The sequence below is a fragment of the Hymenobacter sp. B1770 genome, from assembly GCF_049896385.1.
GTDB lineage: Bacteria > Bacteroidota > Bacteroidia > Cytophagales > Hymenobacteraceae > Hymenobacter.
On the sequence record NZ_JAFCUF010000003.1, the window covers coordinates 287,953 to 518,638 of the forward strand.

The window sequence follows — 230,686 nt, forward strand, 5'->3', positions numbered from 1 at the left end:
GGCCAGCATCAGCACCGGCTACGCCTTCAACCCCACTACCGGCAAGAAGAAGAGCGTGGTGCCGCGGGCCGTGGCCCCCAGCAACGACCCCACCCTCGGCACCGTGGGCCCGCCCAACCTCTACGCCGATTACGTGGACTTTGAAATTCCCTGGGAGCTGTCGCTGACGTACGCAGCGGGCTATTCCACCATCCAGGTGCCGCGCCGGCCCGGCGACCCGCGCCCGCCCTTGCTCGCGCTGCACACCGTGGGCGGCACGGGCTCTGTCAAGCTCACTCCCAACCTGCGCCTGAGCGGCAACTTTAGCTACGACCTCGCGAGCCAGACCTTCGTTTATCCCAACGTCACTTTCCTGCGCGACCTGCACTGCTGGCAAATCACCGGTACCTGGATTCCTTTCGGCCAGCTCCGAGGCTATGGCTTCACCATTGCCGCCAAAAGCAGCCTGTTGCAGGATTTGAAGCTTAATCGCAACCGCTACGCGCAGTTCCAATAAGCATCCTTGCCGTATATCCTCCCGGACCGTACAACATCCGGGGTGACAAAAACGGGCGCCGCTCCTGAGTCACCCTCTTGACCCTCTCCCGCAACTACTTCTTTTGTGGCTTAGAACAAGATTTCCCAGCCCAGCCAGCCTTCCCTCACCGGGAAGCTGGCTGGGCTGCCTTGTTTAGGTCTACTTCGGGTAAGCTGGCTTGCAATTCTTTAGCCCTGCAACATCTATTCTGGACCAGAACGTCAGATAGGCAAATACGCTCAAAGAAGAAGGGTTGCACGAACTACCATATCAACATTTATTAACAAAATAGCATTATTATTAAATTGAATTTTATCAAGTACTATCTAAACCACACTGACAAACAACTAATAAAATGCTCAATACTTTAGGAGCAATTGGCTTCTGATTCAACTGTATTTCATATATCAAGGAAAAACCCAATGATTTTATACAGGCAACTTTATTGCAATAAAAAAAGATAGTACATTTGTTACCCTCCAATTATGTCCTGTTTAATTTAGCAGGTTTGGGCTCGGCTTATCATTCCTTTTACCTGTTAATATGACCAAACGCTTACCCCAGTTTTTTTCTGCTTTTGTTGGCTTGTGCTTGGCGCTGACAACCCCAGCGCAAGCACAGCAGCGCCCTTCCGAACGGGGCTGCGGCACCACCGAAAACAACGAAGCAATGCAGCAGCAGCTGGAACGCCTCGTGCCCGGCTATAACCGCAACACCCAGCCGTCTGCTCCGACGACCGTTCGCAAGACCACAGCCCAGAATTACACCATTCCCATTGTGTTTCACGTGGTGCACAATGGCGAAGCCGTGGGCACGGGCAGCAACATCTCCGATGCCCGCATTTTGGAGCAGATGTCCCGCCTCAACGAGGACTTTGCCAAGCTCAACGCCGACCGCAGCAAAATCCCCGGTGTATTTCAGGGTGCCCACGCCGACGTGCAGGTTCAGTTTGCCCTGGCGCAGAAAGACTTGGCCGGCAATTGCTTCAACGGCATCAACCGCGTTAACCGCACTGCCAAAGGCTGGACCGCTCCCCCCTACTCGCAGAGCTACTGCAACAGCACCATTAAGCCCGGCTCTAGTTGGGACCCCAGCCGCTACCTGAATTTCTGGGTGGTGGAGCTGGGCGACGGCCTGCTCGGTTTTGCCCAGTTTCCGGACAACACCGCCGGCCTGGGCGGGCTAAACGCCTCGGGCGGCACCGCCAACACCGACGGCGTAGTGTGCCTGTATTCCTCGGTGGGCAACGGCGGCCTAGCCGCTGCTCCTTACAACCTTGGCCGCACCGCCACCCATGAGGTAGGCCACTGGCTGGGCCTGCGTCACATCTGGGGCGATGGCTCCTGCGCCACCGACTACGTAGCCGATACGCCCACCCAAAGCACGTCGAACTACGGCTGCCCCGCTTTTCCGAAAGTGACCTGCTCAAACGGTCCCAACGGCGACATGTTCATGAACTACATGGACTACACCGACGACGCCTGCATGTTCATGTTCTCGGCCGGCCAAAAAGACCGGATGCAGGCCGTAATGGCTGCCAACACCCCCCGCCGCACGTCGCTGGCTACGTCGAGCGCCCTGCCCCCCGACGTGACCTATGCAGCCACTACCAGCACGCCCTTGGTGTGCGCGGGCAGTACCATTTCGCTCGCCGGCACGGCTCCCGCTGGCTATACTTATAGCTGGACCGGCCCAAACGGCTTCACTTCCACGCAGCAAAATCCGTCGCTGAGCAACGTGACTACGGAGGCCTCGGGCACCTACACCATGATAACCGCGCCGGCTGGGGGCTGCCCTATTTCGGCAAACGTCGACGTGACGGTACGGCCCATTTCAACCTCACCCGCACTCACGGCCAGCAACGGCGGGGTACGCTGCGGCTCCGACGCGGTGCTGCTCACGGCCACTCCCTTCGGCAACCAGACGGCCACCATAATCAACCAGAACTGGAACGTGGGTACCACCGAAGGCGGCTGGACCCGCGACAACACCGGCTCAGCCAACGGCCGCAATACGGCTCCAGTGTGGGCCACCAGCACTACTACACCGGGGGTCAACGGCACCCGCTTCATCATGGTCGACGCCAGCTCCGGCAAGAACAACGACCTCACACGTTCTTCGCTTTACAGCCCTGTATTCAGCGCGGCTAACCTGTCTTCACTATCGCTGTCGTTCCAGCATATTTTCAAGGTTAAGAACGGCGCCAATGACTTGGGAAAAGTGGAAATCAGCTCCAACGGCGGCTCTACCTGGACCACCCTGCAAACCTATATCACCAACCAGGGCAGTTCCAACACGTCGGCTGCCTCTCCGGCGGCAGTTACCATCTACTTGGATGCCTATGCGGGCATGGCCAATCTGCAGCTGCGCTGGAACTACAGCTCCGACAACGGGCAAAACTGGTCGGTAGACGACATCAGCGTGAGCGGCCGCATCAACAACACTTATACCTGGAGCCTGGTGAGTGGCGACGGCCTGCCCGCCAATCCGGGCACGGCCAGCACCTTGTCGGTATCGCCTACCACCAACTCGGTGTACCAAGTTACTGTTACCACGCCGGGCAGCTGCGCCAGCGTTGCCACTACCGTAAGCGTAACCTTGCCCACCAGCACGACCTGGACCGGCGCCGCTAATAACGGCGACTGGACCAATGCCGGCAACTGGAGCAGCTGCGTTCCTACACGCATCACCACCGCCACCATTCCCAGCGGCCTGAGCACGGCTTATCCAGACTTGGATTTCGGTATCACAGGCGAGGTCGGCAACCTGATTCAGAACGGTCCGCTGACCCTGAGCGGTGGTTCCCTGGTACTTTTCGGCGACCACACGGGCACGGGCACCTACACCCAGAACGGTGGGGCCTTCTTCGTGTCAGGCTCCAGCGCTCAGAATCTGCGCGGCCTCACCTACGGCGCCCTTACCCTCAACGGCACAGGCATCAAAACCTTGCAAAACAACGCCACCGCCACCGGCAGCGTGCGCCTGAACGGCAGCATGCTGAACACGGGAAACTACACCCTCACCCTGGCGCCGACGGCCAATCTCATTGAGTCAGGCAGCAGCTACATCGTGGGCAGCGTGCAGGCATCGGCAACGGTAGCAGCGGGCAGCAGCAGCAGCTTCAACGGTCTCGGAGCCACCATTGGCGCTCCCGCGGGCAGTGTAGCGCCGGGCTTTATTCAGGCCCTGCGGGTAACCGGCACTCCCATTACGCACAATTCCCTGCCCGGCGGCGAAAGCATCAGCCGGTACTTCGACCTCACGCCGGCCGTAAATTCCGGCCTGAACCTGGACCTGACGCTGACCTACAACCTCGCCGACCTGGGAAGCAAGCCCGAGAACCTCCTCAGCCTCTACCGGGCGGTGAGCCTGGGTTCCAATTTCGAGCGCATCAGCAGCTCGCTGGACCAAACCACGCGCCGGGTTTCCGCCACGGGAGTTAATCACTTGTCGGTTTGGACCCTGGCCGCCTCGAGCGCGCCCCTGCCAGTAGAGCTTACCGCCTTCAGCGCTACCGCAGTCGGCGCCGATGCCCGCCTGAGCTGGACCACGGCCACTGAGAAAAACAACGACTACTTCGAAGTGCAGGTGAGCACCAACGGCAGCCAGTTCACGTCCCTCGGCCGGGTGAATGGCCACGGCAACAGCACCCGCCCCCAGAACTACACCCTGACCGACGGCCAGGTGGCTCGCTACAACACGCCCGTGTTGTACTACCGACTGCGTCAGGTCGACCTGGATGGCACCGCTACGTTGTCGCCGGTTCGTTCGCTGGTTGTAGGCAAGGGCTCAGAAGCCGGGTTCAGTGCCCAGCTGTTCCCTAATCCTTCGGCCCTCACTACGGCCGCGCCGCGGCTGCTGGTTGCCGGCCCCACTACCGGCCCGCTCATCCTCACCTTGCGCGATGCGCTGGGCCGCGTGCTCAGCCGCCGCGAGGTTGCCGCCGCTGGCAGTGCTCCCCTGAACCTGCCCGAAGCAGAGAAGCTGGCCGCTGGCCTCTACATCCTGGAAGTTCAGCAAGCAACGCATCACCTCAGCGTGAAACTGATGCGTGAGTAACCCCCGGGAGCGGCAAAACTATTTAAGTATGCCGGCTCACTGACACTCCATAAAAGGCCTCTGCAACATTCGCAGAGGCCTTTTATCTTTTAAAAGTGGCTTAGCTCCAGCACTCACCGAATAGCCAACGGCTTGTTTGGCAGAAAAAGCATCGACAAGCCCGCGGCTACCTGGACAGTACTTTTTTCACGGGCAGCATTTTCGAATGCCTTCATTCGGCAGTAAATAAATTATTTGTTCTCAGCTTTGCCCTGCCACACGGCTTTTAGTCTAGTAATTCGTCCTCCCTCAACCACCATGTCGCAGCACAAGGAAGTCAAGCTCGTTACCACCCATCAAATGCTGGCCATGAAGCAGCGCGGGGAAAAAATCTCCATGCTCACGGCCTACGACTTCTCAATGGCCCAAATTCTCGACGGCGCCGGCATCGACGTGCTGCTCGTCGGCGACTCGGCTTCCAACGTCATGGCCGGACACGAAACTACCCTGCCCATCACCCTCGACCAGATTATCTACCACGCCCAGGGCGTGGTACGGGCGGTGAAGCGGGCTTTTGTGGTGGTCGACATGCCCTTTGGCTCGTACCAGGGCAATTCGTCGGTGGCGCTGCAGTCGGCCATCCGCATCATGAAAGAAAGCGGCGGCCACGGCGTCAAGCTCGAAGGCGGCGCCGAGGTGAAGGATTCCATCATCCGCATTCTCACCGCCGGCATTCCCGTGATGGGGCATCTGGGCCTCACCCCCCAGAGCATCTATAAATTCGGCACCTACTCGGTGCGGGCCAAAGAAGATGCCGAAGCCCAAAAGCTACTCGAAGATGCCCGCCTGCTCCAGGAAATTGGCTGCTTCGGCTTGGTACTCGAGAAAATTCCAGCGGCCCTCGCCAAGCAGGTCGCCGATGAGCTGAGCATTCCCGTTATTGGCATTGGCGCGGGCCCCGACGTGGACGGCCAGGTGCTGGTCGTGCACGACTTGCTGGGCATCACCAAAGAATTCAAGCCGCGTTTCCTGCGCCGCTACGCCGAGCTGCACGACATCATGACCGAGGCCGTACAGCATTACGTGGCCGACGTGAAGAGCCGTGAGTTTCCCAGCAAGGAGGAAGGGTACTAAAAGCCTAGTCCAAATTAGGTAATAAAAGAAACGGTCATGCTTCGGCAAGCTCAGCATGACCGTTTCTCTCAAAGTATTGAGCTAAGCTCTAAGTAGGCTCTGCCCAACAAGAAGGCACCCAACCAGTGAAGCTCCCTCAATTCAACAGCCTCTCTTTGCTTCGGTTTTAGTCCGGTTCAGCTTCGTATCTTCGCCGTCATAAGAGCAAGAGTGGAGCGCCCGGTGTGTGGTCCGATGTCGTACGAAAGCCCCTCGCGGGCCCTGGGCCCCTTTTGCTAAACTTCCTATCCCGCCCGCACCCGCCGCGTGAATCGTCCCAACATCTGGTCCGAAGGCAGAGAAATTCTGTTTGAAGACAACCACCTCCTCGTCATCAACAAGCCCGCCGGCCTACTCGTGCAGGGCGACGCCACCGGCGATGAGCCCCTCTCCAAGAAAGCCGCCGAGTACCTGCGCTTCAAGTACAAGAAGCCCGGCGAGGCGTTTGTAGGCGTGTGCCACCGCATTGATAGACCGGTGAGCGGCATCGTGGTGCTGGCCAAAACCAGCAAGGCTTTGAGCCGCCTAAACGAAATGTTCCGCGACTCGCAGATGACCAAAACCTACTGGGCCCTCACCGGCAAGCCACCCATTCCTGAAAACGGCACCCTGGTGCACTGGCTGGTGAAGGACACCGTGCGTAACGTCACCAAAGCGTATTCGGAAAAACACTCGCAGGGCCTGCGCTCCGAACTGCATTACGAGCTGCTGGGCCAGGCCGGCAACCGCTACCTGCTGCAGATAAACCCCGTCACTGGCCGACCGCACCAGATACGGACCCAGCTGGCCACGGGCCTGAGCACGCCCATAGTGGGCGATGTGAAGTACGGCTTTATCGCGCCCTTGCCCGATGTGAGCATTGCCCTGCACGCCCGCCAGCTGCAGCTGCAGCACCCCGTCTCGAAAGAGGCGATGACCTTTGTGGCTCCCCTACCCGATGCCCCGCACTGGGACGCGGCCCGGGAGTTTTATAAATAGCGCGAACCCTGCAGTTCGCGTTTCCATGCCGCTGGTGCTGTTCCAGGACACTAACTACAAGGTTCGCGCAACGTGCAACATTTTGGCCTTATAGCTCGCGAATATTCGTCTGGGCACACCCGGCCGTAATTTTGCATTACCACTTCTGAACCTTACCCTTGGGTTATTGCTTATCCGGGCAGTTCAGCTTGCTATCCACTCCTATGGCTATTCTCATTTTCTTCGTCGCCCACTACTACTTATCGCTGTTCACGCAGACGTTTTACCTGCACCGCTATGCGGCGCACAAAATGTTTACGATGAACAAGTTTTGGGAGAAGTTCTTCTTTGCCTTCACTTACATCTGCCAGGGTAGCAGCTTCCTGTCGCCGCGCGCATATGCGTTGCTGCACCGCATGCACCACGCCTATTCCGACACCGCGCTGGACCCTCACTCGCCTCATTTTTCGAACAACGCGTTCGACATGATGTGGAAGACCAAAGTAATTTACAACGACGTGGTAAAGGACGTGCACGAAGGCGCCAAGCGCTTCGACGGCGACATTCCGGAGTGGAAGTGGCTCGATAAGTTTGGCGGCACCGTGTATTCCCGTCTGGGTTGGGGCACGGCGTACGTGCTGTTCTACATCAACTTCGCTACGGCTTGGTGGCAGTACCTGTTGCTCCCTATCCACTTCTTGATGGGGCCCATCCACGGTGCCATCGTGAACTGGGGCGGCCACAAATACGGCTACCAGAACTTTGACAACCGCGACAAGTCGAAAAACACATTGGCGCTGGACTTCCTGGCCTTTGGCGAGCTGTTCCAGAACAACCACCACAAGCTGCCCATGCGCGTCAACTTTGGCGTGAAGTGGTGGGAGTTCGACCCCACGTATGTCGCCATCTGGAGCCTCGACAAAATCGGCATCATCAAGGTGAAGCGCAAGAATATGAACCTGAATACCATTTCCAAGCTGGCCAAGCCCAAGCGCGAAGCCATGGCAGCATAGTTGGTAAATAGAAAAGCAAAAGCCCTGGCTTCATCGCCAGGGCTTTTTTTGTGCAGTTGCTAGCTAATGCTCTGAACAAACGCTACCTTTGCACTCCAAATTTTTGGATATCTCACCAGACGCACGAGCTGCGTCGCACAAAACCCCACCGGTTTATGGCAGTTAAAATCCGCCTCGCCCGCCGTGGCCGCAAAAAGGCCGCGACTTACGACATCGTAGTAGCTGACGCCCGCGCTCCCCGCGACGGCCGTTTCATCGAGAAGCTCGGCACCTACAACCCCAACACCAACCCCGCCACCATCAACTACAACGCCGACCGCGCGTTCTACTGGATGATGACCGGTGCTCAGCCCACCGACACCGTTCGGGCCATGCTCAGCTACCGTGGCGTACTCTACCGTCGTCACCTGCAGCTGGGTGTTGACAAGGGCGCTATCACGCAAGACGTAGCCGACGAGCGTTTCAATGCTTGGAAAGAAGAGAAAGACGCTAAAATCGAAGGAAAGCGCACTGGCTTGGTTGACGCCAAAGCAACGGCCAAGCAGGCTGCTTTCGACGCCGAAACCAAGGTTAAGGAAGCTCGTTCGGAAGCTCAGCGTCAGAAAGCTGCTGCTTTGCTGGCTGCCAACGCACCCGCTCCCGCTGCTGAAGAAGCTACCGACGCTCCGGCCGAAGAAGCTGCTACCGAAGCTGCTGAGTAGTTTTTAGGTTTCTAAACCGAAAGAGTTTGGGGGTTGTGAGCCGGTCCGGCTGGCAACCCCCAAACTCTTTTTCGTTAAGCCCCTCCCCTGCCCATGACCCTCGACGAAACCTATCAGCTCGGCTACATCATCAAAACCCATGGCCTGCGCGGCCACGTGGTGGCGCACTTCGATGTAGACGATGTCAAGGCTTACCAAAAGCTCAAAACCGTGTACCTGACGCTAGCCGGCGCCCCCACCAAGCTGGTGGAGCACCAGGTAGAAAAGGTGCAGCCCCAGCCCGGCTCCCGTGTGCTGCTCAAGCTGCGCGGCATCGAACGCATTGAGGAAGCTGAGCCCCTGCGCGGCTCCCAGCTGCACCTGCCCCTGGCGCAGCTCCCCGAGTTAGAGGAAGACCAGTTCTACTTCCATGACGTCATCGGCTTCACTGTGGTTGACTCGACTTTGGGCGAGCTGGGCACCGTGGAGAATTTCTACGAGCTGCCCCAGCAAGACATGCTGGCCATGCGCTACCAGGGCCAGGAAGTCCTGATTCCGGTAGTGGATGAGTTGGTGAGCCACGCCAATCAGGAGAAGAAGCAGATTTACGTGAACCTGCCCGATGGCCTGTTGGACGTGTACCTCAAGCCTTCCTCCCGCGAAAAGGACGAACCCGACGAATTCGAAGAAGCGTAGTAGCGCGGACTTGTAGTCTGCGCCTCAACGATAATCGACCTAAACGCGGACTACAAGTCCGTGCTACAATCCATGCGCATCGACATCCTCACCTGCCTGCCGGAGCTTTTGGTTAGCCCCTTCGCCCATTCTATTGTGAAGCGGGCGCAGGACAAGGGCTTGGCCGAAATCCACGTGCACGACCTGCGCCAGCACGCCATTAACAAGCACGGTCAAATAGACGACTACGTGTTTGGGGGCGGGGCCGGCATGGTGCTGCGCGTAGAGCCCATTGCGGCTTGGATAGATGAGCTGCAGGCCCAACGGCCCTACGACGCCATCATCTACCTCACACCCGATGGCGAAACCTTGCGCCAGCCACTGGCCAACCGATTGTCTTTGTACCAGAACATCATGATGCTCTGCGGCCATTACAAAGGCATCGACGAGCGAATTCGCAGCACTTACATCACCCACGAAATCAGTGTGGGTGACTACGTGCTGAGCGGTGGCGAGCTAGGCGCTGCCATACTGGTAGATGCTGTGGTGCGGCTGCTGCCAGGCGTTCTGGGCAACGAAGAGTCGGCCCTATCCGACTCTTTTCAGGACGACTTGCTGGCGCCACCCGTGTACACCCGCCCGGCAGAATGGCGCGGCCAAACCGTGCCGGAAATCTTATTATCGGGCAATACGCCCAAAATCGAGGAGTGGCGGCACGAGCAGGCATTGGCCCGCACGCAAGCCCGACGCCCCGATTTATTGTCATAAACACGCGTTAGCGAGTGAACTGAATGCTGAATCGACAGCAAATCAGTAAACAAGCTAACGTATGTTGTACAAACCGCTTGCTATCCTCAACCGAAAGCGTTATCTTTGCGGTCCGTTTCCTAAAATACTAAATCCCGACGGCGGCGCCGTCTTTCGCAATTTCTCAGCCATGAGCGTACTACTTGACTTTATCCAGGCCGAATCGCAGGAGCGCCGCGCCAGCTTCCCCCAATTCGCCGCTGGTGACACCGTGAACGTGCACGTGAAAATCCGCGAGGGCAACAAGGAGCGTATCCAGCAGTTCCAGGGCGTGGTACTGCAGCGTCGCAACCCCAGCTCTAACGGCGAAACGTTCACCGTTCGCAAGATTTCCAACCAAATCGGCACCGAGCGTATCTTCCCCCTGCTGTCGCCTAACATCGATAAAATCGAGGTTATCCGTCGCGGCAAAGTACGTCGTGCCCGTCTGTTCTACCTGCGTGGCCTGTCCGGCAAAGCTTCCCGTATCAAGGAGCGTCGCCTCAACCAGGTTGCCAAGGCTACCGCCTAAGCACTGCCGCAACCAGTGGGTTGCCATTGATAATAAAAAATGCCAGTCCCATTCGTGGGGCCGGCATTTTTTAGGTTATAGCCAGTGCTCTTTGTAGCACCGGCTAATCGGAACCTTGCTTAGCTGTGCGAGGAGAAGTCCTGGGGCAGGCTGCCGTCAACTTCTACCGAGCTGCCCTGCAGCTGCTGCGACACCGCGGTGAGCACTTCGCCCAGCTTGGTGATGCGCGTGGCGGTGTTCACGTTCTCGGCAAAATGAGCCGACTGAGCCGTGTGCGTGCCCAAGCGGGCCAGTAGCGGAGCAATGACGTTCACGTCGAGCGTGCCGCTGCCGAAATGGGCTTTCAGGGCCTGCATGTCGACGATGAGTTGGTGAAACGCGGGGTTGTTGGCGTCCTTCAGGTCCTCAATCCAGCGCTGAAAATGATTGTCTAGGCCTGCGCGTGAGGCTTCTTCGTTGAGGTCGCTGGTGAGCAGGCCGATGGCACCTTCAAGGTGAGCTTGGTGCTGAACATCTTTCTTTTCCATGGTATCGTGTTGTGTGGGGAAATGGGCCGCAATGATTATGGCCATGTTCTTGCCAACGTAGTTCCGGCCTTCGGGGTTGGCACGACACCCAAACAAAAAGCCCCACCGTAACCGGCGGGGCTTTGATACAACGTAATAATATAGCTAAGCGACTACTCGATTTTGGTCATGCGGTCTTTCACGGCCTCCAGGGCTACGCGCATGTTCACAATGTCGCCACGGGCAGCTTCCTGCTCTTTCAGGTTGGCGTCGATGAGGTTATTGAACTGCTGGAGTTCGGCAGCGTTGGTGGCCAGCATCTGCTGGATTTCAAGCTTGCGGGCTTTGTTCTTGTCGATGTCCTTCTTGATGGTGTTCGACTTTTCGATAACGGCCATGTGGTTATTCTGCGAGGCCACCAAAGCACGCTCGGCTTCGGCAATCTGCGACACCAAGTCTTCGCGGTACATCATGCGAGCGAAGTCCTTCAGGTATTTCTCGGCCGACTTCCACTGCACGGGTGTCTTCTCTTTGGCGAGGTAGGCATTGCCCAAGTCTATGCTCCACCACACGGTGGTACCGGTGGGCGTAGCGTCGACTTTGCTGATGACACGAATAGGGGTAGGTGCAATTTCTTCGACGATAACACCGTCCATCGTAAGCACCCCTTTGGTGTTCTTCACCTTGTTACCAAACTTCTCGCTTAGCTGCTTGAGCCAAGCGGCTTCAACGCGCTTATTATCGAGCTGAACACTCACCCGCTGACCGGTGCGGGGCACGTTGTTAATTGACATATCGTACTCGTCCACAACGGATTTCTGGGCATAACTGCTCAGCGTGGCCAAGCATAGTACGAACAAGATGAGTAGTTTTTTTTTCATGGAGATAATAACTAATGAGAACGTTAAAGATGGTCGGTGGAAAAGACTTTTTACTATGGTACCGTTATCTGGCATTTCAAATTTAGGGTCTTTCTTCGATGCAACTTCTAACTATCGTTACTTTTTTGACAATTAAGGTGTTTTTGTTTCTTTAATCATAGTATTGCTTTTTTAAATTACACTATTATTTCAAAGCCTGCAGAATTGTTATGCCTCTTGGTAGGGCCAGTGTAACAAAGCGTGACCAGAACGGGTTGTAGGCCCCTATGCAAGTCACTATTTGCCGCGCCGAGCACTTCAACGCCGCCCACCGCCTGCACAATCCCGCCTGGGATGCCGAACACAATGAGCGCGTGTTCGGCAAATGCAACAACCCCAATTACCACGGGCATAACTACAACCTGATTGTGCGCCTCACCGGCCAAGTCGACCCCGAAACTGGCTACGTATACGATACGAAGCGCCTGAGCAACCTTATAAAGCGCGAGGTGCTGGACCGCTACGACCACCAAAACCTAAACCTGGATACGGAAGAGTTCCGTACCTTAAATCCCACAGCCGAAAATATTGCGGTGGTAATTTGGCAGCGCCTGCGCCCGCACCTGGCTGCTGACCTCGCCCTCTCGGTCACGCTTTATGAGACGGACCGCAACTTTGTAGAATACCATGGATAACCCTTCCGGACTCGTCCCGGCCACTGACGCGCACTTGCCCAAGGGCCTGCGCACTCCCCTGCGCGATGACGCGTTTGACCAAGCCGATGAGGCGAAGATTGCGGCCATTAGTGGCCATTTTGAAGCCATCATGCGCGAACTCGGCCTCGACTTGACCGACGACAGCCTGGCGGGCACGCCGCGCCGCGTGGCCAAGATGTATGTGCAGGAATGGTTTAAAGGCCTCGACCCCAGAAACCGGCCCGAGGTTCGCATGTTTGGCAACCGCTACAACTACCACCAGCTGCTAGTGGAGCGCGACATCACGCTTTTTTCTTGCTGCGAGCATCATTTTGTGCCCATTATTGGCAAAGCCCACGTGGCCTATTTGCCCGGCGCCAACGTAGTGGGTTTGAGCAAGCTCAACCGAGTGGTGCAGTATTACGCCCGCCGCCCGCAGGTGCAGGAGCGCCTCACCCGCCAGATTGCCGAAGAGCTCAAGCAAAGCCTGGGCACCGACGACGTGGCCGTACTCATCGAGGCCGACCACCTCTGCGTGATGAGCCGCGGCGTGAACGATACCAGCAGCTCAACACTCACCAGCGAATACGGCGGCCGCTTCGCCACCGACGAGGCCCTGCGGGGGGAATTTTTGCGTCAGATTGGCAAGTAATCCGCGTTGATTGCTAGGTTCATGTTCGGGAACGGGCCAGTTGCGTAAAGGCTCTTTGGCGCCTTTGCCGCCCGCCGCCGTTTTACCTTTGTGCCCTTACTTGGCAATAGCACCCATGACCGAGAATTCCCCCCGCAAAGTCCTCATCACCGGCGGTACTGGCCTTATTGGCAGTCGCCTAGCTGAATTGCTGATTGATAGCGGCTACGAAGTGGCGCTGCTTAGCCGGGAACCGGCTAAAAGCAGCCATTACCGCAGCTTTCGCTGGGACCCCCGGGCTGGTACAATCGACGATGCCGCCGTGCCCTACGCCGACTACATCGTGAATCTGGCTGGCGCCAGCGTTTCGGACGGCAAGTGGACGGACGAGCGCAAGCGCGACATCATGACGAGCCGGCTGGGTGGCCTGGCCCTGCTGAACCGCGAGCTAGCCAAACCCAGGCACCACGTGCAGGCCTTTATCTCGGCCTCGGCCATTGGCGTGTATGGCGACACGGCCGATACTGTGCTCACCGAGGAAGCGCCACCTGGCCTGCCTACCCACGATTTCCTGGCCGACGTAGCGCATCAGTGGGAGCTGGCGGCCGAGCCCATTGCCGCGCTGGGCATCCGCACGGTGGTACCGCGCATTGGCATTGTGCTGAGCAAGGAAGGCGGGGCCTTGCCCCAGATGGCGCGCCCCATGAAGCTGGGGGCCGGTGCGGCGCTGGGGAGTGGCAAGCAGTACATGTCCTGGATTCACCTCGACGATTTGTGCCGCATCTTCATGGCCATGATAGACAACGACAGCTGGGTCGGCACCTACAATGCCGTGGCCCCTACGCCGGTCACGAACCTGCAGTTTACCGAAACGCTGGCCCAGGTGCTACACCGCCGCCTAGTGCTGCCAAAGGTGCCTGCCTTCGGCCTGAAGCTGGCCTTGGGTGAAATGAGTGACATTGTGCTGGCTTCGCAACGGGTGAGCGCCCAGAAAGTGCTTGCAAAGGGCTTCACGTTTGACTATCCGGAGCTGCGCGGGGCCCTGGAGGCGCTGTATGGGGAGGAGTAAAGACGAGCCCTTTCGATGAACAAGCTCCGCATACTTTTAGCTGCTGTATCAATTGTCTTAATTGGCCTGATTTCGTGTAGTACCGATGGTACCGAAAATAAGGAAGAGCAATTTTGGGAATGGTTCAAATCAAATGAGTCCCAATATTTCTCAGACTCCGATAACTCTGAAAAACTATTTGATGAGCTCAGCAGTGAGCTTCACAAAGTAGATGAAAATCTGACGTTTGAGTTTTCACCAATTAATAAGAGCAGTGTAAAGGAATTCACTATATCCGCAGATGGGATAGTTGATGCTTTCCCGGCGGTTATGGTGCTCGTAAAAAAAGCTCCAAAGCTTCCAAACTGGAAAATTAATGCCTTTAGGCAAAGAGTACCGGGAGACTCCATAGAGATTAAATACGACAGCTTTAAAATCGCCTATGAGGACGTTTACTTCCGTTACTCTCCCGATGCAGACAAATTAGAAATTCAACTAAATATTCGCGGTTTTAAGGATACGCCAGACTTTAAAAACGCCACTTATGTGCTTCTGGACGGGTTGATTGGGGAGTATGATATGGAAACTAAAATCAGCGCCATCGATTTTAAGGCACTTGAAGAAACAGAGAAGGCTAAACTATTTAAAATAATCTACCTACGCCAAGTTGTAGATGAGTTAAAAAAGGACAATAACACAGATGCCTTCCGGTAGATAGAGACACGGCATTAGTAAAGCTGTCTGCTCTCCGCAATATTTCAGCGTGTATCTGCTGCATTCATTCGCGGCTTGTCCACGCAGTTGCTGTACCTTACTAATAAATCCAGCCCTCTTATGTCTAGCTACAACTTCTCCCGTCGCGATTGGCTCAAGACGACAGCCTTGGCTTCTACGCCTTTTCTGCTAGGACCCATCAGCGCATTGGGCAGTCCGGCCGCGCCAGGCAAAACGCCACCTTTGAGCGCAGCCGACATTGCGGCCATTGAAACCGCTATGGGCAAAAAAGGCACCTATGTGGAAGCGCAGGCTACCCATAGCACTCCCTTGCCCCGAAACGATTTAAAAATAACCATCAAAGGCGAGCCGGTGCCCATTGCTTTCGGGTTTGGCGGCTGGGTGGCCATCAAGCACACGCAGGATGGCAAATCGGCTATGCTGATGAGCGACACGGTGCTGCTGCAGGAGGAAGTTAACCCACTCATGTCGGCGGCATTGGCCAACGGGCTGGAAATCGGGGCCGTGCACAACCACTTTTTTTACGAGGAGCCGCGCATCTTTTACATGCATATCCACAGCATGGGCAGTCCGGCCGAACTAGCCCGTAAGTTTGCGGCTGCCCTCAAAGACTCCAAGTTATTACCCGCCAACCAGCCCAAAGCCCCCGCCGCTGCGGGTGCGCAGCCCGGCAACAATGCAACTCCCGCCACTCCCAGCGTGCAGACGGGCAAAGAACTGTTTGACTTGGCAGCGCTCGACCAGATTGTAAAGCACCAAGGCGTAGTTAACGGCCCTACCTACAAATACACCGTGGGCCGGGCCGACCTGCAGTCGGTGATGATGGGCACGGAAATGACTGCTGCCATTGGCCTGAATTCCTGGGCGGCTTTTGCGGGCAAGCACAGCGACGCCCACATTGCCGGCGACATCGCCATGCTGGAACAGGAGGTGAACCCCGTTATCAAGGCCCTACGGGCCAACAACCTCGAAGTGGTGGCCGTGCACAACCACATGCTTTTCGACCAGCCCCGCATGATGTTCCTGCACTATTACGGACGCGGGCCAGCCACTCAGCTAGCCGGTGGCTTCCGGGCAGCACTGAATGAGTTGGGTAAAAAAGCCAGCGGCATGCACAGGCGGCACTAACTAACGGCGTGCCTGACAAAGACCCTGACGCCTGCGAACCTACCGGCGCCGGGGCAAACTGTCTGGCACCCCGCCCCCACCGCCGCTGTTACTATTATTCATTCGCTCCAGTAGGTTATCAACCACAATGGTATCCATGGCTTCGGCGCGGCGGCGCGGCTCGCTGGGTGAAATGCAGTTGTATTTCTTATTTATTTTGGTAGGCGGCTTTGGGAACTCACCCTGGGTGTAGCCAAGTTCTTTGTCCTTGTAAACCTTCTCCATGAACTTGCCGAAGATGGGCAGAGCCGTGCGCCCGCCCTCGCCCTGCTGCGAGCCGGTGAAGTGAATGCTGCGGTCTTCGCCGCCTACCCACACGCCGGTCATCAGGTCCTTGGTCATGCCCATGTACCAGCCGTCGGAATAGTTGGAGGTGGTGCCGGTTTTGCCGCCAATCTGGTTATTGTTGCGCCACAGTTCGTAGTCCCACAGCCCTTGGGAGGTGCCGCCGGGCTCTTCCATGCCGCCGCGCAGCATATAGGTCATCAGCCACGCAGTTTCGGCCGAGATGGCGCGTTTCTGCACCGGGTCGAACTGTTTGATGACGTTGCCGTTGCGGTCCTCGATGCGGGTAACCAGACGCGGCTCGCTGCGGAAGCCGCTGTTCATGAATGTGCTGTAGGCATTCACCATTTCGTACACGCTCACATCGCCGCCCGAACCCAGGCCGATGCTGGGCACCGGCAGCAGCGGGCTCGTGATGCCCACCTTGTGGGCGTATTTGGCCACATTGTCCCAGCCCACTTTCTCGGTCAGCTGGGCCGTGATGGAATTTACGGAGCGCGCCATGGCGTGGCGCAGCGTCATGTTGATGCCGGTATATTCGCGGGTTACGTTGTCGGGCTTCCACTCCATGGGCTTGCCGTCTTCCACGTAATTGATGGTCACGCGCTGGTCGCGGATACGGTCGCAGGGCGAGTACCCGTTGTCGATGGCCGTGAGGTAAACAAAGGGCTTAAACGTGGAGCCGGCCTGGCGGCGGCCCTGCTTCACGTGGTCGTACTGGAAGAAGCGGTAGTCGAGCCCGCCCACCCAGGCCTTGATGTGCCCGGTGAAAGGGTCCATGCTCATCATGCCGGCCCGCAGAAAGCGCTTGTAATAAGCCAGCGAATCGAGCGGCGACATCACCAGCGTGGTGTCGCCATCGGTTTTTTTCCAGGTAAACACCTTCATGGGCCGCTTGGCATTCAAGGCCGAATCAAGGCGGAAGGGCTGGCCTTTGTAGTGGTTGGCCAAAGTCTTGTAGCTCTCGGTGCGCTTCATCTGGGTTTGGATGAAGTCGGGAATCTCGTTGCCTTTGTCGTCGACCCAGGGGTTCTTGCGCCGGTTGCGCCAGAAGTTATCGAAGCTGCTTTGCAAGGCCTTCATGCGCTCGTGCAGGGCGTTTTCGGCGTGGGCTTGCATCCGCGAATCGATGGTGGTGTAGATGCGCAGGCCGTCGCGGTACATGTCGTAGCCGGTGCTGTCGCACCACGCGTCCACAAACTGGCTGATGGCGCTGCGGAAGTACGTATCGGGCCCGTCGATGTGCCGCTCCACGTGGTAATCGAGCACAATGGGGGTGGCTTTGAGGGCGGCAATCTCGGCGGCGGGCAGCACGCCGGACTGGCCCATGCGGTCGAGTACCACGTTGCGGCGGCGCAGGGCCGCGGCGGGATGAAAGCGTGGGTTGTAGGCGGTGGGGTTGTTGAGCACACCCACCAGCATGGCCGCCTGCTCGGGCCGAAGGCTATCGGGCGAGGTGTTGAAGAAGGTTTTGGCTGCCACTTTAATGCCGAAGGCGCTGGAGCCGTACTCCACGGTATTGAGGTACATCCGCAGAATTTCTTCCTTGGTGTAGCGCTGCTCCAGGTCCACGGCCGTGAGCCATTCTTTGGTTTTGGCCACAATGGTGCTCACTACTGGAATGTAGCCCAAGGCGCCGCGGCTCTGCTGGCGACGGATTTTGTAGAGGTTTTTGGCGAGCTGCTGGGTGATGGTGGAGCCGCCGCGCTTTTCGCCGCGCAGTGAGGAGTAGAAGCCCCCAATCACAGCGGTCAGGTCGATGCCGGAATGCTCGTAGTAGCGCACGTCTTCGGTGGCAATTAGCGCCTTAATCAATACGGGCGACATCTTGCTCAGCGGCACCGGCGAGCGGTTTTCGCGGAAATATTTGCCAATCAGCACCCCATCGGAAGTGTAGAGCTCCGAGGCCTGTTCGACTTTGGGGTTCTCCAATTCGGCCAGGCTGGGCGACTTGCCAAACAGAAACATGAAATTGGTGCTCACCAGGAACGGATACACCAAAAACAGAATCACTACCACCCCGAACATTATCCACGCCAGGCTAGTGACCCGCAGGGGCCAGCGCTGGGGGCGCGCTTTCGGTTTAGAGCCAGTGGAAGGAGAAGAAAGTGGCGGTTTTAGGTCAGCCATGCGAGGCAACAAGAGGAAAACGGGGGCCAAATCCCCCCGCGAAGAAGGACAAATATACCAGCCCTATGCCCCAAAAGCCGAGCGTTGCGGACACAACTGCAAAATGAGGAAAGAGGTAACTCACTGGCTACCGACGCTGCCGACCGGCCAGTATGGCTTGGTGGTGCACATTGCGCCGGGCCCGCACCCGGCGGAGCTGCCACCGCCACCCCAACTCCCCCAGGGCAAGCACAATGAAGGCGAGCCCCAGGAAATAGCTCCAGTGCAGCATGCGGATTTGGGCCCGGGTAGGCGAATCCAATTCCTGAAACAACAGAAGGCCCCAGAGCTCGTCGAGCAGGGTGAAACCCCACACCACGGCCGCAAACACACGCCCGGCCCGGCCTAGGGCCAGGTGCCAGTGCAGTAGGTAGAGCACCACACCGGGCAGGGCTGAGAGCAGCACCAATGGCGCCGCTTTCACCAGGGGCAACCCCAGAAAAATCATGCTCAGCGTTTCCTTCAGTACTTGCGCACCGGCCAAAAACCGGCCCAGGCGCGAGAGGGTGGGAACAGCAGGCTGCGGATGAAGGTGCGGGTGAGAAGTGGGCATAGCGCGGGCAGACGGTTAGACCATTATGCCACCAAGATACTGATTAACCGTTAGTAACGGCGCGTCGTCATGCGCGTGGCCTGACAGCGCCAGGTGAGTACCACAATTAGGAGTCCTTTTACCGAATCAAGCAGCAGATTATCGGGCTTTCCGAAGGTGTAGTAAATCCCGATGCCAATACCTATCCACCACAACCCCAGCACGTAGCACCACGTGGCGTAGCTGGGCCGCCGCTGCCACATCTGCCCCAGGGCCACAAAAGCCGCAAGGGAAACAAACAGCAGCAGCCACCCCACTATGTAAGCCAGGAACGAGGTTTCCGGCCCGTATTTCACCCCAAAGTGCGTGAGGGTGAATACCGGAGCAAAAAACACGCCTCCCGACATCGCTAGTTCCGCCACCAAGGAGACAAGTAACACAACCAATAGCAGCTTCCGGGGCATAGGGCGAAGGCAAAGTGAAGGTGAAACCGTCACGAGCTTTTCGCTATCAGGTAAGCCTAACGGGCCGACAAGCTAAACAATAAACCTGGATACGTTATGATTCCAAAAGACAATTGGACTGTATAGCTCCTTAATTATACCTTGTAACAAAGGCTGTTAACACTTCCAAAGGCACCACTTACCTAATTTGTGATTCTTGACCAGACCCTATAATATTATAAGTATTTACTTGTTTATATGTTTAACATATAATGTCCCCTTGCCTATTCCACCCTTGTCAATCCGATAATCCATATAGAGAACAGGACAGTAGCTACTACTACCAGCCCGGCAATGCCGGCGCAAGTGGCCAGCACGATGCCACGAAACACCAGCCGGAATAAGGCGGGTCCAGAATATTCAGTAGGCCAGTGCCACAACACTTTGATGGCCTGCAGCCCTGCTGCTACCATTAGTAAAACCAGCACCACGCTGTGCCAGCGCACTGCCTGCGGATGATGTGGCCATATTTCCTGTCTGAGCCCCAAGCTCAGCGCCACCAAGCTGATTGCTGCACCGGTAAGCCACAACTGCCTGGGCACCCGCGGCCAGCCGGGCAGCAAGGCCATACACCAACGGCTAATCATGGTTAAGGCGCGCATGTCGACCCATGCCCAAAAAAGCAGTTATCACTGGCTGCGGGAAACAGAGTATTTGCCGCGGACACCGGGCGGCATAGAGTCCGATTTTATTGCGGAGGTCTTCCAGGTCCTCGGTGGCGTAATCAGCTAGGTTCCACCGGAACATCGGGCTCACCTGCCTCCCCTGCCGATAATGAGCCCGGAAGTCTGCCCATAACTCCGGCATCAGCACCCCGAAGAGCAGGGCGCCGAAACAGGTTGGGCTGCGATTGCCATTGCCGAGCATGAAGGCCTGCATTTTCAACTCTTCTTCAGCCGTCATACCGTAGCCGAGCAGCGCGTGTTTGAGGTCGTGGTTTTCGTAATTGGGAATGAGCTGAAAGCCGTGGCGGTGCAGGCCCTCGGCCACGGCCCGGCCCAGGGTACCCACCGGCAAGCTGCTTAAGTAAGCCAGGGGCGTAGCCGAAGGCCGGGCGCCGTAGAGCCGCCAGAAAAGTGGAATCAGCAACGAGGTTTCGGCGTGCTCCACAATCTTTCTGACCAGGCGCTGATAGGCATTTAAGGCAACGGGAGAGTCCTTCTGCATGGAAAATTGAGTTAAAATCAAGAACAGAGAGCAAGAAATGAGTGGCTACTGACCCGACCACAGCAGCAGCATTTGCACGAAGGCTAGCAGCAGCAAGGCCACTAGCAGCACCGATGCCGGCAGCACCCCGCGCAACAAGCGCCGGCGCCGGGCGGCCGGCGTGGCCGCCCGCTCTTGCCAGGTGAGCAGCACGCCCAAAACAGCCACGTCGCCGGCACAGAAAAGCAGGCCCAGAAAAGTGAGCAGGAGTTGAGGAAGACTCGTCATGACTTTAGGAAAGTGGAGGAGCAAAGACTATTTGTTAGTAGATAATTGCTGGTATGCCTGCCAGTTGGCGTAAGTGCGGCCCTGCCAGTTCGGGCGGGCTTCGTAGCGCGCCTTCCAATTGGTCACGGCGGCATCGAGGCGGCGCTGGGCTTCGACGGCAGTCACCACGGTGTATTGCCCGTACGGCCCTTCGGCGGTGAGTTGGGCCGTGGTATTTAGCAGTTCGCGGCGGGCTACCAGCGTGGGCAGAACCCGGCCGGGCATGTCGAGCATAAAGCCTACGTCGATGGTGCGGAAGCGAGCCTGCAGGTTGTAGCGGGTCATCCAGACCTCCCAATTGCCGGCGGCCAGCAGGAGCAGCACGGCGTACACCGCCAGCGAGTTGAGCCGCACCAGGCTGTAGGCTGAGCGCCGCTGCCAGATTTTGAGCAGCACCGTGCCCAGCCCGAAAAACACCAGCAGCAGGAAAAAGCACACCCCAATGCGCTTGTAAGCCAAGCCGCAGTGCAGGATGTAGTAGTAGTTGCGCAGCCCCACCGACACGGCTAGCACCGCGTTTTGCAGCACCCATACAGTGGCGCCCCAACGCAGCCACGGCAGGCCGGGCGCATAGAAATTGAGGTTGCGGCGGAAAAACCACAGCACAATGCCCATAGCTAGCAAGATGCTGAAGATGAGCACATACGTTCCCTCGTGCACAAACTGCGTGAGGTCGAACCCCGGCTTGGGCACGAAGCCAAACCATAACCAGTTGACGTCGATGACATTGACCACCAGCAGCAGCGCATTCACCAGCCCAAACACTGCGGCCGCGGCCAAAAACTCCTTGCGCAAATCGAGCACGCCGGCCTTGTTATAGCGAAAGCTAGGCTGCCGCACCGCAAACGACGCCACCCGGTCGCGTTGCCGCTGAATAAACTCCCCGAAGCGCGACTCCTGGTCGGTGTACAGGTGCACCGGCACCATCACCACCACCCCGGCCGTCACCAAAAAGCCCAGCAGGAAGAACAGCAGGTGCGCCAGCGAAACTTCGGGCAGCAACCACACCAGGAAGTCACCGAGCACCTCAAGCGCCCGGCTGCTCAGGGCCGCATAGCGCGGATTGGCCAGCGCAAACAGCAGGTGGAACGCCCCCAACACCCCCAGCGGCACCAGCAGCAGGCGGCCATAGTACCAGCCCCGGCGCACGCCCGCCCCCGTGGCGCGGGGCGCCCGCAATCCCATTAGTACCCGCGGCCCCGCCTGTGCCACGCTGCCCAGGGCCGTGAGTAAGGCGTAAAGCACCAGCTTCAGATACGGCTGATTGACGTATCCCAGCAGCATGAGCAGGGAAGCAATGCAGGCCAGCGCCGCCGCTCCCGACCCGTACACGGCCATCATGGCACCACTAAACAAGCTGCCACCCACCATGAGCCAGAAGTAGCCCGAGCGGCGCACCAGGGCCACTCGCGGCACCAACAGCAACTGCGCCATCACCACAAAAGCTGCAAACACAAGCACATTGGGCCCGCCCGCCTCCAGCCAAAACAGCCAGTTGAACAGTAACACTCCGGCCGGTAGAAGCAATTTCTGAGTGGTGCTGAGAGGCGGCGCAACGGGTGCGGAAGTTGAGAAAATAGCTGTTGAAGCCGGCCGGGCTGGTTGGCCGTCCGGCCAGGATGTGGCGCGAGGTGCAAAGTCTGTCATGATAAGTTTTTAAAGTTCTTTGTATTTCAAAGTGTAAAGTCAAAAAAAAAGCCTGTAAACTGACCAAACTTTTTTTTAAGGCCGCAACAGCTTCTCCAGGGTTGCCAAATGTTGCTGGAAAGCTACTTTACCCGCTGGGGTAGCGGCGTAGGTCGTGTTAGGTTTTTTGCCGATAAACTGCTTGCTCACAAGAATATATTCGGCCTTTTCGAGGGCGGCTACGTGGCTGGCGAGGTTACCATCGGTGAGTTCAAGCACTTCTTTCAGGTCGTTAAAACTCACCGATTCGTTGGCCATCAGCACGGCCATCACCCCCAGCCGCACGCGGTGGTCGAAAGCCTTGTTTAGGGTATGGATAAGGTGCTTCACCGAGCCACTACAGATTTAGACGCTGCGGCAGCCGCGCCCGGCCGCTCGTAGCGGTTATACATCACCAGGCCATAGCCAATGTGGCCCAGCCCAAACCCCAGCCCGAAAAAAATCAGGCCCCAGCCCGGCAGCAGCATGCACAGCAGGCCTAGGCCAATTTGAGTGAGGCCCAACCACCGGATTTCATCCAGGGTGTACTTGCTGGCATTGAGCAGCGCCAACCCGTAGAATACCAGCAGGCCGGGCACCACCATGGCGGCATCGCTCCCGAGAAATAGCCGCAGGCAGAACAGCCCGCCCGTGACCAGCGGCACCGCCAACGCCAAGGCCAGCCGCTTGGCGGGGGCGCTCCAAAGCACTTGGCCGTCGTGTTTGGTGCGGCGCTGAGTAAAGAAAAAAGCCACCAGCAACGCCAAGCCTATCATCACACCCGACAACAGCAACAGAAACGGCAGAGCCGCGCTCCGCTCTGCTGCCGAGCCCCGCATCAGTTGCAGGTAACCGTCGGAGTAATGGCTCTGCAAATAGAAGTGCCCGGCCAGGGCCCCACCTAGCGCCACCACGCCGGCCCCTACCCCGCTCAAGCCGGACAGGGACAAGAAGCGCGAACTACGCTCCATGATGGCGCGAATCTCGGTAAGCTGGGCGAGCGGGTCTTGAGTGGCGGGCTTCATATCAGTCGAAGTGCTTTGTGATGCAAAGTTGAGCAAAACTTTTGATACATTCAACGAATCCCTAATTTATATCTCACGCAAGCTTTACCAACAAAAAGCTTCAGAAGTAGCAACCGGCTGGTAGCTACTACCACCATACCAGTAGGAACGGAAGTTTTCACTATTGCATAGGTGAGCAGCAAATATTATTCGATATAAAGCACTGGCGGATAAACTCTTTATTTTGTGGGCTCGCTGCTTACACCACTGCTGGGGAATTCAAACATAAGGCTCATCATTCCAGACGCGCCGAAGCGCTTTACCGCAGTGTAAGCAGTTCACTAGCTGGAAGCCGTAAAAGATGGCATTCAGCAAGCGAACAGAGTTTGAGAACAAATAAATAAAGACCATACATGGTTGAAATCCTTGGTCTTGAAGGGCAACAATGGTGGAGATTAAAGAACCAAAAGCTTATTAGGGATAACTATATTTGTTATTTTTTGTAGAATGGATTGTAAGTTGTGAACTCGCAGCCATTGTCATAACCATAATCGCAGCCAAAACCATATGCGCCTATCAATATCTGAAATCCAGAAGTTATTCTTTTCAAAAAGTCTACTATTCGCCACAACGCTTGGCATCGCTTTGTCGGCCCCGGGCATGGGCAAAACTGCTGCTATTGGCAAAGGGAGTACCCGCGCCAGTTTGAGCAAGCCTGATATGCCAAGCTCGGTCATGGCCGAGGGCACCAAGGCGCGCATCACGGTCACATTTGCCAGTGTGCCCACTAGCGCCACGTCCCGCATTGCCCCCACGCTTTACAACAAAGCCCGGGTGCTGCAATTTGAAGAAGACGATTCGCCCATTTCAGCCTATACTGACTTGTTGCCGCTGCTGAAAGGGGGCGTGCGAAACGGCGTCACCTACCCGGGCCTGCGCTACACGGATGGGTGCGGCCGTCAGCGCCCGTACACTGCCGCGGTAGCCATCAATGGCCGCAATACTTACAACAACTCGGTGTGGCTGGACCCTGGCCCTCAGCACGACGCGGGCCGGCTGGTATGGGCCCAGGCCCAGGAAATGCTCGACAACGGCTGGGACATCGAAAACCACTCCGACCTGCATACGGCCACCGACCCCGTGAAACAGGTAAACGACCTAGATGCCCTGATTGCCGACCGGCTGCAAGGCTACAAGCCCACGGTGCACATTGTACCCACCAACTTCGCGGGCTACCCAACCGCTGCCTTTAACGCCGGTTACATAGCTGTGTCAAGCGCCAGCCAGGGCGACAACTTCCCCATGCTCAACACCTGGGATGAAAAGCGCGTGGCCCTAAGTGCGCTGCCCTCGCCCACTACGTCCTTCGTGTATCGGCGCTACCAAGCTGACCAAGCCTCCAGTAGCGGCGAAACAGCAGATGCTTTTTTGAACCGCCTCAAGGCCGTGAGCGACAACCTGATGGCACCAGGCACCAACGCGACCGAAGTGTATTTGCAGCGGGTTTTCTCCCACGGCATGACTTTCAACGTGCTTTCCGGCTGGTTGAACTACACCCAGTCCATTGCCCAAGACCGGCTGTGGGTGACTACCCTGCGCGAGTTTTCGGAGTACCGCCGCGTTATTGCTCAGGTGGTTAAGACCGAAGCGCTGAGCAATAACGTCCTGACCATCGACCTCGACTACGCGGCCCTAAGCCCCAACACCCGCTTCCAGAACCTGACCTTGCTGGTCAATTCGGCAGCCACCATCACCAATATCAGCGTGACTGGTGCCGACAGTGCCTCGTTTAACATGACCACCAAAATGGTCAATGTTTTCCGCCGCCAAGTAGCCGGAACCACCACTCCCACGCCCACGGAACCTACGCCAACCCCTACTCCCACCCCTACCGAGCCGACGCCAACGCCTACCCCGACACCCACCCCCACCGGCTGCACTGGCACTGGAAGCCTGCTCCGTGAGCAGTGGAGCAACGTGAATGGGAAAACAATTAGTACGATACCCACCACTACCACCCCAACCAGTAGCGCCGCTATCACCAAGTTTGAATCGCCTGCTCAGTCCGGCAACAACTACGGTGCCCGGGTCCGCGGCTACATTTGTCCGCCCACCAGTGGGGCCTATACCTTCTGGATAACGGCCGACGACGACGGAGCACTTTATTTGAGTCCTGATACTGACCCCAACCGCAAGGTGCGCATTGCCACCTGCTCTGGCAAAACATCTTCGGCCTACGACTTTTACCGCTACCCCAGCCAGCAGTCGGCCCCAGTGCAGCTCCAGGCCGGGCAACGCTACTACGTGGAGGCCCTCCACAAACAGGATAAAGGCAATGGCTACCTGGCCGTGGCCTGGCAGCTGCCCGACGGCACGCGCCAGCAACCCGTGCCCGGCTCCTCGCTCGTGCCGTGGGGCACCACCACTGCCGCCCGCACGTCGTCCTCGTTGGCGAGCACCCTCGACGCGGCCACCCTCACCCAGCCCATTGCCCGGCGCAGCGAGGTGCAGGTGTTTCCCAACCCCGTAGTGGGGCGAAACCAGCGCGCCACGGTGCAGTTCAATCCATCCGAGAAGGGGATGGCGGTGCTCACGCTGCTCAACCTGAAGGGCGAACTCGTCCGTCAGCTATTTGCCGAGGCAATGGAGGCCGGCGCGCAGCGCTCCGTGGAGCTAGACGCGACCAACCTGAGCGAGGGCATCTACATTGTGCGCTTGGTGACGCCCACGGAGGTGGTTAACTACAAAGTGGCATTCAGCCATTAATAACCCGCAGGAAGGGCTGTTAAGAAACTCTGCTGTGAAGCACAGCGGCCATGTTTATTTCTTGAATCACCCGCTTTGTGGTCCGATGACTTAAAAAGTCGTCGGACCATTTCGTTTCTGCGTATCCCTGAACCATGCGTGTGCGCCTTCGCCTGTTCGAATTTGAGGATTTGCCGTGGTTCCCAACCGTCATTCGGGCGGGACTGATGGACTACTTGCGGTTCATGATTTCGGCCCTGGGCATTTACCGGCCCATTGCGCCGCTGCTGGCCGAGGGCCTGCGCTGCACTGGCCAAACCCACCTGCTGGAACTGGGCGCGGGTGCGGGCGGCGGCACCGAAACCGTGTGGCGTGCCCTGCAAGCCGAAGGCCTGCGCGATACCACCATCACCCTCACCGACCTTTACCCCCAGCCCGACGCCTGGGCCGACATCGCCCAGCGGACCGCGGGGGCCATCGGCTACGAGCCTGCGTCCGTGAATGCGCTTTCTGTACCGGCCCAGTTGCGGGGCTTCCGCACCATCTTCTCGGCCTTCCACCATTTTCCGCCGGCTGCGGCCCAAGCCATGCTGCATGATGCCGTGCGGGCAGGCACCGGCATTGGGGTATTTGAGGGCGCGGGCAAGCATTGGCGCGAGCTGCTGTTGGCTTGGACGGTACTGCCCGTGGCCCAGCTGCTGCTCACCCCTTTTTTCCGGCCGTTTCGGCTCAGCCGGCTGTTTTTCACTTACCTCGTTCCCGTTATTCCCCTTTGCACCATCTGGGACGGTTCGGTGTCGCTGCTGCGCATGTACTCACCTGATGAGTTGCTAGCCCTGGCTCATGCGGCCGACCCAGCCGGGCTGTTCGTCTGGCAAGCAGGCAAAAAACGACACTCCTGGGGACCGGAGGTTACCTACCTAATCGGCTGGCCCAAGTAGCAAGAAGCGGTGCTTCGTTCTACTTTCGTGCATGTCCCTTGCTGCTTACCAACGCGCACTGCTGCTGCTGCGCATTCCGTTTTCCATTTACCTCATGCCCGTGTTCTGGTTTGGGCTGAGCGCCCTACGCGGGCCCTGGAGCGGGTGGAAAGCGGCGGGCGTGTTTGTGGTATTGCACCTGCTGGCCTACCCGGCTTCCAACGGCTACAATTCCTACTACGACAAGGACGAAGGCAGCATCGGGGGCCTCAAAGCACCTCCCAAAGTAACCCCGGAGCTGCTGCACCTCGTGTGGCTGTTCGATGCGCTGGCCGTGGTAGGCGCGGCCCTGATTTCGCTGCCGTTTGCGGCGCTGGTGGTGGCCTATCTGTTGGTTTCCAAGGCGTACAGCTACGACGGCATTCGCCTGAAAAAATACCCACTGCTGAGCACAGTGGTGGTGGTCGTGTTTCAGGGCGCCTTCACTTTTCTAATGACGCAAGTAGGCGCAGGTGCAACTGCAACGCAGCTTTTGGAGAAAACAAATTTGCTGCTGGCCCTGGTTAGCACCTTGTTTTTGTGCGGCTCTTATCCGCTTACTCAGGTATACCAGCACGCAGAAGATGCTCGGCGCGGCGACCGCACCCTGAGCTTGCGCCTGGGCATTCGGGGCACGTTTGTGTTTGCGGCGGCGGGGCTGCTGGCGGGGGCCGCCACCTTGGGTTTAGCCTACTGGCTGCGCCAAGAAATGCGCCCGCTGTTAATATTTCTGGTAGCCACCGGGCCGGTAGTGGTGCTTTTCAGCCGCTGGGCCTGGCGGGTGTGGCAGGATGAAGCCGCGGCCGATTTCGAGCACACCATGCGCATGAACCAGGTTTCGTCGCTGTGCATGAGTGCTGCTTTCATCGCCATGCTTTTGTGGCGGTAAGCTGCACTGCACCCTACGAAACCTTATTTCGTATTACCAGGGAGCTTGTTTCTGCTTTTACGCTCTAAAACGTATGCGCATATTCTGGTTTGCCCTATTTGGATTGCTTGCAGCCTGCAATTCTACCCCTTCGGCGGTCCACGAAGGCACGGTGGCCCGCATCACAGACAAGGCCGCGCCCGATACCGCGAAATTCCCGACTCCGGACACCACGCGCACCGCAGCGGCTAATGCGCAGTCCGACACATTGGTTTTGGTGCAGCAAACATACGCCTTCAGCCAGCCCGACTACAAGCCCGATGTGTTCCGCCTCGTACTCCGGGGCCCCTCGGTGCTGAAAGGGGCGGCTACCTTCACCATTACCAACGCTGCCGACGAAGTGATTTTCCGGGAAACGCTCAGTGCGGCCGAGCTCGAAGTCCCTATGGCCAACGAAATGAAAGCCACTACTGCCACCCCCGCAGAGCGGGAAGCGTATATACGGCGGCGCATGAACGATTTCTTTCGACCGTCAAATTTCTCCAGCCCGGCCATCGCTACGTCCACCCCCTACCCCACCGGGCCCAATAGCCCCGACCGAGCTACTTGGGATGACCTTCGCAAACGCTTCCAAAGTGTCCGCTTCACCTACTTGGTGGGGAAAGAAAACCGCAGCATTGCCTGGTCGCCACTCAAGAAGCAAGTAATACACTTATAACCAATGCAGCCGTCTACTGGGCCTCCACCAGCAACTGCTCCAAGCCCTGCCGAACCTGTTCGTAGGGCTGGTAGCCCCGAGCCAGTACGTAGCCCTGCTCGCCAATGCGCACCACACTAGTTGGAAAACCCTGCACTCCAATGCGCGCTACCGCCGCAAACTCCTGCTGCGTGGCGCGGGCCGTTTCGGGCGCTGCAAAACGGCGTTGAAATTCAACAACATCCACGCCAAAAGGCACTAGCAAGTTGTTGTAAGTACTGGGCTCGTTAAGGTCCTGCCCATGCTGAAACAGCGCGGCCTGCACGGCATGAGCGAAGCCTACCGCTTTGGCTAGGTCCTGGGTAATTTGGCGAAAAGCCACGATGGCGCGGCAGGGCCGCTCCGAATCGTAGAAGTAAGCCCCCGCTTCGGCCAAGGCCTTGAAGGCAGACCCAAACGCCACGCCAGTTGCCTTTTCCACATCAGCAAGCTCATCCTTGATGTAGCCCCAGGTTTCGGCAATGGGCGTGGCGCGCTCGCCCGTGGCCATGCCGCCGCACAGCACCGACACATCCAGCCTACCGGCGAACTCTTGCTGCACCCGGTTAATGACCGGGCTCATGCCGTAGCACCAGCCGCACAGCGGGTCGTGGATGTAGAGCAATTCGGGCAGGGAGGCGGGGGTAGATTCCATTGGCATGAAACAAAGTAAACGCCGGATTGTGGCTTGCTTCCTTCAAAGACCGCGGCCTGGTGTTTCCGAGCTTTGACGTTATCGTCCGGTTAATGGCAGCATTGTTCCGTAAATCCATACTGATTAACAACTTCATTCGGCGGTATTGCTCAGCATAAAAAAATTAATTACTCAATAGTTGAATTTATTATCAAGCATGGGCGTTTTCCTGATGCTATGATACCCCATTGCTAGATGCTACACCTATTTATTAGGCATTAATTATTAGACACAAAAAGCCCGCTACAGCAATGTAGCGGGCTTTTTGTATGCAATGGGGCTGTTTAGCCGTTCATGGAAATGAGAAATTCCTCGTTGTCCTTGGTGCCTTTGATGCGGTCTTTCAGGAATTCCATGGCCTCCGTGGCGGTCATGTCCGACATGAACTTGCGGAGTACCCACACGCGGCTCAACTCGTCCTTGCTCATGAGCAGGTCTTCGCGACGGGTGCCGGAAGCCGGGATGTCGATGGCCGGGAACACGCGCTTGTTGGCCAGCTTGCGGTCCAGTTGCAGCTCCATGTTGCCAGTGCCTTTGAATTCCTCGAAGATAACCTCATCCATCTTGGAGCCGGTTTCGATGAGGGCCGTGGCGATGATGGTGAGCGAACCGCCGCCTTCCACGTTGCGGGCCGCACCGAAGAAGCGCTTGGGCTTTTGCAGCGCACCCGCATCAATACCACCCGAGAGGATGCGCGACGAGCTGGGCTGCACCGTGTTGTAGGCCCGCGCCAAGCGGGTGATGGAGTCGAGCAGAATTACCACGTCGTGGCCGCACTCCACGAGGCGACGTGCCTTGTCGAGCGCCATTTCGGCGATTTTCACGTGGCGGTCGGCCGTTTCGTCGAAGGTCGAGCTGAGCACTTCGGCTTTCACGGTGCGGGCCATGTCGGTTACTTCCTCGGGGCGTTCGTCGATGAGCAGAATCATCAGGTACACCTCGGGGTGGTTTTCCGAAATGGCGTTGGCCACTTCCTGCAGCAGCACAGTTTTACCGGTTTTGGGCTGGGCCACAATCAGGCCGCGCTGGCCCTTGCCGATGGGCGCAAACAAGTCAAGCACACGGGTGCTGATTTGGCTGGACTTCGTGCTCAGCTTCATGCGCTGGTCGGCAAACAGCGGGGTAAGGTGGCTAAACGGCACCCGGTCGCGGACTTCCTCCACGGTGCGGCCGTTCATGCTGTCCACGCCCACAAGGGCAAAGTACTTCTCGCCTTCGCGCGGCGGACGAATGGTGCATATCACCGTGTCGCCGGGCTTCATGGCAAACTGCTTGACCTGTTGCGGCGACACAAAAATATCGTCGGGCGAGGACAGGTAGTTGTAGTAGGGCGAGCGCAGGAAACCGTAGCCACCATCGGGCATCAGTTCGAACGTGCCACCACCGGGCACCACCAGGTCAAGTTCCTGGCGGGCGGGGCGTTGGGGCTCCCGTTGCTGCTGGGGCTCGCGCTGGGGTTGGTCGGTGCGGGGCGTACCGTCGGGGTTGAGGGCGCGCTGCTGGCGCTGCAAGTCGCGCTGGGCGTAGCGCTCTTCACGGGTCAGGTTGCGGTTGTCGCGGCCATCGCGCTCGGGGCGCGGCTGGTCGTTGCGCGGCTCGCGGGGTTGGCCGTCCCGGTTTTCGCGGGGCTGGTCGTTGCGGGGCTCACGCTGTTCCCGTGGTTCGCGCTGCTCGCGGGGCTGGTCATTCCGGGGTTCGCGGTTTTCCCGCGGCTGGTCGTTGCGGTTGGGCCGCTGCTCGCGGCCGTCGCGCACCTCTCGGTTATCGCGCTCAAACCGGTCGGCGCGGTTTTCGCGGCGGTCGGCGAAGCCGTTGCCACCCAACTCGCGACGGCGGTCGTCGGGGTTGCCGGTGCGGGTATCGGTGCCGTTTTCTGTGGCTCCGGCAGCAGCTTCAGCGGCAGCGGCAGCCTCGGCGGCTTTCTCGGCGGCCATTTCGGCAGCGCGCTGCTCCGTAATGGGGCGGCCGGCACGGTCTACCCGCTGGCGCTCCCGGCGCTCGGGGCGGGCGGTAGTGGCATCCTGTTCGGCGCTATTCGCTTGGTCGGTATTATTGGCTAATTCGCCGCCGTTGATTTGCTCGTCGGCGCTGGGAGCCGCGTCTTGGGCGGGCTCTGGAGCAGCCACTGGTACCGGCTCATTTGCCAAAGAGGCTCCCGTGGCATCGCTGCCGGGCACTAGGGCCAGACCTTCGATGGGGTCCAGGATTTCAACGGTAGTCGCCGCCGGCGCGGCGGGCGCTTCGCGGCGCAGCTCGCGCGGGGCGCGGCCGTTAGCAGCTTTGGGAGCAGGCGGGGCTACGTCCGAAAATGGCTGCTCGGCAGTGCTGGGAGCTGGCCGACGGCCTTTGGCCCGGCTGGGGGCTGGCGCTGCCGGAGCTTCGGCAGCGGCGGCCGGGGCCGGGGTAGCGGTTTGCTCGGCCAAGCTCGGAACCAAGGCTTGCTGGTCGAGGATTTTGTAAATCAAATCCTGTTTGCTGAGCCGCTTGAAGTTGCCGACGTTCATTTTTTCAGCAATCTCTTTCAGGTCGGACAGCAGCCGGTCCTTCAACTCGTTAATGGTGTGCATAAAGGGAATAGGGGGAGAAACATCGGCTTAAGGCGAGGGGCTGGTGACCCAGAAAGCCCGCTTGGGGGCTAAAAAAGCCAGCTGCAGCACGAAAGCGGGCTGGCCGCGGATATAACATTGGCAAGAAACGCGGGCTATACAGCATAGCAGCGCGCGGAGCGCAATGGATAAGCAAGAAATCAGGTGCAGAAAGGGGCCGCGGGGATTCAGCAAAAGACGGGCCGGAGGCGGGCGCTGGGGCCCGTTGCTCCTGCCACGGCGGCCGGTTGCTAACGCAATGTTAGCGCATTACGGGCAAACTGCCAAATCGGATGCCTGCCTCGCAAACTTTAACACAACGTATCGCAGAATAAGTTGCGTGCCCAACGCAGGCCCCCGCAGCAGCCTGTGGTTCCGGCCGGTTTTACTTCCGACATTTGCCCCCATTCCACTTCGTACCCCATGCTGCAGATTTCCGTTCTCCGCGACCAGACCGAGTTGGTGCTGGCTGGCCTCGCCAAAAAACATTATGCCACCGCCGAAGCCGACGTGGCCGCCATTCTCGACCTGGACCAGCGCCGCCGCTCCCTCCAAACCACCCACGACGCCTCCCAGGGCGAAGCCAACGAATTGGCCCGCCAGATTGGGGGCCTCATGAAATCGGGCGACAAAGCTGGGGCCGAAACCCTAAAAGCACGCACTGCCGAGCTGAAGCAGCACACCCAGGCCGCCGCCACCGAGCTGGCGCAGGTAGAAAAAGAACAGCAGCAGCTTCTCTACAAATTGCCCAACCTGCCGCACGCCAGCGTGCCCGAAGGCCGCGCCGCCGCCGACAATGAGGTGGTGCGCGAGCACGGTACCAAGCCCACCCTGGGCCCCGATGCCCAGCCCCACTGGGATTTGATTAAAAAGTACGACATCATCGACTTCGAGCTCGGCAACAAAATCACCGGCGCCGGCTTCCCGGTCTATAAGAACCAGGGCGCCCGGCTCCAGCGCGCGCTCATCAACTTTTTTCTGGACCAGGCCCGCAACGCTGGCTACACCGAAATGCAGCCGCCGATTTTGGTGAACGAGGCCAGCGGCTACGGCACCGGTCAGCTCCCCGACAAGGACGGCCAGATGTACCACGACGCCAAGGACAACCTCTACCTCATTCCCACGGCTGAGGTGCCGCTGACCAATATCTACCGCGACGAAATTGTGCCCTTGGACAAGCTGCCCGTGCGCATGGCTGGCTACACGCCCTGCTTCCGCCGCGAGGCCGGCTCCTGGGGTGCCGATGTGCGCGGCCTCAATCGCCTGCACCAGTTCGACAAAATCGAAATCGTACAAATCACCGAGCCCGACCATAGCTACGACGCCCTGGAAGCCATGCTGGCCCACGTCGAAAGCCTGTTGCAGCAGTTGAACCTCCCCTACCGCGTGCTACGCCTCTGCGGCGGGGACATGAGCTTCACCGCCGCCCTCACCTATGACCTTGAGGTGTGGAGCGCCGCCCAGGGTCGCTGGCTCGAGGTAAGCTCGGTGTCGAACTTTGAGACCTACCAGGCTAACCGCCTCAAGTGCCGCTACCGCGCCGATGGCGGCAAAACCCAGCTGCTGCACACGCTCAATGGCTCGGCCCTGGCTTTGCCACGCATCGTGGCCGCGCTGCTCGAAAACAACCAGACCAGCACCGGCATCGACTTGCCGCAGGTGCTGCACAGCTATTGCGGCTTCGAGCAGATTGGGTAACGCCTTGCGAGGCAGATAGTCTTCTTGTACCTGTCATTACGAGCGCAGCGCGGCAACCCGTCGTTTCAATGCGCGAAGCCAAATAATGTAAAAATCCCTAATACCGCAAAGTGTTGGGGCTTTTTTACATGAATCAAGGAGCTTGAGCTTATCAGATTATAGGGCTGGCCGCTGAGACTAGGAAGGATTGCCGTGCTGCGCTCGCAATGACAGACGGGCCTCAATTTTATAGGAGTTTCCTTGGCAGACAGGCGTTTACTTCACTGCCGACTTAGCGACCGTCGCGCGAAGGTGGCAGTTCCAAGTCCAGCGCTTGGTCGCGCATGCACTTGAAGTGGCCTTGTGGGCATTGGGCAAAACCTATCTTGGAACACGGCCGGCATGGCAGGTCGGGCACCTCCAACACTTTGAATTCGGTGCGGTAAGGATACATGCCGAAGGCCGGCACGGTGTTGCCCCAGACGCTGAAGATTTCTTTTCCGAAGGCTGCGGCAATGTGCATCAGGCCGGTGTCGTGGCTAACCACGAATTGCGCCTGTCGCAGCAGCGAGGCCGATTGGTGCAGCGAATAGCGCCCGCAGCCGTTGTGAATGACTAAGGTATTGGGCGGGTTGATTGGAAAATAATAAGGATTGCTGGGGACGACATTGGCCGGTGCTTGAACCGCCGCCTGAGTCTCAAACGCCTGTTCTATGACGTGGCCGATGCTTTCGTCTTCCGGGCCGCCCAGCAGCACGATGGGGCGGGACAGCTTGCCACACAGCTCGATGAGCTTTTCGACGGGCAAGCGCTTGGTGGCATGTTGGGCGCCGATGGCCACGGCCACGTAGCCGCGCTGGAACGCGGTCGGCAAGGTGGTCAGGTCTACTTCCTGGTTTTCCGGGATGAAGTAATCGAGGCCCCGCTTATCGTCTTTGACCCCCAGCGGGGCAGCCGCTTCCAGGTAGCGCTGCACAATGTGCACGCGGGGCAGCTTGTCGACTTTGAAATTTACCAGCAGCCATTTCTGCCAGTTCAGCTTGTCGAAGCTGTTGGATTTTACGCCCAGCTGCAGCTTGATAAGGCGGGTGCGCAGGTTATTATGCAGGTCAACAATGTAGTCGAACCGTTCGGCCCTTAACTCTTTGACCAACTCTCCCAGGCTGCCGGTGAGGCTGTGGACTTTGGTGATGTAAGGGTTGGCCTCCAGCAAGCCGCGATAGCCGGGCTTGCTGGCGAAATGGACCTCCGCGCCCGGCACCTGCTGGGCCAGCGCCCGCACCACGGGCGTGGTGAGGACGATGTCGCCGATGGAGGAAAAACGGAGAACGAGGATTTTCATGGGCTATTAGAACGACCAACTCCCCTCCTTCGCGAAGGAGGGGAGTTGGTCGTTCTTTATTCAAACAACGACTTTTTGTATTCCAGTGGGGGCTTGATTCCAGCTTTGCGCTTCTCAAAATAGGCTGCCGCTTCATCAAGCGACTTCGTGTTGAACGTCATTTCCTTGGTCAAAAGTCCCTTGCGTCCCATAAGAACGCCGTAGCGCATGTCGGCGTAGCCGTCGGTGTGGTGGGCGTCGGGGTTGATGCTGAGCATCACGCCCTGGTCGAGGGCGTAGCGCACCCAGCGCCAGTCGAGGTCAAGGCGCCAGGGGTTGGCGTTTATCTCGATGATGACTTGGTTTTTGGCGCAGGCGTCGATGACGGCTTTGTAGTCGATGGGGTAGCCCTGGCGGCGCAGCAGCAGACGTCCGGTGGGGTGGCCCAGCATGGTGGTGTAGGGGTTCTCGATGGCGCGGAGCAGGCGTTCGGTGGCCTTGCGCTCGTCCATTTTCAGGTTGGAGTGAACGGAGGCCACGATGAAATCGAAGCTGGCCAGCACGTCGGACGGGTAGTCGAGGGAACCGTCGCTGAGGATGTCGCTTTCGATGCCCTTGAAGATGCGGAAGGGAGCCAGCTCGGCGTTCAGCTTGTCAATTTCCTGGTGCTGCTGGCGTACCCGCTCCGCGCCGAGGCCGTTGGCGTAGTGAGCAGCCTGGCTGTGGTCGCAGATGCCCAGGTACTCGTAATTGTGGTCGCGCAGCCAGGTGGCCATTTCGCGCAGACTGTGATTGCCGTCGGAGTAGGTGCTGTGATTGTGCACGGAGCCGCGCAGGTCGCCGTCCTCTAGCAAGCGGGGCAACTTTTTCTCGGCGGCTAGGGCTATTTCGCCCAGACCCTCGCGCAGCTCGGGCACGATGAATTGCAGGCCGGCTTTTTCATAAAGGGCTTCTTCCTGCTGGAATTTTTCTCGGCGGGCCCACTGGCGGAGTGTGGTGGAACCCGGCACTTCTTCCGACAAATGTTCTTCGGCAGCCGAGTTCAGGAACAGCTCAGTCACAAATTCCTCAGGCGTGGTCAGCAGCACTTCTACCCGCACGCCGGAGCTGGTGGCCGTGCCGCGCCAGGCAAACGGCCCCGAGCGGCACGGGTCAGCGGTGAGGCCGTCCATGGTATTGAGCAGCTCGTGAGCCTTAAGAGGCTTGGTGCCAGCTGCTACTACGCTAACCGTTTCCACGGTTTCGAGGCGGCGGCGAACTTCTCCGGCTACGGCTACTTTTTCGGTATTGAGGGCTTTACGCAAGAGCGCAGCAATTTCCTCGCCCAACACTTCGGCCTGCGGGTAAAGCAGCTTGCCTTTGCTTTGGCCGGCAAACTCCAGGGATTCGAGGATGGACTCCTGGGTTTTCTTGCCGAAGCCTTTCAGCTTGCTCACTTGGTCGCTTTCGGCGGCCTCGCGCAGCTGCTCGGTGCTTTCGATGCCAAGCTCGCGCCACAGGCTGCGGATTTTTTTGGGGCCGATGCCTTTAATGTCAAGCATTTCGACTACGCCGGGCGGCGTGACGTCGAGCAGGCGCTGCAGCTCGGAGAACGTGCCAGTATCGAGCAGCTCGGCTACTTTGGCGGCGGCAGTTTTGCTGAGACCCGTGCGGTCGGGCAGGCCGGAGCGCTCCACCTCCGATACGGGGAAGCTGAGGGCATCGAGGGCGTTAGCCGTGCCTTCGATGGCGCGGATTTTAAAGGGGTTTTCGTCGTGCAGCTCCATCAGCTGGGCAGCCAGCTTGAAGGCGCGAGTGAGGGCGCGATTATCCACAGGATAGGGGTTTTGTGGGAACGAATGTAGCGTACGCCGGTGCTTACGCGGTTCGGCTACCGATGGCCACTCACGCCAAAACCACGTACCTAGCTGATTGGCCTTACCTTTCAGCCCACTTCTTTTCGCAGAACACCATGCTTAAGTTGCCTTCTGTTGCCCGGCTGCTGCCCGTGTTGTTGTTGCTTTTCGGCGCCTGCAAGTCGCGCCGCTCCAGCGTTATACCCACTATGAAGCAGCTGGAAGGCACGTGGCTGCTCTCGCGGGAGGAGAACGAGGGTGACACGCTGGTATACCGGCCCAATACCTACGCTTTTCCGCCATCGCGGGGCCGCACGGGCTTTGCGATTAAGCCGTTCAGCCGCTTCGAGCAGTTCGACGTTGCCCCCACCGAAGGCTTGGCAGGGCGCGACGGCACCTGGGCCATGGACCGTGGCAACCGACTGCGCGTCAACCTTGCGGAAGGAAAGGACTCATCCTACACGCTGGAAATCCTTGACCTTGACTCTATCCGGCACGTGCTTAAGGTGCGGCGGCTACAGTAGCGCCTACTGGTAGGTAAACTTTGGAAATTCAGCAGTCAACTCCTTCTCATTTGCAAGGGCCGAAAGAACTGCCTTGCTCGCAAAGGCGTTTTGCGCCTGTTATCCTTCTGCTTTTGAACATGTCTTTTGCAAGCGCTCTTTGGCCGATATGGGCCGCCGTGCTGTTCCTTCCGTTGGTCAGCGCGTGCTCCACTCAGGCGCAGCAACCTGTTAAGGGAAAATCCGCTAGTTCCGCTACAGCTGAAACCACCGTGAAGCCTGCCCCAGCCAGTATGCCGCAGCCCACCTCGCCGCTCAGCTCGTCGCCGCAGGTCATATTAAACTATCCGGTGACGAGCGGTACCTCCGCGGCTTCTTCAACGGCTTGGTTTGCCGACCTGCGAGCCGCTCAGGCCCAAGCCAAGGCCACAAACCGACCACTGGTGGCCGTTTTTTCGGGCTCGGACTGGTGCCAGCCCTGCGTAGTGTTCGAGCAGGAAGTTTTCTCGCAGCCTGCCTTCACAGCCTACGCGCACAACCGGCTGGTGCTGGCTCACTTCGACTATCCCCGCCAGGCCCAGAACCAGCCCACGCCCGCTCAGGCCCAACTCAACCAAGCAGCCGCGGCCCAGCTCAACCGCGAAGGTGATTTTCCGCTGGCGGTGATAGTGTCGCCGGAAGGGAAAGTATTAGCCAAAACCGGCTACATAGCCGGCGGGCCAGCCGCCTTTCAGGCGTACCTGAATAAAGTATTGGGCAAGTAGGTGGTGAATTGAAGTCCTAGCGGCATCATACAACCAGTGCGAGGCTGGATAGCGGGGCAGTTAGCTTTGTCCCGTAATCATTCAAAACTCAACCATTTCGCTGCCTTACCCCCTCACCACATGAAGCATTGGCTTGTTAAATCTGAACCCGAAGCGTATTCCTGGGCCACATTTGTGCTGGAAGATGGCACTGCTTGGACTGGCGTACGCAACTACCAAGCCCGCAACAACCTGAACCTGATGCAACCCGGCGACCAAGTGCTGTTTTACCACAGCGTGAGCGAAAAAGCTGTGGTGGGCATTGCCGAAGTGGCCGAGCCCGCAGCACCCGACGCCACCGCCGATGCCGGCTCGCCGTGGGTGGCCGTGGCCCTGCGCCCCGTGCAGCCCCTACCCCAGCCCGTGAGCCTGGCCCAGCTCAAAGCCGATGCCCGCCTGAGCGAGCTGGCCCTGCTGCGCCAGTCGCGGCTCTCGGTGTTGCCCGTGCGGCCCGAAGAATTTGATGCTATTCTGGCGCTCGGCGCGAAATAAAGCTGCCTTTTTGCGGAACAGAAACGCGTGGTTCAGTTGTATCTTTAAAATAGTTACCCCTCGTTGGAGTAGGCTTTTACAATTGTTTTTTACGGCGCATGGGCATGAAACTTTACTACCCTTCCCTGCTGCTCTCGCTGTGGGTGCTGGCTGCCTCGCCGGCACTGCACGCTCAGAGGCGCGCCCTGCCTCCGCCCCCGCCTAACGCACCCCGGCAGTCGGCACGCACCGAGTTGCCGCTGGCCGTGTCGACCAGCGAAGTGCACGTGCAACCCTTGGCAGCCGATAGCACTGTGGTGCTGCTGGTAGGCCGCACGCAGACGCTTTCGCGGAAGTCTTCTTTCAGCTTTCAGCAGTACGACCGCAACCTGCAGCTCCGCCACGAGCTGGCATTGGAGGTGCCCGATGAGTTTGAGTTTAAGCGCATGTGCGCCGAGGGCAACACCGTATACGCCCTGTTTTCGTCGCAAAATGTGCCGGGCCGGCTGTGGGCCGCCGCCTACAACGGCCGTCTGGGCGAAGTGCGTACCCAACAGTACGAAACGAAGCTGAGCCGCGAAATTGTCGAGCTCAAGGCCCTTGACGGCCGCCTGTTTGCCACGGTGCTCCTCAACGACCAGCAACACGTAACGGCCCTGCTGCTGGATGTTGCCACTGGCCAGATGCAGTACCTCTCGTCCATCTACGAGACCATGCCCACGCAGCTCACCTTCGTGGCCGATGCCGCTACGCGGCGCGCCGAATACGTGGTGACCCAAACCAATGGCCGCAAGTCGCGTCTGCTGCTCAAGCAACTCACCGACCGTGGCCAGCTGGTAAGCTCCGAATTTGTGCAAACCGAAAGCGACCGCAGCCTCATCACGGCCCAGCTTACTCCGCCGCAGGACACCACAGCCCGCTTGCTGATGGGCACCTACTCCCTGCGCGACCCCAATTTCGCGCAAGGCTTGTTTGCTACCGACCTCCGCTCGGCGGCCAATCTGGGCACCAAACCACCGCTGCGGTTTTACGATTTTCTACGCCTCAAACATTTTTTCGATTACTTAAAGCCCTCGCGCCAAGCCCGCTTGCGTGAGCGCACCCAGCGCCGGATAGCCCGCTCGGTACCGCCGCTGCGCTGGCGCTACCGCCTGTTGCTGCACGAGCTGGTGCCCCAGCCCGATGGCGGCTACGTGCTGGTGGCGGAGGTTTACTACCCGCATTATCGCTACAACAGCTACGGCACCTACACGGGCCCCTTCAACAACATCGGCAACCAGTTCGGGCCAAGCTATGGCAATTCGCGCGTCTTCGACGGCTACCAAACCACCCACGCGCTGGTATGCGGCTTCGACCGGTCGGGCGCGTTGATTTGGGACAACACCTTCGTGGTTGAAAACCTGCGACGCTACAACCTGGAAGAAGCCGTGCGGCTGCAAACCTTGCCCGATGGCCGCTTGGTGCTGGCCTATCTCGACGAAGATAAACTGCGCTACAAGCTGATAAACCGCGCCGAGTCATCGCCTAACGACCATCAGGTACTCATCCAGACCGGCACTGGCCCCACCGACCAAGGCAAAGAGCGGGCAGCCGACACCTTTCAGGCCGATTTACTGCCCTGGTTCGGCAGTCGGTTTGTGGCCACGGGCTACCAGCGCGTGCGCTCCGAGCGCGGCCCCGACCGGGAGGTGTTTTTTCTAAATACAATAGATTTTGAAGCGCCTGCCGCTGATGGAGCGACCAAGGAAGAAAAGGTGCAGGAAGAAAGCCGGTAGCTACTTCACAGCGCATGAGGCAACCGCGGGAAGGGCTGCGTGCGTACAACGCACCTATCTCAATACCACTTTTGTCTCATGATTCAAAAACTCCGTTTTCCCGTCCTATTTCTGTTTTTGCTAATGGTGGGCTGCCGCACTGCCGGTCCCGGCACTCCCGCCACCACCGTAGCCTCATTTTTCTCGAAGTACCAAGGCCGCTCGGGTTTCAAAACCATGGACTGGTCGGCCGACCTGCTCGAACGCCTGGCCCTGGTGCGGGCAGCCAAGCTACTGGGCGGCTCCGAACTTACTAACGCCATCACCGGCATCCGGAAGGCACGGGTCATCAGCTTCGCGCCGGTAACCGGTTCAGCTGAGAACCTGGCCCAGCAAGGCCTTGTGCAAGAGGCAACCGGCATCTTACAAGGCAACCGGTACGAACCGATTTCCGCGGGCACGGCCCTAGGCAACGACTTCAAAGTATCGGTGCGGGCCAACGGCGACCGGGTTTCTGAATTCGCTGCCATCGGCCAGTTGCCCGACGTAACCGACTCGTTTGTGCTGGTCGATGTGGAAGGCAATTTCACCCGCGCGCAGGTGCATGCCTTAACCAAGTACCTGCCGCAGATTGTGCAGGCCACTGCTCAATAGTCCACCCCAGGAGCTAGGGCAAAAAAATGTCATGCTGAGCAGGCTCAGCATGACATTTTTTTATTCAACTGCTCTTACTTGCTGCCAGCACCCATCAGCTTCTCAATGTCATCGGCCTGCAGGGGGATGTTGGCCATCAGGTCTTCATTGCCCGTGGCGGTAAGCAGAATGTCATTCTCCAAACGAATACCCAGCCCTTCTTCCGGAATGTAGATGCCGGGCTCCACGGTGTACACCATGCCCGCCTCAAAGGTGCGGTACTTGTAGCCCACGTCGTGCACGTCGAGGCCGAGGTAGTGGCTGGTGCCGTGCATAAAGTACTTCTTGTAGAGCGGCGCGGCGGGGTCTTGGTTCTTCACATCGGAGGCATTCAGCAGGTCGAGCTTGATGAGTTCCTGCTCCATGCACTCGCCCACGGCCTGGTGGTAGGCTTCGATTTCACCGCCGGGCACGAGGCGCGTCTTTGCGAAATCCATCACGGCCAGCACCGAATCATAGACCTGACGCTGGCGCGCGGTGAACTTGCCGTTGACCGGGATACTGCGCGAGAGGTCGGCGGCGTAGTTGGCATACTCGGCGCCAAAGTCCAGCAGAATCACATCGCCGTCCTGGCACTGGTTGTCGTTGGTGGTGTAATGGAGCACACAGGCGTTTTTGCCGCTGGCCACAATGCTGCCATAGGCCGGCCCGCGGCTGCGGTTGCGCATGAACTCGTGCACGATTTCAGCTTCAAGCTCAAACTCCCACACGCCGGGCTTTACGAAGCCCAACAAGCGCCGAAACGCTTTTTCGGTGATGCTGCAGGCCTCGCGCATGGCCTTGATTTCCTCGCGGCTCTTGATGGCGCGCTGGCGGTGCAGCAGCGGCGCCGCGCGGCGGTAGGTGTGCAGGGGATACTGGCTCTGCAGGCGCTTAATGAAGCGGGCATCGCGGGTTTCTACCTCCACCACGGCCCGAATGTGCTCGTTGGAATTCAAATACACGTTTTCGGCCTCGTTCATGAGGGCGGGCAGCACCGTGTTGAAGCTGTCGAGCCACATGATGCTGCGGATGCCCGAGTTGGTGCGCGCCTCGTCTTTGGTCAGCTTGTAACCTTCCCAAATGAGGATGTGCTCGGAGGTTTCCTTCAGGAACAGGATTTCGCGGTGCTGCGGTAGGCGCGCATCCGGGAAAATCACGAGAATGCTCTCTTCCTGGTCGACCCCGCTGAGGTAAAACAGGTCGTTGTTTTGCCGGAAGGCCAACGTGCCATCGGCGTTGGTTGGCATGATATCGTTGGATTGAAAAATGGCCAGCGAGGCTGGCGGCAGTTGCTCGCGGAAGCGGCGGCGGTTCTCAACAAAAAGCTCGGGGGCCAGGGGGGTGTAGCGCATGCAGTGAATTGGTTGGAATGGGAACCGCAAGTTAGGCAGGCGGCTGTTGGGGCCGAAACAGCAATTTTGAGGCTTGTGAGGGGCGCCTGAATAGTACGGCCAACTCCTTCCGAGCCACGGCTATAAAAAAAAGCCCTTGCCGGTGCGGGCAAGGGCTTTAGTATCAACGGAGCGGCGGTTATTTTTTGGTTCTGGTCATCACCTTGCTCGATTTGTTGGCCTTGTAACGCATGTCGGTGGTTCCATCGGCCTTTCTGGGGCCCGTGACTACTTCGGTGCTGTTCTTGTTTTCCGAGTAGCGCATGTCTGGGGTACCATCGGCCTTCATTTTGGTGCTGCTGCTGGTCTTGGTGTTGCCTGATGGCGTGGCCATTGTGCTCGACTTGGTCATTGTGCCCTGGCCCTTGGTGCTGGTCGACGACCTGGTCATGCCCGCTGGGTTCCGCATGGTGGTCGACCGCGTGGTGGTCACCCGACCCGGATTTTGCGTGGTCTGGGTAGTTGTTTTGGTTGAGCTGGCGCTCTTGGTGGCTGTTGCCGGGGGTGTGGCCGGTACAGCAGGAGTAGCAGGAGTTTGGGCTAAGGCCGCTGAGCTGCCAATCAAACTCAACGACACGAGAAAACTGAGGAGGCGTTTCATGATTAGGATGAATAAGGGTGGGGGAAAGATGGACCTCCTACGCAGTTAGGGGCGTCACAGTTGGCTGTAACCGTGAGCCTTTCTATTCAAAAAGCATGGGCTTTAAGCTGTCTTTTACAAAGCAAATTCAGGCCGGCTACGGGACTTTCAAAACACCTAACCGCGCCGGCTGACAGACCTGCAGAAACATGTAAAATATAATATATAAATCCCGTCTAAAACACCCCAATATCTTAGAAAGATATTACATACCAATAACTTATTACAAGTTAGCTGCAGCGTTTTCAAAGTCGAATAATATAAATTATTAAATAATGCAGAACTATTTGTAATAAACCTATTGTAATAAAAATTTGAAATATAGTACTTTGTCAAATCGGCATATGCTCCTTTACTAGGAGGCCCGCTCACTGACACCAACACCTAAACACATTGCAGATGTACAAAAAACTTTACTTTATGTTCGCAATGGGCACCCTGTCGGCCCTGACAATTGGCCAAACGCAGGCCGCCACCCCGACTGAGGTTGTGATGGAGCACACCACGACTTCAATCTCCACCACCGCAGCACCCTCAGAAAGCAGTATTTTGGGCATAGGGTCGGGAAAGAAAACTTCTTCTCCTGAAAAGCTTGACCGGCAACTTCACCAACGCCAGAAGCAACTCAAGGCCAAAGCACGCCACATTTCCCGGGCCAACTGGCGCCGCTGCCAGCGCGGCTAATAGCGGCGCTCTCGCTGAAGGCCCTTTGGCTAAACATCACTAGCATACATAAGAAAAGCCCCCTGCCAGACTAGATTGGCAGGGGGCTTTTCCTTTATGAGCAATAACAGACTTAAGCCGTTACTTGAGCTTCTAGTTTTTGGGCCAGTACGTGCTTGGGAACAGCACCTACTTGCTTATCTACGATTTGACCGTTCTTGAACACCAGCAGCGTCGGGATGCTGCGGATGCCGAACTTCATGGAAGTCTGGGGGTTGGCATCAACGTCAACCTTGCCCACAATGACTTTGCCTTCGTATTCGCCGGCTAGTTCTTCAACTACGGGGCCTACCATGCGGCAGGGGCCACACCATTCGGCCCAGAAATCGACCAATACTGGCTTGTCGCCGCTGATGATTTCATCAAAGTTGGCGTCGGTTATTTCAATTGCTTTATGTCCCATTTTAGTTTGGGTTGGGTTTAAGATTGTTCTGGCGTATACGGCCAACGGGGTCGCAAGGTAGCAGATTGGATGGTTAAACAGAGTAAGTCGAGGAAAGTTCAGCTCCGGGCATGGGCTAATGGCTAGCAGCGGCTAATCGCCACTTTTGCTATCCGAAAGCTCAGAATAACCCGCCAAACGGCTGCGGCGCCATCCGGCGTTTGCGATAGACGGTTCCTTATATCAGTGTGCAGACTTCCATTTCCATCTCTTTCATCTTTTCAATAAAAGTTTTAGGCTCAATCTGGAAGCGGCGCGAGAACATGTCCACCGCCAGGTGTTCGTGGGGCTCGGCAAACTGAATTTCTAGGCGTTTGCTGCCTGGGGCGGCTTCGATGGCTTCTTCCAGACGGTCGAGCATGGGGCTGGTCACGGTGCGCAGGTCGAGGCGCACGCGCACGCCCTTGCTGCGCTTCTCGGCCACGTCGGCCAGGGGCTCCATGGTCAGGATGCGCAGGTCCCACTGGTCTTGGGTGTGGCGACGCAGTTCCTGCTTGAGGCGCACGTACATGGGCGGCACCTGCTCGTTGGGGTAGTTGCGCGGGTTGATGAGCGGGGCAAACTTGGTGTAGTCGTCGCGGAACAGCGCCGGGTTGATGCTGGTCTCGTAGTCCTCCAGGGTGAAGGTACAGAAGGGCTGCCCGGTCTTGGTGGTCTTGAACAGGACATTGTTGATGAGGCCGGCCACGGCCATTTCCTTGTTCTTAATCTCTTCCACCTTATCGAGGCCGCAGGTGCAATAGGCGTCCAGCTCCAGCTTGTAGCTGTCGAGCGGGTGGCCTGAGAGGTAGAAGCCCACCACTTCCTTCTCGCGGCGCAGCTGCTCGGTTTTGCTCCAGGGCTCCATCTCGTGCATTTTGGGCAGCGGCGCAGCCACCGCTCCGAAGGCCCCGGCCCCGAACAAACTGTGCTGCGCCGACTCTTTGGCGGCTTGGTGCTGCTGGCCCATTTTCATGGCCTTCTCAATCAGGTTCTGGTCGCCGGCGGGCGCGTCTAAGTACAGGCGGCGGTGCTTGCCGAAACCGTCGAAGGCGCCGGCCTGCGCTAGGCTTTCGAAGGTTTTCTTGTTCACGGTGCGCAAGCTCACGCGCTTGGCGAAGTCGAAGATGTCGGAATACTCGCCGTTTTTCTCGCGCTCCTCCACCATGCTTTCCACAGCGAGTTCGCCGGCGCCCTTCACGGCGCCCATGCCGAAGCGGATGGCGCCCTCCTGGTTCACGTTGAACTTGAGCAGGGATTCGTTCACGTCGGGTCCGAGCACGGGCACGCCTTGCTTACGGGCTTCCTCGATGAAGAAGGTCACCTTCTTAATGTCGCCCATGTTGTTGGTGAGCACGGCGGCCATGTACTCGGCCGGGTAGTTTGCCTTCAAGTAGCCTGTCTGGTAGGCCACTACGGAGTAGGCGGCGGAGTGCGAGCGGTTGAAGCCGTACTCGGCAAACTTCTCCATCACGTCGAACACCTCGTTAGCTTTTTTAGCCGGGATGTCGTGCAGCTTCTTAGCGCCTTCGATGAACTTCTCCCGCTCCAAGGCCATCTTTTTCATGTCCTTCTTGCCCATGGCACGGCGCAGCAAGTCGGCGCCACCGAGCGAGTAGCCGGCCAGAATCTGAGCCGTCTGCATGATTTGCTCCTGGTACACCATGATGCCCTGGCTGTACTCCAGGATGGGTTTCAGCAGCTCGTGCGGGTATTCCACTTCCTCGCGCCCGTGCTTGCGGTTGATGAAGTTCGGGATGAACTGCATCGGGCCCGGGCGGTAGAGGGCGTTCATGGCAATCAAATCTTCAATATTCGTCGGCTTGAGGTCTTTCAAATACTGGCGCATGCCTTCCGATTCAAACTGGAAGGTGCCAATGGTATCGCCGCGCTGGTACATGGCGTAGGTTTTCTCATCATCCAGCGGAATGTCGTCGATGTCGATTTTTACGCCGTGGTTGCGCTCAATCAGGCGCAGGGCATCCACGATGATGGTCAGGGTTTTCAGGCCCAGGAAGTCCATCTTCAGCATGCCGGCCGATTCAATCACCTTGCCGTCGAACTGCGTGATGAGCAAGTCCGAGTCTTTGGAGGTGGAAACCGGGATGTACTTCGTGATGTCGTCGGGCGCGATAATGACGCCGGCGGCGTGAATGCCAGTGTTGCGCACCGAGCCTTCGAGCTGCGTGGCCAGACGCAGAATCTGACCCTTGAGGTTCTCGGGCGATTCGTCGCGGCGAATCATGTCCAGCTCCTGATTCTCGGCGAAGGCGCCGGCCAGGGTGGTGCCTGGCTTGTCGGGCACCATCTTGGTGAGGTCGTTGGTTTGCGGCAGGGGCAGTTCCATGGCACGGGCCACGTCCTTAATGGAGCTTTTGGCGGCCATGGTACCGAAGGTGATAATCTGGGCCACCTGGGTCTTGCCATACTTATCAACTACATAGTCGATGACTTTCTGACGGTTCACGTCGTCAAAGTCAATGTCGATATCGGGCATGGACACACGCTCCGGGTTCAGGAAACGCTCGAACAGTAGCGAGTACTTAATGGGGTCGATGTTGGTGATGCCCACGCAGTAGGCCACCGCTGAACCGGCAGCCGAGCCCCGGCCCGGGCCCACGGCCACGCCAATGTTGCGGCCGTGGTTGATGAAGTCCTGGGTGATGAGGAAGTAGCCCGCAAAGCCCATGGTCTGAATGATGCGCAGCTCGTAATCTAGCCGCTCCTCAATCTCGGGCGTGCGCTCGGCGTAGCGCGGGGGCTTGCTCATCTTCACCGTGCCGCTGCCCGCGCCGGGCCCGAAGGCCCCCACGTAGGTCAGCTCGCGCAGGAATTCATCGGCGTTGGCAAAGGGCGCGGGAATGGGAAAGTTCGGTAGCAGAATATCGCGGGCCAGCTTGGGCGGCGTGATTTTGCCCACAATCTCATTGGTGTTATCCACGCTCTCGGGCACGTCGGCAAACAGTTCGTTCATCTGCGCCTGGCTCTTGAAGAAGAACTGGTCGTTGGCGAAGCCGAAGCGGGTGTGCGGCTTGGGTTTCTGCAGTTCCTCGTCGATGCGGCGCAACTGCTTCTGCGCGTTTTCGTCGCGGCTGTGGTCGCGGCGCAGGTTGTCGAGCAGGTCGTAGCGCACCTGGCCGTTGCTGGTGAGCAGGGTGTAGTAGTTGGTGCGAACGTCCCCGACCGGGATGCTGTGCTCCTCGCCGGTGTTCACGCACAGCAACAGGTCGTGGGCCGCGTAGTCGGTCTGGTCGACATAATGCGAGTCGTTGGTGCAGATGACCTTCACATTATATTTCTTGGCAAAGCCGAGCAGCACCTGGTTCACGTCTTCCTGGCTTTTGCCGGTGCCGTCGAAGTTCATCAGGCCGTGGCGCTGGATTTCGATGTAGTAGTCGTCGCCGAACACATCGAGCCACCACTTCAGCTTTTCCTCGGCTTTCGCCTCCGTCTCGAATAAAATGGACTGCGGAATCTCAGCGCCGATGCAGCAGCTGGTGGCAATCAGGCCCTCGTGGTACTGCAGCAGTAGTTCCTTGTCAATGCGCGGAAACTTGGAGTACAAGCCTTCGATGAAGCTCATCGAGCAGAGCTTGCTCAGGTTGTGGTAGCCGGCTTGGTCTTTGGCCAGCAGCAACTGGTGGTGGCGGGTGTCGCGCTCGCCTTTCTCGCGGCTGAAGGCTTTCTTGTGCCGGTCCTCTACCATGTAGAACTCGCAGCCCACAATGGGCTTCACGTTATACTTATTGGCCTCGGCCACGAAGTTGAACGCCCCGAACATGTTGCCGTGGTCGGTGAGAGCCACGGCGGGCATCTCGTCCTTCTGCGCCTTCTTCATCAGGGCCGAAATGCTGGCCTGGCCGTCGAGCAGCGAGTATTGGGTGTGCGAGTGAAGGTGCGAGAAAATGGGCATATTTTTCAGTTAACAGTTATCAATTAACAGTGAGCAATTGATAACGAGAGCGGCGGTTTTAGTAAAGATACCCCCGGCCGGTGGGCATTCCCAAACCCCATTCCCCTGCTGCCTGATTCCCTGAGAGGTGCATTTTTTAGGGCTTCGACCAAGCGGCTCGCTCTTATATAACCGTCGAGGTTGAACTTGTTAAGCGTTACCGCGTTTTACACCAAGCGGCAGTAAGCCTTGTTGGACCGCTACTGGTTTCGTGCTTCAGCACCAGTGGTTCCGAGCATTTCGCATCTGCTTTCTAGTTTAGGATAGCAAGAATTTCCCTATCCCGCTATGAAAAGCTTTGTTGCCACAACCGACCCGGTATACCTCGCGCCCACTCACCCGTCCCGCCTCGACCTTTTTTTTGGCCGCTACGTGCAGGATGTACGCGACCTACCTTTCATCTACCTCATCCTGAAGATTTCGGCTACGCTGCTGCCGCTGGCGGTGCTGCTATTTGTTCCCTCGCTCACGGGCTGGGCGTGGTGGGCGGTCCTGGCCGTTTACCTGTTTTTAGGCAACCTGCGCTTCAAAGGGCCATTTGGACTGATGCTGCACTGCACTAGCCACCGGGTGCTGTTCAAAAAGAAGTACGGCTTCCTCAATAATTACATTCCTTGGGTGATTGGGCCGCTGTTTGGGCAAACGCCGGAAACCTACTTCACGCACCACCTGGGCATGCACCACCCGGAGAACAACCTGCCCGACGACGACAGCTCCACCATGTTTTACCAGCGCGACTCGCTGCTGGGGTTTGCGCAGTACCTGGGCAGCTTTTTCTTACTCGGCATCCCGCAGTTGGTGCAGTATTTCACGCGGCGCAATAAGCCCAAGCTGCGTTACCGCCTGCTGCGTGGCGAGCTGGTGTACATCGCGGCCACTATTGGACTGGCGTTCGTGAACCTGCCGGCCACGTTGGCGGTGCTGGTGCTACCGGTCATTCTTTCGCGCGTGGTGATGATGCTGGGCAACTGGTCACAGCACGCCTTCATCGACGCTACGGCCCCCGACAACTGCTACCGCAACAGCATTACGTGCATCAACACGGCCTATAACCATAAGTGCTGGAACGACGGCTACCACATCAGCCACCACCTCAAGCCGGCCCTGCACTGGACCGAGCACCCGCATCACTTCCGCCAGAATCTGGCTGAATACACCCGGCAGGATGCCATTGTGTTCGACGGCATCCACTTCCTCCACGTGTTTCTTTACCTGATGACCAAGCGCTACGACCGGTTGGCCCAGCATTTCGTTAACCTCGGCGACCGGCATCGGAGTACCCAGGAAGTGGTGGCCCTGTTGCGCGCCCGCACCCAGCGGATTCCCCGCACGGCCTACACCGCTCAGGCAGCTTAGCAGCGGCGCTATTTCCCTTTCACGGTGAGCACCTCTCCTATCCGGACGTTGCCGTCGAGCTTGCTGTTCCAGGCCTGCAGGTCGGATATGGTCACTTGATACAGCCTGGAGATGCTGTACAAGGTTTCTCCTTTTGAAACGGTGTGCTGAATGGCAGCAGCAGCAGGTGCCGGCGTTGCTTGCGAAGCAGCAGGCTTGGGCACATAAATAGCTGGATTGGGACGCCCCGCTGCACCAGTGGCCCGGGCAGCAGGCGCGGTAACCGGAGCAGCAACTGGCGCAGCAGCCACGGGCTGCGAATATGGCGCGTTCAGTAGCAACACTTGGCCCACGGCCAAGGTAGCTGGCAGCGTAAGGTTATTAAGTGCCATGAGCGTAGCCGGAGGCATTTGGTAGCGGCGGCTGATAGAGTAAACTGTTTCGCCTGGCTCGACGCGGTGCGCGGCTTCGGCAGTAGCGGGTGTGGTTGGGGCAACGGGCCGGGGTGCTGCGGGCACCGGGCGTGGGGCCGCAGGCTTGGCGGGGGCCGGTACTGGCGCAGGTAGGGCTGCTACGGCCGGGACCTGCTTGGCTACCACCACGGCGTGGGCCGGGGCAGGTGCAACAGGCTCTATTCCTGATTCTGCTACCAGTTCGGGCTCACGGGGCTCATCGGCCAACGGTGCCGAGGCCGGCGCCGCTGCGGGGGGCGGCAGCTGAGCCACCGCTGGCACCGGAGCGGGCACATAAACCGGAGCAGATGCCGGGGCTGGAACGGGCGCAGATTCCGGCGTGGGAACAGAAACCGGAGCTGGCGCAGGCGCCGCAGGACGAGCCGGAGCAGGTGCTGCCGCTACTGGAGGGTTCCGGCTGGGCAACGCCTCGCCCCATCCCTCTTCGGAATCAAGGCGGCGCTTTTTGGAAGGCTTACTGGCTCTTGCCACCGGGGCGCTGGTGCGTTGCTCAGCCACCGGCTCACTGCGCACGGGCTGCGGGGCGACAATTGGCCGGCGTTCGATGCCGCGGCTCTCGGGCATCGTCCGGTACTCCACGGCTACCTCCCGGGGGCGCACGTGCTGCAACCACAGCAGGCGGCCGGGGCGCAGTTCCTCGTTGCGGGCCATACGGTTTTTATTCAGCACCGCTTTTCTGCGCATGCCGTACTTCTGCGCCACGTCGAATACGGTTTCTTTGGGCTGCACCACGTGGTATTCCACGGCGCCCACGTCGCGCTTGCTTTCCAGGTAATAAGGACGGCCAGTTATGGCCACGTCGAAAGCCCGCAGCTCGTTGTCGCGCAGGAACTCGCCCAGCCGCCTCCTGCCCCGGCGGGCCAGGTCGGCAGTGGTTTCGCCGGGCAGGGCAATCAGGGCGCGCAGGTTGTTGAGGCGTACTTCAGCCGTGGTGGAGGGGCTTACATCGGGCACGGTGAGCAGCTCCTTGCTGCTTTGCAGGCGCTGGTTGGCAATGATGCCCATGGCCTGCGACACGTCGCCGATGGGCACAATCAGGGTATAGGGGCGGTCGGTGGGCACGGCCGCGGCCAGCAGCCAGCGGTTGTGCACGGCCAGGTTTGCAGGCTCAGTGTGCAGAGTTAGGGCCTGGGCTTCGAGGGTTTGGCCACCGACGGCCGGGAACTCCTGCAGGCGCAAGGGTGGCTTGGGGTTCAAGCCACAAGCTGGCTCAAAAGCCACTTTATGAGCCAGGAACATGATGATGTAGGGCGAAGTAGCCTCGGTGATGGCCATTTCCGTGGCATTGGCATCGGTGGGCAGCACGTAGGGCTTCACCCCGGTTAGGCCCAGGTTGTAGCTCAATAAGGTGTTCAGCCAGTTGCGAAGTGAGGCATTGCTGCGCAAGAGGTAGCGAGCGGCGGCGCGGGTGCTGGCGGTAAGGTGCTTGCGCTCGTCCACGTTGTTGTTCATAACCAAGCCCAGCCCAGCAGCAGTTTCGCGCTTAAACTGCCAGTAGCCCACGGCCTCGTGCACGCTTTGCGCATCGCCGAGCAGAGCGCTTTCCTGCAGCACCAGGTAGCGAAAATCAAGCGGTACGCCTTCTTCTTTCAGCACGCGGTCGATGATGGGAAACGCGGCATCGGCCATGTCGACCCGGGCCTGAAACGAGGCCTGGTGGCGGCTCAGGCCATCGGCCTTCTGCTGCACCAGCCGTTGCGCTTCATCGTTCAGCACCAAGCGCAGGCCCAGCACGTCGAACGAGGCGGCCACCAGCGGCCGGGGAAAAGCGGCCGACGCGCGGGCCGACAACGGACCCGCCCACGCCAGGGCCCACAACAGAAACAACACTACAGGATTTCGCATAAACAAAGCGGACGGAGGGCGGCCACCGTGGCCACCTCCCGCCCGAAGTTGCAAAGAACCTGAATTTTGACCAAATAGCCCGCCGTACATAGTGCGGCGCGCGGCAATACCAGTTTTTAAAGCCTTAGTACCGACGGTCTATTCCTCTACTGCGAGCCACCGCCGCGGCGGCCGCCACCATCTGGCCGGCCAGAGCCGCGCTCGCCGCGTGCGCCATCAGTGGGTTCGGCAGGAGCCACCACATTGCCGCTCCGGATGTTGTAAGTAAACATCAACATGAGGTAGCGCTGCAGAATGGTGGTTTGCACGTCTTCGTAGTAGGCCTCCGTCACGTTGCGCTGGATGGCGCGGTTCTGGCCCAATAGGTCGAAGGCGTACACCCGAATTTCGCCGCGCTGGCCGGGGAATACTTTTTTGCCCAGGCTGGCATTCCACAACACGTACTGCTGGTTGAAGCCCGCCGAGAGGCCCGAGTAAGCCTGGTGCACGAGGTCGGTCTGGAGGTTGATGCCCGGCCCGAAAATCCAGCCCAACCGAAAGCGGGTGACCTGCGCAAAGTAGTTGGTGTTGAGGCGCGCCTGCAGGGTGTTGCGCACAAAGTTCTGGCTCGAGGTGGTGGAAGCAGTGAAATCCAGGTTCGGGCTGATGTTGGAGCTGAGCGTGAGGCCAGCCCCGAACGAGGGCGTGCGGGCATAGTTAAGCCCCCCGTTCACGATGCCCGGCCGTTGGGTGAAGTTGGCGTTGGCGCTCAAGTTCACGTTGGTTTTGATGGCCGTAATGGGCCGGCCGTAGCTTACCAGCGAGCGCAGCGTGTATTCCTGGCTCAGGTTGGTGGGCTGGGTGAGCTGGCCGCCAGCGGGCAGGCGCACGGCGGGGGCGCCCTCGGGCACTACGGTGGTATCGCGGGCCGCCACCAGGGTCCGGTTGGAAATGGGGTCCTGGGTGAACGAGCCCGACAGCAGGGCGAAGAAATTGCTGGCCACTTCCGGGCTGGAGGCCGAATAGCGCAGGTTGCCCGAGTGCTGAAACTCCTGGCGCAGCGTCGGGTTGCCAATGGTCAGCTGCAGGGGGTTGGAATTGTTCACCACCGCCTGCAGCTGGTTCACGTTGGGCGGGCTGGTGCTGGTGCGGTAGTTGAACCGCAGGTTTTTCTGCCGCGTGAAGCGGTAGTTGACGTTGGCGTTGGGCAAAACATTCACGAAGGTGTAGCGCCCGATGCTGGGACGGGGGTATTGCGCGTCGCTGAACAGCTCGGCATACTGCCCCGATACGCCCACGCTGGCCTGGTACTTGGGGCCGTTGTGCCGGTAAGTCAGCCCGCCCGACTGCGTGAGGTAGTAGTTGTCGAACACGTTGCTCAGGCCCTGGTTGAGTTGGCGGGTGTCGCCCGTGAGCAGGTCGTAGGTGTATTTCTCGGAGCTGTTGGGGGCGTAGTTGATGGTGTAGTTGCCCTGCAGGATGTCGCTGCGGGTGAGGGCCTCCGTCAGCGACAGATTGCCACTGATGTTGCCGCCGTTTTGGTTGAGAGTGCTGGACTGGTTGAGGCTGTTGAGGGCCGAACCGGTGTCAACGGTGCGCAGTGCGTTGTTGCCGTCGCGTTGGCTGTAGCTGCCCCCGATGTTGAGGCTGGCCGTGCGGCCGGGCTTGGCAAAGCGGTGGCGCAGCAATAGGTCGCCGCCGGTGTTCAGGCCCACATTGTTGGAACCGTAGTTGCTCGTGATGCGACTTTGTTCCTCGCCGCTACGCCGCGTGACGCCGCCAATGTTAGTGGCGGCCTCGTTCTGCTGGTAGCTGAAGCGCGGCCGAAACAGCACGGAGGTGGCCGAGTCAATTTTGTGTTCCAGCCGCATGTTGAAGCGCTGGTTGGTGTTGAGGCTATTCTGGTTGTTGTTCTGGGAGTAGGTGGTGTTGGCTTGCTGGGGCAGCACGTATTGGCGTTGCGTGTTGCTGAGCAACGTGTTAGTGGCACGGTTGAAGAAATAGCTGGCCGACATGTCGGTCTTCTTGTTCCAGGAATTTGAGTAGTTCAGGCCCACCGCATTGGTGCGGGTGATGCCGCCGCTCTGGTTCACGAGGAAGTCTCCGGCATTACCGCCGTTGCCCCCGCCTCGGCCGCCCCGGCCCCCGCCGCCCTGGTTGGAGTTGCCCACCACGCCCAGCAGGTCGTCGGTGCCGAAGTTCTGCTCGTTCACATTGTTTGACTGGGCCAGCACCGAAATGCGCTGATTGCCCTTGAAGGTGTTCACGTTGCCGCTGGCTTTGTAGCGCTCCGTTCCCGCGCCGGCCAGCACCCGCCCAAACGTACCGTTGCGGAATTCCACCTTGGTCACGATGTTAATGGTCTTGGTGGTATTGCCGTCGTCGAAGCCCGAAAACCGGCTCTGCTCGCTGCGCTGGTCAAACACTTCTACTTTGTCCACCATTTCGGCGGGCAGGTTTCGGAGCACGGCATCGGGGTCGTTGCCAAAGAACTCTTTGCCATCGACCAACACGCGCTGCACAGCTTCGCCCTGGGCCTGCACCTTGCCGTCGGTGCCCACAGTCACGCCGGGCATCTTGGTGATAAGGTCTTGGGCATTGGCGTCGGGGTTGGTTTTGAAGGCCCTGGCGTTGAATTGGGTGGTGTCTCCCTTCTGGATCGATTGAGCAGCCTGACCCGTCACCACCACGCCCTTGAGCTGCACACCGCCGGTTTGCAGCCCCAGCAAGCCCAATTGCACGGGAGTGCCGTTCACCGCTACGGCCTGGCTCAGCTTCTGGTAGCCCACAAAGGAAGCATCAAGCACGTAGCGGCCAGGAGCCACGTTATCGAATTGAAAACGGCCCTCGGCGTCGGCAGCGGTGCCGGTTCGGACCGAGTCTGGCAAGCGAATGAGGAGCACATTGGCCCCGATAAGCGGTGACTGGTCTTTGCCATCGGCCACACGCCCGCTTACTGTGGTGGGTGCTGGTGCCTGGGCACGGGCCGCAGTTGTTCCAATCAATAAGAGAAACAAGAGGAAAGTAGAAAGCCGCATAGAACAAGAACTGGTAACACAAACGCTTCTGACTGCCGGTTGCAAGTCCGGGTTTAACCGTTAGTCAAGCGGGGTGCCACCAATTACCGCTTGCGTAGCAGCAACAACCCATCGCGCAGGGGCAGAAAAACCGGCTCTACCCGCGCGTCCTGGGCTACTTTATCGTTGAAAGCCCGCACGAAAGGAGTATCCTTATCGCCGCTCTTTAGCTCGTGCGTGGGCAGCACCTTGCCGCTCCACAGCACATTATCGACAATAAGCAACCCGCCCGGACGCACCTGCCCGATGACTGCCTCAAAATAAGCGTCATTGCTGCGCTTGTCGGCGTCAATAAAGACCAAGTCCCATTCTTCATCGACCAAGTCCGGCAAAACGTCGAGTGCAGCGCCGATGTGCAGCTGCACTTGCGCCGTGATGCCCGCCGCCGCTACGTAGCGCCGAATGCGGGCCTCTTTCTCCGGGTCAATCTCAATTGTGTGCAACATCCCATCTGCCGCCAGGCCCTCGGCCAGACAGAGCGTAGCGTAGCCACAAAAAGTGCCTATTTCCAGAACGCGGCGCGGCCGCATGAGCTGGCTTAGTAGGCTCAAAAACCGGCCTTGTACATGCCCGCTGCTCATTCGCGCCGTCATGGTTTGCAAGTGTGTTTCGCGGGTTAGCTGGGCCAGTAGCGGCGGCTCGGGGGCAGTGTGTAGCTCGGCGTAGGCTTGGATGGAGTCGGTTTCAGTCATTATAAATACAGTTAGCTAATCACAATGGTCTGTCATACTGAGCTGGCGAAGCATCTTACCCCTGCAGAACGAATCGTTCTAAACTGATAAGTTGCTTCGCCAGCTCAGTATGACAAACGGATGAGGCTAGCTTCAGATTATTGGCCGAAGTCGAAACACAAATACATTAAATCCCGACTTGCCGGGCCCGTAGCTGGAATCCACAATCTGATACAGGCCTTCGTATCGGTACACATCGGCGCCGCCATCCTCGGCCGGCACCTTGCGCAGTACGCGCACGGGCTGGCCGGTTTCCTGGCTTTTCAAAAGGGCCAGATTAGTGCCAACAGCGACTTGGTCAGTCAGCTGATGGCCGGATTTGGCGTCCCGCCCGCCGTTGCCGGCGTAACGAATTTCATCTTCGTCAAACACATCGTCTTCGTACTGCCCGGCCAGCACGATGCTCTCGGCCCCGAGCTGCTGGGTGCCGCAAACGCCGGCGCGCCGCGGCCGGTGTAGGCCGCTAAAGGCCAGCTCTATCCGATTACGAAACGTGTCGCCGGGCCGGTAGCTGCCCACGTGCCCGAACACCGGCTGGTTCATTCGCTTCTCTTGCCCTGCGGCACGTACTGCAGCACGCTCAGGTGCTCCTCAGTTAGCACTTCGTTGGCCATCTGGCGCAGCTCGGCAGCCGAAATACGCTCGATTTTCTCAAAAATCTCGCTTAACGGCTCCACGCGGCCCAAATCCAGGGTGCTTTTGCCCAGGAGCTGCATCAGGCCGCTGTTGCTTTCCTCGCTCATGGCGAGCTGCCCCATGAGCTGGTGCTTGGCCACGTGCAGCTGGTTGGTGGTCAGCAACTTTTCGCGCAGCAGCTTCAGCTCCTTTTGCACTAAGCCGAGCGTGCGCTTTACCTGTTTGCCTTCGGTGCCAAAGTAGATGCCGAATAGGCCGGTGTCGGTGTAGGGCGAGTAGGTGCTGTCGATGGTATACACAAGGCCGTATTTCTCGCGCACGGCCAGGTTCAGGCGCGAGTTCATGCCGGGGCCGCCCAGAATGTTGTTCAGCATGAAAAACGGGATGCGGCGCTCGTCCCCAATTGAGTAGGCCGGGCCGCCCACCAGGCAATGCGCCTGGGTGATTGGCCGGGTTTCGACCTGTAGCTTGCGTTGGTAGCTGCCCACCGGCTGGCGCACCCGCGGGCCAAGCCGGGCCGGAAGCGGCGCCAGAAACTTATCGGCCAGTCGCTTCACTTCCTTGAATGGCAGGTTGCTTACCGAGCTGAAGACCAGCCGGTCGGTGCGCATCTGCTCCTGCAAAAAAGCGTGAAAGTCGGCGCTCTGGAAGCGGCTCACGCTCTCACGAGTGCCCAGAATGTTAACCCCCAACGGATGGTCGCCAAACACCACCGTATCGAAGTCATCGATGATGGCGTCCTCTGGGGCATCCTGGTACATGCTCATTTCTTCCAGAATCACACCCCGCTCCTTCTCCACCTCGCGGCCGGGAAAGATGGAGTGGAAGGTGAGGTCCGTCAGCAGCTCAAACGCGCGCTCGAAGTGCGTGCTGAGCAAGGCCGCGTAAAAGCAGATTTTTTCCTTGGTGGTATAGGCGTTCAGCTCGCCGCCCACGGTTTCGAGGCGGTTGAGAATATGAAACGACTTGCGCTTTTCAGTGCCTTTGAAGGCCATGTGCTCCCAGAAGTGGGCCAAGCCCTGCTGGTGAGGAGCTTCATCGCGCGAACCGATGTCGAGCAGGAAGCCGCAATGCGCAATCTTGGTATGCAGTACCTGCTTGTGCAGCAAGCGGATACCGTTTGGATATTCGTAAATTTCGTAGTCAGGCATAAGAAGTACAAAGGTACTTGGGCCAGTGAACAATTATCACTGAACAGTTAACGGTAAACAATTAGTCGTTAACAATCCAAAGCCGGACTTGACTGTTCACTGAAAATTGTTAGCTGTTAACTGACTCAAGCAGCTGTCCTACCTCAATGGTATGCGCGCACTGAAAGTGCCCGAGCGGGCAGGCTCCGTGCCCGTGCAGGCCGCAGGGCTTGCAGGGCAGCGGCACTTTCGTTTGAACCACGTACGAAACCGGCGAGAGCGGCCCAAATCCAAATTCGGGCACCGTGCTGCAAAACACCGCCGTCACGGGAGCGCCCACGGCCGAGCACAGGTGCATGGGAGCCGAGTCGTTCACGTAGTTCATCACCGCCCCGCGCATGAGCGCCGCCGAGGCCAGCAAACTCAAATGACCGGCCAGGCTCTGCACATTTTCCCGGCCACTGGCGCTGGCCAAGCGCTCGCAGGACGCCACATCGGGCGGACCGCCCACCAGATACACCCGCAGGTTAGCGGGCAACGCGGCAAGCAGTTCCAGCCATTTTTCTTCCGGATACTGCTTCGTGAACCACACCGAGGTGGGCGCCACGCACACAAAGGGCCCGGCCGCCACCAAAGGCGCTGCCGTAGCCTCATCGGCTGTCGAGGGATAGAGCCGGGGCACCGCCGCATGTGGCGTGGCCCCCAGCAGGTGCAGGTTGCGGGTCACTTCGTGAGTACCATCGCCGATGCGGTGCGGCACACGCTGCGTAAAAAATCGGCTCAGCGGGTTCTTGGCGAAGCCGACCCGCTCGGGAGCCCGCGAGAAAGCCGTCAGAAAACCTGTACTGGCAAACCGCTGCAAGGTCACGACCCGGCCGTAGCCCGTGGCTCGAATTTGCCGCAGTAGCTGCCACAGCGCGGCGTATTTGCGGTGCTTCTTGTCCCAAATCAGCACCTGACGTACGTGGGGATGGCCGGCCAGCAGCCCTTCGTTGCCGCGCCGTACCAGCACATCCACAGGGGTGCTGGGCTCGGTCTGGTGCAGGTATTCCAGCAGCGCCGTCATCAGAATGACATCGCCGATGAAAGCGGTTTGAATAAGTAGCGTGGCGGGCGGAGCAGTGGGCATAAACGAACTACGTAAGTAAGCCAGTCGGCATTCCTCCTCTTGACATTTCATCTCAAAAGGAATAAGGCCGCCGCAACGCACCCGGGGCACGTGGCGACGGCCTTATTGCAGGCCAAGCACTTGGCGCTGGCTAGGTTAGTTGGGCGGGGCGGTTGATTACCTCTTCCAGCGAAATCAGGGTTTCGGTGCGCTCAATGCCGTCGATGGGCTGAATCCGGTCGTGGAGCACGTCGCGCAAGTGTTGCGTGTCGCGGCACACCAGGCGGGCAAATACGCCGTAGGCTCCGGTAGTAAAATGAATGCTTACCACCTCCGGAATATCGCGCAGTTGATGCACTACACTGGTGTAGACCGAGCTTTTAAGCAGGTAAATGCCAAGAAAGGCATTTACGCCATAGCCCAGCTTTTGATAGTCGATGCGAAGTGTTGCCCCTTGCACAATTCCAATCTCTTCGAGTCGGGCCATGCGCACATGCACGGTGCCCCCCGATACATTCACTTTGCGAGCAATTTCGGTATAAGGCATTTTGGCATCCTGAATGAGCAAATTCAGGATATTGCGGTCGGTATCATCAAGTTCGTAATTGCGAGCCATTTTTTGCAGAAAAGAATTACAGGGAACACAAAATTAGTTGGTAAAAATTAAATTTATTGCAAAGCTTCTAGCAAAGACAGCAATAATTTGCATCAAGCGAGTTGTACTCTTACATTTGTTACAATCCAAGGCAGACAACCGCATGAGAATGTAGGAAGTGTCGCAAACGAATATGCTGGTCATTCAGTCGCTTCGTTAGTCACTTTTATTGAAAGGAATTATTCCTTTTCACTACGGCTGTGGTTAGAAACGGAGGAGAAGAGGGGAAAACGGGGCAGCGCATCTGGGTGGGTGCGCGCCTCACATTAGTAGGAGGCGGCCTCTGGGTGGAGGCCGCCTCTTCGTGTTTTAAGCTGATTAGGAAGTAGTTGGATTGATTGAGGCCCGAAAAGCCGTCATGGGCTAGCGTGTGGCCACCGGAGCCTGCTGCCCGCGGAACTGCTTTAATCCGGCTTCCAGAAACGCACTGAACTGGGCCACATTGGGCTCATAGGCAATTGGCGTTACCAAGGGTTTGCCATTTGCATCGTCCGGGTCAATAATCACATAGTACGGTTGGGCATTAAAGCCATAACGCGTGACCTGTAAATCAGCGTTTTGCTTGCCTAAGGTGGTTTTTAGCTGCTTGTCGCGCGGCGACGTGTACCACTCGCTTTTCGGCAGTTCTGCTTTGTCGTCGACGTACAAAGCTACTACTACGTAGTCGTTGCGCAGGCGCTCCAGCACCTGCGGGTCACTCCACACGGTTGCTTCCATCTTGCGGCAATTGACGCAGGCATGCCCGGTGAAATCAATAAAAATGGGCTTGTTCTGCTGGCGCGCACAGCGTTTAGCTTGTTCCAGGTCGAAGAAGCCGTCGATGTTGTGGGGCAGTTCGAGAAACTCACCAAAACGAGGCGGCTCGCAGAGGGCACTGGCAGACTGCCGGGCGGGCGTAGCGGAGACATTGGTGGCCGTGGCCAGCGAGAAATCGCGCTTGGTCTGGGGGGGCAGGTAGCCGGCCAGCAGCGGCAGCGGCGCCCCAAACAGGCCCGGCACTAGATACACGGTGAAGGAAAAGGCAAGCACAGCCATCAGCAAGCGGCCCACGCTGAGGTGGTCGAGCGGCGAGTCGTGCGAGAGGCGAAACTTGCCCAGCAGGTAGAAGCCCAGCAGCGCCGAAAGCACAATCCAGAGCACAATGTACACGTCGCGGTCGAGCAGATGCCAGTGATAAGCCAGGTCGGCCGTGCTCAGGAATTTGAGAGCCAGCATAAGCTCCACAAAGCCCAGCGTCACCTTCACTGTATTGAGCCAGCCGCCCGAACGGGGCAGGCTTTTCAGCCACGAAGGAAAAATGGCAAACAGCGTAAACGGCAGCGCGAACGCCAGCGAGAAGCCCAGCATGCCCACAATGGGCGTAATTCGCTCGCCGCGGGCTGCCAAACTCAGAATGCTGCCCACGATGGGTGCCGTGCACGAAAACGACACCACCACCAGCGTGAGAGCCATGAAGAAGATGCCCGCCCACCCGCCTTTGTCGGCCTGGGTGTCCACGGTGTTCACAATGGTGTGGGGCAGCGTAATTTCAAACAAGCCCAAAAACGAAAGCCCGAACACCACGAATACCACAAAGAAAAGGATGTTTGGCAGCCAATGCGTGCTGATGAGATTGGGGCCGTCTTCGCCCAGCAGCGCTGACACCAGCACCCCCACCAGCACATAGATGCCGATGATGCTGGCTCCGTACACCAGCGCCTTCAGGATGCCGCGCTGGCGGCTGTCGTTGCCGCTTGTGAACAGCGAAACCGTCATGGGCACCATGGGAAATACGCAGGGCGTAACCAGCGCCGCCAGGCCGAACGTGAACGCCAGCAACGCGAAGGCCCAGAGCCCCCCGGCTTCGTTCACGGGGTCGTTTGCCGGCCCGGCCACGGCTGGCGCTGCGGCGGCTACCGGAACCTTGGGGTCTTCGCTGGGCACGACATCGCCGGGCAAAACCGGCGCAGCAGCCAGTGTCGAAGCAGAGTCGGTGGGTGCCGGGAGCGTGGCGCTTGGGGTAGCTGGCTTGGCTGGAGTACCGGCTGAACTCGCGGCCCCCACAGGGGCGCTGGCAGTTGGCGAAGCACCGGGTTGAGCCGCTGTCGCACTGGTGGACGGAGCAAGGCTACCCGTTACGGCCACCGGGCCAAAGCTCAAGGTTTCGTTGCCGGGCACGCAGCGGCCGTCGACGTTGGTGCAGCTTTGGTAGTCGGCTTCGGCGATGATGGTGAGCGGGCCTGGTTGCAGCACGCGGATGCGCTGGCGCAGCTGGCCGGTTTTTTCCCAAAAAGCGACTTCGCCTTTAAAAACTTCGTCCTGCTCGTGGTGCGATTTAATGGACTGCAGCTTGCCCACCAAGGCATAGGCTGGGCTGGGCTTGAAAGCCAAGGTGAATACCACAGGCCCTACTTCGTCGCTAAAATCAGAGGCATACAGGTGCCATTTATCGTCGATGCGGGCATTCACAACTACCTCAATCTCCTCCCCTACCTTGGCGCTGGGCTGGCTCAAGGCCGTGCTCAGGTGGGTGGGCTTGAGAATCTGAGCAGTAGCCGGGGCGACCACGCACAACCAGAGCAACAATAACTTAACCATCAAAAAAAACTTCATAACTGCAAACCAGAAGGCCGCTGTATTGTGTTACCTCTCCATCATGAAGAAGGCTCGCGCGCCGGAATCCGTTCCCGCCACTTCACAGGCATTGACGGCAATCCCGACCCTTCCTTACATGTGCTTTCTTTTACAAAATAAGGCTCTCCGTACCACAAACTGGCGGCCGGAAAGTTCAGCGGCCCAACTAGCCGCGCTAATCTCCGTACTTTTGATATAAATAAGGCTCCCAGACCGACCGTGTCGCGGGAGCCATTCACATGGGTTTAAAAATATTATTTACCGTTTTACTTGTTTTAGTAAACGGATTTTTCGTGGCCGCCGAATTCGCGCTGGTCAAAGTGCGCGTTTCGCAGATAGAACTGCGCGCCAAAGAAGGAAACAAGCTGGCCAAGCTCACCCTGAGCATTTTACAGGACCTGGAAGCTTACTTGTCGGCCTCTCAACTGGGCATTACGCTGGCCTCGCTGGGGCTGGGTTGGATAGGCGAAAGCGTGGTGGCCTCCATCATTCTGGCCGCCGTGCACGCCCTCGGCTTGAACGTGACGCCTGAGTTGGCCCACCAAATTGCGCTGCCCACCTCGTTTGCTACCATCACGGTACTGCACATTGTTATTGGCGAGCAGGCACCTAAAATGTTGGCTATTCAGCGGCCCGAGGCGCTCAGCATAGCTATTGCTCTGCCGTTGCGCATATTCTACGTTGTGAGTTTTCCCTTTATCTGGGTTCTCAACAAGCTCTCGGGCATGACGCTGCGTCTGATTGGGGTAGACTCGGTGCACGGCAGCGACGCCCACACGTCCGACGAGTTGCGCATGCTGCTGGACCAAAGCAAGGAAAGCGGCGAGATTCAGGACTCGGAGCACGAGCTGATTGAGAACGTGTTTCAGTTCAACGACCGCATGGTGAAGCAGATTATGGTGCCCCGCACCAAGCTTTCGGCCCTGGACGTGAACGCCCCCGCCGACCAGATTCTCGACATCGTTTTCAACGAAGGTTATTCGCGCATGCCCGTTTTCGAGGGCAACATCGACAACATCGTGGGCGTGCTCAACGTGAAGGACCTGCTGCCCATCATCAGCCGACAAGAGCCCGTAGAACTGGCCCGTATCATGCGCCCGCCGTACTTCGTGCCCGAAACCAAGAAAATCAACCGCTTGCTGCGCCAGTTTCAGCGCAAGCACATCGTGATGGCCATTGTGAGCGACGAATTCGGCGGCGTGTCGGGCATCGTCACCATCGAGGACATTATGGAGGAGCTGGTAGGCGAAATCCAGGACGAGTACGACAACGAAGTGCCCGTAGTGGAGAAGGTGAACGAGGAGGAATACCGCGTGAACCCTGCCACCCCCATCTCTGACGCCAACGAGTACCTCCCCTTCCCCCTGCCTGAGGGCGAAGACTACGAAACCGTCGGCGGCCTGCTCAACGTCATCTACGGGAGCATCCCGGAAGTGGGCGACGTGGCCGTGCTCGACCCCTATGAGTTCCGGGTGCTGCAGCGCTCCCGCCGCGCCGTGGAGCTGGTGCAGCTGCGCGTTACCACCATCGAAGAGCGGGCCGAGCCGCGCGGCGATTTGGGCCACGAGCTATAGCCCGAGCAACGCACCTGCCTTGCCCTTGGGCGTGGCGCCTAGCCACTCGTTTTCGGGGTGCAATGGGCAGATAGAAGGAAGGCTGCATGTACTGGTTACACTCCTTCTACCAGGATGCCGAAGCCATCCATCAAGGCCCGAAAATATACGCTCAGTATTGCGCCGCCGCCCAGTAGCAATAAAAAAATCGCTACTAGTGACCCTCCCAAACCACCGCCAAAGACCGCTAGACTGGCAATGGGAAAGGCTAGAGCTGAAAGTGCTACGCCAGCCAACGTGATAAGCAAGTACCTGGTGGCACGCCTATTATCACCGATATAAAATAAGTGGGCACCGAAAAAACCCAGCAGCACGGCCAGCGCAAACGCTACGCCTCTGCGGGCGTAGCGCACCGGCGGGTCGGGTTCCTGCTGGCCAGCGGCATTCGCCAAGCGCTTACTCAGCATCGCATGCTGCTTTAGTAGCAGCGTTTTCCTTGGTCCCGAGGCTACTGCAGAGGTGCTTCGTGTCTTATGAGCCGGCCGTGTTCTGGAAGTAGTAAGAAAAGCTTTTTTGCGAACTTGCGCTTCAACCTTTTCAGCTAAATGCACTGGTACTGAACTCGTGGACCTGTTCACTATCTCCGGTGCCACGACTATAGCCTGTGATGTAACGGCGCCAGCTTGAAAATGGTAGCTGGCACGCTGGCAGCTACCCATAAGCCCTGGCAGCACGAGAAATAAAAGCACCCAGATTTTGCGAAAAAAGCAGGACATGGAGTCGTAGGTAGAAGTTAACGGCGCGAAGCATAGCGGCCGTTGATGACTCACATTGTGCGGCAAGTGTTGCAAACTGTGTTGAGAATTATCGAGAACCGGGCACCGAGGCTGCTACGCGTCTTTTTATCGAAACCAGCTGGCGTAGGCTTGGTAATTGGTGGCCGTGCGCTTTAGTCCTTCGCGCTGCTCGTCCGTCACCGGCTTGATTTTTTTAGCAGGCACGCCGGCGTATAGGTACCCAGGCTCGCACACAAAATTTTCCAGCACCACAGCCCCGGCTGCGATGATGCAGCCACTGCCCACCACGGCATGGTCCATCACAATAGCGCCCATGCCAATGAGCACGTCGTCTTCCACGGTGCAGCCGTGCACAAGGGCGCGATGCCCGATGCTGACGCGGCTGCCGATGGTGAGCGGCGCTTTCTGGTAGGTGCAGTGCAGCACCGCCCCGTCCTGAATATTGGTTTCCTCGCCGATACGAATTCGATGGACGTCGCCACGAATCACGGCGGTAAACCAAACGGTGCAGCCCCGGCCCAACACTACGTCGCCCACGATGGTGGCATTGTCAGCAATGAAGCAGTCAGACGGAATTTGGGGGTGAATGCCGTGAACAGGAAGGATGAGAGCGGGCATATTTTTCAGGGAGCAGGGAGCAGGGAGCAGGGAGCAGGGAGCAGGGAGCAGGGAGCAAAAGAACGTCATGCTGAGCTTGCCGAAGCATCTCTACCGCGTAAGTAATTATTTACTCTCGTGGTAGAGATGCTTCGGCAAGCTCAGCATGACCGTCTTCTGAAAGATAATACCCCATTAAGCCTTCAACAGTCGCTTCCAGGTGCCTTTCTCCCAGTTGTATTTCAGCGTGCTGGGCAGCGCCTGCCAGAAGTACTTGCTAGTCTCCACCGCGAAGCTGGGCTGCATGTAGCAATTAATTGTGCAGCCCTCGCAGGCGGGCAGGCGGCCTTCAAGCGCCGCCAGACGCTGCGTTTCCGGCGCATTGTAAAGCTCAAACAAACCACCCTCTATTGGAAACTTGTGTTCGCCGAGGTGGTAGCACGGCAGCACCAGCTCGTTGCTGGGCGAGATAACCAGCGTGGTGCTGGCGGCCCGGCACACGGGCGCGGCCACGTGGTTGCCGCCATCGCGCCGCAGCTGAATGAAGGCCTCGTTCAGGTACACGCCTTTGCGCTTGCCGAAGGCCGAGAGATAGTCCAGTTCCTCGGGGGTGAGCTGCTCGCCGGTTTCCACGTCGCCGTATTCGAAGGCGGGGTTGAGAATCAGCACCAAGCCGTTGGGCCGGGCAATATCGCGGTACACGGCCTCCAAATCCTGTAGATTCTTGCGGAATACAGTGAAGAGGATGTCTGGTCGCTCACCCAACTCTTTGGCCACGCGGATGCTTTCGAGCACGAAGTCGTAGCAAGCCACGCCCCGGCCCAGGTCGTGCGTGTCGCGGTCGGCCGAGTCGAGCGAGAAGTGCAGCATGTCGACCAGCCCGCGCAGCTTCTCGGCATTTTTGGGGTAGAGCAGGCCGTTGGTGGTGACGGTGGTGATGAACCCCATTTGCCGGGCCATCCCCAGAAACTCGGGCAGCTGCCGGTGCAGCAGCGGCTCGCCGCCCGTGAAGTCAATCACCGACACCCCCAAGCGCTTGAGGTCGCGCAGGTTCTGGGTCACGTCTTCCAGCGTGATGTAGGGCGAGGGTTTCTCCCAGATGTCGCAAAACGCGCACTTCGCATTGCAGCGGTACGTGACGTAGTAATTGCAGAGTACGGGATGCTTGACGAGGCGCATGAGCAGTAGCGCGAACTTTTAGTCCGTGCACAGGGGTTGTTTTTCCAAACGCGGACTGAAAGTTCGCGCTACAAAGCTAATGCGGCAGCTTCCCCCAGGCACTGGGGTCCCACTGGGTGGGCGTTGCGGCCAGCACCTCGGCAGTAGCCTCGCCGTAGTGCTCCTGGTAGTAGTTGCAAAAGCCCTTTAGCGGGCAGCGCGGGCAGTTGGGACGCAGAAAGAAGCAGATTTGCTGCCCGTGCCAGTAGTTGTGTTTGTGAAAGTTGAACAGCGTCTCGGCATCGGCAGGCAGCAGGGCCAGCAGCACGGCGTGAGCTTTCTCTACCGATACTTTGGGTCCTAGAAAACCCACCCGCTGCGCTACGCGGTGCACGTGCGCATCCACGGGCATCACCGGCTTGTGGTAGTTGAAAAGCAAGAGCAGCGAAGCCGTTTTGAGGCCGATACCGGGGATGTCGGTTAGCCAGTCCATGGCGCGTTCCACCGGCCACTCTCTTAGGAAGTCCAGGTCAAACGGCCCGCCTGTTTCGGCCTGAATACGGCGCAGAATCTCCTGGATGCGCGGCGCCTGTGTATCGGGCCAGCGTGTGGTCCGGATGGCGTGGGCCAGTTCGGGCGTGGGAGCCGCCAGCACGCCGGGCCAGTCGCCAAAGGTTTCGAGCATGCGGTTGTAGGCCAGCTCCTCGTCGGCGTGCGTGGTGCGGTGCGAGAGGATGGTCGACACCAACTCGCGCATGGGGGTGCGCCGCGGCTCGGGCGGCAAGTGACCGTAGAAGTAGTCCAAGATGACGTGGTCGGCCCAGGCTTTCTCAGCGGCGGGCGAGGCGTAGGTAGCGTCGGGTGCGGGCATGAGCGGTTGTACCGCTTGCCATGGAGCAAAGTTGTGCTTAAGCCTAGGCTGAACAGGAAATACAATAAAAAAACCGGCCGCCAAACTGGCGGCCGGTTTCTTATGCTTGGTATGCTGCGGTATAGGCAGCATTTTGGGTTTTACAACTGACCGCGCTTGGCGGCTTTCTGCATCTTCTCGTTGGCGAAGATGGCGACTTCTACGCGACGGTTGGCAGCTTTGCCCGCAGCCGTCGTGTTGTCGCTTACTGGCTGACTCGAGCCATAACCGGTGGAGGTGATGCGGCTAGCCTCAACACCTTGCGACGTGATTTCGTTGGCCACTGCGCGGGCGCGACGCTCCGAGAGGGGCTGGTTGATGGCATCCGAGCCGGAGCTGTCGGTGTGGCCCTCAATTACCACGTTGGTATCGGCGTACTTCTTGAGTGTAGCCGCCACCTGGTCGATGTTGCCAGCAGCATCAGGGGTCAGCGAGGCCGAGTTGGTGTTGAATAGGATGCCCGAAGCAAAGGTGATTTTGATGCCTTCGCCTACGCGCTCTACCGTGGCGCCTTCCAGGTCGCGGCGCAGCTCGGCAGCTGCTTTGTCCATTTTGCGGCCGATGAGGGCACCAGCCGTACCGCCTACGGCAGCACCAATGATGGCACCTTTGGCAGTGCCCGACTTGCCGCCAATAACGCGGCCGGCAACGCCGCCCGCTACTGCACCACCCAAGCCGCCAATGATGCCGCCCTTAAGGGTTTTGCTCATGGTGCCTTTGGGGCGCTCGGTGCCAACAGTAGAGGTCTGAGCCTGCGCGAAGGTACTTACCAACAGCAGCATAGCCAGCAGGAAGGTGAATGACGAACGAAAGAATTTCATGATTGAAAAAGGGTTTAGGAGTAGGGGTTAGCCAGGTTAAATCCGCGACGTATGCAACGGGCCGGCAAGTACGCCATTTGCAACCACCTTGCCAAACTCGCCAAGTTGAACGCTGCCCCCCGCCCGCCGGACGCCAGCACAAACTCGATTAACCACAAAAAACGACCCTGCTGGTGTGGCAGGGTCGTTTTGCTAGGTTGCTTCGGGTGGTCTACCCAAAAAATTAATTCTTCTTGTTGCGGTACTCATTATACCGAGCAGGGTCTTTTTTCTTGTCGCGCTTGCGGCCCAATAAGCCTCCGCCCACAGCGCCAGCGGCGGCGCCAATGACGGCGCCTTTGCCGCCACCGAGTACAGCACCCGTTACAGCCCCTGCGCCACCGCCTACGGCCGCGCCCTTGGCTTTATTGCTCCAGCCTTTCTTGGGGGTAGGCTGGGTCTGGGCCTGGGCAACGGAGCCAGCCAGCAGCATAAACGAAAAGACCAGCAGGAAAAATACCTTGAGATTTTGCATAACGATTACAAATGAAAGGTTGACAAACAACCCAGATTAAACGCAGACGCTACGCAGCGAGTTGTGGGGCCCTGTCGTTTTGCTGACTATCAGCCAATAAGGCTCAAACAAAAAAGGCCGCCTGGAAAGGCGGCCTTTTCAAAGGTTTTATTCTGCTACCTCAGACTGCACAGCGCAGCTTTCGGCCAGACGAAATATTCAGATTACAAGCGGCCTTCTTCGGCAGCTTTCTTCATCTTTTCGTTAGCATAGATTGCAACTTCTACGCGACGGTTGGCCTGCTTGCCTTCGGCAGTCGAGTTATCGGCTACGGGCTGCGACGAGCCGTAGCCCTGCGTGGTTACGCGGCTAGAAGCCACGCCTTTGGCAATAGCCGATGTGGCCACGGCCTGGGCCCGACGCTCCGACAGCGGCTGGTTGATGGCGTCGGAACCGGTGTTGTCGGTGTGGCCTTCAATCAGCACGTTGGTGTCGGGGTACTTCTGCAGCACAGCGGCCATCTTGGTGATGTCAGCTTCGGAAGCTGGACGCAGGTTGGCCGAATTGCTGTCGAACAAGATGCCCGAATCAAAAGTGATTTTGATGCCTTCGCCCACACGCTCTACGCGGGCATCTTTCATGTCGCGCTGCAGGTCTTCGGCAGCTTTATCCATTTTGCGGCCAATGATGGCACCCGTGGCACCACCGGCGGCAGCTCCTACGATGGCGCCAATGGCCGTGCCCTTGCCCCCGCCAATAACCCGGCCCAGGATAGCGCCGGCGGCGGCGCCGGTACCAGCGCCAATAAGGCCGCCTTTTTTAGTTTTGCTCATGCCCTCATTGCGGGCACCAGTTCCGTTGTTCGTGGAGAGGTCAGGTTGCGTGGTAGTGCCGGTTTGTCGCGACGATGCGCAGGAGCTAAACAACAGCACGAAGGCCATCAGCACAGTAAGAAGAGATTTGGAGGTGTTCATGTGAAAATGAAAATTGGTGAGGATGTTTCGGGCCTTATACGGGAAAAACCCGTTCCGGTAACGGATACGGGCTTTTCAAGAAGTGTGCCGAAAAAAATAAAATTCAGCCCACGCTTTAATGTGCTTTAAATGAGGTGCGTCGGGCTTCGCGCTGCTCGGGCACGGGAGCGGCTGCGGGCTGCAACATGCCCAACAAATTGGCCAAACGCTGCTTCAACTCGCGGCGGTCCACGATAAAATCGAGAAAACCGTGCTCAAGCACAAACTCGGCGCTTTGGAAGCCTTTGGGCAAATCTTTGCCAATGGTTTCTTTGATGACGCGCGGGCCGGCAAAGCCGATGAGCGCGCCCGGCTCAGCAATGTTAAAATCGCCGAGCATAGCAAACGAGGCCGTGACGCCGCCCGTGGTGGGGTCGGTGAGCAGGCTTACGTAGGGCACTCCGGCTTCCGAGAGCAGGGCCAGTTTGGCCGACGTTTTGGCCATTTGCATCAGCGAGTAGCCGGCTTCCATCATGCGGGCACCGCCCGAACGCGAAATCATCAGAAACGGCGTGCGGGTTTGGCGGGCATAGTCGATGGCGCGAGCAATTTTTTCGCCCACCACCGAGCCCATCGAGCCGCCGATGAACTTAAAATCCATGGCGGCCACCACCAGCGGCTGGCCCGCCGACAAGCCGTGGGCTGTGCGCACAGCATCTTTCAGGCCGGTATTGTGCTCGGTGGCAGCAAGGCGCTTGGGATATTCTTTGGTGTCAACAAAGCGGAGCGGGTCGCCCGAGGTCAGGGCGGCGTCCAGCTCTTCGAACTGGCCGCCGTCGAAGAGGAACTCGAAATAGTCGACCGCGTCGATGCGGTCGTGGTAGTTGCAGGCCCCGCACACGGACAGCAGTCGCTTGTGCTCGGCCATGGTAACCACGGCCTTACACTCCTGGCACTTGTGCCAGAGGCCGTCGGGGGTCTCCTTTTTTTGGTCGGTAGGGGTGACGATGCCTTTTTCTACGCGCTTGAACCAGGACATATATGAGAGGGTGCTTATAGCTGGAAGCTAGTAGTTCGAATTGAAACTGTAAGGTCAAAAGTAAGGGATTGTCAGGCTTGCGAAAGAAAAAAGCTGACCGCAACCTAAGCAGCCGGTTGCTTTCCGCAACTCTGGCCGTTGCTACGCCAACGTAATGGAGGGGTCAAGGTATACGTCCTGGATGGCATTTAGCAGGGACACTCCCTCAGCGAAAGGCCGCTGGAAGGCTTTGCGGCCCGATATCAGGCCCTGCCCCCCGGCGCGCTTGTTAACGATGGCCGTTCTTACCACTGCGTCCAAGTCACCGTCGCCAAGGCTCTCACCGCCTGAATTAATAAGGCCGATTCGGCCGGCATAGCAGTTCAGCACCTGGTAGCGGGTGAGGTCAATGGGGTGGTCGGTGCTGAGCTGGTCGTACATGGCCGGCACGCTCTTGCCAAACTTCAGCGTGTTGAAGCCCCCGTTATTCTCGGGCAGCTTCTGCTTGATGATGTCGGCCCCCATGGTCACGCCCAGGTGGTTGGCCTGGCCGGTGAGGTCGCCGGCTACGTGAAAATCTTTTTGGGCAGTTTTGAAGGCATTGTTGCGGGTGTAGCACCACAGCACGGTGGCCATGCCCAGCGAATGAGCCTCCTCAAAGGCGGCCGCTACTTCCACGATTTCGCGGTTGCTGTCCTCGGAGCCAAAGTACACGGTGGCCCCCACGGCGGTGGCGCCCATGTCCCAGGCTTGCCGCACCGAGCCAAACATGATTTGGTCGAACTTATTGGGGTAGCTCAGCAATTCGTTGTGGTTGATTTTCACCAGGAACGGAATTTTATGAGCATACTTGCGAGCCACGCTGCCAAAGGTGCCAAAGGTGGTGGCTACGGCATTGCAGCCGCCTTCAATGGCCAGCTTCAGAATGTTTTCCGGGTCGAAATACATTGGGTTCGGGCCGAACGAGGCGCCCGCGGTGTGCTCTATGCCCTGGTCGACCGGCAGGATGCTGACGTAGCCGGTGCCGCCCAACCGCCCGTGGCCGTAAAGCGCGCCCAGGCTGCGCAGCACTTGCGGCGTACGGCCGCCGGGCACAAAGCAGCGGTCCAGAAAATCGGGGCCGGGCGCGTGAAGCAAGTCTTTGCTTACTGCGCATTGGTGCGCCAGCAAGGCTTCGTTTTCAGCGCTCAGGGTCAGGGTGGAGGCCATTCGAAAAGAGCAGGTTGGGTGGGTTTGGACGGGTAGTAGCGCGGCGGGAAGGTGGGCAAAGATAGCCGGAAAAACACTGGATATATTGGGCTTAAACCGGGATGGCAACGGGCTGGTTGACTTCAAAAAAACAGTGCGTTCCTGGCCCCGGCCTGCCCGCCCTGCTGGCCGGGCGCCTGAGCTGCGCCGGCTTTTAGCCACCAAGCCAAGCAGTGAGCAGCTAACGGAGGAAGTACGTAGTGGCCGAAACTTCGTTAAGCGCTACCTTGCTACACGAATGCGGCCGGGTGGTCCGGCCGCTGATGGTCCGGCCTTTCGCCTTCTTTACTTCCGTGAAAAACTTCTCTCCTGCCCTTCTGGCTTTGTCGCTGCTGGCGGCCCCCGTGCTCAATAGCTGCGTGACGGCCAAGAAATACGACGACCTGAGCGCCCGCCAGAAGGCCGATGCCGATGGCAAAGCCGCCGCCGAGCGCCAGTACCGCGGCGCCACCGCCGAGCTGCAAAAAGCTACCGACGAGCTGGCCCAGCTGCGCCTTACCCAAAAGCGCCTCGTGAACGACTCGGCCGAAACCGGTGCCGCCTACCGCAAAACCCGTGGCCTCTACAATGAGCTCAACAACAGCTACGACAAGCTGCTCAAAAACAGCGACCGGGAACTGGCCAACAAATCTTCGGACTACAACAAAGTAGCCAAAGACCTGGCCCGCCGCGAAGCCGAGCTGGGCGAGCTCGACACCAACCTCCAAAAAAGCAAAGCCGAAAACGACCGCCTCGCCGCCGACCTCAAGGTGCGCGAAGCCCGCCTCACGGAGCTCACCAAGGCCCTGGCCGAGAAAGATAAGGCCGTAAACGACCTGCGCACCCGCGTAAGCAAGGCCCTGCTCAGCTTCAACTCCAGCGACTTGCAGGTGAAGCTAAAGGACGGCAAGGTGTACGTGTCGCTTTCCGAGCAGCTGCTGTTTAAGTCGGGCTCGACCAAAGTGGACCCCAAGGGCCAGGAAGCCCTGAAGCAGCTCGCCACCGTGCTGCAGGAGCAGAAAGACGTGAACGTGGTGGTGGAAGGCCACACCGACAACGTCCCCATTACGCGAGGCACCGCCGGCCTCACCGACAACTGGGACCTGAGCACCCTGCGCGCCACCGAAATTGCCCGCCTGCTCACCAGCGGCGGCGTGGCGCCGGAGCGCGTGACGGCCTCGGGCCGCGGCCAATTCGTGCCCGTGGCGAGCAACGACACGCCCCAGAACAAGGCCATGAACCGTCGTACCGAAATCATCCTCACCCCCAAGCTCGACGACCTGTTTCAAATTCTGGACACCAACTCTTCGAGCAAGGCAGCCGCGGCACCGGTAGGGAAGTAAAAACGCATTCCTTCTTGTAGGTAAACAACAATCCCCAGCCGGTAATACTGGCTGGGGATTCTGCTTTTAGACGAATGACAAACTCATGCAACCAGCTAATAATTAATGCTCAGAGCATTTAAGATTGTCGCAATATATTTACATAAAACTAGTTAAAATGGCCGCCACGAATCGGCGTTCCCTGCTTTAGCCGCCATACCTACTTTTCACTTCGCCATGCGTCCATCTCTACTTATTAGCAGCTTGGTTATTCTCTTTGCTTGGTTAGGCAACCTGCCAATTGCCAAAGCCTCCCACTTGCTGGGCGCTGAGCTTGTTTACGAATACATTGGCACCACCGCTTCTCCCAATCGATACCGTATTTCGGCTTACGTCGTCAACGACATTAATTCCCTTGTAAGTGACTACTCGTTTTTTTTAACTTGTGGGAAAAATGAGTGCGGCAACACCCAGCCAGGCAGCTTTACCGCTTTTCTTCTGCGCACTCGTACGCTACCGGCGCCCATACCCCAATGCGTGGGGCAAGCTGGTCTTATTGCTTACCAAACGCGGGTGATTGAGGGAGAGGTGGATTTACCGCCGGCCCGTTGGACGCTGAGCATCAACGCCGAAAATCGTCGCCCGGGCATTAGCAACCTTCCGCAATCCGTTGACCAATCCGTCTACGTTGCCGCCACGCTGGATAACTCCACGGGCTTGACCAACTCCTCCCCAAAATTCACTTCTCACTATCTGATACAGCTAATTGGAAACCAGCCCCAACGCCATAGTTGGAGCACCTTCGACAGCGAAGGCGACTCGCTGACTTATGAATTGGTGCGCCCCCAGTCCAAAGCCAACCCAGCGCAAGCCTGCGGGGCATTGGCCGTCGGCAGCACCATAGCCCCGCATTTCGACGTGAATGCAGGCACCGGCGAATTGCTGACGCGCCCAATACCGGTGCAGCAAGGCATTTTTAGCGTCGCGGTCGCAGTGAATGAGTACCGGCGCGTGAATGGCACCTGGCAACAAATAGGGCAAATCAACCGGGATATGATTTACCAAGCCGGCAGCGGCAGCAACCAGGTGCCGGTATTTAGCCGGGTTGCGTTCAGCAACAACCCCACCGGCCAGCTGCTGGGCCAAACCATCAGGGCGAGCCAGGGCCAAACTGTCGTGCTCAATGTCACCGCGACCGACCCCGACGCCGGGCAAACGGTCCTGCTTTTCAGCGAGGCGACCGGCGCAGTCCCGGGAGTGACGTTCCAAGCCCAGGGCAACGGGCAGGGCCAGCTGAGCTGGCAGGTGCCCGCAGGGCTCCCAACGGGGCGCTACGTCCTCACCGTAATGGCTGTTGATGACGCGTGCCCGGGCAAAGGCGTAACCACCCAAGTCATTTCATTTCTGGTTTCGCCGCTACAACCCTTGGCCAGCCGGGAACGCCAGCCGTTGGCGCAAGGGCCGTATCCGATGCCCTTTCGGGAAGAAGTCCGGTTTCAGCTTACTGAGAAAGGCAGCCAGCCGGTGGTGATTCTTGATGAGCTAGGGCGCACTGTGGCGCAACTCCTGAGTGCGGCCGATGGCAGCATCAGCTGGCGCCCGGCCAACACCTTGCCTGCGGGCCTCTACTTCGCCCGCAACCTGGGCGGCACGCAAGTGGCTCGCTTGGCTTATGCTGGCCAGTAAGTCCCTATCCGCATAGGCCCTGAAAAACGGTCGTCATGTCGAGCACAGCCAAGGCATGACGACCTATTTGGATAGGTTCTAAGAACATTCCTGCGCTGCCCTAGATTTCATTATTTGAATTGTAGCCAATAAAAAAGCCAGTCCCGAAACAGGAGCTGGCTTTTTTCAAAAATCAGAAACTGTTCTTTTACAGGGTGAAGTTCACTCGGGCGAAGTAGTAGCCGCCGTTGAAGCCAAACTGGTTGGCGTTGTACACAAAGCGGTTGCGGTTGGTGTTGTCGAGGCTGGCGTTGTAGCTCGTGGCTGGGTCCACCGAGAAGTTGTTGGGGTCGTTGCGGGGGTGCAGGCGGAACTTGTCGGGATATACGTCAAACAGGTTGTTGACTCCCAGCGTGATGCCGACTTGCTTGAGCACCTGGGCGTTGACGGACAGGTCGGTAATCCACTTGGCTGAGAAGGTCTGGTCGACGAGCGTTTCGCGGGCTGGATCGGCATCGCGAAACTTCACCTCACCGAAGCGCACCGTACGGGCCTCAATGCCGAAGATGCCGTGGTTGAAGTTGGCACCCAGGTTAATCTTGTTGCGGGGCTGGGCCGTTTCGATGCGCGTGCGCTGCTGGCGGTCAAAGAGGGTGTTTTGCAGGCGCGGGTCAGCGTCGATGGTGGTCGACGACGTATTGACGCTCTGCACTTGGGTTTCGGTAAAGTTAGCCGCCACGATGAGGTTCAAACGGGTATTAGGCCCCAGCGTGAGCCGCTCGTTGGCCACCACGTCGATGCCGCGGGTGCGGGTGTTGATGGCATTGGCAAAAAACTGCACCCGGCTCACGTCGGGCTGGGTGGCCAGAATCTGGTCGACGGTGGTAACCGGGGGAGTGCCCAGCGCATTGGTTTTGGCAAACTGCGACGAGAGCACAATCCGGTCATCGATGTCAATCTGGTAGGCATCCACGGTCAGGGTGATGGTTTGGGCCACGCGGGCTGTGACGCCCAAGCTGTAGTTCACCGATTTTTCCTGTTTCAGGCTGCCCACGCCGAAGCCCCGCTGGGTGGGGTTATCGAAGCTGTTGCGCACGATGGGGTTGTCGTTGTTCACGGTGAGCACTTGGTTGGCGATGCCGCTTATAAACTGGGTGCTGGTGTTGGTAAAATAGCGCTGCTGCAGCGAGGGTGCCCGGAAGCCGTTGCCCACCGAGCCCCGGATGGCCAGGCCGTCCAGGATGCTGAAGCGGCCGGCCACTTGCCCACTCACGTTCGAGCCAAAATCGCTGTAGTTTTCGGCGCGGCCGGCCACGCGCAGCAGCAGCTTTTCAGTCACGTCGCTTTCCAGGTCCACGTAGCCGGCCACGTTCGAGCGCGACCGGTCCACTTCATCCTGGGGCTGGTAGCCAGGAAACACCTGAGAACCCGAAGCCGTGGGCGCCCCGGTGGGGTTGGCCGCGGTCACGTTGATGCGGCGGCCGCCGTTGATGTAGGAATTGGGCTCGCCGGCTTCCGTCTGGAACCGGTCGACGCGGTACTCGCCGCCGAAAGCTACGTTCAGGGTTGCCAACGGGCCTATTTCGGTGAATTTGCGCGACAAGCCCAGGTTGGTCGTGTTCTGGCTAAAGCTGATGGCTCCGGCGTAGAACTCGGTCTGGTTGCGGATGCCCGGTCCCTGCGGCAGCGAGGCATTCACGGTGTTGCTGATGTCGAATCGCAGCTCGTTGCGGCCGTAGGTGTTGCTCAGGTCGGCAGCGAAGCCCCCAATGGTGGCCCGCAAACCGGTAATGGCCGACTGGTCGTTGATGGTGGTGTTGATAAACGGCAAGAAGCCGTTGGGGAAGATGGTTAGGTCGCTTTGCGCTGGCTGGTTGGGCAAACGGTAGAAACCGGCGGCCTTGCCCGTGCGGCGCGTTACCCCACCCGATACATAGGCTTCGACGCCCCCGCCAAGGCGGTAAGCGGCGTTGACAAAGCCGCCCAGGTTGCGCGAATCAGAGTTGCCCACGCGCATGTTCTTGCGGTCGAAGCCCCGTTCCCGCACCAACTGGTCGTCTTGCGCCTTCAGGTCGCGGCGGGCCTGCTCGGTGTTGGCACTGGCGGGGTAGTTGCCGCCGTTGCCGCCTAAGTACATGAGCGGGGCGGTGTCTTCAAACGTGCGGTTGGTGTAGCCGCGGTTCAAGAACTGCCCGCTCACGTCGAGGTAGCCCCGGCCACCCAGGCCAATGCCCACGTTGGCATCGGCCTGAAATACCTGGCCATCGCCTGCGTAATGCTGGCCGCCCGTGGCACTGGCCGTAACGCCGGTGGAGTCGTCTTTCAGTTGGATGTTGATAACACCGGCGATGGCATCGGAGCCGTAGAGGGCAGCGGCGCCTTCGCGCAGCACCTCAATGCGCTTGATGGAAGCTAGGGGAATTACGTTCAGGTCGGTGCCCACCGAGCCGCGGCCCACGGTGCCGTTGATGTTCACCAGCGCCGAGCTATGGCGGCGCTTGCCGTTCACGAGCACCAGCACCTGGTCAGGGCCAAGGCCGCGCAGGCTGGCTGGGTCCACGTGGTCGGTGCCATCGGAGATGGTTTGCCGCGACGATTGAAACGAGGGCGCCGCGTAGGTGAGCACCTGCGAAACGTCGACTTGAGCAAAAGCCTTGATTTCGCGGGCTGAAATCACGTCGACCGGGGCCGTGGTCAGGATATTAGAGCGACCCTCGGTGGCGCGCGAGCCGGTCACCACTACTTCGTTCAGGTCCTGGGCGGCGGCCACCAGGCGCACGTCGATGCTGGTACGGCCGTTCACTGGTATTTGCTGAGAGGCAAAGCCAATGGCCTGCACGGTTAGCGTGGCGTTGGGTGCTACTGAAAGCGAAAATTCCCCGTTGCCGCCGCTGGAGGTGCCGTTGGCAGTACCGCGCTCCAGCACCGTAGAGCCGGGCAGGGCCTCTCCTGCAGTACCCACTACCCGTCCGGTCACAGTTATTTTCTGAGCCTGTGCGGCCAGTCCCGTCAGGACTAACAGCAGAATTAGTAAAAGATTTTTCATACAAAAAGTGGTTGAATTAATATAAGTGAAAGAAGTTAGGCACTAACACTGCCAGCACCAGACTAACTGCTTCAGATAATCTTAGGCGAAGACCTCTGTAGGCGTTGGCCTGGCGATTTTCAAAAAATGTACAAGGGGATAGCCAAAATGGCCAATTACAGCGTGCAGTAACAACAGCAGCTGAACTCGCTAACGCGATAAAGACGCAGAAAGAAGGCGACAAACGGTAGCATAGAGATGTGTGCTTATCACAAGCTTACAATACGCTGGCTGAATTTACAACTAACTGCCTGTGTGCTTTAGCTTCCGCCCCCAATAGCCGGCGTTGCGCCGGCAGAAATCAAGCACCTATTTCAGGCGATAGACCAGGCCCAGACGCAGAATTCGCGCGTACACTTCGGAGTTTGCCCCCTTGAGGCCACTCTGGTAATTAAGCAAGCCATAGGAATAGCTGGCGTTGGCTCCTAGTTGGTGGTACCACACCGTGATGTCGGCGCGCAGGCGGCCGTCGAGGCGGTACTCGTCGCTGCGGGAAAAGTTGGTAGCCCAAGGTTCGCTGCCGTTATAGGTGCCGCTGCCTTTTTCACGTAGCCCGTAGATGTAGGCCAGCTCTGGTCCAGCCAAAATATCTACTTCAACCAAGCTACCTTTTATGCGGTGGCCCAAGCCCAAAAAGGCTGTTAGGTTTTTGCTTTGCAGTGCCGCGCTTCCGTCGGCGCTATACGTTCCTATAAAGGAGCTATACATCGACGGCGAATAGAGCAGCCGGTTGACATTGGTTCGGCTCCGGAGCCATTCGTATCCCAGGTCAAACGTCAGTAAGCCGTTGCGTGAACCTACGCGCTGCACCCGCCCGCCCAGTGCCAAGCCCATACCCACCCGGCTGCCGTAGGGGTCATTCACGTAACCTTCGCCACCAGCGCCATTGCCCTGATACAGAACAAAAGAGTTGCTTGCTGCATCTCGGCCTCCAAACCTAAACAGCCCTAGCCCCGCCCTACCAGCAATTTCAACGTGTTGGGCAGCTACTGGAGCAGCCAACGCCAGTAGCGGCAAAAGCATAAAGCATTTTTTCATGGGGAAATGGGTAAGGCGAGAGCAGTAGAGCCATCTGTTCGCAGATGACCGGCCAGCGAGTGCAAAGGTTGTACTGACTGCTGAAAGCAACACCTTTCTGCGATGAAACAGGCATCAGCATTTAGCTATCCTTTCCCTCAGAACCCCAAAAACCTCAGCAACGGTGGCGGCTGAGGTTTAGGTTTTGCCTATCGCGGCACAAGTAAGGCGGCGCCACAGTACGCCAATTTTAGAAGTCAGCCTTTACGCCTAGGGCCAGGGTCAGGAGCTGACTAATGCGCAGCCCGCCGTCGAGGTTGGTGAGGTAGCTGGCTATGTAGAGGTCATTGCTGCCCAGCTCATAGTAAAACGAGAGCTTGCGGGGCGTGCCGGTGGCCGCAATGGGCGGGGCCAGATAAGTGAGGCGGCCACCCACAAAAGGCCCGTAGCGCGAATCGGTCGAAAACCAATAATAGTCGGAAGGATACTGGCCCTTCACGCCGCTGTTGATGGTGCCGTGCGTGTAGCTGCAGAAGCCCCCTATTGTGAAGGGCAGCACCTGCACCTGCTCGGCCACGCGCATCCGAAACGGCGAATACATTAGCTTGAGCGAAGCAACGCTGAGTACGGAGCCCGCAAAGCGCTTGGGCACGTAGCCAACCAAGACGTCGGCATCAACCCGGTTATTGAAAAGAGTATAGCCGACACCGCCCGTCACCATGCCCAGCCCACCCCCGGTTTGCAGCAGCGCGTGCGTGGGGCGGTACCACTTGCGCGGCGCCAGGAGGGCGGGCACCTCGGCGATGGTATCGGCCGCGGGCGCTGCCAGGCTGGCCGGGGCCGCCAGCAACAGGGCCGAAAGCAACAGGGAGGCCATTAAAACTGAACCCGTTTGATGCGAAATTCGCGGTCGCCCCACACCGTTACCACCATGTAGGCACGCTCCGAGAAAGCATCGGAATTGACGTAGGTCACGCCGTCGTCGTAGGGCTGGCCGATGGTGGAGGAGTGGTTGTGGCCGTTCATCTCAAACACCAGGTTTTCGGTGTCGCGCAGGGCCTGGGCGTAGGGTGCGCGCAGCGCCGGGTCGAAGTCGACGTTGGTGGGCGGCACGTGCGAAACCACCACCTGCCGGCGGGCGCCGTCGAGGTTGGCGAGCTGCGGCCGCAGCCAGCCCATGTTGGGCACCTGGCCGTTGAAGTTGTATTCGCGCCCGTTGGTGTCGACGAGAATAAACTTGGTGTCGCCGTACACGAAAGAGTAGTTCAGGGCGCCGAAGATGCGCTGGTAGGTTTCGCGGCCATTACCCACCAGGTCGTGGTTGCCGACTACAGTCAGATACGGCACGTTCAGACGGCGCAGCTTCTCGTCGACCCAGCGCATTTCGCGGGCCAGGCCAAAATCGGAGATGTCGCCGGCTACCAGCAGAAAGGAGATATCGGGCTGCTGATTTACACTGGCGACCAGGGCTTCGGCCTCGTCGTAGAACTGCTGCGAGTCGCCGGTAAATACAAAGCGCAGGGTATCGCCGGGGGCTAGGGGCTGGGCTTCCAGCTTAGCCAGGTTTTTTTGGGTAAGGTTGGTGAACTCCTGGGGTACGCGGTTGTCGTTGGGGCTAAATTCCAGCAAATCGCAGCCCGACAAGCCCAGCAGGATGGCAAGTGGCGCCACGCGGAACCAGTGCCGCAAAGTAAATAATGGTGACATGATGAGGGAGCGGCACGCGGCCGCAGTACAATAAATAATCCTTTAACTACTCTTCTATCCATGTGGTTGGGCACATCTACGTATTTGCCGCTCATAATTGATTTTTACGTAGATTTTTCGTAAGAAGAGCGCGCTCGTCTAGCTCCGGCTAATTATTAGCCAAGACGAATGCCTTCTCGGATTACTTCATAGCGGGACGCATTGCCGCGTCCCTACGCCATCACGGCCAGCAGGCCCAGGGCGGCCTCCCCCAACAGCAGGCTGCCGGCGAGCTGCACGTGTGGCCGTGCCTCGGCCGGGCTCATGCCCTTGGTAAACAGCTGCCAGGCCACGTCAGGGCTCAGGCTGACCATTGCGGCGGGCGCAGCAGCATCGGGGGCCTGCAAGTCCCAGCCAGCTTGGCCTTTCCTGAGCTGCCACGTCCCGCCCAGGCTGGTCGTGATGTGAACGTGCACCACCGTGCCCTCCGGCGCAGGCATGTGCCGGTAGGCGTGTGGCAAGCCGCGCAGGATAGTTTCGGCAAAGGGCCCAAACAGCTCGGGGGTCAGGAGGCCCGGCCCGCCCACGGCGGCGTGAATCTGCTGCTGGTGGTGCCACTTCTCGGTGTATTCGCGGGCAATGTGAAACCAGTTGCGCGACTCTGTTTCGCCAGCCCAGGCCACGGCGAAAGTGGCCGGCGCAAAAGGGTCGAGCGAATTGAGGTATTCGATGTATTCGGCCCCGGACTGGGCCAAGAGCTCAATGAGCACCACGGGGCTGAGGCGGCGGGCGGCCCGCACCCAGTCGGCATTGAGGCGGTTCAGGAACGTCAGGATTCCCTGGTAGGAGTTCGGGTCGTCGGGCGCCTCGCCAAAGTACCCATCACGCAGCATGGACAGCGTGCGCAGGTTGCCGTCGAGCAGGTGGGCAGCCACGTCTTTCACGGTCCATTGCCGTGCCAGCGTGGGGCGCTGCCAGTCGGCTGGCGACAGCGAGCGCAGCAGCTCCGTGAGGCGCTGGTCGAGCACCGGAAACAGCGGCAGCACTTCAATGGGCACTACGGGCATAGGCAGGAAGTAGCCGAGCAATCAATCGGCATCCTTCTAAGGGCGAAGCTACTGCCTATAACCAGCTTGCAAGCTGCTACTTCAATACAGTTTCCACCGTAGGCAGCACTAACTCCGCCCACTTCCCCATTTGAGCACCAGAATAGTGCAATCGGTCGCGGGTAAACTGGTTGTTGTCGCCCGCTGCGGCCCGGGTAAGAGGCGTGATGTCGATAAAGGCAATGTCGCGCGACTGGCACTCCTGCCTTGCAGCTGCGTTAAATTGGTCGATTTCGGCCCCAATGCGGGCACGGTCTTGTCCGTTGGCAAAGGGCGACTGCCCCCAATCAGGAATAGAGAGCACCACAACCCGCTGCGGACGGTTGCCCGCCAAGCCCAGGGCAGTGCCCAACAACTGCCGGAACTCGGTACGATACATCGCCACCGACTGGCCCTGGTACTGGTTGTTCACCCCAATGAGCAGCGAAACCAGGTCGTATGTTTTCGTAAGCCGGGCATTCGCAATAGCTGCTGATAAATCGCCGGTAGTCCAACCGGTGCGAGCGATAATCTCTGGCTCTGCCAGCATTATACCGCGCTTGCGCCCTAGCGTAGCTAATTGCACGGGCCAGCGCTCGTCAGCTGCCGCTCCTTCTCCAATAGTATAGGAATCACCGAGAGCCAAATAGGCCAACCCTCCGGCTGTGGGGCCCGCAGGTTGCCCGCTGGGCAACATCGGACTAGGCAGCTTCTCTCTGCTACAAGAGCAAACGAGAAAAGCCAGAAAGAATAGCAGCTTGCGCATAGAGCAAAGGGGTGACGGAGTGCCGTAGATACAGCCGCCGCACCCCTTCAGGTTCAATTCCGCTCTGTTCTAAGTTGCCGGCCGAGGCTTGATACCGTCGGCAAGCTCGCAAGGTTGACGCTTGGCAAACCCTTTCTGGTCTGCCAAGCGTCTTTTGCCTTAGCCAATGGCCTGGGCCAGGTCTTCAATCAAATCCTCGGCGTCCTCGATGCCCACGCTCAGGCGGATGAGCGAGTCGCTCAAGCCCGACTTGCGGCGCTGCTCGGCCGGAATGCTGGCGTGCGTCATGCTGGCGGGGTGGCCGCTGAGGCTTTCCACGCCGCCCAGGCTTTCGGCCAGGGTGAAATACTTAAACTTTTCGAGCACGGCCACGGCATCTTCTTGGCGGTCGCCCTTGAGCACAAAAGAAATCATGCCGCCAAAGTCGCGCATCTGCTTGGCCGCGATGGCGTGGTTGGGGTGGTTTTCGAAACCGGGCCAGTACACTTTCTCCACTTTGGGGTGCTGGCGCAGGAACTCGGCCACGGCGCGGCCGTTTTCGCAGTGCCGCTGCATGCGGATGTGCAGGGTTTTGAGGCCGCGCAGCACCAGGAAGCAGTCCTGGGGGCCGGGCGTGCCGCCGCAGGCGTTCTGGTAGAAGCTCAGGCGCTGGTGCAGCTCGTCGTCTTTCACGATGAGGGCACCCATTACGGTGTCGGAGTGGCCGGCCATGTACTTCGTGAGCGAATACATCACGATGTCGGCGCCTAGGTCCATGGGCGTTTGCAGGTAGGGCGTGCTGAAGGTGTTATCCACGGCCAGCAGGGCGCCGCACTCCTTGGCCACGGCCGCGGCACCGGCAATGTCGATGACGTTGAGCAGCGGGTTGGTGGGCGTTTCTACCCAAATCAGCTTGGTGTTGGGGCCGGCCACGGCGCGCACAGCTTCCATGTCGTGCATGGGCACAAAGTGGAATTTGATGCCCAGCGGCTCGTATACTTTGGTGAAGAGGCGGTAGCTGCCGCCGTAGAGGTCGTTGGTCGAAATGACTTCATCGCCGGGCTGCAGCAGCTTGGCTACACAGTCGATGGCAGCCATGCCGGTGGCAAACGCCAGGCCGTGCTTGCCGTTGTCGAGGGCCGCCAGGGCGTCTTGCAGCTGCGAGCGGGTGGGGTTGTGAGTGCGGGAGTATTCAAAGCCTTTGTGGTCGCCGGGCGAGCGCTGCACGTAGGTTGAGGTCTGGTAGATGGGCGTCATGATGGCGCCGGTGGTGGGGTCCGGGTGCACGCCGGCGTGAATGGCTTTGGTGGCGAATTTCATAGAAAAAGGAAAGCGGGAATTTGACAGAAATGAGCAAAGGCGGGCCCGGGGCCGGCCGCTTTGGGGCGACAAGTTACGGACGCTGGCCAAGGCAAAGCTCAAATGTGGGCATAAGGTTATATTCGCCTTTTGGCTACTTCTCTCTACATTTTTTTACCCGTTTCTGGTTCTCATGAAAAAACATCTACTGCTCATTTCTTTCTTACTTGCGTCTGGGGGTGCTTTCGCCCGGCCCAAACCCGTGCCCACCGTCGCCGACAGCGTAGCCATGCGCTTGGCTGCCTACAAAGCCTACACCGACTCGATTCAGGGCACGCTGCACTACCAGCAGGGTCATATTGTGTTGCCTGGCGGCATTGGCGAGCTCACCGTGCCGAACGGCTTTCGCTACCTCGACTCGGCCCAGAGCCGCCGGGTGCTCACGCAGCTGTGGGGCAACCCCAAGAGCGAAACACTGGGCATGCTGTTTCCCACCAACCGCGGCCCGCTCGATGAGAAAGCCTGGGCGTACTCTATCAGCTACGACGCCATGGGCTACGTGAAGGACGACGACGCCGACGACATCGACTACAGCGAGCTGCTGGAGGAAATGCAAGTCGACACCGAGGAGAACAACAAAGAGCGAGAAGCCGCTGGCTACGAGCCGTTTTACCTACTGGGCTGGGCCGCCAACCCCTACTACGATAAAAACACGCACGCCCTGCACTGGGCCAAGTCCATCCGCTTTGGCAGCAGCCCCGACACCACCCTTAACTACAACGTGCGCCTGCTCGGCCGCAAAGGGGTGCTGGTGCTAAACGCCATTGGCGAGCGGGAGCAGCTGCCCGAAATCAAGGCCAGCATTCCGGGCCTACTCGCTGGGGTCAGCTTCGCCCGCGGGCAGCAATACCTCGACTTTAATGCCGACATCGACGAAGTGGCGGCTTATTCCATCGGCGGCCTCGTGGCCGGCAAGGTGCTAGCCAAGGTGGGCTTGTTTGCTATCATTCTCAAGTTCTGGAAGCTGGGCCTGCTGGCCCTGGCCGGCGCCTGGGCCGGGGTAAAGCGCTTTTTCGGGTTTGGCACAAAAGAATCGTGAGCCCGGGCTGACCCTTAGCGCAACCATAGCGTAAAGGCAACCTACTGGCGGGGCAATTCGCACACGGGCACGGCGGCCCGGTGCGGGTTGCCCCGCTCCTACCTTTGCCAGCCTATGAGATTTCTGCGCGAGCTTTTCCAAAAAAACTTCTCCACGTTGCTCACCATGTTCTTGCTGGTGGCCGTGCCGCTGCTGGGCTCCTCGTCGCTGCTGGTGCTGCTGTACCAGCGGCAGGAGCTGCTGCACAACCTCAGCCTGGTCCAGCAGCTGCTTTACTTCGTGGTCATTGCCTTCACCATGGCATTTGCGTTCACGCCCACCACGTTTGTGGCCATCGTGACGGGATATTACTTCGGCTGGATGGGGCTGCCCGGCATGGTGCTGGCGTATGCGCTGGCTTCCATTATTGGCTACGAGCTGGCCCAACGCCTCGACCACGGCAAGCTGCGCAATTTTCTGCAGCTCTTCCCCAAAGCCGAAGCCGTGCTCAGCGAGCTGCAAAACCAGAGCTGGCAGCTCATCATCCTCACGCGGTTGTCGCCGGTGCTGCCCTTTGCGCTCATGACCTTCGTGCTGGCCATCGTGGGGGTGCCGCGCCGCCGCTTCCTGCTGGCCTCGGTGATGGGCATGCTGCCTCGCAGCCTGTTCTTCTACTGGCTGGGCACCCAAGCCTCCGACGTACTGGCCCTATTGCGCGACCCTGACCAGGGCACGCTGAGCAAGGCCGTGCTCATTGGGCTGGTAGCGGCGTCGCTTTTCGGCTTATTCGTGGTCTTCAACCGGGCCTTGCAAAAGGCGCTTCGACGTGGCGCTCCCGAAAATTCGTAAAAATCTGCCGTTGATTATGAACTAGTTGTTCGCAAAACGAAACTTTTCTTGTGTAAAAAGTGCCCGTGGTTTGCACAGCCGCAATTTTGTCTCTTACCTTTGCGGTCCCATCACGGGAAACGGTTGTGTAGCTCAATTGGATAGAGCATCTGACTACGAATCAGAAGGTTTAAGGTTCGACTCCTTACACGACCACGAAAAACCCTCTCAGCGACTTGCTGAGAGGGTTTTTTATTGTCCTAGTATGCAATGAGTATGCAGCCGGTCAAACAGGTGCCAAAAGGCGTTGAATTCGGCTGTTTTCTTGGCTGGCACGACCTGCCAAATATTTTTTGGCGAAAACAGCAGAAAAAAATCACCTTTTTGCAAAGTCGACCCTATAAGCGACAAAAACACCCCCCGCTTATGAACGTTGCCCTAACTACGAATGAAATCAGCGCACTCGCTGAACAACTTGTTGCTCACATTCTCCCCCGCGTTAATGCGGCGATTCAACAAGCCTCGAAAGTTTCCCGTCCATCCCTGGCTGTGCTAACGGTGAAGGACGTCGCTGAGCAGTTGCAGTTCTCAGAGAAAACTGAGGTAGTCTAGCTAAGCCGGACAGAATTGGGACGTGGTTTGCAGATGGGTTTCGAAGTGATTGGGCGCCAGGTAACCGAGCGCAGAATGCCGCCGTTCGGCGTTATAGTAGGCCACGTGGTGGCTGATTTCGAGCTTGGCTTCGGCTAGGCCAGGAAAGCGGCCACCGTCTAGCAGTTCGGCTTTGAAGCGGCTCCAAAACGATTCGGCGTGGGTCGTACCCGATAGGGCGTTGTCGTAGCAGTTGCCCCGCCGGCTCATGCTTTGCACGGCCCCGTGCCGGGCCAGTAAGTCCTTGAAGCGGGTGGCCGTGTACTGGCTGCCCTGGTCGGAGTGCACGACGAGGCAGGCCGGTGGGCGGCGCACGGCCAGGGCCCGGCGCAGCGCCTCGCTGACCAGGTCCTCCGGCATCGTCTCGCGCACGTCCCAGCCGACCACTTTGCGCGAGCAGCGGTCGAGCCACACGGCCAGGTACAGCCAGCCGCCGCCCTGCCGGGGCAGGTAGGTGATGTCGCCCACCCACACCCGATTCGGGGCGGTGGGGGCGGGCTGGCCCAGCAAGCGGTTGGGCGCCGCGCGCACGGCCGGGTCGGAATCGGTCGTGCGCGGCACAAACGAGCGCGGCTGCTGGGCCCGTAGGCCGTGGGCGTGGAGCACGCGGCGGATGCGCCAGCGGCCCACCGCGTGGCCCTGGGCTTGCACTTCGGCCCGCAGCCGACGCGTGCCGTAGCGCTGCGCATGGTGGACGAATGCCTCGCGCACGGCCACTTGCCAGGCCGGCTCTGTTGCCGGCCGCTGCCGGCGGCGCTGCCAGGCGTAATACGCGGCCGGGGCCACGCCCAGCACTTGGCAGAGCTGGCGCACGGGCACGTGAGCGGCGCGCCGGGCAATGTGCTGGTAGGTGCTCACCGGGGCGGCTGGCCGAGCCTGCGCCTACAGCAGGCAACTGACCAAGGCTTTTTTTAAAATGTCGAGCTCCTGCTCAGCCCGCTTGAGGCGGGCCCGCAAGGCGCGCACCTCCGGGTCACGCGCTACTTCTTCACTGCCCACTTCGGCCACGAGTTGGGCCTGCTGCCAGCGGTAGAGCAGCTTGGGGCTGATGCCCTCCGGGTACGACCCAGCTGCCGCGCCGCCGCCTGCGTGCTGCGGCTTTCCGAGGCCAGGCGCAGGGCCTCGGCCTTGAACGCCTCGTTGTATTTACGCCGTTTGTCGGGCGACGCCCCGCTCTTTTTTGCTGTCATAACAGAAGAAATATACGTCCTTCTTCTGTCCGTCTTGCTTAGACCACCTCAGCAGTCCGTGTACGACCGTTTTAATCCCCCGCATGCTAACAGTACAGACTTAAATTTCGTTGAGATGGGTGCATGGCGCCAATCATAAGGTCGCTACCGGTAACGACGTATACACCGCTAGCTTAGCCGAGCACCTTCCCATCAATATACGCCTGCTGCCGGGCATCACCTTTTATGACAACTATGGCCATTACAACAAGCGGGTAAGCGGGTTCGGGAAGGCGCATATGACCGTGCTGGCTGCGTTGTTTACAGCTGAGCCCATACGTATCGGCCCCGACGCCGCCTTCGGTAACCATCATCCCTGGCTGGGGCTTGAGAAGCGAATTCGCTCACCCGTGGTACTCCCGAAGACACGAACTGGCACATGCGCTTCCGCATAAAGAGGGGCTACTATTTCCAGTCAATAAAAACACCGAGCATGAGCAAAATAAGCAGTGATGCGAAGAAATCCTTCGGTTTAGAGGTGAACGGGCCCGTGTTTTGGCCATCCATTGCCATCCTGGTTCTGAGTATCGCGCTGGTCCTCATCTTCCGGGAAAGCGCCGAGGTATTCTTCTCGAACATACAGGCTTCGGTCACGTCCAACATGGGGTGGCTGTTCATTCTGAGCGTGAACATTTTTGTAGCGTATTGCCTGTTTCTGGCCTTCGGCCGGTTCGGCAGCATCCGGCTGGGCGGCAAGGACGCCCGGCCAGAGTTCAGCACCGGTTCCTGGTTTGCCATGCTTTTTAGCGCCGGCATGGGCATTGGCCTGCTCTTTTGGAGTGTGGCAGAGCCAATCAACCACTTTCTGAAGCCGCCGCTGGGCGAACCGGGCACACCCGCGGCGGCCCGGCAGGCCATGAACTTTACGTTCCTGCACTGGGGGTTCCATGCCTGGGCCATTTACGCGCTGGTGGGGCTGGCCCTGGCCTTCTTCACCTACAACCGCCAACTGCCCCTGACCGTACGCTCGGCCTTTTACCCTTTCCTGGGAGAGCGTATTCACGGCATCATCGGCGATGTAATTGATATTCTGGCGGTGATTGCCACACTCTTCGGCCTGGCCACCTCGCTCGGCCTGGGGGTAAAGCAGGTAGCCGCGGGGCTGCACCACGTGTTCCCGGCCATCGTCAACGACGTCACCACCCAGATTATCCTGATAGCCCTCATCACCGGCATTGCCACGGTGTCGGTGGTAACGGGCGTGGACAAAGGCGTCCGCATCCTCAGTGAGTGGAATGTCCGGATTGCCCTGCTCGTACTGCTGGCGGTTTTGGTTCTGGGTCCTACCGTATTCATCCTCGGCTCCTATGTGCAGAACACCGGATACTACATCGGCAGTTTTATGCAGCTCTCCTTCTGGAACGAGGCATACAGCAACACCAACTGGCAGGGTACCTGGACGGTGTTCTACTGGGCCTGGTGGATTTCGTGGGCACCGTTTGTGGGCATCTTTATTGCGCGCGTATCCAAAGGCCGTACCATCAAGGAGTTTGTGCTCGGGGTGCTCATTGTTCCTGCCCTGCTCTCGTTCCTGTGGATGACGGTCTTTGGCAGCACCGCCCTGCGCACGGTGCTGGCCGGGAATACGGCGGTGGCCGAGGCCGTAGCTGCGGACGTGTCGACGGCCCTCTTTGTCTTTTTCGAGCAACTTCCTTTCTCGGGTGTCCTCTCGGTCATCGGCATTGTGCTCATCACCGGGTTCTTCGTCACGTCTGCGGACTCCGGGTCGCTGGTCGTGGTAAGCCTCACGTCCGGCGGCCGGCCAAACCCCTCGGTCGGCACCCGCGTGTTCTGGGCCCTGTCGGGCGGCGCTATTGCGGCGGTGCTGCTGCTGGGCGGCGGCCTGCAGGCCCTGCAGACGGCGGTCATCATCACGGGGCTTCCCTTTGCCATCATCCTGCTGTTGATGTGCTACAGCCTGCATAAGGGGTTGAGCGAAGAGCTGGAAGAAGAAACGAAGCTGGGAAGCGCCCAGCAACGAAAAGCCTATCAGCAGCTGGTGGCCGAGATGCTGGCCAAGCGGGCGCAGAAACAGGATGCGCAGACGCGGCCAGCAAGCACAGACACTTCCTCACCTCCTAACCCAGCGAAACGATGATTGCCATTAACGCGATGATGGTCTGCCTGGACCTGAGTGATATAGATGAAAAGCTGGTGGCCTTCACCCGCTTCATCTGTGAGCGCCTGCCGGTGGGCAAAGTGTACTTCGTGCATAATATCAAGGCGACCGAGCTGAGTGACGACTTCCGCGAATGGTCTGGCGGCGTGGACCTTGCCGGCGAAGTGGAAGGCAGCATAAACGACATCGTGGCCGAGCAGTTCGGCAACGCTGCAGGCTATGAGGTACTTGTTAGCGAGGAGCCGAACACGGAGGTTATCCTGGCCGACCTGGTAAAGCGCTACCAGATAGCGCTGACCCTGCTGGGCAAGAAGATGAGCGCCAAAAGCACCGGCGCCCTCGGCACCAAGCTGCTCCGTATTCTGCCGTGCAGCGTATTGGTTTACCCGGAGACGGCTACCGCAAGCATTAAAAAGGCACTGGTGCCGATAGACTTTTCAGACACCTCGGTGCATGCCCTCCGGCTAAGCCAGAACCTGGCCGGCCAGTTGGGGCTTCAGCTGGAGATACTGCACGTGTACAGGCTGCCAACCCAGTACTTTCCGCTTATCTCGGAGGAAATGGCGGTAAGCAAGGCAGAACAAATCGTGCAAGAACGGTTTGCTGCCCTGCAGCGAAAGCACAGGGAAACAACCGGAGTGCCCTACACCCTGGTGCGGGCCGCTAACAAAAGCGTAGCGGAGCGCATTCGCCTGCACCTGGGCAAGGGGAAGTACGACCTGCTGGTGCTCGGCCTGAAAGGGAGCAATGCCCTGCCGTCCTTAAGTTTTGGAAGCGTACCGAAGGAGATTTACAACATGGACCTGCCCATTCCGCTGTGGCTGGTCTATTCTGAGGAAGTGATAAAATAAGCTTTACAGTTGTAAGGTATGAGATATAGGCCTTGGTTAAAAGGTTATTGGTGCCGTAAACGCGCGCAGTTCAGTTGAAGGAGGGTTATAGGTCCTCCAAGATTTCGCGTATGGTTTCGGCTACGTCTGAATCATCCTCCACCGCTAGTTGGAGTTCCAGTATCGGCCTGATGGTCGCAGCCTCGTACTGTGTCAGCGAGTAGGCGGTCGCCATCCGAATATCAGCCATGGGGTGGTTTAGCACCTGGAGCAGGGCCGGGAAAAAGTCCGTGTGGGGAAAGGTGCTGCATAATTGCACGTTCCAATAGAGCGTGTACCTGTTGAGACGAGCCACGTCTTGCATGTTCAGCAACAGGGCTTGCGTCACCAGTTGTTCATCCATCTGAAAAAACACAAACTCCACCATTTGGTACATGCCAAACCCATCCCATCCGCCAAAGGAGTTGAGCAACAACGGCACGCAGCGCGGGTCTGGGTGCTCGACAAAGTACTTGCGTACTTCGTCGAAGGCCAACATCAACTCGGGCTGCTGCTCTAAGCCGTCATCATCGGGCATCGGTTGATGGGCTTGCAGGAAAGCCAAGGCTTCGGGAGTATTCATTGGGCCGTAAAGTACACTTGTTCAGCCAAACGGTCCGAAGGTAAACGCGGCCATTCAGTTCAAGGAGCGTTTTAAACTCACAGGGCTATTCTGATAAGTCCTTCGATTATTTCCATGGCGACCCCGTGGCATTGCAGTTGCTGAAAAATGGCGGGGGTATGGTCAATGTGCTTGGGCAGTACAAGCCGGCCGATGTGCCATACTTCCACGGGGTCGAGTTCAATCCATTCAATCTCGCGCTTCGGGACCGGCCCATAAGAAGAGGCTTCGATGTACCCTGGAACCGGCAGGATAAACCACTGGGCCCAAGCCGTAGGCGTATCCTGATTCACTAGCTTGGCCCGCGTGGCAATGGGGAAGTCGGCGGTCAGCTTATCAATCACTTCTTCAACTTTCATAACGCTTCATCTCCGAAGAGCCCTCGTTGCAGACAACATGCGGTGGTGCTTAAAGGTAGAGGGCAGTTCAGTTAAAAGGTGGCATGGTAAACGAGTCGTTTTAGCCCACGTCGAACGTGTCAAATCCTGCTTGGCGCAAGAACTGCTGCACTTGAAAATAGGGACTAGCAACATAATCAGCGTCGTAGGGCAGCCATAGCCTAAACGGCGGATTAGAATAGAACTCAAAAAGGCTCTCTGTTTCCGTATCAACCCGATTTCGGTTGGCTACGGTACGCCAAGGCGGTTGAATCCCAAACCAAGCCAATACCTTCCGTATCCGCATTGGGCGAGGCCAGAGAGCGAGCGGGGCGAAAGGTATCACGAGCCATTGACCGGCTGAGCACACTTTCATTCGGTCGTGATAGAAGATAACTTCGGTGACCGCTGGCAGGCCTTCGGCACGGGTGGGCACGACCCGCAGACATTCGGTAGACATAGCAGAAGTGAGGGGTAGACGGTGTGACGGGCATCATTTGACAAGAAGCACGCAATAAGGCTGAAGTTCAGCCAAACGGTCGTGGCTGTTGCAGAAGTCGCGAAGTTGCTTCCAGAGCCAGGCAGACGGGCGAACTAGCGGTTAGATAGACCACCCTACCGGCTTTTTAGGGGATAACTGGTTGGTAGCATCACCAGTAGAACGCATGGTTGAGAGTTCTGCAACAGCCACGGTCCGAAGGTAAACGCGGCCGTTCAGTGTAAGGAGGGTTAAGGCCCGTTGTCGGGAACCGACACGCCTCCTGCCGGGGGGTTAGAAGTAGAAAAATCGCTTCAACGTCACTTCTTTCAGCACTTGGCCCGACGACGGATGGCGGATGGTCAAGCGGGGGCCGGTGAGCTGGCACGCCACGTTCTCGAGGCGGTACTGGGCAAAGACGTTGCGAACGAGCAGCACGCCCGGCACCAGCGGCCGCTCTTGGCGCACGACGATGCCATAGGCCGTGGTGGCGCCCCCGTTGGTGCGGTACACGGCCATGTGTTCGTCGAGCTGCGCCACCTGTTCGAAGCCCCCGTCTTGGTCGTTGGCGTGCGGCGGATGGGCAATCAACTCGAATGCCAAGATGGTAAACTTGAACACCAGAATGGCCATAAACGGCACGGCCACGACCACCAGCACCCCGGTGAGCGGCCAGGCAACCCAGCGGTTGAACGCCTTCGTGATGCGCCCGATGAGGCCCACCAGGAGCAGCACGGGAAGGGCGGCGACGAGCACCGCGAACACGTCGTTGGTCCAGTGATTGGTGAAGCGCAGGAAAGGCCACTTCCAATTGAGAACCGCGAGCAGCAACACCCCCAGCAGCAGCAGCAGCAACGTTTTGGTTTTCATTGGGGGAGGCGTTCGCCACGAAAGCTAGGCAAGTTTAGGAAAAGGGTCGGAAAGCGAAACGAAGGAAATCAAGGACGATAGTCTTCGAACTCCCACAAGGCGACCCGCCCAATCTTATCCGCAAGTTGCTCCCACGTGTCCGCTTCCAACGAATTCACATATTTCGTCATGAATGCCAGGGTGCGGCTAAAATCGTACTCTTTCACCAGGAGGTAATGGCGAAGGAAATAGCACGTGTCCCCCGGATACTGGAGGCGCAAGAATTCCGGGGTCGCCACCGTCAGTTGAAAATTATCAGCTCCAGCGTGACCCACGGGGCCTATTTCAAAGTTGATGGATAACGCAAACACCACCGGATCTTCGGGCCGATACGTGCGGAAGTCTTCCATTTCATCAGAATCGTAGCTCTTAATTATAGCACGCATGGATAAGGCGGTGGAGAGTGGCTAGGCGTTCAAAATAACGGTCCGAAAAGTAAAAGGAGCGAAAAGGTCATCAACTTGGCACTGTCAGAAGCAACCCTATTACCGCGGGGGCGCTAGTGCCGGGGAATCACGGAAATGGGCTGGCCGTAAGGCCCGGGTAACGTGCTGGGGCAAGGCGCGGGTGGCTTCGTAGCCGGCCACCACGCGTTGTTCCCGCGCCGCGGGGTAGAACAGCACCTGGTAGAGGCCCTCGCCGGCCATCCGAACGGCCAGGGCCAGGGTGACGGCGGCCCCGCCCAGCACCAGCAAGTTTTGGGGGTACGTCACGCCCGCGTCGGCGGCCATGAACACCCCCCCCGCGCCGACCGCCAGGACCGTGACGCCCCCGCCCAACAACCGCTGGCCCGTGCCGCGGTGGTCCTTGAACAGGCGGTGCACCGCCGCGACGGTGTCGGCCGCCGGGTAGCGCGCGGCCAGGGGAGGCGCTTCGGCGCCCGCAGCGGTGGGCGGGGAAGCTACTTGCCCGCGGACGGCGAAAGCCGAGAGCAGCAGGACGCAAAGGAGACGGAGCATGGGAGGCAGGCAGGGGCGTCGAAAGGTAGCGCGCAACGGGCAAGGACCAACGCGGTAAGGGCCCGACATCCCAGACCAGACTGTTCAGCTAAACGGTAGAATTGATGAGCATTAGCCTCTTTAGCAACAAACGCGCCCGCCAACACCTGCCCGCCGCGCTCACCTGGAGGGCATGGCTGTCCCGAACGGCTTAGCGCCATCTTCTTTCTTGCCACGGCGGTGCAACCACGGGCCACCCCCACCGGTCAGGGCCTCAGGAAGCGGGGGCGGGCGGCCCTCGCTTGTCTTCACCTTCAACCGTCGTTCCCCGATGCAAAAACTATTTCCCTTCTTGCTCAGCTGCCTGCTGCTGACGTTGTTTTCCTGCGCCCGCACCGACGAGCCGCAGCCCGATAACGCGTACTACGACGCCTTCACCCCGCGGCTGGTGTCCCGCGCCGTGCTCGAGGCGTCGGTGCAGGCCCTGCCGCCCCGGGCCCTGCACGCCGCCGGCAAGATATACCTGCAAGGCCATTACCTGTTCATCAACGAGCCCTACGAAGGCATCCACGTCATCGACAACCGCGACCCGGCCCATCCCCGGCCGGTGAGTTTCTTGCGCATTCCGGGCAACCTCGACCTGGCCCTGAAAGGCCGCCTGCTCTACGCCGACAACGGTCCCGACCTGGTCACCCTCGACGTGAGCGACCCCGCGGCCGCGGTAGTAACCAGCCGCGTGCGCGACGCTTTCCGGGAGCTGCCCATGCCGGAATGGGGACCGTTGGCCCCCTCGGCCACCCCGGAGAACCGCCCGGCGAATACCGTGGTCGTCGGCTGGCAGAAGATGAAAGTCGCCTATCCCGCCGGTAGCCATGGCCGCGGCTGGGGCTGGAGGGGGGGAAACCAGCCCATGGCCTTCGCCAACACGTCGTCGGGGAGCCCGGGCACGGGTGCGGCGGGCCGGGGGGGCTCGCTGGCGCGGTTTGCCGTACTCGGCGACCACCTCTACACGGTCGACACTAACAGCCTGCGCTTGTTCAGTCTGGCCAATCCAACCACGCCCACTGCGGGTCCCAAGCTGAACTTGATGTTTGTCGTCGAAACGATTTTCCCGAAAGACCATTACTTGTTCCTGGGCACCCAGCGGGGCATGTACATCTTCGACGTGGCCCAGGCCGCGGCGCCGCGGCAGGTCGCCTACTACCAGCACGTCGTGAGCTGCGACCCGGTGGTGGTCGACGACCGGTACGCCTACGTGACGCTGCGCGCGGGCCAAAGCTGCGGCGGCGGCGTCAACCAACTCCAGGTCATTGACCTGAGCACCCTGAGCGCGCCGCGCCTGGCCAGGACCTACCCCATGACCGGCCCCCGCGGCCTGGGCGTCGACGGCCACACGCTGTTTGTGTGCGACCAGGACGGCCTGAAGGTGTTCAACACCGCGCAGGCGCCCGCGCTGACGCTGACGCAGGTGTTCTCCGTGGAGGTGTTTGATGTGATTCCGAACGATGGCACGCTGCTAGCCATTGGCGCCGCCGGCCTCTACCAATACGCGTATACCGGCACCACGCTCCAACGGCTGAGCCTGCTGCCCGTCACGCCGCGGCCATGAAGCCCGTCGGTTCTTTCGCGGGGCGTCGCGCGTGGCGGCTGGCCGCGGCGGGGCTGCTCCTCGCCGGGCGCGCCCACGGGCAGGAGGCCCCCGTCCGCCGGGCGCTGGTGGTGAAGGTGCTGCCGCAGTACCTGGTGATGAGCGGGCTGTGGCTGGAGGCCGAATACCGGGCCACCCCGCAGGCGCGGCAGGCGGTTACCCTCACGCCGCAGCTGTATGCGGGGCCGGTGGGGCGCACCACCGGCATGACTTCTTCCTCCCAGGCGCGGCCGCCGGCCCTGGCCGATGCGCAGGTCCGCGGCGCGGGCCTGCACGTGCAGCACCGCCGCTACCGGCGGCCGGCGGCCGCCGCGTACGCCGCCGGCCTGTACGCCAGCTACGGGCTCACCTTCCAGCACTTCAAGGTGTCGCACGAGGGCCTGGGCTGGCAGGAACTGCGCGACCCCTTCGGCCTGGCCTATTTCGAGTACACCACCGCGCGCCACACCGAAGCGATTACCCGCTACGGCGCCACCGCGCAAGTGGGCTACCAGCTTCCCCTCACCCCGCAGCGCTTCTCGCTCGAGGTCTACGCCGGGGCCGGCTGGCGCACCGGCCACAGCCGGAAGAACGGCGCGGAGGTCGTGAGCCAGTACACGACCGGCCCCTCGGACTACGGGCACCAGGGTTTTTATTTCCCGGCCGGCTTTAAGCTGGGCGTGGCATTGTAAGGAGAGCGGTCCGACTAGGTTGTACGGACAATTAACGAAGCCACAGCAGGGCTGACACAAAATGCACCATTCCCAGGAAGCTACTAGCCGTTTTATCGTAGCGCGTGGCCAGCCGGCGAAACTGCTTGAGGCGACTGAAAAAGCGTTCGACTTTGTTGCGGTCGCGGTAGAGGTTGCGGTCAATCACGCGCTGGACGAGGCGGTTTTTCTTGCTGGGAATCACGGCTTGGGCACCGACGGCGGCCACGCTGGCGAGCACCGCGTCCGTGTCGTAGGCTTTGTCGGCCAGCACGTGGCCTGCACCCTTGGCGACCGGTAGCAGGTCCGCCACGCGCCGACAATCGGCTTGCTGGCCGGGGCCGAGCACGACGCGCAACGGGTTGCCCAGCGCGTCGACTACGGCGTGGATTTTGGTCGTCAGCCCGCCGCGGCTGCGCCCGAGGGCTTCGTCGCCGACGCGGCTTTTTTTCGGCTGCCCGCGGCCTGCGCGTGGGCCCGCACCACGGTCGAATCGAGCATCCCCCAGTCCAAATCGGGTTCCTGCACGGCCTCGAACAAGCGTTGCCAAATGCCTTTTTGGGCCCAACGCCGGCTGCGTTTGCGCAGCGTGTCGTGCTTGCCAAAGCGGGCCGGCAGCGCGCGCCAGGCGCACCCGTGGCGCGCTACCCAGAGCACAGCGTTGAGAAAGAGCCGGTTATCGACGCCTGTTCGGCCAACATCGCCGGCTTTGCCCGACAAATGGGGAGCCAAAGCGGTCCACGCGCGGTCACTGATTTCGTCCAGATTGCTCACAAACGCAAAGATAATTGTCCGTACAACCTAGGTCAACCTGCGTAAGCGGTGAGCTGCACCGTTCCCCGCCAAGTACCGGGTGAAGTAGCGCCCTTACATTTGGTACCGCTTTCCCGTGTTCTTGGTATGAGTGCTCCGTTTCCCCTCGCCGATTTATTTACGCCGGAAGACTGGTTGGCTTTGCCCGAGGTGTCCCTGACCGGCATCCACTTGGTGCGGCCCGTTTATGAGCCGGACGGTCCGGCCATCGTGGACTTCGCCATTGAGTACCTCAACCCCGCCGGGCAGCGCATGACGGGCCTGGTGGAGCAGCCGGGCGGCACGTTACTGGGCCGCTTTCCCCACGCCTTGGCCGAAGGAATTTTTCAGTACTGCCGGCGCGTGTTCGAGACGGGCGAGCCGCTGACCTACGAAACGAATTACCAGGCGGACGGCCTCGACAATTTCTTTAAATTCAGCGCCCGGCGCAGCGGAGCGCACCTGTTGGTCAGCTTCACCGACACCAGCGACCACGACCGCAGCGCCGTGGAACAGGCCCTGCGCGACAGCCAAGCCGCCGAGCAGGCCGCCCGCGCCGACGCCTAAACCCAGCGCCAGCGGTTCTACGACCTGCTCATGCAACTGCCCGCCCACGTCGCCGTGCACGAAGGCCCCGACCAAGTCTTTACGCTCGTCAACCCCGGCTATCAGCGGTTGGCGCCCGGCCGGGACCTGTTGGGCCAGCCCATCCGCGAGGCCTGGCCCGAACTGGTCAGCCAAGGCATTCTCAACGTCCTCGACCAGGTGTACCGGACCGGCGAGCCGTTTGTGGGCCGGGAATTGTCCTTTCAGGTGGACCTGACGCGCACCGGCCGCTTGGAGCAGGTGTACTTCAACGCCTTTTACCTGCCCCTGCGCGACGCGCAAGGGCAGGTAAACGGGGTGCTGGACTTTTCCTACAACGTGACGGAGCAGGTCCACGGCCGCCGGCAGCTGGAACAGCTCAACCAGGAACTGGAATTGCGCGTGCAGGCGCGCACCTGGGAAATCACCGCAGCCAATCAGCAACTCACACGCACCAACGTGGATTTGGACACGTTTGTGTACACGGCCTCCCACGACCTGAAAGCGCCCATCGCCAACATCGAAGGCATCCTGCTGGCGTTGCGCGCGCAGCTACCAGCCGCCGTGCAGCAGGACGAGCTGGTGGCCCAGCTGCTGGACCTGCTCCAGGGCACGGTCACCCGCTTCCAGCTCACCATCGCCCAGCTCACCGACGTGGCCAAGCTCCAGCTGGCCCACGCCGGGCCAGCCGAGTCCGTGCCCCTGGCCCAGGTCGTGGAGGACGTGCGCCAGGACTTGGGGCCTCAACTGGAAGAGGCCGCGACCTCTCTTACCTTGGAGGTCGCGCCCGCGCTGGTCGTGTCCTTCTCGCCGGCCAACCTGCGCTCGGTGGTCTACAACCTGCTCAGCAACGCCCTTAAGTACCGCGACTCGGCCTGCCCCTCGCAGGTGCGGGTGCGCGCGGCGGGGACCCCGCAGGGCGTGGTGCTCACCGTGCAGGACAACGGGCTGCGCATGAGCGAGGTGCAGCAGCGGCAGCTATTCGGCTTGTTTCAGCGGCTGCACACCCACGTCGAAGGCACCGGCGTGGGCCTCTACATTTTCAAGCGTTTGGTCGAGAATGGCGGCGGCACCATCGCGGTGCAGAGCCAGCCCGACGAGGGGACCACCTTCACCGTGACCATTCCCCTTGCCGGGGCCTAAGCCGTTTCCTGGCTTTTTATGACTCACTGCCTGCGGGTCATGCTCGTCGATGACGACCAGACCACCTCAGTGGTACGCTGGTGGGGTTGGCCCCTCCGTCGGAGCCCGGCTCAACGTAAAAGCGGGGCCTCCCCGGCCCCGCTTTTCTTACATAGCCACTCGCAGCGGCAACCCGGACCGGGGTTACTTTAGCTGCGCCTCCGTAATGGCCTGCACCCGGCTGTTGATGTACACTTCCAGGTTGTCGTAGCCCGTGCTCAGGTCGTGGTTGGGGCCGTTGGCGACCCGGGGGTCCAGGCCGTTGGCAACTTCCCATTCGTCGGGCATACCGTCGTTGTCGGTGTCAGTGGGCGGCGCGGTCTGGGCCAGCACGGGCCAGCTGCCCACGTCGGTTTGCGAATCGATAATGCCCTGCTTGAGGGTTTTAGAGCCGCGGAAGGTAACGGTGCCGCTGCGCACTTCGCCTACCACGCGGGTGTCTACGGCATCGCGTCGCAGGCTCGCGCCGGCGTAGTTCAGCACGTAGTCGTACGCGGCTTCAGCCGTGTGCTGGGTGATGGGCACGTGGGTAAAGGCCGTGAGGGCCTTTACGTTGGCCGCCGTGACGCCGCTGGGCAGGTCAATACCGCCGTTCCAGTTGTCGGCCGTGATAACCGGGAAGCCGTGCACGTAGTTGCCGGCCACGTAGAAGGTACCGAAGCCGGGGCCGTACACTGCCGTGTTGGTTTCCTGCGATACCTGCATGATGCGCCGGCGGTTGCTGGTGGAAGTGCCTGGGCCAGCCTTGTAGTAGTTGTTCACCATGTTGTACTGGCCGTTTTCGCCGCCGTATGCGCTGTTCGCACCCCAGTTATAAATGACATTGTTGCGGTAGTCAACCACGTCGATGCCAAATGGGCTGACGCCTGTGCCCGGCCGGTTGCCGCCATCGAAGCGCGGATTGCGGCTGTTGTGGTGGGCCAGCAGGTTGTGATGAAACGTGACATTGGAACCACCCCAGATGGCTCCGTAGCCGTGGTCGTCTTTGCCGTGGAAAGACTTGTTGAGGCTCTCGGACAGGATGCAGTACTGCATCGTGAAGTCTTTATTGGCATAAAACGAGCTGCACTCGTCTATCGACCAGCTCATGGAGCAGTGGTCGATGACGACATTCTGGCGGTAGCGGCCCCACAGCGCGTCCTGCTCGTTGCGGGTGAGGTCGCCCATGCGGAAGCGCATGTAGCGGATAATGACGTTGTTGGCGTCCACGCTCAACTCGTAGTTCTGCAGGCAGATGCCGTCGCCGGGAGCTGTTTGCCCGGCAATGGTGATATCGCCGTTGCGCAGCTGCAAGCGGCTTTGCAGCACAATGTTGCCCGATACCTCAAAAACCACGATGCGCTTGCCGGTAGCCGTGATGGCCGCTCGCAGACTGCCCGGGCCCGAGTCGTCCAGGTTCGTAACCTTGATAACCCGGCCGCCCCGGCCCCCGGTGGTGGTTTTGCCCGCTCCCTCGGCTCCCGGAAAGGCCACTGCGGTCTCCACGGTGGGGTTCGCACGAGTGCTGGGCGTGGTTGTGTTGGGCGATTCGGACTGCTTGCGGCCGCAGGCGGCCAGGGTCAGGCCCGCCATTAGACAGGGAGCGATGAGACGGGTAATTAGCATAGGCCAGAAATAATCGAACGGTGAAATAAGTGGAAAACAAAGGCGACGAATGCACTCGGGGGTGAACACAAAAGTGTCGACCCACTGTGCCCGGTGTATTATAAGAAAGTGCAAATTGGCTGAAAAATATACCGTTATACCAGATAACAGTCGCTTTTATTTGCGCAATCGATGCCGGCAACGATGGCGTAGCAGTATCGGTGCGGGCGAGTCTGCCCGTGGCGCACGTGCGCCGGTACCGTCAGCACGGACGCCCCGGGCGCCGTCGCAACGCCGTCCGTTCGCCCCGCCACGTGCGGGCCGGTCGTTCTTGCTGCCTGTTTTTCGCATACCGTTTCCAGCGCAGCATTGGCCTTGACCAGGGCCGAGTTCACCGCCTGCGTATTGCTGTCCACGAGGTCCCGTGCCACGTACTGAGCAAAGACCTGGCCGAACAGGCGCTCGAAGACCGCGGCCGGATAGAGCTGGCGGGTGCGGCTCACGCTCGAGTGCCCGGGCAGTTGCTCGTCCACTTCGGAGCCTAGAAAGTAGAGGATGTCGAGCCGCAAGGCGCAGTGCTTAACTAAGCGGTGGTCACTGACCAGTTTTTCCAGCCGGCCCACCAGCACGAGCTTGAAAAACACGACCGGGTCGAGCGAGGGCTAGCCCGTGTGGCTGTAGAGCGCCCGCGTTTCCGCGTAAGTCCTCCCACTCAGCCAGCCGGCGGTAGAGGTTAAGATGCGGGACCCGCTCGGAGAGCCGAAAGCGGGCCACCTCCTTATTGGGGTACTGCTGCTTGCCTTGCATGCTCCTTTTAAGAACTGAGGTTCTTCAACAGCTACGGCCATTAGTTATCCTGAATCTCCCCAGGGTAACGAGTTGACGTGCATTCCGCGCCGCACATGTCCGGATGGATACAGCGGTTGCTTTCCCTTCCTGGCGCATGCCCACATTCTACGCTGGAGTAGAGTGGCAATGCTTCAGCAGGTGCACCGGTTAATACTTCACGACGAGCGGGGCTGACCAGCCTGATGGCAGACCCTGTGAATGAACGCCAGCTTCTCCACCACGGCGGGCGGGATGACGAAAGGGTACACGTCGGACAGGCCCATGCTCCGGTTGAGGCTGTTCAGGGCCAGCGAAAGGGGCAGCCACTGCTCCATGTTATCGCAGAAATCGTCGACTTGGTAGGGGTCCTTGGATACGGTTGTGGACAGGTTATCGGCCTCCTCGCTGACCCGGGGATTCACGTGGATACCAAAAGCTGAGGCCGTTTGCAGGGTGTCGATGATGTGCAGGTAGTGGGCCCACGTTTCGGCCCAGTCTTCCCAGGGGTGCGTGGTGGCGTAGGCACTGATGAAATGCTGGTTCCAATCGGGGGGTACGCCTTGGTCGTAGTGCTTCTTCAGGGCCTCCGCGTAGTCGGCGCGCTCGTCGCCAAACAGGCGCCGGCACTCCTCGAGGTGAGGCGTGTTGTCGATGAGCCGGTCCCAGTAGTAGTGGCCTACCTCGTGCCGGAAATGACCAAGCAGGGTGCGGTACACTTCGTGCATGTTCCGGCGCGCCATCTCCCGCTCCACGTCATCGGCTTCCTTGATGTTGATGGTGATAAGGCCGTTGTCATGACCAGTCAGCACCTTTTCCCCCTCGGGCTTTTGCTCGTCAGCTAAGAAGTCGAAGGCTAAGCCGGTCTCCTCGTTTTCCGTTTTGCTGACAATGGGCAGCCCGAGCTGCTGCAGGCTAAACACTAGGCGGTGCTTGGCCTTTTCCAAGTTTTGCCAGCGGGCAATGTGCTCCGGCTCGCTGAGCTTGGGAATGGTGCGGTTGAGGGCGCAAGCCTGGCAGAGCGACTCGTTGGCATCGGCAGGCAGCAGCCAGTTGCACGCTTGCTGCGCGTGGTTGGCGCAGTACTTATAGGTAGTGCCATCGGCTTGGTCGTGCACGGCAACCCACTGTTTCCCGTGCGGCTTCAGTGCCATCATTTGCTGCTGCGTGGCATCAAACCCCAAGGCGTGGTTGCACCGCTCGCAGGAGTCGTTTTCAAAGTAAACTACTTGGTCGCAGTGGGTGCAATTAAAGAGTTTCATACAACAATCGTAGGGGATAAACGGCTGCGTGCGCTGGGCATCAGGCCCAAAGGCGTAAGCTATTTCAAACGGAGGGCTCCAGCATTGGTTTGCCCGCCACACGTTTCTTCAAGAGGAGAGCGCCGCATAGCCCTCCGTTGAGAAAATAAGAATTTTCACATTGCGATGTTCTGAGAAATCGTTTTTCGGTGGGAATACTATGATGCTGAACAAATAATGTCTTTCTGTAAGCTTCATCAACCCCGCATGAATAAAATCAACTCAAATTCATTTTTAAGTACTTTAAGCAGGTATTTGCGGCAAATACTTAAAATATAATTGTGCATACTGAGCCAACCAGAACCTCATTGGAGGTAGATACTTAAAAACCAGAGCGGTTTCGACAAACATCATTAAAGTACAACTTTGTCAGAATAGTGGCGTAGATAACTACCCTGTTCCCAGCCTTTGCTGTCCACCCACCCGCGCCGCTCCTGGCCTCGCCTATGAAAGAGAATTCTTTGTTGACTGCTTATCAGGAGCAGCCCAACATCTGGGATGAGATGTTTTACAATAACTCCATCCGCCCCGAGTACCGAAACTTTGTTTCGGCCATCGAGAACCTGCCCAACACGGAACTAGCCCGCAAAGACGAGCTGGCCCGCAAGCTGTTCATGAGCCAGGGCGTCACGTTCACGGTATACAGCAGCGGCGAGGGCATTGAGAAAATCTTTCCCTTCGACATTATCCCGCGCATTATTCAGCACGCCGAATGGCTGCACATTGAGGCGGGTATCAAGCAGCGGCTAAAGGCGCTGAACCTCTTCCTCAAGGACATCTACCACGAGCAGTTCATCCTCAAGGATGGCCTGATTCCGGCCACGCTGGTGTATTCCTGCCCCCAGTTTCTGCGGGAGATGATGAACGTGAACGTGCCCCACGACATCTACACCCACATTGCGGGCGTCGACCTGATTCGGGACTCGGACGGGCAGTTCTACGTGCTGGAAGACAACCTGCGCACGCCATCGGGGGTGTCCTACATGCTCGAAAACCGCAGCATTACCTCGCGCCTCTACCCCGACCTGCTGCCCAAAAACAGCGTGCAGCCCGTACGCAACTACCCCGAGCTGCTGTTTCGCAATCTGATGGACTTGGCCGAGCGCCACATTGGTTCCCCCACAGTGGTGCTGCTCACGCCGGGCATCTACAATTCCGCCTATTATGAGCACGCCACCCTGGCCCGGCTGATGGGCATCGAGCTGGTGCAGGGCAGCGACTTAGTGGTGAATAACCACTACGTGTTCATGAAAACCACCAAGGGACTGAAGCAGGTGGACGTGATTTACCGCCGCGTCGACGATGAGTTTCTGGACCCGCTGGTGTTCCGGCCCGACAGCGCCCTGGGCGTGCCTGGCATGTACGCGGCCTACCGCAAGGGCAACGTGGCCATCGTGAATGCCATGGGCAACGGCGTGGCCGACGACAAGGCGGTGTATTGCTATGTACCCGAGATGATACGCTACTATCTAAACGAGGAACCCATTTTGAAAACGGTGCCCACCTACCAGATGAGTGACCCGGACCTGCGCAAAATGGTGTTTGAGCGCATGGATAAGATGGTGATTAAGAAAACCAACGAGTCGGGCGGATACGGCATGCTGATAGGCAGCAGCGCCACCGAGCAGCAGATGCAGGAGTTCCGCGAGGCCATCACCCAGGACCCGCGCAGCTTCATTGCCCAGCCCATCATCAGCCTGTCCTCCACGCCCTGTTACCTTAACGGCGTGCTACAGCCCCGCCGCGTAGACCTGCGGCCGTATGCACTGTACGGACCTCGGGGCATCGACATTGTGCCCGGTGGCCTAACCCGTGTGGCCCTGCAGGAAGGCTCCCTGGTGGTAAACTCCTCGCAAGGCGGCGGCAGCAAAGACACCTGGGTGCTAGGGCCTGATACACACTAAGAACGAAATAGGAGGTATTTTGAATACGGGCTTTCGGTCCGCTCATCTCTGAATCCTCCTGCCTTTCTCCTAAATCGACAATATGCTAAGTCGCGTTGCAGACACCATTTACTGGCTGGCTCGGTACATGGACCGAACCCAGGCCATGCTGCAGGTCATTCGGACCCACTACCAAGCGTCGCAGGACAGCCCCAGCGAATTCAGCTGGCGCTCCTTGCTCTATAGCTACGGCGGTAGCCTCACGCTTGAAGAAGTGGCCGCAATGGAGCGGGACACGCCCCGGGTGCTCGACCGCATTATTCTGGGTAAAGACAACCCCACTTCGGCTTTCAACAGCGTGCTGCAGGCCCGCGAGAATGCCCGCGCCGTGCAGGACCACATCACGCAGGAGGTGTGGCAGTCCCTGAACAGCTTTTACCACGCCACCCGGGAGGGCGAAATACCGGAGCAGATTCGCTTCGGCGACCCCCTGTCGGGCATCGACGCCCTGATGCGCCACGGCCTGGTGTTCATTGGGGCGGTGCAGAACACCATGCCGCGCGACGAAAGCTACGGCTACCTGAACCTGGGCAAGCTGCTGGAGCGCGCCCTGCAAACCACCGACACGCTGCGCGTGCAGTGGCTGAACGTGGCTGCCCAGGCGCTGCCTGAAAGGGAAATTCCGCAGCTGCGCTACTTGGTGCACTCCATGTCCGGCCAAGAGCTGTACCTGAAAACCTACCGCGGCAACTTCAACCCCGAAAGCGTGCTGCAGTTCGTACTGCACAACGCCTATTTCACGCACTCGCTGCATTCGTGCCTGAGCCGGCTGAGCTGGTACTTCGAGCGGCTGAAATCGGACAGCCTGCCGGAAAGCCACGAGAAGCTGGAGTTCCTCATTGGGCGCCTAGCCAACCAAGTGAAATACACGGACGCATCGGCCCGCGACCCGCAGCAGCTCAACGACTTTCTGCTGCACACCCGCAAGGAGCTGCTCAACATTGCGGTGGCCTTGGGCAAAAACTATTTGGGGAAAAGTTAAAACGAGCGTATGCCATCCTACACCATCAAGCACATCACCCGCTACTCGTACGCCGCCGAAGTCGTGGACGGCGCCAATCAGATTATGTTGTACCCCCTGCCCGACGAGCGGCTGCAGGTGGCGCGGCACGAAGTATGCGTTTCCAGCGACTCCGGCAACCGGTTTAGCCCGGCCATTGACACCTACGTGGATGCCTTCGGCAACACCGTGGGCGTCTTTACGGTGCTCGAGCCTCACACCGTTCTCGTTATCGAGTCCTCGGCCGACGTTACTACCCATCCCATCCAGTTTCCGATGGACGAGGAGCCCGCCGCGCAGCAGTGGCAGGACCTGCGGAGCCGGCAGCTCGACCCAGCCTTTATCGACTTTCTGGCCCTCGAAGATTTCAAGTCCTTGGCCGATGTAAAAACCACTCTTAGCCAACTGACCAGCGAAGCCGAAAAACCGCTGAAGAATGCCCTGGTGCTCTCCGAGTATGTGTTTGAGCACTTTAACTACCGCCAGGGCGTGACCAACATCGAGACCCCGGTCGAAGAAATCTGGCAGCTTAAGGCGGGCGTATGCCAGGATTTTGCACACATTCTGCAGGCTTTGCTACGGCAGATAGGCATTCCGGCCCGTTACATAAGCGGGTACGTGTGCCCCAAGAAAGAGGAGGGAGAAGCCGAGGTGCGCGGCATTGGCGCCACCCACGCCTGGGTAGAAGCCTACATTCCCTTCTACGGTTGGCTGGGCCTCGACCCCACCAACAACACCATCGTGAACGATGGCCATGTGCGCATGGCCATTGGCCGCAATTTCCCGGATTGCACGCCCGTAAAAGGAACGTACAAAGGCATTGGCACCCATAAACTGCACGTGTCGGTCCAAATCGACTTCGCCGCCCCCGTGCAGGCCGAAGCCCCGACCCTGGCGCCGGCTCCCGTATACGCAGTGCCGGACCCCGAAATGCCCGCAAACTCCTTCCGCCTCTACCAGGAGCAGCAGCAACGCCACCAGCAGCAGCAACAGCAACAGTAGCGCAACCCGGCCAGCGGCGTTTGCATTAACGGACCGGAAGGAAAAAAGCGCTAGAAAGCCGCTGCCTGGGGTCAGCGGACCTGCTTGAGCCACTGCGCCGCCTCTTCCTCGCGGTCAAACACGCGGTATACCAAGCCGGTGTTGCGGGCGTCTTGCAGCACCTGGTTCATGGAAAGCCGGGCAAAGACGTCGTGGGCCAGCAGCATGGCGCCGTAGAGTGTGCTGGGGCGCCGGGTGGTGGCGCCAAGCCAGACGTCGCGAATCCACGCCGTTTCCTGGGCGGTGTGGGGGGACATCTGGCGCTGGTCGCCCAAGAGCCGGTTCCACCGGCGGCGGGCCAGCAGGCTGCTCATGTGCGTGAGCAAGGCCTGAAAGTCGGAGAACTTGCGCTGGCCGGGGTGGTAGCGGAACAGCGCATATCCGTCGGGATGCTCAACCAGCCGTCCCACGGCGTTCTCGAAATAAATCCGTTCGGTCGCGAGTGGTTGCATACTGGTGAGGTGGATGGGAGGTGATGGGTCGGCAAAGGCAAATCAGACCTGCCCCATCTCGCGGACCGGCACTCGGGCATGGGTCTTGGGGCGCAGGCTGTGGGGGTACGTTCGCCTTCCCGTGCGACAAGTCCGTGGATTCCTGCCGGGTGGGTGTCGTTGGGAGGAAGAAGAAGTAGCCGGCGCGCGTTTGCCCAACCGGTTCGTGCGCAGAGATTTGGGGAGCGTCCCTACAAAAGCGATACGTCCTGTTCGGGCTCCACGAAATAGAACAGCGAATGCAGGTGCAACAACCGGAGGCACCGGCGCAACGGTGCATTGACACGATGCAGCCACACCGCCGTTCCGCCCCGGCGCAAGAGTAGCAACTGGGAAACAACGTGGCTGACGCCGAGCGTGCGCTGGCTGCGTAAGTGGTGGCAGTCGACGTGCAGGGACGGGCGGTGGGGTGCTGGGCCCAAGGCCTGCGCCGACGCGCACGCCGCCCGGACCGAGTCCGGCACGTCCAAATCGATGAAGGTCGCGTGGGGTATGGCCACCCGGGGCGACTCGGCGGGGTGAAGGTTGTTTTTCATAGGAGGGAAACGGTGCGGCAAACACCGCCAGGGAAAGCAAAGACGAATGCCGGGAAGGAACTCTCGGTGCGCGAATGCCCCGCGGCCCCCGCAGCTCAGCGGGTGGTGGCCAGCAGTTTTTGCAGCTGGTCCTCGCTGGTAAGGGGCCCACGGTAGCGCAACTGGCCCGCCGATAACCTTCCGGTGTACCATTCGACGTCGCCGCCGCCGGCCGGCACAAAAACGCGCACCACGCCCCGGGGCCCCGGCAGAACGTAGGTAGCCCCTGGTTGCGCGGGGGCATCGGCTGGGGTCCAGCAAATGGCGAAGAACCCGGCAGCAGACAAAAAATTCAGCATCAAGTAGCAAATAAAATGGCGAAATCCTTAGGCAAAGTTCCGGAGCTCGAGGGCACTAGTCCTTCGGCACAAACGCGTAAATGCGAGCCGCTTACTACGGCTTTTGGAACTAAGTATTTTTCCTGGTGACCAGTGGCGGCCCCTGGTTTGCCGATTTGCCCTAAGTGTCTAACGCGGGGTGCAGGTTGGGCTAGGCCCGGTACCCACTCATCTCCCCACGAGAGGCCGCGAGCCGCCGAACCTGTACCCGTCCGGCATGTGAGTCGCGCCCCGCCGAAGGGCAACGCGACCCGGGCTCCCGACCCTTGCCGCACCCCGAGGGTGCGCTGCCTGGGGCGGGCAGTATCCAAAGCCACCCGTTGGGGCGGTCAGATTGAAGGGGGCCGTCCTATATGGGTAATCAGGACTCAAGAGGTTATTGGTTCGGGCGGGGGAGCCGCCGCGGCACAAGAACGGCGATGCGGGAGCAGCCCCGCTCCTACTCCACTTCCACCACCATCTCGACTTCCAGAGCCATGCCCAAGGGCAACGCGTTGGTACCAAGGGCCGTGCGGGCGTGCCGACCCCGGTCTCCGAACACCTGAATTAGCAGGTCGGAGTAGCCGTTGATGACCTGGGGCTGCTCGGTGAAGGTGTCGGCGGAGTTCACGTAGCCGTTGACTTTGACAATGCGCCGGACCTTACCCAAGTCGCCGAGCTCCTTTTTCAGCACGGCCAACTGTAGCAGGGCTACGAGGCGGGCCGCCTCGTAGCCCTGGGCCGTGGTCAGGCCCGCACCCAGCCGGCCGGTGACGTAGGCCCCGCTGCTTTGGCGGGGTCCCTTGCCCGAGAGAAAGAGCAGGTTGCCTACCCGCACCACGTCCACGTAGCTGCCGATGGCGGCGGCGACCGGCGGCAGCGTCAGTCCAAGCTGAGCGAGTTTGGCTTCGGGGGACTGGGCGAAAGCGGGGCTGGCGAAACCGAGCAACAGGACGAGTAGGAGATTTTTCATGGGCAGTAGCGGGAGGGTGAACCAGATGAGTGAGCCTCGGCGGGCTGGAGGAGACCGTAGGCGGTCCCCTCCCTTGCGCCCATATCCCCTAGTTAAGAAGCTTTGGTTATAAAGCCCAATAGTTCGGCGTTAAACTTCTCCAGCGCTTCGATGGAGAGGGCATGCATCTGCTCGGCCAACTTGTAAGAACAAATCTTGTCGAGCCTGCCGTGCAGAATAAGCGTGGGCAGGGTAATCTGCCTCAGGTTCGCGCGCAGGTCGGTTTCGCGCAGGGCCTTCTGGTATACGCCCATGGCGTGGGGCGAGGCCTGCGCCTAGTTGGTGCCAAGCCAATCGCCGTTCCGGGGTGAAACGCTGGTGGGCGAGGCGGGAAATATCAGGCCGATGTTTTCGAAGAGTTGGGACCGGTGGGTGTTGTTGAGCGTTATCAGGCCGTCCCCGCCGGCCTTGGTCCAGTGCCATAGCTGAAGCCCGGCTACTTAGTCCAGAGTGGGGCAGCCACCCCGAACAAGGCCACGCAGCTGACGTGGGCGTCTTTGTACTTGGCGACGTAGTGTATTACCGCCACCGGCAGGTTGAACTCTTCAGCAAAACAAATTTGAACTAAAGGGACAAATTCAAACCTCTAAGGCCCTGCCCGACGGCTGGTTCCGCACCGGCGACCTGCTGCGCCGCGGCGCCGAAGGCTACTTCTTCGTCATGGACCGCATCAAAAACATGTACATTTCGGGCGGTAAAAACGTGTACCCGGCCGAGATAGAGCGGTTTCTGCTCACCTTCCCCGGCGGGTCGGAAGTGGCAGTTATCGGCGTGCCCGACGAGCGCTGGGCGAAGTAGGCAAAGCCTTCATCGTGACCAAGGACCTCAACATTTCCTGCGAAGCGCTGCAGGCGTACTGCGCCGGCAACCTGGCCCTACTTCTGTTCATCCTAGCAAGTCTCCCGGCGATGAGTTATCCGACGCAAGCAGTGCCGATTCGTCAGGTGATTGGCTCCTACGGTTTCCCCGAGCATACCCTGGTGCTAGCCGACACGCTCCACGTGGTTTACGTGGATGCCCCCAGGGCCCGAACACGCTCCTCTTCATTCACGGGCTGAGCAGCTACGTGCGGGCCTGGGAGCGCACCCTGCCCGAGCTGAGCAAAACCGCCCGCTGCCTGGCAGTGGATTTGCCCGGCTACGGCAAATCGTCCAAAGGCCACTTCCCCGGCACCATGGACTTCTACGCCGAAGTTATTCACCACTTCATCCAGAAGCTGCGCCTGAAAAAGGTGACGCTGGTGGGCCACAGCATGGGCGGTCAGATTGCCGTGACCCTGGCCCTGAAATACCCCGCCGATGTGCACAAGCTGGTGCTCACTTCACCCGCCGGTTTCGAGACGTTCACGGAACCCGAGAAGCAGCAGCTCCGCTCCTTCTACACGGTGTCGTCCATGGTGAGCACGCCCGCGGCGCAGGTGCGCCTCAACCACAAGTACAACTGCTACCGCATGCCGGCCGAAGTAGACCTCTGGATAGCAGAGCGGCTGCGCATGATGCAGTGCGACGACTTTGCGCAGTATGCGCAGACCGTGGTCAACAGCATGGCCGGCATGCTTGACGGGCCCATCTTCGATCGGCTTGCGCAAGTGCAGCAGCCCACGTTGGTAGTGTTTGGCGCCGAGGATTTCCTGATTCCGAACCGGACCCTACACCCGCAGCTTACTACGGCGCAAGTTGCAGCCGCGGGGGTGGCCCAGCTGCCGCACGCGCAGCAGGCCGTGCTACCCGAAGCCGGCCACTTTGCCCACTATGAAAAAGCGGCGGAGTTCAACAGCATGGTGGCTGCGTTTGTAAAGTAGTAAGATGGCGTAAGCCTTCTAAATAGGATGCAGTAGAGGGCCTCTAATTAGCTAGTGAGGCTCGCACCTCGGCTAGCAGACAGACATGTCTCAAATCGAATATAGCGCCTTTATCCTATTCAGAAGGGCATATTTGGCTCCAAATGGCGGCTAGCATGGAATCAATCGGCCACTAAAAACAACCTTTCGCGGGGTAAAAGCTACCACTCGGCGAGAGTGGAGGATACGGCTTTTTGGCTTGGATAATTTTGAGGAATACTTGTTGGTCCCCATTAGTTATCCCTAGCTATTGCGATGAATATCCCCGCTACTTCCGGCCTCAATCTCACTCACTTTCTTCAGCGCCAAGTGTTAGTTGGTGAGTCGGTTTTCCGTTGGGCAGGCTTTGTGATGCTTGCCCTCGTGCTGGCAGCAGCCGTGAGCCGGAATGCCGGGGCGGTGGATGGTCCTTCGGATACGCAGGTGACGACTCTCCTCCGGCAGCAGCCCGTCGGCAGCCAGCACAATGACTCAGTGAGCACCACCCGAGTGGCGGCTTTTTATGCCCGCAACAGCTACGCTCCGGCCTGGACTCAGCCAATTGGTGCTACCGCCGAAGCCCGGGCCGGGGTAAAGCTGCTTCAGTCAGCGGCCCGCTATGGACTAAAGCCCGCCGACTATCAGGCCGCTGCCCTGGGGGCGCTGCTGGACTCGCTGGGCACGGTTGACAGCCAATCCTTGGCGCGCCGGGTGCGCGCCGAGCAGCAGCTGAGCGCGGCGCTGTTGCGCTTTGTGCAGCACCTGCACGAAGGCCGCATAACCAATGCAGACCTGCGCCCGGCTCCCTTGACCGGCGACCCGGTGTTCGATGCCGTGGCTCATTTGCAGCGCGCGGCGGGCAGTGGCCGCCTGGTGGAGGTGTTGCTGGAAGCGCAGCCTACTTCCCGCAGCTACGTGCGTTTGGTGCACGCCTGGCAGCACCTGCTCGACGCCGACAGCACCGCCGCCGCGCGCGCCGCTCTGTCGGTGGCCATCAACCTGGAGCGCCTCCGCTGGGAGCCCGGTGCCGACTCGCTGTACCTGGCAGTGAACATTCCGTCGTACACCCTGCAAGTAGTGCGCGGCGCCAAAGTAGCGGCCAGCCACCGCGTGGTGGTGGGCAAGGTCACGTCGCCCACGCCGGAGCTGTATAGCCGCGTGACCTACTTCCAGGCGGCGCCCGAATGGCGCGTGCCCGAGAGCATTGCCGCCAACGAAATGCTGCCCAAGCTCCGCCGCGACCCGGGGTATCTGGACGACCGGGGCTTTGAGCTGTTCAATGCCGCCGGCAAGCGCGTCAATCCTTACCGCGTGGATTGGAACGAGGTGCAGCCCGGGGCGTTTCCTTACAGCATCCGCCAGGCACCTTCTACCGAAAATGCTTTGGGGGAGGTAGTGTTTCGTTTCGCTAATCCTTACGCCGTGTACATGCACGACACGCCCACCAAGTCGGCTTTTAAGGCCAATACCCGGGCTTTGAGCCACGGCTGCATTCGGGTAGAGAAGCCCTTGGAGCTGGCCCGCTTCCTGCTGACGCGAGATGCCAAAAACACCCCCGACCGCCTGGAAGACCTGCAAAACAGCCTGGACCGCGGGCGCACCAAGGCATTCGGGCTGCACGCGCCAGTGCCGCTGGTGGTGCGCTACCTGACCTGCGAGGCCGACGGCGGCCAGCTCCGCCAGCTGCCCGACGTGTACGGGCGCGACCTGGCTCTGCAGCGGGCCTGGCAAGAGGCGGCTCCGACCCACCTGACCCCGCTTACGGCGGTGTTGGCCATGCGCTAATGGCGCGCGGCGCAAACCGCTGCACGTTCTGGTACATTCTTCTAAAAAAGCGCTGGCTCTCAGCGCTTTTTTTATGTCCAATCGGAGTAGTAAGAACTTGAAAATTTCCGCTACATTGGCCATCCCGCCCACCCTTGTCGCATCGCTGTGAAAAGGAAGCTAGAGCAGTTTGCCGAGTTTGCTGCCGACATTCTGCCGCACGAAATTGCCTGGCTGCTGCAGGTGCAGCAGTTTCAGGATGCCGACAACCGCGAGATTCTCGAAACCATTGCCTACAACTGCCACCACTCGCGCACGCCGGTGGCGTTTCGCCCGGCCATCGACAAGCGGAAGTACTCCAACCTGATGCAGTGGATTCAGCAGCGCCTGGACAGCATTGACGTGGCATTGACGTGGACAAGCACCTGGTGCACCTCAACCAGCTGGACTAGAAAATCATGACCGATTCTATAAGTCCGGCTGAGGAAAAGGCGCTGCTGCAGGCCATTGTGCGCTAAGACCGGCCAGCCTACTACTTCGTAAAGTTTTACGAGCTGACGCTGAGCTACCAGCAGTTTCTGCTGGTGCGCATGCGCTTCAAGGAACACCAGCTGGTGGCGCAGTTTGTGAAGCAGCAGCGGGCGGCCTACGAGAAGAGTAAGGCAGTGTTTCAGGAGCTGCATTAGGCCACGCTCGACATCACCAACCAGTATACCCAGAACGCCACCGAAAGCCGGCAGTGGGAGCCGTGGCTGCTGGCCACGTTTTACGATGAAACGCTCGATGGGCTGAACCGCTACTTTGCGGTGGTGCGCCTCACGTTCCTCTACTTTAACTACTCGGAGTTCGACAAGCTGAAGGCTGTGTATGAGGCGCTGGACAAGCTGCTGCGGCAGGGCGTGTTTTACTCGCGCCGCATCCTGTTCAACTACTACGCCAACAGCGTGATGCTGCACTCCAAGTTCGACGTGCTGCAGCAGGCCGAGGAGTTCGGGTACCTCAGCATCAAGCAGAAGAACACCGACCACCTGCACTACCTGAATAACTACAGCGCCATCCTGCTGCGGCAGGGCAAAATTCACGAGGCTCTGGCCCTGATGAAGCAGTCGTTTTCGTCGTTGCGCAGCACCAACAACCTGCGCAATAAAATCGGGTTTATGGCCTTCTACATCAAGTGCCTCAACCTAAATGGGCAGCCCGCTGACGGGGAAAAGATGGCCGACAGCTTCCTGCGCGACAACGCCAAAGAGGTGCTGGCCCACCGTTGGCACATTTTCTTCGTGGCCTACTTTCAGGCGCTGGTGCTGCAGGAAAAGTACGACAAGCTGCTGCGAGCCTGCCACAAGTTTCATTTGCTGCCGAAGGAGGCGGAGTTTAGCAAGGACCCGCGCCGGACAGTGGGCACCACCGTGGCGCTGGTCCTGGGCAACCAAAGCGTGTTTTCGGGCCGCTTCTGCCACGCACAGGTGCTGAGCCCCAAGCTGGCGTTTAAGGTGACGGGCGAGTACACCCAGGGCGAAGACTTTCCACACACCGACACGGTGTACTACACCAACACAACCTTCCGGCGGACAGCCACGCTCACCACGCCGGCCAGCGCGGGCAAGTTTCACGCGGCCACGGAATTCGGCCTCGACCGCACCTTTAAGAGCCTGCACGGCGAAGCTGCCCTCTACTACAGCCTCACCGACAAGGCCGACGTCATAGTGTCATACGGCGGCAACCCGTCGAGCTTTCTGGCCCAGACCAACGCCGGCCGCAACCAGATTAAGGACTGGACCGTGCAGTACCTGCACGCCCGCTACGTGTCGCCCCACATTTTTGCGCAGGTGCACAACACTTGGAGCCAGACCGACGACACCTACGCCATCAACCAGCGCACCAAGAAATACTTGAGCTTCAAGGACGCTGGCTTTGGCGAAGAGGAAGCCCGCCGCCGCTCCTTCAGCGAGCAGTGGTTTGGCACCACCACCACGGCCGGCACGGCCCTGAAGCGCGGGGCCGTGTTCCGCGATGCGTCGCGCCGCCTCAACGGCGAAGTGCAGTACAACAACACCTTTGGCATCTTCAACCTGGTGGTGGGCACGCAGTACCAGCGCGACATGGCCAACAGCCGCAACACCTACCTGTTTGACCGCGACGGCGACATCATCAATCAGATTGGCGTGTACGGCCATGGCGAGCTGACCTTGCCGGCCCACTTCAAACTCATTGCCGCTGCCCGCGCCGACCAGCACGACCGTTACGGCTTCAACTTTATTCCGAAGGCCGCCGTGGTGTGGTCGCACAACGACCAGTCGTTGCGCCTCACCTACGGCCAGGGCATTGCCGCCCCCACCATCCTCAACCTCGACGGCTACCTGTTCGGGGGCCTGCTCATCGGCAACGCTGAGGGCTTCACCCTCGGCGATGGCACGGTCATCAACAAGCTCAAGGTCGAAACCATTAAGACCTGGGAGGTGGGTTACAAGGGCAAGGTGACGCCGAAGTTCTTCGTCGATGCCAACGCCTATTATAACCGCTCCAAAGACTTCCTCAGCCCGGCCATCAACATTGCCACCAATGGCCGCCGGGTAACCAAGCGCGGCAATACGCGCATCACGGAGGTGGTGCCGGGCACGCCCGAAGCCGGTGCCGCGGCGCTGCTCACCTACGTGAATTTTAGCCAGGTAGACACCTACGGCGCCGACCTGGGCCTGACCTACTACCTGAGCAACACCCTGAGCCTCGCCTTGAACTACTCGCGCTTCGGCTTCGGCTTCAACCTCGACACTGATGACCTGAACAACGACGGCAACAAGGACGGCAACAAGGACGGCAAGGTGCAGAAAGAGGTCGACCTGCCCATCAACACGCCCGCCAACAAAGGCAGCTTGGCCGTAAACTACAGCGGCAAAAAGCTGTTCGGCTCGGTGTTCACCCGCTACGTTCAGGCCTACGATTTTTACTCCGGCATCAACGTGGCCGCCGCGGCCAACCCCACGCTCGGCGTGCGCGAAAACGCCCGCTTCGGCCGCACCTGGAACTACGGCCCGCTGGGCGGTTTCACCACAGTGGACGTGAGCGCCGGCTACCGCGTGAATTCGTACCTCACGGCTTCGGCCCAGGTCGTGAACCTGTTCGACACCAAGATGCGGGAGTTCGTGGCCTCGCCCTTCATCGGCCGCCTCTATTCGGTGGAGCTGAAGGTAAACCTGCCCGCGGTGGGCACAAAGTAGGCGCTGCCAAGCGTTGCTATTTTCAGTGGCCAGGCACCCGGCACCGCAAGGTTCCGGAGTGTCTGGCCACTGACGTGTCAGGGCGGTGCGTTGGCTGTAAGCAATTGGGCCGACCTGTTGTTGCTTGTTCTTACTCTCACTACCGTTGGTTCGGCACGAAAACCCAGTCTGAAATCCGGACCTTTGGCCGCTTGCCCTCGTAGTTTGAGGCATTAGCCTAACCAAGGCGCTCCCACACCATGCTCCAATTCCGACTGCGATTACACTTCACCCTGCTGGCTTGCGGCCTCCTGCTGGCCGCGTGCAAAAAGGAGAGTGCCGCCCCCGCCCCCTCCGACCACCTAGCCTTGGGCAACCCCAGCGGCGCCACCGCCGACCCCGCACAGCCCACCAACTACCTCCTCGCCAAGCCCCAATACGCGGTGAGCTACCACCGCGACCGCGGCATTGCCAACTGGGTGAGCTGGCACCTGAGCGCCGAGTGGCGCGGCAGTGCCGGCCGCCAGGACAACTTCCGCGCCGATGCTTCCCTGCCCGCCGGCTGGTACCAGGTGCAATCGAGCAGCTACACCAACTCGGGCTTCGACCGGGGCCACCTCTGCCCCAGCGCCGACCGCACCAACACCGAAGTCGATAACTCGGCCACGTTTCTCATGACCAACATCATGCCCCAGGCCCCGCGCAATAACCAGCAAGCCTGGGCCAGCCTGGAGGACTATAGCCGCTCTTTTCTGGCCAGCGGGCACGAGGTCTATGTGGTGGCCGGCAGCTACGGCCGCGGCGGCACCGGCTCCAACGGCTACGCCACCACCATCGACCAGGGTCGCGTGACGGTGCCGGCCCGCTGCTGGAAAGTGGTGGTTATTCTGCCCATCGGCACCAACGATGCCGCCCGTGTCAGCAGCAGCACCCGCGTCATTGCCATCGATACGCCCAACAACAACGACCTTAACACCAGCTGGGGCACCTACCGAACTACCGTCGACGCCATTGAGGCGGCTACTGGTTTTGACCTGCTGTCGGCCGTGCCCGCGACGGTGCAGCAGGTGATAGAAGCCCGCGTCGACAACGGGCCCACTTCCTGATTTTTAAGATGGCGGAGAAAAATTCAGCCAAAATCTTCTGCATGTCATGAAGCGAGCCGCAACCCGAAGGCCGACGTAGCAAAAATGACCGTTTCGCTAAACCAACCTACCTAGTAAACCACTTAGCCCCTCGGTATGAGAGCAAAAATTATACTGATTCTACTACTCATAAGCTCCATATCGATGGCCTGCTCTAGGGATGTTCAATCCCAAAACAGGCCTTTTAACAGGCAGGCAGTGGCCATGCTAAAGGAATTTTATACCGCTTATATCACAGAGGGAGCCAAGGCGCCGACGCCTTTTAACCTAGCAAAATCACGGGCCCTTCAGAAAAAGTATTGCACGGCCAGTCTCTCAAGTAAAATCAACGCTCAATATAAGAGTGGGCAGTTAGAGGCGGACCCCTTTCTGCAAGCCCAAGACGTGGATATCTCCTGGCTCAAAACCCTGTCTTTTAATAGAAACGCAAGCCGATTAAATACCTACACCGTTTCTTATTTCGATGCTGAATCGAATGAAAAGATTGTCATTCATTTGACGGTAATCAAGCAAGGTGATAGTTTCAGGATATCAGCTATCAGATAAAGGCTCGTTTTGCTTTTCCGACCGTTTTCTTGAACAGCCGCATACCAAATGATTATAGCACTGGCTTCAGACTGACCGGGTGCGGGTAAGTAGACGAAGTCAGGGTCTTGGGTACCTTGGGGCCATGAAACTCGTGCGGTATTATGCCCTTGGCGCGCTCTTGCTCTGCTCCTGCGATTGCTACCAAGTAGTCGACGGAATTGTCGTGGATGCCCAAACGGGCCAGCCGCTGGCCGACGCGCGGGTGCAGAAGCAGGGCAACTTGGCGTTTCCGGTCACCACCGACGCCCAGGGCCGCTTCCACGTCGCCGAAATTGCGGGCGGCTGGTCCTGTCCGCCAATGCGGGTGGCCGTCGAAGCGCCTGGCTACCACGCCCAAGAAGTACTCATTCCGGCAGGGGGTACGCAACGGGTGAAACTAGAACGGGAAGCCCAGCAAGTGCCCGACACGCCCCAGTAGCCAATCAGAAAAAGGACGCTGCCGCAGCTTAGAAGGATTCAGAAGTAAACCCTCGTGGCAGTTGCAGAACGCTATGGGCAACGCGGGAAAGGTAGCATCAAGCTACTCAGGGCGTGTAAAAGCGCTGTCGGATAGTCTTGCTGGCTCGATTCGATTCATGGAGCCCTCACGAACGTTGATGTGCTGACTTCAACAACAGCCACTACCCTTTGGCTGAACGTAAGTAATCACAGCCCTCACTAGCCAGAACGTGCTTCAAGAAGCGGCTCCTTTGTGATGATTGCCTTCCACCCCTTCTGCTTCCGAACGGGCCCACCAGTGCCAAACCACGCCCGCATCCACAGCGGCCTTCCCAACGGCCGCAACGAAATACGCGCCGCCGAGCAGACCAAAGAAATTGGTCACCAGCCACGCATTCGCCAGCAGGGCTAGGCCCACCAGCACGGGCGTCCGTTGGGGGGTGGGCCGGGGTCCGTAGGCGCGACGCAGTCCCGTGAGCAAGTGCGCGAAAAGGGCCGCCACGAGCACGGGCATCGTCCAGCACACCACCGCCCCATACAATAAATCTTAACCCAACGCGGTCAGGCCCCGGTAATGATAGGTCACCCACTGCCCCCGCGACGCGAGCAGAGCCGTGAAATAAACCGCGTTCGAGCACGCTAGGTAGCGGAATTTCATGTCGGCTGTCCAATACAAAAGTTGTTCACAAAGGAAGTCGCTGGACGTCTCTACTGAACAGGTGGTTTGATCTATCCAATGGCTCCTTTTGCGATTCGGACCGTGGCTGTTGCAGAAGTCTTCCTTTCGAATCCAGAACCCGTTGACCGTGAGATTCTGCCACATGGCGTCTGCTCCCACCGCTTTTTGGGCGGATTCCAATCGATAATTTACGGGTAAAGCGCTCGTCGAGGAGTTCGGCAACAGCCACGACCGTTTTCTTGAACCCCTATCTACCGCACGGCCTAGCGGGGGGAGAGCCGCAGGGTGACGCGTTGGTCCTCCTTCTTCGCAAAGGAGGTTGTCGGTCCAGGCTCGATGCGGTGGATATGCAGCATGTAGCGTTCTCCGTTGGCGAGGACGGCCGCGGAGTCGGGCACGTCCGGACCCCCAAAGCCCCGCAACCGCACGAGCACCCGTTGGTCGCCACTCTCGCGGCCCACGACCCGCACGTGGGCGCCGGCGACGCCCGCGCCGAAACAGTTCATGCCTTGCGGACACCGCGAGTCCTCGACGTCTTCCACCGTCACCCGCAGGGCGGGCCGGTCCAAGCGCGGTAGGTGGGCCGTCTGCTGGTAGGCCAGGACGAAGTCCTCGGCAAGCGAGGCGCCGACGACCTCCCGCGGAGTGGGGGTATTTTTTTACAGCCCGCGAAGGCCACTAGCAAGCTTAGGAGAAGAGTGGTCCGTTTCATCGGGCGGGTAAACAAAAATTATTTCATAGCAGAACCAGTGACACCCACCAGGACTTAACAAGCTCCTGACCGCTGGCTCATCCATAAGGTTGCATCCATGGTTATCCTCCTATTTTTGAACGGAGCGCCTTTGGCGATACGGACCGCTTGTTTGAATCATCTTCCCTAGCCACTGAGCACTTACTTACCTGATGGCGCGAGGTTTTCCAAGGCAGCGCGGAATTCGGGCGTGTCGTAGTTGGCCATGCCGTCGTGGCGGACGGCCACTTGGCCGTCGGGCCGCAGGATGACGGTGGAGGGGATGGACTGCGAGTTGAACGGTGCGGGGAGCGGACCCGCGGGAAAATACACGGGGAAGGTGTAGCCGCGGCGCTTGAGCAGGGCCTGGGCCCGGGCCGGCCTCTCGTCCAGTGAAATCATCACGAAGGCTACCTTGGTTTGGTCAGTCTTTTCGTACAGCGCCTGAATAGCCGGCATCTCGGCCAGGCAAGGGCCGCACCAGCTGGCCCACAGGTTCACGAAAACTACCTTGCCCTGGAGCTCACTTAGGGCAAGGGGCTGGCCGGAAAGACTGAGCAGCGCCACATTGTGTGGGTAGGCCACGTGGGCGGTTTTCACCACCGGCAGGGCGGTTGGCGCGGCAGGGAGTGGGGCATTCCACAGGCCCGTGGCCAGCAGGCCGCGCTGCACTTGGCCCTGCACCAGGGAACGCAGGTCGGTGAACATTACCAAGGCCAGTACCGCAAAGGGAAGCCACGACAATAGATTCTTACGGTTCAGCATCGGCGTTGCAAGGGGATTATAGGTCAAATAAACCGACGGCCACCTAATATATACATGGAAATGAGGTACGGGAGGCAGCGCCTTTTCTATGCCTCAAACCCGGGTTTTATATATCGGGTTCGGCAACACAGGGCCTTGGGCCGGCGTATTTGTTGAACAGAAGCAGGCCCGAAAAACCAGTTCTTCGCAACCTGGACTCTCCCTTACGTCGCCGTTTTATGTTTGCAACCGCCCTGCCTGCTTCCCACCGGCAAGACCCACCGGTGAATGCACGGCCGCGGTTGAGCATTGTTATTCCTACCTACAACGAAGGCCCCACCATCCGGGCGCTGCTCGACTACCTGCGGCAGGCCACGGCCGGGGAGGTTGGGCTGGAAATCATCGTGGCCGATGCCGGCAGCACCGACGACACCCGGCAACGTGCCCAACGGGAAGGCGTGACCGTGCTAACCTGCCCCCGCAAGGGCCGCGCCGCCCAAATGAACCACGGTGCCCGGCAGACCACCGGCGAACTGCTGTATTTTCTGCACGCCGACTCCTTTCCACCACCAAACTTCTTGCACGACCTGCGCCAGGCCCACCAGCAAGGCTACGCCAGCGGCTGCTACCGCCTGACCTTCGACCACCCCCATTGGTTTCTGCGCTTCAGTGCCTGGTGCACGCGCCTGCCCCTAACGGCCGTGCGCTTTGGCGACCAGAGCCTGTTTGTGCGTCGCGAGTTGTTTGAGCAGGTGGGCGGCTTCCGCGAAGACCTGCTCATTATGGAAGACCAGGAAATCGTGCGCCGGTTACAGGCCCGGGCGCCCTTCCGCCTGCTGCCCCGGGCCGTCACTACCTCGGCCCGCAAGTACCTCGACAACGGCGTATACCGCCTGCAGGGCGCCTTCACGCTCATTGCCGGGCTCTACTGGCTTGGCGTATCGCAGCGTCGTTTGGTTGGCCTTTACCGGAAGTTGATAAAGCAAGACAAGCTATAGGCAATGCCCGCCTTGACCGCCAAGCCGCAGCTGTCTCGCTAGCCTTTGCCAGTCACTATGACACCAGAGCCGACTCCTTGGACCGGCCCTGAGTGCCAGCGCTGCCGTCGCGCGGCTTGTCTTCGAAGATGAACTCGCCTTTGGTGAGCCAGGAAATGCCAAAGGCCCACAAGGCGATGGCCTCCAGCCAGAACACTGGCTTATAGGCCTTCAAAGACGTGTGCTGAAAAAAGGCAAAATACAGGCCCAACAGCACGATACACAAGGCCATTACCACGCCGCAGATTCGGTAAATAAGGTTTCGCTTCTTTTTCTCCGGCGTCATGTCGCCGTCGGTTTTGGTGAAGAGCAGCAGGGAAAAAACCGTGAAAGTGGCGAATAACAGGGCCGCAGAAACATAATGCGCGGTGCCTACCCATTGGGGAGTTGACTCCAGAATGCGGGTGCAAGCATTGTGGGGCTCCTGCATGGTAGTAGGGAAAAAAGCGACGCCCAGGGCAAAGACGCAGGCTGCCCGGCTGGCCAGAGTATCGGCCCAGTGGTTGTAGCCCCTATAGGCATACAGGAAGAACGCCACTACGCAGAGCGTCCCCACAAACGCGTCGCGCATCAAGGTGTGGTAGTACCTGCTGATGGAGCTTTGAATGTCGGGCCATTCGCAATTTCCCAGCACAATGGACCCCAACACCAAACCGATGGGAAAGGCAATGCCCAGCATGCCCACGATTTTGCGCAGCTCCTGATAAGAGATGATTTCTGGCTTTTCCATGAGACCTTTATAAAGGCAAGAATTGCGGGCCAACCAAACGTAACAAGCCTACACGACTTTAGCTGCAGTACCAGCACTTAGAGCCTGGTTAAAATGGAATTCGCCCATCATGCTGAGCACTCTCGGGAAGCAGGTTGGCGGGGCGGCTGGTATTTGTGATTCTCATCTCGGTGGGCAAACCGGCCGAAAGCAAAACGACCGGCCGCAAGTAATTGCGGCCGGTCGTTGGAAGGAGCTTAAAAACCAGGCTGGGCCTTAGTCTTTGGGCTTAATCTTGGTCTTGTTGCGCTTGGCCTTCACCTTGGCGTTGGTGGGCACCGTTTGCACGGGCTGCTCAACAACGGTCGTGGCGGGCTGTGTGGTAGTTGTAGTCGACTCAACTGTGGTGGAGGAGGCAGGAGTTTCAACCGCGGGCGTGGCTGGGGTAGCCGGCGTGGCAGGGGTGGCGGGCGTAGCCGGCGTCACCGTGGTCTGCTTGGTTGTGGTGGTGTTAGTGGACTGAGCATTGGCCGAAAAGGCGCCAGTAGCTACCAACAGGGCGAGAAGAAAAATTTGCTTTTTCATAGGACCAAAAGGTTCAGTGTAAGGTACCGCATTGAAAATACTGCGGCTTTTGAGTTGCCTTTAACGAAGAACCCACAAGAATGGTTAGCCCCCACTGCGGCACAGCCAGCAGCCTGGGTTACAGCACCGATTTCGGTAGAGGTGCAGCGGAGCCAGGCACGTGTCGCAAGGCGCTCGGTAGCGTCTGCGCAAAGACTTTCAGCCAGCCACCCCCACACAGCTTACCCAATACTACGAAGCAGCGAAACAAGGCTAACGCCATTGCCCGCCCTGTTTCTGGCCCGCGCCGAGCTTAGTATTCGGCCGGCAGCAGGAGCAGCGGAATGGGGCTCTCCTGAATGAGCTGGGCCGTGACGCTGCGATGAAACAGGCTGCCCAGCAGGCTGTGGCGGCGGGCTACCACCACCAGCAGGTCGGCTTCGAGGCGGGCGGCTTCTTCGAGCACGCCCCCCACCGCGCGGTGCCGAACCAGCGTGTGGAGCCGGCCGGGGCCCGTGACGTCGTCGGCGAGGCCGTTTTGCCGAAGGTGGTGCAGCAGGGTCACGGCGTCGGGCCGGGTTTGGGCGTCGTCGGCCACATGCACCACATTGAGCGTGCCTTGGGTGGCTTGCAGCAAGTGCCGCACCACGTTCTGAGACTGCGTGAGCTGGAACGGCTCACCATCGACAGCCAGCAGCAGGCGGCGGGGCGGAAACGAGTCCCAGCCCACGGTGGGCACCACCAGCAGCGGGTAGGGCGCGTGGCGGAGCAGGTCCATGGCCGTGCTCACAATAATTTCCTGCGGGGCATTGGCCATGCCGGGCCGGCCCAGCACCAGCAGCAGCGGGTGGTGGCGGCGCACCACCGCCTGCACGGCATCGGGCAGGTACTCTTCCGAAACGTCCACGTACGTGGGTACGGGTTGCGTGGCGGCCAGCTGTTCCAGGGCGTGGACGGTTCTCTTCTCGCCCGCCCAGGTGTGGGAGCTACGGTATTCGGCGGGTGCCAGCAGGCCGTCGTGGCGCACGTGCAGCAGCACCAAATGTGCCTGCAGCGGCAGGGCCAGGCCCGCCGCGTACGAAAGCGCACGGTTAGATACCGCGAAAAAATCAGTCAGAACAACCAGGGAGGGGCTCATGGCAATGCAGTTTAGAAAGATGAAGAAGCGGCAGGGGCCGGTGCCTGAGGCCAGCAAGACCTTTCGGTTGAATGCGGGCTGGCCGCCGGGCCTAACTGCTCGCAGCCCCAGTGGTCCAGCGCCAGGGTGGCATCGGCTTCCTGCGTGCACCGCAACGCCTCGGAGCTGATGGCCAGCGCGGCACCAGCGAAACGGCCGTAGTATGAGCGGGCGCGGGAGGTTACAATTCCAGACGTTTTCATGGCGAACGCGAGAAGAAAGGGTGGGATAAGGAACTACTTTGGAGAGGCGCCAGCTTGTGGTCGGCTGGCAGTTGCAGACCACGGTTGGCTGGGGCGCACCTTCAGGAGGTTGTGCACGTGCCACACGCCGGCCACGCGGCGCACATATTCCTCGGCGGCCTGCCGGGTGCGCAGGGTGCCCACCACGCCCACCAGCGTCACCACTCCGTGGTGGGCCTGCACCCGCGCTTCAAAAGCGGGCAGCTGCGGGTCTTGCCGAAACAGGGTGCGTACGGCTTGTTCCAGGGCTTCGTCAGGTTGCTGTGGCAGCAGGCTTTCGGCGGGCATGGGCTGGGGGGTGATGGGCAGGGGGCGCAGTGAAGTAAGCATGGCGAATAAGTGACCGGGGCACACCCCGCGGTGGACGATTAGGATAATCCAAAATTCGCTTCCTGCCAATACCAATGCTCTGACAATGATTACTTCACCGGCTGATTTTCATCATATCATCCCCCATTGCGCAGTCAGGAAAGCACTGGCTCGGGCACGGCGGGTGGCAGCCAATCCCGTGTGAGGCACCATGACTAAAATCAGGTTTCCGGCCAACTCTGCGCAGGTGACTGATGCTCCATGGGCCGGTACTTTGCTGTTGTTTCCAGCTCTCTCCCCGCTCCTGCCCATGGCTGCTTCCCTGCTTATTCTTACCGATTTTTTTCAGGCGGCCAACCGGGCGCTGGACTACGCCACCAACCTCGCCGGGCCGTTGAAGGCGCGGCTGGTGCTGCTGCACGTGCGCCGCGACTCCATTCTCGACCCCGAGATGTTCACCGGCCAGCTCTCGAACCTAGGCCAGGAAGCCATAAGCCTCGCCCTCAGCGGCGTGGCGAGCCACCTGCCCGTGCCGGTGGTGGCCGAAGTAGGGCACGGCCGCATCGCCTTTGCCGTGGCCGACGCCGTGGCCCGCCACCACCCGCAACTGGTGGTGCTGGGCCGCGCCGACCACTCGGGCACTCCCAACGAACTGGTGGAAACGACTTCGCTGGACATCCTGCGCACCACCCCCTACCCCATGCTGGTGGTGCCGCACTCGGTGGGCAGCACCGCCCCGCCGCGGCGCGTGCTCCTGGCCGTCGATGGCGAAAACTTTACGCTGGGCGAGCACGCCGGCAGCGCCCGCCAGTTTTTGGCGGCCCTCGGGGCTGAGCTTGTTGTGGGCCACGTGGTGGCCAACAGGCGCAGCGGCGAACTTCCGCCCTCCGTGCTCGACTCGGTGCTGCGCACGGGGCTGGCGCTGGAGCTGCCGCCCGTTTGCACGCGCAAGGTGGTGCACGAGGACGCAGCCGATGGCATTCTGCAAGCGGCGCAGCCCGAAGATTTTGACCTAGTGGTGCTCATTGCCCGGCAGCGCAGCTTCATGGGCAACCTGTTCCACCGTAGCGTCACGGCCCAGGTGCTGCTCGAAAGCAAGATTCCGGTGCTGGTGCTCCCGGCCAAATAATACCCGCTGGGCCGGCTTTATCCATTGCGCCCGGCCTCAGGGCCGCAGCTCGTTGAGAATTGGGTGGTCGAGGGTGGTGAGGGTGGCCTGTGCTGGCTTGAGCAATTCCAGGACGGTGACCTCGTTCTTGCCCTTTTTCAGCCATTCGGCGGGCACGTAAAGGGTTTGCTGTGGGCCAATTGCCCAGTAGCGACCCAGGTTGTGGCCATTCACCCACACCACGCCTTTGCCCCAGGAGCGCATGTCGAGGTAGGTATCGGCGGGCTGGGCCAGCGAGAACGTGGCCGAGCGCAGCACCGGGGCCGCCGTGGAGGCCGGCGCTTGCGTGGCAGGCTTGGCCACAGCCGGGACCTGGTCAAAGGGCAGGCCGTACATGCGCCAGTTTTTCACCTCTTGGCCGCCGAGACGTACGCTTTGAGTAATGCCCTTGGTGTTTTCGAGCAGGTACTTGCCGAAATTGATGCGGCCCATGTTTTCTACCAGAATATCGAGCTGCACGGAGCCGGCGGGCAGGGCCAGTTGCAGGCTGTCCTGGCGCAGGCGGCGGTCGAGGGTGCCCACGCGCTGGCCGTTCACCATGACCACGGCGTAGTCGCGCAGGTCAGTGATTTTCAGGATTTGTGAATTGCCGCCGGGCACGGTGGCTCGGTACAGCACAAAGCCGTAGGCCTGTTTAAGGGCCTCAAACGTGAGGGGCGTGGGGCTGGCCACGGGCGCAGGCAGCTGGCTGAGCAGGCTGGCGGCGCGGGTGAGCTGCAGGGCCGGCAGGGCCACGGCGGGCCGGACGGCGGGCACGGGCGGCAGGGGCTGCCCGGCTGGGCGGTACTTGGCGATGACCTGCCGGAAAGCCAAAAACTTGGGCGTGGCGTTGCCGGCCTCGTCGAGGGGCGCGTCGTAGTCGTAGCTGCTTATCTGGGGCTCGTAGTTGGAGGTGCCGCCCTTGTAGTTGGCCCCGTTCATAAAGCCGCGGGTGGTGCCGCCGTGAAACATGTACATGTTGATGGACATGCCAGCCTGCAGCACCAAATCCAGGCCCGGCGTGTATTTCTCGGCGGGCACCGTGTGGTGCGGCGTGCCCCACCAGTCAAACCAGGCCGGGTACCATTCGGCCACGTAGTAGGGGCCTTTTCCGCTGTGGTTGCTGCGCACCAACTGACGGATTTGGCTGGGCTTGTCCGTACCGTTGACGGCGGGCAGCAGCCCGGGCAGGTGGCCATTGGCCACGTCTTTCACTGGGTCGCAGGTGTAGAGTAGGCCGTCGAAACCGGCTTCTTCGAACAGCTTTTTGTTCAGGGCCAGGTACTCTTTGTCGTTGCCGTAAGAGCCGTACTCGTTTTCGACCTGCACCAGCAGTACCGGCCCGCCGTGGTTGACCTGCAGTGGAGCCAGCTGTTTGCCCACGGCCTGCAGGTAGCGGCGGTAGGCGGCCACGTATTGCGGCTCCTGGCTGCGCACCTGCAAGCCGGGCACGTTCTGCAGCCAGTAGGGATAGCCGCCAAATTCCCACTCGGCGCACACGTAGGGGCTGGGGCGCAGCACCACCCATAGGCCTTCTTCCTGGGCCATTTTTACGAAGGCGGCCACGTCGTGGTTGCCCGCGAAGTCGTACCGGCCCGGCTGGGGTTCGTGCACGTTCCAGAACACATAGGTACCGATGGTGTTCAGGCCCATGGCCTTGGCCATTTTCAGGCGCGCGCGCCAGGCTTCGCGCGGGATGCGCGGGTAGTGCAGCTCGCCCGATATCATCTGAAACGGCTGGCCGTCGAGCAGGAAGCTTTCGGTGCCCAGCGTAAACGTGTGCATTGGAGCCTGGGCCTTGGCTGATTCAGCGAGTAAACTGAGGCTGCCCAGCAGCAGGGCGTACAGAAGATGTTTGCGCATGGCAGAGTGCGTGTGATTGGTTAGCGCCTGGCTTTCAGCAGCCTGCGGGGTCGCTGCTTTGTCAAGGCCCCACGGCCATGAAAGCAGTGTTGCAAAGTAGGCCCCTCCCCTGCTGCTTACCTTACTGCTCTCTCCTGATTTTTACTTTTTGAGCATACTGCCCCGTATCACTTGTGAGAGGCTCTGCAAACCGCTCAATGGTTTCTTAAAACAGATTCCGCAGCGCCCACAGGCTCCATATAATCACCATGGTGCCCACGGCCATGAACATCCAGCGGGTGGGAATGCGGCCGGCTAGCCGGGCCGCAAATGGCGCCGCCGCCACCCCGCCTACAATCAGCCCAGCCACAATCTGCCAGTGCGAAATGCCGATTAGCGTGAAAAACGTGAAAGCGCTGGCAAACGTGACGAAGAACTCCACCAGGCTTACCGTACCGATGACGTACTGCGGCGTGCGGCCGTTGGCAATAAGCGTGCTGGTAACCAGCGGGCCCCAGCCCCCGCCCCCAAACGAGTCGAGGAAGCCGCCGGCGCCGGCCAGCCAGCCGGCATTCTTCACCTTGCGGCGCTTCTCCTGGTGCTTGCGAAAGGCTTTGCCAATAATGCGCAGGCCGAGCAGCAGCAGGTACACCGCCAGAATAGGCTTTACCCAATCAACATACTGCTCGCCAAAATAGGTGAGCAGCAGGGCTCCGGCTATCGAACCCGCCACACCCGGCAGCAGCAAGGCTTTAAACAGGCGCTTGTTCACGTTGCCGAAGCGGTAGTGCTGGTAGCCCGACGCCCCGCTGGCAAACATTTCGGCGGTATGAATGCTGGCACTCACCGCTATGGGGCTTAATCCCAATGACATCAGACTGATGGCAGAGACCACGCCGTAGCCCATGCCCAGCAGCCCATCAATCAGCTGCGCTACAAAGCCCACGGCCACGAATAGATAAAACGTTTTCGAGCTGCTCAGCAACGCCCAGGCCTGCGGCCAAGTGGTGTAGTAAGACAGGATGTTAAGCAGGATAAACAGCGCAAACGTGGCCAGCGCCCCCGTGGCCACGCGCCGCCAGTAGGTCGTAGCGGGCGTTTCGTAGGCCGGGCCGTAGGCAAGCTCCGCAGTCACGGCGTTTAGGGATTTGATTTTGTGGGTGAAGTCCCCCTTCAGGCGCTGGCGGATAACGGTCATTTGCTGCAACAGGGTGTGCAGCTCGTTGGGCAGCGTTTCTTCCAGCACGGCGCGCAATCGCTTGGCCACCGTGGGCGACTTGCCGTTGGTGGAAATGGCCACTTTCAAATCGCCCTTCTGCACTACCGAAGCAAGATAAAAGTCGCACTCCTCGGGCGTGTCGGCCACATTCGTCAGGATGCGGCGAACCGCTGCCGCGGCCTTGATGCGGCGGTTGAGGGATGGGTCGTCGGTGGCGACGAACACAAAATCCTGGTCGTCTAAATCGTCGTCGGCATAGGGCCGGGCATGCAGCTGCACCCGCGGATGCAGCAGCGCCAGCGCCTGTAGCTCGGGCAGCAGCCGCGGGGCCACCACCGTCACGGCCGTGGCCGGGCTGTTGCGCAGAATGGCCGAGAGCTTCTCCAGGCCTACGTTGCCGCCGCCCACCAGCAGCACCCGAAACTGCTCCAGTTTCAGGAATACCGGAAACAGGGCGTTGAGAGTAGGCGGCGTTGCAGACACTATACGGGGGGCGGGTGCGTGGGAAGCAGTAGCAGCAATGTAGTCACCGGTCATGGAAAGTGCGAAATCAGGCGTGGAAATTCTGGCCGTGCGTGGTGGCCTGCACGTGGCCCCGGCGCACCACAAAGTCGCCAAAGCCCTCCTGCAACTCGCGGTGGGCGGCATAGTCGGCCAGCAGGGGCGAAAGGGCGCGTAGGATGCCGTCCTCATCAAGCATCTCAGCGTAGAGCTTGTTCAGGCGCTCGCCGGTGTGGTTGGCGCCGAGGTACAGGTTATACCGCCCAAGGGCGCGGCCCACCAGCCCGATTTCGCCCAGGTAAGGGCGGGCGCAGCCGTTGGGGCAGCCCGTCATCCGAATCAGAATGCCAGCATCGGCCAAGCCGTGGGCCCGGATAACGGCGTCGAGCTTGTCGAGCAGCTGGGGCAAATACCGCTCGGCCTCGGCAAAGGCCTGCGAGCAGGTGTTCAGGGCCACGCAGGCCAGGGCATTTTGGCGCAGGGCTGTGTGGCGTACGGTGCCGGGCCACACGCCGTGCTCTTCCAGCAGGGCCTGAATGCGCGCGCGGTGGGCCGGCTCGATGTTGGCCAGAATCACGTTCTGGTTGCCGGTGAGGCGGAACTCGCCGGTGTGAAAAGCGGCAACCTCGCGCAGCGCCGTCTTCAGGGCGAAGCCCGGCCGGTCCAGCACGCGTCCGCCCTCAATAAACAAGGTGAGGTGCGAGAGCCCGGTGGCTTCGCCCGACCACCCAAACGCATCGGCCGAGGTGTGGAAGCGGTAGGGCCGGGCCGGGGCCAGAGCGTAGCCCAGGCGCTGGTGCAGCTCGTCCTGAAAGGCCGGCAGCCCCACCCGGTCGAGGGTGTACTTGAGGCGCGACAGCTTGCGGTTTTCGCGGTTGCCCCAGTCGCGCTGAATGGTGACGATTTTCTCGCACACGTCCACCACATCGGCCGCGGCCACAAAGCCAATGATATCGGCCAGGCGCGGGTAGGTTTCGGGCAGGCCAAAGGTCAGGCCCAGGCCACCGCCCACGGCTACATTGTAGCCCAGCAGCTGGCCGTTTTCCTCAATGGCAATCAGGCCGATGTCGTTGGAGAAAATGTCGGCGTCGTTGTAGGGTGGCACCGCCAGGGCGATTTTGAATTTGCGCGGCAGGTAGGTTTTGCCATAAATCGGCTCGTCATCTACCACGTCGGCGGTGGGCTGCTGCTCGCCGTTCAGCCACAGCTCCCAGTAGGCGGTGGTCCGGGGCGTGAGGTGGGCGCTGATGGCCATGGCCGCGGCATACACCTCGGCGTGCACCGCCGACTCGTGGGGGTTGGTGTTGCACATCACGTTGCGGTTCACGTCGCCGCAGCCGGCAATGCTATCCATCAGCACTTCGTTGAAGCCCTGAAAAGTGGGCCGCAGGTGGCGCTTCAGCACGCCGTGCAGCTGGAAAGTCTGGCGGGTGGTGAGCTTCAGGGTGCCGTTGGCGTAGGCGTCGGCCAGCTCGTCCAGGCGCCGCCACTGGGCGGGCGTGGCCACTCCGCCCGGCACGCGCACCCGAATCATGAACGAGTACAGCGGCTCCAGTTTCTGCAGCTTGCGCTCGCCGTCGAGGTCGCGGTCGGTTTGCTGGTAGGAGCCATGGAACTTGATAAGGTGGGTGTCGTCGTGGTTGAGGGCACCCGTGATGCGGTTGCCCAGGCTTTCGACGATGCTGCCGCGCAGGTAGTTGCTAGCGGTTTTGACGTGCTCTACTTCGGATAATTTTAGGGTATCGGCCATCGGAATGGAAAAACGTTGCTAGAAAGAATGAGGCTTGGCCGCCAGCAGCGACAAGTCTTTGAAAATAGTGAGCCGCAACACGTCGCGGACGAAGGTGCTGGCATCCGTCGGCCGCTGCTGCCAGATGCGCAGGTAGCCCAGCTCGGCCGCAAAGCCAGCGCCCAGCTGCCGCTCGGCCCCGGCGTAGAAGCGGTTTTGGTCGAAGCTGCCGGCGTTGAGCAGCAGCTCGTTGGAAGCGCGCACCTTCCAGCCGGGCCGCAGGAGCCAGTCTAGCTGCAGGCGGCCGCGAAAGCGCATGGCGTAGGCCCAGCCGGGGCTGGGGTCGGCGCCGGCCAGCTGCCGCTGCCAGCGCTGCTCCGCCCGCAAGCGCTGCTGCACCCGGAAGCGGCCGGGCAAAGGCAGCGTAGCCGTTACTTCCTCAAAAACCCGCCGCTCCGGCACGCTAACTCCGCGCCGGGGCTGCTGCGAATACGTGCCGCCGAGGGCCATGTCCCACACCGGCGAAGCACGGTAGTGCAAATGCTGGTGAGTAATGAACTGCCACTGCCCATCGGGCCAGGCAAAGCGCCGCTCGTCCACTTCGCTGTGCAGGGCCAGTTGCTTGCCCACCTGGGTGCGCAGGTACAAGCGCACCCAATAGCCCTGCTGGTGCACCGTTTGGGCCGGAGCAAGCAGGGGCAGCAGAAAAAGCGGCAACAGGGTTTTCATGAAAAGAGCCGGAAAGCAGACGGCAATAAGGTTGGTTAGACCTTATCCAAAAAATCGTGAAATGGTCGGTCATGCTGAGCCTGCCGAAGCATGACCGTTTTTTATTGTTCAAATAGCCCCTTAGTACACGTCCTCGAGGTAGCGGCGCTGCTTCTTTAGCTCGCGCACGTAGCTGTCCGCTGCTTCAGCCGAGAGGCCGGCTTCGCGGCGTACGACTTCGGCTAGGGCCGTTTGCACGGCGCTGCCGAGGCGCTTTTTATCGCCGCAGACGTAGAACTGCGCCCCATTTTCGAGCCAGCCAAACACCTCACGGCTGTTTTCGAGCAGGCGGTCCTGCACGTACACTTTCGCGGCCTGGTCGCGCGAAAAAGCCACATCGAGCTTGGCCAGGCCGCCGCGCTTGAGGTGCTGCTGCCACTCGGCCTGATACAGAAAATCGGTGGTGAAATGGGGGTTGCCGAATAGCAGCCAGTTGCGGCCGGTGGCGCCCAGCTCCACCCGCTCCTCCACAAAAGCCCGGAAGGGCGCCACTCCGGTGCCCGCGCCCACCATGATAATGTCGGTGGCAGCATTGGCGGGCAGCTTGAAGTATTCGTTGGTTTCCACGAACACCCGCGCCGTGTCGCCCACCGTCAGTTGGTCGGCCAGGTACGATGAACACACGCCGTGCTTGCGTCGGCCGTGGGCGTCGTAGCGCACGGCCCCCACGGTTAGGTGAACTTCGTCGGGGTGCACGAGCAGGCTGCTGGCAATGGAATAGGCGCGGCTGGGCAGCGGGCGCAGGGTTTCGGCCAGGGCCTGGGCCGTGAGCTGGTCGGTGGGGAAGTCCGTGAGCAAGTCGGCCACGTCGCGGCCGTAGATATAGGGCTGCAGGCGCGCCGTGTCGGCCAGCAGCGAGTGCAGCTCGGCGTGCTGGGTGAGGGCGGCGTAGCGTTCGAGCACGTCGCGGGTGAGCACCGTCAGCTCGCGGCGGCTGGCCAGCACAGCGGCCAGCGGGCGGCTTTCGCTGCCCAGCTGCACCGGGGCCGTGTCGCTGAGACGGGCGGCGCGCAGCACTTCCTCCACCAGCCCGTCCTCGTTGATGGGCAGCACGGCCAAGGCATCGCCGGGGGCGTAGTGCAGGCCCGCGCCGGCCAGGTCCAGCTCAATGTGGTAGGTTTCCTTCGACGAGCCGCGCCCATTCAGCTGAATGCTTTCCAGCACCCGCGCCGGCCAGGGGTTGGTGCGCGTGATGGCGGGCGAGAGGCTGGGAGCGGGAGCCGGAGTGGCCGCACCGCCGGCACTGGCCGCAGGGGTCGGAGCTGCCACGCCTATTTTATCCAGGACAGCGGCAATCCATTCTTCGGCGGCTGCGTGGTAGTCCACGTCGCAGTCTACGCGGTCGAGCAGGCGGGTGCCGCCTAGCTCGCTCAGCCGCTGGTCAAACTCCTTGCCCGTTTGGCAAAAGTGCAGGTAGCTGCGGTCACCGAGGGCCAGCACGGCAAAGCGCAGCTTCGGGAGCTGCGGGGCCCGCGGCCCCAGCACGAAGCGGTGCAGCTCCTCGGCAGCAGCGGGCGGTTCGCCCTCGCCGTGCGTGCTCACAAGCAGCAGCAGGTGCTGCTCCTGGGCCAACTGCCGGGTGGGGTACTCGTTCAGGTCGTGCACGGTGGCCAGCAGGCCGCGCCGGCCGGCCGCCTCGGCGGCCTGCTGGGCTACTTTTTTGCCATTGCCGGTATGCGAGCCGTAGAGGATGGTGAGCTTTTCTGTCGCGGCAGGCGCGGCGGCCGCAACCGGGGCTTGGGCGAGCGCGGCAGCGGGAGCGCCGGCAGCCTGCCCGTAGAAGTACCCGCTTAGCCACACCAGCTGCTGGGGGGTAAAGCCGGCCGTGAGCTGGCGCAGGGCGGCTTCGTCGAAGCCTGCCGGTAAGGGAGAGAGAGATTGATTCACGGGTAAAAACGAGGCTTAGTGAAAAACAAAAGGGCTGGACCGCATCAGGCCACTTTGGCGTAGGGCCGCAGCTCATGGAGCAGCGCGGCGTGCGCCTCGGGCTGCGTGCCGGCACTCCGGCAGGTAGCCAGCCGTACCACCTCCCCCACCACAATGATGGCCGGAGCGCCCAGACCGGCGCGGGCCGTTTGGGCGGCCAGGTCGGCCACCGTGCCGGTTACGAGGCGGGCAGTGGGCAGCGTCCCATTCTGGATGACAGCCGCCGGCACCTCTGCCCCGCCGTGCCGGGCAAACAAGGCCATGATTTCGGGCAGGCGGTTCAGGCCCATCAGAATGATGGTGGTGGTTCGCGGCGTGCGGGCAGCATCGGCCACCGCCCCCGACAGCTGGCCATCGGCGGTGGTAGCCGTTAGCACCCGGAAGCCTTCGCTCAGGCCCCGGTGCGTGGCCGGAATGCCCAGGCTACCAGCCGCCGCCACGGCACTGCTGATGCCAGGCACGTACTCGGCGCCCAGGCCGTGCTGCTCAGCGTACAGCATTTCTTCGCGGCCGCGGCCAAACACAAACGGGTCGCCCCCTTTCAGCCGCACCACGTGGCCGTAGCGGTAGGCCTGCTCTACAATCAGGACATTGATTTCGTCCTGGGTGTAGCCCGCGAAGCCTCGGCGCTTGCCCACAAAAAAGGCGGGCGTGTGGGGCCGGGTGTGTTCCAGCAGGGCCTCGTTGGCAAGGGCGTCGTAAAGCACTACATCGGCCGAGGCCAGCACCCGCGCCCCCTTGAGCGTCAGCAGCTCCGGGTCGCCCGGGCCAGCACCAACCACCGTCAGGCGAGGAATAAAAAGAGAAGTGGAAGCCATGGCGTAATTGCTGGTCGGTGTTAGCTGTTAGTTATTTGTTGACAGTCGTTAGGGCTCTTGTATCTGACTGCCTACCAACTGAAATCAAATAGAGAAGGCGGCCTCGGCCGGCACCGGCGTGGTGAAGTAGTCGGGGTCGGTGCCTTCGATGAGGCCGGCGGCCAGGGTGGCGCCCGTTTGGTCGTCGACGAGGATGAAGGCCCCGGTGGCGCGGTTCTGGCGGTAATCGTCGACCACGAGTGGGCCGGCTGTTTTTAGCTGCACCCGCACGATGTCGTTGAGCTGAGCGGTGTCGGTGCCGACCTTCTCGAAGGTGGCCACGTTGGTTTTGTGCACAATGGCCGTCACCGAAGCCTTTAGCACGGCAGTGTGGTGCTGCACTAGCAGCTTGCGCCCGGCTTTGAGGGGCCGCTCGTCCATCCAGCACAGGGTAGCCTCTACTTCGCGCGTCACGGCCGGGTGGGCGCTCACGGGCACAATGGTATCGCCCCGGCTCAGGTCCACGTCGTCGCGCAGGCGCAGCACCACGCCCTGGGGCGCAGTGGCTGCGGCCACTTTCTGCTGGTTTACTTCCACGGCCTCAATCACCGTTTCCACCCCCGAAGGCCAGATGCGCACGGCATCGCCGGGCCGGTATGTGCCGCTTTGCACGCGGCCGGCGTAGCCGCGGTAATCGGGCAGCTCCGGGGTCTGGGGCCGGATAACGTATTGCACCTGAAAGCGTGGCTCGTTGGGGTTGGCATCGGCCGGCACGGGCACGCTTTCGAGGTATTCAAGCAGGCTGGGGCCGGCGTACCAGGGCAGGTGCCGCGAGCGCCGCACCACGTTGTCGCCGTTAAGGGCGCTCAGCGGAATAGCTGCCACATGCGCCAGTTTCAATTGGGCGGCCACTGCTTGGTAGTCCCTCACAATGTTGTTGAAAATAACTTCGTCGTAGCCCACCAAATCCATTTTGTTCACAGCCAGCACAAAGTGCTGAATGCCCAGCAGCGAGGCAATGAGCGTGTGGCGGCGAGTCTGTTCGATGACGCCCTGCCGGGCATCGACCAACACAATGGCCAAGTCGGCGTTGGAGGCGCCTGTAACCATGTTGCGGGTATACTGCACGTGGCCGGGCGCATCGGTGATAATGAACTTGCGGCGCGGCGTGGTGAAGTATTTGTGCGCCACATCAATGGTGATGCCTTGTTCGCGCTCGGCTTTTAGGCCGTCGGTTAGCAAAGCCAAGTCGACCTCGCCGCTGGCGTGGCGGCGCTTTTCCAGCGTGGCTAGCACGTCCAGCGACACGGAGTCGCTGTCGTAGAGCAGGCGCCCGATGAGCGTGCTCTTGCCGTCGTCGACGCTGCCGCAGGTGATAAATCTTAGTAAGTCCATTTTATATAAAGTTGTGCGGGCCGGGGGTGAGGTTCCGCCGAAAGGGTTTCTAGAAATAGCCGTTGCGCTTGCGGTCTTCCATGCCAGTTTCGGAGAGGTTGTCGTCGAGCCGCGTGGCGCCGCGCTCGCTCACCTTGGCCAGCAGCAGGTCCTGAATAATGTCGTCGATGGAAGCGGCCTCGCTTTCCACGGCGGCCGTGCAGGTGGAATCACCCACGGTGCGGAAGCGCACGCGGCGGCTCACAATTTCGTCGGTGTCGTCGAGGTTAAGGTGTTCGCTCAGGCCCAGGAGCTGGCCGCTGGGCAGCACCACGCAGCGGCGTTCGTGGGCGAAGTAGATGTCGGGCAGGGCAATGTTCTCGCGCTGGATGTAATTCCACACGTCCAACTCGGTCCAGTTGGAAATGGGGAACACGCGCACGTTTTCGCCCTTCTGGATGCGGCCGTTGTAAATGTTCCACAGCTCGGGGCGCTGGCGGCGCGGGTCCCACTGCCCAAACTCGTCGCGCACCGAGAAAATCCGCTCCTTGGCACGGGCCTTCTCCTCGTCGCGCCGGGCCCCGCCAATGCAGGCGTCAAACTCAAACTCCTCAATCACGTCGAGCAGCGTGTAGGTCTGGAGCGGGTTGCGGCTGGGGTATTTGCCGCCCGGCTCGTGCAGGCCCCGTTCCCGGATGGTATCCTCCACTTTGCGCACGATGAGCTGCTCACCAAGCTTGCCAGCGAGCGAGTCGCGGAAATCAATGATTTCCTGAAAGTTGTGCCCCGTGTCGATGTGCACGAGCGGAAAAGGAAACTTGCCGGGGCGGAAGGCCTTTTCGGCTAAGCGCGTGAGGGCAATGGAGTCTTTGCCGCCCGAAAAAAGCAGCGCGGGGCGCTCAAACTGGCCAGCTACTTCGCGCAGAATGTGGATGGCTTCGGCTTCGAGGCGGTCCAGGTAATCAAGGTTTAGGGTAGTCATAAGGGCGTAAAGAAGGAGGGCCCCGGCGGAGCCATTCGCGGATAAATGAGACTAGTGGGACAGCTTACTCTGGCATTCGCTCCACCACCGGGTCGAGGCCCTGGTGTGGGGCGGTGGCGTGCAGGCCGCACTCCTTGGCGGCCTGGTCTTCCCACCACCAGCGTCCGGCCCGGAAATCCTCGCCCGGCTGAATGGCGCGGGTGCAGGGCGCGCAGCCAATGCTCACAAACCCCTGCCGGTGCAGTGGGCTAACCGGAATGCCGTGCTCCTGGGCAAAAGCCTGGGCCTGCTCCCAGGTCCAGTCGAACAAGGGGTGCACTTTGATGAGCTGGTGGGCAGCATCCCACTCGGCCGCGTGCATCTGCTGGCGGTTGGCCGATTGCTCGGCCCGAATGCCCGTCACCCACAGCTTTTGGCCGGCCAGAGCGCGCTGCAGCGGTTCCATCTTGCGGATGTAGCAGCACTCCTTGCGGTTCTCGATGCTTTCGTAGAAGCTATTGGGGCCCTTTTGGCTTACCAGCGCTTCCAGCTCGGCGGTCTGAGGCGCAAACACCTCAATGGGCCGGCCATACCGCAGCAGGGTTTTGTTCCAAGTGGAGTAGGTTTCCTGGAAATTGCGGCCCGTGTCGAGCGTGAACACCCGAATGGGCAGCTCGTGGGTGAAAATGAAGTGAGTAAGAATTTGGTCTTCGAGGCCAAATGAGGTCGAGAAGGAGGCTTTGCCGGGGAAGTGGTCGGCAATCATCGCCAGGGCTTCCGGCACCGATTGGCCCACCAAGTAGCGGCTCAGGTCATCGACCAGCCCTGCCAGGGGATTTTCCATAAAAATGAAGGGAGCGGTGCCGCACACGCAGACACCAGGTGGCTAAAAAGCAGGCTCGCAGCAGCTTTCGCAGGGCATGCCCATGCTCTTAGAAGAGTGGCTTATGCAGCCGCCGACATTAAGGGATTACCTCAGAGGTAACAACCGTTAAAAAGGGTGCTTCAACAACCAGCCGTTGCCCCGGCCATGCGCATAGCCCGGCAGCACATGCAACAACACATTGACTGTTGGGCAGGAGCGGAAGTGGTCAGCAGGCGGAGGTGGTTGGAATGGCGCACGGCAACTTGTTTTTATATGGTCAGGAGTTGGCACCGTTCTGCGTTAGCAGGGGGTTGCCGGCGTTTCGTCGAGCCTGTCTCTCCACGCCTCTGTATAAAAACAATCCTTCAAACTAGAGGAATTGATGTGCCAAATATAGAAGAAAAATTTAATTAACCAAAAATATCCGTCCGACACGCCCCCCCTTGCGATGGGCACAACGTGAGAAAGCCCCAGTACCCGGAGCGGCCCGCAGTGGCGCAATAGCCTTAGAAAGCGCACTCGTACAGCGCTGGTCAGGTGCTGCTAACGGCGCCATACCTCCAATGTTATCATTTTGTGAAGAGGTCTTTGATGTACCCGATTGCGTTGCCCATGGGCTCAGCGGCACTTGGCGATTGGGGCACAGCAGCGCGGGTGGCACCAAGATTCATCGGCAAAGCGAGGGTTAAAAAAGCGGACCGGCGCCCCATGCAAAGTAGCTCGGTGGGTGCTCATGGCAGAAGGCCGGTGTACCCACCGAGCCTACCAGTCCCATTAGGCCGACCTCTTACTCCCCTGCTGCTCCGGGGCTGGCGTCCCAGCCGCCGCCTAAGGCACGGTAGAGGTCGATAAGCAGCAGGAACTGCTGGCGGCGCGTGTCGGTGAGGATGAGCTCGGCATCGAGCACGCTGCGCTGGGCCGTCACCACTTCGAGGTAGTTGGCGTAGTTGGCCCGGTAGAGGTCGTTTGATACATCCACGGCGCGCGTGAGGGCGGCCACTTCCTGCTGGCGCAGGTCAGCCACGCGGCGGTAGTTTTCAATGCCGCTCAGGTTGGTGCTCACTTCCTCAAAGCCGGTTTGCACAGCCTTTTGGTAGTTCCAGTAAGCGGCCTGCTGCTGCGCGGCCGAGCGGCGGTAGTCCGCCCGAAACAGGCTGCGATTGAGTAGTGGGGCCGAAAGGCCGCCGAGCAGGCCGTAAGCCAGCGAGCCGGGCGTTTGGAAGAGCAGCGCGGGTGTGTACGCATTTAGCCCCAGGTACGGGCCCAGCGTGAGCGAAGGCAGGAAGGCGGCGCGGGCGGCGGCTACATCGGCGCGGGAGGCTATCAGGTTCAGTTCGGCCTGCTGCACATCGGGGCGGCGCAGGAGCATGGCGGCGGGCAGGCCGGCCGCTACTTGCACCGGTATCTGCTGCATGGTCAAGGGCAGGCCGCGCCGGATGGGCTGTGGGTAGCGCCCCAACAGGCGGTTAAGAGTGTTTTCGGTGGCGGCGATGCGCTGGCGAGCTTCGATTTCGAGGCTGCGGGTGCGCAGCAGCTGGGCCGCGAACTGCTGCACGGCCAGTTCGGTGGCCCGACCACCCAGCTTCTGGAGCTTCACAATTTCGACGGCGCGTTCCTGCAGGGCGCGGTTTTTACCCAGTACGGCCAGTTGGTTGTCGAAGGTGAGCAGCTCGTAGTAGAGGCTGGCCACCTGGGCGATGAGGGCGGTTTGCACCAGGCGCCGGCCTTGCTCACTGGCCAGCACGCGCGCGAAGGCCGCTTGGCGGCGGCTACGCAGTTTGCCCCACAGGTCGATTTCCCAACTGCTTTGCAAGCCCATGGAGAAGTTGGGCACCCCGTTGGGCAGGTCCCGGCCGTCGTTGGTACTGGTCTGGCCCTGGGCCGCATAGGCAGCAAACCGGTCGAAGCCGGCGGTTGCCCCGACTCTTGCACTTGGCAACAGCGCGCCCTGAGCCGCCAGCAGGCTGGCGCGGGCTATTTCCACGCGCTGCACGGCCACCAGTAGGTCGGGGTTGGCGTGCAGGGCCGTATCGATGAGGGTTACCAGGGCCGAATCGCCGAAGAACTGGTGCCAAGGTAGCTGCGCCAAGGTGAGGGTATCAGCAGTTGCCGGGGTGGCGGTGCTGAAGGTGGTAGGGATGGCCGTTGAGCGGGGCGTGACGACACGCGGGGCTACGGACTGGCAGCCGGTGAACAGTATAATTGCGAATAGAACACCAAGAGGGAACCTCACCCCCCGGCCCCTGCCGGGCACGGCCCCTCTCCAAAAAAGAGGGGGAGCCTGACGCCTTGAAGGCGCAGCATCGATAAAAAGATTATTCAAGGACATAGTTATCTTTCTAAATACCTTAGTAGCTCATGGTTTGAACCACATTTTCATCGTCAGGCTCCCCCTCTTTTTTGGAGAGGGGCCGTGCCCGGCGGGGGCCGGGGGGGTGAGGTTCTCCGTCAAGCCGTAGTCGCCACCTTCTCCTCCACAACTGGCGCATCCTCCAGCTCCGTCAGCGGCTCTTTTGGATTCTTTTTATCACTTGAAAACAGCACGTACAGCCCCGGAATCAGCACCACGCCGAATATTGTGCCGATGAGCATGCCGCCTGCCGCCGCCGTGCCGATGGACCGATTGCCCACGGCCCCAGCGCCGTTGGCCACGCACAGCGGAATCAGGCCCGCGATAAAGGCGAAAGAAGTCATTAGAATGGGCCGCAGGCGCGAGCGCGCCCCTTCTACAGCCGCATCGAGCACGGAAGCGCCCTCGTTGCGGCGCTGCACGGCAAACTCGATGATGAGAATGGCGTTTTTGCCCAGCAAACCAATGAGCATAATCAGGGCCACCTGGGCGTAGATGTTGTTTTCGAGACCCAGCAGCTTCAGCGACAGGAAGGAGCCGAAGATGCCGGTGGGCAAACTCAACAGCACCGGCAGCGGCAGCACGAAGCTTTCGTACTGCGCGGCCAGCAGCAGATACACAAACACCAGCACCAGCAGGAAGACGTACATGGCCTGGTCGCCGGACAGAATCTGTTCGCGCGTCATGCCGCTCCATTCGAACGTGTAGCCGCGCGGCAATTCCTTGGCCGCCACCTGCTCCACGGCTCGAATGGCGTCGCCGGAGCTGTAGCCGGGGGCAGCATTGCCGTTGAACTGCGCGGCATTGTAGAGGTTGTAGCGGGTGAGCTGCTCGGGGCCGTACACTCGCTCCAGGCGCATAAACGTGGCGCAGGACACCATTTCGCCGCGGCTGTTTTTCACGTACATGGTCAGCACGTCCTCGGGCTTGCCGCGGTAGCGCGGGTCGGCCTGAATCATGACGCGGTACATCTGCCCGAAGCGGATGAAGTTGGAGATGTAGTTGGCACCCATGAAGGTTTGCAGCGTGTTCATGGCCTGGGCCACATTCACGCCTTTTTTGGCAGCCAGGTCAGCATCGACCTTGATGAGGTACTGCGGAAATTTGGGGTCGAAGCCAGTGAAGGCGCCCTCTACGGCCGGCGACTTGTTCAGGGCCGTGAGGAAGCGCTGGGCCACCCGGTCGGTTTCCTGCAGGTCGCCGCGGCCGGTGCGGTCGAGCAGCTGCATCTCGAAGCCGCCGGCATTGCCGAAGCCCGGCACGGTGGGCGGCGTAAAAAACTGAATCTGTGCGTCGGTGATGTGGCGGGTTTTGGCCGTGAGCTGGGTCATGATGTCCTGCACCGACTCGGTGCGCTGGTCCCAGGGCTTGAGATTAATCATGCCCATGCCGTAGCTGGAGCCCGACACGTCGTTCATCAGCGAGAAGCCGCCCAGGGTCGAAACCGACTCTACAGCCTTCAGCTTTTGGGCAATGCGCTGCACTTCGTTGAGGGCCGCAGTGGTGCGTTCCAGCGTGGCCCCGGCCGGCGCGGTCACGTTGATGTACACCATACCCTGGTCTTCGGACGGAATGAAGCCCGAGGGCAGCACACGGTTGATGCCCCATGTAGCGCCAAAGAAAACGAGCAGCAGCGCCGCCGTTACCAGCCGGCGGCTCGAGAGCCAGCGCACCAGCCCCTGATAGCGCTCTGCAAAGGCCTCGTACTTGCGGTTGAAGCTCGCGAAGAAGCGGCCCAACCAGCCCTTGCGCTCGTCATCAGCTGGAATTTCCTTGAGTAGCAGCGCGCACAGCGCCGGCGTGAGCGTGAGGGCATTAATACCCGAAATGACAATGGAAATGGCCAGCGTGAGCGAAAACTGTCGGTAGAACACGCCTACCGGCCCCGACAGAAATGCCACCGGCACAAACACGGCCGACATTACCAGCGTGATGGCCACCAGCGCCCCGCGGATTTCATTCATGGCCGCAAATGTGGCTTCCCGCGGCCCAAGGTGCTCTTCGTGCATCTTGGCGTGCACGGCTTCCACCACCACAATGGCATTATCGACCACAATACCAATGGCCAGCACCAGTGCAAATAGCGTGAGCAGGTTGATGCTGAAGCCCAGCATCTGCATGAACGCCAGCGTGCCGATGAGGGCCACCGGCACAGCCAGGGCCGGAATCAGGGTGGAGCGCCAGTCCTGCAGGAAGATGTAAACTACCACAAACACCAGCAAAAACGCCTCCACCAGCGTGCGCAGCACTTCGTGAATACTGGCGTCGAGGAAGCGCGACACGTCATAACTCACGATGTAGTTCATGCCGGGCGGGAAGCTGGATTTTTTCAGCTCCGCCATGCGGATTTTGATGTTTTCGATGATTTCCGAAGCGTTAGAGCCCGGCAGCTGCTTGAGCCGGATGGCAGCCGAGGGTCGGCCGTTGGTCTTGGACTCCATGCGGTAGGTTTGGGCGCCAAACTCCACATCGGCCACGTCCTGGAGGCGCAGCACGGAGCCGTCGGGGTCGGCGCGAACCACGATGTTGCGGTACTGCTCGGGCTTGTCGAGCTTGCCGGTGTAGCGCAGCACATACTGCAGCACCTGCGGGGCTCGGCCGGCGCTCTCGCCAGTGCGGCCGGGGGCAGCCTCAATGTTCTGCTGTTGAATAGCAGCCACCACCTCATCGACCGACGTGCGGTAGGCCAGCATGCGGTCGGGCTTGAGCCACACGCGCATCGAGTATTCGCGGTTGCCCATGAGCTCGGCCAGGCCCACGCCCTTGATGCGCTTGAGCTCGTTGAGCAGGTTGATGTCGGCGAAGTTGTAGATAAACTGCTCGTCGGCAGCGGGGTCGTCGCTCACCAGGTTGATGTACATCAGCATGGAGTTCACCTCCTTCTCAGTCATCACGCCGTTGCGGATTACCTCTTGCGGCAGCTCGTCAATCACCGTCGACACGCGGTTTTGCACGGCCACGGCGGCGATGTCGGGGTCTACCCCCACCTCGAAATACACCGTAATGAGCGTGGTGCCGTTGTTGCTGGTTACGGTCTGGATATAGGTCATGCCCGGCACGCCGTTGATGGCGCGCTCCAGCGGAACGGCCACGGCCTTGGCGCACACCTCGGCGTTGGCGCCGTTGTACTTGGCCCGCACCGTCACGGACGGCGGCGCAATGTCCGGGAACTGCGTCACTGGCAGCGTAAAAAAGGCCAGTGCCCCCAGCAGCACGAAAAACAGCGAAATAACCAGCGACAAAACCGGCCGGCGGATGAATATATCGAACATGACAAGCGAAATAGCGGGTGGGAAGAGCCGCGCCTCGCCGCGGCCGGAAAGCGGGCGCGGCGGCTAGGGCACGGCGGCCAGCATGCTCTGCATCGTCACGGGGTGGGCGCTGATGCGGGTGCCGTCGCGCAGGTCCTGAATGCCCCCACATACCACCCGGTCGCCGGCCTTCAGGCCCTCTTTCACCACGTAGAAAGCCGACACCCGAACCTGCGGCACGAAGCTTTTGCGCTTCACCTCGCCCTTTTGGTCCACCAGATACACGTAATTCTTGTCCTGCACTTCAAACACGGCCTTTTGCGGCACCAGCAGCGCGTTCTCTATTTCGTTGCTCAGGCGCACCTTGCCCGTGGCCCCGTGTTTGAGCAGCTTCTTGGGATTATCGAAACGGGCCCGGAAGGCAATGGAACCCGTGCTGGCATCGAACTCGCTTTCCACGGTTTCAATCTTGCCCGGCGGGGTGTAGAGGGTGCCATCTACCAGCACCAGCCGCACCACGTCGTCTTCCAGGTCGTCGTTGACAGCGGACTGGCGCCGGGTTTTGGTGTACTCCAAGTACTCCATTTCCGACACGTTGAAGTAGGCATAGAGCTGCCGCGTGTCTGAGACCGTGGTGAGCAGGGTGCCGTTGTCGACCAGGCTGCCCACCTTCAGGGGCTCGCGATTCACCACGCCATCGAAGGGTGCCCGAATCAGGGTGTAGCTAACTTGCAGGGAAGCGTTGCTCGCCATGGAGCGGGCTTCTTCGACGCGCGACTGCGCAGCCCGCAGCTTGGCCTGGGCTACGTTGAGCTCGCTTTTGGTGATAATATTTTTATCGGTCAGCATCTTTACCCGGTCCAGCTCCAGCTTGGCCACCTGCGCCTGCGCCCTGGCCGCACTCAGCGCCGCCCGGGTGCGCGAGAAGCGGGTCTTGTACTCCACGTCGTTAATGCGGAACAGCGGCTGCCCCTTGCGCACGGCCTGGCCTTCGTCCACGTAAATCTGCTCCAAAAAACCCGGCACCCGCGCCCGGATTTCTACGTTGCGCACCGCCTGAATCTGGGCTACGTAGTCGCGGGTGAGCACGGTGTCGCGGGCCTCGAGCCGCGCCACGGGCAGGTTCCGTACTTCTTCCACCTCCGTCGAAGTATCGGCCTCTTCTTTGCTGCTGCAGCTGCCCAGGCCCAAACACAGCAGGGGCACCAACAACCAAGTGGGCAGAACGCGAAGGATGGACGGGGCGAATGACATGAGGCAGGGCGTGAGCAGGTGCGGAATTCCGCATCAGAATGCCCAAAAGTGCCTGCCCGGCATTAGCACCAGATTACAATCACATTAAAAAACATTAAAACCAGGATTAACTGACTACAAACACTGCGATAGCTGCTGGTTATGTTATCACTGTTTCGTAGCTTATTCGGCTTGCGACGCCTCTTCTACTGCTCCGTCTGCTCTGCCTGTTTGATACCGTCTGTCATGCTGACGAAGGGGGCATTTTACCCCCGCGGTACAAACCGTTGAGGCGTGAGAAGGTGTCTCGTGCATCAGCATGAAAGACGGGGTTGTCGCTGTAACATATCATTCTGATGAAAGAAAATGCTTGGCTACGCCAGCCTTCGCCCCAAAGCTTAGACAAGCTGAGCCGACCTCACAAAGGCCGTGCGGCAGGCGTCCTCGGCGCGGCGGCAGGTGTCGGTGCACTTGCGGAAGGTCTCGTAGGAAAACTGTGTGCTCTCGTCGGCGCAGAGGCGGCAGAGTTCAGCGCATTCGCGCAGGATGTGCTGCGTGTGCTCGGCCCGGCGCAGCACGAAGGCAGCGGCCAGCCGGCACAGGTCGGCACAGTCGCGGCTTAGGCGAACACTACGTTTGGTATCAGGATAATCGAGGCCCTCTACGGTCTGAATCTCACAAGCGGCGATGCAGGCGTTGAGGGCCTCTAATACGTGTTGCTGACGGGGAAGCAAGAGAAGCATGAATTGGGTTAAACTTTCGGGAGGGTGGGAACCGGCCGTGAAGCGGTGGAGCAGTGCGGGGCTGGAGAACGCGCTATGGCTGCTCGTCGTCCTGCACCCGGGCCACGGTGGTCAAAGAGTCAGGCAGCACGTGCTGGCGCTGGCATTCGGCTAGTTCGGCGCGGGCCCGCAGCAAGGCCATCTCCGTCATGGAAGCCGACATTCCGGCCTCCAGTTCGTAGTTAAGCGGCTGCGCCGTCTGTTGCTTCAGGAAAAAGAAGTTCAGGGCGGTAGACAGCATCAACGCGCCCAGTAACAAACCGAGCAGCAAGCGGTTGCGGTTATTCCGTTCCATAGCGTTTTGCACGTTCAGCCTACAAAGGAGGGCTACCGACATTAAAACGGTATGAACGCGACATTATAAGACATTAAGGAATTTGCGGAAGCCGGCTGCGTCAATTCGAAGCCCATCGAAGGGTGTAGACACGCCACACTTGGCGTCTCGTCGTTGAACGCTGGACGAACGATTCCCTAACGGCGCAGTCGACAAGACACTAAGTGTGGCGTGTCTACAGCGGCCGGCCTTATCGTCCTCAAACCGCCGTGGCCGGCAGCGTTAGGGTGGCGGTGGTGCCCGCGCCCAAAGCTGAGTTCAACTCAATGCGGCCGCCGTGCAGCTCCGCAATCTTTTTACTGAGGGCCAAGCCGATGCCGTAGCCGGGTCGGCCTTTGCCATTCCGGGCACGGTACAGTGGCTCAAACACGCGGGGCAAGTCCTCCCCGGCAATGCCGATACCGGTATCGGTGATGGTTACCCGGAGCTGCTTGGGCGTGTCATACCCCAGCAGAACCTGCACGGGGCCCGCAGAGTATTTGCAGGCGTTGTCGAGGAGGTTGAGGAGGGCCGTGGTGAGCAGCTGGCCATTGCCGGCCACCAGAAACAAGTCTTCAATCTCTTCCGGCGTGGTGCCGTATTCCAGGTGCAGCGAGTGGGACGGGTAGGTAGTGGCCGTGGCTTGCAGGGCGCGGGCCAGGCATTCGTCGAGCTGCACAGGCTCGCGGGGGAAGGAAGCGTCGTCGGCCTTGGCCAGGGCCAGCAGGCCGTTGGTAAGGTCGATAACTTTCTTGAGTTCTTCGACGGCGGTTTCCTGGCTTTGCTTGGCCTCGGGCAGGGTTTGGTCGTAGGCCAAGGAGGTTTCCAGGGTGCCCTGCAGGGTGGCGAGCGGGGTGCGCAGCTCGTGCGAGGCGTGTGAGAGAAAGCTTTTCTGCATCTCGAAAGCCTGTTCCACCCGCGTAAGCATGTTATTGAACGTGATGGCCAGCTGCGCGATTTCGTCGGTGCCGTTGCCTTCGTCCACGTGGTTGCTGAGGCGGCTGGCGGTTATCTTTTCTACCTGCTGCACCACGCGGGCAATGGGCCGCAGGGCCTCATCGGCGAAGTACCACCCGGCCAGCACGATGAGTACCAGCCCGCCCACGTTGCCCACCAGTAATATCAGGCGCAGCTTTTCCAGCTGCTGGAGCCCAAACTCGTCGAGGCCCGCGGCAAATAGGCGGTACGGCTGGCCGTTGAACTCAAAGTACATGCCGATGGCTTCCAGGGGCCCATCGCGAAAGGTGACCGGCCGGCCGCGCTGCACCCGGCGCAGTTGTGCTGCGTTGACGGCTTGATTTAGGCTATCGGCGCTGCTATACAGCAGCTTGTCGTTAGGCCCGAAGATGCTTACCTGCTCCTGGGCAATGGTGAGCAGGTCGCGCCGCCGAAAGCTGCGCTCAAAATCTTCGTTAATGCCTTGTTCCCGCAGCAGCAGACGTGTGGTCATCATGGCCTTACCCTGCAGGCGGTTGGCGAAGCGCTGCTGGCGGGAGGTGGCGTAGAAGTAGTAGATGAACCCCGACAGGCACAGCTGAATAACCAGCACCAGCAGGGTAAAGCGCAGAATGAGCTTGTTGCGAATCAGCATGCCCTATCCTTCGCGCAGCACGTAGCCCATGCCCACAATAGTGTGAATCAGCTTCACGTCGTAGCCCTTGTCGAGCTTTTTGCGCAGGTGGCTCACGTACACGTCGATGACGTTGGTGTTGGTGTCGAAGTTGAGCTCCCACACCCGCTCGGCAATGTCGACGCGCGATACAACCTTGCCGCGATTCAGAAGCAGGTGCTCCAGCAGCGAGTATTCCTTGGCGGTCAAGTCGATACGCTTCCCTCCTCTCGTCACGGTTTTGCGCTCCAGGTCCAGCTCCAGGTCGGCGGCGCGCAGCACGCGCTGGCTGGCGGCGGCATCTACGTAACGGCGGGTGAGCACCCGCGTGCGCATCAGCAGTTCCTGAAAGGCAAAGGGCTTGACGAGGTAGTCGTCGGTGCCGGCTTCGAAGCCGGCTACTTTGTCGCCGAGGCTGTCGAGAGCTGTGAGCATGAGCACGGGCTGGGCCGGCGCCTGCTGCTTGATGAGGCGGCAAAGCTCGAAGCCGTTGATGTGCGGCAGGTTAACATCCAGAATCACCAGGTCGTAGGGCTGCTTCTGAGCCAGCGAGAGGCCCGTGCGCCCATCGTAGGCCACCTCAATTTCGTAGCCTTCGTTCTCGAACCCTTTCCTGACAAAGGAGGCCAATTTGGGTTCGTCTTCGACCAGGAGCAGTTTCATAGGCGGGGAGGCAAGTGCCGGGGCAAAGGTCCAACCTGGAGACCAATTAAACACACCGCGGCCCGGGCTGAACGAAGTTCGGCTCGACCCGCGGCGTGATGTAAATGCCTACGCGTCTTGATTTATTTCACGAGGCTCGACATGTAGCCCATGATGTTGCGCGTGCTGTTGAAAAGGTCGTTTATCTGATACGTCATCAGGAACAGGCCCACGTAGAAAACGCCCGGGTATCGCCGCTGCCACACCAGCACAGGCCGGTAAAACCTTTCCCGAACCGCCGGCAGGTTGGCCAGCACGGCGGTGGCAATGCCAATGAGAGCACCGGCCAGCAGGTCGCTGGCGTGCTGGTAATCCAGGAAGGCCCGCAGGAAGCAGATGAAGAAAATGGCGTAGAGCATGGCCATCAGACCAAGCCCCCGCGAGATAAAAAAGGACCCCGCCGCCAGGCACAGAACAGCGTGGCGTGGTCGCTGGGAAAAGAAGTGGGGGTAGCCAGGGGTGGTTTCAGGGCCAGCTCGGTGTTGTAGAGGGGCCGCACGCGGTGGGGCAGCAGGTGCGTGAGGGAGCGAGCAACACACATGCCCATCAGACAGCCCACCAAAATACCAATGATTATCTGACGGTTGCGGTTGACAATTTCCTGCGTGGGGTACTGCTGAAACCACAACCACCAGATGCCTCCCATAAAAAGACCGGCTTTGAGTAAGTTGTTGTCGGCCACTAATCGGTAAAATCCACTGATAACTGTTGATTGAACGGCAATATTATTTAGCTCGTGAGGATATCACGGTCTATTTCAGGCATCATAAGCGTAACAAAATGGTAATGTTCAGTGAATCTGGACCGCACTTACGGCAAACCAGATTTAGCGGACAAATACCTACAAAAAATCTATCCGTATTATCTATTAATGCCTTTCATGTTTTTAGGCGGAGATAAAAACGAGTGCTCGGCGTATCGTGCCGGCCCATTAAGGCATTATTGTAAGACGCTCAAAGGCATAGCAAAAAAGCCACTGGCAATGCCTGTGCATAAAAAAAAGGGCCAGATGGGCCCCTTTTTTTATGCACAGCAAACGAGCTACGCTATTTGGTTAGAACCACGCGCAAGGTTTGCATTTTACCATCAACCAGCAGGCGACCCGTGTACACGCCCGCCGCCAGGGTGGCGCCTTCCAGCGTGAACTCGTAGTCCTGCCCTTCAACGGCAGTGCCGCTGTAGAACGTCTTCACTACCTGCCCCAGCGAGTTGTAGAGCTGCAGCTGGGCCGGGCCCGTGCTACCTGCCCGGAAATGCACCACGGTGCGCTCAGTGAAGGGGTTGGGGTAGGCTTCGAATACGGGAGCGTTGGCGGCCGGCAGCGAAGCTTTGGCCGCTGAGCTGGCGTTGTCGCCGGGCAGCCCGGTGGCCGCAGCACTTGTGTTGGTAGCCGAGATGCTGCAGTCGCCTAAGGTATCGCCCTGCTTCAGGTAGCTCGGCACTTCTTTGGATGACACGCACTGGGGCTTGCCGCGGTGGCATATGAGTACCTTGGGGTTCTTGTCGTTGTCATTATTGCCGCAGCGCACGTCCCGCACCACCAGCGTCACGCTTTGAGTAGCGGTGCAGCCCGAAGCGCTGGTGGCCCTGACCGTGCAAACGAACGTGCCAGCCGTGGTAGCGGTGAACACCGAACTGGCGCTGCTGGTGTTGCTCAGGCCTTCTACGGGGCTCCACTGGTAGCTCACGCCGCCCGAAGCGGTGAGGGTCACGCTCTGCGGGCCGTAGCCGATGTACAAGTTGGTGGCCACGCCGCCCGTGAAGACAGTAGAGGAAGGCTTCACGGCGATGGTCGGTGTCGGAATGGTGCCCGTGACAGTGACAATGCCCGTTTCGGTTGCCATGTTGCCGTGGGTGTCGGTCACGGTCAGGGTCACGGTGTTCTCGCCAATGTTATCGCAGCTGAAGGTGCTCTTGCTCAGGGCCAGCGAGACAATGCCGCAGGCGTCGGTGCTGCCGTTATCGACCTGCGCGGCCGTGATGGTAACCGTGCCGTTGGCCAGGGCCACGGTCACGTTGCGAGTCAGGGCGATGGGCGCTTCCTTGTCTTCTACGGTCACGGTGAAGGTCTGGGCATCGGTGCCGCAGCGGTTGGTAGCGGTAGCCGTGACAGTGGTGATGCCTACGGGGAATAAGTAAGGCGAAGTGATGGCCGTGGCCAAGCCGTTCTTCAGGATGGAGTAAGTGATGGTGGGCTCAGGGTCGACAGCAGCCGTAGCGGCGAATGCCACCGAGGCATCGCATCGGTCGGCGGGAGCCGTGGCCGTCTTGTTGGAGAGAGCCGCCAGCACGGCGGGCTCGCAGGTAACGCCGGTTCTCACCGCCTTATAGGTGTTGCCTATCCGAATGCCGTCGACTAGCAGAGTCGGCGCGCTGGAGCCGCCTTGGCGCAGGGCCACCGCGCCAATATTGTCGTTGGGGGCGCTGGGCGTGTTGCTGGTTTCGGCGGCCGTGGCCGTGGCAACAACGGGCTCGGTGTCAGTGGTGGGGTTGATAAAAATCCGGGCTTCGCTGCTGGCTTCGTCGAAGGTATATTTCACCACAACCAAGTGCGTGGCAGCCACGTCATAAGCGGCAGCGGTATAGGAAACGGTGCCAGTGCCGCTGGCTATGCCAAACTGCAACTTCCCAGTAGCTGCGTCGCGGCGCACGTGTACGCGGCTACGGAAGGTGCTACCAATGGCCTTGGGGCCCAGGAGGAAGAAGTAGTCGCCGGTGGCGTTCACGCTGCTCACGTTCACCAGGAACGAAGCGTAGACGGGCGTGCGGGCATATACTGCCTCGAAGGTCCGGTTCACGTCTTCGCCCGAGCCCGACATTCTGGCGGCGTGGCCGCTGTTCGGGCCGTAGCCGGCATAAGAAAGACCAGTGGAAGTGACTGCGATGGATTGCGTGCCGGCGCCGCTGTGGGCCTTCCAGTTATTGTCGACGAGCAGGGCGCCGCTGGCGTAGTCGAAATTCTCTTCCAGCAACAAGGTTGCAGGCAGCGCTTCGGTGTTCTGCGTTAGCGTGCCGGGGTTGGTGGTGAGGTAGTTTTCGGCGTAAATCGTGCCGTTGTTGTCATTGAAGGCAAATACCGCGAAGTGATAGGGCGAGTTGGGGCGCAGGCCGGTGAGGGCCACGGTGGTGGCAGTGCCATTGTGCACTACAAATTGACCGCCGCCCAACGACTTGCTTTTGCCGAATTCAGCATCGGCCGGGTAGGTAGTGGCATCGGTGGGCAGCACGTCGACGGGGCTGCCGAGGCGGGCGACCACCAGGTATTTGGTGCCGTTGCCGCCCGTCAGGTTCAGTTGCATGCTAGTGCCCGTTACTTCGGTGGCCGCAATGGTGCCCGAGGCCGTGGGCTCAGCAGCCAGCGGCACTTCTACAGTGGTAAAGGTCAACTCCTCGCCGTAGGCCGTGCTCACGGCGCTGGTGGCGTAGGCCCGTACAAAGTAGGTAGTACCAGGCAGCAGGTCAGTAATGGCGCTGCTAAAGACGCCGGTGCCGGTGCCGTCGGTGGTGCTGGCGCTAGTGGTGTTGCCCAGGGCTGGGTTTTCGGTTTTGGACCACACCACGCCGCGGGCCGTGATAGCGCTGCCACCGTCAGTGGCCACGGTGCCGCCGGTGGTGGCGGCGGTAGCAGTCAGGTCGGTAACGGCGGTGGTAGCGAGGGTGGCGGGGAACACGGCGGCAATGCCCGTGCCGGAAACGGCCACTTCCTCATTTGGGAAGCCGGGAGTGGTTACCGGAATGGTGGCCTGGATGCTTTGGGCCACAGTGGGCGCAAACCGTACTTCAATGGTGGTGCTGGGCACATTGCCGCCTACCGGGCTCAGCTCGATGGTGCAGCACGCGAAGGGGTTGATACCAGTCCGGATTTCGAAGCCCGCCGGGGGCGTGATTACGATGTTGTCGGTAAGGCTAGTGCCGCTCACCGTAAAGCTTTTCAGCGGCGAGCCGGCGCCTACCGGCACGTTGTTAAAGTCGGGAAGGGCCGTGGTCGAGACCGTAAGAGCCGGCGTTACAACTGGCGCGGTTACGGTGATTTCAATGGGAGCACTCTCGCCCGTGGCCGTGCCGCAAGCACTGCTAGCCGTAGCCTGCGCAACCAGAAAATAGGTGCCGGTGCTCGGAAAATCAGCGCCTTTGAGCTGGTGAGCAGCACTGGTAGCACCGGCAATGGCTGAAGAAAACGGGCCGGCCGCACTGGTGCCGTACTTCCACACATAAGTAGAACCCGCGGCGGCGCTGGCGGTGAGCGTGGCGCCGCTGCCATCGCGCAGCACCGACTGAGCGGCATTAGGAGCAACGGTGACGGGGTTCTCCGTCAGGGTCTGGCCAACGGTCAGGTCGGCGCCGTTGTTGGAGCCGTAGGTGGCGGGGGCGTCGTTGAGTACCCGCAGACGGTACTTGCTGCCGCTGGGTGTGCCGGCCGGAATGATGGCCGAAAGCGGAGAATTGCTGCCGCTGCCGATGATGCCGGCCGTGGTGCTGTTGGCGAAGACGCCGTTGGCATCGGAAAGCTGCACCTTATAGGTACCGGTGAGTGTACCGGTGCTGGTGTACGCCACGTTGAAGGCAGAGCTTGGCGCGCTGCTCGTTACGCAGAACGAAGTGGGCGAAACCGCGCCGGTGGTAATGAAAGGCGTGGCGGGGCCGTCTGTTCCCGTGCTGTTTACTTCGAGATTATCGATGCTAATCTTGGGGCGGCTGCCGGTCGGGGATACGCCGCCCGCGGTAGCGGCGATGTAAAAACGTACCCTAGCTGATGGGTTGTTGTTGAATTCGGCGGGCAGCGCAACTGCCAGCCGGCCCGCGCTAGCCTGGTTGTTCGTGATTACTATCGCAGTTTCCTTCACATCAACAAACGCCGCATTGGGCCCCGTGCTGGTTTGCAGCTTGAAGGTCGACTGTCGGTTGCCAGTGGAGTTCGGAACGGCTGCCCAATCGAAGCTGATGGTGCCCGCGGTAGTGCCCGCAAAGTCAAGATACAGGTCGAAAGCGGAGGCGTTAGTGCCATCTGTGCCAGTTGCCAGCAACACAATGGCTTCGGTACCGCGCTGCACGCCGCCGGAAGTACCGGACACGAACACTATGTTGGTGTTAGGGAGAACCGGGTCTGGGGAGGCTACGCCGAAGCGGTTGGCCCCGGTGCCGGACGCAAAGCCATTGGTCCAGGTGGAAATACCCGCAAACGCTTCGCGGTAGGTGCCGCTCGCTACTGGATAGGGCGCAGGTAGCGTTTGGCCCCAACTCTGCTGCACACCCATGATGAACAGAAAAGCCAGAAAAGTCGACCACTCCTTAATTCGAGAATTTTTTTTATAGAAAGTTGTCATAGAGACGGTTGTATCGCTTCAAAAAAAAGAATTAGGAAGAAGGGAGATTAGTTGGTCGGACCGCTGTCGATTTTGGACTCGATGGCCGCCTGCACTTCTAGGGGCAGGTTGGAAAGTAGGTCGTAGCCTGTGCTAGCCTCAATGGCGTCGACGCTAGTGCGATAGAAACCCCAGTTCGCGTTGAGGGCGTTGTCGTTGGGCATGTCCACGGCAATCACGCGGGTAGTACTCGTGACGCGGGTGATGTCGTTGTCGCCGACGGGCAGAATCACAATCACCTTCCAGGTGCGGTTGGGTACCGTGACGCGGCCCTGGTCGAGCGTCGTAGCGTAGCCGGCCGAGCCAGTGCCACCCACGCCGTAGCTGCCGGCGATAACATAGACCTCGTTGCCGGGCAGGAAGGTGCGGGTGTAGCTCTCCAGATTGCCCCAGGTAACCTGGTTGTTTTGGGGCGCCTGGGGCATCATGTTGGTCATGAAGAAGGTGGCCGAGTTATTCTCTATGCTCGACGTGCGGTCGGCTGAGGGGCACAAGTGGCCGCGGTCGAAACCGGAGTTCGCGTAACTTCTATCAGTCACCTGATACCAGCCAGCAGGCAGCTGCGGGTCGGCCCGAAAGTCGTCCTGGCGGTCAATGCCGTTGCGGTCGTTGATGTCGAGGTGCCAGCTCACCCAGTTGGCAATGCCGCGGTCGCGGTGGTAGCTCATTACGTACTGGGGCTTCACCAGCAGGTAGTTGGTGGGGTAGCTGACATCGGTGATGGCGCCGCTAGGGTTGCCCAGGGCCATGTTGTCGTTGTCAACGGAGGGCTGCGCCACGCCGAAGTCGACCACGGAAAAGTCGTCAATGTTCAGCCGCGAAGCGCCGCCCGAGGTCTTGCGAATCTCGAATTTGACGTTGCCCGAAATGTTGACCGTGAAGGACGTGGCCTGCAGTATGCTGGTGGTGGTGAATACTGTGTTGCCCACCTTCGTCCACTTGTTGCAGTTGCAGGAGGCCGCCTGGGCCCACAGTTCCCAGCTGCTGCTGGCGTCGGTGCCGAAGATGGCGTGCTGCACCGTGACGGATGAGGCGCCGTTGGGCAGAAAAAACTCCATGGTGAGCTTGCCGTTCTGCTGCAGGCGGGCGGCCTGGGTGCCGTTTTTGCGGTCGGCGGGGCTGCTGCCCAGCACGGCATCGGTAAAGGTCCAGCTGCCGGTGCCGAGGGCTACCGAGCCAGCCGGATACTCGGGCTTGCTGCCACTATCGAACGACTCCTGCGTAGTGGCCGCCGTGGAGGCAACAGCAACCAGCGCACTGGGGCTGCCATCACCAGCACGAGCCGGCTGGAAAGCCAGGCTGGAAAGCAATAATAAAGAGCGAAGCGAACAACGTAAGTATTTGGTCATAAACCGGCAATAAGAAAAAAGCACAAACAGGTTCCCAGCTAACGAATTCTTAACCTTAAAACAATGCAATTTAAGGTATAGAATGTTGCCACTACGCAATTGTTATGTTTTAAGGTTCCCTTCTATATCACCTCGTTAAAGTTTAATATTTAATTATACCGTGTAATTCTATTAGGCTCTCCATGAGAATCTCTGGGAACGATGCAGAGAAGCCCCCTTTCTGACTCTACATCATTCGCTTAAACCTGGCATAGAGGCAGTGAAAATTGCCGTGTTTTTTTCATCCTGCCCCCGCAACGATGGCTAACGGGTAAGAAGCGAGGAGTAACCAAGGACGAACGGTCCATAAACGACAATTCAACGCTTTGCCGTTAAATCATGACCATCTGACGAATATCTGCGCAACAAGCATGTTGGCTAAGAGCCCAGTAGTCCGCCCATCTTGGGCTGTGAGAACTGGTGCCCAACACAGCGGAACATCCGTTCATCCACTAGCGGGCACTCCCTGATAAGCATGACAGTGCAGGTGAGCGCCACCCGGGGCAACTGCTACTTTTAACCTGCTTTAAAAACAGCAGTCTGTGGTGCAGTAAATCATGCTGCCAAGCGAAGCGAACCGGAATCTGCGTAGGCAAACACAACAGTCGTTTTAGCGCAATTTCACGACTTTGCAGTAGTTGATTCTTTTTTTATCATAATAAAATTTATGAAAAAATATAATTTCACCATATTGGTAGTTGGAGCATTGCTTTGTACTTTAACAGCGGCTGAGCAGGCCCCAAAAACTTCCTTCAAGTTTGACTTTGGCCCCGGCAAAGCAGCGCCCGGCTACCAACAGGTGCTTCCTACCGCCACCTACAGCGCTGCCAAGGGCTACGGCTTCGATTCTGAGACTACTGTGATGGGCCGCGACCGCGGCGGCAAGGATGCGCTGAAGAGCGACTTTGTGACCAGCGACAAGCCGTTCTACTTCTCCGTGGATTTGCCCGAGGGCAACTACAACGTGACCGTGACCCTGGGCGACTTGAAAGGCCCCTCCTCCACCAGCCTGCGGGCCGAATCGCGCCGGCTGCTGTTGCAGAATACCGAAACCGCGCCCAGCAAATTTCTTACCCAAACCTTCACCATCAATCTCAAAGACCGGCAGATTTCGCCCACCGCCACCGTGCAGCTCAAGCCCCGCGAGCTCACCAAGCTGGACTGGGACCACAAGCTCACGCTGGAATTCAATGGCTCGCGCACCTGCCTGAATGCCCTGGAAATAACCCCCGCCCCTGCTTCCACCGTGACCGTGTTTCTGGCCGGCAACTCCACGGTGGTAAACCAAGAAGACGAGCCTTGGGCATCTTGGGGCCAAATGATTCCGCGCTTTTTCAAGCCCGGCGTGGCCGTGGCCAACCACGCCGAATCGGGCCTGAGTCTGGGCAGCTTCCTAGGCTCAAAACGGCTGGAAAAGGTGCTGAGCGTGATGAAGCCCGGTGACTACCTATTTGTAGAGTTCGGCCACAACGACCAGAAGGAGAAAGGTCCCAACGACGGGGCCTACAACTCCTACACCGAGCGGCTGCGGCTGTTTGTGCAGGAAACTAAAAAGAAAGGCGGCATCCCGGTCGTCGTCACTGCCACCAGCCGCCGCTCGTTCGGGGCCGCTGGCAAAATTGAAAACAGCCTCGGCGACTACCCCGCTGCCGCCCGCAAAGTGGCCCAGGAAGAAGGCGTGGCCCTGATTGACCTCAACGCCATGACCACGCAGCTCTACGAAGCCATCGGCCCCGAAGAGTCGAAAAAAGCCTTCGTGCACTACCCTGCCAACACCTACCCCGGCCAAACCCAGGACCTGGCCGACAACACCCACTTCAACCCCTACGGCGCCTTCGAGATTGCCAAGTGCGTGGTGGAAGGCATTAAGGCTAATAAGCTGGGGCTGGCGAAGTTTCTGCGCAACGACCTGCCGGCGTTTGACCCCGGCAAGCCCGATGCCCTGGCCAACTGGCAGTGGCCCGACAGCCCGCGAAGCACCGTGGTGAAGCCAGATGGGAACTAGGCTGCCTTTTCATACAGCCATATAACGTCATGCTAAATAGACCGTCATGCAGAGCGCAGCCGAAGCATCTCTACCGCGTAGGTAATCCAGCCGTTTGCCATGGTGAGGCACGAACCGGAGGTCGGCGTAGCCAAGTGTCCTTTCTCGTGTGGACGACTCGTTCGGCGGGGATAAGATGCTTCCTTTTTCAGCATGACAGTCGAGTGTGTTACTTACGCGGGCAAGATGTTTCGACAAGCTCCGCATGACTGCCAATAGAGTTACTCCCCACGCGAGATGCTGCGCTCAGCCTAACCGTTTCGTACATCAACGCTCATTAAAGTATACAATCTGATTATTTTAACCCCAATGAAATCCCTCGTATTCCTCGCTGCGCTCAGCTTAGCCACTGGCACCACCTACGCCCAGGCACCTCTAAAGAAGAACGAAGCTCTTGTTTTCTGCTACTTCAAAGGCAACGGCCAAGACGGCCTGCACCTGGCCAGCAGCCGCGACGGATACACCTGGACGGCCCTGAAACGTGACAGCACCTTCCTGCGCCCCACCGTGGCCAAAGACAAACTCATGCGCGACCCCTGCATCATTCGAGGGCAGGACGGGCTATTTCACATGGTATGGACGGTAAGCTGGCAGGATAAGGGCATTGGCTATGCCAATTCGAAAGACCTCATCAACTGGTCAGAGCAGCAGTTTTTGCCCGTGATGCAGCAGGAAGCCGGCGCCCGCAACTGCTGGGCCCCGGAAATCACCTATGACCCCAACACCAAAAGCTACCTCATTTACTGGGCCACCACCATCACCGGCATGTTTCCGGAAACCCAGATTCCCTCCGACACCGGCTACAACCACCGCATCTACTCGACCACGACCAAGGACTTCAAAACCTACACCCCGACTACGCTGCTCTACGAGCCGGGCTTTAACGTCATTGACTCCACCATTCAGCCCGATGGCAAGCGGTTTGTGATGTTTCTGAAGGACGAAACCCGAGAGCCGGCTCAGAAGAATCTGCGCGTGGCGTTCAGCGACAAGCTCACTGGGCCATATAGCAAGGCCTCGGCCCCCATCACCGGTAACTACTGGGCCGAGGGCCCGGCCACCGTCAAGCTCGGCAAGGAGTGGCTGGTGTATTTCGACAAGTACCGCGAACACAAATACGGCCTCATTAAATCGACGGACCTTGTGAACTGGACCGATGTTTCCGACCGGCTCACCGTGCCCAAGGGATTGCGCCACGGCACGGTATTCCGCGTATCGGCCAAGGAACTGAAGCTACTGGAGCAGCAGTAGCCGCCGATGATGCCGATGAAAAGCAACCGTAGCGCAGCCCTAGCTGTCATCGGCTTTATCCTGGTCTTCAGTCCCGCCCTGGCCCAGAAAAAGGGGCACAAAGCTCCTGTTTCTAAAGCGGCCACTGCGGCGGCCAAGCCCGCGCCCAAGCCCTTGTTCCGCGACCCGGCTTTTGATGGCGCAGCTGACCCGGTCATCGTTTGGAACAAGCAGGCCGGGAAGTGGTGGATGTTTTACACCAAACGCCGGGCCACCGACACCACCGCTACTGGGGTCACGTGGGTGCACGGCACCCGCATCGGCATCGCCGAATCGTCGGACGGCGGCACCACTTGGCAATACCGCGACACGGCTAACATCGGCTACCGTCCTCACCCCGGCTACACCCACTGGGCCCCCGACATTGTGGAAGACAAGGGCACGTACCACATGTTCCTGACCTACGTGCCCGGCACGTTCACCGATTGGAACCACCCACGCGTCATTGTGCAGCTCAGCAGCGTTAATTTGCAGAACTGGCGCTACGTGCAAACCCTGCCCCTTATCACCGACAAGGTGATTGACGCCAGCGTGTTCCGGTTGCCCAACGGCACTTGGCGCCTGTGGTACAACAACGAGCGGAACCACAAATCCATCTACTACGCCGACAGCCCCGACCTGCAGCGTTGGACCGACCATGGCCAAGCCCTGAATGAGCGCGGCGAAGGCCCCAAAGTCTTCCGCTGGCACAACCAGTACTGGATGATTATCGACAAGTGGCAAGGCCTGGCCGTGTACCACTCCACCGACCTCCAACACTGGCAGCCCCAGCCCGAACGCCTCCTCGAAGCCCCCGGCCAAGGTCCGGACGACCAGGCCATCGGCGGCCACCCCGACGTGGTGGTGAGCGGCAACCGCGCCTTCCTGTTCTACTTCACGCACCCCGGCCGCAGCAAAGCCAACCCCGCACCAGACAACAGCATTGCTGCCAAACGCAGCGTGATTCAGGTGGTAGAGCTGGGGTTTGAAGATGGTAAGCTAACGTGTGACCGGGACAAGCCGACGTTTGTGCAGTTGCTCAAGCCGCGGTAACATCACTCCAGGCCCTTCTTCCGCGGAGAGGGAAGCCTGACGCCTCCTGTCAATGAGAGCGGAGCGAAGCAAACTGTCTTGGTCTCAGCGACCAACCTTATAATGTGACAAAGCCCCGACTCTGCGCAGAGCCGGGGCTTGTCGCTTTAGAAAGTTTCTGGTTCTTACAGGACGGATTGCTTCGTCGTGCCTCCTCGCAATGACAAAGGCGCCGCCGTGGCTCCCTTCTCCGCGGGAGAGGGGCCGGGGCCCTGCCCAGCAGGGGTGAGGTTCTGCCCTAGAACAAATCGTCCTTCACCGGCGCGGTATAGGGCTGCGGCTTGCTATCGGCCGGGGCCAGCCCGAAGTAGAAGAACAGCGTGCGCTTCATTGGCGCGCCGCTCAGGTGGTTGGTTTCGCTGTCGGGGCCCAGGTTCTTGGGGTTGTTGTCGATGTTCAGGCCCAGCTTGGTGCCGATGGGCGGGATGGCGTCGAGGAAGGAAATGTCGCCGTTGGGCAGGCCGGGCGCGGGCTTGATGCCGGACAGACCGTAGAAATTGAACCGACGAATAAACAAGCCCTTATCGGGACTGGCAATGAGAAACTTACCTTCCACGGTATTCATTTCCATCCAGGCAATGTCGGCGAAGTAGCCTTTGAATTCGGGGTAAATCCAGGGGGCGGCGGCTGTATGGGTATTGTTGTTGGCATTTTCCCACACGTTGGTGCTCACGCCCTGCAGGCGGTTTTTCCAGACGCGGTACGGGCCCTGGCCCAGCCACTTGGCCCCAATGACGAAGTTCTCGGGATAAGTGAAGCTGATGCCGGCAAAGGGGTGGTCGCCGCTGAGGGCGTATTCGTATTCCATGCGCAGCCAGCCGTTGCCGTGCATTTTCCAGCGCACAGTTTTCAGGTCGCCGGAGTAGCTGGCTTCGATTATTTCGCCGTCGGCCTCGGTGCGGTGCTGCAGGCCGGTAAATTTCGACGTGCCAGCCACCAGCACGGGGCCGTTGGTGAAAGACAGGCGGTCGCCGTTGTTGCCGGTCACAGCCGTGATGTGGCCACTGGTTTTGCTGAACGTGACGGTGATGTTGCTGGCTTTCACCGTCAGCGCGGTGTCGATTTCCGTGACTTCAACGGCCTTATTCTCCTTGGCCTGCAGGGCCAGCACGCCGTCGAGCAGCTTGGCGTTGCTGCCGGTTCTCCAAGTCCATTTATACACCAGGTTCTTGAACGGGTCGTAGGCCGAAAGCACCAGGGCGTCGTAGTTTTTCCAGTCTTTGGGCAGTTCCAGCTTCAGCTTGCCGGCAGCCAGCGAGGCCACGGCGGGGCTTTTAATGCGGCTTTTCTTGCCCGTGATGCTGCCCGCAAACGGGTCGTTGGGCTTGCGGTAGTTCACCAGCTCCCACTGAAAAAAGCACTGGTTGAGGTTGGTGTGGTGGTAGCGGTTTTCCACGTCCAGGCTGCCGTTGAACTTGGTAGGCAACTCCTTCAAGCGGATTTTTATCGGCGAGAAAATCTCCCGGATGGCGAAGAAGCTCCCCTCCTTCTCGCGGTGCGGGCCGAGCACGCCGTCGGGCGCGTTCACGGCGTTCACGTCGATGATATTGTTCTGGTCGGTGCGCACAATGCCCTCATCTACCAGTGCCCACAGGAAGCCGCCGGCCGAGCGCTGGGCCTTCCAGTGCAGCTCCCAAAGGTCGGCCAGGCCGGCCCCGCCCCCACCGTCGTCCTGGCTGTGCAGGAATTCGGTGGGCATGTAAATGAGCGAATCGGCCAGGATTTTCTGGGTGCTGTAGAAGTTTTCGTAGTGGTTGGTGTCGATGCCGTTGTGCTCGTTGCCGGGCTTGTGGTGAGCATGAATGACGGGCCGGTTCGAGAAGTCGTAGCGGCCGTAGTCGTCGTCGAGTTCCTTGTTGGTGCCGCCCTCGTTGCCGTTGCTCCAGAAAATGATGCTGGGGTGGTTCTGGTCTTTGAGCACCATTTCGCGCACCAGCGGCTCGCCGGCCTTGGTGCTGTAGGCCGTCTGCCAGCCGGCCAATTCGTCGAGTACGTACAGGCCCAGCGAGTCGCAGAGCTGCAGGAACTTGGCGTCGGGCGGGTAGTGCGACATGCGCACGGCGTTCATATTCATCTCCTTAATCAGCTTCACATCGGCCAGGTGAATGGAGTCGTTGAGGGTGCGGCCGGTTTCGGGCCACCAGCTGTGGCGGTTGGTGCCCTTCATTTTCACCTGCGTACCATTCACATAAATGCCCTTGCCGCGTCGGATTTCGATGGTGCGGAAGCCGAACTGTTCGGTGGTTTGGTACTGGGTTTCGGAACCGTTGCGCAGCGTGAGGCGGGTGCGGTAGAGGTTGGGGGTTTCGGCGGTCCATTGGCGCGGGTTGCGGAGCGTGGTGGCCAGGCGCACCACGGTGTCATTGGCTGCCACCTCGGCGCGGGCGGTGCCCACCACCTGGCCGGACACGTCCAGAATATCGGCTTGCACCTGGGCGGGCTGGCGCACGTTGCGCACGTTGGCGCGCACCGCAAACGAGCCGTTGGCCTTGGCATCAATACCTACATTCTCCAGAAACTGCTGCGGATAAGACTGCAAATACACTGGCCGGAAAATGCCGCCAAATACCCAGTAATCGGCTAGTCGCTCGGCGTTGTTCACGGTGGGCTCGGCCGACATCTTGCTCACTTTCACTTCGAGCACGTTGGGCGCGTCGTATTTCAGCTTGTCGGTGATGTCGTACTTGAAGCGGTAGAACGCGCCCTGGTGCACAGTGCCGGCCACCTGCCCGTTCACCTTTACTTCAGTGTCGGTCATCGAGCCTTCGAACACGATTTCTATGCGGCGCCCGCGCCAGCTGGCCGGCACCGTGAAGCTGTGCTTATACAGCCCCTGCTCATCGGCAAAGCGGAAATTTTTGCCGTAGGTTTTGTAGTCGCGGCCGTAGTTGTAGAGGCCAAAACCTTCCTGCTCCCAGCACGAAGGCACGGCAATGGTGGTCCAGTAGCCGCTCTTGCGCCCGCCGGTGCAGTAAAAGTCCCACTTCACAGTGCGGCGGTTGTCGGTACCGGAAAGGTATTGGATTTGCTTTTGGGTAGCTGGCTGCTGGGCGTGGGCTGCCACTGGCAACAGCAGAACCAGACTTAACAGAAAAGAGCAGAGGGTTTTGAATGACATAAGGCGGCTCTGAGTGGGCGTTGCGGTTGCCCGCTTGGTGCCCCGAAGAAACCAACTGCTTGCAAGCCCGGCTTCCTGTACCTTCCTGCCATTCGGCTTTTGGGTGGCTTTTGCCTAGGCGTCTGCTATTGGAGAATGTTGTGAATGCGGGAAGACTGTCCTGCGGCAAGAACGCCGTGCCGCAGCACAGGCTGCATAACCGGGCTTTCAAATTCTCTACCCCGCCTCCGGCTGCAGGATTTCCTCTATCAACCCCAGCTCCTCGGCGCTGAAACTGATGTTAGCCAGGCAGCCCAGCGAGTCGGTGAGTTGCTCGGGACGACTGGCACCGATGAGTACGGAAGTGACCCGCTCGTCTTTGAGCAGCCAGGCCAGGGCCATTTGGGCCAGGTTCTGGCCGCGGGTCTGGGCCACCTCGTTGAGGCGGCGCACTTGGTCGAGGCGCTCGGGAGTGAGTTGGCTTTCCTGCAAAAAGCCCACACCCTTGGCCACGCGCGAATCGGCGGGAATGCCGTGCAAGTACTTGTCGGTGAGCAGGCCCTGGGCCAGCGGCGAAAACGGGATGCAGCCCACGCCTTCTTCCTCCAACAAGTCGAGCAGGCCGCCTTCTACCCAGCGCTCCAATAAGGAGTATTTGGGCTGATGAATGAGGCAGGGCGTGCCCAGTTCCCGCAGCAGGCGGAGGGCTTCGCGGGCCTCGGCGGGGCGGTAGTTCGACAGGCCCACGTACAGGGCCTTGCCCTGGCGCACCACATGGTCGAGGGCAGCCATGGTTTCGGCCAGGGGCGTGTCGGGGTCGGGGCGGTGGTGGTAGAAAATATCGACGTACTCCAGGCCCAGGCGCTTGAGGCTCTGGTCGAGGCTGGAGACAAGGTATTTCCGAGAACCCCAATCGCCGTAGGGACCGGGCCACATTAGGTAGCCGGCCTTGGTGGAGATAATCAGCTCGTCGCGGTAGCTGGCGAAGTCTTCGCGCAGCACCCGGCCAAAGTTGGTTTCGGCCGAGCCGGGGGGCGGGCCGTAGTTGTTGGCCAAATCGAAATGCGTGACGCCGCTGTCGAAGGCCCGGTGCAGGGTGCGGCGCCCGGTGGCCAGCATGTCCACCTCGCCGAAGTTATGCCACAGACCCAGCGACAGCGCCGGCAGCTTTAGCCCGCTGCGGCCGCAGCGGCGGTACGGCATGTCGTGGTAGCGGGCGGCATTGGGCAGGTAGTGCATGGGCTGTGGAGCAAAAATGGGCCGACGGCCGGGCGCCGAATTTTAACGGGCTGAGGTTACGACTTTTTGCGCAAATACCCGCGCAGCTTCAGCGTCTTGTTGGCCCTGATTCCCTTGGCCACGGCCTTGGCGTTGAGCCGGGCCCCGGCCTCAATGGTGTGGGTGTGGTCGGTGGCGTTGAAGTAGGTGGTCCTCACCAGGGTCTCCCCGTCCTGGTCGTACTGGTCGGCTACGCGCTGGTTGAGGTCGATGAATATAGCCCCGCCCTGATTGGCAGCTTCGGCAGCCCATTTGGTGTAGCCGTTGGTGGCGCGGGTCACCTTGCCGCCCTGCCAGGAGTTGCGCGGAATGGGCGAGCACACCACCGGCGTGGCATCTCTGGCCCGGGTGTCGGCAATGAACTTGCGCAGGTACCAGCCGTAGCTGTGCACCACCTCCTGCTTTTTCAGAATGGGGTTGTACACCTCCTGGCTTTCCTCGCCGTTGCCCTTGATGGTGCCGCGGGCGCGGGCGGTGTCGGCTAGGGGCCCGTCGTCGTTGTGCCCAAACTGCATGATGACAAAGTCGCCGGGCTGGATTTTGGCCTCCACCGCGTCCCACAGCCCGCGGGTTTGGAAGGTGCGGCTGCTGGTGCCGCCCAGGGCGTGGTTTTCTATGTGAATGCGGGTGGTGTCGAAGCTGGCGGACAGGAAATTGCCCCAGCCCCAGAGGCCGCCGTCGCCCTTGCCTTTGCCATTTTTCACGGTCGAGTCGCCGATGAGGAACAGCGTGGGCTGGCGCTGCGCCTGGGGCATCCGCATACAGGCCGAGCCTAGCAGTACCATTAGCAAGCCGTAGGCAAGCGCTTGCGCAAATGCTGAGAAACTGAGTCGGCTTTCGTTGTCAGTTGAATTCATAGTGTATCCAGAACGGGTGCAAAGACGCAATGCTAGACGTCTTGGTATTGAACAACTTGTATGGATGATGCTTTTGAGTGATAACGCATCCGAAAACCGTAGCGCGGACTTTTAGTCCGCGGACCGCCTAGCCTAGGGGAGTCGCGGACTAAAAGTCCGCGCTACGGTTCGCTCGCTCCCGACTGCTTCAATGGTGCGGTAGCAGAGGCGCAAGGTATTGCGTCATTACACCTGTCCTACTTTTTCAGGTACTTATTAAGAGCGATTTTTCGGTTGCTTCTAATGCCGTCGACTACCGATTCGGCGTTGACGCGGGCGCCGGCTTCGTTGGTGTGGGTGTGGTCGCCGGGGAAGAAATTCTTTATCTCATCGGGGCCCATCTTGTCGTATTTCAGCGCCGTAATCTCGTTGAGATTGATGAAGGCCACCCCCTCCTGCTGGGCTACTTCGGCGGCCCACTTGCCAAAGTCACTGCTGGCCCGAATCACCTTGCCGTCCTTCCACTCGTTGCGCGGAATCATGGAAGCTACGATAGGCGTGGCGCCCTTGGCCCGGGCCTCCTGGATGAATTTGCGCAGGTACCAGCCGTAGGTATTCACGGTTTCGGGGTGGCCGTCGGGCCACAACAGGGCTTTGGTTTCGGGGCCGGTGCCGCGCAGCACGCCGCGGCGGCCGGCCTTGCTGGTATCGGGCGCGCTGCCTTCATTATGGCCAAATTGCATGATGAGAAAGTCGCCGGGCCGGAGGGCGGCCACTGTCTTGTCCCAGCGCCCTTCGCTGATAAAGGTGCGGGTGCTACGGCCGGCCATGGCGTTGTTCTGCACCCGCAGGCGCGTGGTATCGAAGTGCGCGTCAATGACATTGCCCCAGCCCATTTGGGGAGCGTTGGTGTTGCGCACCGTAGAGTCGCCGATGAGGAAGAGTGTGGGGCGCGGCCGTGGCTTGGCGAAGCCCAGCAGCAGGAAAAGCAGGCTGGAAGCAGCTAGTTGATAGAGAATTTTGGCGGGCATAAATGCGAGGGGAATTTCAGCGTCGGCCTCGGACAGGAAGTCTCGGGAGCTGCTTCAGTACCCAAATGTTGGCTACAAAGCAAGCTGGCGTATCCTGCACCTACCTGTAGGCGAGAAATCAGATTCCGGAAGCCATGTATTGTCGTGCGGAGCGGCCAACAAAAAAGGAGCGCGCCATCGGCGCGCTCCTTTTGCGAATCATTAATTCTTGCCAAGCTCAGAATTCTGCCTAGAAAAACAGAACGGTCATGCAGAGCGCAGCGAAGCATCTTTACCACTTCGTTTGAGCCGCTGCAACGAAGCGATAAAGATGTTTCGCTGCGCTCCGCATGACCGTTTTCTCAATTCTTGAATAGATTTTACGGGATTAGTGCAGGCTTAATACCCGGGGTTCTGCTCCGACTGGCGCTGCTCGTTGGTGAGGGGTTGGCCGTTGCGGAAGATGCGCTCCAGGTGGGTTTGCGGAATGGGGCGCAGCTTGTGAATAGGCCGAATGGCCGCGGCATCGGGGTTGAAGTAGGGCGCGCGCACCAACAGGGTCTCGGTGCGGGCCAGGTCTTCCCAGCGGTGCAGCTCGCCGAGAAGCTCGCGGGTGCGCTCGTTCAGGATAAAGTGAATGAACCGGTCCTGCGTCGAGGTCACCGAGGGCGGGTACATCTCCTTGGGGTCGTTGGTCGAGAAGCTGGCCATGGTGGCCGTGAGCGCCGGCAGCGTGCTGGTCACGTCGCCGCGGGTTCCGCCTTCGTAGCGGTAGTTCACGTTGGGCCGCACCTCGCCGGCTTTGTAGGCGGCGCGGGCCCGCAGGATGTTCACGTACTGCAGGGCCTTGGTGTAGTCGCCCTTGCGGCCGTAGGCTTCGGCCGCAATGAGGTAGGTTTCCGCGAAGCGGGCCAGGATGCCGTCTTTGGTGCCGGCTTCTTCGGCCACGCTGGGGCGGAAGGGGTCGATGTACTTCACCAGCTGCGGAAACTTGTTGCGCAGGCCCACGTCGGCGGTGGGGCTGTAGCCGGGCACCACAGTGCCGGCAGCGTTGCGCACGTAGCGGGCAAAAATCTTGTAGCGCGAACGCGTGATGGTGGTCTGCGGCACGGGGTTCTGGGGGGTGTTCACCACCACGAAGAAGGCCGTGTCGCCCACCGCGTACTTGCGCTGCCCCACCTGGGCGGGCGTGGGGGCGTCGGCGGCGGTCCAGGTGGGGATGTTGCCGGCGTTATTCGAAATCCAGGCCGTCTTCATCATTTTGTAGAAGCGCGAGTCGTTGCGCCGGTCGAAGATGTCCATGGCGTAGTTAGTGGGCATGATGCGGCGGAAGGGCCGGTCATTGAGCACGTCGCGGGTCATGCCGGGCTCGTTGTCGTACTGCAGCGTGAAGTACGAGTGCACCCGGTTGCCAAAGCGGCCGGCCAGGGCCACCACGTTGTTAAACTGCGAGGAGAAGATGATTTCGCGGCTGGTTTGGGCCGTCACGCTGTTGGCGTAGCTCGAAATGTCGAACAGCCGGGCGTAGTCCGTTTCCAGCGCATAGCGGCCGCCGGTGATTACTTGGTCGGCGTAGAAGGCAGCGCTATCGATGTCTGTGGGGCGCTGGCCGCGCTGGTCGGCTACGGCACTGCCGCGGGTCAGGTAGGCCTTGGCCAGGTAGTGCTGGGCTGCGCCTTTGGTGGCCCGGCCAAATTCGGTAGTGGTAGGGGCCAGGTTATCGGAAGCAAACCGCAAATCGGAGATGATGGCGCGGTACACTTCGGGCACGGGGGCACGGGTGTATTCCAACTGCACGCCTTCGGAGGGTTGCAGCACCAGCGGAATGGCGCCGTACTGCTGCACCAGTTGGAAGTAGTAGTAGGCCCGCAGAAAGCGAAGCTCGGCCACGCGTTGGGTCTTCTGGGCCTCAGTGCGGAGCGTGGTGGTGCCCTGAATGCCGGGAATGCGGGCAATGCCAATATTGCAGCGGTTGATGCCGTCGTAGTTGGCCGTCCACACCGCATCCACGAAGAAATCAGAGGGGTTCAGGCGGGCATCGTAGATGTTCCACCAGTAGTTGTTTATCTGGTCGGCGTGGGTCATTTCGTCCACGCCGAAGTTGAACATGGCGTAGGAATGCTCGTTGGCGAATTTGTAGCGGGTCTGCTCGTAGCCGGCTTTCACCAGGTCTTCCAAGCCCTGCTCGGTAGTGAAGTAGTCGTTGGTCAGCGTAGCTACCTGCTCTTCTTCGAGGAAATCCTTGCAGGAGCTCAGGCCCAGCCCAACTCCTAGGATGGAGAGGAAGCTGGCCACGCGGAGGGTGCGATTAATGTTCATGTCGGTCGACGATAAAAAGTCCTGAATCCTGAATTAAAAGCCTAAGCGCAAGCCCACCACCAAGCTCTTGGTGCCCAGGTTTCGGGCCTGGGCCAGCTCGCCCGAGGTAGAGCCGACGTCGGTTGCCTCGGGGTCGAGGCCGTTGAATTTGGTGAACAGGAAGGGATTCACGGCGTTCACGTACACGTTCAGGTTGTTGGCGTAGAATTTCGAGCTGATGGCCTGCGGAATGGTGTAGCTCAGCGAGATGTTGCGCACCCGCACAAAGCTGCCGCTCTGGAACGGGTAGCCGCTGTTGTTCTTAGCTGCGTCCTGCCCAATGGCGGGCCGAGGAAATTCGTTGCTGGGGTTGGTGGGCGTCCAGTAGTCCACGGCCAGGCCGGGGTAGCGCCCGCCCAGGCCCGGGGAATAGCTGGTAGCCAGCAGCTGGCCCACGCGGGCATACACCAGGGCGCTCAGCTCGAAGCCTTTGTAGGAAACGGTGTTGTTGATGCTGCCGCTCCACTTGGGGCGGTTCGAGCCCAGCACCACGAAGTCGTTGGCGTTAATCACCTTGTCGCCGTTCTGGTCCACCACCCGGATTTCGCCGGGGCGGGCGCCGTACAGGCGGGCCTCGTCGGCCTGGTTGGTCTGCCAGATGCCGTTGTTCTGGTAGTTGTAGTACACGCCCAGGGGCTGCCCGATAAACCAGCGGTTACCGATGTCGTCCTGTGTGCCCGAGGCCAGCCTCACAAACTCCTCCTTGTTGCGGGTGAAGATGAAGTCCGACGACCACCGGAAGTTCGAGGCGGTTTCAATATTGATGGTGGTCAGGCTCGCTTCCACGCCGCGGTTGCGGGTTTCGCCAATGTTCTGCAGAATGCTGACCACGCCGCTCACGGCCGGCAGCGCGCGGGGCAGCAGCAGGTCGGTAGTGTTGGCCTGGTACACTTCCAGCGAGCCGCTCAGGCGGTTTTTGAAGAAGCCGAAGTCGAGACCAGCGTTCAGGGTGGTCGTGCGCTCCCACTTCAGGTTGGGGTTGGGAATGCCGCCGAGGGTGTTAGGCAGGGTGCCGGGCGTGGGCGAGTAGCCGTAGGCGGGCGTTTCGTTCCAGGCATAGGGCGACTGCTGCAGGGTGCCACCGGTGGTGTAGGGGTCTACCGACGCCTGGCCCACGGTGCCGTAGCCGCCGCGCAGCTTAAACTCGGTCACGGCCGCCACGTTGCGCAGGAAATTCTCCTGCTGCACTTTCCAGGCCACAGCCACCGAGGGGAAGAAGCTCCACTTGTTGCCCGGGGCCAGCACCGAGGCGCCGTCGGCGCGGCCGGTGGCCGTCAGCACGTAGCGGTCGAGGAAGCTGTAGTTGAGGCGGCCCATCCACGACATGAGTTGCCGCTGCGAAAAGCCGGTGCCGAAGTTGTTAGCCGCCGCGCGGTAGGTTGAGCCCAGGTTATACCATTTCTGGCTGTCGTAGGGCAGGTTGAGCGCGCTGATGGAGGAACTCTCGGCGCGGTCCTGCTGCACGCTCTGCAGCGCCGTGATGCCGATGCTGTGCTTCTCGCTGAGCTGCTTGTCGTAAAACAGCAGGTTCTCAACTACGTAGGTAAAGTTCTGGCTTTGGTCGTACTGCGCGAAGGAAACCGAGTTTATGCCACCCGCGTCGCGGGCAATGGCCCGGGCCGACTGGAACTGGCCGGTGCGGCCGTTGCGGAAGTCGGGCCCCACGTTGAGGCGGTAGCGCAGGCCGTCGACCGGCAGCTTTACTTCGGCGTAGAAGCTGCCGAAGAAGCGCGTGGTGCGGCGCTCGTTAAACGCGTTATCAACCTCGCGCAGCGGGTTAAAAATCAAAGGGTCGCCGCCGGGGTTGGTGATAAAAGAGCCGTCGGGGGCGTAAGGCACGGCGTAGGGAATCTGACCGGCGGCGCGGCCGTACACGTCGGGCCCGTAGTTCTGAATGGCTAGGCTGGCGTTGGTGGAGGCGCCCAGTGTCACGATGCTGTTCACGTTGTAATCCAGGGTCACGCGGGCGTTGTAGCGCGAGAAGTCCTGCCCGGGCTGGATGCCGCCCTGCTTCAGGTAGCCCACCGACATGGAGGCGCGCACCTTGTCGGTGCCACCGCTGGCGCTCAGCTGGTGGTTTTGGGCGATGCCCGTGCGCAGGGCCAGCTTCTGCCAATCGGTAGACCGCACCTTGCTGGGGTCATAAATCGGAATTTCGGTTACGTTGGCACCAAAGCGAGCACGCTCCTCGGCCGTGGTGGGTCGGGTGGCCACCACGCGGTTGGCGCGGTCTACCCACTGGTAGCCGTCAGCGATGCTTTCCCAGGCGTGGGGGTCTTTCGAGCCGAAGAGGGTGAAGTCGCGGGCGGGGTCGGCGTAGAGCGGGGCGTAGGTGCCGTTGGTGCGGTTGGCCTCGCGCTGCACTTCCAAAAAGCTGCCGCCGTCGAACAGGTCCAGTGTGCGGGAGGCACGGTCGGCGCTCACGTAAGTGTTGTAGTTGAGGCTAAACTTGCCGGCCTGGCCGCGCTTGGTGGTCACAATCACCACGCCGTTGGCACCGCGCGAGCCGTAGATGGCCGTGGCCGAGGCGTCTTTGAGGATTTCGACCGACTGAATGTCCTGAGGGTTGAAGTCGTTCAGGCCCGAGCCTTGCGAAAGCGGAATGCCATCGACCACGTACAGCGGCTCGTTGGAGGCGCGCACCGAGCGGTTGCCCCGGATGCGGATGGCCGGCACCTCGCCGGGTCGAAAGTTGCCGCCGGCCACGTCGACGCCCGCCGCCCGGCCTTGCAAGGCCTGGGTGAGGTTTTGGGTGGTCACCTGCTGAATCTGCCCTTCCGACACCGACGACAGGGCGCCCGTTACGTCGCTCTTTTTCTGGGTGCCGTAGCCCACTACCACTACTTCGCCCAGGGCCTTGGCATCGGTACTCATTACAATGGACACCTGCGAGCGGCCGTCAATCGGCACTTCCTGCGTGGCGTAGCCCACAAACGAGAACACGAGCGTGCCCTGGCGGTTGGGCACGTTCAGCGAATAAGTGCCGTCGCCACCCGTGGCCGTTCCCACCGTGGTGCCCTTGAGCAATACCGTAACGCCGGGCAACTCTCCTTCGCTGGAGGTAATCTTGCCGGACACTACCTGGGCCACGGCAGCGGGTGCGAGCAGCAGCAGCCACGCCACAGCCGAAAGCTGCCGGACCAAGCCATAAAACTTTTGCATGAGATCAAGGAGTTTGGTGAGATAAAAGAGGAGGCAGAAACAGGCCTGCACATGCCATAAGAGCGATGCCGAGGGTGAAATTATCGGAATCGTTTGCGGGCACCTCCCTGTGCTCTCCTGATTTTTACATAAATCAATCTCCTATTATTCCATCAACCCCGTTGCACGCCAACGCCCGGCCCTCCCCTATTGCGGAAGAGCCGGGCGTTGGCGTGTAACGGGCTAGTGTGGCGCTTTGCCTAGCGGCCGCAATCACCTGCAATGGTCAGCGTAACACAGCGAAACGCCAATCTTAAGAGCAGTGCCTGTGCGGTGTACTGCACTTACCTGCGCCAGGCGCAAACTCAGTTCATTTTTGGGCTGGCCCCGCTCCCTTTCATGCCTTCGCCCAGGAAAAAGCCCGGGTGCGGCGGCTGGTTGTAGCCGGTGTTTTCGCGGGCCACGCCCAGGCGGTAGCTGCGGTCCTGCATCAGGGTCACGAAGCGGTGCGTGGTGGCAATGGTGGTGCTCACAATCAGCAGCTCCTGGTTGTTGGCATTGCGCCAGATTACTTCCTCGCGCCAGTCGCCCAGCAGGTCGGCGCTGAGGCAGGGCGTGGCCTTGGTGCCGTTGCAGGAGGCCGCACCCAGGGGCTTGGCATCGAGCAGGGTGCTGAGTTGGCCGGCCTGGTAGTCCCACTTTTCGATGCGCGTGTCGTTGAGCAGCTCGCGCAGCAAGTCGCCGTCCCACCACAAGCCGAAGTTGACGGAGCGCGGCGCGGGGCCGATTTTTTCGCCTTTGGCCGAGAGCAGGCCCAGCTCGGGCGGGTTGGCCCACACCTCGGCGCCGGGGTAGCGCGGGTCGATGTCGGCGGCCATGCCCCGGCCCACGTCCTGGCCGGGCAGCCCCGAGAAGAGAATTTTGCCGGTGCGGGCGTCGAACATGGCCACGCCCGGGCCGTTTTCGTGGCCGGGCACTTTGTCTTCGTTTTCGTGCACGCCCCACACTTCCAGGCCGTGGTTGGCGGGGTCGAGGTCGGTCACGTGCAGGGCGTCGCCGTGGCGCAGGCCGGTGCTGTAGAGGCCGGTGCCGTTGTCGTCGACTACCATGGCGCCGTAGATGATTTCGTCGCGGCCGTCACCGTCCACGTCGTTCACGCTCAGGCCGTGATTGCCCATGCCCGAGAAAGGGTTTTTGTCGTTTTTGGAGTCGAATACCCAGCGCGAAGCGAGCTTGCCGCCGCGCCAGTCCCAGGCGGCCAGCACGGTGCGGCCGTAGTAGCCGCGGCACATCACCACGCTGGGGCGTTGCCCGTCGAGGTAGGCCACAGCGGCCACGAAGCGGTCGGCGCGGTTGCCGTGGCTGTCGTTGCCGCCATTGCCGCCGATGCCGCCCCAGCCCCCCAGGTCGCCGCGGCCGGGCAGGTAGGCCGTGGTGGCGAGCACGCCTCCGGTCTGGCCATTAAATACCGTAAAATACTCCGGCCCGGCCAGTACGCGGCCATATTTGCTGTCGCGGGGCGAGGCCACACTGGGCGCATCAGTGGGCACCGTGAGGCTGCGGTAGTCCTTGCTGGCATCGCCGATGGTTTTGCCCCGGCCATCCACGGTGCCGTCGGCGGTTTTGCAGGCCACTTCGGCCTTGCCATCACCGTCGAGGTCGTACATCATAAACTGGGTGTAGTGCGCCCCAGCGCGGATGTTCTTGCCCAAATCGATGCGCCACAGGCGGGTGCCGTCGAGCCGGTAGGCGTCGAGCAGCACCGGGCCCGTGATGCCGGCCGAGCCGTTGTCGCGGGCGTTGGTGGGTTCCCACTTCAGCACAATCTCATAAGTGCCGTCGCCGTCGAGGTCGGCCAAGGAGGCGTCGTTAGCGGTGTAGGTGTAGGCGCTGGTTTCGGTGCCGCTACTCACGGTGCCGCCAGCGGGCTGCTGTAGGGCTATCCGCAGCAGGCCGTCGTTCCACACCTTGGCGGTGGCGGAGGGGTCTTTGGCAGCGGCCTTGGTGCCGGTCAGGCGCACGGAGTACGTGGCCTGGGGTGCCTGGGCAGCAGTTTCATCCAGCCAGTTGGTGCCGGCAGTCAGGGGCTTTGCGTTCAGCTTTACGGGAGCGGCCTTGCCCGTTTGCCGGTACACGTCGAAGGCAGCGTTGGGCGCATCAGCCAGCAGCAGACGCCAACTGACGAATACCTTGCCATCGGGCCGGGATAGGGCCACCACGCCGCGGCCCAGCCGCTCAGGCTGGGTGGTTGGTGACGTTTGAGTGGGCTTGGTGGGTGGGGCAGACGCTAGCAGCCCGCCTATCAGCAGGACGGCGGCCAGCGGCAGGCTGCCCCGCCAGCAAAGCCCGCGCTGCGCTGCGGGGAATGTAGAAAGGATAAAGCTCATGTTAGGACTCTGGGCCGGGCCAACCGCCCTAGGCGGTCGGACCGGTTTTCGGTGGTTGAATTCGCGCTATTTGGCTGGTGGTGCTTCAACCGGTCGGCTAAAAAGAACGGGCAGCTTTATAAAAGCTGCCCGTTGAGAAATGAAGCCTAGTTGTAGCCGGGGTTCTGCTGCCAGAAGCCGGGGTTGATGCGAAGCTCCAGCAAGGGAATGGGGAACAGCAGGTCGTGGTCGTCGAGCTGGCGGAAGTTCTGCCCAATGGTTTCGCGCTTGAACTGCGTCATCACCGAAATGGCGGTACCGGTGCGCACCAAGTCGAACCAGCGAATGCCTTCGGCGGCAAACTCGTACTTGCGCTCTTTCAGAATGGCTGCAATGAAGGCGGCTTTCGAAGCGGTTTCGGGCGAGGTGGCAGTGTAGGCCGGAATGCCCGAGCGGGTCCGAATCTGGTTCACGAGCGAGATGGCCAGCGGCGTCACCGAGCCACTTTCTTCGGTCAGCACCTCGGCATACATCAGCACCACGTCTTCGAAGCGGATGATGTGGAAGTTGTTGGAGTAGTCGCGGTTGTTTTGGGGGGCGGTGGTGCCTTTTTCCAGAAACTTGGTGAACTGCGGCCGGGTCACGGTAATCACGCCGGAGGTGGGGTGCACGTGCACGGTGTCGAGGGTGGCGCGGCGGCGCAGGTCGCGAATGGGCCAATTGCGGCCCAGGAAGGCGGGGCTGGGCGTGATATCGGTCTGGCTGGGCGGAAAGGGCGACCAGAATGGGGGAAACACGCTGCCCTGGTCCCAGGGAATGGTGCTGCCCAGCCCAACCCCACCCGAAGCATACTGGATTTCGAACACCGAATACCGGTTGTCGTTCACGGTTTTGAAAAGGTCGGCGAAGTTGGCAGCTACCGAAAACGTGCCGGGGCTGGCGGCGGCGTGCACCTCCATGAGCTGCTGCTTGGCCAGAGGCAGGGCGCCGGCATCGCGCAGCGGAAAGCCGTACATGGTGAGGTACACGCGGGCTAGCATGGCCTTGGCAGCCCACTTAGTGGCCCGGCCTTTTTCGAGGGTGCCGTAAGAAGCCGGCAGGTTCTCGGCGGCAAACTTCAGGTCATCAACGATGAATTTATAGACGTCGGCAATGGGTGCGCGCGGGATGATTTTCGACTCCTGAATGCTCAGCACTTTGTCGGCGATGGGCACCGGACCCCAGTAGCGCACCAGGTCGAGGTAGGCGTAGGCGCGCAGGAACCGGGCTTCGCCCTTGAACTGGTTGACGCGGGCGAAGGTGAACGGCTGGATTTTCTCGAGCAGAATGTTCGAGCGGTACACCACTTCGAACAGGTCGGTCCAGGTGGCTTGGAGCTGGCCCAGCTGCGAGGTGGCCGTGAAGTTGCTGATGTCGCTGAAGTCACGCTGCACCGTCTGAATCTGGGCGTTGACGTTGTCGGAGCGAAACTCCGACATGTTCCAGTTTGAGCTTTGCGGGAATGACAGGCAGCCGTTGTAAATGGCCATTACGCCTTGGTTTACCTGCGCCTCGGTTTTGTAGAATTCGTCGGCCGTGTTGTTGGCCACGGGCGGAATGTAGAGTTCTTTTTCGCTGCAAGCCGAAGTAAGAAGCGAACCCAGGCCCAACGCGGCGGAATACGCGAGCAATTTTAGTGCTTTCATCAAAGTAGTGGTTAGGGGGTGGGGCGCGCTTAAATCGACAGGTTGAAGCCGATGGTGTAGGTGCGGGCCTGCGGGTAGCTGCCGTTGTCGAAACCGCCAGCTTGCAGTGCCTCGGGCGAGAAGCCGCCGGTGTAGTTGTGCCAGATGTAGGCATTTTCGAGGGCCAGGTACACGCGGGCGCCGGAATAGAAGCGCTGCTTGGGCAGGGTGTAGCCCAGGGTAATGTTCTTCACACGGAGGTAGTCGGAGCTGTAGAGCCAGCGCGAGTCGAAGTAGGCGCCAGTGGTGGCACCGATGGCCGGCGTCATGCCGTCGCCTTGGTTGGCTTCGGAGCGCCAGCGGTTGTTCCAGTTGGTGGAGTGGTTGTAGAGGTAGCCCATGCCCGGCCGGTCGATGGAGCGCCCGATGACGGAGTACAGGTCGCCGCCCTGCTGGGCATTCACCAGAATATTCAAATCGAAGTTTTTGTAGGCGAAGTTGTTGGTTACCCCGAAGATGAACTTTGGCTGGGGGTTGCCCAGAATGGTGCGGTCGTCGTTGGTGATGACGCCGTCGCCGTTCACGTCGCGGTACCTGGTGTCGCCTACGCGGCTGTTAGCCATTTTGGGGCCCGCATCGAGCTCGGCCTGGGTCTTGTACACGCCAATGGCCTCGTAGAGGTAAAGCGAGTTGATGGGCTTGCCCACTTGCAGCAGGCTGGTCAGGCCCATAAATCCGCCGGGCACGGGGGTGTTGTCGGTGCCGAGCTTCACCACTTTATTGTCGTTGTAAGAAGCGTTGAACGAGGTGTTCCACTTAAATGCGCCCACGAGGTTGCGCGAGTTCAAACCCAGCTCTACGCCCACGTTGCGTACGTTGCCGATGTTCTGCAAGCTGTTGGTAAAACCCGTGATGGACGACACCGGCACGGTGTAGAGCAGGTCGGTGGTGTTTTTGATGTAGTAATCGGCCGTTACCTGCAGGCGGTTGCCGAGCATGCCAAAATCCAGGCCGTAGTTGAAACTGGCCGTTTGCTCCCAGCCCAGTACGTCGTTCTGGAAGTTGCGGGGGCTGTAACCGGTGTTGGGGGTGCCGGTGCCCAGGGGGTAGTTGTTTACGCCCAGGGTGGCAAACTGCGAGTTGCTGGGAATGCGGTTGTTGCCGGTGACGCCCCAGCTGGCCCGGAATTTCAGGTCGCTGATGGCCGTCACGCCTTGCATAAAGTTCTCGCCCGACACGCGCCAGCCCACTGACACGGCCGGGAAGTAGCCAAACGGGCGGTTGTTGCCAAACTTGGAGGAGCCGTCGCGGCGAAGGCTAGCCGACAGCAGGTACTTCTCTTTGTAGTCGTACTGCGCCCGGGTGAAGTAGGACAGCAGCATGTCCTTCACCGGCACGGCAATGTTGTTTTGGTTGGTAGTGGAGTTGCCTCGGTCGAAGAGATAGGTCCAGTCGTTGGGCAGCTGGGTGTTCTCCTGCTGCGACCGGTCTTCCTGGGTGCGCTCGACGGAGTAGCCCAGTATGGTGCTCAGGTTGTGGTTGCCGAAGCGACGGGTATAGTTCAGCACGCTCTGAAACAGGTACCGCGTGTTGAACGTCTGGTAGTAGCGCGAGCGGCTCAGGGCACCATCGTTGGCGGCGTTGAACCAGTTGCGGTCCGCGCTGGTGGGGAAAAACTGCTGGTCCTGGTAATAGCCGTTGTCCATGGCGCCCAGCACCTGCAGCTGCAGGCCTTTGTAGAGTTCCACGTTCAGGCCCATGTTGGCGTTGAGGCGGGTGCGGGTGCCGTTTACCTGGCTGCGCTCCAGCACCGCCACCGGGCTGATATAGTTGCCCGAGTAGTTATAGGTACGGTAGGGCTGGGCGCCTACGTACACGCCGGCATCCTTAGGGCCCACGGGGGGCATCTGGGCGGCGTTGAGGGCCTGCCCGCCGGTGCCGTCCACGCGGCCCAGGCTGGCCCACTCCATGCTGGGGGCCAGGGTCATGAACAGCTTGATGCCTTTGCTAATCTGGGCATCGAAGTTGGCGCGCAGGGTAGCCCGCTTCAAATTGGTACCGATGATAATGCCCTCCTGGTCCAGGTACGAACCGTTGATGTTGTACGTCACATTATCGGTACCGCCCGATGCGCCAATGGTGTACTGCTGCATGCGGGCGCGGCGAAACAGGGCATCCTGCCAGTCGGTATAGGCCAGGCTGTCCTGGCCGTACTGCCACTTGGGGTCGTGGGTATAGCGAATCACGTTGGCCGCGCTAGGGGCCACGCCGTTCACGGTCAGGCGCTGGAGGCGCGTGGCCCGCGTGTCTTCGATGCGGTTGGCGGGGTTCTGGCGCAGCCAGTCCTCGTCGATGCCCTCTTTGCGCATCTGTATCCATTCTTCAGGCGACTGCACGCTCAGCTTGCTTTCTACGTTCTGCACACCCGTAAAGCCCGAAAAGTTGAGCTTGGCCGCGCCCTTGCGGCCGCGCTTGGTGGTCACGAGCACCACGCCGTTGGAGCCGCGCGAGCCGTAGATAGCGGCCGAAGCAGCATCTTTCAGCACTTCGATGTTGGCCACGTCGGTGGGGTTGATGCCGCGCAGGTTGTCCACGGGCACGCCGTCCACTACATACAGCGGCTCGTTGGAAGCGTTGATGGAGGCCGCGCCCCGCACCCGAATCTGCAACTCGGCACCGGGTTCGCCCGAGGGCGTCTGCACGTACACGCCGGGCATCTGGCCCACCAGCGCATTCTCGATGCGGTTGACGGGCCGCTCCTCAATGTCCTTGGCCGTAACACCGGCAATGGCGCCGGTTACGTTGGCGGCCTTCTGGGTGCCGTAGCCTACCACCACCACTTCTTCCAGGGCTTTCTGGTCGGTCACGAGTACCACATTCACCGTCGACTGACCGGAGAGCGCCACTTCCTGCGTGGTGTAGCCCACAAAGGAGAACACCAGCGTACCGCCCGCGTCGGGCACCTCCAGCGAATACGAACCGTCGGTGCCGGTGCCGGTTCCGGTGGTGGTGCCCTTCAGGAGTACGGTCACGCCGGGCAACGCCTCTTTGGTATCGGCGGCGGTCACCTTGCCGCTCACCGTTTTTGTTTGCGCCAGCGCCGTTTGGGCAGTCAGGCTCGCCAGCACCAGCAGGAGCAGGAGCAGGCGGACCCAGTGGTATCGTTTGTTCATAATGCGGGTTGGTTTGTATTTGACGGGTGCAGATGAAGTAGTCGTTAACTGTGGATAAAAGTATTGGTATCGTTTGCAGGCACTTACCTGTGCTCTCCTGAATTGCCGTAATTCATCCATTATAAATTGTAATCAATTACCAATGAGCACCGTAATCAACACCAAAAGCAAAAGCCCGGCTTCTATCCATCGATAGAAACCGGGCTTGTACGTGGTGGCCAGCTGCGTCATTCAGCACCACCAGCAGACCTGCTGGTTAAGTCAGCATTATTGAGGGGCGCTCACCGAGGCCTGCACGTCCGTGCTGGTCTTTTCGGAGCCCAGGTAGTTGCCGTAGCCCACGATAACCGTGGACAGCACCACTGCCATAATGCCCAGCGACACCGTGCGCATGGTAAGCTTGTTGGCCCCCTTCCACTCGTGCAGGTACAGGCCCCAGAAGCTGCTAAAAGCAATGATGAAGGCCATGTGCAGCGTCCAGCCCGAGAACTTGTAGGCGCCCATCTGGCTGTCGCCCATGCCATAGAAGAAGAACTGCAAGTACCACGTAAACCCGGCCAGCGCACAGAAAATAACGTTGCGCAGCGCCGGAAACGACGGATTTAGGTAGTCGGTGTAGGTCTTGTTTTTGATGTTGAGGTAGATGCACCACACCGCGTTGGTGGTGAGGCCGCCGAGCAGAATCACAACCAGAATGGCGTTGTTGGCAAACAGCTCACTGGTGCCCGTTTTGGCGGCAATCTCGGCAATGGGCTGGCCGGCCGTGAGGCCGAACGAAAAGCAGGCGCTCATGATACCCGAAAAGATGGCTACGAAAATGCCCTTTTTCAGGTCGAACTCGGCAATGGATTCCTTCTTCTGCTCGCTCGACAGGGACTTCTCCTTCATGAAGCCCGCCAGGCCGCACACCAGAATGCCCATTACGCACACCACCAGGCCCATCATTATCACCTGCCCCGAGACCGAGCGAATCAGCTCCGGGAAGGTGCCCAGCCACAGCGGCGGCACCACCGTGCCAAATACCGCGCACAGTCCCAGCGTGACGGCCATGCCCAACGACAAGCCCAGATACCGCATGGCCAAGCCAAACGTGAGACCGCCAAAGCCCCAAAGTACACCCCACATGTAGGTCCAAAGCAGCGTAGTGGTATCGGCCTGTCCAAGCACGCCAAACAGGTTTTGCACCGTGATGGAACCCATGATGATGGGCGCAAAAACCCACGACACGATGCCTCCTACCAGCCAGTAGCTTTCCCAGGCCCAGCCGTTAATCTTCTTATAGGGCAAGTAAAAGCTGCCGGAGGCGAAGCCGCCCAGCGCGTGAAGGATAACTCCCCAAATGACAGCCATAGTGTTTTGATAAAGGTTTGAGACAAAGCTGCCGGGTTGCCAGGTGCGAACCCTCCTGTGCTCTCCTGAGAGCTAAATTAACGCTCGAAGGCAGCGGCAATGTGGAAAGCAGGAACAATGGCTGTTGAAATACTACTGCGCGTCATGCAGCGCGGAACGTCACGCCCAGCGGAACTACCCCTGCCCTGCCGGGCACGGCCCCTCTCCAATAAAGAGGAGAGCCAGACGAATGTAGCGCGGACTTGTAGTCCGCGTGGGGTCCGGTTCGTTCGGATGCGGACTACAAGTCCGCGCTACATCCCGCGCCGGACCGGTGCACTCTCTTTATTGGAGAGGGGCCGTGCCCGGCAGGGGTCAGGGAGTGAGGTTTCCCAAGCGAGATGCTCTGCAATGATTCAGAGCAACCACCAACCAAGCGCCGTGATTTCCTCGGCTTTTCAGACTACATCTCACGTAACATATTTTTTATAAGCGAGCAGGAGAGTGCAGGAGGTTGCCCCGCCGCTGCCCGGGCACCTTTGTAAAAAAGCAACCCTATCCCGTTTTCTGGTTACCGAAACAGAAGCATTATTATGGAAAAAACCCTCACTTTCCAGCACGTCAGCTACCTCTGGGACGAGGCAAAGGCACTGGAGCTCGGCAGCGACGAAGTAGCCCTGTTCCTCTACCGTTCGAATCTACTAGGCGCCGACCTGCGCCTGACCAATTATGCCGGCGGCAATACTTCCTGCAAAATCACCGAAACCGACCCCGTCACCGGCCAGCCCGCCGAAGTAATGTGGGTAAAAGGCTCGGGTGGCGACATCGGTACGCTCACCAAAGCCGGCTGCGCCAACCTCTACGTGGAGAAGCTGCACCAGCTCAAAAACCGCTACCGCGGCCTCGCCCACGAAGACGAGATGGTGGCCCTGTTTGAGTACTGCCTCTTCGACCCCAAGTGCGCCACGCCTTCCATCGATACGCCGCTGCACGGCCTGCTGCCGTTCAAGCACATCGACCACCTGCACCCTGACGCCCTCATTGCCATTGCGGCCAGCGCGGATGGTGAGCAGATTATGAAAGAAATCTGGGGCGACAGCATGGCTTGGCTGCCCTGGCAGAAGCCCGGCTTCGACCTGGGCCTGCAGTTGGAGAAAGTAGTGGCCGAAAACCCTGGCCTGCGCGGCGTTATCCTCGGCGGCCACGGCCTCTTTACCTGGGGCGATACTAGCTACGAATCGTACGTCAATACCCTGGAGGTAATTGAGCAGGCCGCGGCCTACCTCGAAGCCAATTACGGCAAGAAGCGCCCCGTGTTTGGCGGCGTACAGCGCGAGCAAACCCTCGACGGCGACGCCCGCCGCCAAGCCGCCGCTGCGGTAATGCCGGTACTGCGCGGCCTGGCCTCGGGCCACCGCCGCATGCTGGGCCACTACACCGACGACGCCCGCGTGCTCGAGTTCGTGAACTCGCACGACCTTGCCCGCCTGGCCGCCAAGGGCACCTCCTGCCCCGACCACTTCCTGCGCACCAAAATCCGCCCGCTGGTGCTCGACCCCGAGACCATGCAAGGCGACGCCAAGAGCGTGAAAGCCTACCTCGAAGGCCAGTTTGAAGCCTACCGCGCCGACTATGCGGCCTACTACGAGCGCAGCAAGCACGACAACTCGCCCGCCATTCGCGACCCCAACCCGGTTATTATTTTGTGGCCCGGCGTGGGCATGTTTGCCTTCGCCAAAGACAAGCAGACCGCCCGCGTGGCCGCCGAGTTCTACACCAACGCCATCAACGTGATGAAGGGCGCCGAGGCCGTGAGCACCTACCAGGGCCTGCCCGAGCAGGAGGCGTTCAACATCGAATACTGGCTGCTGGAAGAAGCCAAGCTGCAGCGCATGGCGCCACCCAAAGCCCTCTCGGGCAAGGTGGCCTACGTGACGGGCGGTACGGGCGGCATCGGCAAAGCCATTTGCGAAGAGCTGCTAAAATTCGGCGCCTGCGTGGTTGCCGTGGACCGCGACCGCCTGGAAGAAACTCAGGACGAGCTGCGCAAGAAATTTGGCAAAGACAGCGCCCTGACCGCGCCCATCAACGTGACAGATGCCGACAGCATTGCCGAGTCGCTGCGCCAGTCGGTGCTGCAGTTTGGCGGCGTCGACATCGTGGTAAACTGCGCCGGCCTGAGCATTAGCAAGCCGCTGGCCGACACTACGCAGGCTGACTGGGACATCCTCAATGATGTGCTGGTGAAGGGCCAGTTTCTGGTGAGCCAGTGCGCTGTGGAAATCCTGCGTCAGCAAGCACTGGGCGGCGACATCGTGAACATCGCCAGCAAAAACGGCCTCGTGGCCGGCCCCAACAACGTGGCCTACGGCACGGCCAAAGCCGCGCAGCTGCACATGAGCCGCCTGCTGGCCGCCGAGCTCGGCGCCGACAAAATCCGCGTGAATACTGTGAACCCCGACGCCGTGCTCCGCGGCTCCAAAATCTGGGAAGGCGATTGGGCTGCGGGCCGCGCCAAGGCCTACGGCATCTCGGTAGAAGAGCTGCCGCAGCACTACGCCAAGCGCACGCTGCTGGGCGAAGAGCTGCTGTCCGAAGACATTGCCAAAGCCGTGCGCGTGTTCGTGGATGGCTCGCTGAGCAAAAGCACCGGTAACGTCCTCAACGTAGACGGCGGCGTGGCCATGGCTTTCGTGCGGTAGTTGTTACTTGCTGGTAGACCGTTGAACAGCGCAGAACGTCATGCAGAGCGGAGCGAAGCATCTTTACCTCTATACTAACCCTGATTAGTTATGCGGTAGCGTTGCTTCGCTCCGCTCTGCATGACGTTCTTGTTGTTTTACCGTCTTTTTTCAAACCATCCTGAGATTTCTGCTTTTGTACCTGACCTTAAGCAGCGCCAAAAAAGCTACATTTGAGGCAGCCCCTTCTTTCACCTTTCGGAAGGCAATTGCACCACGCGCTTATTAGCGGTTATTTGACCCTGCTCCTAAAGCCTCAGCAACCCTGATATGCCCACTACCGCCGGGATGTACCAACTCCAACTAAAGCCCCTTGATAAAACCCCGAAGTACAAGCAGATTGTGCAGTCGGTCATCATGGATATCGAGCGTGGCGTACTGAAGAATGGCGACCACCTCCCGAGCATCAGCGAGCTGAGCGTGGAGCACTACCTGGCCCGCGACACCGTGGAAAAGGCCTACCGCGAGCTGCGCGAGCGCGGCTTCATTACCTCGGTGCAGGGCAAGGGGTATTATGTGGAGAGCAACGACACGTCGAAGCTGAAGATTTTGCTGGTTTTCAACAAGCTCAGCTCCTACAAAAAAATAATTTACTACGCCTTCCTCGAAGCCCTCGGCGACCGCGCCACTGTCGACCTGCAGATTCACCACTACAACGTGAACCTGTTTCAGGAAATCATTGAGAAGAACCTCGGCAAGTACAACTACTACGTGGTGATGCCGCACTTCACCCTCGACACCGACAAGGCGCAGTATCAGGCCATCCTGAACACCATTCCCTCGCAGGAATTGGTGCTGCTCGACAAGGATATTCCCGAGCTAAAGCACGACTGCCTGCGCGTGTTTCAGGACTTCGACAAAGACATTTTTACGGCCTTGGAGAAGTCAGAAGACCTGCTGGAAAAGTACTCTCGCCTAGTACTAGTACTGCCATCTGACGCTAACCACCCCGAAGAATTACCCTGGGGTTTTCGCTCCTTCTGCCTCATGCGCAACAAGGAGTTTTCAGTAGTAGAAAACGCCATGAACGAAGTGGTGCAGGCCGGCACCGCCTACGTGGTAATTCGCGAAACCGATTTGGTGGAACTGGTGAAAAAAATTCGCCAGACCAGCTACCTGCTGGGCCGCGAAGTGGGCATTATTTCCTTCAACGAAACGCCCCTGAAAGAGCTGCTGAACATGACGGTAATTACCACCGATTTCGAAGCCATGGGCAAGACCGCCGCTACCCTGCTGCTTGAGAAGCAGCGGGTGAAAGTGAGGAACCCGTTTTATACGATTCGGCGGGGGTCGTTGTAGAACGGAACCTCCCGCGGGGAACCTCACTCCCGGCCCCTCACCAAAAGAGAGGAGAGCTACGGCACAAGAATTAAGTAGTTTGTCAAACATAAAGCCTCACTGCAGATTGCAGCGAGGCTTTCATTTTAATCGTCAGGCTCCTCTCCCTTTTGGAGAGGGGCCGGGGTGAGGTTCGCGTCCAGCAAAGCAAAGGTTTCACCCGCACGAAGTTTTTCCCCGCGAACAGGAGACCCCAGAAGAGTTTCAATTACCGCAGTCAGGTAATTTGCTTTCCATAAAACGCTGGCCAATTTTTCACAAATCCCGCCCTTGCGCATGTTCTCCGACCAACGCCTTGCCGACCTCAACCAGCCGCTGCTTACCGAGCACCAGCTGTACTTCCAGCACCTTGCCGATTCGCCGCGCCTGCGCCACCAGGACGTGCAGGCCGTGGTGCAAAAGCTGATTGAATTTCAGGTGGCCATTCCTAGCTGGGCTCTGGGCACGGGCGGCACCCGCTTCGGCCGGTTTGCGCTGGGTGGCGAGCCCCGCACCTTGGAAGAAAAAATTGGCGACGTGGGCATTCTGCAGAGCCTGAACCGCTCCTCCAATTCCATTTCTCTGCACATCCCCTGGGACATACCGCAGAACATCTCCGGCCTGCAGCAGCTCCTGAAGCAGCAGGGACTGGTGATAGATTCGGTCAACTCCAACACCTTTCAGGACCAGAAAGACCAGCCGCAATCCTACAAATTCGGCTCGCTCAGCCACACCGAAAAGGCCGTGCGCGAGCAGGCCATTCAGCACAACATCGACTGCGTGCGCTACGGCGAGCAGCTCGCTGCCAAAACCCTGACCGTGTGGCTGGCTGATGGCTCCAACTTCCCTGGGCAGCAGCATCTGCGCCGCGCTTTCCTGCGCACGCAGGAGTCACTGGCGGCCATCTACGAGGCCATGCCCACCGACTGGACCATGCTGGTGGAATACAAGCCCTACGAGCCCAACTTCTACTCCATGGTGATACCCGACTGGGGCACCTCGCTGGCTTTGTGCCAGTCCATTGGGGCCAATGCGCAGGTGCTGGTCGACCTGGGCCACCACCTGCCCAACACCAACATCGAGCAGATTGTGGGCCGCCTGCGCCAGTTTGGCCGCCTGGGTGGTTTCCACTTCAACGGCTCGATGTACGGCGACGACGACCTGACTACCGGCAGCACCAAGCCCTTCCAGCTGTTCCTCATTTTCAATGAGCTGGTGGACAGCGCCCTCGACCAGGCCGTGCCCGCCGCGGCTGTGGCCTACATGATAGACGCCAGCCACAACGTGAAAGACCCGCTGGAAGACCTGCTGCAGTCCGTCGAGAACATTCTCTCGGCCTACGCCAAGGCCCTGCTCGTGGACCGTAATGCCCTGAACGAGGCCCAGGAAAGCAACGACGTGGTACGCGCCGAGGAAATCCTGCGCGACGCCTTCCTCACCGACGTGCGCCCGCTGGTGGCCGAAGCCTACCGCCAGAGCGGCGGCGCCCTCAACCCCATTGCGGCCTACCGCGCCGAGGGCGTGCGCGAGAAACTCATTCATCAGCGCGGCAAGCACAGCGTATCGACGGGCTTATGAAAAAGACGCTTAAAAAGTCAGTCTACGCCGTTTTCGACATCGGCAAGACCAACAAGAAGCTGATTCTTTTCGACGAGAACCAGCAGATTATTGACGAGGAGCTGCACATGTGCACCGACGTGCTAGACGACGACGGCTTCCCCTGCGACCACCTCCCCCGCCTTACCGAGTGGGTGCAGGCGCACTGGCACCAGCTGCGCCACCACCCGCACTACACCGTGAAGGGCGTGAACTTTACGGCTTACGGCGCCAGCTTCGTGCACCTTGGAGCCGACGGCCAACCCCTGCTGCCGCTCTACAACTACCTCAAGCCGATACCGGAAGAAATCGAAGCCCGGTTCTACGCCGAGCTAGGGCAGTCGGTGGAAGAGTTTGCGGCCGACACCTGCTCGCCGCAGCTGGGCATGCTCAACTCGGGCCTGCAGCTGTATTGGTTGAAGTATGCCAAGCCCGAGCAATACGCTAAGATTCACACCTCGCTGCACCTGCCCAACTACCTCTCCTACCTAATTTCGGGCGAGAAGTTCAGCGACTACACCTCCGTGGGCTGCCACACCAGCCTCTGGGACTACAAGCGCGGCGAATACCACAATTGGGTGCGCCGCGAAGGCATCGACGAGAAGCTGGCGCCCCTCACCCGCGACTCCATCGCCTCGGTAGTCGATGGCATCATGGTAGGCGTGGGCCTGCACGACAGCACCGCCGCCGTAATGCCCTACCTGGCCGAAAACGACGAGCCGTTTGTGCTGATTTCGACCGGCACCTGGTCGGTTACCATTAACCCCTTCAACAGCCAGCCCCTCACGCCGGAGCTGCTGCGCCGCGACTGCCTCAGCTTCATGACGCCGCGCGGCGAGGCCACTCGCGCCGCCCGCGTGTTCCTGGGCCGCGAGCACGACTTCCAAGTCGAGCGCATCGCCACCCACTTCCACGTGAAGCCGGACTTCTACCGCTCCATCGTGCTGGCTCGACCCTACGACGAAACCTCGGCCGACTTCCGCCCCGGCTGCATGGCCGGCACTGGCCCTTTCCCCGACCAGCCCGACGGCGAGTGGGACCTCTCCGGTTTCCGCACCGCCTCCGATGCCTACCAGCACCTCATGCACGGGCTAATTGCCATTCTGCTCGAATCTATTCACCTCGTGTGGCAAGGCGAGAAAATCATCTTTGTGGACGGTGGATTTGCCCGCAACCCGCTGTTTATGCAGACGCTCAGCTGGAACTTCCCGAAAGCTGAAATCCGCACCCTGGAAGTACCCCAGGCCACGGCCCTAGGGGCCCTAGTGCACCTGGAGCAAGGCGAGGCGCTGAAGAAAACACAGCCGCTCTTTACTGATGATGACGACTTGCCACTAGTGGCCACGCAGGTTAGGCTTTAACATCAAAACAGAACGTCAACACCGAACTAGAACGTCACGCTGAGCTTGTCGAAGCATCTCGCTCGCTTCGTTGCTATACGTCTGTCATGCTGACGAAGGAAGCATCCTTTCACGCTTCAATGGTTCGTTCAGCGGGGACAAGATGCTTCGCGTGCTCAGCATGACAGGCGATTGAGTTACTACCCCACGCGACATGCTTCGACAAGCTCAGCATGACCGTTCAATGCGTGACTGTTTTGCCCTCGTTCAAACCACCAAAACCCAAGAATGAAAGTCGCCCTATTCGTCCCCTGCTACATCGACCAATTCTACCCCCAGGTAGGCGTGGCGACGCTGCAGCTGCTGCAGAAGCTGGGCGTAGCGGCGCACTTCCCCGTGCAGCAAACCTGCTGCGGCCAGCCCCTGGCCAACAGCGGCTGCGAGCGCGAGGCGCTGCCCATCTACCGGCACTTTGTCGAAACCTTCAGCGCCTACGACTACGTGGTGGCGCCCTCCGGCAGCTGCGTGTACCACGTGCGCAAGCACTTCGACAAGCTCGACCAAACCGCCGAGGTGCAGCACGTGCGCGCCGCAGCCTACGACCTGATTGATTTCATCACGAATGTGCTGGGCGTGACTGACCTGCCCGGCGCCTTCCCCCACAAAGTAGGCCTGCACCTGAGCTGCCACGGCCAGCGCGGCCTGCACCAGGCCAACGAATCGGAGATAACGCCCGTGCGCGACGGCCAGCTGCGCCGCCTGCTGGCTTCGCTCGATGGTCTGGAGCTGACGGAGCTCAACCGCAACGACGAGTGCTGCGGCTTTGGCGGCACGTTCTGCGTGTCGGAAGCCGGCATCTCGGCCCGCATGGGCCAGGACCGGGTGGCCGACCACGTGCGCAACGGCACGCAGGTACTCACCGGCAGCGACATGTCGTGCCTGATGCACCTCGAAGGCATTGTGCGCCGCGCCAACATGCCCATCAAGGTGATGCACGCCGCCGAAATACTGAACGGACTTACGCCATGAACCACGCCATCCGCGCCGATAAGTTTTTGCTGGATGCCGACCGCACCACCTGGCACGACGAAACCCTGTGGTTTGTGCGCGAAAAGCGGGACCGCGCCGTGTACGCCGTGCCCGAGTTTCAGGAGCTGCGCGAACTGGCGTCCCAAATCAAAGACCACACCCTCAGCCAGCTCGACCTCTATTTGCAGGAATTTGAAGCCGCCGCGCAGGCCAACGGCGTGCACGTGCACTGGGCAGCCGACGCGGCCGAGCACAACGCCATTATCCTGGACATTGTGCGCCAGCAGGGCGCCACGCGGGTGGTCAAAAGCAAGTCCATGCTTACCGAGGAATGCCACCTCAACCCCTACCTCATTAAGCACGGCATTGAGGTGGTAGATACCGATTTGGGCGAGCGAATTATCCAGTTTCGCGACGAAGCCCCGAGCCACATTGTGCTGCCGGCCATTCACCTGAAGAAAGAGGATGTAGGCGACACGTTTCACACGCACCTCGGTACTGAGAAAGGCGAAAGTGACCCGCAGCGCCTTACCGAAGCGGCTCGCCAGCACCTGCGCGCTAAGTTTTTGGCCGGGCAGGTCGCTATTTCCGGCGTCAACTTCGCGGTGGCCGAAACCGGGGCCGTGGTGGTATGCACGAACGAAGGCAACGCCGACCTCGGCGTGAATCTGGCCAAGGTGCACATCGCGGCCATGGGCATCGAAAAGCTGATTCCACGACTGTCGGACCTGGGCGTGTTCACGCGGCTGCTGGCCCGCAGCGCCACCGGGCAGCCTGTCACCACTTACACGTCGCACTTCACCAAGCCGGCGCCAGGCCGTGAAATGCACATTGTCATCGTGGATAACGGGCGCACCCAGCAGCTGGGCCGACCCGATTTCCGGGCTTCGCTTAAGTGCATTCGGTGTGGGGCCTGCATGAACACCTGCCCGGTGTACCGACGCAGCGGCGGCCACAGCTACGACTTCACGGTGCCCGGGCCCATCGGGGCCATTCTGTCGCCCAACATCGACATGAAGAAGCACAGCTCGCTGCCGTTTGCCAGCACCCTCTGCGGCTCCTGCACCGATGTGTGCCCGGTGAAGATTGACATTCACACCCAGCTCTACAAGTGGCGACAGGTGCTGGGCGAAGCCAATGAGATTCCCGCGGCCAAGAAGTGGAGCATGAAGTTTATGGGCCGCCTGCTGGCCAGCCCCAAGGCCTTTACCCTCAGCGGACAGTTTGCCCGCAAGGCCCTGCGCCTGCTGCCGCACGGCCTCACCCACGCCAACGCGTTCAACGCCTGGGCCGTGGCGCGCGAGCTGCCCGAGCCGCCCAAGCAAAGCTTCCGCGAATGGTATCAGCAACAACCGCAGCCCGTTCAGCAGCCAGCGCAATCCAAGGTTAAGGCATGAGCACCTCTTCGCGCGACCGAATTCTAGCCGCTGCCAAAGCCAACAAGCCGGCCGAAACGCTACTGCCCATCGTTCCCGACTTTGGCGGCGAGGCCACACCCGAACGGTTTACAGCCATGCTCACCAGCATCGGCGGCACGGTGGTCTGGCTCGATGGACTGGCGCAGCTCGCCCCAACCCTGCAACAGATTTTCCCGGATGCCCTCCTCACGGCTTCTCCCCTATTCTCGGCTACAATACCGGTTGATGCCCTCACGCCCACTGACGTATTGGCCGATATCGACTTGGCCGTGCTAACCGGCGAAATAGGCGTGGCCGAAAACGGCGCCATCTGGCTGCCCGAAGCCAACATGCTCAACCGGGCGCTGCCCACCATTACCCAGCACCTTGTGCTTGTGCTCGACCACCGGCGCATCGTGGCCACCATGCATCAGGCCTACGCCCAATTGCCCAGTACAGGCGGCTACGGCAAGTTTGTAGCAGGCCCTTCCAAAACGGCGGACATTGAGCAGTCGCTGGTAATTGGGGCGCATGGGGCGCGGAGCTTGGTCGTGCTTCTGTATTGATATTGACACGGAGGGCTAGCAAGCATCTGTCGTGCTGAGCTTGCGAAGCATCTTCTCACGCCACAACGAGTCGTTCAGGCCTGATGAGATGCTTCGCAAGCTCAGCACGACAAACAATGGGTATACAGATACCAGAATAACCGACAGGTTCAAACAAAAAAGAAGCGGCCCCCAAAAGAAGTCGCCTCTTCAACTTTATGTCCATAAAGTTTAAAATTTCATGTCCTGGCTGTTTTGCACAGCCATCGGTTACTGGTTCTGGGCGCTGATATTCACGTTTTCGTGTTACAGACCGTGGTGCAGTTAAAGTCTTAGACTAAGCTGTCGATGCACTCGCAGGTTGCTGGGGAGAGGGCCACTTTGTGCAATGGTTTCTCTTTCATTAGCATGGTGCGAGCACGGAGTTGATTGGTTCAGAAAGAGAAGGAAAGTGACAACTCTGACATGATGCGCGGCAGAAACAGATGAAAGAGGACTCCCACCCAATCTTTTTCCATCCTGCTACGCATCAGTCAGGTTGTATTCATCACTCACAATACAAATCTGCTCTTTATACTAGTGAGAACCCTCCCGCACCCTCCTGCTATTGGACAAGACTGTTTATTTTTTTCAGACCGCGCTCAGTCTAGGTGGAATACGCGCTGCAGCGGCTGCACTACTGGCGAGTGGTCGGGGTTGGTTTCCATCAAATCGGCCATGTAGGCCCACCAGCGCTTCATAATGTCCATGTCCGGCAGGTCGGCCGCTGTGTGGCCTTCGGTGCGCTTCTGCACCGCAAACAGCACGCCGCTGGCGGCATCGAGGTAAATGGAGTAGTCGCGGATGCCAGCTTGCTGTAGGGCCATTGTTAGCTCGGGCCAGATTTCGGTGTGGCGGCGCTGGTATTCCGCGGCTACGCCCGACTTGAGCTTCATAGTGAAGGCTATTTCTTCCATTGTCTTCGTTATTGAACAGGTGCCCCCAGGGAAGAGGGCGTGAGTGTGACCGGACCCATAAGGCCAGAATCCTGGGGCTCCCACTTCTCGGCCGAGAACAGGCCGTCGGCGCCGCGGTTTTCCTTGAGCTTGGCGTTCATGTTGGTGTTGTAGAAAATCTTCCACTCCTCTTTTTTCCGGTCCATGTCGGCAATGCGGTTGGCCATCAGGTTGCTTACCGTCACGGTGAGGGTGTTGGTGGGCCGCAGCCGTGACTTGGGCAAAAACACCTGATAGACCGGACCGATGAGCGTGGCCACGGGCTGGCCATTGACCTGCACGCGGGCGCTTTGCCCCACCCGGCCGAGGTCGAGCAGCCAGCCCTCGCCGGTGCCCTGGGGCATGGCGAAGGTGGTGGTGTAGGTGGCCGTGCCCGAAAACTTCTTGCCCGCCTCACCGGCCAGCGTGGTCCAGGAGGCCAGCTCGCGGGTTTGCAGCTTGGCAGGCAGCTCTGGGCCGCCCGACACAAAGGCTAGCTCCCAAGGGCCAGCCAGCGGCTGGGACGCAGCCACGGGGTTCAGGTAGGTGTAGGCGGGTCCGGCAATGGCTCCTTCGTTGGTGTCCAGAATGCATGTTTCGCCGGGCGCCAGCTGCAGGTACACTTCGGGCGTGCCCTGGGCAGAGGTGCGCACCGAGGCCATGCCGGTTTGCTCGGTCATGGGGTTGTAAAGAGCCACCGACTTGGTGGCCGTTTGCAGCGGCACCCAGCCTTTCACCGGCTTTTCGCCCCAGTTGGCCAGGAAGTAATAGTGCCCCTTGGCGTGGCGGCGGCGCGTGAACTGCAGGCCGTTATCAACCAGGTTTTCGCGTTTCACGCCGGCCTGGGCCATCAGCTGACTCACGTCGGAGCCGAGCAGCATGCGGCCTTTGCCCACGGTGGCCTGTTGCACGCCGGCCTGCTTGGTGGCTGAAAACTTCACCTGCGTCATCAGCTTTTTGAAGGCCTTGCGGCGGCTAGCTAGGTTGCCGAGACCGGGCACATCATCGGGTGCCTGGTTTTGCAGCACGATGGTGGCGCCGTTTTGCGCCAGCTTCAGCAGCTGTTCCAGGGTGGGCAGGGGCATGAGGCGGGCTTCGGGCACCAGCAGGGTTTGGTAAACGGCGCCGCCGCTGGTGGTAAGGGTTTTACCAGTGGCCTTCACCTGCTGCACCTGCTTGTCGGAGATAAAATCGTGGCCGTAGCCTTTGGCGAGCAGCATTTCGCTGGTGGCCGCAATGGGCATGCCCTTAAAGCCGTGCTCGATGCCGTCGAAGTGCTGCAGTAGCACCTTGCCGGGGCGGGTGTAGGCATCGGCGGTGGGCAGGTAGAGCAGCACGTCGCTGCTGGGCTGGCCGGCCTGCATGAAAGACTGGCACCGGGCGGCGTACTGGTTCAGCTTACCGAAGTCCGTCCAGAAAGGATTCTGGGGGTTGAACTCCACGGCGGCGTAGAACTGCCAGCCGGGCCACTTAGCGGCCTGCGGCGAGTAGGCCGTGCCGTGGTAGAACGTGTGGTTGACCCCGCCGAGCAGCATGCGGTCCAGCGCTTTCTTAACATCACTCAGCGAGGAAAGAAAATGGTCATTTTCCCATGTGGCGGTTTCGGCCGCAGTCAGGGGTTTGCCGGTGACGTGCGCGGCCGACGACGCAAACTTGATGCGGGTGAGGTCTTCCCCTTCCGTTTCGGGGATGTCGGTGGCGGCGTACAAATCCAGAATGTTGGCCGGCGAGCCGTGGGCCTGGTTGCGAATCAGGGCGTCGTGGGTTTTGGCCCAAGCACCCCACGTCTTGGTGTAGTTTTCGAGCAGCAGCTCCGAGATGGTTTCGCGGTAGTCGGTGAGCACGCGTTTGTTCTCGTCGTCGGCGGCTTTGCCAAACAGGGCGGGCAGGTGCTGGCGCAGGTCATAGCCGCGCCGCTTCTGAAACTCGGCAAACATCTGGGGCGTCCAGTTGGCTTCGCCCTGAGCATCGTCTACTTCGTAGGAGTCGTTGAAAAATGCCCGGATGGGCTTCACATTATACCCCTTGAACGCCTTGTCGAAATACGCCAGGTAGTTATCGGTGGCCGTTTTGGAGAAGTGGTCGATAACGTCTCCCTCGCCGCCGGGGCCGGCCCGCTCTACCTGCTTGCCGTGCCCGCCCTGAAACAGCGCATAGAGCGTCCAGGTACCCGCGGGGGCGGTCCAGCTCAGCTTGCCGTCGGCCCCAACTTTGCTGGTCAGGTCCACGGTTTGGCCTTTATCTGAATAAGCCATGAGAGCTTGCAGGGGCAAAGGCTTTTCGAAGCGCACCTGGTCCAGGGCTAGGCTTTGCAGGTTTTTGTTGGTGGCTATCGGGTCGGAGAGCTGCTTGAGGTCCACCTTGCGGCCTATGGCATTGACGATGGGCTTCTGTATGAAGCTCACGGGCTTATTCAGGCTCTCGCCGCCTTTCACCGAATAGGTAGTGTAAGCCACGTACTTCGACGCATCGGCCGGCGTTACCCACGGCCCGCCAAAGGGCCAGCCCGACGCCTGCGCCACGTCGATGCCCAGCCCCAGCCGGGCCGCCTCGGTGAGGGTGTGCGTGAGCATGTCCATCCACTTAGGCGAGAGAAAATCGATAAACTGGCTTTCGGCCCCCTTCACGCCGTAAATGGTTGTGATTTCCATGCCGCCCAAGCCCGCCTGCTGGTACTGCGTCAGCAAGTGGGTCAGGTCAGCTTTGTTCACGGCGCTGCCCTGCCACCACCAGCGCGTCCAGGGCTTGTTTTGCTGGGTGATGGCGGGCCATTTGGGGGCTTGGGCTTGGGCGGAGGCCAGGCTGAGAGCGGACAAGAGAAGGAAGGCGAAAGGTCGTTTCATAGCGTTTTGGAGCCGGGAACCTCACCTCCGACCCATCTCCAAAAAAGAGGGGAGCCACGGCGGCGGGGATGTAGCGCGGACTTTTAGTCCGCGTAAAATTTACTTAAAAGAGTGAAAATCGCGGACTAAAAGTCCGCGCTACTATCCGTCAGGCTCCCCTCTCCGCGGGAGAGGGGCTGGGGGTGAGGTTCCGCCGGGCGAGATGCAGCGTAACGCTCAGCCTGTCCAGCCAACAGTTCTTGTTCGGCTACTTCAACTTATACATCTCGCTTCCAGCCAGCAGGAAGCAGCCTAACCCATAATCCTCAAAGTCGGGCCGGGAAGTCAGGTTCACTGGCTGACCGTCCTTTGGTTCTTTGCCGGTGCCTTGCACGTAGGCCAGCGAGCCGTCGCGCTGTACGCCTTCGTCTACCATGGCCTTCCAGGCTTTGGCGATGATGGGCTCGTACTGCTTCTTATCGAGCAGGCCATTGTTGAGGCCCCAAGCCATGCCGTACACAAACAAGGCGGTACCGCTAAGCTCTTTGCCGCCGAAGTTGGCAGGGTCGTGCAGGCTCACATTCCAATAGCCGTCGGCACGCTGCAGGGCGGGCAGGGCTTGTATCATGGCCAGGTACATCTGCTCGTACTCGGCGCGGTGCGGAGCGTCTTTGGGCATGATGTCGAGCACACGCACCAGGGCGGCCACTACCCAGCCGTTGCCGCGGCTCCAGTAGCAGTCTTCGCCGTTGGGCTCTTTGTAGGGGGGCACAAAGTCCTTGTCGCGCCACCACAGCTTGTCCTCCGGGTTGTAGAGGCCGTTGGTGCCGTGCTTGGTTTTCGAGTAGTTGTAGATGCGGTACATCTTGCCATAGTAGGCCGTGTCCTTGGTCAGTACGCCCAGCTTGGCGAAGACCGGCATGGCCATTTGCAGGGCGTCAATCCAGTTCCAGTCGTCCACCTTCTCGCTTTGCACCATGTTGTCGATGCTGGCCTTGATGACGGCAATGCGCTCCGGCTTGGGGTCGATTTGGTAGAGGTCGAGGTAGGTCTGGCCGGCACACTGGTCGTCGGCGTTGCGGTTGGTGGCGCCCCCGCGAATACCCCATTGGTGCTTCTCGCCCCAGTCCACGGCGTAGTCGTAGTAGCGCTTCTGCTTATCGGTTTGGTAAAGGGCCATCAGGCCTTCGTAGTACACGCCGCGGGTCCAGATGTGGCTGGGACGGGTTTTGTTGGTCACGATTTCCTTGCCGGTGTCGGGCCACTTCTTCATGAAGTAGTCGTTGGTCCGGGTCATGGCCTTGAGCACGGCTTTTTTCTTGGGCAGCTTTTGCGCCTGCCCCGGCAGCATGGACAGCAGCAACAGGGTGCAGAGACCGGCTTTTAACACAGTTTTCAACATAGCAAGCAAAATGAGGGGGATAACCCGGCTACTCCAGCATCCCGTTCGTAACGTGGCTGTTGCCTAGCTTTGCGGCATTCACCACAGGCGCTGCAGGGAAAGGACAGGTGCAAGAAACCGCGTTGCACTACCCAAACTCTCCTGTACTCTTCGGTTTCGGGCCGGTGCTAGCTGCTGGGTGCATCCAGGCCCAAATCACGCAGGAATAGTCGTACCTAAATTTTGAAAGGCATAAAATTGCGCCGGAAGCGTGCATAATTACACCAAAGGCGGCCTTGGCCTCCACAGACGAAAGCGCCCTCCTAAGCGCTAGCAACTTAGGTACAAGCAACTTCTGACCCCAAATTGCTGTTACATTTCCGGCACTAGCAAACCAGCGGCGCCCTTTCTTCATAGAGAAAGATTTACCTGCTTCCGCAAGAGCACTCTACTTTTGCAGCTGCTTAATCCCTGTCATGTTCCGTAGCCTGTTCCCTTTCCGCCGTTTGCTGGCGACGACCTTCCTGGTCGTCTTCGTCAACGTGCTGGCGGGCCAGTGCTGGTGTGCTACCCTAAAGGTGCCCCGGGCTACCAACGTGACCTTAGTGCAACAGGCAGCTAAGAAGCCCGCGCATGCCGGCTGCCATGGCCACGGGGCCACTGCCAAAAACGACCAGGGCAGCACCGCCCAGAAAAAGGCCAGCCACCAACACAGCTCTAAAAAAAGCAGCACGGACGACTGCTGCCGCGACAAAACGGCTTCGCTCCTTTCGTCGCTGACCACACCCGCTGAAAAGCACCTGTTCAGCCCCGCCCCGGCCCTGTTGCCGGCGGCAACTGAGTTTCACTTCCGGCCCCTGGCTGGCAAATGGAACCGCACGGCCGCTGTGGCCCTGGTTCCGGCGCGGCACCTCAAGCCCAAAATTCCCGATATCCGCATTTTCATTCAGTCGCTTACAGTCTGATTGTTCTGACGCGCTACGGCTCGCGCCGGCATAGCAAAGCCATGCCGGCGCGAGCCGTAGCGTTTGCCTGTTGGCCTGGCTTCGCCGCGCTTTTTCCTTTCTCACATTCTGGGGTTCACCTGTGCCACACGCGCCGCGTGCAGCCGCTATGGGCATTGTGCTCAGCTAAGCACGAAGACTCCCATTCGCCTTTCGAGGCCTGCATTTCCAACACTCATTTCGTTTTATGAACCGCATCCCCGTTTCAGCGCTGGCCCTGGCCAGCCTACTCAGTTTCGCTAGCTGCTCTTCCGACTCCAACAGCAGCAGCCCTACCGATACCGTTGCCACCGCCACCGGCGCCGAGGGCGCCGCCGACCACGCCGGCGGCCACACCTACGCCTGCCCCATGCACCCTGAAGTAACCAGCACCAAAGAGGGCGAAGACTGCCCCAAGTGCGGCATGAAGCTGGTTCACAACGACGAGGTCAGCAACGGCAAGGCTTACCAAATGAAGTTTGAGGCCCAGCCCGGGCAGCCCGTGGCCAGGCAAGCTACTACCCTGGCCTTCACTCCGCAGGAAAGCGGCAACGAAGCTGCCCCCGTGCCGCTGGCCGTGGTGCACGAGAAGAAAATCCACCTCATCATCGTGAGCAAAGACCTTTCGCAGTTCCACCACGAGCATCCCGAGTTCACGGCTGAGGGCAACTACCGCGTGCCGTTCACCTTCCCCAAAGGCGGCGACTATGTGATGTTTCAGGACTACACGCCGGCCGGCAGCGGGCACCAGCTCGGCCGCCAGCCCATCACGGTGAAGGGTGCTGCCTACACGCCCGTTAAGTTCAGCAAAGACCAGATGCAGTGGAGCGGCGATGGGTACCAGGCCACCCTGGCGTTCGACAAGCCCCTGAAAGTGAATCAGCTGCTGGGCATGAAAATCAACATCAGCAAGGGCGGCCAGCCCGTGACCGACCTCGACAACTACCTCGGGGCCCTGGGTCACGTGGTGGTCATCAGCGAAGACACCGAGCGCTACCTGCACGTGCACCCCAACGACCAGGCCGACAAAGGCCCTGCCATCGGCTTCAACACCAACTTCGAAGCTCCCGGCCTATACCGCGTCTTCCTGCAATTCAACCACGGCGGCCAGATTCACACCGGTAGCTTCACCATCAACGTAGGCGTTTAAGTCTGTTTTCTCTCAACCTAACTCTTTCAATCCAACACCATGAAAATCTCCGCCTTTTCCCTCGCTTTTCTCGCCTCCGGCGCCCTGCTGCTGAGCAGCTGCGGCAGCAATGACTCGGCCAGCACCGCCAATACGCAAACCATGCCCGAGCACAGCGACATGGACGGCATGGACCACGAGACCATGAACCGCGACCCCAATGCCTCGCCCATGATGGACATCATGCACGCGAACATGGATAAAATGCATGCCGAGAAAACGGCCGGCAACACCGACCACGACTTCGCGCACCTCATGATGGCCCACCACCAGGGCGCGGTAGACATGTCGGAGCTGCAGCTCAAGGAAGGCAAAGACGCTACCCTGCGCGCCATGGCCGAGAAAATTATCGCCGACCAGAAAAAGGAAATTGCCGCCCTGGACGCCATTGCTACCCGCCTCGACGGTGCCCCCAGCAACTACAAGCCTACCGACCCAAACGACCCTTTCACCAGCAAAATAAAGAGCTCCATGGATGGCATGATGAAGGACATGCCCAAGCCCACCGGCAACGTGGACCAGGACTTCGCCATGCTGATGATACCCCATCACCAGAGTGCCATCGAGATGGCCAAGGCTGAATTGACTCACGGCCGCGACACCAAGCTCAAGGAAATGGCTCAGCAGATGATAACCGAGCAGGAAAAGGAAATCCAGCAGCTCCGAGCTTGGCAGGCCAAGAACGGCAGCAAGACCAATGCTAGCGCCGCCGTATACGAGTGCCCCATGAACTGCGAAGGCAGCAAAAGCGACAAGCCCGGCAAGTGCCCGGTATGCGGCATGAACCTGGAGAAGAAGGCATAAGGGGACTTCCCAGACGCGGAACCTCACCCCTACTCCCTCTCCCGCGGAGAGGGGGAGCCTGACGTACTACCCCGGAAAAGACCTCTTTCCGATTCGTTAAATAAACCAACAGTCAATGATTGCGACAGCACAAGCCGCTGGGCATGTTAAGAATACTTGTAATCGTCAGGCTCCCCCTCTCCATGGGAGAGGGGCCGTGCCCGGCAGGGGCCGGGGGGTGAGGTTTCGCGTCTGGGCACTCTGCCTATTCACCCTTGCCCTCTACCCCGCCGCCGCCCAGCAGCTAACCGTCGTCCGCCTCGACAGCGCTGAGATTCAGGCCCTGCGCCAGCACCCGCGCCTGCGCCAGTCCGCCCAGGAAATAGAAGAGCAGCGCGCCCTAAAGCGCGGCAGCTTCTCCCCCACCAACCCCGATTTCCTATTCGCCGCCCCCACCGGCTACCGCTGGGCTCCCGGCGTGGTGCAAACCATTGACTTTCCCGCCGTGTACCGCCAGCAGGCCCGCAGCGCCCAGGCTGGTATTGCCCTGGCCGAGCGCGGCCTCGACGTAAACCGCGCCACCGTGCGCCGCGACGTGCGCCTGGCCTACCTGGCCCTACAGATTGCCGAGGCCCAGGTACGGCAACTGACTTACCAAGACAGCCTGTTTCGGGTGCTGCAGGCAACGACCGAGCGCCTTTTCGCTGCCGGCGAAGTCACCTCGCTGCAGCGCATCAGCACGGCCGCCGAGGCCCGCCAGGTAAACAACCAGCTGGCCCAGGCCACCGTGGACCGGCGCTCGGCCCAGCGCCGGCTCGGCCTGCTGCTGGGCCGCCCCAATGCCGACCTCACCACCGGCACCGACCTGCGCCAAACCGGACCCGAGCTGGCCCAGGCCGGCACCGCGCTTCTCGGGAGCCTGCCCGTTCAGGACAGTGCCGCTGTGGCCGGCAGCCCCACGCTGGCTTACTATGCCCAGAACGTGAGCCTCAGCCAATCAGGCATCAGCCTGGTGCGGGCACGGCGCACGCCGGCCCTCACGGTGGGCTACCAGAACCAGGGGGAGGGCGACTCCCCCTTCAGATACCGGCTGATGTTTGGCGTGTCGGTGCCGGTTTATTTTTGGACCTACCGCTCGCAGCTGCAGGCCGCTACTGCTCGTGCCGGCGCCGCCCGCGCCCAGGCCCAGGTGCAGCAGCTGGAACTGGGCACCCAATACCAGCAGGCCCTGGCCGACACCCGAAAGTTTGCGACCTCGCTGGCGTATTACGAGCAGACCGGCTTGGCTCAGTCAAGGGCCATTATCAGCCAGTCGCAGCGCCTGTTTCGGGCCGGCGAAATCAGCTACCTGGCCTTAATACAAAGCCTGAACCAAGCCTTTACCATCCAAAACAGTTACCTGACCACCATCCGCGACTACCGTCAGGCCATTGTTGAACTTAACTACCTGCGGGGACTATAATGAAGACTATTCTCCTGCTGCTCCTGGCGCTGCTGCTGGTCACCAGCGCCCGCGCCCACGGCGGCGAAGACCACGGCGACGAAGCCAAAGCCTCGGCCGGTGGCATGGCCACCTCGTTTTCGGTGGCGGCGTTGTCCGAGAAATTCGAACTGCTGCTTCGCTTCGAGCCCCTCGAAAAAGGCCAAGACGCCGACTTGCGCCTATTCGTCTCTGACTACCCCACAAACGCCCCCATCAAGGGTGCCAAGTTCACCGTGACCTGCCCGGAATCAGCCAGCCTGAAGTTTGTGGTGAGCGAGAAGGCACCCGGCACTTATCTAGTAGAGGGAGCCTTCCCGGAAAACAAGAAATACAGCTTGGCCGTGAACATAGTCGCCGGCGACCAGGCCGACTTAATGCTGCTCACGGGCATCGAAGTCGGCAAAAAGCTACCTGTGGCCACAGCTTCGGAGGCAGCGCCAACCCTCTTTTCATCTTGGAAAAACATCCTGCTGCTCGTCGGCGCCTTCGTTCTGGGCATTGCCCTTACGGCCGTGCTCATGCGTCGCCGTGGCCCCACCGCCCCAATTGCTAACCCAACGCCCGTTGTTTATGAAAAGCACGCATAAATTTCTCGCTGCCACCGCCGCGCTGGGCTTCACCCTAACGGTGCTGCTGCCCCCGCCCGCCGCCCTCTGGGCTCACGGCGGCGAAGACCACGGCGACGAGGCCAAAGCCAGCACCGGCGTGGCCATGATAGACGCCGTGGCCTTGCCCAAGGAAAGCCAATTTCTGTTCGGCGTGCGCACGGCTCTGGCTGGCTACTCCGATACCTACAGCCGCGCAACGCTCTACGGCACCGTGACCTCCGCCGCGGGCGGCGAAGGCCGCATCGTGGTGCCCCAGACCGGCCGCATCGTGAGTCTGAATGCCAAAGTAGGGCAGCCCGTACGTGCCGGCCAGGTTCTGGCTGTAGTCGACCAAACCCTGGATGCCACCCAGCAAATCGGCCTTTCCACGGAGCGTGCCAACGCCCAGGCGGAGTTGCGCGCCGCCCAGCAGGACTACGCCCGCCTGCAATCCATTGCTGACATCGCCGCGCGCAAGGACGTAATTGCCGCCGAGCTGCGCCTGCGTCAGGCCCGCCAAAATGCCGCCATCCTCAACGGCCAAGCCGGCAATCGCCGCGTCAACATTACTTCGCCCATCAGCGGTACGGTCGATGTGTTCAACCTCGCCCTGGGCCAGCAGGTCAACCAGGGCGATGAGCTTTTCCGGGTACTGAACCCCGGCAAGCTGCGCGTCGAAGCCCAGGTGTTTGCCCAAGACTTGGCTAATATCACGCCCGACGCCTCCTTTCAAGTAGAAGGCCTACAGGGCCAGACCGGCAGCGCCCCGGCCCGCCTCGTGGTGTTCAGCAACACCGTGAACCCCGTGAACCAGGCCCGCCAGCTCGTGCTGGAGCTCGACAACACGGCCGCCGACCTTTTCCGCGCCGGCCAGGCCGTGAACGTGCAGGTGCTGGGCCGCAACAGTGGCAAAAAAGAACTGGTGGTGCCCACTTCTGCCGTCACCGACTTGAATGGCAAGCCCGTCGTCTTCGTGCACACCGAGCCGGAAATCTTCAAAATTCGCTACGTAAAGCCGGGTTCGGCCACTGGCCAGCAAACCGTGCTGCTTGAGGGCGAAGTCAACGAAAACGACCGGGTTGTGACTGTGAGCACTTATCAGCTCAAGTCCATCTACCTTAATCAATAAGCCAGGATGCTCGATAAAATCATCCGCTTCGCCCTGCAAAACCGCCTGCTCATGCTGGCGTTTTCGCTGGCGCTGCTCATTGCCGGCACCTATACTGCCCGTCAGCTGCCCGTCGACGTGCTGCCTGACCTCGACCGCCCCCGCGTGACGGTGTTCCTGGAATCGGCCGGCATGGCCCCCGAGGAAGTGGAAGCGCTGGTAACGCTGCCCGTCGAAACCGCTCTGAACGGCGCCACCGGCGTGTCGGCCGTGCGCTCCAATTCCGCCATTGGCTTGGGCATGGTCTTCGTAGAATTCGACTACGGCACCGACATTTTCACCGCCCGCCAGATTGTAACCGAGAAGCTGCAAACCGTCAACGGCCAGCTGCCCACAGGCATCACGCCGGTCCTGGGGCCCATTTCTTCGGTGATGGGGCAAATCATGCTGGTGGGCTTGTCGGGCGAAAAGACCTCGGCCGCCGACCTGCGCACCCTCGCCAACTACACCGTGCGCCAGCGCCTGCTCAGCATTCCCGGCGTAGCCCAGGTCATCCCCATTGGCGGCGACAACCTCCAGTACCAGGTGCTGCTCGACATGCCCCGCCTCAACGCCGTCGGCCTCACAATCACGCAAGTAGAAGACGCCCTGCGCCGCTCTAACCTCAACACCACTGGTAACTTTTTCGACCGCAACGGCTCCGAAGTTCTCATCCGCAACCTCGGCCGCCTGCGCTCGGTGGAAGACATCGAGAACCTCATTGTCGGCTACCGTGAAAACTCACCCATCACCGTGAAGCAGGTGGCCAACGTCGAGTTCGGGGCCCGTTTCAAGCGCGGCGATGGCAGCGTTAATGGCAAGCCGGCCGTGATTCTCAGTATCGAAAAGCAGCCTGGCACCGCAACCGTCGCCCTCACTCAAGCAGTGGATAAAGCCCTGGTCGAGCTCAAGCCCTCGCTCCCACCCGATGTGCAGGTGAATACCCGGCTCTTCAAGCAGGCTGATTTCATTGAGTCGTCGATTACCAACGTGGAGGAAGCCCTGCGCGACGGTGCCATTCTGGTGGTCATCGTCCTGTTTGCCTTTTTGCTGAATGTGCGCACCACATTTATCTCCCTGGTGGCCATTCCATTGTCGCTGCTCGTCACGGCGCTGGTGTTCCGGTTCGCTGGTATCAGCATCAACACCATGACCCTGGGCGGCTTGGCCATTGCTATCGGCGAGCTGGTCGACGACGCCATTGTGGACGTAGAAAACGTGTTCCGCCGCCTGCGCGAAAACCAGCTGCTGCCCCAGCCCAAGCCAGCCTTGCAGGTCATTTACGCCGCTTCCTCCGAAGTCCGCAACTCCATTGTCTACGCCACCATCATAGTAGTGCTGGTGTTCCTGCCGCTGTTTGCGCTGGAAGGCATGGAGGGCCGCATTTTCGCCCCGCTCGGCATTGCCTACATCACGAGCATCGTGGCCTCGCTGTTTGTGTCGCTCACCGTCACACCGGTGCTGTGCTACTATCTGCTGCCCCAGATGAAGCAGATTCGCGAAGCCGAGCAGGAAGGCCGGCTCATTCGCTGGCTCAAGGCCAAGGATACGCGCTTGCTGAACTGGGGCCTGGGCCGCCCCAAGCTGGTGCTGGCCGCCACTGGCCTGCTGTTTGTGCTGGCCGCTGCCATGGTGCCCTTCTTCGGCACCGAATTTCTGCCGCCGTTCAACGAAGGCTCCCTCACGGTTAACTTCTCGGCCCCGGCCGGCACCTCACTCACCGAATCCAACAAGCTCGGCACCCTGGGCGAGCAGCAGATTTTGCAGCTCCCGGAAGTGGCTTACACTGCCCGCCGCACCGGCCGCGCCGAGCTCGACGAGCACGCCGAATCGGTGAACAACTCCGAAATCGAAATTGCCCTAAAAAGCGAAGAGGAGCTAAAAAAAGCCGGCATCCCCCTCCGCAGCCGCGACGAAATCCTGGCCGACCTCCGCCAGCGGCTCAGCCTGATTACCGGCGTGAACGTGAACATAGGCCAGCCCATCTCCCACCGCCTCGACCACCTGCTGAGCGGCGTGCGTGCTCAGGTCGCCATCAAGGTTTTCGGCAACGACTTGCTGGAGCTGCGCCGCTACGCCAATGAAATCCGCGATGCCGCCGGCACCGTGCCTGGCGTGGTCGACCTGCAGGTAGAAAAACAAGTCCAGATTCCGCAGCTGCTGGTGCGCCCCCGCGACGCTGCCCTGCGCGCCTACGGCCTCGAGCGCGGTCAGGTAGTCCAGACCCTCCAAACCCTCTTCCAGGGCGAAGTCGTGTCTCAAATGCTCGACGGCCAGAAGCGGTTCGACCTCATTGTGAAGCTGCCCGAAGACCAACGCAATGACGTAGCCACGATTGCCAACACCCGCATCGAAACGCCGGCTGGTGCCCTCATCCCCGTGAGTCAGGTAGCCGACGTGAGCTACGAACCCGGCCCCAACACCGTCAACCACGAAAACACTCAGCGCCGCATCACGGTGTCGCTCAACGTGGCCGGCCGCGACCTCGGCAGCACTGTGCAGGAGGTGCAGCAGCGCATTCAGCAACAAGTGAAGCTGCCGGCCGGCTACTACCTCACTTACGGCGGGCAGTTCGAAAGCCAGCAATCTGCTTCCCAAAAAATTCTCTGGCTCAGCTTGTTTTCTCTGGCCGGTATCTTCCTGGTGCTCTACTCCCACTTCAAGTCCACGCTGATGGTGGGCCAGATTATGCTCAACATTCCGCTGGCCCTCATCGGCTCGGTGGTGGCGGTGCTGCTCACCGGCGGCACGTTCAGCATTGCCTCGCTGGTGGGTTTCATCACGCTCACCGGCATCGCCTCGCGCAACGGCATCATGATGATTTCGCACTACATCCACCTTGTGCAGCACGAGGGCGAGAAGTTTGGCAAGGAGATGATAATTCGCGGCTCGCTCGAACGCTTGGTGCCCGTGCTCATGACGGCGCTGGTGGCCGCTCTTGCCCTGGTGCCACTAACGCTGGCCAAGGATGCGCCCGGCAAGGAAATCCTCTACCCGGTGGCCACCGTCATTCTCGGCGGCCTGCTCTCGTCCACCTTCCTCGACATCATCGTGACTCCTGTGGTATTCTGGCTTTTGGGCGAAAAAGCCCTCGCGCAGTACCAGCGCGGCAACAGCGAAGTAAGCCTCGACGCGCATCCGCAGGAGTTGGATGCGCAACCCCTCACTCCGCCCTCCGACTTGAATCCGATTCAGCCAGCAGTTTGATAAGCTGATTAGGGCCTAGGGTAACAGGCCGAAAAGGTTAGAACGATGTAGAGACGCATACTTGCGTCTCGTCGTTGAACGATGCCCGAACGATAGCCCTGTCACGTTTCCCGAACGGCGCAAACGCCGAGATGCAATTATGCGCCTCTACACAACCTGCATAATCACATAAAGCGAAGCGCTGGAAATCACTACCCACAGCAGCACCCCTAGCAAGAACGGCCGAGCCCCCACCGCCTTCAATACCGTCCCCGACAACCCTGCACCGATAAAAAACAGCGTCACCGTCAGGCCTATTTTGGCTAGGGCCACGAGCACCGGTCCCAACGGCTTAGCTGCTGGTACGAAGGTGTTGATAAGCATGGTCGCGATGAAGCCAAAGATGAAATAGGGAATTTTGATTTTCACACCCTTCTGCTTGAAAAGCAAGGCTGTGCCAATGGATACAGGGATAATCCAGAGGGCGCGGGCCAGCTTCACAGTGGTGGCCACTTGCAAGGCTTGGTCGCCGTAAGCCGTGGCAGCTCCCACCACCGACGAGGTATCATGAATGGCAATGGCGCACCACAAGCCAAACTGGTTTTGCGTCATGGCCAAGGCGTGGCCAAGCACCGGAAACGCAAACAAGGCCAGGGCATTGAGCACGAACACCGTGCCCAGCGCCACCGACATTTCTTCGTCTTTGGCCCGCAGCACCGGCCCCACGGCCGCAATGGCGCTGCCCCCACAGATGGCGGTGCCGCACGATATCAGGTGGGTGACGTTGCGAGTGAGCCCCAGCCCACGCCCCGCAAAGTACCCCAGCACCAAGGTGCCCAGAATGGAGACCACCGTGAAAATAATGCCTTCCTTACCCGCTTGTACTGCAGCGAAAGCATTCATGCCAAAGCCCAGCCCTACCACCGAATACTGAAGCAGCTTGGGCGTGAGTTTTTTAGTAAGGGCGGCGAAAGGGTTGCCCACTGTTTGGGCCAGCCCCAGGCCCAACGCTAAAGCAAGAGGCGGCGACGCCCAAGGCATAAGACAGTAAATCAAAATCAGGCCAAAGACTACCTGCCGCAGGGCAACTTCCCGCCCAAAAACCACATGAGCGGTGTGGAAATAGCGAAAAAAGTCAACCTCCTTTTCTGCTTCAGACGCTACTATTGGCTTCGTTGGCGCCCCTGCCCGGCTAGCCTTTGCTGCCAATGGCTGCCTACCTGCTGCAGGCCTGGACTTGGGTGGATTTAAAACAGGATGAGGCATGCAACAGGAGCGTATTTCTGCTACAAATTTACGGCGCTACCCCAGTCCTGGGTAATGTCAAAATGTTATTTGAAATTACTTTTGGTTATGCGCCAGCTTTGAGGTAGTTGTGTACGAAGCCAAGAAAACGCTGTGCCGGCCGGGTCAGTGGCTGCCCCTGCACCCACAGCGCTTCGAACTGCCGGGGCAGGTGTAAACTCTCAATCGGCACAATTTCCAGCAGCCGGCCCAACAGCTCCCGTTTCAGGGCTCGCCGCGAAACAAAACCCAATGCCTCGGGCGCGGCTTCCAGATAGGCCTTGATGGCCTCGGTATTGTCGAAGTAGAAGGCTACTGGCAAGCTGCTGAGCTTGACTTTGAGCGTGCGCAAGGCAAATTCCAACACTTCCAGCGTGCCCGAGCCCCGCTCGCGCAGCACCAGCGGGCTGGCCAAGGCTTCAGCCAGCGGCATGGGTCTTGCGGGCGGGCCAGTAGCAGTTGCGCCGCGCACGGCCACCAGCTCATCGGTTAGCAGTAGCTCGTAGTGCAGGTCGCGACTTTTGGAGCGGCCCTCCACGAAACCTAAATCCAGCTCGCCGCGCAGCAGTGCCTCGGCAATGTGCTCGGAGTTGGCATTGAGCAGAGTAAGCTGCACCTTGGGGTAGCGCGCCTGAAAGGCTGGCAGCAGCCCCGGCAGCACGTATTGGGCCAGGGTGGTGCTGGCGCCCAGGCGCAGGCGGCCGGCGGCTTCCTCGGGGTCGCTCAAGGCATGGAACTGGTCTTCCAGCTGCTGGTGCGACTGCGCTACGTTCTCGGCGTGGGCCAGCAGCAGGCGGCCGGCTTCAGTGAGGGCCACGCGGTTGCCGCGACGCTCCAGCAGCCGCTGCCCATACTGGCGTTCCAGCTCCCGAATGTGCTTGGTAACGGCTGGCTGTGTGACGAACAGGCCCTGAGCGGCTTTGGTAAAGCTCAGGTGCTGGGCCACGGCCTGGAATACGCGAAGGCGGAAATCGGACATGGCTGCAAGGTATGTACCAGCACCTCTGCCCCGCCGCCCACGGGCCGCTTAGCGGTTAAGATACTTCTCCAGCACTTGATTGAGCTTGTCCTCGGTGAGGGGCTTGTTCAGAAAACCCGCGATGTTAAGCTTTTCTACCCGCTCCACGTCCTGCGGGTGCAGGGAGGTGGTGAGCATCACAATGATGATGGCTTGCTTCTGCGTAATGGGAAGCTTTTCGTACGCTTCCAAAAAGGAAAAACCGTCCATGACGGGCATTTTTACGTCGAGCAGAATCAGGGCCGGGCATTCTTCGCTTACTTCATGGCAGTGCTGCTGCAGCAAGTCCAGCGCCTCCTGCCCATTGAGGGCGACCAGCACTTGGTTTGAGGTCCCAAGGCGCTTAAACAGCAGCTGGTTGAGGAAGTTAGTGGTTGGGTCGTCATCGACCAGCAGGACACACGAAAGGCTTTGCATAGTAGTCAGGCGGTAATAATCACCCCTGAGCTGGGGCAGAATAACGACAGAACGGACGTGCTTATAGGCTAAAGTAAACCATAAAGGTGGTGCCTACTCCCAATTCGGAGCGCACAGCAATGCGGCCACCGGCATTCTCCACCATCTTTTTGACCATATAAAGTCCAATACCTGAGCCTTCCACGTGGTCGTGAAAACGCTGAAACATGCCAAAAAGCTTTTGCTCACTAGCCTGCTCCAGGCCCAGGCCGTTGTCCTGCACTTCCAGCACCACAAACGCGCCCTCTGCGCGCGTCAGCAAGCGCACGTGCGGGGCGCGGTCGGGGCAGCAGTATTTGAGCGCGTTGCTGAGCAAGTTAAACACCACGCTGCGCAGATTCTTCTCAGAAAACAGCACCGTGGGCGCAGACGCCACGTCTACTTCCAGTTGGGCCCCCGAGGTATGAATAAGCGGTTCCAGGTCGAGGCACACGTCCTGGATAACCAATGCCAAATCCACGGCTTCGGTGGGGCGGCCGTGTTCTTTTTGCAGCTTGCTCACGTCGGTGAGGTGCTCAATGGTGCGCTTGAAGCGGTTCACCGAGTCCTGCATCAAGCCCATAATGGGCTGCACAGACTCAATTTCCATTGTTTCGGCCGGCAGCTCCAGCACTAGCGCGTTCAGCAGGCCCTCGATGTTGCTGATGGGCGCCTTTAGGTCGTGGCTGGCCGTGTAGATAAAGTTGTCGAGGTCGACATTGACGCGGGTGAGCTGCTCGTTGTTGTCGCGCAGCTGACGCTGGCCCTGGTCGATGCGCTCAAGGGCCAGCTTGTGCTCGTGAATGTCGGTATAGGTGCCAATCCACTGAATAATCTCGCCCTGCTCATTGCGCGAGGGCTGGGCCCGGCCCAGCATCCAGCGGTAGTCGCCTTCGGCGTTACGGATGCGGCATTCCACCTCGTAGGGCTGTCCGGTGTTCAGGCTTTGTTGCCAACGGGCCAGGGTTGGGCCGGCGTCGGCCGGGTGCAGGCGCTCGCGCCAAGAGCGCCCGGCTTGAGGACCCTGGCCTTGCTGCCGACCAATATAGTCGTACCAGCGACGGTTGCGGTAGGTATGAACACCCTCGGCGGTAGTAGTCCAGGCAATCTGCGAGATGCCCTCCAGCAGGCGGCTGGCTTCGGCAGCAGCCCGCTCTCCTACCAGCCGAGCGGCTTCTTCGCGTTTCAGCTCCTCGGTTTTGCGGTCGAGCAGGGCGTTTTGCTCCACCACCTGGGCCTGAATGGCCGAAATTTCGCGCTGCGCCGACAAGTCCGTCACAATCACGGCCAGGGCTGGCGTCTCATTGAAAGCCAGCACGTTCATCGACACCGAAAACGGTACCAGTGCCCCGTCCTTGGTTTGCAGCAGCAGTTCGCCCTTGCTCTTGCCCTTCCACCCTTTTAGCACCAGCCGTGCCCAGTAGTCTTTGAACGCCGGCGGCACAAACTCGTCGATGCCACTGCCCATCACCTCGCCCAGGGCACGGCCCAGCAGGCCCGCCAGGCAAGCGTTGCAGTAAAGCACCGTGGCGTCTTCGCTGAGAAGCAGCGCGCCCTCGTTCATCTGCTCAATGAGGGTGCGGTAGCCCTGGTCGGCGCCCTGCAGCGTAAAAATGCGGGGACCTTCGGCGCTCTGCACCGCCAGTGCGTCCACGGCCCCGGTTCTGATGGCGTTTATCAGGTCCTGAGCTTCTTCGAGCTGGTAACGCAGTTCTTCGTTCTCCCGAGCCAGGTCGGCTGCAGTAGGCTGTGCTTCACTCATGGCTTTACTCGAGCGCAAACCGGTCGATGGCCGGCGGCGGTACCACCCCAAGGGCTTTTAGCACCCGCTCGCGGTCCGAGAAATCGCCTACCATGCGGCGTACCAAGCCGGGGCGCATTTTAATGAGCGTGGGCACGCCAATCAGGTCTTTTTCCTGGGCTAGCTCGGGTTGCTGATACACGTCCACTATCAGCAGCTCGTACCGTCCTTTCAGGTGCTCCTCGCAGATGTCCTTGATGTTGCGAACGGCCCGTGAGGAGTTGGGCGTAGCGCCCGTGATGTATAAATGCAGCAAATACTCGGGTCCAGTAGGCTCTTCCGGTGAATCCGAGGGGTCCAGTAGTGGTTCCATCAGATTCGTTATTTGTTGATGAGGGGACGCACGTCCAGGCCCACCAGCACCCGCTCTTCGTTGGAGAGGTCGCCGATGATTTTGCGAATGGGTTCGGGCACCTTGCGCACCAAGGTGGGGATGGCTAGAATCTGGTCGCCCTCGGCCAGTTGAGGATTCACCAGCAGGTCAATGACCTCAATTTTATAGCGGCCCTTGAGGTGCTGTTCGCAGTGCTTTTTCAGGTTGGCCAGGGCCGTTACAGATTTGGGGGTTTGGCCTGCTACGTACAAGCGCAGCTCCCAGGTTTCTTCGTCGTTTTCTTCAGCCATGGAGAGTGTGGGGAGCGAGGGCTAGCGGCACCTCGGGTATACGTACTACTTATTGTTTTCGCCGGCTGAGGGCGAAGTGTGTCGGGGCGGGTTGGCGGCGGCGATGCGCTGGTTACCGCTCGAGAGCGTTTGCTGGCGGTTTTGCTCGTCGGTGTTAATTTGCCGCAGTTCCTCCTCCACCGACTCAAACTCGGTGCGCAAGTTGGCAATGTTGGCTTCGAGCACACGGCGGCGGCGTTCCAACTCGCGGTCGCGGCGGTCGGTTTCCTGCTGGGCGGCCAGGGCCTGGGCGTGCTGCTGCAGCTGCTGGGTGAGGCGGCTGGCCCCGGTCACGATGCCGGTGGGGCCCACCACCACATCGAGCAACTCGATGCCGCGTTCGGTTACCACAAATTCGCGCACCTGGTTGGAGTGTGCCATGCCGCGCGACTTCAGAATGCTCAGACCGCGGTTGCGCTCGCCGATGCCTTCCAGGTCGCGCACGCTAATCCAGGTATCCACCAGCGACGACACGCCCTCTTCGGTCATATCGTTCTGGTTGAAGCGGGTATTAATTAAGGCGGTGAACAAGGCCGTAATGTTGTTGACCTTGAGGTAGTCAATCAGGCGGGTGAGCATGCTGCGCACCTCGTTGATGTTGCCCACCGAAATCAGGTTGCTGATGGGGTCAATGACCACAGCCGAGGGCTTGAAGTCGCGCACCAACCGGTGAATCGTCACCAAGTGGCGCTCCAAACCATTGACGGTAGGCCGCGAGGCCTCAATGCGCAGCAGGCCCTGGTCGATATAGGTTTGCAAGTCGATGCTCACCGAGCGCATGTTGCGAATGAGCTGCTGGGGCGACTCCTCAAACACAAACATGAGGCAGCGCTTGCCCTGGCGGCACACCTCTTGGGCAAACGCCGCGCCCAGCGTGGTTTTGGCCGTGCCGGCCGTGCCGGTTATCAGCACGCTGCTGCCGTGGTAGAAACCGCGGCGGCCAAACATCTCATCGAGGGCCGGGACGCCCGACGAATCCACCTCGTCCGATACCTCGTGGTCGAGGCGCAGCGAGGTCACGGGAAGCACGGCAATGCCGTCTTCGCTGATGAGGTAGGGGTATTCGTTGGTGCCGTGGGTGCTGCCACGGTATTTTACAATGCGCAGGCGGCGGGTGGTTATCTGGTCGATAACACGGTTGTCGAGCAGAATCACGCAGTCCGATACGTACTCTTCCAGACCTTGGCGCGTGAGCGTGCCGTCGCCGCGCTCGGCCGTAATGACGGTGGTCACCCCTTTGTCCTTCAGCCAGCGAAACAGCCGGCGAATCTCGGACCGGAGCACCGCTTGGTTGGGAAATCCCGAAAACAGGGCCTCAATGGTGTCGAGCACCACGCGCTTGGCCCCGATGGAGTCGATGGCGTGGCCCAGCCGGATAAACAGGCCTTCGAGGTCGTACTCGCCGGTTTCTTCAATCTCGGAACGGTCGACGTGCACGTGGTCGACGCGCAGCATTTTGCGGGCCTGCAGGTCTTTGAGGTCGAAGCCGAGCGAGGCCACGTTGGCGGCCAGTTCCTCGCCGGTTTCCTCGAAGGCCATGAGCACGCCCGGTTCGTTAAACTCCCGGATGCCGCGAACCAGGAACTCGATACCCATCAGGGTTTTACCGCAACCGGCGCTACCGCAAATCAGCGTGGGCCGCCCCTTTGGCAAGCCGCCTTCGGTGATTTCGTCGAGCCCTTCAATTCCGGTTGGGGCCTTCGGCAACTGGGGCAATGAGGAGGCAACAGGCGAGCTATACTCTTGCATGTATTAAGGTGTAGATTGTGCCAAAGTTAAACCTTGGCTGCGCATATAGGTTTCCGTTTGTTGGTTTGTCCGATATCGCAGCCGCTTCTAAACGCAATAATGACCCACCGCAATACGCTGTGCGAATTCAGTTTATTATTAAATTTCTACTGCTTTGGAGGAAGGCACAATGCCCGGGTGCCAGCTTGAAACTAGCCAACCAGTGCTAGCGGCTACCGGTTTCGAAGTCAAGCCAGCCAGCACGGTGCTGTTCCATTTCGTCGGCGCTGATGCCATAGGCGGCACAGGCTTCCTGGGCACTCATCAGGCCTTGGTCCACGGCGTTGAGCACTGCCCAAATCTTCACCTTGCGGTCAGCTTGCAAGCTGGCTGCATCGGCCGAATCTGGGCGGCCGTCGGTGTCAAAGAAGTCGGATGGGGAGTGGCTCATAAACACTGCAAGGTAGCCATTTGCTTGTTAAGAAAACATGAAAATTTTATTGAATAATGAAGGCATTTACTTCGAACAATTGAAGCCTGTCCGAAAAATGCTTTTCAGTGAATTGGCACTCATGCTGAACCGGTCGAAGCATCTCCACTTAAGTACCAACTATCAGTAGTTACGCGATAGGGATGCTTCGACCGGTTCAGCATGAGTGCCAATTCATTTTTCGGACAGCCTTTTAGTGTGGTTTTATAAAGATTTGATTTTGTAAATCAATAATATTATATACTCTGTGTTCATGGCATTTGTTAATATTCATCATTTCTGATTGCAAAACAATGCGCTTCGTTGCGGCGCATTCTCGGACGCATATGTGCTTGATGGGGAGTTAGCAGCCACTCAGCGGTTTTTTTGGGCCAGGCTATCGAGTTCCCCCTGGCATGGCCATCCTTCCATTCAAACTTTGAGAAATTCTCTAAAATTATCTATATGCGCATACATTAGCTTTATTGAATTATTCATGCTAACTTCCGGCAGCCATTTATCCCTGTTAATGAACGTCCTTTTTTAAATCCCCTTTGCCGTGCCCTTCACCAATGTCCTTCGCACCAAAAGCTCGCACCCCTCAACCTCAACGGTTGATAATGCGCCTCGCCTCCGCAACGACTCCTTCTCAAATGGTTCGGGCCAAACCCTAACGGCCTTCGACGCCGCAGTGTCGACTACCTACCCTTCAGGCTCCGATACAGACAGCCGACAGGGGCTGACCATTGGCGCACGCGGGTTTGACCGCGAAACGGGGGGGCAGTTTACCTTGGATCAGAACGACCCCAACCCCTATTTTGCCGAAACGACTATTCCGTTTACCTTAGCCAATGGGGGCGATGTACGCCTTGACCTCTTCGACTTGCTGGGTCGCAAAATGGCCAGCATCTCGCGCCCTGGCATGAGTGCCGGCGCGCATAGCATCTACTTAAATCTTAGCGGCCTGGGCCTGGCTGCCGGCGACTACGCCTACCAGCTGCAAGTAGCCAATAGCCGCGGAGTATTTCGCCAATGCAAAATGATGACGGCTGGCTAAAAATCAAGATATGTGCGGGAGAGGTGAGTGAAGCCCGAGGCTGACCGCTGCAACGGTCGGCCTCACTTCGTTTAGCGGGCATAGCAAGAACCATAACAAGAACCATAACAGAGCTAAAAACTGCGGCAATGGGGCTGAAAAGCGGGTCGTTACCCCGAAGCCTTTCAGGTTAGGCAGCGCCGACCGTACTTTGCTGTCCGGCACCTGCCTAGGGCCGTTCTTTCTGAGCTAATTTCTTTCCCCACCACCGCGGCTCTGCCGCATAACTACTTTTTATGGCTGACCAAACCCTTACCGGCCTGCGGGCGGGCGTCCTGCACGGCGACGAAGTCCAGAGCTTGTTCCAACACGCCAAGGCCAATGCCTTTGCCCTCCCGGCCGTGAACGTGACGGGTACCAACACCGTGAATGCCGTGCTGGAAACAGCGAAGGCCGTGAACTCGCCGGTGATGATTCAGTTTTCGAACGGTGGCGCGCAGTTTTATGCGGGCAAGTCGGTGAGCAACGACGGCCAGCGCGCCAGCATTGCGGGGGCCATTTCGGGAGCCCACCACGTGCACCTCATGGCCGAGCTATACGATGTGCCCGTGGTGCTGCACACCGACCACGCTGCCAAAAAGCTCCTTACCTGGATTGACGGCCTGCTCGAAGCCGGCGAGAAGTACTATGCGCAGCACGGCCAACCGCTATACAGCTCGCACATGCTCGACCTTTCGGAAGAGCCTATTGAGGAGAACATCGAAATTTGCAAGCGCTACCTCGAGCGCATGGCCAAAATTGGCATGACGCTCGAAATTGAGCTCGGCGTGACTGGCGGCGAAGAAGACGGCGTCGACAACACCGACGTGGATTCGAGCAAGCTCTACACTCAGCCTTCGGAAGTGGCTTATGCCTACAAGGAGCTGAGCGAAGTGAGCCCGCGCTTCACCATCGCAGCCGCCTTCGGCAACGTCCACGGTGTGTATAAGCCCGGCAACGTGAAGCTGCAGCCCAAAATCCTGATGAACTCGCAGCAGTATGTGCAGGAGCATTTCGGCACCGGCCCCCAGCCCATCGACTTCGTGTTTCACGGCGGTTCGGGCTCCAGCCAGGAGGAAATTCGCGAGGCACTCAGCTACGGCGCCATTAAAATGAACATCGATACCGACCTGCAGTGGGCGCTGTGGGAAGGCATCAAGGACTACTACGTGAAGAACGAAGGCTTCCTGCAGGGCCAGATTGGCAACCCCAGCGGCGCCGATTCGCCCAACAAGAAGTACTACGACCCCCGCGTGTGGTTGCGCAAAGGCGAAGAAACCTTCGTAACGCGCCTCAAGCAGGCTTTCGAAGATTTGAACTGCATCAACCGCCGGTACTAGACCCCAAAAGTGTCATTGCGAGGAGGCACGACGAAGCAATCCGTTCTGCTCTCAGCGACCAGCTTAATGGTGTGACAAACCTTTATGTAAGCAACAAAAGCCCCGTCACTGCGCAGTGACGGGGCTTTTACATTATTAGGCTGGTCGCTAAGAGCGGGACCGATTGCTTCGCCTTGCCTCCTCTCAATAACAGGACCGCACTCTACTTCCCAATCGAGCCAATCTTGGGCTGCACCTGAATGATGAACCGCTTGTTCAGGCCCTCCTGCGACCCCGTGTACCGCCCAGCACCGCGGAAGCCGCTGCCAGCTGCCACCACCTCCAGGTTGCCTGGAAAGCGCAGCCCGGCCTGCTCCCACAGCCGAATAACGGCCAGGGCCCGGCTGTAGCTCAACTGCCGCACCGCCGGACCGTCAAGATTGCGCGGGTCGGAGGCAGGAAAACGAAGGTCTTTGGCGGCCCGGCCTTCCACTACAATAAGGTACTGCACGTTGTCGTCGGTTTCAAGAGCCTTCATCTGGTTTAGCAAGAAGCGGCCGGCTTTTATCAGCGGGGCCTGGGCTTCGGTGGGCAGCACGGCGCTTTGGGAGGCAAACGTGACCGGGAAGTTCAGCTCGTAGCGCTTGTAGCGCTCGTTGTACACGAAGTAGTCGCTTTCCAGCCGCTTAAGGGCCGCTTTTATCTCATCGAGCTTGCGCTTTTCCTGCACTTGCACTTTGAGGTCGTAGATGAGCTTGTCGTTGTCACGCTGCTTGTCTTTGAAAAGCTTGTAGCTGAGTACGAACATGACGAGCATGGTCAGGAACAAGGCCGTCATAAGGTCCACGTAACTGGGCCAGAAGAAGTCCCTGCTCTCTTTCATCGGTTGGCTATTTTTTTGAATTAGTAGAACGTCATGCTGAGCGCAGCCGAAGCATCCCTACCACGAGAGTAATTTATTAAGTTACGCGGTAGAGATGCTTCGGCTCCGCTCAGCATGACGTTCTTATTAAAGCTTATTAGCACTACTTCTTCCCCAGCACCGTCCGCTGAAACCAGTTGGGCTTGGTCAGCTCTTCTAGCACCTTATTTGTGCGGTCTACCTGCTGCAACAGCTGCTGCTGCAGTTGCGCGTCGGCCAGCAGGCGGGCCTCCATGCGCTGCATGGCTTGAGCAGCCAAGGCCGCCTGGCGCTCCTGTAGCACGTTTAGTTGCTGCTGCTGGGCCGGCAGCTGCGTAAAGGGGTTCAAGTACTCCGTTATTTTCTGGTAAACGTTGTTGTTGTTTAGCTCACGAAAATGGCGCTGCCACTGCTCGTGAGCTTCGGTAGCTTCCTGCTGCAGCTCCTGCAGGCGGCCGTCGAGCTGCTCGTCCATGCGATGCACGCCCTCACTCACGCCTTGGCGAATCTGAGCGCCCAAGTCGGCCAGCAGCTTGCCGTGCTGGCTGAAAAACGCCACTTGTTGGCGCAGGGCATCGTCATGCTGCTGCAGATATTGCGGCACGCTGGCCAGGCCCTGCTCTAGAGCGGTGAGGCGGTTGAGCAGCGCGCCGATGGTCTGGGCTGCTTCGTTGCTGTGCGTTACGGTGGTATTCAACGCCTGCTGGTAGCCCAAGAACTTCTCGAAGGTCTGGGCACTTTCATCTACCCTGTCGAACACCTTGATGGTGGCATTAGCCAACTCCGAATAGCCAATTTTCTCCAGCTGCTCTAGGAAGCGCTTTTGCACGCTCACGTTCTCGGTGATGCTGGCAATGAGCGGCGTAAACTCGTGAATTTTGCTGAAAAAATCGTTCTGAATCTGGCTGAAGAACTCGGCGTTGAAGGTGTCGAGCACCGATTTTAGGTTTGCCATGCCCGCCTGCATGTCAGAGTTCAGCTTGGGCAGCAGGGCTTTTTGCAGGTAAGTGTAGTAGGCGTTTATGTTGCGGTCGCGCTGGGCCCGGGCTTGCTTAAGCAGTTGGTTTCCAGCCAGCGTGAAGGCCAAGCCAAACAAGCTACCAATCATAGCGATGAGCACGCCGCCCAGGAAATGCTGCACGTCGTTGTTGCTGAACGACGTGTCCAGCGCCGGGTCGGCTGCTACTTCCGCAAACGGGTTGCCCACCAGCGAGACCAGACCCAGGATGGCGCCTGTGAAGGTGCCCAGCAGGCCCAGGTACAGCGGCGTGGCAATCTGGGCCTGAATCTCTTCGTCCAAGGCTTCGGCGTGGCGCTCCGAAATGTCTTTCAGAATGCCGAAGTCGGCCGCGGCACCGCGGTTGTTTTGCAGGTACTCGTTGGTGTCCGCAATGATTTGCGCAAACTCCGGCGAGGCATCGCGGGTGATGAGGGCGTCGTACTGGACGGCGAAGTTTTTCTCCGGATTAGCCGCAGTGTAGGTTATCGGCTGCACGGCCACGGCACCCGCGGGCGGGTACATAGCCGCTACCCGGTCGGTCAGCTGGCGGTTGCGCCAGAACACCACGGCCTGCCACGCTACGAGTGCCAGAATTAGGGCAATTTCAATAAAGAGCATAGAGGCTTCGTCAAATAATTGCCGAAGTTACTGCGGCAGTACCGGCATCGTACCAAATGCGGCGAGGCACCCCTAAGGTTAGCTCAGCGCAATTACTGCTTTCCCCACTACTTGCCAGGAACCGTCCGTTTTTTCCAGCTTGCCTGCCGTCAGGTTGGTGATGGTGGTAAACTGCTCAGTGGGCGGTAGTTCGAACGCAAAAAACTCCTTCAGCTCTCGCACGCCGTTCCCAATGATGCGCGACTGGTCGGCCTGGGGACTGAAACAGAACTGGGCCGTGGTAGCGTCGGCGTGGGCCAATGTGATAAGCAAAGGCATCTGCGGCAGCGGGTTGGGGCTGAGCTTGCGGTGCTCGATGCTGGGTACGTCCGGAGCGGGCGCGTAGTAGTGAATTGGCCCGGCAGCGGCTGATGCAGCCGCGTCTTCCAATGCCATCAGGGACTCAACGCGGGCGTCCCGGTCAATTGTCACCTCTTCGGCACTGGCGTCAATTAATTCGTGAATGGAAGGCGGCGCAGAGGCGCTCCACTCAACGGTTTGACCGATTTCCAGAGGCTCGCCGGGGGTGGGCGGCACGGGGGGCTGGGTAGGATTCATAGCGGGACGGGGCGCAGCCGGCGGCCAAGCCGAAGAACGGCTGACCGGCTGGTTAGACTTGGGTTTAGGTTTCGGTTTTCCGCTTGTTCCGGAAGGCTTGGACAACGGCTTTGGCGCCGGCGCCGGTGGGCTTTGCACACTGTGCACCGGCTGCCCCACTGGGGTCTTGGGCACGTTTTCGCCACGTTTGTGCATTGTTGGCTGAGACACCGGGGCCGGAACCGATGCAGCCGGCCCGGCAGCGCTGTCCCTGCCACGCCCCTGAGACGACGACCGTTGCGGCCGAGCCGATGAGCGCGCCCACATGCGTGCGCCCAACACGCCCAGTGCGATGCCCCCCAGCACACCCAATATCCAAGGCCAATTGGAGGCCGGCGCGGGCACCGGGGCGCTGGGTGCCGGCGCCAGACTTGAGTCTGGCACCGGCATAGAATCTTCCAGCACCGACGAGCTTGCCAGGGGCGCTTCGCTAAGCGAATCGGCCGAGGGCTGTGCGTAGGCCACCGGCTCGCTGCCCAGAGCCAGCAAGAGCAACAGCGCTCCTAGCCTAAAGCGACTAGTTGAGCGGCTGCGCGTCATGAAGCACCTTGGATAGCTCATAGAGTGCGTTTTTGAACGGCAGAAAGAACAGCGTTTCGGGAATGGTGTCGCCGTCGCGCAGCACATCGGCGTACTGCTGCCGATAGAGATTAAACGAATCGCCTAGGTGGCGCTCCAAGGTGCCCATCACCAGGCCGGGGTCGTTTTTCACGCCCAGGTCGGCTTGCAAGCGCTTCATTTCCGGGTCCTCGAGCAATAGCTTGAGGCAAGCACGAGCGTTGGTCAACACCGCTTGCTTGATTTCGTCGGTCACCCCGGAGGCTTCGAGGTGGTGCTCGCCTTTATCGGCTTGGGGAATCTCTGGGTCGGGCATGATGCCGATTGGGCGCACCAAGGGCGGGTCTTGCGGAATCTGGCCCGTAGCGAGCACGCCGCCATTGGCTGTGGTTTGCTTGGGGTCGTCGGCGAGCTTAATGCGGAAGTCCGTTGGCACAGTCTGGCCGGTGGCTTTCTCCATAATCAGGCGGGCCAGTTTCTCCACTGGCTGCAGGTTGGAGCCAGCCGCCAGCAAGCGCACGTAGAGGCTGCCACGGCCCGTGAAGCAGAGGTAGCGCGGCAATTGCTGCCCATTGGCTGCTACTAGCTGGGCCACGTGGTAGATTAGCGTACCGAAGTGCAGGTAGAACAGCACACGCAGGTGCTCAGCCCGCAGCAGCCGCTCGCTGAAGCCCAGCAGCTGGTCGTAGTTGAACAGGAAGCTGGCCACGTCTTCCGACCCGAAGTTGTCGGTTCCTTCGGCTACCAGCACATATTCGCGAGCCCGGCGGGCAGCGGGCGAAAGCACGGCGCTTTGCACGCCGGCCACGCCGAAGCGCACAAGGCCGTTGTCTTTAGAGCCGCGCACTTCGGCGCCGCCGTCGCCCCACAGGTCGTTGCCGGCAAAACGGAACGAAGTGCTCAGCACCGGCTTGCGGTCAGCATAAAGCAGCACATCGGTGGTACCGCCGCCAATGTCGATGAAGGCCGCGTTTTCGCCGGGGCCCAGCGTCACGATGTTGCGCCGGGTGAGGTAGTAATACGGGGCCGTGCTCTCCACCATGCAAGGCATGGAGTTAGTGGTGTGGAAAACCTGATGGAACAGCGTGTCCCACTCGCGCTGATAGAGGTTGCGCTGATAAGTTGAGAAGCTCAGCGGGGCAAACCAGGTGATTTGAGTAGCCGCCAGGTTGCCGCCGTTTTGGGCTACTTTGGCGCGGCACAGCAGCAGAATTTCCTGAAAGAAAGCCCGCACGCGGTTGGTGCTGGCTTGGTTCAGGCTATTATCCCACTTCAGGTTGGTGTGGTAGTTGGGCCGGCGTTGCTCCTCGGTGATGATGCCGAAGGCCACGTTGATGTTTCCCAACACGCTCAACTCCTGCGTGGCGTAGTTGGTTGCCTCGTACGTGGCCGTGCGGGCCGGGAAAGCATATGGCGAACTGTCGGCACCAATGATGGGCGGTACGAATTCACGCTCCTGGTACTGCTGCCAGCGCTTAATCTGCACAAAGTTGGCCGGGTCGTCGTCGATGCCGCGGTACAGGCGCTCGTAGGCGGTGCGGTCGGGCTCGGCGGTAGCTTTTTTCAGCAGCGCCACGGGCGTGTCGTGCAGGCCAAAGCTGAAGGGCTTGGGCTCTTGGCCGGGGCTGTCCTGCATGGCCACGTGGGTGTTCGTGGTACCGAAGTCGATGGCAAAGCGGTACTCTTTGGTGCCCTGCCGCACCTCGGGCCAGCGCGGAATTACGAGCGCCGAGCCTGCCGCGGGCGCCGGGTTAATGACCTCCAGGTAATCGAAATGGGTGCCGCGTACTTCGTAGTAGATGCTGCCTTCGTCCTGGCTGGTTTTGACAGTGCGCTCGTAGCGGGTGGCACGCTGGTCGGTGCCAGTTTCGCTCAGCGAGCGGCCATCGACCCAGAATTTCAGGTCCACCTTCTTGGTTACCATGCTCGGGTCGATGTTGTTGGCATCCACGAGCATGATTTTATAGAAGTCGTTGTACTGAGGCGCATCCACCAGCTTCACGAAGGGGAACACCGACAGAGCCACGTTGGTCACCAGCAGGCGACCCAGGTTATCGCCCTGGGGGTTGGGGTAGTAAGCCCGCTCGTAGTCCACAAAGTCGCCGCTGCCCACGGGCACGCGCAGCCTCACCCGCACACAAGCCGGGTCCAGCTCCATGCTCAGGTGCTCGGCCAAGTCCTGGGGCGTGAAATAGTCAAAGTAGGCCGGCTTGATGGGCAGTAGCGGCCAGGTGCTGGGCTTAAAGCCGGGCGATATTTTCAAGTACCCGCAGTGGAAGCGTGCCTCATCTACCTCATAAGGCACGGTGAGCAGGGCCTCCTCCAGCAAGTCATTCACGGTCAAGTACGGGTACGGCAGTTCGGGGCCGGGCAGGGTGCGTTCCTTCAGCGGGCGGGCATCGGCTGCGGGCACAATGGCGCCGCTATCGGCAAACATCGTTTCGTTGAAGTAGCGCTTGCCTACGGCTTTTAAGCCGGGACGCAGCACGATGGGCAGCGGACCGACAACGCCTGTGCGGCTGGGCCGGATAAACAGGTCGGAGTTGCGCACGGTGCCCTCGTCGGGGCGCACGCGCAGCAGCACACCGGCCACGTCAATCTGATTGTTCGAGGCATCGGTGAGCACCGGGAAGTTGCCGAGGTTGGCACTGCCTTCCATGGCCCACTTTTGCAGAATGCCGCGGTCGAGGGTGTCACGCACCAGCGGGGCCAGGGCCATCAGGGCCGGGTCGCCTACAAACTGCTGATAAACGAAGTCGCGGAACGCGGCCTCGCGGTTGCCCAGCGAAACGTACTGGTTATCGAAGTAATAGCCACCACCCTGGGGACGCTGCACCGGCAGAGCCTTCACGTTTGGCGCTGGGAAAAACAGCGTGAGCGGCGAGGTGCCGCCAATGAGCTGGGGCACGCCGTTGGCCCCGGGGAAGTAGATGAGGTGCATCTCGGTCAGCTTCGCAAAGCGGCCGTCGAGGTACAGGCTTAGCACATCGGCTAGGGGGCGGGTGGCAGGGTTGGCGCGCAGGCGGGCCAGCTCTTCGTCCTTGTGCCAGGCCCGAATTTGCAGGCGCTGGCTGGCCAGCTTGCGCTGGTGGTAGTTGAACACCATTTCCCACACGTCCCAGAAGTGACTCACGAGCTGGTGGTACACCGAGTCCTGATTGCCACCGCCCTGACCCACAAAGCGGAGGGCGGTTTCGACCAGGTGCATGCGGGCAAAGGGGGATGGAATGGAAACCGCCACTTTGGCGGCGCGGCCGCCTTGCGGGTCCATCAGACGCTCCACCTCGTGGGGGCCAATTTTACCAGTCGGGCCCCAACCCTCATGGGTGCTGGAGCCGGTATCGTGCAAACGCAGGATTTTAGCCATTTTTTGGATTACAAACGAACCAGAACATCATGCTGAGCGGAGCCGAAGCATCTCACCTTGGGAGTAATCAATGCTACTACTGCAACGAAGCGGTAGAGATGCTTCGGCTCCGCTCAGCATGACATTCTATGTTGTACTTTAAATTTGATTGTTTAGAGTGGCTACGAATACTGAAGTTTCTTATTCAGAATCTCGCCCGTCGCGTCTTCAAAGGCTTTCACAACCCAGCGCAAAGCTTCGTTTTCGGTGGGGTTGTTCAGCGTGGCTTTGCCCACGGCCTTCGTCAGTTCGTCGCGGAAGTAGCCGGGCGTGATGCCTTTGTTGAAGATGCCGGTTTCAACCGTTTTATCGGCCACCATTTTGTTGAAGTCCATCTCCTCGGCACGGATGGCGGTGTAGCGGCGCTGGTTGACGCCCAGTTCGCGAATCCACTCGTTGTAGTCGCCAAAGAAGTCGTTTAGCTCGCGCAGGGCGCGGTTGTTGCGCAGCTGAGCCGATAGGTTGCCGGCTTCGTAGTACGGCGCCTTGGCGTCGTCGGGCGTGTGCTTAAGGAAGTAGCGGGCGAAGTAGTGCAACTGAATCAAGGGGCGGGCTACTTCTTGACGTAGGTCGCTGGGCAGCTGGCCGAAATCTACTTCGGGAGCATCGGCTTTAAGGCCATATTCGTGGTAGAGGGGCTGGCCGGCGTCGAGCTGGTTGTCGGGCAACTCCATGAAATGCGGCACCGAAAGGGCGCCCAGCAGCTCCAGCAAGTGAGCTTGGTTGCGCTGCTCGGCGCGGCCGGGGTGGTTGGCCAGAGGCTGGCCGGGTTGGTCGCCGAGGTAGTACATGGCCTCCAGGCCTTGCAGGTTGTCGGCGTAGTACGAGAGGGCCGTTTTGGTCTTCGTGATGAAGGTATTGGAATCGATAAAATCCTGGCCGGCCGCTTTCTCATCCACCGAAGGCTCCTGCAGCTTGAAATAAGGCAGCATGACCAGGGCACCGGCTTTCATGCGGCGGCGCACTTCGGGGTGGGCCAGGGCCGAATTAGAGTCGCGCAGGTTTTTCACCAGCAGCGGGAAGCCTGCCGCGCCGGTACCCCCAAATATGGAGCTGATGAAAAAAGCGCGGTCGCCGTCTTGCAGGCTCTGGGCGAGGTAGCGCATCTCCTTGGACTGCACCACGGCGTTGAGCACCACCGAGCCCACGTTGGGCGAGCCACGAAAGCCCACGTCGAGGTTGGCCGCGAGGCTGTCTTGCGTGAATAGCAAATCGACCAAACCCTGTGTTTCCACCGAGAGGTCGTTGTATTTCAAATAGTCGCGGAAGGGCTGGCTGATGCCGCCGAAATCGTACACAAACGAGTCGCGCAGCTCTTCGCCACCCCCACTCGTGTTCAGGTGGGCCAGCGTGTTCATTGGCTGGCTGAAGAAGCCCTCTTTTTCCTTCTGGCCATCGCCGTACAGGGCTTCATGAATGCGAGCGTAGCGCTTGAGCAACGCCACGGTGCGGGTCACGTCGCCGTTCTGGGTATCAGGGTCGATGAGGACGGGAATTACCTGGTCGCAGTTGGGAATGCGCACGCCCGAGGCCAACAGCATGGTGAGGGAGCGCAGCACGCGGGCCCCGGTGCCGCCCACGGCGAAAATGAAGAGTTTAGGCATTGGTTATCTCAAGTAGCTTATAGAGGAGCTGTCATCCTGAGCTTGCGACTGACCTAATTAGGCCAGCACAACTTGCAGTAAACCTAAGTTGCGCAGACGTGACAAGGTCCTTCGCAAGCTCAGGATGACAGATAAGGAAAATTAAAACGGCCCCACAAACGGCGTAGTGCGCGCGTAGGTGCTCCAGCGCTTCAGCAGCACCGAAAACAGCAGGAACCACAGGGCAGCCACCAGCATGTTCACCACCATGAAATAGCCGAGGTAGCTGCTGGACTCAGCGCCGTGGCTCTTGCTCAGCGAATTGGCCAGAAACGTGCCCAGGCCGGCGGCCAGCCCCAGGGTCAGCACCCAATGCGTGGTGCGGAACATGCCGGTGCGCAGGGCCGAGTTGAAGACATAATAGAACAACACGACTAGCAGCAGGGACACCCCCAGCGTGCTCCACCCCACAAGCGAGAACAAGTCAGTCTTATACAAGCCGAAGTCGGCAGGGCGCTGGCTTTGAAAGATGGAAATCAGAGCCGAGTACAGGCTAGTGAAGAAGGTTTGCATAGAAGAGCAAGCGGGTTGTTAGTCTTTTTTAAGGGGAAGCTGAACCGTGAAAACGGGCGGTAACGGAGTTGGATACGATTGGCGCACACCGGCTAGAATCTGGTCGAGGCCGAAGGTGCGCGGGGCGGGGGTGTTGTCATTGGTCGTCGACCAAGCGGCTACCCATTCCGGCGTTTCCGGGGCGGGCAGAGCCAGGCTGAGGGTGGCCGTGGCGCTGGCCAGCTTGCTTACCCGCAGGCGCATCACGTGGGTGTAGGGTGCCAGCACCGGCTGGCCGCTCTGCTCTTCATCGGTGAGGGGGCGCACCGAGTTGGGCACCAGAGAGGCCTGGCCGTTGGGCAGGCGCACCTGCATATGTTGGGCCAAAAATGCGGGTTTCTGCCACGCGGCAGGCAATTCCCTTAAATTTACACCAACCGAAAAGTCCACGGGGCCATCGGAAGGGTTAAGCGTCAGGCCGTTGTTTTCGGCGTACACAGTGCCGCCGCTCGGCTTTAATTTCGGGTCGGTAAGCTTGGTAAGCAGGGGCGCAAAGGCGGGCGTGTCGGTTTTCAGGCCGAAGAAGGCCTGCTGGGCCGGCGCGTTCTTAAACACCTCGGCCGTGTAGCGGGCCACCAGCGCGGGCGGGCCAATCACCCACACGTAGTAAGGCACTTTCTCACCGTTGAGCGTGCGCTTGGTCATGGGCGTTTTCACGGCTGGGTGGTAGGTGCCGTAGAAGCGCGAAGCTTCGCCAAACACGGCCACGGCCAGCTGCTTCTGGCTCACGGGTGCTATGGAGGTGCGAATCAGGTTGGGCAGCTGAGAAAAGTCCGACTTGCGGGCCGGGCCATAAATAAAGTCGGAGATAACCACACTCACCTGCTGCGTGGCCTGCGGCATGTTGAGAATGCCTTCCAGCATCTGCGGCAGCTCGGTACCGAGGGCGGCTTGGTTCACTTCGCCCTGCACCACATCGCGCAGCTGCTGAAACGGCACGGCCCGGGGCGCGGCGTTTTCGCACAGGTAATACTTGCGCTCGGCTATTGCCGAACTCACCTGGGTTTCAGTGATGAGCGCGCCAATGCGCTGCTGAAATTCCGTGGCCGGCTTGTCGGCGCCACCGCGGGGCACAAAGCCTTTTATGCCGCCTGAGTACTCCAAAAATACATTTACCCGCAGTGGAGCCACTTCGGCCGCAGCCGGGGCGGTAGCGGCGGTTTTGGTCCCCCTGGCAGTGCTGCCCGTTTTGGTATCGGCGGGTTCTGAGCTGCAGCTGCCCAGTAGTGAAATCGTCCCAAAAAACACCCCGGCAAGCCGGAAACAACGAAAAAGACGTGAAGCGGGCTGCCCCACGGAAACGGATATCGGCATAGGTAAAGCGCTAGGCAAGGTTTTGGCACGAAGTATAGGCATTACGCAGCGAAATGCCCTGCGGCCGATAACCACAGCAACTAAACGCAACAGCTGCGCCGGTGGTACATGGATTGGGGCAGGCCCACGAAATTTTTATAAAGTTGAGCTTAAAGCGAGACCCACAATGCGAGCAAATGGCCATTACTAAACCACCTTTGTCTTGATATGAAGCAACTTTTTACTTTCCTTTTGGTGGCGGCCACCGCGGTGGCGCGGGCCCAAACGGCCCCTCCTACCGATTCCCTTTCCTCTACGGCACCTGCTCCCAAGCCATTCACCTTCTACGGTGCGGTTGATGCTTATTACGGCTACGACTCTGGGAACGATGTCTCGAACTTCCGGCCAGAATTCCTCTACTCGCACAACCGCCAGAACGAGTTCAGCGTGAACCAAGCCGTGGTGGGCGTGCGCTTCAACAACGAGCAGGTGCGCGGCGCCCTGGGCCTACACGCCGGTTCGTACGTAGAGGCCAACTACGCCGACGAGGACCCCACGTTCCGGCACCTCTACGAAGCATATGCCGGGTTTCGACCCTTCAAAAAAACCTGGCTCGATGTCGGCATTTTCACTTCCCACATCGGCTTCGAATCGGCCATCAGCAAGGAGAACTGGACGCTAACCCGCTCCCTCATGGCCGAGAACTCGCCTTACTACGAAGCCGGAGCCCGCTTTACCTACGAAGTCGACCCCAAACTGACCCTGACAGCGCTTGTGCTCAACGGCTGGCAGAACATCCGCGAAACCAACGAAAACAAAGCCCTCGGCACCCAGATTCAGTGGAAGCCCAGCGACAAGCTTCTCATCAATAGCAGCACGTTTTCTGGCATCGAAGGGCCCTTTGGCAGTGCGCAGTACCGCCGTTACTTCCACAATTTTTACTTCACCTATGCCCTCACCAGCCACCTGAGCGTAGCGGGGGTATTCGACGTGGGCAAGCAGGAAACCGCGGTTTATGGCAAGTACGACACCTGGCACACGGGCGCGGCGTTCCTGCGCTACCAACTGGCCGATAAATGGTTTGCCACTGCCCGGGCCGAGTACTACGTGGCCGAGCGGGGCGTAATTATCAACAGCAGCACGCCCGCTTTTGGCGACGCCGACTTTCGGGCCGGGGGAGGGTCCCTCAACCTCGACTATGCCCCCACTGCCAATGTGCTGCTGCGGCTGGAAGGACGCTACCTGCAAGGCCGGGCGCCCGTGTTTTCGCGGGTCGAAAATCCTTCGGCCAACAGCTACGGCAATTTGACCTCCAGCGTCGCTATTTCATTTTAGTTGGGGGCGCGAGTAATGCAACCTCGCTAGGTAGTAATATTGTAGCTTCCTTGAGCCTTACGTATTAATCGCGGCTTGAGCTGCTATGTCTTTGTTGCTTTTATGCGTCTTATTGCTTTCCGCCCCGAATACCAGCTTACGGTAGAAAATGAAAAAAACCGGCTTTTTTACCAGAATTTCCTGCAAATGCAACAAGCTACCTGCCTCCCTCACTATATCGAAGACTGGAAGGCTGCTTTGGCGGAAGTGAGCCCTGGATTCAGTATTCTAAGCGACATGCAGGTGGTTAACCAAGCCAGCCAAACCCTCCGGGTCAAGTTCCAGGCCGTGGAGCAGCTTATCGTGCAGCGGGGCGTGAGCGTGGTGGCCGAAGTGCACGTGCCCGGCCTGCCCACCCGTCGCTCCTGCGACGAAGTGACCACGAGCCAGGTAATGCCGGTGCGACAGTTTCTTACTATTTGGGAAGCTGCCCAGTTCCTGGACGACATTGACGCCACAGCTGATGAAAGCACCCAAGTTTTGATTGCCTCGGCAACCTGAGCGCAAAGGGCTTGATAAAAGCCAACGATTTGGCCGTGCCGGTTGTTATAAACCGGGTCGCCGTTGGCAGCCCCGGCCGCGAACCGTACCTTTGCCGAACGGCTTCCTCACGGTTGCGGTCGCTTTTCACCAAGCGCTTATTCAGGCACTTATTGCTATTATGCCCAACGTAATTTCCACGGATATCTGCATCATCGGGGCCGGCCCGGTTGGTTTGTTTGCAGTTTTTGAAGCCGGATTGCTCAAGCTCCGCTGCCACGTCGTCGACGCCCTGCCTCAGCCCGGGGGCCAGCTTTCTGAGATTTACCCCAAAAAGCCGATTTACGACATTCCGGGCTTCCCCGAAATCCTGGCCGGCGACCTAGTGGATAACCTCATGAAGCAGATTGAGCCCTTCCATCCCACCTTCACGCTCGGCGAGCGGGTGGAGCGGTTTGCCAAGCTCGACGACGGCTCCTTCCAGCTCTACACCACCGACGGCACTGAAGTGCTCTGCAAAGCCGTGGCCATTGCCGGCGGCCTGGGCTCGTTCGAGCCGCGCAAGCCTGCCGTCGAAAACCTCGAGCAGTTTGAGGGCGGCAAAGGCGTGCACTATATGGTGCGCGACCCCGAGTACTTCCGCAACCAGAAGATTGTCATCGCCGGCGGCGGCGACTCGGCCCTGGACTGGACCAACTTCCTCGCCAACGTGGCTTCTGATGTGACCCTGGTGCACCGCGGCACTACCTTCCGCGGCGCCGCCGACTCGGCCGAGAAAGTGAAAAATCTGGCTGAAGCCGGCAAAATCAAGCTGGTGCTCTCCAGCAATGTCACCCACCTGCACGGCAACGGCAAGCTGGCCGAAGTGACCATCACCGGCAACGACGGCACGGCCTCTACCGTGCCGCTCGACCATTTTATCCCGCTGTTTGGCCTCACGCCCAAGCTTGGCCCCATCGGCGAGTGGGGACTTGAGCTGACCGACGACGCCATCGTGGTCGACACCCTGGACTATAGCACCTCGCTGCCCGGCGTGTACGCCATCGGCGACATCAACACCTACCCCGGCAAGCTCAAGCTCATTCTTTGCGGCTTCCACGAGGCCGCGCTCATGTGCCAGGGCGCCTTCAAATACATTTACCCCGACAAGAAGTATACCCTTAAGTACACTACGGTGAACGGGGTGCCTTCTATGTAATTGGTTATTCGTTGGCCGTTGTCGGTTGTCGGGTCGTATTTGCGGCCTGTTTCAACCAACAGCGGCCAACTAGCAACCGCCCACAACCCAATGACTGAAGACATACGCATCTACGTCGAGGATGCCCCCGGCCAACGCACCGAGCTCATTGGCCCCACCGACATGGGCCTGAGTTTGATGGAACTGCTCAAAGCCAGCGGCTATAACATCATGGCCACCTGCGGAGGCATGGCCCTGTGCGCCACTTGCCACGTGGAAGTGCTGGCGGGCCCTGCCCTCCCGGAGGCCGGCGACGACGAGCTGGACATGCTCGAAACCCTGCCCGTGGTGCACGTTGGCAGCCGCCTCAGCTGCCAGATTCGCCTCACCCCCCGCACCGACGGGCTGGTGGTGCGCTTGGCGGCCACAGGCGCCTAACACAACCTTTATTTTGAACTAAGAGAAAGCCCCCATCTACCTGTAGATGGGGGCTTTCTCTTAGTTCGCAGCTTATCTAAATGCTCGTCGTAACGCTAATTAGAAGGCGTGGAAGGCAACTGCCCCGATGCTGGCTCCTTATCGGGCGCAGGGGCCGCTACGGCATCCTGGGCGCCAGGCGTAAAATTGAAAACCTCCAGCACCACACGCCAGCCGTCAACCGCTTCGCGCCGCCAGATACGCAGGTAGCTGCCGTTTTCTTCGGGATGCTTCGTGCCAGCGGGGCGGGTTAGGTTGCCTACCACGTAGCCTAGGTCGCCGGATGCGGCCAGGTACCCGGTCACGGGTGTGAAGAGGTAGCTGCCGTCCAGATTTTTCATGTTGGCGGCGGCGGCAGCGCCTTGCATCATCGATAAGCCCGGTCGGTAGAGGCGGGCTTCGGAGCTCAGGTATTGCTGGTAGGTAGCCCCCGGCTTTAGCTGCTGGGCAATGGAAAATTTACGGTCGATATCAAGCACAATATTCGAAGGCGCTGTGCTCGGAGTGGCTGCCGCAGGCAGCAGGTGCGGCTGCGGCACGTTGGCCGTCTTTGTGGGGGCCGTGCCAATGCGCTCAATGCCCATATCTACCACAAACTTCCACTTGCCATCGGGCTGCTTGCGCCACACGGTCACGTATTCGCCGGAGGTGTGAGGCTGGTTGTTCTTATAAGCCGTCCAAGGGCCGGTGGTGTAGCCTAAGTCGCCCCCCTGGGCCACATCGGCCAGCACCGGGTACCGAGACTGATAATTGCCAGCCTGCGAGGTGCGCGCCTTCCACACCTCTTGTGCGTTGGCCCACTTGCCTTCGTTTGTAACCAGTGCCGTTGGCGCGCTGTGCGCCAAAAGAGCAGCTCCTGTGCCCGCTTGTGCAGACTGTGCAGCAAAAGCTGTTTCGGCAGCAATTACTGCTTCCCGCACGACCTGCGCACGACCTGCAAAAGGTACTAACAGGGCCATAATCGCCCCCATAGCCAACTGATTCTTCATAAGATACAAGGGTTATAGTTTATCTATGCTAAGATACGATTTCCGGGATAATTATAATTAGAATCCAATTTCGGTTTGCTTATCCGTGCCGTTCTTGCAGACTAATTAACATAGTCCGGCTTCTTTTACTGACCTGTCTTTCCCGCTTCTTCCTGATTGTATGAAACTAGCTGAACTCACCGCCCGCGCCCGGCGCATTCGTTTGGTACTCACCGACTGTGATGGCGTCCTGACCGATGGGGGGGTGTATTACTCCGAACGTGGCGAGGAAATGAAGCGCTTCAGCATACGCGACGGCATGGGCGTAGTGCGCCTGCGCGAGCACGGCATTGCCAGCGGCATCATCACCGGCGAAGTGTCGCCTTCGGTGCGTACCCGGGCCGCCAAACTCCAGATTGAGGAGCTTCACCTGGGCATCAAAGATAAACCGGCCTGCCTGCAGGGCATTCTGGACCGCACAGGCTTGAAAGCCGACGAGATAGCCTTCATTGGTGATGATACCAACGACATCGAAATCCTTAGCTGCGTGGGTTTTTCCGCCTGCCCCGGCGACGCCACCCCTTTTGCCCGCGCCGTAGCCGATTTTCACTGCCAAACCCCCGGAGGCCACGGCTGCTTTCGCGAGTTGGCCGAGTTCATTATTGCAGCCCAACTGGGAGGCATTGACTCTCCTAAAACCGACTCTCCTAAAGAGGAGGCAAGCGAGTAGAGGGTGAGGCTAAATTAGCGAGGCTGCTCTGCTATGTCATTGTAGCTGGGCAGCCCCTTGTAGTAGTACCCAGCCCTAGCTTTCCATACATAGTCAAGCCTCCTATTCGGGCAGCAGGCCCTGGCGTGCGGCGAGCTTGATGAGGGCGGCGGTGTTCTTGGCCTGGGTTTTGGCGATGATGTTCTGGCGATGTGTTTCGATGGTGCGCTTGCTGGTGAAGAGCTTGGTAGCGATTTCAGCATTGGTCATGCCTTCGGCTACCAAGCCCAGCACTTCTATTTCGCGCTTGCTCAAGCCCAAAGCCGCGCGGGCCTCATCGCTAGCACCCGGATTGCCCATAAAAAGCCGGCCCAGGAGCGCCACCCCGATGGAAGAGCACAAGAACCGTCGGCCCGCGGCCACGGTTGAAACCCCGTACATAAGCTCGGCGGGCAACACATTTTTTAGCACATAGCCGTGCGCTCCCAAGTCAAAGCTGCGCGCCACGTAATGTTCGTTGGTCAGTTCGCCGCGGGCCAGCACGCGCAGTTGCGGGTATTGTTCGCGCAGGGCAGGAAGCAGGGCAAAGACGTCGGGGCCCGGCAAGCTGAGGTCGAGCAAGACCACAGTAGGCGCAGCTTCGGCCAGCTGCGCCAGCAGTTCTTCGCCGGTACCTGCTTCGCCTACTACTTCCACTCCCGCTACTCCTGTATCCTTACGTAGCGCCTCGCGAGTGGGAGAATGGCCATCGGTGAGGAATAAGCGAATCATAGGTTTGACCAGCAGGCAGGAATGATAAAAGATATTAATTCATCGGTTTAATGCAGGTAAACCGGCTTTAATCAACCCGAAATTACATGCATCAGAGACCTCCGCTGAAAGCTTTGTTACAAAAGCCGTATAAATCCCTGTTAAAGCAGAGCTAACATCTCCTCTTATCGTACAAATACGTAGTAGGGTTTTTCATATACCCAGGGAAGTTCACCTTGTCTTCCGCAATCGTTTTAATAACTCCTTTTTCACTTAGCTATGACCCGTATTCTGCTTGCTGACGACCATACCATTTTACGCGACGGCATCCGGGCACTTCTTTCGGCCGATGCTGACCTTGACGTGGTGGGCGAAGCCAGCAACGGTGCCGAGGTCCTGTCCATTCTCGAAACAACTCCGGTGGATGTGGTGCTTATGGACGTGCAAATGCCCGTCCTCGACGGCTTTGCTACCGTGCCCGAAATGCACCAGCGCTTCCCAGAAGTAAAAGTACTGGTGCTGACTATGCTCGACCACGAAAACTATGTATCGCGCATGTTTGAAGCCGGAGCAATGGGCTATGTACTTAAAAATGCAGCCATTAGTGAAATAACTTACGCCATCCGCACGGTAGCCGCCGGCAACCAATTCCTGTGTACAGAAATTGGCCTCGGCATGCTCAACAAGGCGGTAAATCGGACTTCTATCATTCACCCCGACGACAATGGCGGCCACGTTGGGGCCGAGCTGACTACCCGCGAGCTGGAGGTGCTCAAGCTCATTGCCGAAGGCATGACCAATGGTGAAATTTCCGATAAGCTCTTCACCAGCAAACGCACCATCGAAACCCACCGCCAGAACATCATCGCCAAAACCCAGGCCAAGAACACCGCCGCCCTCATCAAGCTCGCCGTAAGCCGGGGCTTAATTTCGTAAGGCTTTCCCCAATACTTTTGGCCGAAAACCGCTTGGTGGGAGTACGTATAAAAGCGGGTTTTGCCTGGCGCTAGACTTTTAACTTGTTTTGCCGCCACCGGCGCTTCCTTTGTGGCACAGTTTAGCCAGTTGCTGTCCCAACTCATGAACCCTGCCCCGCTTTCCGGTCTCTACACCCCTTCGCTTGCCCTCGTCACCGACTTGTACCAGCTTACCATGGCCTACGGCTACTGGCAGCAGGGCATGCAGGACCGGGAGGCAGTGTTTCACCTCTACTTTCGCAAGGCGCCTTTCCAAGGGGGCTACGCGGTGGCGGCCGGCCTGGCCCTAGCCGTAGACTGGGTCGAAAACCTGCATTTCTCGGAAGACGACCTGGCTTACCTCGGCAGCCTGCGCGGCAGCAAGGGCAGCGCCCTGTTTCCCACCGATTTTCTGGAGTACCTGCGTGGGCTAAAATTCACCTGCGACATCGATGCTGTACCCGAAGGCACTGTGGTGTTTGGC

The 230,686-nt window shown here is 59.8% G+C and carries 195 protein-coding genes, 1 tRNA gene, 1 pseudogene and 1 riboswitch (2 of these 198 running past the window's edge); of the genes and pseudogenes, 80 read left to right on the forward strand and 117 right to left on the reverse strand.

Annotation, left to right across the window (positions count from 1 at the left end):
- The 9 genes from ACP7AJ_RS08025 to rplS all read left to right on the forward strand — a co-directional run.
- Positions 1-496: the end of a putative LPS assembly protein LptD gene (locus ACP7AJ_RS08025; RefSeq protein ID WP_426059671.1), read on the forward strand. 2,429 nt of this gene lie to the left of the window's left edge; only the last 496 of its 2,925 coding nucleotides appear in the window; its start codon lies beyond the left edge, outside the window; it ends in the stop codon at positions 494-496.
- A gap of 564 nt (positions 497-1,060) precedes the next feature.
- Positions 1,061-4,576 carry a M43 family zinc metalloprotease gene (locus ACP7AJ_RS08030; protein WP_426059672.1) on the forward strand — a complete coding sequence of 1,172 codons (3,516 nt, stop codon included), beginning with the start codon at positions 1,061-1,063 and terminating at the stop codon, positions 4,574-4,576.
- Positions 4,577-4,873: 297 nt separating this feature from the next.
- Positions 4,874-5,689, forward strand: coding sequence for a 3-methyl-2-oxobutanoate hydroxymethyltransferase (gene panB / locus ACP7AJ_RS08035; RefSeq protein WP_092677724.1), 816 nt, complete (start codon positions 4,874-4,876; stop codon positions 5,687-5,689).
- Between the two features lie 306 nt (positions 5,690-5,995).
- Entirely contained in the window at positions 5,996-6,706 is a 711-nt protein-coding gene (locus ACP7AJ_RS08040) for an RluA family pseudouridine synthase (RefSeq protein ID WP_426059673.1), read from the forward strand.
- A 203-nt stretch (positions 6,707-6,909) separates the two neighbouring features.
- Positions 6,910-7,698 (forward strand): acyl-CoA desaturase, encoded by a 789-nt coding sequence (locus ACP7AJ_RS08045; RefSeq protein ID WP_426059674.1) that lies wholly within the window; start codon positions 6,910-6,912, stop codon positions 7,696-7,698.
- Positions 7,699-7,853: 155 nt separating this feature from the next.
- Complete coding sequence (locus ACP7AJ_RS08050; RefSeq protein ID WP_426059675.1) at positions 7,854-8,399, forward strand: 30S ribosomal protein S16; 546 nt, start codon at positions 7,854-7,856, stop codon at positions 8,397-8,399.
- A 93-nt stretch (positions 8,400-8,492) separates the two neighbouring features.
- Complete coding sequence (rimM, locus tag ACP7AJ_RS08055) at positions 8,493-9,074, forward strand: ribosome maturation factor RimM (RefSeq protein ID WP_426059676.1); 582 nt, start codon at positions 8,493-8,495, stop codon at positions 9,072-9,074.
- Positions 9,075-9,146: 72 nt separating this feature from the next.
- Complete coding sequence (gene trmD / locus ACP7AJ_RS08060) at positions 9,147-9,821, forward strand: tRNA (guanosine(37)-N1)-methyltransferase TrmD (RefSeq protein ID WP_426059677.1); 675 nt, start codon at positions 9,147-9,149, stop codon at positions 9,819-9,821.
- Positions 9,822-9,990: 169 nt separating this feature from the next.
- Positions 9,991-10,371 (forward strand): 50S ribosomal protein L19, encoded by a 381-nt coding sequence (gene rplS / locus ACP7AJ_RS08065; protein ID WP_092677738.1) that lies wholly within the window; start codon positions 9,991-9,993, stop codon positions 10,369-10,371.
- 119 nt (positions 10,372-10,490) lie between these two features.
- Here the strand turns inward: rplS and ACP7AJ_RS08070 are convergent, their stop codons facing one another.
- Both ACP7AJ_RS08070 and ACP7AJ_RS08075 read right to left on the reverse strand, forming a co-directional pair.
- A complete protein-coding gene (locus ACP7AJ_RS08070; protein WP_426059678.1) occupies positions 10,491-10,898 on the reverse strand; it encodes a hypothetical protein in 408 nt (135 codons plus the stop codon).
- 152 nt (positions 10,899-11,050) lie between these two features.
- Positions 11,051-11,758, reverse strand: coding sequence for a hypothetical protein (locus ACP7AJ_RS08075; protein WP_426059679.1), 708 nt, complete (start codon positions 11,756-11,758; stop codon positions 11,051-11,053).
- A gap of 266 nt (positions 11,759-12,024) precedes the next feature.
- Here ACP7AJ_RS08075 and ACP7AJ_RS08080 point away from each other — a divergent pair, with 266 nt between their 5' ends.
- The 5 genes from ACP7AJ_RS08080 to ACP7AJ_RS08100 all read left to right on the forward strand — a co-directional run bounded on the left by ACP7AJ_RS08080 (position 12,025) and on the right by ACP7AJ_RS08100 (position 15,974).
- Positions 12,025-12,432, forward strand: coding sequence for a 6-pyruvoyl trahydropterin synthase family protein (locus ACP7AJ_RS08080; RefSeq protein ID WP_426059680.1), 408 nt, complete (start codon positions 12,025-12,027; stop codon positions 12,430-12,432).
- Positions 12,425-13,084, forward strand: a complete 660-nt coding sequence (folE, locus tag ACP7AJ_RS08085) for a GTP cyclohydrolase I FolE (RefSeq protein WP_426059681.1) — start codon at positions 12,425-12,427, stop codon at positions 13,082-13,084. Before ACP7AJ_RS08080 ends, folE begins: the two co-directional genes overlap by 8 nt.
- Before the next feature lie 115 nt (positions 13,085-13,199).
- Positions 13,200-14,132: a TIGR01777 family oxidoreductase gene (locus ACP7AJ_RS08090; RefSeq protein ID WP_426059682.1), complete on the forward strand. Its 933-nt coding sequence runs from the start codon at positions 13,200-13,202 to the stop codon at positions 14,130-14,132.
- Between the two features lie 15 nt (positions 14,133-14,147).
- Entirely contained in the window at positions 14,148-14,825 is a 678-nt protein-coding gene (locus ACP7AJ_RS08095; RefSeq protein ID WP_426059683.1) for a hypothetical protein, read from the forward strand.
- 120 nt (positions 14,826-14,945) lie between these two features.
- Positions 14,946-15,974 carry a DUF1259 domain-containing protein gene (locus ACP7AJ_RS08100; RefSeq protein ID WP_426059684.1) on the forward strand — a complete coding sequence of 343 codons (1,029 nt, stop codon included), beginning with the start codon at positions 14,946-14,948 and terminating at the stop codon, positions 15,972-15,974.
- 39 nt (positions 15,975-16,013) lie between these two features.
- Here ACP7AJ_RS08100 and ACP7AJ_RS08105 read toward each other — a convergent pair whose 3' ends face one another.
- From ACP7AJ_RS08105 to ACP7AJ_RS08145, 9 genes are all read right to left on the reverse strand, one after another.
- A complete protein-coding gene (locus tag ACP7AJ_RS08105) occupies positions 16,014-18,428 on the reverse strand; it encodes a transglycosylase domain-containing protein (RefSeq protein WP_426059685.1) in 2,415 nt (804 codons plus the stop codon).
- 127 nt (positions 18,429-18,555) lie between these two features.
- Positions 18,556-19,020 carry a hypothetical protein gene (locus tag ACP7AJ_RS08110; protein ID WP_426059686.1) on the reverse strand — a complete coding sequence of 155 codons (465 nt, stop codon included), beginning with the start codon at positions 19,018-19,020 and terminating at the stop codon, positions 18,556-18,558.
- Positions 19,021-19,070: 50 nt separating this feature from the next.
- Positions 19,071-19,439 (reverse strand): hypothetical protein, encoded by a 369-nt coding sequence (locus ACP7AJ_RS08115; protein ID WP_426059687.1) that lies wholly within the window; start codon positions 19,437-19,439, stop codon positions 19,071-19,073.
- Positions 19,440-19,726: 287 nt separating this feature from the next.
- Entirely contained in the window at positions 19,727-20,071 is a 345-nt protein-coding gene (locus ACP7AJ_RS08120) for a hypothetical protein (protein WP_426059688.1), read from the reverse strand.
- A gap of 10 nt (positions 20,072-20,081) precedes the next feature.
- Positions 20,082-20,669 carry a hypothetical protein gene (locus ACP7AJ_RS08125; RefSeq protein ID WP_426059689.1) on the reverse strand — a complete coding sequence of 196 codons (588 nt, stop codon included), beginning with the start codon at positions 20,667-20,669 and terminating at the stop codon, positions 20,082-20,084.
- A gap of 45 nt (positions 20,670-20,714) precedes the next feature.
- Entirely contained in the window at positions 20,715-20,936 is a 222-nt protein-coding gene (locus tag ACP7AJ_RS08130) for a hypothetical protein (protein ID WP_426059690.1), read from the reverse strand.
- Positions 20,937-20,963: 27 nt separating this feature from the next.
- Entirely contained in the window at positions 20,964-22,484 is a 1,521-nt protein-coding gene (locus ACP7AJ_RS08135) for a DUF4173 domain-containing protein (RefSeq protein ID WP_426059691.1), read from the reverse strand.
- A gap of 213 nt (positions 22,485-22,697) precedes the next feature.
- Positions 22,698-22,991: a winged helix-turn-helix domain-containing protein gene (locus tag ACP7AJ_RS08140; RefSeq protein WP_426059692.1), complete on the reverse strand. Its 294-nt coding sequence runs from the start codon at positions 22,989-22,991 to the stop codon at positions 22,698-22,700.
- On the reverse strand, positions 22,988-23,665 hold the full coding sequence (locus ACP7AJ_RS08145; RefSeq protein WP_426059693.1) for a hypothetical protein: 678 nt from the start codon (positions 23,663-23,665) through the stop codon (positions 22,988-22,990). Before ACP7AJ_RS08145 ends, ACP7AJ_RS08140 begins: the two co-directional genes overlap by 4 nt.
- 639 nt (positions 23,666-24,304) lie before the next feature.
- On the opposite strand from ACP7AJ_RS08145, the gene ACP7AJ_RS08150 reads away from it, so the two are divergent.
- The 4 genes from ACP7AJ_RS08150 (at position 24,305) to ACP7AJ_RS08165 (ending at position 28,934) form a co-directional block, all read left to right on the forward strand.
- The gene (locus ACP7AJ_RS08150; protein ID WP_426059694.1) at positions 24,305-26,410 is read left to right on the forward strand and encodes a PA14 domain-containing protein; all 2,106 of its coding nucleotides are present in this window, start codon (positions 24,305-24,307) and stop codon (positions 26,408-26,410) included.
- A 134-nt stretch (positions 26,411-26,544) separates the two neighbouring features.
- Positions 26,545-27,330 carry a class I SAM-dependent methyltransferase gene (locus ACP7AJ_RS08155; protein WP_426059695.1) on the forward strand — a complete coding sequence of 262 codons (786 nt, stop codon included), beginning with the start codon at positions 26,545-26,547 and terminating at the stop codon, positions 27,328-27,330.
- A 31-nt stretch (positions 27,331-27,361) separates the two neighbouring features.
- Positions 27,362-28,237, forward strand: coding sequence for a UbiA family prenyltransferase (locus ACP7AJ_RS08160; protein ID WP_426059696.1), 876 nt, complete (start codon positions 27,362-27,364; stop codon positions 28,235-28,237).
- Between the two features lie 73 nt (positions 28,238-28,310).
- Complete coding sequence (locus ACP7AJ_RS08165; protein ID WP_426059697.1) at positions 28,311-28,934, forward strand: hypothetical protein; 624 nt, start codon at positions 28,311-28,313, stop codon at positions 28,932-28,934.
- A 13-nt stretch (positions 28,935-28,947) separates the two neighbouring features.
- Here the strand turns inward: ACP7AJ_RS08165 and ACP7AJ_RS08170 are convergent, their stop codons facing one another.
- Positions 28,948-29,607, reverse strand: a complete 660-nt coding sequence (locus tag ACP7AJ_RS08170) for a DsbA family protein (protein ID WP_426059698.1) — start codon at positions 29,605-29,607, stop codon at positions 28,948-28,950.
- 323 nt (positions 29,608-29,930) lie between these two features.
- Complete coding sequence (rho, locus tag ACP7AJ_RS08175) at positions 29,931-32,213, reverse strand: transcription termination factor Rho (protein ID WP_426059699.1); 2,283 nt, start codon at positions 32,211-32,213, stop codon at positions 29,931-29,933.
- A 441-nt stretch (positions 32,214-32,654) separates the two neighbouring features.
- On the opposite strand from rho, the gene serS reads away from it, so the two are divergent.
- Entirely contained in the window at positions 32,655-33,929 is a 1,275-nt protein-coding gene (gene serS / locus ACP7AJ_RS08180; RefSeq protein ID WP_426059700.1) for a serine--tRNA ligase, read from the forward strand.
- Between the two features lie 271 nt (positions 33,930-34,200).
- On the opposite strand, the gene ACP7AJ_RS08185 is transcribed toward serS, so the two are convergent.
- Entirely contained in the window at positions 34,201-35,250 is a 1,050-nt protein-coding gene (locus ACP7AJ_RS08185; protein ID WP_426059701.1) for a glycosyltransferase family 9 protein, read from the reverse strand.
- 56 nt (positions 35,251-35,306) lie between these two features.
- A complete protein-coding gene (locus ACP7AJ_RS08190; RefSeq protein ID WP_426059702.1) occupies positions 35,307-37,043 on the reverse strand; it encodes a helix-hairpin-helix domain-containing protein in 1,737 nt (578 codons plus the stop codon).
- 137 nt (positions 37,044-37,180) lie between these two features.
- On the opposite strand from ACP7AJ_RS08190, the gene ACP7AJ_RS08195 reads away from it, so the two are divergent.
- The 5 genes from ACP7AJ_RS08195 to ACP7AJ_RS08215 all read left to right on the forward strand — a co-directional run bounded on the left by ACP7AJ_RS08195 (position 37,181) and on the right by ACP7AJ_RS08215 (position 41,249).
- Positions 37,181-37,588 carry a hypothetical protein gene (locus ACP7AJ_RS08195; RefSeq protein ID WP_426059703.1) on the forward strand — a complete coding sequence of 136 codons (408 nt, stop codon included), beginning with the start codon at positions 37,181-37,183 and terminating at the stop codon, positions 37,586-37,588.
- 272 nt (positions 37,589-37,860) lie between these two features.
- Entirely contained in the window at positions 37,861-38,331 is a 471-nt protein-coding gene (locus ACP7AJ_RS08200) for a thioredoxin family protein (protein ID WP_426059704.1), read from the forward strand.
- Between the two features lie 120 nt (positions 38,332-38,451).
- Complete coding sequence (locus ACP7AJ_RS08205) at positions 38,452-38,862, forward strand: EVE domain-containing protein (protein WP_426059705.1); 411 nt, start codon at positions 38,452-38,454, stop codon at positions 38,860-38,862.
- 104 nt (positions 38,863-38,966) lie between these two features.
- Positions 38,967-40,616 carry a hypothetical protein gene (locus tag ACP7AJ_RS08210; protein WP_426059706.1) on the forward strand — a complete coding sequence of 550 codons (1,650 nt, stop codon included), beginning with the start codon at positions 38,967-38,969 and terminating at the stop codon, positions 40,614-40,616.
- 78 nt (positions 40,617-40,694) lie between these two features.
- Positions 40,695-41,249 (forward strand): DUF4252 domain-containing protein, encoded by a 555-nt coding sequence (locus tag ACP7AJ_RS08215; protein WP_426059707.1) that lies wholly within the window; start codon positions 40,695-40,697, stop codon positions 41,247-41,249.
- A gap of 74 nt (positions 41,250-41,323) precedes the next feature.
- Here the strand turns inward: ACP7AJ_RS08215 and ACP7AJ_RS08220 are convergent, their stop codons facing one another.
- The gene (locus ACP7AJ_RS08220; protein ID WP_426059708.1) at positions 41,324-42,622 is read right to left on the reverse strand and encodes an aminopeptidase P N-terminal domain-containing protein; all 1,299 of its coding nucleotides are present in this window, start codon (positions 42,620-42,622) and stop codon (positions 41,324-41,326) included.
- 178 nt (positions 42,623-42,800) lie between these two features.
- On the reverse strand, positions 42,801-43,262 hold the full coding sequence (locus tag ACP7AJ_RS08225; RefSeq protein ID WP_426059709.1) for a hypothetical protein: 462 nt from the start codon (positions 43,260-43,262) through the stop codon (positions 42,801-42,803).
- 432 nt (positions 43,263-43,694) lie between these two features.
- Here ACP7AJ_RS08225 and ACP7AJ_RS08230 point away from each other — a divergent pair, with 432 nt between their 5' ends.
- Positions 43,695-43,985 carry a hypothetical protein gene (locus tag ACP7AJ_RS08230; RefSeq protein ID WP_426059710.1) on the forward strand — a complete coding sequence of 97 codons (291 nt, stop codon included), beginning with the start codon at positions 43,695-43,697 and terminating at the stop codon, positions 43,983-43,985.
- A 112-nt stretch (positions 43,986-44,097) separates the two neighbouring features.
- Here the strand turns inward: ACP7AJ_RS08230 and trxA are convergent, their stop codons facing one another.
- Positions 44,098-44,427, reverse strand: coding sequence for a thioredoxin (gene trxA, locus ACP7AJ_RS08235; RefSeq protein ID WP_092677057.1), 330 nt, complete (start codon positions 44,425-44,427; stop codon positions 44,098-44,100).
- Between the two features lie 217 nt (positions 44,428-44,644).
- Positions 44,645-48,358, reverse strand: a complete 3,714-nt coding sequence (gene dnaE, locus ACP7AJ_RS08240; protein ID WP_426059711.1) for a DNA polymerase III subunit alpha — start codon at positions 48,356-48,358, stop codon at positions 44,645-44,647.
- A gap of 327 nt (positions 48,359-48,685) precedes the next feature.
- Between dnaE and ACP7AJ_RS08245 the strand changes: the two genes are divergently transcribed.
- The gene (locus ACP7AJ_RS08245) at positions 48,686-49,753 is read left to right on the forward strand and encodes a fatty acid desaturase family protein (RefSeq protein WP_426059712.1); all 1,068 of its coding nucleotides are present in this window, start codon (positions 48,686-48,688) and stop codon (positions 49,751-49,753) included.
- 8 nt (positions 49,754-49,761) lie between these two features.
- On the opposite strand, the gene ACP7AJ_RS08250 is transcribed toward ACP7AJ_RS08245, so the two are convergent.
- The 8 genes from ACP7AJ_RS08250 to ACP7AJ_RS08285 all read right to left on the reverse strand — a co-directional run bounded on the left by ACP7AJ_RS08250 (position 49,762) and on the right by ACP7AJ_RS08285 (position 61,943).
- Complete coding sequence (locus ACP7AJ_RS08250) at positions 49,762-52,050, reverse strand: LysM peptidoglycan-binding domain-containing protein (RefSeq protein ID WP_426059713.1); 2,289 nt, start codon at positions 52,048-52,050, stop codon at positions 49,762-49,764.
- Between the two features lie 146 nt (positions 52,051-52,196).
- Positions 52,197-55,046, reverse strand: a complete 2,850-nt coding sequence (locus ACP7AJ_RS08255) for an outer membrane beta-barrel protein (protein WP_426059714.1) — start codon at positions 55,044-55,046, stop codon at positions 52,197-52,199.
- A gap of 104 nt (positions 55,047-55,150) precedes the next feature.
- Positions 55,151-55,798 carry an O-methyltransferase gene (locus ACP7AJ_RS08260; protein WP_426059715.1) on the reverse strand — a complete coding sequence of 216 codons (648 nt, stop codon included), beginning with the start codon at positions 55,796-55,798 and terminating at the stop codon, positions 55,151-55,153.
- Between the two features lie 132 nt (positions 55,799-55,930).
- Complete coding sequence (locus ACP7AJ_RS08265) at positions 55,931-56,380, reverse strand: YDG/SRA domain-containing protein (protein ID WP_426059716.1); 450 nt, start codon at positions 56,378-56,380, stop codon at positions 55,931-55,933.
- The gene (locus ACP7AJ_RS08270) at positions 56,377-57,624 is read right to left on the reverse strand and encodes a M16 family metallopeptidase (protein ID WP_426059717.1); all 1,248 of its coding nucleotides are present in this window, start codon (positions 57,622-57,624) and stop codon (positions 56,377-56,379) included. Before ACP7AJ_RS08270 ends, ACP7AJ_RS08265 begins: the two co-directional genes overlap by 4 nt.
- Positions 57,625-57,733: 109 nt before the next feature.
- On the reverse strand, positions 57,734-58,732 hold the full coding sequence (locus ACP7AJ_RS08275) for a glycosyltransferase family 9 protein (protein ID WP_426059718.1): 999 nt from the start codon (positions 58,730-58,732) through the stop codon (positions 57,734-57,736).
- Positions 58,733-58,862: 130 nt separating this feature from the next.
- Complete coding sequence (locus tag ACP7AJ_RS08280; RefSeq protein WP_092677037.1) at positions 58,863-59,327, reverse strand: Lrp/AsnC ligand binding domain-containing protein; 465 nt, start codon at positions 59,325-59,327, stop codon at positions 58,863-58,865.
- A 402-nt stretch (positions 59,328-59,729) separates the two neighbouring features.
- The gene (locus tag ACP7AJ_RS08285; RefSeq protein WP_426059719.1) at positions 59,730-61,943 is read right to left on the reverse strand and encodes a cytochrome c biogenesis protein CcdA; all 2,214 of its coding nucleotides are present in this window, start codon (positions 61,941-61,943) and stop codon (positions 59,730-59,732) included.
- A gap of 275 nt (positions 61,944-62,218) precedes the next feature.
- Here ACP7AJ_RS08285 and ACP7AJ_RS08290 point away from each other — a divergent pair, with 275 nt between their 5' ends.
- Entirely contained in the window at positions 62,219-63,553 is a 1,335-nt protein-coding gene (locus ACP7AJ_RS08290; protein ID WP_426059720.1) for a hemolysin family protein, read from the forward strand.
- A 95-nt stretch (positions 63,554-63,648) separates the two neighbouring features.
- On the opposite strand, the gene ACP7AJ_RS08295 is transcribed toward ACP7AJ_RS08290, so the two are convergent.
- From ACP7AJ_RS08295 to ACP7AJ_RS08335, 9 genes are all read right to left on the reverse strand, one after another.
- Positions 63,649-64,308 (reverse strand): NINE protein, encoded by a 660-nt coding sequence (locus ACP7AJ_RS08295; protein ID WP_426059721.1) that lies wholly within the window; start codon positions 64,306-64,308, stop codon positions 63,649-63,651.
- Between the two features lie 126 nt (positions 64,309-64,434).
- Entirely contained in the window at positions 64,435-64,947 is a 513-nt protein-coding gene (locus ACP7AJ_RS08300) for a gamma carbonic anhydrase family protein (RefSeq protein WP_426059722.1), read from the reverse strand.
- Positions 64,948-65,121: 174 nt separating this feature from the next.
- Positions 65,122-66,105, reverse strand: coding sequence for a radical SAM protein (locus tag ACP7AJ_RS08305; protein WP_426059723.1), 984 nt, complete (start codon positions 66,103-66,105; stop codon positions 65,122-65,124).
- Between the two features lie 76 nt (positions 66,106-66,181).
- Complete coding sequence (locus tag ACP7AJ_RS08310; RefSeq protein WP_426059724.1) at positions 66,182-66,955, reverse strand: endonuclease III domain-containing protein; 774 nt, start codon at positions 66,953-66,955, stop codon at positions 66,182-66,184.
- Positions 66,956-67,095: 140 nt separating this feature from the next.
- Positions 67,096-67,815 (reverse strand): OmpA family protein, encoded by a 720-nt coding sequence (locus tag ACP7AJ_RS08315; RefSeq protein WP_426059725.1) that lies wholly within the window; start codon positions 67,813-67,815, stop codon positions 67,096-67,098.
- A 223-nt stretch (positions 67,816-68,038) separates the two neighbouring features.
- Entirely contained in the window at positions 68,039-68,329 is a 291-nt protein-coding gene (locus ACP7AJ_RS08320) for a YMGG-like glycine zipper-containing protein (protein WP_426059726.1), read from the reverse strand.
- A gap of 203 nt (positions 68,330-68,532) precedes the next feature.
- A complete protein-coding gene (locus ACP7AJ_RS08325; RefSeq protein WP_426059727.1) occupies positions 68,533-69,282 on the reverse strand; it encodes an OmpA family protein in 750 nt (249 codons plus the stop codon).
- Between the two features lie 115 nt (positions 69,283-69,397).
- Positions 69,398-70,300: an acetyl-CoA carboxylase, carboxyltransferase subunit beta gene (gene accD / locus ACP7AJ_RS08330; RefSeq protein ID WP_426059728.1), complete on the reverse strand. Its 903-nt coding sequence runs from the start codon at positions 70,298-70,300 to the stop codon at positions 69,398-69,400.
- A 141-nt stretch (positions 70,301-70,441) separates the two neighbouring features.
- The gene (locus ACP7AJ_RS08335; RefSeq protein ID WP_426059729.1) at positions 70,442-71,488 is read right to left on the reverse strand and encodes a class I fructose-bisphosphate aldolase; all 1,047 of its coding nucleotides are present in this window, start codon (positions 71,486-71,488) and stop codon (positions 70,442-70,444) included.
- Positions 71,489-71,820: 332 nt separating this feature from the next.
- On the opposite strand from ACP7AJ_RS08335, the gene ACP7AJ_RS08340 reads away from it, so the two are divergent.
- Positions 71,821-72,849 carry an OmpA family protein gene (locus ACP7AJ_RS08340; RefSeq protein WP_426059730.1) on the forward strand — a complete coding sequence of 343 codons (1,029 nt, stop codon included), beginning with the start codon at positions 71,821-71,823 and terminating at the stop codon, positions 72,847-72,849.
- Between the two features lie 216 nt (positions 72,850-73,065).
- Positions 73,066-74,514 (forward strand): hypothetical protein, encoded by a 1,449-nt coding sequence (locus ACP7AJ_RS08345; protein ID WP_426059731.1) that lies wholly within the window; start codon positions 73,066-73,068, stop codon positions 74,512-74,514.
- Positions 74,515-74,701: 187 nt separating this feature from the next.
- On the opposite strand, the gene ACP7AJ_RS08350 is transcribed toward ACP7AJ_RS08345, so the two are convergent.
- The 7 genes from ACP7AJ_RS08350 to ACP7AJ_RS08380 form a co-directional block, all read right to left on the reverse strand.
- Positions 74,702-77,539 carry a TonB-dependent receptor gene (locus tag ACP7AJ_RS08350; RefSeq protein WP_426059733.1) on the reverse strand — a complete coding sequence of 946 codons (2,838 nt, stop codon included), beginning with the start codon at positions 77,537-77,539 and terminating at the stop codon, positions 74,702-74,704.
- Between the two features lie 348 nt (positions 77,540-77,887).
- Positions 77,888-78,616, reverse strand: a complete 729-nt coding sequence (locus ACP7AJ_RS08355; RefSeq protein WP_426059734.1) for a hypothetical protein — start codon at positions 78,614-78,616, stop codon at positions 77,888-77,890.
- A gap of 229 nt (positions 78,617-78,845) precedes the next feature.
- A complete protein-coding gene (locus ACP7AJ_RS08360; protein ID WP_426059735.1) occupies positions 78,846-79,472 on the reverse strand; it encodes a hypothetical protein in 627 nt (208 codons plus the stop codon).
- Entirely contained in the window at positions 79,472-80,302 is an 831-nt protein-coding gene (locus ACP7AJ_RS08365; RefSeq protein WP_426059736.1) for a metallophosphoesterase family protein, read from the reverse strand. Before ACP7AJ_RS08365 ends, ACP7AJ_RS08360 begins: the two co-directional genes overlap by 1 nt.
- Before the next feature lie 212 nt (positions 80,303-80,514).
- Entirely contained in the window at positions 80,515-81,348 is an 834-nt protein-coding gene (locus tag ACP7AJ_RS08370; RefSeq protein WP_426059737.1) for a maleylpyruvate isomerase N-terminal domain-containing protein, read from the reverse strand.
- 76 nt (positions 81,349-81,424) lie between these two features.
- Positions 81,425-82,063, reverse strand: coding sequence for an SGNH/GDSL hydrolase family protein (locus tag ACP7AJ_RS08375; protein ID WP_426059738.1), 639 nt, complete (start codon positions 82,061-82,063; stop codon positions 81,425-81,427).
- Positions 82,064-82,291: 228 nt separating this feature from the next.
- Positions 82,292-83,431, reverse strand: a complete 1,140-nt coding sequence (locus tag ACP7AJ_RS08380) for a cystathionine gamma-synthase (protein WP_426059739.1) — start codon at positions 83,429-83,431, stop codon at positions 82,292-82,294.
- 172 nt (positions 83,432-83,603) lie between these two features.
- On the opposite strand from ACP7AJ_RS08380, the gene ACP7AJ_RS08385 reads away from it, so the two are divergent.
- The 4 genes from ACP7AJ_RS08385 (at position 83,604) to ACP7AJ_RS08400 (ending at position 85,928) form a co-directional block, all read left to right on the forward strand.
- Positions 83,604-84,509: a DUF2167 domain-containing protein gene (locus ACP7AJ_RS08385; RefSeq protein WP_426059740.1), complete on the forward strand. Its 906-nt coding sequence runs from the start codon at positions 83,604-83,606 to the stop codon at positions 84,507-84,509.
- A 114-nt stretch (positions 84,510-84,623) separates the two neighbouring features.
- Positions 84,624-85,337 (forward strand): TVP38/TMEM64 family protein, encoded by a 714-nt coding sequence (locus ACP7AJ_RS08390; protein WP_426059741.1) that lies wholly within the window; start codon positions 84,624-84,626, stop codon positions 85,335-85,337.
- 121 nt (positions 85,338-85,458) lie between these two features.
- Positions 85,459-85,532, forward strand: a tRNA-Arg gene (locus ACP7AJ_RS08395).
- A 60-nt stretch (positions 85,533-85,592) separates the two neighbouring features.
- A complete protein-coding gene (locus ACP7AJ_RS08400) occupies positions 85,593-85,928 on the forward strand; it encodes a hypothetical protein (protein ID WP_426059742.1) in 336 nt (111 codons plus the stop codon).
- Here the strand turns inward: ACP7AJ_RS08400 and ACP7AJ_RS08405 are convergent, their stop codons facing one another.
- Together ACP7AJ_RS08405 and ACP7AJ_RS08410 are read right to left on the reverse strand one after the other, a co-directional pair.
- Positions 85,929-86,825 carry an IS3 family transposase gene (locus ACP7AJ_RS08405; RefSeq protein WP_426059743.1) on the reverse strand — a complete coding sequence of 299 codons (897 nt, stop codon included), beginning with the start codon at positions 86,823-86,825 and terminating at the stop codon, positions 85,929-85,931.
- Positions 86,826-86,849: 24 nt separating this feature from the next.
- Entirely contained in the window at positions 86,850-86,975 is a 126-nt protein-coding gene (locus ACP7AJ_RS08410; protein WP_426059744.1) for a hypothetical protein, read from the reverse strand.
- 654 nt (positions 86,976-87,629) lie between these two features.
- Between ACP7AJ_RS08410 and ACP7AJ_RS08415 the strand changes: the two genes are divergently transcribed.
- The gene (locus ACP7AJ_RS08415) at positions 87,630-89,294 is read left to right on the forward strand and encodes a BCCT family transporter (protein WP_426059745.1); all 1,665 of its coding nucleotides are present in this window, start codon (positions 87,630-87,632) and stop codon (positions 89,292-89,294) included.
- The gene (locus ACP7AJ_RS08420; protein ID WP_426059746.1) at positions 89,291-90,166 is read left to right on the forward strand and encodes a universal stress protein; all 876 of its coding nucleotides are present in this window, start codon (positions 89,291-89,293) and stop codon (positions 90,164-90,166) included. The genes ACP7AJ_RS08415 and ACP7AJ_RS08420 overlap by 4 nt, the downstream gene beginning before the upstream one ends.
- Positions 90,167-90,251: 85 nt before the next feature.
- On the opposite strand, the gene ACP7AJ_RS08425 is transcribed toward ACP7AJ_RS08420, so the two are convergent.
- From ACP7AJ_RS08425 to ACP7AJ_RS08445, 5 genes are all read right to left on the reverse strand, one after another.
- Positions 90,252-90,767 (reverse strand): hypothetical protein, encoded by a 516-nt coding sequence (locus ACP7AJ_RS08425; protein ID WP_426059747.1) that lies wholly within the window; start codon positions 90,765-90,767, stop codon positions 90,252-90,254.
- A 77-nt stretch (positions 90,768-90,844) separates the two neighbouring features.
- Positions 90,845-91,165: a DUF6678 family protein gene (locus ACP7AJ_RS08430; protein WP_426059748.1), complete on the reverse strand. Its 321-nt coding sequence runs from the start codon at positions 91,163-91,165 to the stop codon at positions 90,845-90,847.
- 790 nt (positions 91,166-91,955) lie between these two features.
- A complete protein-coding gene (locus tag ACP7AJ_RS08435) occupies positions 91,956-92,531 on the reverse strand; it encodes a hypothetical protein (RefSeq protein ID WP_426059749.1) in 576 nt (191 codons plus the stop codon).
- Positions 92,532-92,599: 68 nt separating this feature from the next.
- Positions 92,600-92,956: an immunity 8 family protein gene (locus ACP7AJ_RS08440; protein ID WP_426059750.1), complete on the reverse strand. Its 357-nt coding sequence runs from the start codon at positions 92,954-92,956 to the stop codon at positions 92,600-92,602.
- Positions 92,957-93,055: 99 nt separating this feature from the next.
- Positions 93,056-93,529, reverse strand: a complete 474-nt coding sequence (locus tag ACP7AJ_RS08445; protein ID WP_426059751.1) for a hypothetical protein — start codon at positions 93,527-93,529, stop codon at positions 93,056-93,058.
- Positions 93,530-93,839: 310 nt separating this feature from the next.
- Between ACP7AJ_RS08445 and ACP7AJ_RS08450 the strand changes: the two genes are divergently transcribed.
- Both ACP7AJ_RS08450 and ACP7AJ_RS08455 read left to right on the forward strand, forming a co-directional pair.
- Positions 93,840-95,117 carry an LVIVD repeat-containing protein gene (locus ACP7AJ_RS08450; RefSeq protein WP_426059752.1) on the forward strand — a complete coding sequence of 426 codons (1,278 nt, stop codon included), beginning with the start codon at positions 93,840-93,842 and terminating at the stop codon, positions 95,115-95,117.
- Positions 95,114-95,827, forward strand: coding sequence for a hypothetical protein (locus tag ACP7AJ_RS08455; protein WP_426059753.1), 714 nt, complete (start codon positions 95,114-95,116; stop codon positions 95,825-95,827). The genes ACP7AJ_RS08450 and ACP7AJ_RS08455 overlap by 4 nt, the downstream gene beginning before the upstream one ends.
- Before the next feature lie 31 nt (positions 95,828-95,858).
- Here ACP7AJ_RS08455 and ACP7AJ_RS08460 read toward each other — a convergent pair.
- Positions 95,859-96,610 (reverse strand): IS5 family transposase gene (locus ACP7AJ_RS08460; protein ID WP_426059907.1). Its coding sequence is split into 2 segments (ribosomal slippage): positions 95,859-96,275 and positions 96,278-96,610, totalling 750 coding nucleotides; the frame shifts between segments, so codons are not numbered across the junction.
- Positions 96,611-96,745: 135 nt separating this feature from the next.
- Here ACP7AJ_RS08460 and ACP7AJ_RS08465 point away from each other — a divergent pair.
- Together ACP7AJ_RS08465 and ACP7AJ_RS08470 are read left to right on the forward strand one after the other, a co-directional pair.
- Positions 96,746-97,204 carry a hypothetical protein gene (locus ACP7AJ_RS08465; protein WP_426059754.1) on the forward strand — a complete coding sequence of 153 codons (459 nt, stop codon included), beginning with the start codon at positions 96,746-96,748 and terminating at the stop codon, positions 97,202-97,204.
- Between the two features lie 30 nt (positions 97,205-97,234).
- Entirely contained in the window at positions 97,235-98,365 is a 1,131-nt protein-coding gene (locus ACP7AJ_RS08470; RefSeq protein WP_426059755.1) for a sensor histidine kinase, read from the forward strand.
- A gap of 183 nt (positions 98,366-98,548) precedes the next feature.
- Here the strand turns inward: ACP7AJ_RS08470 and ACP7AJ_RS08475 are convergent, their stop codons facing one another.
- The 3 genes and pseudogenes from ACP7AJ_RS08475 to ACP7AJ_RS08485 all read right to left on the reverse strand — a co-directional run bounded on the left by ACP7AJ_RS08475 (position 98,549) and on the right by ACP7AJ_RS08485 (position 102,075).
- Positions 98,549-100,009: a pectate lyase gene (locus tag ACP7AJ_RS08475; protein ID WP_426059756.1), complete on the reverse strand. Its 1,461-nt coding sequence runs from the start codon at positions 100,007-100,009 to the stop codon at positions 98,549-98,551.
- Positions 100,010-100,143: 134 nt separating this feature from the next.
- Positions 100,144-100,638 (reverse strand): annotated as a pseudogene (locus ACP7AJ_RS08480) (transposase); the annotation flags it as partial.
- A gap of 354 nt (positions 100,639-100,992) precedes the next feature.
- Positions 100,993-102,075 carry a zinc-binding metallopeptidase family protein gene (locus ACP7AJ_RS08485; protein WP_426059757.1) on the reverse strand — a complete coding sequence of 361 codons (1,083 nt, stop codon included), beginning with the start codon at positions 102,073-102,075 and terminating at the stop codon, positions 100,993-100,995.
- Positions 102,076-102,560: 485 nt separating this feature from the next.
- Here ACP7AJ_RS08485 and ACP7AJ_RS08490 point away from each other — a divergent pair, with 485 nt between their 5' ends.
- The 3 genes from ACP7AJ_RS08490 (at position 102,561) to ACP7AJ_RS08500 (ending at position 106,059) form a co-directional block, all read left to right on the forward strand.
- The gene (locus ACP7AJ_RS08490) at positions 102,561-104,018 is read left to right on the forward strand and encodes a circularly permuted type 2 ATP-grasp protein (RefSeq protein WP_426059758.1); all 1,458 of its coding nucleotides are present in this window, start codon (positions 102,561-102,563) and stop codon (positions 104,016-104,018) included.
- A gap of 82 nt (positions 104,019-104,100) precedes the next feature.
- Positions 104,101-105,039, forward strand: coding sequence for an alpha-E domain-containing protein (locus ACP7AJ_RS08495; protein WP_426059759.1), 939 nt, complete (start codon positions 104,101-104,103; stop codon positions 105,037-105,039).
- Positions 105,040-105,048: 9 nt separating this feature from the next.
- A complete protein-coding gene (locus ACP7AJ_RS08500; RefSeq protein ID WP_426059760.1) occupies positions 105,049-106,059 on the forward strand; it encodes a transglutaminase family protein in 1,011 nt (336 codons plus the stop codon).
- A gap of 71 nt (positions 106,060-106,130) precedes the next feature.
- On the opposite strand, the gene ACP7AJ_RS08505 is transcribed toward ACP7AJ_RS08500, so the two are convergent.
- From ACP7AJ_RS08505 to ACP7AJ_RS08525, 5 genes are all read right to left on the reverse strand, one after another.
- Complete coding sequence (locus tag ACP7AJ_RS08505; RefSeq protein ID WP_426059761.1) at positions 106,131-106,550, reverse strand: hypothetical protein; 420 nt, start codon at positions 106,548-106,550, stop codon at positions 106,131-106,133.
- A gap of 230 nt (positions 106,551-106,780) precedes the next feature.
- Positions 106,781-107,125 (reverse strand): hypothetical protein, encoded by a 345-nt coding sequence (locus ACP7AJ_RS08510; RefSeq protein ID WP_426059762.1) that lies wholly within the window; start codon positions 107,123-107,125, stop codon positions 106,781-106,783.
- Positions 107,126-107,220: 95 nt separating this feature from the next.
- A complete protein-coding gene (locus ACP7AJ_RS08515; RefSeq protein WP_426059763.1) occupies positions 107,221-107,463 on the reverse strand; it encodes a hypothetical protein in 243 nt (80 codons plus the stop codon).
- A gap of 478 nt (positions 107,464-107,941) precedes the next feature.
- Positions 107,942-108,454, reverse strand: a complete 513-nt coding sequence (locus ACP7AJ_RS08520) for a RidA family protein (RefSeq protein WP_426059764.1) — start codon at positions 108,452-108,454, stop codon at positions 107,942-107,944.
- A 92-nt stretch (positions 108,455-108,546) separates the two neighbouring features.
- Complete coding sequence (locus ACP7AJ_RS08525; protein WP_426059765.1) at positions 108,547-108,747, reverse strand: alpha/beta fold hydrolase; 201 nt, start codon at positions 108,745-108,747, stop codon at positions 108,547-108,549.
- A 406-nt stretch (positions 108,748-109,153) separates the two neighbouring features.
- On the opposite strand from ACP7AJ_RS08525, the gene ACP7AJ_RS08530 reads away from it, so the two are divergent.
- The 9 genes from ACP7AJ_RS08530 (at position 109,154) to ACP7AJ_RS08570 (ending at position 117,424) form a co-directional block, all read left to right on the forward strand.
- Complete coding sequence (locus tag ACP7AJ_RS08530; RefSeq protein WP_426059766.1) at positions 109,154-109,291, forward strand: hypothetical protein; 138 nt, start codon at positions 109,154-109,156, stop codon at positions 109,289-109,291.
- A 14-nt stretch (positions 109,292-109,305) separates the two neighbouring features.
- The gene (locus ACP7AJ_RS08535; RefSeq protein WP_426059767.1) at positions 109,306-109,551 is read left to right on the forward strand and encodes a hypothetical protein; all 246 of its coding nucleotides are present in this window, start codon (positions 109,306-109,308) and stop codon (positions 109,549-109,551) included.
- A gap of 8 nt (positions 109,552-109,559) precedes the next feature.
- Entirely contained in the window at positions 109,560-110,294 is a 735-nt protein-coding gene (locus ACP7AJ_RS08540) for an alpha/beta fold hydrolase (protein ID WP_426059768.1), read from the forward strand.
- A gap of 294 nt (positions 110,295-110,588) precedes the next feature.
- The gene (locus ACP7AJ_RS08545; RefSeq protein WP_426059769.1) at positions 110,589-112,097 is read left to right on the forward strand and encodes a L,D-transpeptidase family protein; all 1,509 of its coding nucleotides are present in this window, start codon (positions 110,589-110,591) and stop codon (positions 112,095-112,097) included.
- A 147-nt stretch (positions 112,098-112,244) separates the two neighbouring features.
- A complete protein-coding gene (locus ACP7AJ_RS08550; protein ID WP_426059770.1) occupies positions 112,245-112,538 on the forward strand; it encodes a hypothetical protein in 294 nt (97 codons plus the stop codon).
- Positions 112,539-112,885: 347 nt separating this feature from the next.
- The gene (locus tag ACP7AJ_RS08555) at positions 112,886-115,294 is read left to right on the forward strand and encodes a TonB-dependent receptor plug domain-containing protein (protein ID WP_426059771.1); all 2,409 of its coding nucleotides are present in this window, start codon (positions 112,886-112,888) and stop codon (positions 115,292-115,294) included.
- A 239-nt stretch (positions 115,295-115,533) separates the two neighbouring features.
- Entirely contained in the window at positions 115,534-116,379 is an 846-nt protein-coding gene (locus ACP7AJ_RS08560) for a DNA/RNA non-specific endonuclease (protein WP_426059772.1), read from the forward strand.
- Between the two features lie 243 nt (positions 116,380-116,622).
- On the forward strand, positions 116,623-116,964 hold the full coding sequence (locus ACP7AJ_RS08565) for a DUF3828 domain-containing protein (RefSeq protein WP_426059773.1): 342 nt from the start codon (positions 116,623-116,625) through the stop codon (positions 116,962-116,964).
- 124 nt (positions 116,965-117,088) lie between these two features.
- Positions 117,089-117,424, forward strand: a complete 336-nt coding sequence (locus tag ACP7AJ_RS08570) for a carboxypeptidase-like regulatory domain-containing protein (protein ID WP_426059774.1) — start codon at positions 117,089-117,091, stop codon at positions 117,422-117,424.
- A gap of 255 nt (positions 117,425-117,679) precedes the next feature.
- Here ACP7AJ_RS08570 and ACP7AJ_RS08575 read toward each other — a convergent pair whose 3' ends face one another.
- The 3 genes from ACP7AJ_RS08575 to ACP7AJ_RS08585 form a co-directional block, all read right to left on the reverse strand.
- Positions 117,680-117,946: a hypothetical protein gene (locus ACP7AJ_RS08575; RefSeq protein ID WP_426059775.1), complete on the reverse strand. Its 267-nt coding sequence runs from the start codon at positions 117,944-117,946 to the stop codon at positions 117,680-117,682.
- Positions 117,947-118,386: 440 nt separating this feature from the next.
- Positions 118,387-118,692, reverse strand: coding sequence for a hypothetical protein (locus ACP7AJ_RS08580; RefSeq protein WP_426059776.1), 306 nt, complete (start codon positions 118,690-118,692; stop codon positions 118,387-118,389).
- A 323-nt stretch (positions 118,693-119,015) separates the two neighbouring features.
- Positions 119,016-119,618 (reverse strand): TlpA family protein disulfide reductase, encoded by a 603-nt coding sequence (locus ACP7AJ_RS08585; RefSeq protein WP_426059777.1) that lies wholly within the window; start codon positions 119,616-119,618, stop codon positions 119,016-119,018.
- 218 nt (positions 119,619-119,836) lie between these two features.
- On the opposite strand from ACP7AJ_RS08585, the gene ACP7AJ_RS08590 reads away from it, so the two are divergent.
- The gene (locus ACP7AJ_RS08590; protein WP_426059778.1) at positions 119,837-120,595 is read left to right on the forward strand and encodes a TIGR04283 family arsenosugar biosynthesis glycosyltransferase; all 759 of its coding nucleotides are present in this window, start codon (positions 119,837-119,839) and stop codon (positions 120,593-120,595) included.
- Between the two features lie 55 nt (positions 120,596-120,650).
- Here the strand turns inward: ACP7AJ_RS08590 and ACP7AJ_RS08595 are convergent, their stop codons facing one another.
- The 5 genes from ACP7AJ_RS08595 to ACP7AJ_RS08615 all read right to left on the reverse strand — a co-directional run bounded on the left by ACP7AJ_RS08595 (position 120,651) and on the right by ACP7AJ_RS08615 (position 123,656).
- Positions 120,651-121,364: a hypothetical protein gene (locus ACP7AJ_RS08595; RefSeq protein WP_426059779.1), complete on the reverse strand. Its 714-nt coding sequence runs from the start codon at positions 121,362-121,364 to the stop codon at positions 120,651-120,653.
- A gap of 255 nt (positions 121,365-121,619) precedes the next feature.
- Positions 121,620-121,928 carry a hypothetical protein gene (locus ACP7AJ_RS08600; protein ID WP_426059780.1) on the reverse strand — a complete coding sequence of 103 codons (309 nt, stop codon included), beginning with the start codon at positions 121,926-121,928 and terminating at the stop codon, positions 121,620-121,622.
- Between the two features lie 292 nt (positions 121,929-122,220).
- Entirely contained in the window at positions 122,221-123,045 is an 825-nt protein-coding gene (locus ACP7AJ_RS08605) for a universal stress protein (RefSeq protein WP_426059781.1), read from the reverse strand.
- Between the two features lie 11 nt (positions 123,046-123,056).
- Positions 123,057-123,287, reverse strand: a complete 231-nt coding sequence (locus ACP7AJ_RS08610; RefSeq protein ID WP_426059782.1) for a hypothetical protein — start codon at positions 123,285-123,287, stop codon at positions 123,057-123,059.
- Between the two features lie 33 nt (positions 123,288-123,320).
- Entirely contained in the window at positions 123,321-123,656 is a 336-nt protein-coding gene (locus ACP7AJ_RS08615; protein WP_426059783.1) for a BON domain-containing protein, read from the reverse strand.
- A 190-nt stretch (positions 123,657-123,846) separates the two neighbouring features.
- Between ACP7AJ_RS08615 and ACP7AJ_RS08620 the strand changes: the two genes are divergently transcribed.
- On the forward strand, positions 123,847-124,764 hold the full coding sequence (locus ACP7AJ_RS08620; protein WP_426059784.1) for a universal stress protein: 918 nt from the start codon (positions 123,847-123,849) through the stop codon (positions 124,762-124,764).
- Between the two features lie 36 nt (positions 124,765-124,800).
- Here the strand turns inward: ACP7AJ_RS08620 and ACP7AJ_RS08625 are convergent, their stop codons facing one another.
- The 20 genes from ACP7AJ_RS08625 to ACP7AJ_RS08720 all read right to left on the reverse strand — a co-directional run bounded on the left by ACP7AJ_RS08625 (position 124,801) and on the right by ACP7AJ_RS08720 (position 153,716).
- Positions 124,801-126,645: a beta-galactosidase gene (locus ACP7AJ_RS08625; RefSeq protein ID WP_426059785.1), complete on the reverse strand. Its 1,845-nt coding sequence runs from the start codon at positions 126,643-126,645 to the stop codon at positions 124,801-124,803.
- A 205-nt stretch (positions 126,646-126,850) separates the two neighbouring features.
- Complete coding sequence (locus tag ACP7AJ_RS08630) at positions 126,851-128,380, reverse strand: TSUP family transporter (RefSeq protein ID WP_426059786.1); 1,530 nt, start codon at positions 128,378-128,380, stop codon at positions 126,851-126,853.
- Between the two features lie 13 nt (positions 128,381-128,393).
- Entirely contained in the window at positions 128,394-130,094 is a 1,701-nt protein-coding gene (locus tag ACP7AJ_RS08635; protein WP_426059787.1) for an NADPH-dependent assimilatory sulfite reductase hemoprotein subunit, read from the reverse strand.
- 18 nt (positions 130,095-130,112) lie between these two features.
- A complete protein-coding gene (locus tag ACP7AJ_RS08640) occupies positions 130,113-130,802 on the reverse strand; it encodes a DUF2490 domain-containing protein (protein ID WP_426059788.1) in 690 nt (229 codons plus the stop codon).
- 120 nt (positions 130,803-130,922) lie between these two features.
- A complete protein-coding gene (locus tag ACP7AJ_RS08645; protein WP_426059789.1) occupies positions 130,923-132,728 on the reverse strand; it encodes an assimilatory sulfite reductase (NADPH) flavoprotein subunit in 1,806 nt (601 codons plus the stop codon).
- 44 nt (positions 132,729-132,772) lie between these two features.
- Positions 132,773-133,585, reverse strand: a complete 813-nt coding sequence (gene cobA / locus ACP7AJ_RS08650; protein ID WP_426059790.1) for a uroporphyrinogen-III C-methyltransferase — start codon at positions 133,583-133,585, stop codon at positions 132,773-132,775.
- Between the two features lie 84 nt (positions 133,586-133,669).
- A complete protein-coding gene (locus ACP7AJ_RS08655; RefSeq protein WP_426059791.1) occupies positions 133,670-134,959 on the reverse strand; it encodes a sulfate adenylyltransferase subunit 1 in 1,290 nt (429 codons plus the stop codon).
- Between the two features lie 49 nt (positions 134,960-135,008).
- Entirely contained in the window at positions 135,009-135,920 is a 912-nt protein-coding gene (gene cysD / locus ACP7AJ_RS08660) for a sulfate adenylyltransferase subunit CysD (RefSeq protein WP_426059792.1), read from the reverse strand.
- 64 nt (positions 135,921-135,984) lie between these two features.
- A complete protein-coding gene (locus tag ACP7AJ_RS08665; RefSeq protein WP_426059793.1) occupies positions 135,985-136,743 on the reverse strand; it encodes a phosphoadenylyl-sulfate reductase in 759 nt (252 codons plus the stop codon).
- A 287-nt stretch (positions 136,744-137,030) separates the two neighbouring features.
- Positions 137,031-137,122, reverse strand: a riboswitch (SAM riboswitch).
- 429 nt (positions 137,123-137,551) lie between these two features.
- Entirely contained in the window at positions 137,552-138,997 is a 1,446-nt protein-coding gene (locus ACP7AJ_RS08670) for a TolC family protein (RefSeq protein WP_426059794.1), read from the reverse strand.
- 215 nt (positions 138,998-139,212) lie between these two features.
- Entirely contained in the window at positions 139,213-142,386 is a 3,174-nt protein-coding gene (locus ACP7AJ_RS08675; RefSeq protein WP_426059795.1) for an efflux RND transporter permease subunit, read from the reverse strand.
- A gap of 63 nt (positions 142,387-142,449) precedes the next feature.
- Positions 142,450-143,619 carry an efflux RND transporter periplasmic adaptor subunit gene (locus ACP7AJ_RS08680; RefSeq protein WP_426059796.1) on the reverse strand — a complete coding sequence of 390 codons (1,170 nt, stop codon included), beginning with the start codon at positions 143,617-143,619 and terminating at the stop codon, positions 142,450-142,452.
- A gap of 377 nt (positions 143,620-143,996) precedes the next feature.
- Positions 143,997-144,341: a four-helix bundle copper-binding protein gene (locus ACP7AJ_RS08685; RefSeq protein ID WP_426059797.1), complete on the reverse strand. Its 345-nt coding sequence runs from the start codon at positions 144,339-144,341 to the stop codon at positions 143,997-143,999.
- A gap of 73 nt (positions 144,342-144,414) precedes the next feature.
- On the reverse strand, positions 144,415-144,675 hold the full coding sequence (locus ACP7AJ_RS08690) for a hypothetical protein (protein ID WP_426059798.1): 261 nt from the start codon (positions 144,673-144,675) through the stop codon (positions 144,415-144,417).
- Between the two features lie 238 nt (positions 144,676-144,913).
- On the reverse strand, positions 144,914-146,284 hold the full coding sequence (locus tag ACP7AJ_RS08695; protein WP_426059799.1) for an ATP-binding protein: 1,371 nt from the start codon (positions 146,282-146,284) through the stop codon (positions 144,914-144,916).
- Positions 146,285-146,287: 3 nt separating this feature from the next.
- Entirely contained in the window at positions 146,288-146,965 is a 678-nt protein-coding gene (locus tag ACP7AJ_RS08700) for a response regulator (protein ID WP_426059800.1), read from the reverse strand.
- Between the two features lie 122 nt (positions 146,966-147,087).
- On the reverse strand, positions 147,088-147,363 hold the full coding sequence (locus ACP7AJ_RS08705; RefSeq protein WP_426059801.1) for a hypothetical protein: 276 nt from the start codon (positions 147,361-147,363) through the stop codon (positions 147,088-147,090).
- Between the two features lie 5 nt (positions 147,364-147,368).
- Entirely contained in the window at positions 147,369-147,650 is a 282-nt protein-coding gene (locus ACP7AJ_RS08710) for a hypothetical protein (protein ID WP_426059802.1), read from the reverse strand.
- 400 nt (positions 147,651-148,050) lie between these two features.
- Positions 148,051-152,328, reverse strand: a complete 4,278-nt coding sequence (locus ACP7AJ_RS08715) for a T9SS type A sorting domain-containing protein (protein ID WP_426059803.1) — start codon at positions 152,326-152,328, stop codon at positions 148,051-148,053.
- A gap of 47 nt (positions 152,329-152,375) precedes the next feature.
- Entirely contained in the window at positions 152,376-153,716 is a 1,341-nt protein-coding gene (locus tag ACP7AJ_RS08720) for a DNA/RNA non-specific endonuclease (RefSeq protein ID WP_426059804.1), read from the reverse strand.
- Between the two features lie 706 nt (positions 153,717-154,422).
- Here ACP7AJ_RS08720 and ACP7AJ_RS08725 point away from each other — a divergent pair.
- From ACP7AJ_RS08725 to ACP7AJ_RS08735, 3 genes are all read left to right on the forward strand, one after another.
- Positions 154,423-155,760 (forward strand): rhamnogalacturonan acetylesterase, encoded by a 1,338-nt coding sequence (locus ACP7AJ_RS08725; protein WP_426059805.1) that lies wholly within the window; start codon positions 154,423-154,425, stop codon positions 155,758-155,760.
- 348 nt (positions 155,761-156,108) lie between these two features.
- Entirely contained in the window at positions 156,109-157,050 is a 942-nt protein-coding gene (locus ACP7AJ_RS08730) for a glycoside hydrolase family 43 protein (protein WP_426059806.1), read from the forward strand.
- Positions 157,051-157,065: 15 nt separating this feature from the next.
- Positions 157,066-158,121, forward strand: a complete 1,056-nt coding sequence (locus ACP7AJ_RS08735) for a glycosyl hydrolase (RefSeq protein ID WP_426059807.1) — start codon at positions 157,066-157,068, stop codon at positions 158,119-158,121.
- Between the two features lie 277 nt (positions 158,122-158,398).
- Here the strand turns inward: ACP7AJ_RS08735 and ACP7AJ_RS08740 are convergent, their stop codons facing one another.
- The 10 genes from ACP7AJ_RS08740 to rhaT all read right to left on the reverse strand — a co-directional run bounded on the left by ACP7AJ_RS08740 (position 158,399) and on the right by rhaT (position 178,433).
- Entirely contained in the window at positions 158,399-161,278 is a 2,880-nt protein-coding gene (locus ACP7AJ_RS08740) for a glycoside hydrolase family 2 protein (protein WP_426059808.1), read from the reverse strand.
- Between the two features lie 216 nt (positions 161,279-161,494).
- A complete protein-coding gene (gene mgrA, locus ACP7AJ_RS08745) occupies positions 161,495-162,496 on the reverse strand; it encodes an L-glyceraldehyde 3-phosphate reductase (RefSeq protein WP_426059809.1) in 1,002 nt (333 codons plus the stop codon).
- 56 nt (positions 162,497-162,552) lie between these two features.
- Entirely contained in the window at positions 162,553-163,392 is an 840-nt protein-coding gene (locus ACP7AJ_RS08750) for a rhamnogalacturonan acetylesterase (RefSeq protein ID WP_426059810.1), read from the reverse strand.
- Positions 163,393-163,628: 236 nt separating this feature from the next.
- Positions 163,629-164,402: a rhamnogalacturonan acetylesterase gene (locus tag ACP7AJ_RS08755; RefSeq protein ID WP_426059811.1), complete on the reverse strand. Its 774-nt coding sequence runs from the start codon at positions 164,400-164,402 to the stop codon at positions 163,629-163,631.
- Positions 164,403-164,780: 378 nt separating this feature from the next.
- Entirely contained in the window at positions 164,781-166,700 is a 1,920-nt protein-coding gene (locus ACP7AJ_RS08760) for a RagB/SusD family nutrient uptake outer membrane protein (RefSeq protein ID WP_426059812.1), read from the reverse strand.
- Positions 166,701-166,733: 33 nt separating this feature from the next.
- Complete coding sequence (locus ACP7AJ_RS08765) at positions 166,734-169,901, reverse strand: SusC/RagA family TonB-linked outer membrane protein (protein ID WP_426059813.1); 3,168 nt, start codon at positions 169,899-169,901, stop codon at positions 166,734-166,736.
- Between the two features lie 344 nt (positions 169,902-170,245).
- Positions 170,246-172,267, reverse strand: a complete 2,022-nt coding sequence (locus tag ACP7AJ_RS08770; protein WP_426059814.1) for a rhamnogalacturonan lyase — start codon at positions 172,265-172,267, stop codon at positions 170,246-170,248.
- A 146-nt stretch (positions 172,268-172,413) separates the two neighbouring features.
- Positions 172,414-173,931, reverse strand: coding sequence for a RagB/SusD family nutrient uptake outer membrane protein (locus ACP7AJ_RS08775; RefSeq protein ID WP_426059815.1), 1,518 nt, complete (start codon positions 173,929-173,931; stop codon positions 172,414-172,416).
- 29 nt (positions 173,932-173,960) lie between these two features.
- Positions 173,961-177,083, reverse strand: coding sequence for a SusC/RagA family TonB-linked outer membrane protein (locus tag ACP7AJ_RS08780; protein WP_426059816.1), 3,123 nt, complete (start codon positions 177,081-177,083; stop codon positions 173,961-173,963).
- A gap of 267 nt (positions 177,084-177,350) precedes the next feature.
- Positions 177,351-178,433, reverse strand: a complete 1,083-nt coding sequence (rhaT, locus tag ACP7AJ_RS08785; RefSeq protein ID WP_426059817.1) for an L-rhamnose/proton symporter RhaT — start codon at positions 178,431-178,433, stop codon at positions 177,351-177,353.
- Positions 178,434-179,005: 572 nt separating this feature from the next.
- Between rhaT and ACP7AJ_RS08790 the strand changes: the two genes are divergently transcribed.
- The 7 genes from ACP7AJ_RS08790 (at position 179,006) to ACP7AJ_RS08820 (ending at position 188,398) form a co-directional block, all read left to right on the forward strand.
- Entirely contained in the window at positions 179,006-181,114 is a 2,109-nt protein-coding gene (locus ACP7AJ_RS08790) for a bifunctional aldolase/short-chain dehydrogenase (RefSeq protein ID WP_426059818.1), read from the forward strand.
- Positions 181,115-181,423: 309 nt separating this feature from the next.
- Complete coding sequence (locus ACP7AJ_RS08795; RefSeq protein WP_426059819.1) at positions 181,424-182,452, forward strand: GntR family transcriptional regulator; 1,029 nt, start codon at positions 181,424-181,426, stop codon at positions 182,450-182,452.
- Positions 182,453-182,767: 315 nt separating this feature from the next.
- Positions 182,768-184,048, forward strand: a complete 1,281-nt coding sequence (locus ACP7AJ_RS08800) for a TIM barrel protein (RefSeq protein ID WP_426059820.1) — start codon at positions 182,768-182,770, stop codon at positions 184,046-184,048.
- On the forward strand, positions 184,045-185,427 hold the full coding sequence (locus tag ACP7AJ_RS08805; RefSeq protein ID WP_426059821.1) for an FGGY-family carbohydrate kinase: 1,383 nt from the start codon (positions 184,045-184,047) through the stop codon (positions 185,425-185,427). The genes ACP7AJ_RS08800 and ACP7AJ_RS08805 overlap by 4 nt, the downstream gene beginning before the upstream one ends.
- 267 nt (positions 185,428-185,694) lie before the next feature.
- Entirely contained in the window at positions 185,695-186,435 is a 741-nt protein-coding gene (locus tag ACP7AJ_RS08810) for a (Fe-S)-binding protein (protein ID WP_426059822.1), read from the forward strand.
- On the forward strand, positions 186,432-187,832 hold the full coding sequence (locus ACP7AJ_RS08815; protein WP_426059823.1) for a lactate utilization protein B: 1,401 nt from the start codon (positions 186,432-186,434) through the stop codon (positions 187,830-187,832). Before ACP7AJ_RS08810 ends, ACP7AJ_RS08815 begins: the two co-directional genes overlap by 4 nt.
- The gene (locus ACP7AJ_RS08820; protein ID WP_426059824.1) at positions 187,829-188,398 is read left to right on the forward strand and encodes a LutC/YkgG family protein; all 570 of its coding nucleotides are present in this window, start codon (positions 187,829-187,831) and stop codon (positions 188,396-188,398) included. The genes ACP7AJ_RS08815 and ACP7AJ_RS08820 overlap by 4 nt, the downstream gene beginning before the upstream one ends.
- A 620-nt stretch (positions 188,399-189,018) precedes the next feature.
- Here ACP7AJ_RS08820 and rhaM read toward each other — a convergent pair.
- The 3 genes from rhaM to ACP7AJ_RS08835 all read right to left on the reverse strand — a co-directional run bounded on the left by rhaM (position 189,019) and on the right by ACP7AJ_RS08835 (position 193,575).
- Positions 189,019-189,333 (reverse strand): L-rhamnose mutarotase, encoded by a 315-nt coding sequence (gene rhaM / locus ACP7AJ_RS08825; RefSeq protein ID WP_426059825.1) that lies wholly within the window; start codon positions 189,331-189,333, stop codon positions 189,019-189,021.
- A gap of 8 nt (positions 189,334-189,341) precedes the next feature.
- On the reverse strand, positions 189,342-192,194 hold the full coding sequence (locus tag ACP7AJ_RS08830) for a glycosyl hydrolase (protein ID WP_426059826.1): 2,853 nt from the start codon (positions 192,192-192,194) through the stop codon (positions 189,342-189,344).
- Positions 192,195-192,441: 247 nt separating this feature from the next.
- The gene (locus ACP7AJ_RS08835) at positions 192,442-193,575 is read right to left on the reverse strand and encodes a glycoside hydrolase family 88 protein (protein ID WP_426059827.1); all 1,134 of its coding nucleotides are present in this window, start codon (positions 193,573-193,575) and stop codon (positions 192,442-192,444) included.
- Between the two features lie 455 nt (positions 193,576-194,030).
- Between ACP7AJ_RS08835 and ACP7AJ_RS08840 the strand changes: the two genes are divergently transcribed.
- The 7 genes from ACP7AJ_RS08840 to ACP7AJ_RS08870 all read left to right on the forward strand — a co-directional run bounded on the left by ACP7AJ_RS08840 (position 194,031) and on the right by ACP7AJ_RS08870 (position 202,933).
- Complete coding sequence (locus ACP7AJ_RS08840) at positions 194,031-194,519, forward strand: hypothetical protein (protein WP_426059828.1); 489 nt, start codon at positions 194,031-194,033, stop codon at positions 194,517-194,519.
- Between the two features lie 226 nt (positions 194,520-194,745).
- Positions 194,746-195,687, forward strand: a complete 942-nt coding sequence (locus ACP7AJ_RS08845; RefSeq protein WP_426059829.1) for a heavy metal-binding domain-containing protein — start codon at positions 194,746-194,748, stop codon at positions 195,685-195,687.
- Positions 195,688-195,726: 39 nt separating this feature from the next.
- Positions 195,727-196,530: a DUF305 domain-containing protein gene (locus ACP7AJ_RS08850; protein WP_426059830.1), complete on the forward strand. Its 804-nt coding sequence runs from the start codon at positions 195,727-195,729 to the stop codon at positions 196,528-196,530.
- A 217-nt stretch (positions 196,531-196,747) separates the two neighbouring features.
- On the forward strand, positions 196,748-197,971 hold the full coding sequence (locus ACP7AJ_RS08855) for a TolC family protein (protein WP_426059831.1): 1,224 nt from the start codon (positions 196,748-196,750) through the stop codon (positions 197,969-197,971).
- Positions 197,971-198,579, forward strand: coding sequence for a hypothetical protein (locus tag ACP7AJ_RS08860; protein WP_426059832.1), 609 nt, complete (start codon positions 197,971-197,973; stop codon positions 198,577-198,579). Before ACP7AJ_RS08855 ends, ACP7AJ_RS08860 begins: the two co-directional genes overlap by 1 nt.
- The gene (locus ACP7AJ_RS08865) at positions 198,563-199,708 is read left to right on the forward strand and encodes an efflux RND transporter periplasmic adaptor subunit (protein WP_426059833.1); all 1,146 of its coding nucleotides are present in this window, start codon (positions 198,563-198,565) and stop codon (positions 199,706-199,708) included. Before ACP7AJ_RS08860 ends, ACP7AJ_RS08865 begins: the two co-directional genes overlap by 17 nt.
- 6 nt (positions 199,709-199,714) lie before the next feature.
- On the forward strand, positions 199,715-202,933 hold the full coding sequence (locus ACP7AJ_RS08870; RefSeq protein WP_426059834.1) for an efflux RND transporter permease subunit: 3,219 nt from the start codon (positions 199,715-199,717) through the stop codon (positions 202,931-202,933).
- 147 nt (positions 202,934-203,080) lie between these two features.
- Here ACP7AJ_RS08870 and ACP7AJ_RS08875 read toward each other — a convergent pair whose 3' ends face one another.
- The 8 genes from ACP7AJ_RS08875 to ACP7AJ_RS08910 form a co-directional block, all read right to left on the reverse strand.
- On the reverse strand, positions 203,081-203,953 hold the full coding sequence (locus ACP7AJ_RS08875) for a YeiH family protein (RefSeq protein ID WP_426059835.1): 873 nt from the start codon (positions 203,951-203,953) through the stop codon (positions 203,081-203,083).
- Positions 203,954-204,263: 310 nt separating this feature from the next.
- The gene (locus ACP7AJ_RS08880; protein WP_426059836.1) at positions 204,264-205,175 is read right to left on the reverse strand and encodes a LysR substrate-binding domain-containing protein; all 912 of its coding nucleotides are present in this window, start codon (positions 205,173-205,175) and stop codon (positions 204,264-204,266) included.
- Between the two features lie 48 nt (positions 205,176-205,223).
- Positions 205,224-205,631: a response regulator gene (locus ACP7AJ_RS08885; protein WP_426059837.1), complete on the reverse strand. Its 408-nt coding sequence runs from the start codon at positions 205,629-205,631 to the stop codon at positions 205,224-205,226.
- A gap of 61 nt (positions 205,632-205,692) precedes the next feature.
- Positions 205,693-207,411 carry an ATP-binding protein gene (locus ACP7AJ_RS08890; RefSeq protein WP_426059838.1) on the reverse strand — a complete coding sequence of 573 codons (1,719 nt, stop codon included), beginning with the start codon at positions 207,409-207,411 and terminating at the stop codon, positions 205,693-205,695.
- 4 nt (positions 207,412-207,415) lie between these two features.
- Positions 207,416-207,763, reverse strand: a complete 348-nt coding sequence (locus ACP7AJ_RS08895; protein ID WP_426059839.1) for a circadian clock KaiB family protein — start codon at positions 207,761-207,763, stop codon at positions 207,416-207,418.
- A gap of 8 nt (positions 207,764-207,771) precedes the next feature.
- The gene (kaiB, locus tag ACP7AJ_RS08900) at positions 207,772-208,074 is read right to left on the reverse strand and encodes a circadian clock protein KaiB (protein ID WP_426059840.1); all 303 of its coding nucleotides are present in this window, start codon (positions 208,072-208,074) and stop codon (positions 207,772-207,774) included.
- A gap of 45 nt (positions 208,075-208,119) precedes the next feature.
- The gene (kaiC, locus tag ACP7AJ_RS08905; protein WP_426059841.1) at positions 208,120-209,862 is read right to left on the reverse strand and encodes a circadian clock protein KaiC; all 1,743 of its coding nucleotides are present in this window, start codon (positions 209,860-209,862) and stop codon (positions 208,120-208,122) included.
- Positions 209,863-210,067: 205 nt separating this feature from the next.
- Entirely contained in the window at positions 210,068-210,292 is a 225-nt protein-coding gene (locus tag ACP7AJ_RS08910; RefSeq protein WP_426059842.1) for a DUF1153 domain-containing protein, read from the reverse strand.
- A gap of 577 nt (positions 210,293-210,869) precedes the next feature.
- Between ACP7AJ_RS08910 and ACP7AJ_RS08915 the strand changes: the two genes are divergently transcribed.
- A complete protein-coding gene (locus ACP7AJ_RS08915) occupies positions 210,870-211,367 on the forward strand; it encodes a hypothetical protein (protein WP_426059843.1) in 498 nt (165 codons plus the stop codon).
- 275 nt (positions 211,368-211,642) lie between these two features.
- Complete coding sequence (gene fbaA / locus ACP7AJ_RS08920; protein ID WP_426059844.1) at positions 211,643-212,725, forward strand: class II fructose-bisphosphate aldolase; 1,083 nt, start codon at positions 211,643-211,645, stop codon at positions 212,723-212,725.
- A gap of 202 nt (positions 212,726-212,927) precedes the next feature.
- On the opposite strand, the gene ACP7AJ_RS08925 is transcribed toward fbaA, so the two are convergent.
- The 3 genes from ACP7AJ_RS08925 to ACP7AJ_RS08935 form a co-directional block, all read right to left on the reverse strand.
- Entirely contained in the window at positions 212,928-213,587 is a 660-nt protein-coding gene (locus ACP7AJ_RS08925; RefSeq protein ID WP_426059845.1) for a hypothetical protein, read from the reverse strand.
- 142 nt (positions 213,588-213,729) lie between these two features.
- Positions 213,730-215,223, reverse strand: a complete 1,494-nt coding sequence (locus ACP7AJ_RS08930; RefSeq protein ID WP_426059846.1) for a hypothetical protein — start codon at positions 215,221-215,223, stop codon at positions 213,730-213,732.
- A gap of 78 nt (positions 215,224-215,301) precedes the next feature.
- Positions 215,302-215,820 carry a hypothetical protein gene (locus ACP7AJ_RS08935; protein WP_426059847.1) on the reverse strand — a complete coding sequence of 173 codons (519 nt, stop codon included), beginning with the start codon at positions 215,818-215,820 and terminating at the stop codon, positions 215,302-215,304.
- A 304-nt stretch (positions 215,821-216,124) separates the two neighbouring features.
- On the opposite strand from ACP7AJ_RS08935, the gene ACP7AJ_RS08940 reads away from it, so the two are divergent.
- Entirely contained in the window at positions 216,125-216,319 is a 195-nt protein-coding gene (locus ACP7AJ_RS08940; RefSeq protein WP_426059848.1) for a hypothetical protein, read from the forward strand.
- A 57-nt stretch (positions 216,320-216,376) separates the two neighbouring features.
- On the opposite strand, the gene ACP7AJ_RS08945 is transcribed toward ACP7AJ_RS08940, so the two are convergent.
- The 4 genes from ACP7AJ_RS08945 to ACP7AJ_RS08960 form a co-directional block, all read right to left on the reverse strand.
- Positions 216,377-219,784, reverse strand: coding sequence for a hypothetical protein (locus ACP7AJ_RS08945; RefSeq protein WP_426059849.1), 3,408 nt, complete (start codon positions 219,782-219,784; stop codon positions 216,377-216,379).
- Positions 219,785-219,945: 161 nt separating this feature from the next.
- Positions 219,946-221,427: a hypothetical protein gene (locus tag ACP7AJ_RS08950; RefSeq protein ID WP_426059850.1), complete on the reverse strand. Its 1,482-nt coding sequence runs from the start codon at positions 221,425-221,427 to the stop codon at positions 219,946-219,948.
- Between the two features lie 141 nt (positions 221,428-221,568).
- Positions 221,569-221,979: a hypothetical protein gene (locus tag ACP7AJ_RS08955; protein ID WP_426059851.1), complete on the reverse strand. Its 411-nt coding sequence runs from the start codon at positions 221,977-221,979 to the stop codon at positions 221,569-221,571.
- Between the two features lie 18 nt (positions 221,980-221,997).
- Positions 221,998-223,332 carry a hypothetical protein gene (locus ACP7AJ_RS08960; RefSeq protein WP_426059852.1) on the reverse strand — a complete coding sequence of 445 codons (1,335 nt, stop codon included), beginning with the start codon at positions 223,330-223,332 and terminating at the stop codon, positions 221,998-222,000.
- Between the two features lie 207 nt (positions 223,333-223,539).
- On the opposite strand from ACP7AJ_RS08960, the gene ACP7AJ_RS08965 reads away from it, so the two are divergent.
- The 4 genes from ACP7AJ_RS08965 to ACP7AJ_RS08980 all read left to right on the forward strand — a co-directional run bounded on the left by ACP7AJ_RS08965 (position 223,540) and on the right by ACP7AJ_RS08980 (position 226,780).
- Positions 223,540-224,646 carry a porin gene (locus tag ACP7AJ_RS08965; RefSeq protein WP_426059853.1) on the forward strand — a complete coding sequence of 369 codons (1,107 nt, stop codon included), beginning with the start codon at positions 223,540-223,542 and terminating at the stop codon, positions 224,644-224,646.
- A 102-nt stretch (positions 224,647-224,748) separates the two neighbouring features.
- Entirely contained in the window at positions 224,749-225,186 is a 438-nt protein-coding gene (locus ACP7AJ_RS08970) for a hypothetical protein (protein ID WP_426059854.1), read from the forward strand.
- Between the two features lie 160 nt (positions 225,187-225,346).
- Positions 225,347-226,363 (forward strand): NAD(P)/FAD-dependent oxidoreductase, encoded by a 1,017-nt coding sequence (locus ACP7AJ_RS08975; RefSeq protein ID WP_426059855.1) that lies wholly within the window; start codon positions 225,347-225,349, stop codon positions 226,361-226,363.
- Positions 226,364-226,453: 90 nt separating this feature from the next.
- On the forward strand, positions 226,454-226,780 hold the full coding sequence (locus ACP7AJ_RS08980; RefSeq protein ID WP_426059856.1) for a 2Fe-2S iron-sulfur cluster-binding protein: 327 nt from the start codon (positions 226,454-226,456) through the stop codon (positions 226,778-226,780).
- Between the two features lie 95 nt (positions 226,781-226,875).
- Here ACP7AJ_RS08980 and ACP7AJ_RS08985 read toward each other — a convergent pair whose 3' ends face one another.
- A complete protein-coding gene (locus ACP7AJ_RS08985; RefSeq protein WP_426059857.1) occupies positions 226,876-227,808 on the reverse strand; it encodes a DUF4440 domain-containing protein in 933 nt (310 codons plus the stop codon).
- A 160-nt stretch (positions 227,809-227,968) separates the two neighbouring features.
- Between ACP7AJ_RS08985 and ACP7AJ_RS08990 the strand changes: the two genes are divergently transcribed.
- The gene (locus ACP7AJ_RS08990) at positions 227,969-228,517 is read left to right on the forward strand and encodes a KdsC family phosphatase (RefSeq protein WP_426059858.1); all 549 of its coding nucleotides are present in this window, start codon (positions 227,969-227,971) and stop codon (positions 228,515-228,517) included.
- A 102-nt stretch (positions 228,518-228,619) separates the two neighbouring features.
- On the opposite strand, the gene ACP7AJ_RS08995 is transcribed toward ACP7AJ_RS08990, so the two are convergent.
- Entirely contained in the window at positions 228,620-229,267 is a 648-nt protein-coding gene (locus tag ACP7AJ_RS08995; protein WP_426059859.1) for a LuxR C-terminal-related transcriptional regulator, read from the reverse strand.
- 258 nt (positions 229,268-229,525) lie between these two features.
- Here ACP7AJ_RS08995 and ACP7AJ_RS09000 point away from each other — a divergent pair, with 258 nt between their 5' ends.
- Together ACP7AJ_RS09000 and ACP7AJ_RS09005 are read left to right on the forward strand one after the other, a co-directional pair.
- On the forward strand, positions 229,526-230,182 hold the full coding sequence (locus ACP7AJ_RS09000; RefSeq protein WP_426059860.1) for a response regulator: 657 nt from the start codon (positions 229,526-229,528) through the stop codon (positions 230,180-230,182).
- A 144-nt stretch (positions 230,183-230,326) separates the two neighbouring features.
- A protein-coding gene (locus tag ACP7AJ_RS09005) for a nicotinate phosphoribosyltransferase (protein WP_426059861.1) crosses the window boundary here: on the forward strand, positions 230,327-230,686 show its 5' end (the start). The gene runs 1,131 nt beyond the window's last position; the window shows 360 of its 1,491 coding nt (coding positions 1-360); its start codon is at positions 230,327-230,329; its stop codon lies off the right edge, out of view.

Excerpts from the sequence above, each read along its gene's own strand:
- ACP7AJ_RS08030 (WP_426059672.1), top strand. The coding sequence starts at position 1,061 with ATGACCAAACGCTTACCCCAGTTTTTTTCTGCTTTTGTTGGCTTGTGC.
- panB (WP_092677724.1), top strand. The coding sequence starts at position 4,874 with ATGTCGCAGCACAAGGAAGTCAAGCTCGTTACCACCCATCAAATGCTG.
- ACP7AJ_RS08045 (WP_426059674.1), top strand. The coding sequence starts at position 6,910 with ATGGCTATTCTCATTTTCTTCGTCGCCCACTACTACTTATCGCTGTTC.
- ACP7AJ_RS08050 (WP_426059675.1), top strand. The coding sequence starts at position 7,854 with ATGGCAGTTAAAATCCGCCTCGCCCGCCGTGGCCGCAAAAAGGCCGCG.
- rimM (WP_426059676.1), top strand. The coding sequence starts at position 8,493 with ATGACCCTCGACGAAACCTATCAGCTCGGCTACATCATCAAAACCCAT.
- trmD (WP_426059677.1), top strand. The coding sequence starts at position 9,147 with ATGCGCATCGACATCCTCACCTGCCTGCCGGAGCTTTTGGTTAGCCCC.
- rplS (WP_092677738.1), top strand. The coding sequence starts at position 9,991 with ATGAGCGTACTACTTGACTTTATCCAGGCCGAATCGCAGGAGCGCCGC.
- ACP7AJ_RS08070 (WP_426059678.1), bottom strand. The coding sequence starts at position 10,898 with ATGGAAAAGAAAGATGTTCAGCACCAAGCTCACCTTGAAGGTGCCATC.
- ACP7AJ_RS08075 (WP_426059679.1), bottom strand. The coding sequence starts at position 11,758 with ATGAAAAAAAAACTACTCATCTTGTTCGTACTATGCTTGGCCACGCTG.
- ACP7AJ_RS08080 (WP_426059680.1), top strand. The coding sequence starts at position 12,025 with ATGCAAGTCACTATTTGCCGCGCCGAGCACTTCAACGCCGCCCACCGC.
- folE (WP_426059681.1), top strand. The coding sequence starts at position 12,425 with ATGGATAACCCTTCCGGACTCGTCCCGGCCACTGACGCGCACTTGCCC.
- ACP7AJ_RS08090 (WP_426059682.1), top strand. The coding sequence starts at position 13,200 with ATGACCGAGAATTCCCCCCGCAAAGTCCTCATCACCGGCGGTACTGGC.
- ACP7AJ_RS08095 (WP_426059683.1), top strand. The coding sequence starts at position 14,148 with ATGAACAAGCTCCGCATACTTTTAGCTGCTGTATCAATTGTCTTAATT.
- ACP7AJ_RS08100 (WP_426059684.1), top strand. The coding sequence starts at position 14,946 with ATGTCTAGCTACAACTTCTCCCGTCGCGATTGGCTCAAGACGACAGCC.
- ACP7AJ_RS08105 (WP_426059685.1), bottom strand. The coding sequence starts at position 18,428 with ATGGCTGACCTAAAACCGCCACTTTCTTCTCCTTCCACTGGCTCTAAA.
- ACP7AJ_RS08110 (WP_426059686.1), bottom strand. The coding sequence starts at position 19,020 with ATGCCCACTTCTCACCCGCACCTTCATCCGCAGCCTGCTGTTCCCACC.
- ACP7AJ_RS08120 (WP_426059688.1), bottom strand. The coding sequence starts at position 20,071 with ATGGCCTTGCTGCCCGGCTGGCCGCGGGTGCCCAGGCAGTTGTGGCTT.
- ACP7AJ_RS08125 (WP_426059689.1), bottom strand. The coding sequence starts at position 20,669 with ATGCAGAAGGACTCTCCCGTTGCCTTAAATGCCTATCAGCGCCTGGTC.
- ACP7AJ_RS08130 (WP_426059690.1), bottom strand. The coding sequence starts at position 20,936 with ATGACGAGTCTTCCTCAACTCCTGCTCACTTTTCTGGGCCTGCTTTTC.
- ACP7AJ_RS08145 (WP_426059693.1), bottom strand. The coding sequence starts at position 23,665 with ATGAAGCCCGCCACTCAAGACCCGCTCGCCCAGCTTACCGAGATTCGC.
- ACP7AJ_RS08150 (WP_426059694.1), top strand. The coding sequence starts at position 24,305 with ATGGGCAAAACTGCTGCTATTGGCAAAGGGAGTACCCGCGCCAGTTTG.
- ACP7AJ_RS08155 (WP_426059695.1), top strand. The coding sequence starts at position 26,545 with ATGCGTGTGCGCCTTCGCCTGTTCGAATTTGAGGATTTGCCGTGGTTC.
- ACP7AJ_RS08160 (WP_426059696.1), top strand. The coding sequence starts at position 27,362 with ATGTCCCTTGCTGCTTACCAACGCGCACTGCTGCTGCTGCGCATTCCG.
- ACP7AJ_RS08165 (WP_426059697.1), top strand. The coding sequence starts at position 28,311 with ATGCGCATATTCTGGTTTGCCCTATTTGGATTGCTTGCAGCCTGCAAT.
- ACP7AJ_RS08170 (WP_426059698.1), bottom strand. The coding sequence starts at position 29,607 with ATGGAATCTACCCCCGCCTCCCTGCCCGAATTGCTCTACATCCACGAC.
- rho (WP_426059699.1), bottom strand. The coding sequence starts at position 32,213 with ATGCACACCATTAACGAGTTGAAGGACCGGCTGCTGTCCGACCTGAAA.
- serS (WP_426059700.1), top strand. The coding sequence starts at position 32,655 with ATGCTGCAGATTTCCGTTCTCCGCGACCAGACCGAGTTGGTGCTGGCT.
- ACP7AJ_RS08185 (WP_426059701.1), bottom strand. The coding sequence starts at position 35,250 with ATGAAAATCCTCGTTCTCCGTTTTTCCTCCATCGGCGACATCGTCCTC.
- ACP7AJ_RS08195 (WP_426059703.1), top strand. The coding sequence starts at position 37,181 with ATGCTTAAGTTGCCTTCTGTTGCCCGGCTGCTGCCCGTGTTGTTGTTG.
- ACP7AJ_RS08200 (WP_426059704.1), top strand. The coding sequence starts at position 37,861 with ATGCCGCAGCCCACCTCGCCGCTCAGCTCGTCGCCGCAGGTCATATTA.
- ACP7AJ_RS08205 (WP_426059705.1), top strand. The coding sequence starts at position 38,452 with ATGAAGCATTGGCTTGTTAAATCTGAACCCGAAGCGTATTCCTGGGCC.
- ACP7AJ_RS08210 (WP_426059706.1), top strand. The coding sequence starts at position 38,967 with ATGAAACTTTACTACCCTTCCCTGCTGCTCTCGCTGTGGGTGCTGGCT.
- ACP7AJ_RS08215 (WP_426059707.1), top strand. The coding sequence starts at position 40,695 with ATGATTCAAAAACTCCGTTTTCCCGTCCTATTTCTGTTTTTGCTAATG.
- ACP7AJ_RS08220 (WP_426059708.1), bottom strand. The coding sequence starts at position 42,622 with ATGCGCTACACCCCCCTGGCCCCCGAGCTTTTTGTTGAGAACCGCCGC.
- ACP7AJ_RS08225 (WP_426059709.1), bottom strand. The coding sequence starts at position 43,262 with ATGAAACGCCTCCTCAGTTTTCTCGTGTCGTTGAGTTTGATTGGCAGC.
- trxA (WP_092677057.1), bottom strand. The coding sequence starts at position 44,427 with ATGGGACATAAAGCAATTGAAATAACCGACGCCAACTTTGATGAAATC.
- dnaE (WP_426059711.1), bottom strand. The coding sequence starts at position 48,358 with ATGCCCATTTTCTCGCACCTTCACTCGCACACCCAATACTCGCTGCTC.
- ACP7AJ_RS08245 (WP_426059712.1), top strand. The coding sequence starts at position 48,686 with ATGAAAAGCTTTGTTGCCACAACCGACCCGGTATACCTCGCGCCCACT.
- ACP7AJ_RS08250 (WP_426059713.1), bottom strand. The coding sequence starts at position 52,050 with ATGCGAAATCCTGTAGTGTTGTTTCTGTTGTGGGCCCTGGCGTGGGCG.
- ACP7AJ_RS08260 (WP_426059715.1), bottom strand. The coding sequence starts at position 55,798 with ATGACTGAAACCGACTCCATCCAAGCCTACGCCGAGCTACACACTGCC.
- ACP7AJ_RS08265 (WP_426059716.1), bottom strand. The coding sequence starts at position 56,380 with ATGAACCAGCCGGTGTTCGGGCACGTGGGCAGCTACCGGCCCGGCGAC.
- ACP7AJ_RS08270 (WP_426059717.1), bottom strand. The coding sequence starts at position 57,624 with ATGCCTGACTACGAAATTTACGAATATCCAAACGGTATCCGCTTGCTG.
- ACP7AJ_RS08275 (WP_426059718.1), bottom strand. The coding sequence starts at position 58,732 with ATGCCCACTGCTCCGCCCGCCACGCTACTTATTCAAACCGCTTTCATC.
- ACP7AJ_RS08280 (WP_092677037.1), bottom strand. The coding sequence starts at position 59,327 with ATGGCTCGCAATTACGAACTTGATGATACCGACCGCAATATCCTGAAT.
- ACP7AJ_RS08285 (WP_426059719.1), bottom strand. The coding sequence starts at position 61,943 with ATGGTTAAGTTATTGTTGCTCTGGTTGTGCGTGGTCGCCCCGGCTACT.
- ACP7AJ_RS08290 (WP_426059720.1), top strand. The coding sequence starts at position 62,219 with ATGGGTTTAAAAATATTATTTACCGTTTTACTTGTTTTAGTAAACGGA.
- ACP7AJ_RS08295 (WP_426059721.1), bottom strand. The coding sequence starts at position 64,308 with ATGTCCTGCTTTTTTCGCAAAATCTGGGTGCTTTTATTTCTCGTGCTG.
- ACP7AJ_RS08300 (WP_426059722.1), bottom strand. The coding sequence starts at position 64,947 with ATGCCCGCTCTCATCCTTCCTGTTCACGGCATTCACCCCCAAATTCCG.
- ACP7AJ_RS08305 (WP_426059723.1), bottom strand. The coding sequence starts at position 66,105 with ATGCGCCTCGTCAAGCATCCCGTACTCTGCAATTACTACGTCACGTAC.
- ACP7AJ_RS08310 (WP_426059724.1), bottom strand. The coding sequence starts at position 66,955 with ATGCCCGCACCCGACGCTACCTACGCCTCGCCCGCCGCTGAGAAAGCC.
- ACP7AJ_RS08315 (WP_426059725.1), bottom strand. The coding sequence starts at position 67,815 with ATGAAATTCTTTCGTTCGTCATTCACCTTCCTGCTGGCTATGCTGCTG.
- ACP7AJ_RS08320 (WP_426059726.1), bottom strand. The coding sequence starts at position 68,329 with ATGCAAAATCTCAAGGTATTTTTCCTGCTGGTCTTTTCGTTTATGCTG.
- ACP7AJ_RS08325 (WP_426059727.1), bottom strand. The coding sequence starts at position 69,282 with ATGAACACCTCCAAATCTCTTCTTACTGTGCTGATGGCCTTCGTGCTG.
- accD (WP_426059728.1), bottom strand. The coding sequence starts at position 70,300 with ATGTCCTGGTTCAAGCGCGTAGAAAAAGGCATCGTCACCCCTACCGAC.
- ACP7AJ_RS08335 (WP_426059729.1), bottom strand. The coding sequence starts at position 71,488 with ATGGCCTCCACCCTGACCCTGAGCGCTGAAAACGAAGCCTTGCTGGCG.
- ACP7AJ_RS08345 (WP_426059731.1), top strand. The coding sequence starts at position 73,066 with ATGCGTCCATCTCTACTTATTAGCAGCTTGGTTATTCTCTTTGCTTGG.
- ACP7AJ_RS08350 (WP_426059733.1), bottom strand. The coding sequence starts at position 77,539 with ATGAAAAATCTTTTACTAATTCTGCTGTTAGTCCTGACGGGACTGGCC.
- ACP7AJ_RS08355 (WP_426059734.1), bottom strand. The coding sequence starts at position 78,616 with ATGAAAAAATGCTTTATGCTTTTGCCGCTACTGGCGTTGGCTGCTCCA.
- ACP7AJ_RS08360 (WP_426059735.1), bottom strand. The coding sequence starts at position 79,472 with ATGGCCTCCCTGTTGCTTTCGGCCCTGTTGCTGGCGGCCCCGGCCAGC.
- ACP7AJ_RS08365 (WP_426059736.1), bottom strand. The coding sequence starts at position 80,302 with ATGTCACCATTATTTACTTTGCGGCACTGGTTCCGCGTGGCGCCACTT.
- ACP7AJ_RS08370 (WP_426059737.1), bottom strand. The coding sequence starts at position 81,348 with ATGCCCGTAGTGCCCATTGAAGTGCTGCCGCTGTTTCCGGTGCTCGAC.
- ACP7AJ_RS08375 (WP_426059738.1), bottom strand. The coding sequence starts at position 82,063 with ATGTTGCCCAGCGGGCAACCTGCGGGCCCCACAGCCGGAGGGTTGGCC.
- ACP7AJ_RS08380 (WP_426059739.1), bottom strand. The coding sequence starts at position 83,431 with ATGAAATTCGCCACCAAAGCCATTCACGCCGGCGTGCACCCGGACCCC.
- ACP7AJ_RS08385 (WP_426059740.1), top strand. The coding sequence starts at position 83,604 with ATGAAAAAACATCTACTGCTCATTTCTTTCTTACTTGCGTCTGGGGGT.
- ACP7AJ_RS08390 (WP_426059741.1), top strand. The coding sequence starts at position 84,624 with ATGAGATTTCTGCGCGAGCTTTTCCAAAAAAACTTCTCCACGTTGCTC.
- ACP7AJ_RS08400 (WP_426059742.1), top strand. The coding sequence starts at position 85,593 with ATGCAGCCGGTCAAACAGGTGCCAAAAGGCGTTGAATTCGGCTGTTTT.
- ACP7AJ_RS08415 (WP_426059745.1), top strand. The coding sequence starts at position 87,630 with ATGAGCAAAATAAGCAGTGATGCGAAGAAATCCTTCGGTTTAGAGGTG.
- ACP7AJ_RS08420 (WP_426059746.1), top strand. The coding sequence starts at position 89,291 with ATGATTGCCATTAACGCGATGATGGTCTGCCTGGACCTGAGTGATATA.
- ACP7AJ_RS08425 (WP_426059747.1), bottom strand. The coding sequence starts at position 90,767 with ATGAATACTCCCGAAGCCTTGGCTTTCCTGCAAGCCCATCAACCGATG.
- ACP7AJ_RS08430 (WP_426059748.1), bottom strand. The coding sequence starts at position 91,165 with ATGAAAGTTGAAGAAGTGATTGATAAGCTGACCGCCGACTTCCCCATT.
- ACP7AJ_RS08435 (WP_426059749.1), bottom strand. The coding sequence starts at position 92,531 with ATGAAAACCAAAACGTTGCTGCTGCTGCTGCTGGGGGTGTTGCTGCTC.
- ACP7AJ_RS08440 (WP_426059750.1), bottom strand. The coding sequence starts at position 92,956 with ATGCGTGCTATAATTAAGAGCTACGATTCTGATGAAATGGAAGACTTC.
- ACP7AJ_RS08445 (WP_426059751.1), bottom strand. The coding sequence starts at position 93,529 with ATGCTCCGTCTCCTTTGCGTCCTGCTGCTCTCGGCTTTCGCCGTCCGC.
- ACP7AJ_RS08450 (WP_426059752.1), top strand. The coding sequence starts at position 93,840 with ATGCAAAAACTATTTCCCTTCTTGCTCAGCTGCCTGCTGCTGACGTTG.
- ACP7AJ_RS08455 (WP_426059753.1), top strand. The coding sequence starts at position 95,114 with ATGAAGCCCGTCGGTTCTTTCGCGGGGCGTCGCGCGTGGCGGCTGGCC.
- ACP7AJ_RS08465 (WP_426059754.1), top strand. The coding sequence starts at position 96,746 with ATGAGTGCTCCGTTTCCCCTCGCCGATTTATTTACGCCGGAAGACTGG.
- ACP7AJ_RS08470 (WP_426059755.1), top strand. The coding sequence starts at position 97,235 with ATGCAACTGCCCGCCCACGTCGCCGTGCACGAAGGCCCCGACCAAGTC.
- ACP7AJ_RS08475 (WP_426059756.1), bottom strand. The coding sequence starts at position 100,009 with ATGCTAATTACCCGTCTCATCGCTCCCTGTCTAATGGCGGGCCTGACC.
- ACP7AJ_RS08485 (WP_426059757.1), bottom strand. The coding sequence starts at position 102,075 with ATGAAACTCTTTAATTGCACCCACTGCGACCAAGTAGTTTACTTTGAA.
- ACP7AJ_RS08490 (WP_426059758.1), top strand. The coding sequence starts at position 102,561 with ATGAAAGAGAATTCTTTGTTGACTGCTTATCAGGAGCAGCCCAACATC.
- ACP7AJ_RS08495 (WP_426059759.1), top strand. The coding sequence starts at position 104,101 with ATGCTAAGTCGCGTTGCAGACACCATTTACTGGCTGGCTCGGTACATG.
- ACP7AJ_RS08500 (WP_426059760.1), top strand. The coding sequence starts at position 105,049 with ATGCCATCCTACACCATCAAGCACATCACCCGCTACTCGTACGCCGCC.
- ACP7AJ_RS08505 (WP_426059761.1), bottom strand. The coding sequence starts at position 106,550 with ATGCAACCACTCGCGACCGAACGGATTTATTTCGAGAACGCCGTGGGA.
- ACP7AJ_RS08510 (WP_426059762.1), bottom strand. The coding sequence starts at position 107,125 with ATGAAAAACAACCTTCACCCCGCCGAGTCGCCCCGGGTGGCCATACCC.
- ACP7AJ_RS08515 (WP_426059763.1), bottom strand. The coding sequence starts at position 107,463 with ATGCTGAATTTTTTGTCTGCTGCCGGGTTCTTCGCCATTTGCTGGACC.
- ACP7AJ_RS08520 (WP_426059764.1), bottom strand. The coding sequence starts at position 108,454 with ATGAAAAATCTCCTACTCGTCCTGTTGCTCGGTTTCGCCAGCCCCGCT.
- ACP7AJ_RS08525 (WP_426059765.1), bottom strand. The coding sequence starts at position 108,747 with ATGGGCGTATACCAGAAGGCCCTGCGCGAAACCGACCTGCGCGCGAAC.
- ACP7AJ_RS08530 (WP_426059766.1), top strand. The coding sequence starts at position 109,154 with ATGGACCGCATCAAAAACATGTACATTTCGGGCGGTAAAAACGTGTAC.
- ACP7AJ_RS08545 (WP_426059769.1), top strand. The coding sequence starts at position 110,589 with ATGAATATCCCCGCTACTTCCGGCCTCAATCTCACTCACTTTCTTCAG.
- ACP7AJ_RS08560 (WP_426059772.1), top strand. The coding sequence starts at position 115,534 with ATGCTCCAATTCCGACTGCGATTACACTTCACCCTGCTGGCTTGCGGC.
- ACP7AJ_RS08565 (WP_426059773.1), top strand. The coding sequence starts at position 116,623 with ATGCTAAAGGAATTTTATACCGCTTATATCACAGAGGGAGCCAAGGCG.
- ACP7AJ_RS08570 (WP_426059774.1), top strand. The coding sequence starts at position 117,089 with ATGAAACTCGTGCGGTATTATGCCCTTGGCGCGCTCTTGCTCTGCTCC.
- ACP7AJ_RS08585 (WP_426059777.1), bottom strand. The coding sequence starts at position 119,618 with ATGCTGAACCGTAAGAATCTATTGTCGTGGCTTCCCTTTGCGGTACTG.
- ACP7AJ_RS08590 (WP_426059778.1), top strand. The coding sequence starts at position 119,837 with ATGTTTGCAACCGCCCTGCCTGCTTCCCACCGGCAAGACCCACCGGTG.
- ACP7AJ_RS08595 (WP_426059779.1), bottom strand. The coding sequence starts at position 121,364 with ATGGAAAAGCCAGAAATCATCTCTTATCAGGAGCTGCGCAAAATCGTG.
- ACP7AJ_RS08600 (WP_426059780.1), bottom strand. The coding sequence starts at position 121,928 with ATGAAAAAGCAAATTTTTCTTCTCGCCCTGTTGGTAGCTACTGGCGCC.
- ACP7AJ_RS08605 (WP_426059781.1), bottom strand. The coding sequence starts at position 123,045 with ATGAGCCCCTCCCTGGTTGTTCTGACTGATTTTTTCGCGGTATCTAAC.
- ACP7AJ_RS08610 (WP_426059782.1), bottom strand. The coding sequence starts at position 123,287 with ATGAAAACGTCTGGAATTGTAACCTCCCGCGCCCGCTCATACTACGGC.
- ACP7AJ_RS08615 (WP_426059783.1), bottom strand. The coding sequence starts at position 123,656 with ATGCTTACTTCACTGCGCCCCCTGCCCATCACCCCCCAGCCCATGCCC.
- ACP7AJ_RS08620 (WP_426059784.1), top strand. The coding sequence starts at position 123,847 with ATGACTAAAATCAGGTTTCCGGCCAACTCTGCGCAGGTGACTGATGCT.
- ACP7AJ_RS08625 (WP_426059785.1), bottom strand. The coding sequence starts at position 126,645 with ATGCGCAAACATCTTCTGTACGCCCTGCTGCTGGGCAGCCTCAGTTTA.
- ACP7AJ_RS08630 (WP_426059786.1), bottom strand. The coding sequence starts at position 128,380 with ATGACCGGTGACTACATTGCTGCTACTGCTTCCCACGCACCCGCCCCC.
- ACP7AJ_RS08635 (WP_426059787.1), bottom strand. The coding sequence starts at position 130,094 with ATGGCCGATACCCTAAAATTATCCGAAGTAGAGCACGTCAAAACCGCT.
- ACP7AJ_RS08640 (WP_426059788.1), bottom strand. The coding sequence starts at position 130,802 with ATGAAAACCCTGTTGCCGCTTTTTCTGCTGCCCCTGCTTGCTCCGGCC.
- cobA (WP_426059790.1), bottom strand. The coding sequence starts at position 133,585 with ATGGCTTCCACTTCTCTTTTTATTCCTCGCCTGACGGTGGTTGGTGCT.
- ACP7AJ_RS08655 (WP_426059791.1), bottom strand. The coding sequence starts at position 134,959 with ATGGACTTACTAAGATTTATCACCTGCGGCAGCGTCGACGACGGCAAG.
- cysD (WP_426059792.1), bottom strand. The coding sequence starts at position 135,920 with ATGACTACCCTAAACCTTGATTACCTGGACCGCCTCGAAGCCGAAGCC.
- ACP7AJ_RS08665 (WP_426059793.1), bottom strand. The coding sequence starts at position 136,743 with ATGGAAAATCCCCTGGCAGGGCTGGTCGATGACCTGAGCCGCTACTTG.
- ACP7AJ_RS08675 (WP_426059795.1), bottom strand. The coding sequence starts at position 142,386 with ATGTTCGATATATTCATCCGCCGGCCGGTTTTGTCGCTGGTTATTTCG.
- ACP7AJ_RS08680 (WP_426059796.1), bottom strand. The coding sequence starts at position 143,619 with ATGTCATTCGCCCCGTCCATCCTTCGCGTTCTGCCCACTTGGTTGTTG.
- ACP7AJ_RS08685 (WP_426059797.1), bottom strand. The coding sequence starts at position 144,341 with ATGCTTCTCTTGCTTCCCCGTCAGCAACACGTATTAGAGGCCCTCAAC.
- ACP7AJ_RS08690 (WP_426059798.1), bottom strand. The coding sequence starts at position 144,675 with ATGGAACGGAATAACCGCAACCGCTTGCTGCTCGGTTTGTTACTGGGC.
- ACP7AJ_RS08695 (WP_426059799.1), bottom strand. The coding sequence starts at position 146,284 with ATGCTGATTCGCAACAAGCTCATTCTGCGCTTTACCCTGCTGGTGCTG.
- ACP7AJ_RS08700 (WP_426059800.1), bottom strand. The coding sequence starts at position 146,965 with ATGAAACTGCTCCTGGTCGAAGACGAACCCAAATTGGCCTCCTTTGTC.
- ACP7AJ_RS08705 (WP_426059801.1), bottom strand. The coding sequence starts at position 147,363 with ATGCTCTACGCCATTTTCTTCATCTGCTTCCTGCGGGCCTTCCTGGAT.
- ACP7AJ_RS08710 (WP_426059802.1), bottom strand. The coding sequence starts at position 147,650 with ATGGGAGGCATCTGGTGGTTGTGGTTTCAGCAGTACCCCACGCAGGAA.
- ACP7AJ_RS08715 (WP_426059803.1), bottom strand. The coding sequence starts at position 152,328 with ATGACAACTTTCTATAAAAAAAATTCTCGAATTAAGGAGTGGTCGACT.
- ACP7AJ_RS08720 (WP_426059804.1), bottom strand. The coding sequence starts at position 153,716 with ATGACCAAATACTTACGTTGTTCGCTTCGCTCTTTATTATTGCTTTCC.
- ACP7AJ_RS08725 (WP_426059805.1), top strand. The coding sequence starts at position 154,423 with ATGAAAAAATATAATTTCACCATATTGGTAGTTGGAGCATTGCTTTGT.
- ACP7AJ_RS08730 (WP_426059806.1), top strand. The coding sequence starts at position 156,109 with ATGAAATCCCTCGTATTCCTCGCTGCGCTCAGCTTAGCCACTGGCACC.
- ACP7AJ_RS08735 (WP_426059807.1), top strand. The coding sequence starts at position 157,066 with ATGAAAAGCAACCGTAGCGCAGCCCTAGCTGTCATCGGCTTTATCCTG.
- ACP7AJ_RS08740 (WP_426059808.1), bottom strand. The coding sequence starts at position 161,278 with ATGTCATTCAAAACCCTCTGCTCTTTTCTGTTAAGTCTGGTTCTGCTG.
- mgrA (WP_426059809.1), bottom strand. The coding sequence starts at position 162,496 with ATGCACTACCTGCCCAATGCCGCCCGCTACCACGACATGCCGTACCGC.
- ACP7AJ_RS08750 (WP_426059810.1), bottom strand. The coding sequence starts at position 163,392 with ATGAATTCAACTGACAACGAAAGCCGACTCAGTTTCTCAGCATTTGCG.
- ACP7AJ_RS08755 (WP_426059811.1), bottom strand. The coding sequence starts at position 164,402 with ATGCCCGCCAAAATTCTCTATCAACTAGCTGCTTCCAGCCTGCTTTTC.
- ACP7AJ_RS08760 (WP_426059812.1), bottom strand. The coding sequence starts at position 166,700 with ATGAACATTAATCGCACCCTCCGCGTGGCCAGCTTCCTCTCCATCCTA.
- ACP7AJ_RS08765 (WP_426059813.1), bottom strand. The coding sequence starts at position 169,901 with ATGCAAAAGTTTTATGGCTTGGTCCGGCAGCTTTCGGCTGTGGCGTGG.
- ACP7AJ_RS08770 (WP_426059814.1), bottom strand. The coding sequence starts at position 172,267 with ATGAGCTTTATCCTTTCTACATTCCCCGCAGCGCAGCGCGGGCTTTGC.
- ACP7AJ_RS08775 (WP_426059815.1), bottom strand. The coding sequence starts at position 173,931 with ATGAAAGCACTAAAATTGCTCGCGTATTCCGCCGCGTTGGGCCTGGGT.
- ACP7AJ_RS08780 (WP_426059816.1), bottom strand. The coding sequence starts at position 177,083 with ATGAACAAACGATACCACTGGGTCCGCCTGCTCCTGCTCCTGCTGGTG.
- rhaT (WP_426059817.1), bottom strand. The coding sequence starts at position 178,433 with ATGGCTGTCATTTGGGGAGTTATCCTTCACGCGCTGGGCGGCTTCGCC.
- ACP7AJ_RS08790 (WP_426059818.1), top strand. The coding sequence starts at position 179,006 with ATGGAAAAAACCCTCACTTTCCAGCACGTCAGCTACCTCTGGGACGAG.
- ACP7AJ_RS08795 (WP_426059819.1), top strand. The coding sequence starts at position 181,424 with ATGCCCACTACCGCCGGGATGTACCAACTCCAACTAAAGCCCCTTGAT.
- ACP7AJ_RS08800 (WP_426059820.1), top strand. The coding sequence starts at position 182,768 with ATGTTCTCCGACCAACGCCTTGCCGACCTCAACCAGCCGCTGCTTACC.
- ACP7AJ_RS08805 (WP_426059821.1), top strand. The coding sequence starts at position 184,045 with ATGAAAAAGACGCTTAAAAAGTCAGTCTACGCCGTTTTCGACATCGGC.
- ACP7AJ_RS08810 (WP_426059822.1), top strand. The coding sequence starts at position 185,695 with ATGAAAGTCGCCCTATTCGTCCCCTGCTACATCGACCAATTCTACCCC.
- ACP7AJ_RS08815 (WP_426059823.1), top strand. The coding sequence starts at position 186,432 with ATGAACCACGCCATCCGCGCCGATAAGTTTTTGCTGGATGCCGACCGC.
- ACP7AJ_RS08820 (WP_426059824.1), top strand. The coding sequence starts at position 187,829 with ATGAGCACCTCTTCGCGCGACCGAATTCTAGCCGCTGCCAAAGCCAAC.
- rhaM (WP_426059825.1), bottom strand. The coding sequence starts at position 189,333 with ATGGAAGAAATAGCCTTCACTATGAAGCTCAAGTCGGGCGTAGCCGCG.
- ACP7AJ_RS08830 (WP_426059826.1), bottom strand. The coding sequence starts at position 192,194 with ATGAAACGACCTTTCGCCTTCCTTCTCTTGTCCGCTCTCAGCCTGGCC.
- ACP7AJ_RS08835 (WP_426059827.1), bottom strand. The coding sequence starts at position 193,575 with ATGTTGAAAACTGTGTTAAAAGCCGGTCTCTGCACCCTGTTGCTGCTG.
- ACP7AJ_RS08840 (WP_426059828.1), top strand. The coding sequence starts at position 194,031 with ATGTTCCGTAGCCTGTTCCCTTTCCGCCGTTTGCTGGCGACGACCTTC.
- ACP7AJ_RS08845 (WP_426059829.1), top strand. The coding sequence starts at position 194,746 with ATGAACCGCATCCCCGTTTCAGCGCTGGCCCTGGCCAGCCTACTCAGT.
- ACP7AJ_RS08850 (WP_426059830.1), top strand. The coding sequence starts at position 195,727 with ATGAAAATCTCCGCCTTTTCCCTCGCTTTTCTCGCCTCCGGCGCCCTG.
- ACP7AJ_RS08860 (WP_426059832.1), top strand. The coding sequence starts at position 197,971 with ATGAAGACTATTCTCCTGCTGCTCCTGGCGCTGCTGCTGGTCACCAGC.
- ACP7AJ_RS08865 (WP_426059833.1), top strand. The coding sequence starts at position 198,563 with ATGAAAAGCACGCATAAATTTCTCGCTGCCACCGCCGCGCTGGGCTTC.
- ACP7AJ_RS08870 (WP_426059834.1), top strand. The coding sequence starts at position 199,715 with ATGCTCGATAAAATCATCCGCTTCGCCCTGCAAAACCGCCTGCTCATG.
- ACP7AJ_RS08875 (WP_426059835.1), bottom strand. The coding sequence starts at position 203,953 with ATGCCTTGGGCGTCGCCGCCTCTTGCTTTAGCGTTGGGCCTGGGGCTG.
- ACP7AJ_RS08880 (WP_426059836.1), bottom strand. The coding sequence starts at position 205,175 with ATGTCCGATTTCCGCCTTCGCGTATTCCAGGCCGTGGCCCAGCACCTG.
- ACP7AJ_RS08885 (WP_426059837.1), bottom strand. The coding sequence starts at position 205,631 with ATGCAAAGCCTTTCGTGTGTCCTGCTGGTCGATGACGACCCAACCACT.
- ACP7AJ_RS08890 (WP_426059838.1), bottom strand. The coding sequence starts at position 207,411 with ATGAGTGAAGCACAGCCTACTGCAGCCGACCTGGCTCGGGAGAACGAA.
- ACP7AJ_RS08895 (WP_426059839.1), bottom strand. The coding sequence starts at position 207,763 with ATGGAACCACTACTGGACCCCTCGGATTCACCGGAAGAGCCTACTGGA.
- kaiB (WP_426059840.1), bottom strand. The coding sequence starts at position 208,074 with ATGGCTGAAGAAAACGACGAAGAAACCTGGGAGCTGCGCTTGTACGTA.
- kaiC (WP_426059841.1), bottom strand. The coding sequence starts at position 209,862 with ATGCAAGAGTATAGCTCGCCTGTTGCCTCCTCATTGCCCCAGTTGCCG.
- ACP7AJ_RS08910 (WP_426059842.1), bottom strand. The coding sequence starts at position 210,292 with ATGAGCCACTCCCCATCCGACTTCTTTGACACCGACGGCCGCCCAGAT.
- fbaA (WP_426059844.1), top strand. The coding sequence starts at position 211,643 with ATGGCTGACCAAACCCTTACCGGCCTGCGGGCGGGCGTCCTGCACGGC.
- ACP7AJ_RS08925 (WP_426059845.1), bottom strand. The coding sequence starts at position 213,587 with ATGAAAGAGAGCAGGGACTTCTTCTGGCCCAGTTACGTGGACCTTATG.
- ACP7AJ_RS08930 (WP_426059846.1), bottom strand. The coding sequence starts at position 215,223 with ATGCTCTTTATTGAAATTGCCCTAATTCTGGCACTCGTAGCGTGGCAG.
- ACP7AJ_RS08935 (WP_426059847.1), bottom strand. The coding sequence starts at position 215,820 with ATGAATCCTACCCAGCCCCCCGTGCCGCCCACCCCCGGCGAGCCTCTG.
- ACP7AJ_RS08940 (WP_426059848.1), top strand. The coding sequence starts at position 216,125 with ATGCGTGCGCCCAACACGCCCAGTGCGATGCCCCCCAGCACACCCAAT.
- ACP7AJ_RS08945 (WP_426059849.1), bottom strand. The coding sequence starts at position 219,784 with ATGGCTAAAATCCTGCGTTTGCACGATACCGGCTCCAGCACCCATGAG.
- ACP7AJ_RS08950 (WP_426059850.1), bottom strand. The coding sequence starts at position 221,427 with ATGCCTAAACTCTTCATTTTCGCCGTGGGCGGCACCGGGGCCCGCGTG.
- ACP7AJ_RS08955 (WP_426059851.1), bottom strand. The coding sequence starts at position 221,979 with ATGCAAACCTTCTTCACTAGCCTGTACTCGGCTCTGATTTCCATCTTT.
- ACP7AJ_RS08960 (WP_426059852.1), bottom strand. The coding sequence starts at position 223,332 with ATGCCGATATCCGTTTCCGTGGGGCAGCCCGCTTCACGTCTTTTTCGT.
- ACP7AJ_RS08965 (WP_426059853.1), top strand. The coding sequence starts at position 223,540 with ATGAAGCAACTTTTTACTTTCCTTTTGGTGGCGGCCACCGCGGTGGCG.
- ACP7AJ_RS08970 (WP_426059854.1), top strand. The coding sequence starts at position 224,749 with ATGCGTCTTATTGCTTTCCGCCCCGAATACCAGCTTACGGTAGAAAAT.
- ACP7AJ_RS08975 (WP_426059855.1), top strand. The coding sequence starts at position 225,347 with ATGCCCAACGTAATTTCCACGGATATCTGCATCATCGGGGCCGGCCCG.
- ACP7AJ_RS08980 (WP_426059856.1), top strand. The coding sequence starts at position 226,454 with ATGACTGAAGACATACGCATCTACGTCGAGGATGCCCCCGGCCAACGC.
- ACP7AJ_RS08985 (WP_426059857.1), bottom strand. The coding sequence starts at position 227,808 with ATGAAGAATCAGTTGGCTATGGGGGCGATTATGGCCCTGTTAGTACCT.
- ACP7AJ_RS08990 (WP_426059858.1), top strand. The coding sequence starts at position 227,969 with ATGAAACTAGCTGAACTCACCGCCCGCGCCCGGCGCATTCGTTTGGTA.
- ACP7AJ_RS08995 (WP_426059859.1), bottom strand. The coding sequence starts at position 229,267 with ATGATTCGCTTATTCCTCACCGATGGCCATTCTCCCACTCGCGAGGCG.
- ACP7AJ_RS09000 (WP_426059860.1), top strand. The coding sequence starts at position 229,526 with ATGACCCGTATTCTGCTTGCTGACGACCATACCATTTTACGCGACGGC.